199 protein-coding genes, 3 tRNA genes and 1 pseudogene (2 of these 203 only partly in view) are annotated in these 227,460 nt (G+C 72.7%); 118 read left to right on the top strand and 85 right to left on the bottom strand.

Features of this window, described 5'->3' with window-relative positions:
* Positions 1-697 carry the final stretch of an RNB domain-containing ribonuclease gene (locus tag J2X26_RS03320; protein WP_307489794.1) on the top strand. 809 nt of this gene lie to the left of the window's left edge, so only the last 697 of its 1,506 coding nucleotides appear in the window; its start codon lies beyond the left edge, outside the window; it ends in the stop codon at positions 695-697.
* Here J2X26_RS03320 and J2X26_RS03315 read toward each other — a convergent pair.
* Genes J2X26_RS03315 through J2X26_RS03305 form a run of 3 tightly spaced genes read right to left on the bottom strand, consistent with a single transcriptional unit; the run spans position 649 to position 3,718 of the window.
* Positions 649-1,371 (bottom strand): glycosyltransferase, encoded by a 723-nt coding sequence (locus J2X26_RS03315; RefSeq protein WP_307489792.1) that lies wholly within the window; start codon positions 1,369-1,371, stop codon positions 649-651. The genes J2X26_RS03320 and J2X26_RS03315 overlap by 49 nt on opposite strands.
* Positions 1,368-2,729, bottom strand: coding sequence for a PIG-L family deacetylase (locus J2X26_RS03310; protein ID WP_307489790.1), 1,362 nt, complete (start codon positions 2,727-2,729; stop codon positions 1,368-1,370). The genes J2X26_RS03315 and J2X26_RS03310 overlap by 4 nt, the downstream gene beginning before the upstream one ends.
* Positions 2,723-3,718, bottom strand: coding sequence for an acyl-CoA dehydrogenase (locus tag J2X26_RS03305; RefSeq protein ID WP_307489788.1), 996 nt, complete (start codon positions 3,716-3,718; stop codon positions 2,723-2,725). Before J2X26_RS03305 ends, J2X26_RS03310 begins: the two co-directional genes overlap by 7 nt.
* 159 nt (positions 3,719-3,877) lie before the next feature.
* Between J2X26_RS03305 and J2X26_RS03300 the strand changes: the two genes are divergently transcribed.
* The 3 genes from J2X26_RS03300 (at position 3,878) to J2X26_RS03290 (ending at position 5,716) form a co-directional block, all read left to right on the top strand.
* Positions 3,878-4,918 carry a hypothetical protein gene (locus J2X26_RS03300; protein WP_307489787.1) on the top strand — a complete coding sequence of 347 codons (1,041 nt, stop codon included), beginning with the start codon at positions 3,878-3,880 and terminating at the stop codon, positions 4,916-4,918.
* Positions 4,919-4,970: 52 nt separating this feature from the next.
* Positions 4,971-5,567, top strand: a complete 597-nt coding sequence (locus tag J2X26_RS03295) for a YdeI/OmpD-associated family protein (protein ID WP_307489785.1) — start codon at positions 4,971-4,973, stop codon at positions 5,565-5,567.
* 60 nt (positions 5,568-5,627) lie between these two features.
* A tRNA-Ser gene (locus J2X26_RS03290) sits at positions 5,628-5,716 on the top strand.
* A 22-nt stretch (positions 5,717-5,738) separates the two neighbouring features.
* Here J2X26_RS03290 and J2X26_RS03285 read toward each other — a convergent pair.
* Entirely contained in the window at positions 5,739-6,968 is a 1,230-nt protein-coding gene (locus tag J2X26_RS03285; protein WP_307489783.1) for a low temperature requirement protein A, read from the bottom strand.
* A gap of 99 nt (positions 6,969-7,067) precedes the next feature.
* On the opposite strand from J2X26_RS03285, the gene J2X26_RS03280 reads away from it, so the two are divergent.
* Positions 7,068-7,140, top strand: a tRNA-Arg gene (locus J2X26_RS03280).
* 188 nt (positions 7,141-7,328) lie between these two features.
* On the top strand, positions 7,329-10,700 hold the full coding sequence (gene lysX, locus J2X26_RS03275) for a bifunctional lysylphosphatidylglycerol synthetase/lysine--tRNA ligase LysX (protein WP_307489782.1): 3,372 nt from the start codon (positions 7,329-7,331) through the stop codon (positions 10,698-10,700).
* Positions 10,701-10,703: 3 nt separating this feature from the next.
* Here lysX and J2X26_RS03270 read toward each other — a convergent pair whose 3' ends face one another.
* Positions 10,704-11,096 (bottom strand): phage holin family protein, encoded by a 393-nt coding sequence (locus tag J2X26_RS03270; protein ID WP_307489781.1) that lies wholly within the window; start codon positions 11,094-11,096, stop codon positions 10,704-10,706.
* Between the two features lie 122 nt (positions 11,097-11,218).
* Here J2X26_RS03270 and J2X26_RS03265 point away from each other — a divergent pair, with 122 nt between their 5' ends.
* Complete coding sequence (locus J2X26_RS03265) at positions 11,219-13,732, top strand: glycogen/starch/alpha-glucan phosphorylase (protein ID WP_439897812.1); 2,514 nt, start codon at positions 11,219-11,221, stop codon at positions 13,730-13,732.
* 236 nt (positions 13,733-13,968) lie between these two features.
* Complete coding sequence (locus J2X26_RS03260; protein ID WP_307489777.1) at positions 13,969-14,385, top strand: DUF5997 family protein; 417 nt, start codon at positions 13,969-13,971, stop codon at positions 14,383-14,385.
* On the opposite strand, the gene J2X26_RS03255 is transcribed toward J2X26_RS03260, so the two are convergent.
* The 4 genes from J2X26_RS03255 to J2X26_RS03240 form a co-directional block, all read right to left on the bottom strand.
* Positions 14,386-15,915 carry an APC family permease gene (locus J2X26_RS03255; protein WP_439897811.1) on the bottom strand — a complete coding sequence of 510 codons (1,530 nt, stop codon included), beginning with the start codon at positions 15,913-15,915 and terminating at the stop codon, positions 14,386-14,388.
* Positions 15,916-16,070: 155 nt separating this feature from the next.
* The gene (locus J2X26_RS03250; RefSeq protein WP_307489775.1) at positions 16,071-16,877 is read right to left on the bottom strand and encodes a LysR substrate-binding domain-containing protein; all 807 of its coding nucleotides are present in this window, start codon (positions 16,875-16,877) and stop codon (positions 16,071-16,073) included.
* Positions 16,874-17,614: a tRNA (guanosine(46)-N7)-methyltransferase TrmB gene (gene trmB / locus J2X26_RS03245; protein WP_307489774.1), complete on the bottom strand. Its 741-nt coding sequence runs from the start codon at positions 17,612-17,614 to the stop codon at positions 16,874-16,876. Before trmB ends, J2X26_RS03250 begins: the two co-directional genes overlap by 4 nt.
* Before the next feature lie 30 nt (positions 17,615-17,644).
* Entirely contained in the window at positions 17,645-18,427 is a 783-nt protein-coding gene (locus J2X26_RS03240) for a VOC family protein (protein WP_307489772.1), read from the bottom strand.
* A 90-nt stretch (positions 18,428-18,517) separates the two neighbouring features.
* Here J2X26_RS03240 and J2X26_RS03235 point away from each other — a divergent pair, with 90 nt between their 5' ends.
* The 3 genes from J2X26_RS03235 to J2X26_RS03225 are packed head-to-tail and all read left to right on the top strand — an operon-like array spanning position 18,518 to position 21,224.
* Entirely contained in the window at positions 18,518-19,525 is a 1,008-nt protein-coding gene (locus J2X26_RS03235) for a cation diffusion facilitator family transporter (protein WP_307489770.1), read from the top strand.
* Positions 19,522-19,929 carry a SulP family inorganic anion transporter gene (locus J2X26_RS03230; RefSeq protein ID WP_307489768.1) on the top strand — a complete coding sequence of 136 codons (408 nt, stop codon included), beginning with the start codon at positions 19,522-19,524 and terminating at the stop codon, positions 19,927-19,929. The genes J2X26_RS03235 and J2X26_RS03230 overlap by 4 nt, the downstream gene beginning before the upstream one ends.
* The gene (locus J2X26_RS03225; RefSeq protein ID WP_307489767.1) at positions 19,926-21,224 is read left to right on the top strand and encodes an ion channel protein; all 1,299 of its coding nucleotides are present in this window, start codon (positions 19,926-19,928) and stop codon (positions 21,222-21,224) included. The genes J2X26_RS03230 and J2X26_RS03225 overlap by 4 nt, the downstream gene beginning before the upstream one ends.
* Here the strand turns inward: J2X26_RS03225 and J2X26_RS03220 are convergent.
* Both J2X26_RS03220 and J2X26_RS03215 read right to left on the bottom strand, forming a co-directional pair.
* A complete protein-coding gene (locus J2X26_RS03220; RefSeq protein ID WP_307489766.1) occupies positions 21,214-22,098 on the bottom strand; it encodes a YhjD/YihY/BrkB family envelope integrity protein in 885 nt (294 codons plus the stop codon). The genes J2X26_RS03225 and J2X26_RS03220 overlap by 11 nt on opposite strands.
* Positions 22,095-23,036, bottom strand: a complete 942-nt coding sequence (locus J2X26_RS03215) for an alpha/beta hydrolase (RefSeq protein WP_307489765.1) — start codon at positions 23,034-23,036, stop codon at positions 22,095-22,097. The genes J2X26_RS03220 and J2X26_RS03215 overlap by 4 nt, the downstream gene beginning before the upstream one ends.
* Positions 23,037-23,145: 109 nt before the next feature.
* On the opposite strand from J2X26_RS03215, the gene clpB reads away from it, so the two are divergent.
* Positions 23,146-25,734 carry an ATP-dependent chaperone ClpB gene (clpB, locus tag J2X26_RS03210; RefSeq protein ID WP_307489763.1) on the top strand — a complete coding sequence of 863 codons (2,589 nt, stop codon included), beginning with the start codon at positions 23,146-23,148 and terminating at the stop codon, positions 25,732-25,734.
* 45 nt (positions 25,735-25,779) lie between these two features.
* On the opposite strand, the gene J2X26_RS03205 is transcribed toward clpB, so the two are convergent.
* Positions 25,780-27,501, bottom strand: coding sequence for a glycoside hydrolase family 3 protein (locus tag J2X26_RS03205; protein ID WP_307489761.1), 1,722 nt, complete (start codon positions 27,499-27,501; stop codon positions 25,780-25,782).
* The gene (locus J2X26_RS03200; protein WP_307489760.1) at positions 27,501-28,805 is read right to left on the bottom strand and encodes an MFS transporter; all 1,305 of its coding nucleotides are present in this window, start codon (positions 28,803-28,805) and stop codon (positions 27,501-27,503) included. The genes J2X26_RS03205 and J2X26_RS03200 overlap by 1 nt, the downstream gene beginning before the upstream one ends.
* A 147-nt stretch (positions 28,806-28,952) precedes the next feature.
* Here J2X26_RS03200 and J2X26_RS03195 point away from each other — a divergent pair, with 147 nt between their 5' ends.
* The gene (locus J2X26_RS03195; protein ID WP_307489759.1) at positions 28,953-29,579 is read left to right on the top strand and encodes a TetR/AcrR family transcriptional regulator; all 627 of its coding nucleotides are present in this window, start codon (positions 28,953-28,955) and stop codon (positions 29,577-29,579) included.
* Between the two features lie 84 nt (positions 29,580-29,663).
* Here J2X26_RS03195 and J2X26_RS03190 read toward each other — a convergent pair whose 3' ends face one another.
* From J2X26_RS03190 to J2X26_RS03170, 4 genes are all read right to left on the bottom strand, one after another.
* Positions 29,664-31,904: a beta-glucosidase gene (locus tag J2X26_RS03190; protein WP_307489758.1), complete on the bottom strand. Its 2,241-nt coding sequence runs from the start codon at positions 31,902-31,904 to the stop codon at positions 29,664-29,666.
* A gap of 83 nt (positions 31,905-31,987) precedes the next feature.
* Positions 31,988-32,623, bottom strand: a complete 636-nt coding sequence (locus J2X26_RS03185; RefSeq protein WP_307489757.1) for a DUF4190 domain-containing protein — start codon at positions 32,621-32,623, stop codon at positions 31,988-31,990.
* Positions 32,624-32,661: 38 nt separating this feature from the next.
* Positions 32,662-33,903, bottom strand: coding sequence for a DUF4190 domain-containing protein (locus tag J2X26_RS21705; RefSeq protein WP_439897810.1), 1,242 nt, complete (start codon positions 33,901-33,903; stop codon positions 32,662-32,664).
* A gap of 52 nt (positions 33,904-33,955) precedes the next feature.
* On the bottom strand, positions 33,956-34,747 hold the full coding sequence (locus J2X26_RS03170; protein ID WP_307489755.1) for an exodeoxyribonuclease III: 792 nt from the start codon (positions 34,745-34,747) through the stop codon (positions 33,956-33,958).
* A 126-nt stretch (positions 34,748-34,873) separates the two neighbouring features.
* On the opposite strand from J2X26_RS03170, the gene J2X26_RS03165 reads away from it, so the two are divergent.
* Positions 34,874-35,629 (top strand): SDR family oxidoreductase, encoded by a 756-nt coding sequence (locus tag J2X26_RS03165; protein WP_307489753.1) that lies wholly within the window; start codon positions 34,874-34,876, stop codon positions 35,627-35,629.
* A 9-nt stretch (positions 35,630-35,638) separates the two neighbouring features.
* Here J2X26_RS03165 and J2X26_RS03160 read toward each other — a convergent pair whose 3' ends face one another.
* Positions 35,639-36,229: a TetR/AcrR family transcriptional regulator gene (locus J2X26_RS03160; RefSeq protein ID WP_307489752.1), complete on the bottom strand. Its 591-nt coding sequence runs from the start codon at positions 36,227-36,229 to the stop codon at positions 35,639-35,641.
* A 71-nt stretch (positions 36,230-36,300) separates the two neighbouring features.
* On the opposite strand from J2X26_RS03160, the gene J2X26_RS03155 reads away from it, so the two are divergent.
* Positions 36,301-38,592, top strand: a complete 2,292-nt coding sequence (locus J2X26_RS03155) for an MMPL family transporter (RefSeq protein WP_307489751.1) — start codon at positions 36,301-36,303, stop codon at positions 38,590-38,592.
* A 57-nt stretch (positions 38,593-38,649) separates the two neighbouring features.
* On the opposite strand, the gene glpK is transcribed toward J2X26_RS03155, so the two are convergent.
* The 3 genes from glpK to J2X26_RS03140 all read right to left on the bottom strand — a co-directional run bounded on the left by glpK (position 38,650) and on the right by J2X26_RS03140 (position 42,877).
* Positions 38,650-40,173, bottom strand: a complete 1,524-nt coding sequence (gene glpK, locus J2X26_RS03150; protein ID WP_307489750.1) for a glycerol kinase GlpK — start codon at positions 40,171-40,173, stop codon at positions 38,650-38,652.
* 92 nt (positions 40,174-40,265) lie between these two features.
* Positions 40,266-40,964, bottom strand: a complete 699-nt coding sequence (locus J2X26_RS03145) for an MIP/aquaporin family protein (RefSeq protein WP_439897819.1) — start codon at positions 40,962-40,964, stop codon at positions 40,266-40,268.
* A 101-nt stretch (positions 40,965-41,065) separates the two neighbouring features.
* Positions 41,066-42,877, bottom strand: a complete 1,812-nt coding sequence (locus J2X26_RS03140; RefSeq protein ID WP_307489747.1) for a glycerol-3-phosphate dehydrogenase/oxidase — start codon at positions 42,875-42,877, stop codon at positions 41,066-41,068.
* A 145-nt stretch (positions 42,878-43,022) separates the two neighbouring features.
* Between J2X26_RS03140 and J2X26_RS03135 the strand changes: the two genes are divergently transcribed.
* Positions 43,023-44,018 carry a sugar-binding transcriptional regulator gene (locus J2X26_RS03135; protein ID WP_055918257.1) on the top strand — a complete coding sequence of 332 codons (996 nt, stop codon included), beginning with the start codon at positions 43,023-43,025 and terminating at the stop codon, positions 44,016-44,018.
* A 4-nt stretch (positions 44,019-44,022) separates the two neighbouring features.
* Here J2X26_RS03135 and uca read toward each other — a convergent pair whose 3' ends face one another.
* The 3 genes from uca to J2X26_RS03120 are packed head-to-tail and all read right to left on the bottom strand — an operon-like array spanning position 44,023 to position 49,057.
* Entirely contained in the window at positions 44,023-47,610 is a 3,588-nt protein-coding gene (uca, locus tag J2X26_RS03130; protein ID WP_307489745.1) for an urea carboxylase, read from the bottom strand.
* Entirely contained in the window at positions 47,607-48,215 is a 609-nt protein-coding gene (locus J2X26_RS03125; protein WP_307489743.1) for an urea amidolyase associated protein UAAP2, read from the bottom strand. The genes uca and J2X26_RS03125 overlap by 4 nt, the downstream gene beginning before the upstream one ends.
* Complete coding sequence (locus J2X26_RS03120) at positions 48,212-49,057, bottom strand: urea amidolyase associated protein UAAP1 (RefSeq protein ID WP_307489742.1); 846 nt, start codon at positions 49,055-49,057, stop codon at positions 48,212-48,214. Before J2X26_RS03120 ends, J2X26_RS03125 begins: the two co-directional genes overlap by 4 nt.
* A 290-nt stretch (positions 49,058-49,347) precedes the next feature.
* Here J2X26_RS03120 and J2X26_RS03115 point away from each other — a divergent pair, with 290 nt between their 5' ends.
* The 3 genes from J2X26_RS03115 (at position 49,348) to J2X26_RS03105 (ending at position 52,378) form a co-directional block, all read left to right on the top strand.
* Entirely contained in the window at positions 49,348-49,989 is a 642-nt protein-coding gene (locus J2X26_RS03115) for a TetR/AcrR family transcriptional regulator (RefSeq protein ID WP_307489740.1), read from the top strand.
* Between the two features lie 282 nt (positions 49,990-50,271).
* On the top strand, positions 50,272-51,789 hold the full coding sequence (locus J2X26_RS03110; protein ID WP_307489738.1) for a sodium:solute symporter family protein: 1,518 nt from the start codon (positions 50,272-50,274) through the stop codon (positions 51,787-51,789).
* Positions 51,790-51,874: 85 nt separating this feature from the next.
* Positions 51,875-52,378 carry an amino-acid N-acetyltransferase gene (locus J2X26_RS03105; protein ID WP_307489737.1) on the top strand — a complete coding sequence of 168 codons (504 nt, stop codon included), beginning with the start codon at positions 51,875-51,877 and terminating at the stop codon, positions 52,376-52,378.
* A gap of 7 nt (positions 52,379-52,385) precedes the next feature.
* Here J2X26_RS03105 and J2X26_RS03100 read toward each other — a convergent pair whose 3' ends face one another.
* Positions 52,386-53,714, bottom strand: a complete 1,329-nt coding sequence (locus tag J2X26_RS03100; RefSeq protein WP_307489736.1) for a hypothetical protein — start codon at positions 53,712-53,714, stop codon at positions 52,386-52,388.
* A 134-nt stretch (positions 53,715-53,848) separates the two neighbouring features.
* Here J2X26_RS03100 and J2X26_RS03095 point away from each other — a divergent pair, with 134 nt between their 5' ends.
* Complete coding sequence (locus tag J2X26_RS03095) at positions 53,849-54,430, top strand: GNAT family N-acetyltransferase (protein WP_307489734.1); 582 nt, start codon at positions 53,849-53,851, stop codon at positions 54,428-54,430.
* Here J2X26_RS03095 and J2X26_RS03090 read toward each other — a convergent pair.
* Positions 54,412-55,314, bottom strand: coding sequence for an A/G-specific adenine glycosylase (locus tag J2X26_RS03090; protein ID WP_307489733.1), 903 nt, complete (start codon positions 55,312-55,314; stop codon positions 54,412-54,414). The two genes, J2X26_RS03095 and J2X26_RS03090, sit on opposite strands and share 19 nt — an antisense overlap.
* A 52-nt stretch (positions 55,315-55,366) precedes the next feature.
* On the opposite strand from J2X26_RS03090, the gene J2X26_RS03085 reads away from it, so the two are divergent.
* Both J2X26_RS03085 and J2X26_RS03080 read left to right on the top strand, forming a co-directional pair.
* On the top strand, positions 55,367-55,951 hold the full coding sequence (locus tag J2X26_RS03085) for a GNAT family N-acetyltransferase (protein ID WP_307489732.1): 585 nt from the start codon (positions 55,367-55,369) through the stop codon (positions 55,949-55,951).
* 90 nt (positions 55,952-56,041) lie between these two features.
* Entirely contained in the window at positions 56,042-56,635 is a 594-nt protein-coding gene (locus J2X26_RS03080; protein ID WP_307489731.1) for a hypothetical protein, read from the top strand.
* A 4-nt stretch (positions 56,636-56,639) separates the two neighbouring features.
* Here J2X26_RS03080 and disA read toward each other — a convergent pair whose 3' ends face one another.
* From disA to radA, 4 genes are all read right to left on the bottom strand, one after another.
* Positions 56,640-57,716: a DNA integrity scanning diadenylate cyclase DisA gene (gene disA, locus J2X26_RS03075; protein WP_055916637.1), complete on the bottom strand. Its 1,077-nt coding sequence runs from the start codon at positions 57,714-57,716 to the stop codon at positions 56,640-56,642.
* Between the two features lie 91 nt (positions 57,717-57,807).
* On the bottom strand, positions 57,808-58,860 hold the full coding sequence (locus J2X26_RS03070; protein ID WP_307489728.1) for a LacI family DNA-binding transcriptional regulator: 1,053 nt from the start codon (positions 58,858-58,860) through the stop codon (positions 57,808-57,810).
* Positions 58,861-58,943: 83 nt separating this feature from the next.
* Entirely contained in the window at positions 58,944-59,174 is a 231-nt protein-coding gene (locus J2X26_RS03065; protein ID WP_307489727.1) for a hypothetical protein, read from the bottom strand.
* A 168-nt stretch (positions 59,175-59,342) separates the two neighbouring features.
* The gene (radA, locus tag J2X26_RS03060) at positions 59,343-60,764 is read right to left on the bottom strand and encodes a DNA repair protein RadA (protein WP_307489725.1); all 1,422 of its coding nucleotides are present in this window, start codon (positions 60,762-60,764) and stop codon (positions 59,343-59,345) included.
* 74 nt (positions 60,765-60,838) lie between these two features.
* On the opposite strand from radA, the gene J2X26_RS03055 reads away from it, so the two are divergent.
* From J2X26_RS03055 to J2X26_RS03040, 4 genes are all read left to right on the top strand, one after another.
* Complete coding sequence (locus tag J2X26_RS03055) at positions 60,839-61,489, top strand: TetR/AcrR family transcriptional regulator (protein WP_307489723.1); 651 nt, start codon at positions 60,839-60,841, stop codon at positions 61,487-61,489.
* The gene (locus J2X26_RS03050; protein ID WP_307489721.1) at positions 61,486-62,409 is read left to right on the top strand and encodes an ABC transporter ATP-binding protein; all 924 of its coding nucleotides are present in this window, start codon (positions 61,486-61,488) and stop codon (positions 62,407-62,409) included. Before J2X26_RS03055 ends, J2X26_RS03050 begins: the two co-directional genes overlap by 4 nt.
* Before the next feature lie 22 nt (positions 62,410-62,431).
* Entirely contained in the window at positions 62,432-64,036 is a 1,605-nt protein-coding gene (locus J2X26_RS03045) for an ABC transporter permease (protein ID WP_307489720.1), read from the top strand.
* Between the two features lie 67 nt (positions 64,037-64,103).
* A complete protein-coding gene (locus tag J2X26_RS03040; protein WP_307489718.1) occupies positions 64,104-64,901 on the top strand; it encodes a hypothetical protein in 798 nt (265 codons plus the stop codon).
* On the opposite strand, the gene J2X26_RS03035 is transcribed toward J2X26_RS03040, so the two are convergent.
* Positions 64,880-65,731, bottom strand: coding sequence for an AraC family transcriptional regulator (locus J2X26_RS03035; protein WP_307489716.1), 852 nt, complete (start codon positions 65,729-65,731; stop codon positions 64,880-64,882). The genes J2X26_RS03040 and J2X26_RS03035 overlap by 22 nt on opposite strands.
* Before the next feature lie 70 nt (positions 65,732-65,801).
* Here J2X26_RS03035 and J2X26_RS03030 point away from each other — a divergent pair, with 70 nt between their 5' ends.
* A complete protein-coding gene (locus J2X26_RS03030; RefSeq protein ID WP_307489715.1) occupies positions 65,802-66,209 on the top strand; it encodes a DUF1761 domain-containing protein in 408 nt (135 codons plus the stop codon).
* 61 nt (positions 66,210-66,270) lie between these two features.
* Here J2X26_RS03030 and J2X26_RS03025 read toward each other — a convergent pair whose 3' ends face one another.
* From J2X26_RS03025 to J2X26_RS03010, 4 genes are all read right to left on the bottom strand, one after another.
* On the bottom strand, positions 66,271-66,651 hold the full coding sequence (locus J2X26_RS03025) for a VOC family protein (protein WP_307489714.1): 381 nt from the start codon (positions 66,649-66,651) through the stop codon (positions 66,271-66,273).
* 188 nt (positions 66,652-66,839) lie between these two features.
* Positions 66,840-68,333: a sensor histidine kinase gene (locus J2X26_RS03020; RefSeq protein WP_307489712.1), complete on the bottom strand. Its 1,494-nt coding sequence runs from the start codon at positions 68,331-68,333 to the stop codon at positions 66,840-66,842.
* Between the two features lie 2 nt (positions 68,334-68,335).
* Positions 68,336-69,073, bottom strand: coding sequence for a response regulator transcription factor (locus J2X26_RS03015; RefSeq protein WP_307489711.1), 738 nt, complete (start codon positions 69,071-69,073; stop codon positions 68,336-68,338).
* Between the two features lie 51 nt (positions 69,074-69,124).
* Positions 69,125-69,778: a TetR/AcrR family transcriptional regulator gene (locus J2X26_RS03010; protein ID WP_307489709.1), complete on the bottom strand. Its 654-nt coding sequence runs from the start codon at positions 69,776-69,778 to the stop codon at positions 69,125-69,127.
* 141 nt (positions 69,779-69,919) lie between these two features.
* On the opposite strand from J2X26_RS03010, the gene J2X26_RS03005 reads away from it, so the two are divergent.
* The 6 genes from J2X26_RS03005 to J2X26_RS02980 all read left to right on the top strand — a co-directional run bounded on the left by J2X26_RS03005 (position 69,920) and on the right by J2X26_RS02980 (position 78,494).
* Positions 69,920-72,424 (top strand): beta-glucosidase family protein, encoded by a 2,505-nt coding sequence (locus tag J2X26_RS03005; protein WP_307489707.1) that lies wholly within the window; start codon positions 69,920-69,922, stop codon positions 72,422-72,424.
* A 92-nt stretch (positions 72,425-72,516) separates the two neighbouring features.
* Positions 72,517-74,199, top strand: coding sequence for an ABC transporter substrate-binding protein (locus J2X26_RS03000; protein ID WP_307489705.1), 1,683 nt, complete (start codon positions 72,517-72,519; stop codon positions 74,197-74,199).
* A gap of 79 nt (positions 74,200-74,278) precedes the next feature.
* Positions 74,279-75,352 (top strand): ABC transporter ATP-binding protein, encoded by a 1,074-nt coding sequence (locus J2X26_RS02995; RefSeq protein WP_307489704.1) that lies wholly within the window; start codon positions 74,279-74,281, stop codon positions 75,350-75,352.
* Positions 75,349-76,326: an ABC transporter permease gene (locus tag J2X26_RS02990; protein ID WP_307489702.1), complete on the top strand. Its 978-nt coding sequence runs from the start codon at positions 75,349-75,351 to the stop codon at positions 76,324-76,326. The genes J2X26_RS02995 and J2X26_RS02990 overlap by 4 nt, the downstream gene beginning before the upstream one ends.
* A 1-nt stretch (position 76,327) precedes the next feature.
* Positions 76,328-77,320 carry an ABC transporter permease gene (locus J2X26_RS02985; RefSeq protein WP_439897809.1) on the top strand — a complete coding sequence of 331 codons (993 nt, stop codon included), beginning with the start codon at positions 76,328-76,330 and terminating at the stop codon, positions 77,318-77,320.
* Between the two features lie 67 nt (positions 77,321-77,387).
* Positions 77,388-78,494 (top strand): ABC transporter ATP-binding protein, encoded by a 1,107-nt coding sequence (locus J2X26_RS02980; protein ID WP_307489700.1) that lies wholly within the window; start codon positions 77,388-77,390, stop codon positions 78,492-78,494.
* Between the two features lie 108 nt (positions 78,495-78,602).
* Here J2X26_RS02980 and J2X26_RS02975 read toward each other — a convergent pair whose 3' ends face one another.
* A complete protein-coding gene (locus J2X26_RS02975; RefSeq protein ID WP_307489698.1) occupies positions 78,603-78,821 on the bottom strand; it encodes a hypothetical protein in 219 nt (72 codons plus the stop codon).
* An 83-nt stretch (positions 78,822-78,904) separates the two neighbouring features.
* Complete coding sequence (locus tag J2X26_RS02970) at positions 78,905-79,504, bottom strand: helix-turn-helix domain-containing protein (protein ID WP_307489697.1); 600 nt, start codon at positions 79,502-79,504, stop codon at positions 78,905-78,907.
* Positions 79,505-79,570: 66 nt separating this feature from the next.
* On the opposite strand from J2X26_RS02970, the gene J2X26_RS02965 reads away from it, so the two are divergent.
* From J2X26_RS02965 to topA, 4 genes are all read left to right on the top strand, one after another.
* Positions 79,571-80,503, top strand: a complete 933-nt coding sequence (locus J2X26_RS02965) for an NAD(P)/FAD-dependent oxidoreductase (RefSeq protein WP_307489695.1) — start codon at positions 79,571-79,573, stop codon at positions 80,501-80,503.
* Between the two features lie 97 nt (positions 80,504-80,600).
* Positions 80,601-80,924: a hypothetical protein gene (locus J2X26_RS02960; RefSeq protein WP_307489693.1), complete on the top strand. Its 324-nt coding sequence runs from the start codon at positions 80,601-80,603 to the stop codon at positions 80,922-80,924.
* 42 nt (positions 80,925-80,966) lie between these two features.
* Positions 80,967-81,914: a phosphatase PAP2 family protein gene (locus J2X26_RS02955; protein ID WP_307489691.1), complete on the top strand. Its 948-nt coding sequence runs from the start codon at positions 80,967-80,969 to the stop codon at positions 81,912-81,914.
* Between the two features lie 70 nt (positions 81,915-81,984).
* A complete protein-coding gene (gene topA, locus J2X26_RS02950; protein ID WP_307489689.1) occupies positions 81,985-84,708 on the top strand; it encodes a type I DNA topoisomerase in 2,724 nt (907 codons plus the stop codon).
* On the opposite strand, the gene J2X26_RS02945 is transcribed toward topA, so the two are convergent.
* Positions 84,709-85,167 (bottom strand): hemerythrin domain-containing protein, encoded by a 459-nt coding sequence (locus tag J2X26_RS02945; RefSeq protein ID WP_307489687.1) that lies wholly within the window; start codon positions 85,165-85,167, stop codon positions 84,709-84,711.
* A 182-nt stretch (positions 85,168-85,349) separates the two neighbouring features.
* Here J2X26_RS02945 and J2X26_RS02940 point away from each other — a divergent pair, with 182 nt between their 5' ends.
* From J2X26_RS02940 to J2X26_RS02910, 7 genes are all read left to right on the top strand, one after another.
* Positions 85,350-86,357, top strand: coding sequence for a Gfo/Idh/MocA family protein (locus tag J2X26_RS02940; protein ID WP_307489685.1), 1,008 nt, complete (start codon positions 85,350-85,352; stop codon positions 86,355-86,357).
* A 29-nt stretch (positions 86,358-86,386) separates the two neighbouring features.
* Positions 86,387-87,013, top strand: coding sequence for a dTMP kinase (gene tmk / locus J2X26_RS02935; RefSeq protein ID WP_307489683.1), 627 nt, complete (start codon positions 86,387-86,389; stop codon positions 87,011-87,013).
* Complete coding sequence (locus tag J2X26_RS02930) at positions 87,010-88,149, top strand: DNA polymerase III subunit delta' (RefSeq protein WP_307489681.1); 1,140 nt, start codon at positions 87,010-87,012, stop codon at positions 88,147-88,149. Before tmk ends, J2X26_RS02930 begins: the two co-directional genes overlap by 4 nt.
* A gap of 91 nt (positions 88,150-88,240) precedes the next feature.
* Positions 88,241-89,821 carry an alpha/beta hydrolase gene (locus tag J2X26_RS02925; RefSeq protein ID WP_307489680.1) on the top strand — a complete coding sequence of 527 codons (1,581 nt, stop codon included), beginning with the start codon at positions 88,241-88,243 and terminating at the stop codon, positions 89,819-89,821.
* Positions 89,822-89,864: 43 nt separating this feature from the next.
* A complete protein-coding gene (locus J2X26_RS02920) occupies positions 89,865-90,356 on the top strand; it encodes a hypothetical protein (RefSeq protein WP_307489678.1) in 492 nt (163 codons plus the stop codon).
* A gap of 33 nt (positions 90,357-90,389) precedes the next feature.
* Positions 90,390-90,465, top strand: a tRNA-Thr gene (locus tag J2X26_RS02915).
* A gap of 177 nt (positions 90,466-90,642) precedes the next feature.
* Positions 90,643-91,152 carry a SecDF P1 head subdomain-containing protein gene (locus tag J2X26_RS02910; protein WP_307489677.1) on the top strand — a complete coding sequence of 170 codons (510 nt, stop codon included), beginning with the start codon at positions 90,643-90,645 and terminating at the stop codon, positions 91,150-91,152.
* Positions 91,153-91,226: 74 nt separating this feature from the next.
* Here J2X26_RS02910 and J2X26_RS02905 read toward each other — a convergent pair whose 3' ends face one another.
* The gene (locus tag J2X26_RS02905) at positions 91,227-92,189 is read right to left on the bottom strand and encodes an alpha/beta fold hydrolase (protein ID WP_307489675.1); all 963 of its coding nucleotides are present in this window, start codon (positions 92,187-92,189) and stop codon (positions 91,227-91,229) included.
* 81 nt (positions 92,190-92,270) lie between these two features.
* Here J2X26_RS02905 and J2X26_RS02900 point away from each other — a divergent pair, with 81 nt between their 5' ends.
* The 3 genes from J2X26_RS02900 (at position 92,271) to J2X26_RS02890 (ending at position 94,977) form a co-directional block, all read left to right on the top strand.
* A complete protein-coding gene (locus J2X26_RS02900) occupies positions 92,271-93,200 on the top strand; it encodes a helix-turn-helix transcriptional regulator (RefSeq protein WP_307489673.1) in 930 nt (309 codons plus the stop codon).
* Between the two features lie 65 nt (positions 93,201-93,265).
* A complete protein-coding gene (locus tag J2X26_RS02895) occupies positions 93,266-93,628 on the top strand; it encodes a PadR family transcriptional regulator (RefSeq protein ID WP_307489671.1) in 363 nt (120 codons plus the stop codon).
* Entirely contained in the window at positions 93,628-94,977 is a 1,350-nt protein-coding gene (locus J2X26_RS02890; RefSeq protein ID WP_307489670.1) for a permease prefix domain 1-containing protein, read from the top strand. Before J2X26_RS02895 ends, J2X26_RS02890 begins: the two co-directional genes overlap by 1 nt.
* A 74-nt stretch (positions 94,978-95,051) precedes the next feature.
* On the opposite strand, the gene J2X26_RS02885 is transcribed toward J2X26_RS02890, so the two are convergent.
* Positions 95,052-95,597, bottom strand: coding sequence for a hypothetical protein (locus tag J2X26_RS02885; RefSeq protein WP_307489669.1), 546 nt, complete (start codon positions 95,595-95,597; stop codon positions 95,052-95,054).
* Positions 95,598-95,741: 144 nt separating this feature from the next.
* On the opposite strand from J2X26_RS02885, the gene J2X26_RS02880 reads away from it, so the two are divergent.
* Positions 95,742-96,386: a DUF4203 domain-containing protein gene (locus J2X26_RS02880; protein WP_307489667.1), complete on the top strand. Its 645-nt coding sequence runs from the start codon at positions 95,742-95,744 to the stop codon at positions 96,384-96,386.
* Positions 96,387-96,398: 12 nt separating this feature from the next.
* Here J2X26_RS02880 and J2X26_RS02875 read toward each other — a convergent pair whose 3' ends face one another.
* The gene (locus tag J2X26_RS02875) at positions 96,399-96,938 is read right to left on the bottom strand and encodes a hypothetical protein (RefSeq protein ID WP_307489666.1); all 540 of its coding nucleotides are present in this window, start codon (positions 96,936-96,938) and stop codon (positions 96,399-96,401) included.
* A 181-nt stretch (positions 96,939-97,119) separates the two neighbouring features.
* On the opposite strand from J2X26_RS02875, the gene J2X26_RS02870 reads away from it, so the two are divergent.
* Positions 97,120-100,557, top strand: a complete 3,438-nt coding sequence (locus tag J2X26_RS02870) for a hypothetical protein (RefSeq protein ID WP_307489664.1) — start codon at positions 97,120-97,122, stop codon at positions 100,555-100,557.
* A 41-nt stretch (positions 100,558-100,598) separates the two neighbouring features.
* Here the strand turns inward: J2X26_RS02870 and J2X26_RS02865 are convergent, their stop codons facing one another.
* Positions 100,599-101,777 (bottom strand): RtcB family protein, encoded by a 1,179-nt coding sequence (locus tag J2X26_RS02865; protein ID WP_307489662.1) that lies wholly within the window; start codon positions 101,775-101,777, stop codon positions 100,599-100,601.
* A gap of 84 nt (positions 101,778-101,861) precedes the next feature.
* Here J2X26_RS02865 and J2X26_RS02860 point away from each other — a divergent pair, with 84 nt between their 5' ends.
* From J2X26_RS02860 to J2X26_RS02850, 3 genes are read left to right on the top strand one after another with little or no spacing between them, the layout of a single operon-like run.
* Positions 101,862-102,935 (top strand): RDD family protein, encoded by a 1,074-nt coding sequence (locus tag J2X26_RS02860; RefSeq protein WP_307489660.1) that lies wholly within the window; start codon positions 101,862-101,864, stop codon positions 102,933-102,935.
* Between the two features lie 33 nt (positions 102,936-102,968).
* Positions 102,969-103,634, top strand: coding sequence for a LiaF transmembrane domain-containing protein (locus tag J2X26_RS02855; RefSeq protein ID WP_307489659.1), 666 nt, complete (start codon positions 102,969-102,971; stop codon positions 103,632-103,634).
* A gap of 4 nt (positions 103,635-103,638) precedes the next feature.
* Positions 103,639-103,938, top strand: a complete 300-nt coding sequence (locus J2X26_RS02850; protein WP_307489658.1) for a hypothetical protein — start codon at positions 103,639-103,641, stop codon at positions 103,936-103,938.
* A gap of 4 nt (positions 103,939-103,942) precedes the next feature.
* Here the strand turns inward: J2X26_RS02850 and J2X26_RS02845 are convergent, their stop codons facing one another.
* From J2X26_RS02845 to J2X26_RS02815, 7 genes are all read right to left on the bottom strand, one after another.
* A complete protein-coding gene (locus tag J2X26_RS02845) occupies positions 103,943-104,659 on the bottom strand; it encodes a hypothetical protein (protein ID WP_307489656.1) in 717 nt (238 codons plus the stop codon).
* Between the two features lie 54 nt (positions 104,660-104,713).
* Positions 104,714-105,511 (bottom strand): hypothetical protein, encoded by a 798-nt coding sequence (locus J2X26_RS02840; RefSeq protein WP_307489654.1) that lies wholly within the window; start codon positions 105,509-105,511, stop codon positions 104,714-104,716.
* On the bottom strand, positions 105,508-106,068 hold the full coding sequence (locus J2X26_RS02835) for a SigE family RNA polymerase sigma factor (protein ID WP_307489653.1): 561 nt from the start codon (positions 106,066-106,068) through the stop codon (positions 105,508-105,510). The genes J2X26_RS02840 and J2X26_RS02835 overlap by 4 nt, the downstream gene beginning before the upstream one ends.
* A gap of 43 nt (positions 106,069-106,111) precedes the next feature.
* A complete protein-coding gene (locus J2X26_RS02830; RefSeq protein ID WP_307489652.1) occupies positions 106,112-106,540 on the bottom strand; it encodes a YdeI/OmpD-associated family protein in 429 nt (142 codons plus the stop codon).
* 13 nt (positions 106,541-106,553) lie between these two features.
* Positions 106,554-107,270 carry a DUF5701 family protein gene (locus J2X26_RS02825; protein ID WP_307489650.1) on the bottom strand — a complete coding sequence of 239 codons (717 nt, stop codon included), beginning with the start codon at positions 107,268-107,270 and terminating at the stop codon, positions 106,554-106,556.
* A 49-nt stretch (positions 107,271-107,319) separates the two neighbouring features.
* Positions 107,320-108,561, bottom strand: coding sequence for a hypothetical protein (locus J2X26_RS02820; RefSeq protein WP_307489648.1), 1,242 nt, complete (start codon positions 108,559-108,561; stop codon positions 107,320-107,322).
* A 176-nt stretch (positions 108,562-108,737) separates the two neighbouring features.
* Entirely contained in the window at positions 108,738-108,935 is a 198-nt protein-coding gene (locus J2X26_RS02815; RefSeq protein ID WP_307489646.1) for a hypothetical protein, read from the bottom strand.
* Between J2X26_RS02815 and J2X26_RS02810 the strand changes: the two genes are divergently transcribed.
* Positions 108,927-109,790: a M15 family metallopeptidase gene (locus J2X26_RS02810; protein WP_307489644.1), complete on the top strand. Its 864-nt coding sequence runs from the start codon at positions 108,927-108,929 to the stop codon at positions 109,788-109,790. The two genes, J2X26_RS02815 and J2X26_RS02810, sit on opposite strands and share 9 nt — an antisense overlap.
* A 4-nt stretch (positions 109,791-109,794) precedes the next feature.
* On the opposite strand, the gene J2X26_RS02805 is transcribed toward J2X26_RS02810, so the two are convergent.
* From J2X26_RS02805 to J2X26_RS02790, 4 genes are read right to left on the bottom strand one after another with little or no spacing between them, the layout of a single operon-like run.
* Positions 109,795-111,222, bottom strand: coding sequence for a DHA2 family efflux MFS transporter permease subunit (locus J2X26_RS02805; RefSeq protein WP_307489643.1), 1,428 nt, complete (start codon positions 111,220-111,222; stop codon positions 109,795-109,797).
* Positions 111,206-112,276, bottom strand: a complete 1,071-nt coding sequence (locus tag J2X26_RS02800) for a DNA polymerase domain-containing protein (RefSeq protein WP_307489641.1) — start codon at positions 112,274-112,276, stop codon at positions 111,206-111,208. Before J2X26_RS02800 ends, J2X26_RS02805 begins: the two co-directional genes overlap by 17 nt.
* A 39-nt stretch (positions 112,277-112,315) precedes the next feature.
* A complete protein-coding gene (locus J2X26_RS02795) occupies positions 112,316-115,213 on the bottom strand; it encodes a helix-turn-helix transcriptional regulator (RefSeq protein ID WP_307489639.1) in 2,898 nt (965 codons plus the stop codon).
* Positions 115,210-115,497, bottom strand: coding sequence for a hypothetical protein (locus J2X26_RS02790; RefSeq protein ID WP_307489637.1), 288 nt, complete (start codon positions 115,495-115,497; stop codon positions 115,210-115,212). The genes J2X26_RS02795 and J2X26_RS02790 overlap by 4 nt, the downstream gene beginning before the upstream one ends.
* 228 nt (positions 115,498-115,725) lie before the next feature.
* Here J2X26_RS02790 and J2X26_RS02785 point away from each other — a divergent pair, with 228 nt between their 5' ends.
* From J2X26_RS02785 to J2X26_RS02755, 7 genes are all read left to right on the top strand, one after another.
* Complete coding sequence (locus J2X26_RS02785; RefSeq protein ID WP_307489635.1) at positions 115,726-116,088, top strand: VOC family protein; 363 nt, start codon at positions 115,726-115,728, stop codon at positions 116,086-116,088.
* A 78-nt stretch (positions 116,089-116,166) separates the two neighbouring features.
* Positions 116,167-116,607 (top strand): ATP-binding protein, encoded by a 441-nt coding sequence (locus tag J2X26_RS02780; RefSeq protein ID WP_307489634.1) that lies wholly within the window; start codon positions 116,167-116,169, stop codon positions 116,605-116,607.
* A 198-nt stretch (positions 116,608-116,805) separates the two neighbouring features.
* On the top strand, positions 116,806-118,416 hold the full coding sequence (locus J2X26_RS02775; protein WP_307489633.1) for a chromosome partitioning protein: 1,611 nt from the start codon (positions 116,806-116,808) through the stop codon (positions 118,414-118,416).
* Positions 118,417-118,504: 88 nt separating this feature from the next.
* On the top strand, positions 118,505-119,080 hold the full coding sequence (locus J2X26_RS02770; RefSeq protein ID WP_307489631.1) for an RNA polymerase sigma factor: 576 nt from the start codon (positions 118,505-118,507) through the stop codon (positions 119,078-119,080).
* Positions 119,081-119,246: 166 nt separating this feature from the next.
* On the top strand, positions 119,247-120,707 hold the full coding sequence (locus tag J2X26_RS02765) for a hypothetical protein (protein ID WP_307489629.1): 1,461 nt from the start codon (positions 119,247-119,249) through the stop codon (positions 120,705-120,707).
* A gap of 167 nt (positions 120,708-120,874) precedes the next feature.
* Positions 120,875-121,825 carry a 5'-3' exonuclease gene (locus J2X26_RS02760; protein ID WP_307489628.1) on the top strand — a complete coding sequence of 317 codons (951 nt, stop codon included), beginning with the start codon at positions 120,875-120,877 and terminating at the stop codon, positions 121,823-121,825.
* A 168-nt stretch (positions 121,826-121,993) separates the two neighbouring features.
* The gene (locus tag J2X26_RS02755; protein ID WP_307489626.1) at positions 121,994-122,545 is read left to right on the top strand and encodes a DoxX family protein; all 552 of its coding nucleotides are present in this window, start codon (positions 121,994-121,996) and stop codon (positions 122,543-122,545) included.
* A 4-nt stretch (positions 122,546-122,549) separates the two neighbouring features.
* On the opposite strand, the gene J2X26_RS02750 is transcribed toward J2X26_RS02755, so the two are convergent.
* The gene (locus tag J2X26_RS02750) at positions 122,550-123,068 is read right to left on the bottom strand and encodes a hypothetical protein (RefSeq protein WP_307489624.1); all 519 of its coding nucleotides are present in this window, start codon (positions 123,066-123,068) and stop codon (positions 122,550-122,552) included.
* A gap of 113 nt (positions 123,069-123,181) precedes the next feature.
* Here J2X26_RS02750 and J2X26_RS02745 point away from each other — a divergent pair, with 113 nt between their 5' ends.
* Positions 123,182-123,664 carry a ribonuclease H family protein gene (locus J2X26_RS02745; RefSeq protein ID WP_307489622.1) on the top strand — a complete coding sequence of 161 codons (483 nt, stop codon included), beginning with the start codon at positions 123,182-123,184 and terminating at the stop codon, positions 123,662-123,664.
* Between the two features lie 17 nt (positions 123,665-123,681).
* Here J2X26_RS02745 and J2X26_RS02740 read toward each other — a convergent pair whose 3' ends face one another.
* The 3 genes from J2X26_RS02740 to J2X26_RS02730 form a co-directional block, all read right to left on the bottom strand.
* On the bottom strand, positions 123,682-124,194 hold the full coding sequence (locus J2X26_RS02740) for a DUF3806 domain-containing protein (protein ID WP_307489620.1): 513 nt from the start codon (positions 124,192-124,194) through the stop codon (positions 123,682-123,684).
* Between the two features lie 160 nt (positions 124,195-124,354).
* Complete coding sequence (locus tag J2X26_RS02735; RefSeq protein ID WP_307489619.1) at positions 124,355-128,491, bottom strand: S8 family serine peptidase; 4,137 nt, start codon at positions 128,489-128,491, stop codon at positions 124,355-124,357.
* Positions 128,492-128,644: 153 nt separating this feature from the next.
* Positions 128,645-129,238: a protein-L-isoaspartate O-methyltransferase family protein gene (locus J2X26_RS02730; RefSeq protein ID WP_307489617.1), complete on the bottom strand. Its 594-nt coding sequence runs from the start codon at positions 129,236-129,238 to the stop codon at positions 128,645-128,647.
* Positions 129,239-129,279: 41 nt separating this feature from the next.
* Here J2X26_RS02730 and J2X26_RS02725 point away from each other — a divergent pair, with 41 nt between their 5' ends.
* The gene (locus tag J2X26_RS02725; RefSeq protein WP_307489615.1) at positions 129,280-130,968 is read left to right on the top strand and encodes a GMC family oxidoreductase; all 1,689 of its coding nucleotides are present in this window, start codon (positions 129,280-129,282) and stop codon (positions 130,966-130,968) included.
* Here J2X26_RS02725 and J2X26_RS02720 read toward each other — a convergent pair.
* Entirely contained in the window at positions 130,965-131,297 is a 333-nt protein-coding gene (locus J2X26_RS02720; RefSeq protein ID WP_307489614.1) for a hypothetical protein, read from the bottom strand. The two genes, J2X26_RS02725 and J2X26_RS02720, sit on opposite strands and share 4 nt — an antisense overlap.
* A 197-nt stretch (positions 131,298-131,494) precedes the next feature.
* Here J2X26_RS02720 and J2X26_RS02715 point away from each other — a divergent pair, with 197 nt between their 5' ends.
* From J2X26_RS02715 to J2X26_RS02705, 3 genes are all read left to right on the top strand, one after another.
* Positions 131,495-132,607 carry a M15 family metallopeptidase gene (locus J2X26_RS02715; protein ID WP_307489611.1) on the top strand — a complete coding sequence of 371 codons (1,113 nt, stop codon included), beginning with the start codon at positions 131,495-131,497 and terminating at the stop codon, positions 132,605-132,607.
* A 68-nt stretch (positions 132,608-132,675) separates the two neighbouring features.
* Positions 132,676-133,845, top strand: a complete 1,170-nt coding sequence (locus tag J2X26_RS02710; RefSeq protein WP_307489610.1) for an AAA family ATPase — start codon at positions 132,676-132,678, stop codon at positions 133,843-133,845.
* Positions 133,846-133,911: 66 nt separating this feature from the next.
* Entirely contained in the window at positions 133,912-134,349 is a 438-nt protein-coding gene (locus J2X26_RS02705; protein WP_307489608.1) for an OsmC family peroxiredoxin, read from the top strand.
* A 68-nt stretch (positions 134,350-134,417) separates the two neighbouring features.
* Here J2X26_RS02705 and J2X26_RS02700 read toward each other — a convergent pair whose 3' ends face one another.
* Positions 134,418-134,921 carry a septum formation family protein gene (locus J2X26_RS02700; RefSeq protein WP_307489606.1) on the bottom strand — a complete coding sequence of 168 codons (504 nt, stop codon included), beginning with the start codon at positions 134,919-134,921 and terminating at the stop codon, positions 134,418-134,420.
* A 232-nt stretch (positions 134,922-135,153) separates the two neighbouring features.
* Between J2X26_RS02700 and J2X26_RS02695 the strand changes: the two genes are divergently transcribed.
* The 3 genes from J2X26_RS02695 to J2X26_RS02685 all read left to right on the top strand — a co-directional run bounded on the left by J2X26_RS02695 (position 135,154) and on the right by J2X26_RS02685 (position 140,183).
* Positions 135,154-138,186, top strand: a complete 3,033-nt coding sequence (locus J2X26_RS02695) for an FAD-binding and (Fe-S)-binding domain-containing protein (protein ID WP_439897808.1) — start codon at positions 135,154-135,156, stop codon at positions 138,184-138,186.
* A 9-nt stretch (positions 138,187-138,195) separates the two neighbouring features.
* Entirely contained in the window at positions 138,196-138,492 is a 297-nt protein-coding gene (locus J2X26_RS02690; RefSeq protein ID WP_307489604.1) for an MTH1187 family thiamine-binding protein, read from the top strand.
* A gap of 173 nt (positions 138,493-138,665) precedes the next feature.
* The gene (locus J2X26_RS02685) at positions 138,666-140,183 is read left to right on the top strand and encodes a hypothetical protein (protein WP_307489601.1); all 1,518 of its coding nucleotides are present in this window, start codon (positions 138,666-138,668) and stop codon (positions 140,181-140,183) included.
* 7 nt (positions 140,184-140,190) lie between these two features.
* Here the strand turns inward: J2X26_RS02685 and J2X26_RS02680 are convergent, their stop codons facing one another.
* Genes J2X26_RS02680 through J2X26_RS02660 form a run of 5 tightly spaced genes read right to left on the bottom strand, consistent with a single transcriptional unit; the run spans position 140,191 to position 145,449 of the window.
* Positions 140,191-141,162, bottom strand: coding sequence for an alpha/beta hydrolase (locus tag J2X26_RS02680; RefSeq protein WP_307489600.1), 972 nt, complete (start codon positions 141,160-141,162; stop codon positions 140,191-140,193).
* Positions 141,159-142,118 (bottom strand): zinc-binding dehydrogenase, encoded by a 960-nt coding sequence (locus J2X26_RS02675; protein WP_307489598.1) that lies wholly within the window; start codon positions 142,116-142,118, stop codon positions 141,159-141,161. Before J2X26_RS02675 ends, J2X26_RS02680 begins: the two co-directional genes overlap by 4 nt.
* Positions 142,119-142,154: 36 nt before the next feature.
* Positions 142,155-142,862, bottom strand: a complete 708-nt coding sequence (locus J2X26_RS02670) for a maleylpyruvate isomerase N-terminal domain-containing protein (RefSeq protein ID WP_307489597.1) — start codon at positions 142,860-142,862, stop codon at positions 142,155-142,157.
* A gap of 22 nt (positions 142,863-142,884) precedes the next feature.
* Positions 142,885-144,123 carry a homoserine O-acetyltransferase MetX gene (gene metX, locus J2X26_RS02665; RefSeq protein ID WP_439897807.1) on the bottom strand — a complete coding sequence of 413 codons (1,239 nt, stop codon included), beginning with the start codon at positions 144,121-144,123 and terminating at the stop codon, positions 142,885-142,887.
* A 6-nt stretch (positions 144,124-144,129) separates the two neighbouring features.
* Positions 144,130-145,449 carry a bifunctional o-acetylhomoserine/o-acetylserine sulfhydrylase gene (locus tag J2X26_RS02660; protein WP_307489595.1) on the bottom strand — a complete coding sequence of 440 codons (1,320 nt, stop codon included), beginning with the start codon at positions 145,447-145,449 and terminating at the stop codon, positions 144,130-144,132.
* 460 nt (positions 145,450-145,909) lie between these two features.
* Between J2X26_RS02660 and J2X26_RS02655 the strand changes: the two genes are divergently transcribed.
* The gene (locus J2X26_RS02655) at positions 145,910-147,292 is read left to right on the top strand and encodes a C40 family peptidase (RefSeq protein WP_307489593.1); all 1,383 of its coding nucleotides are present in this window, start codon (positions 145,910-145,912) and stop codon (positions 147,290-147,292) included.
* A gap of 161 nt (positions 147,293-147,453) precedes the next feature.
* On the opposite strand, the gene J2X26_RS02650 is transcribed toward J2X26_RS02655, so the two are convergent.
* Together J2X26_RS02650 and J2X26_RS02645 are read right to left on the bottom strand one after the other, a co-directional pair.
* On the bottom strand, positions 147,454-148,317 hold the full coding sequence (locus J2X26_RS02650) for a hypothetical protein (protein ID WP_307489591.1): 864 nt from the start codon (positions 148,315-148,317) through the stop codon (positions 147,454-147,456).
* A 305-nt stretch (positions 148,318-148,622) separates the two neighbouring features.
* Entirely contained in the window at positions 148,623-149,120 is a 498-nt protein-coding gene (locus J2X26_RS02645; protein ID WP_055916810.1) for an inorganic diphosphatase, read from the bottom strand.
* 152 nt (positions 149,121-149,272) lie between these two features.
* Here J2X26_RS02645 and J2X26_RS02640 point away from each other — a divergent pair, with 152 nt between their 5' ends.
* The 20 genes from J2X26_RS02640 (at position 149,273) to J2X26_RS02545 (ending at position 173,235) form a co-directional block, all read left to right on the top strand.
* Positions 149,273-150,685, top strand: a complete 1,413-nt coding sequence (locus tag J2X26_RS02640; RefSeq protein ID WP_307490691.1) for a D-alanyl-D-alanine carboxypeptidase/D-alanyl-D-alanine-endopeptidase — start codon at positions 149,273-149,275, stop codon at positions 150,683-150,685.
* Positions 150,686-150,694: 9 nt separating this feature from the next.
* Complete coding sequence (locus J2X26_RS02635; RefSeq protein ID WP_307489588.1) at positions 150,695-151,747, top strand: zinc-dependent metalloprotease; 1,053 nt, start codon at positions 150,695-150,697, stop codon at positions 151,745-151,747.
* Positions 151,744-152,736 carry a tRNA lysidine(34) synthetase TilS gene (tilS, locus tag J2X26_RS02630; RefSeq protein ID WP_307489586.1) on the top strand — a complete coding sequence of 331 codons (993 nt, stop codon included), beginning with the start codon at positions 151,744-151,746 and terminating at the stop codon, positions 152,734-152,736. The genes J2X26_RS02635 and tilS overlap by 4 nt, the downstream gene beginning before the upstream one ends.
* Before the next feature lie 34 nt (positions 152,737-152,770).
* Positions 152,771-153,325: a hypoxanthine phosphoribosyltransferase gene (gene hpt, locus J2X26_RS02625; RefSeq protein ID WP_055916816.1), complete on the top strand. Its 555-nt coding sequence runs from the start codon at positions 152,771-152,773 to the stop codon at positions 153,323-153,325.
* A gap of 120 nt (positions 153,326-153,445) precedes the next feature.
* Positions 153,446-155,473 carry an ATP-dependent zinc metalloprotease FtsH gene (ftsH, locus tag J2X26_RS02620; RefSeq protein ID WP_307489584.1) on the top strand — a complete coding sequence of 676 codons (2,028 nt, stop codon included), beginning with the start codon at positions 153,446-153,448 and terminating at the stop codon, positions 155,471-155,473.
* 9 nt (positions 155,474-155,482) lie between these two features.
* The gene (gene folE / locus J2X26_RS02615; RefSeq protein ID WP_307489582.1) at positions 155,483-156,106 is read left to right on the top strand and encodes a GTP cyclohydrolase I FolE; all 624 of its coding nucleotides are present in this window, start codon (positions 155,483-155,485) and stop codon (positions 156,104-156,106) included.
* Positions 156,107-156,213: 107 nt separating this feature from the next.
* Positions 156,214-157,077 (top strand): dihydropteroate synthase, encoded by an 864-nt coding sequence (gene folP / locus J2X26_RS02610; protein WP_307490690.1) that lies wholly within the window; start codon positions 156,214-156,216, stop codon positions 157,075-157,077.
* Positions 157,078-157,079: 2 nt separating this feature from the next.
* A complete protein-coding gene (folK, locus tag J2X26_RS02605; protein WP_307490689.1) occupies positions 157,080-158,333 on the top strand; it encodes a 2-amino-4-hydroxy-6-hydroxymethyldihydropteridine diphosphokinase in 1,254 nt (417 codons plus the stop codon).
* Positions 158,333-158,824, top strand: a complete 492-nt coding sequence (locus J2X26_RS02600) for a DUF3180 domain-containing protein (RefSeq protein WP_307489580.1) — start codon at positions 158,333-158,335, stop codon at positions 158,822-158,824. The genes folK and J2X26_RS02600 overlap by 1 nt, the downstream gene beginning before the upstream one ends.
* A gap of 20 nt (positions 158,825-158,844) precedes the next feature.
* Positions 158,845-159,354 (top strand): PH domain-containing protein, encoded by a 510-nt coding sequence (locus J2X26_RS02595; RefSeq protein WP_307489577.1) that lies wholly within the window; start codon positions 158,845-158,847, stop codon positions 159,352-159,354.
* Entirely contained in the window at positions 159,351-161,042 is a 1,692-nt protein-coding gene (locus tag J2X26_RS02590) for a PH domain-containing protein (protein WP_307489575.1), read from the top strand. Before J2X26_RS02595 ends, J2X26_RS02590 begins: the two co-directional genes overlap by 4 nt.
* A complete protein-coding gene (locus J2X26_RS02585; protein WP_307489573.1) occupies positions 161,039-162,016 on the top strand; it encodes a Rossmann-like and DUF2520 domain-containing protein in 978 nt (325 codons plus the stop codon). The genes J2X26_RS02590 and J2X26_RS02585 overlap by 4 nt, the downstream gene beginning before the upstream one ends.
* Positions 162,013-162,918 (top strand): pantoate--beta-alanine ligase, encoded by a 906-nt coding sequence (gene panC / locus J2X26_RS02580; RefSeq protein WP_307489571.1) that lies wholly within the window; start codon positions 162,013-162,015, stop codon positions 162,916-162,918. Before J2X26_RS02585 ends, panC begins: the two co-directional genes overlap by 4 nt.
* Positions 162,915-163,367, top strand: a complete 453-nt coding sequence (gene panD, locus J2X26_RS02575; protein WP_307489569.1) for an aspartate 1-decarboxylase — start codon at positions 162,915-162,917, stop codon at positions 163,365-163,367. Before panC ends, panD begins: the two co-directional genes overlap by 4 nt.
* Positions 163,364-165,058 carry an L-aspartate oxidase gene (locus J2X26_RS02570; protein ID WP_307489567.1) on the top strand — a complete coding sequence of 565 codons (1,695 nt, stop codon included), beginning with the start codon at positions 163,364-163,366 and terminating at the stop codon, positions 165,056-165,058. The genes panD and J2X26_RS02570 overlap by 4 nt, the downstream gene beginning before the upstream one ends.
* Before the next feature lie 256 nt (positions 165,059-165,314).
* Entirely contained in the window at positions 165,315-170,042 is a 4,728-nt protein-coding gene (locus J2X26_RS02565; protein WP_307489565.1) for an endo-1,4-beta-xylanase, read from the top strand.
* Between the two features lie 141 nt (positions 170,043-170,183).
* A complete protein-coding gene (gene nadC / locus J2X26_RS02560) occupies positions 170,184-171,080 on the top strand; it encodes a carboxylating nicotinate-nucleotide diphosphorylase (RefSeq protein WP_307489563.1) in 897 nt (298 codons plus the stop codon).
* Positions 171,081-171,127: 47 nt separating this feature from the next.
* Positions 171,128-172,648, top strand: a complete 1,521-nt coding sequence (gene lysS, locus J2X26_RS02555; protein ID WP_307489562.1) for a lysine--tRNA ligase — start codon at positions 171,128-171,130, stop codon at positions 172,646-172,648.
* A complete protein-coding gene (locus J2X26_RS02550) occupies positions 172,645-172,833 on the top strand; it encodes a hypothetical protein (protein WP_307489560.1) in 189 nt (62 codons plus the stop codon). The genes lysS and J2X26_RS02550 overlap by 4 nt, the downstream gene beginning before the upstream one ends.
* A 69-nt stretch (positions 172,834-172,902) precedes the next feature.
* Positions 172,903-173,235: a histone-like nucleoid-structuring protein Lsr2 gene (locus J2X26_RS02545; RefSeq protein ID WP_307489558.1), complete on the top strand. Its 333-nt coding sequence runs from the start codon at positions 172,903-172,905 to the stop codon at positions 173,233-173,235.
* Between the two features lie 58 nt (positions 173,236-173,293).
* Here the strand turns inward: J2X26_RS02545 and xylB are convergent, their stop codons facing one another.
* Both xylB and xylA read right to left on the bottom strand, forming a co-directional pair.
* Entirely contained in the window at positions 173,294-174,697 is a 1,404-nt protein-coding gene (gene xylB, locus J2X26_RS02540; protein ID WP_307489556.1) for a xylulokinase, read from the bottom strand.
* 130 nt (positions 174,698-174,827) lie between these two features.
* Entirely contained in the window at positions 174,828-176,015 is a 1,188-nt protein-coding gene (gene xylA / locus J2X26_RS02535; RefSeq protein ID WP_307489555.1) for a xylose isomerase, read from the bottom strand.
* 78 nt (positions 176,016-176,093) lie between these two features.
* Between xylA and J2X26_RS02530 the strand changes: the two genes are divergently transcribed.
* On the top strand, positions 176,094-177,299 hold the full coding sequence (locus tag J2X26_RS02530; RefSeq protein ID WP_307489553.1) for an ROK family protein: 1,206 nt from the start codon (positions 176,094-176,096) through the stop codon (positions 177,297-177,299).
* Between the two features lie 118 nt (positions 177,300-177,417).
* Positions 177,418-178,443, top strand: coding sequence for a lactonase family protein (locus J2X26_RS02525; protein WP_307489552.1), 1,026 nt, complete (start codon positions 177,418-177,420; stop codon positions 178,441-178,443).
* Between the two features lie 17 nt (positions 178,444-178,460).
* On the opposite strand, the gene J2X26_RS02520 is transcribed toward J2X26_RS02525, so the two are convergent.
* A complete protein-coding gene (locus J2X26_RS02520; protein ID WP_307489550.1) occupies positions 178,461-179,234 on the bottom strand; it encodes a DUF899 family protein in 774 nt (257 codons plus the stop codon).
* 248 nt (positions 179,235-179,482) lie between these two features.
* On the opposite strand from J2X26_RS02520, the gene J2X26_RS02515 reads away from it, so the two are divergent.
* From J2X26_RS02515 to J2X26_RS02495, 5 genes are all read left to right on the top strand, one after another.
* Complete coding sequence (locus J2X26_RS02515) at positions 179,483-184,519, top strand: glycoside hydrolase family 3 N-terminal domain-containing protein (protein ID WP_307489549.1); 5,037 nt, start codon at positions 179,483-179,485, stop codon at positions 184,517-184,519.
* A 90-nt stretch (positions 184,520-184,609) separates the two neighbouring features.
* A complete protein-coding gene (locus J2X26_RS02510) occupies positions 184,610-184,993 on the top strand; it encodes a hypothetical protein (RefSeq protein WP_307489547.1) in 384 nt (127 codons plus the stop codon).
* Positions 184,994-185,055: 62 nt separating this feature from the next.
* Positions 185,056-186,390 carry a glycosyltransferase gene (locus tag J2X26_RS02505; protein WP_307489546.1) on the top strand — a complete coding sequence of 445 codons (1,335 nt, stop codon included), beginning with the start codon at positions 185,056-185,058 and terminating at the stop codon, positions 186,388-186,390.
* Between the two features lie 49 nt (positions 186,391-186,439).
* On the top strand, positions 186,440-187,180 hold the full coding sequence (locus tag J2X26_RS02500; protein WP_307489544.1) for a phosphoglyceromutase: 741 nt from the start codon (positions 186,440-186,442) through the stop codon (positions 187,178-187,180).
* A gap of 113 nt (positions 187,181-187,293) precedes the next feature.
* Positions 187,294-189,105, top strand: coding sequence for an alkyl/aryl-sulfatase (locus tag J2X26_RS02495; RefSeq protein ID WP_307489543.1), 1,812 nt, complete (start codon positions 187,294-187,296; stop codon positions 189,103-189,105).
* Between the two features lie 67 nt (positions 189,106-189,172).
* Here the strand turns inward: J2X26_RS02495 and J2X26_RS02490 are convergent, their stop codons facing one another.
* Together J2X26_RS02490 and phoU are read right to left on the bottom strand one after the other, a co-directional pair.
* Positions 189,173-189,580: an MmcQ/YjbR family DNA-binding protein gene (locus tag J2X26_RS02490; RefSeq protein WP_307489542.1), complete on the bottom strand. Its 408-nt coding sequence runs from the start codon at positions 189,578-189,580 to the stop codon at positions 189,173-189,175.
* Positions 189,581-189,744: 164 nt separating this feature from the next.
* On the bottom strand, positions 189,745-190,410 hold the full coding sequence (phoU, locus tag J2X26_RS02485; protein ID WP_307489540.1) for a phosphate signaling complex protein PhoU: 666 nt from the start codon (positions 190,408-190,410) through the stop codon (positions 189,745-189,747).
* A 228-nt stretch (positions 190,411-190,638) separates the two neighbouring features.
* On the opposite strand from phoU, the gene J2X26_RS02480 reads away from it, so the two are divergent.
* From J2X26_RS02480 to pstB, 8 genes are all read left to right on the top strand, one after another.
* Entirely contained in the window at positions 190,639-191,040 is a 402-nt protein-coding gene (locus J2X26_RS02480) for a DUF7144 family membrane protein (protein ID WP_307489538.1), read from the top strand.
* A gap of 40 nt (positions 191,041-191,080) precedes the next feature.
* A complete protein-coding gene (locus J2X26_RS02475) occupies positions 191,081-191,563 on the top strand; it encodes a DUF1269 domain-containing protein (protein WP_307489537.1) in 483 nt (160 codons plus the stop codon).
* Positions 191,564-191,690: 127 nt separating this feature from the next.
* On the top strand, positions 191,691-192,893 hold the full coding sequence (locus J2X26_RS02470; protein ID WP_307489535.1) for a sensor histidine kinase: 1,203 nt from the start codon (positions 191,691-191,693) through the stop codon (positions 192,891-192,893).
* Positions 192,890-193,615 carry a response regulator transcription factor gene (locus J2X26_RS02465; RefSeq protein WP_307489534.1) on the top strand — a complete coding sequence of 242 codons (726 nt, stop codon included), beginning with the start codon at positions 192,890-192,892 and terminating at the stop codon, positions 193,613-193,615. The genes J2X26_RS02470 and J2X26_RS02465 overlap by 4 nt, the downstream gene beginning before the upstream one ends.
* 186 nt (positions 193,616-193,801) lie before the next feature.
* Entirely contained in the window at positions 193,802-194,917 is a 1,116-nt protein-coding gene (pstS, locus tag J2X26_RS02460) for a phosphate ABC transporter substrate-binding protein PstS (RefSeq protein ID WP_307489533.1), read from the top strand.
* A 92-nt stretch (positions 194,918-195,009) separates the two neighbouring features.
* Positions 195,010-196,032 carry a phosphate ABC transporter permease subunit PstC gene (gene pstC / locus J2X26_RS02455; RefSeq protein ID WP_439897806.1) on the top strand — a complete coding sequence of 341 codons (1,023 nt, stop codon included), beginning with the start codon at positions 195,010-195,012 and terminating at the stop codon, positions 196,030-196,032.
* Complete coding sequence (gene pstA / locus J2X26_RS02450; RefSeq protein ID WP_307489531.1) at positions 196,032-196,982, top strand: phosphate ABC transporter permease PstA; 951 nt, start codon at positions 196,032-196,034, stop codon at positions 196,980-196,982. Before pstC ends, pstA begins: the two co-directional genes overlap by 1 nt.
* Before the next feature lie 11 nt (positions 196,983-196,993).
* A complete protein-coding gene (gene pstB / locus J2X26_RS02445; protein ID WP_307489530.1) occupies positions 196,994-197,773 on the top strand; it encodes a phosphate ABC transporter ATP-binding protein PstB in 780 nt (259 codons plus the stop codon).
* Positions 197,774-197,828: 55 nt separating this feature from the next.
* Here pstB and J2X26_RS02440 read toward each other — a convergent pair whose 3' ends face one another.
* Positions 197,829-198,338 (bottom strand): hypothetical protein, encoded by a 510-nt coding sequence (locus J2X26_RS02440; RefSeq protein WP_307489529.1) that lies wholly within the window; start codon positions 198,336-198,338, stop codon positions 197,829-197,831.
* A gap of 244 nt (positions 198,339-198,582) precedes the next feature.
* Between J2X26_RS02440 and J2X26_RS02435 the strand changes: the two genes are divergently transcribed.
* The 3 genes and pseudogenes from J2X26_RS02435 to J2X26_RS02425 form a co-directional block, all read left to right on the top strand.
* A complete protein-coding gene (locus tag J2X26_RS02435; protein ID WP_055916922.1) occupies positions 198,583-199,065 on the top strand; it encodes a CarD family transcriptional regulator in 483 nt (160 codons plus the stop codon).
* Between the two features lie 16 nt (positions 199,066-199,081).
* On the top strand, positions 199,082-199,828 hold the full coding sequence (gene ispD, locus J2X26_RS02430) for a 2-C-methyl-D-erythritol 4-phosphate cytidylyltransferase (protein WP_307489525.1): 747 nt from the start codon (positions 199,082-199,084) through the stop codon (positions 199,826-199,828).
* A pseudogene (locus tag J2X26_RS02425) lies at positions 199,825-200,244 on the top strand (2-C-methyl-D-erythritol 2,4-cyclodiphosphate synthase); the annotation flags it as partial. The gene ispD and the pseudogene J2X26_RS02425, both read left to right, overlap by 4 nt.
* Here J2X26_RS02425 and J2X26_RS02420 read toward each other — a convergent pair.
* On the bottom strand, positions 200,166-201,200 hold the full coding sequence (locus J2X26_RS02420) for an EamA family transporter (RefSeq protein WP_439897805.1): 1,035 nt from the start codon (positions 201,198-201,200) through the stop codon (positions 200,166-200,168). The pseudogene J2X26_RS02425 and the gene J2X26_RS02420 overlap by 79 nt on opposite strands.
* Before the next feature lie 72 nt (positions 201,201-201,272).
* Here J2X26_RS02420 and J2X26_RS02415 point away from each other — a divergent pair, with 72 nt between their 5' ends.
* Positions 201,273-202,178, top strand: a complete 906-nt coding sequence (locus J2X26_RS02415; protein WP_307489522.1) for a LysR family transcriptional regulator — start codon at positions 201,273-201,275, stop codon at positions 202,176-202,178.
* A gap of 84 nt (positions 202,179-202,262) precedes the next feature.
* Positions 202,263-202,478 (top strand): hypothetical protein, encoded by a 216-nt coding sequence (locus J2X26_RS02410; RefSeq protein ID WP_307489520.1) that lies wholly within the window; start codon positions 202,263-202,265, stop codon positions 202,476-202,478.
* 18 nt (positions 202,479-202,496) lie between these two features.
* On the opposite strand, the gene J2X26_RS02405 is transcribed toward J2X26_RS02410, so the two are convergent.
* The 5 genes from J2X26_RS02405 to J2X26_RS02385 form a co-directional block, all read right to left on the bottom strand.
* On the bottom strand, positions 202,497-203,447 hold the full coding sequence (locus J2X26_RS02405; RefSeq protein WP_307489518.1) for an NADP-dependent oxidoreductase: 951 nt from the start codon (positions 203,445-203,447) through the stop codon (positions 202,497-202,499).
* 79 nt (positions 203,448-203,526) lie between these two features.
* Positions 203,527-205,449, bottom strand: a complete 1,923-nt coding sequence (locus tag J2X26_RS02400) for a glycoside hydrolase family 127 protein (protein ID WP_307489516.1) — start codon at positions 205,447-205,449, stop codon at positions 203,527-203,529.
* A complete protein-coding gene (locus J2X26_RS02395) occupies positions 205,446-206,348 on the bottom strand; it encodes a carbohydrate ABC transporter permease (protein ID WP_307489514.1) in 903 nt (300 codons plus the stop codon). The genes J2X26_RS02400 and J2X26_RS02395 overlap by 4 nt, the downstream gene beginning before the upstream one ends.
* Before the next feature lie 10 nt (positions 206,349-206,358).
* Positions 206,359-207,261, bottom strand: coding sequence for a carbohydrate ABC transporter permease (locus J2X26_RS02390; RefSeq protein ID WP_307489512.1), 903 nt, complete (start codon positions 207,259-207,261; stop codon positions 206,359-206,361).
* A gap of 78 nt (positions 207,262-207,339) precedes the next feature.
* On the bottom strand, positions 207,340-208,647 hold the full coding sequence (locus tag J2X26_RS02385; RefSeq protein WP_307489510.1) for an ABC transporter substrate-binding protein: 1,308 nt from the start codon (positions 208,645-208,647) through the stop codon (positions 207,340-207,342).
* A gap of 291 nt (positions 208,648-208,938) precedes the next feature.
* On the opposite strand from J2X26_RS02385, the gene J2X26_RS02380 reads away from it, so the two are divergent.
* Positions 208,939-209,961, top strand: coding sequence for a LacI family DNA-binding transcriptional regulator (locus J2X26_RS02380; RefSeq protein WP_307489508.1), 1,023 nt, complete (start codon positions 208,939-208,941; stop codon positions 209,959-209,961).
* A 2-nt stretch (positions 209,962-209,963) separates the two neighbouring features.
* On the opposite strand, the gene J2X26_RS02375 is transcribed toward J2X26_RS02380, so the two are convergent.
* The gene (locus tag J2X26_RS02375) at positions 209,964-211,316 is read right to left on the bottom strand and encodes a D-arabinono-1,4-lactone oxidase (protein WP_307489506.1); all 1,353 of its coding nucleotides are present in this window, start codon (positions 211,314-211,316) and stop codon (positions 209,964-209,966) included.
* A gap of 162 nt (positions 211,317-211,478) precedes the next feature.
* Between J2X26_RS02375 and J2X26_RS02370 the strand changes: the two genes are divergently transcribed.
* The 5 genes from J2X26_RS02370 (at position 211,479) to rlmB (ending at position 217,222) form a co-directional block, all read left to right on the top strand.
* Positions 211,479-212,111, top strand: a complete 633-nt coding sequence (locus J2X26_RS02370) for a TetR/AcrR family transcriptional regulator (RefSeq protein ID WP_307489504.1) — start codon at positions 211,479-211,481, stop codon at positions 212,109-212,111.
* Complete coding sequence (locus tag J2X26_RS02365) at positions 212,108-213,349, top strand: MFS transporter (RefSeq protein ID WP_307489502.1); 1,242 nt, start codon at positions 212,108-212,110, stop codon at positions 213,347-213,349. The genes J2X26_RS02370 and J2X26_RS02365 overlap by 4 nt, the downstream gene beginning before the upstream one ends.
* Positions 213,346-214,530 (top strand): alanine racemase, encoded by a 1,185-nt coding sequence (locus J2X26_RS02360; RefSeq protein ID WP_307489501.1) that lies wholly within the window; start codon positions 213,346-213,348, stop codon positions 214,528-214,530. Before J2X26_RS02365 ends, J2X26_RS02360 begins: the two co-directional genes overlap by 4 nt.
* 187 nt (positions 214,531-214,717) lie before the next feature.
* Complete coding sequence (cysS, locus tag J2X26_RS02355; RefSeq protein WP_307489498.1) at positions 214,718-216,169, top strand: cysteine--tRNA ligase; 1,452 nt, start codon at positions 214,718-214,720, stop codon at positions 216,167-216,169.
* 48 nt (positions 216,170-216,217) lie between these two features.
* A complete protein-coding gene (gene rlmB / locus J2X26_RS02350; protein ID WP_307489496.1) occupies positions 216,218-217,222 on the top strand; it encodes a 23S rRNA (guanosine(2251)-2'-O)-methyltransferase RlmB in 1,005 nt (334 codons plus the stop codon).
* A gap of 9 nt (positions 217,223-217,231) precedes the next feature.
* Here the strand turns inward: rlmB and J2X26_RS02345 are convergent, their stop codons facing one another.
* The 6 genes from J2X26_RS02345 to J2X26_RS02320 all read right to left on the bottom strand — a co-directional run bounded on the left by J2X26_RS02345 (position 217,232) and on the right by J2X26_RS02320 (position 225,270).
* Positions 217,232-218,518 carry a DUF4032 domain-containing protein gene (locus J2X26_RS02345; protein WP_307489494.1) on the bottom strand — a complete coding sequence of 429 codons (1,287 nt, stop codon included), beginning with the start codon at positions 218,516-218,518 and terminating at the stop codon, positions 217,232-217,234.
* 156 nt (positions 218,519-218,674) lie between these two features.
* The gene (locus J2X26_RS02340; protein ID WP_055916969.1) at positions 218,675-219,802 is read right to left on the bottom strand and encodes an ABC transporter ATP-binding protein; all 1,128 of its coding nucleotides are present in this window, start codon (positions 219,800-219,802) and stop codon (positions 218,675-218,677) included.
* Between the two features lie 168 nt (positions 219,803-219,970).
* On the bottom strand, positions 219,971-221,467 hold the full coding sequence (locus J2X26_RS02335; RefSeq protein WP_307489491.1) for an outer membrane protein assembly factor BamB family protein: 1,497 nt from the start codon (positions 221,465-221,467) through the stop codon (positions 219,971-219,973).
* Positions 221,468-221,469: 2 nt separating this feature from the next.
* Positions 221,470-222,999, bottom strand: a complete 1,530-nt coding sequence (locus tag J2X26_RS02330) for an outer membrane protein assembly factor BamB family protein (RefSeq protein WP_307489489.1) — start codon at positions 222,997-222,999, stop codon at positions 221,470-221,472.
* Between the two features lie 56 nt (positions 223,000-223,055).
* Positions 223,056-223,829 carry a trehalose-phosphatase gene (gene otsB, locus J2X26_RS02325; RefSeq protein ID WP_307489487.1) on the bottom strand — a complete coding sequence of 258 codons (774 nt, stop codon included), beginning with the start codon at positions 223,827-223,829 and terminating at the stop codon, positions 223,056-223,058.
* The gene (locus J2X26_RS02320; RefSeq protein ID WP_307489485.1) at positions 223,822-225,270 is read right to left on the bottom strand and encodes an alpha,alpha-trehalose-phosphate synthase (UDP-forming); all 1,449 of its coding nucleotides are present in this window, start codon (positions 225,268-225,270) and stop codon (positions 223,822-223,824) included. The genes otsB and J2X26_RS02320 overlap by 8 nt, the downstream gene beginning before the upstream one ends.
* Positions 225,271-225,365: 95 nt before the next feature.
* Here J2X26_RS02320 and J2X26_RS02315 point away from each other — a divergent pair, with 95 nt between their 5' ends.
* From J2X26_RS02315 to J2X26_RS02305, 3 genes are all read left to right on the top strand, one after another.
* Positions 225,366-227,090 carry a serine/threonine-protein kinase gene (locus J2X26_RS02315; protein WP_307489483.1) on the top strand — a complete coding sequence of 575 codons (1,725 nt, stop codon included), beginning with the start codon at positions 225,366-225,368 and terminating at the stop codon, positions 227,088-227,090.
* Between the two features lie 104 nt (positions 227,091-227,194).
* Positions 227,195-227,365, top strand: a complete 171-nt coding sequence (locus J2X26_RS02310) for a hypothetical protein (RefSeq protein ID WP_157453900.1) — start codon at positions 227,195-227,197, stop codon at positions 227,363-227,365.
* A protein-coding gene (locus tag J2X26_RS02305) for a hypothetical protein (protein ID WP_307489480.1) crosses the window boundary here: on the top strand, positions 227,362-227,460 show its beginning. 318 nt of this gene lie beyond the right edge of the window; the window shows 99 of its 417 coding nt (coding positions 1-99); the start codon lies at positions 227,362-227,364; the stop codon falls past the right edge of the window. The genes J2X26_RS02310 and J2X26_RS02305 overlap by 4 nt, the downstream gene beginning before the upstream one ends.

Below are 227,460 nucleotides of genomic sequence, written 5' to 3'. Positions count from 1 at the left end.
CATCGGCATCGTGCGGACGCTGCCCGACGCGGACCCGCGTGATGTCGAGCGGCTACGCCTCTCCGCGCACGCGCTGGGTGTGCCGTGGCCGGCGGGCGCGACCCCGGGCGACATCATCCGCGACCTCGACGCGGGCAACCCGGCGCACGCGGCCCTGCTCACCGACGCGACCTCGCTGCTGCGCGGTGCCGCCTACGTGGCGTTCGACGGTGAGGTGCCGAGCTTCACCATGCACGCCGCCATCGCGGCGCCCTACGCCCACACGACGGCCCCGCTGCGGCGGCTGGTGGACCGCTTCGTCGGCGAGACGTGCCTCGCCCTGTGCGCCGACCGGCCGGTCCCGGACTGGGTCCGCGACGCGCTGCCCGAGCTGCCGGGACTCATGGCGTCGGGGGACAAGCACGCCGCCGAGTTCGAGCGCGGCAGCCTGGACCTGGTCGAGGCGGCGCTGCTGACCGGGCGGGAGGGCGAGGTGTTCGACGGCGCGATCGTCGACGTCCGCGCCGACCGCGACACCGGTGTCGTGCAGCTGCGCGACCCGGCCGTCCGCGGACGCATCGAGGGGGCGTCCCTTCCGCTGGGCGAGGACGTCCAGGTCCGCCTCACCGAGGCATCCGTGGCGCAGCGCAAGGTGCTGTTCGAGCTGGCTCAGGCCGACTCGGCCTCGTCGTCGGCCCCGAACCTCGAGCGCAGGTAGTCCGCGTACCCCGCGGGTGCCCGGCCGACCAGGCGCCCCGAGGTGACGACATCGCACTCGTCCGTCGCGACGACCCGGGCGCCCGACGCGACGAGAGCGGCCACCAGGTCGACGTCCTCGTGGGCAGGCCGGCCGGGGAAGCCGCCCGCGCGCAGGTAGGCGTCGGCACGCACGCCGAGGTTGGCGCCGTGCACGTGCCCGTTGGGTCGGCCCGGGACCCGGGTCGCGCGCCAGCCGGCCAGCTGGGTCGGGGTGAGGTCGGCCGGGTCGGGCCGCACCGTGCCGACCAGCACGTCGGCACCCGCGTCGGCGAGCCGCACGTGCTCCAGGATCCAGCGTTCGGGGACCGCGGAGTCGGCGTCGGTGCTGGCCAGCCATGTGCGGTCGGGGTCGGTGGTCGCGCGGTCGAGCGCGTCGCGCACGCCCGCGGCACGAGCAGCGCCGACGCGGCCCTCGTCAAGGTCGACGAGCCGCACGTCGAGGTGACCGAGCGCGACGGAGCGTGTGCCGTCGGTGCACCGGTCGAGCACGAGCACGAGGTCCACCGTCAGGTGGGGCAGCACCGCCCGTGCCGCCTGCCGGGATGCCTGCAGCGCGGCGAGGCACCGGCCGACCAGGGCCTCCTCGTCGCGAGCCGGCACGACGACCACGACATGAGCGATCCGGGGTCTCATGCCAGACCCGTCCGCTGCGCCACCGATCGCGGGTCGTCGCCATACACGTCGAGCAGCAGGTCCTTCTCGCGGTGCTCCGCCAGCAGCGTGAGGTCGGTGGTCCGGCGCAGCCGGCGGTGCACCTCGTCGCCGGTCAGCGGGTACGCGTCGACGGGGTGGTGCCAGTGGCAGACCAGGAGGGTGCCGCCGGGGGCGAGGCGGGCACGCAGGTCGGCGAGCACCCGGTCGAGCGTCGGGCGGTCGACGTAGTAGCCGACCTCCGAGAGGACGACGAGGTCGAACGAGCCCGCAGGCACCGCGTCGGCCACGTCGGCGACCTGCACGTGCACCTGCGGCAGGTCGACCACGCGCTTGCGGGCGCGCTCGACCGCGGCCGCGGACACGTCGACCGCGAGCAGGTGGTCCGCGCGCTGCGCCAGCTCCGCGGTCAGCACGCCGATCCCGCACCCGACCTCCAGGACGTCCCGGTAACGGTCGTCCGGGAGTGCGGCGAGCGTCAGTGCCCGCTTGCGCTCCTCGTACCAGCGGTCGGTGTACCCCCAAGGGTCGTCGTGCCGGTCGTACGTGGCGTCGAAGAACTCGCCTGCGAGCGTGGGGCGTGCAGGCTCCTGGGAGACGACGATCTCGACGTCCCGGTCGAACGTCCGCAGGAACGCCGGGTGCAGCGTCGGCGCATCCGTCGGGTCCGACGACAACGGCGCGACCTGGGTGGTGTGCGCGGCGACCGCCCGGTGCTTGCGGACCACCGATCGGTCCGCCAGCTCCACCACACGGAGCCGGTCCCACGGCACCCGGGGGTCGTCGGGGGTTGCCCAGTGCCACAGCCAGATCGGGTACTCCAGGAACGTGCAGCAGAGCTCGGCGGCCAGCGCCGCGCACACCTCGCCCACGATCCGGTGGTCCCGGTGGCCGTCGCCCCGCCACGTCGCGATGAGCTGGTCGACCGGGGGACCGTCGTTCAGGAGCGCCCGCAGATCGGCATCGATCGCGTCGCGCACCTCGCGCAGACCACCGTCCGGGTGCCCCAGCATCGTGATCGGTGAGGCCGGCGACACGACGTGCACGGCGTCGACCACCTCCGCCCACCGGCGTCCCGCCAGGGCGTCCGGGTCCAGCGTCGGGGACCCCGGGTGCGACGCGCTGCCGTCCGAGACGATCACGACCTCGGCCGGGCACCCGGCGTCCGCCAGCTCCGCCAGGATGCCGCCGACCCCCAGGGTCTCGTCGTCGGGATGCGCGGCGACCACGACGGTCCGTCCCGTCCGGCGCAGCGCGAGCGCGGGCAGGTCACGGAAGCGCGGGTCGGCGGACCACGCCTCGGCCGGGGTGCCCGGTGCGCGACCGTCGAACGTCACCACGGCGGCGCCGCCGACGCGAGCGCGTGCCCCAGCGAGACGTCGTCGCGCTCGGCGTGCTGCTGGCGCACGTAGACCTGCAGGTCGGCGACGCGCTTGGCGTGCTCCGGCTCGAGCGCCAGCGGAGCGGGACCCAGGGCGTGCGCGGCGTGTGTCAGGACGTCCTCGCAGACGCCCGCGACGGTCGCCCGGACCCGCTTGGCCAGGAGGCGCCCCTGCGCGGCGTCGACGTCGTGCGCGTCGACCAGCCAGGCAGCCTCGGCGAGCGCCCGTCGCGCGTCCTCGAGCCGGTGGTCGACCGCGCCGAGATGCATCGCGAGCAGCGGGTCGTCGCGCTGAGCCGCCTCGGCATGCACGCGTCGACCGATCCCGACCGCGCCCCCGAACCAGCAGGCCGCCACCCCGATCCCGCCCCACCAGAACCCCGGACGCTCCAGATACCAGCCGGGCGCGCCGACCGGCGTCGCGACGACGTCGTCGAACGCGACCGCCGTGCTGGGGATCTCGGTCAGCCCGCGCGACGCCCACTCCTGGTCGAGCAGCCGGACCCCCGGATCGTGGAGGTCGACGGCGAACAGCGCGCGGCCACCGCCGGCCAGGTGGGCGGTGACCAGGGCGGCGTCCAGCACGCCGGCCAGCGAGCACCACGGCTTGGTCCCGCCGAGCCGCCAGCCGTCGCCGGCGTCGACCGCGTCGAGCCGCACGCCGGGACCCTCGGCGGCGTACACGCCCCAGGTGCGGTCGTCGCGGTCGGGCACGCCCGCCTGCGTGAGGATCGCGCGGGCATCCAGGTGCGGCTCCACCGCGCGCGCGACGCCGAGATCAGTGGCTCCGAGGGTGGCCAGCAGCTCCCAGAGCTCGCGGGTCGCGCCCTCGCCGGGGACCAGGTGCTCCGGCCAGGCGGTGCGCAGTGCGTCGTCGACCGTCCGTGGGACGTCGAGGGGCGGTCCGCCCGTGCGGAACGGCAGCAGGCGCACGGCGTCGTCGACCATCGTCGTCTCTCCGGGGGCCGCGCCTCGGACCGTTGCTCGATCCGTCGTCCCAGATCATCACCGCCACTCGCCTGACGCGCGACCTGGGACGACACCCGTGCGCGGACGCACTCCCGCGTGGCAGGGTCGGAGCGTGCACCCGAGCGCCGGACCGATCCGATGAGCGAGCTCGACGAGGTCGTCGACGACCTCTACTCCGGACCGCCCGCCGAGTTCGTCTCCCGGCGAGCCGCCGCGGTCAAGGCCGCTCGCGCGGACAAGGACCGTGAGCTGGCCGAGGCCATCGGTGAGCTGCGCAAGCCCACCGTCTCCGCCTGGCTGGTCAACCTCCTGGTGCGCGACGACGCCGACCTCGCAGGCCAGATCGTCGCCCTGGGCGAAGGGCTTCGCGACGCCGAGAAGTCCCTCGACGGCCCCGCCCTGCGCGAGCTGTCGAAGCAGCGCCGGCAGCTGGTCCGCTCGCTGGTGGCCCGGGCCCGCAAGCTCGCGCAGCCGACCGGGCAGAAGGTCGGCGACGCCGTCGTGCAGGAGCTCGACGCCACGCTCACCGCCGCCCTGGCCGACCCGGCCGTCGCCCGCGAGGTGGTCTCCGGCCGGCTGACCGCCGCGCGCGAGTACGCGGGGTTCGGCAGCGCGGACTCGTCCGACGGCACCGCGCCCCCTCCGCCGAAGCCGCCGCCCCCGCCGAAGGAGAAGCCGGTCACGGCGACCCCGGCCCGCGGGAAGCTCCGGCTCGTGGGGGAGTCGGAGAGGGCGGAGCCGACGAAGGAGACCGGGGAGTCGGCCGCGGAGCGCGATCGTCGGCGCCGCCGCGAGGAGCGCGAGCAGCGGGCGCGCGACGAGGCCCAGGCCGCGTGGGAGCAGGCGGAACGCGCGGCGACCGAGGCGAGGCGTCGTCACGACGCAGCAGTCGCGGCCCGCGACGAGAGCGCCGCCGAGGTCGAGCGGACCGAGGCGGCCGCCGCGCGCGCACACGAGGAGGAGGACGACCTGGTCCGCGCGCTCGCGGAGGCCCGCCGTCGGCTCGCCGCCGCCGGGAAGGCCGCCACGGTCGCGGACAAGGAGGTCGGCACCGCGCAGCAGACCCTGCGTGCCGACGAGCGCGAGCTGGCGACGGCGGAGCGCGAGCTGGGCCGCGCGGAGCGGGCACGCGAGGCCGCGGCGGCCGCCCGGGAGGCGACGGCGTCCTCCGACGGCTGACCCGTCCGTCGGTGGTCTCGGCAAGGATGGGGAGCGGCGACGAGGAGGACGCATGGCAGGCAGCAGGGACGACGCCCCGCGGGTGCACGCGGAGACGGCCGAGGAGTGGCGCGACTGGCTCCTGGCCAACCACGCGACCGAGTCCGGCGCGTGGCTGGTGTCGTGGAAGTCGACGACCGGCCGGCCGTCGGTGGGCTACGTGCGGTCCGTCGAGGAGGCTCTCTGCGTCGGCTGGATCGACTCGTCGGGCCGGAAGCTGGACGACGAGCGCTCGATGCTGTGGTTCACCCGACGCAAGTCGGGCAGCGGCTGGGCGCGGACCAACAAGGAGCGGGTCGTGCGGCTCGAGGCCGAGGGCCGGATCACGCCGGCCGGCCGCGCGATGATCGACGCGGCCAAGGCCGACGGCTCCTGGACCCTGCTGGACGACGTCGAGAACCTCGTCGTCCCCGACGACCTGGCGGCGGCGTTCGAGCGTCACCCGGGGTCGCGGCAGAACTTCGACGCGTTCCCGCCGTCGGCCCGTCGCGCCATCCTCGACTGGATCGTGCACGCCAAGCGCGACGCGACGCGAGCCGCGCGGCTGGAGGAGTCGGCGCGGCTCGCGGCGCAGAACGTGCGCGCCAACCAATGGGTACCCAAGGCGTAGGAGCAGGTCAGGGGCCGCTTTGGTGGTGGGCCACCCGCACGGGTACCCTGTGCTGGTCCTGGAGACGTCGCATAGCCCGGTCTAGTGCGCGACCCTGCTAAGGTCGTGAAGGCGTAAGCCTTCCGTGGGTTCAAATCCCACCGTCTCCGCTCTCAGAACAGCCCGCACCCCTCAGGGTTCGGGCTGTTGCTGTACCCGCTCCCGCCGGCCCAGGACGACGTCACCGACGATGACCGCCAGCAGCACCCCGTTGGACACCCAGTTCAGGGCCAGCGGCGTGAGGGCGTCCCGCACGAGGAACACGGCCAGCACCGCGACGACGCCGACCAGGTGCGCGACCGACCACCGGCCCCCGGTCGCCCGTCGGAAGAACGCGTTCCCCAGCAGGTAGACGGCCGCCGCGCCGCAGATGAGCCCCGCGGTCCACGTGTCGGTGTGGCCGAGGGGGTGCAGCAGGACCACCTCGTCGGCCACCGCCGTCAGCACGATGCCGACGATCAGCAGGAACGGGACGTACGTGTAGGCGGTCTGCGCGACCATCCCCGGGTTGGGCTGCGACGAGAAGTACGCGGTGGCGGACTGCTCGGACCGGTCGAAGAACAGCAGCCACATGAGCACCGTGCTGGCGAACGCGGCAAGGAACGCCAGCACGGTCACCCCGTCGACCTCGAGCTCCGCGAACGCGGTGCCGGTCACGATGATCGACTCGCCCAGGCTGATGATGAGGAAGAGAGACACCCGCTCGGCCATGTGCGACCCGCGCACCGACCAGGTGTGCGGGTTCGTCGGCCCCATCCCCGGCACCCAGAACAGCGCGCGCGGCCCGGCCACGTCGAGCAGCGCCGCGGCGACCCAGAGCACCAGCCGCGTCTGCTCGTCGGCGAGCGCACCGCCGATCCACAGAGCCCCGGACGCGCTCAGCCAGATCGTGATCCGCACGAAGTTCTGGGCGTTCTCCGGCCAGTGCCGGCCCATCGCCCAGACCGTGAAGAGCGTGCGCCCGACCTGGATCACCACGAACGGGACCGCGAACAGCAACGCCTTGCCCTCGAACGCCTCCGGGATCGCGCTCGACATCAGCAGGCCCAGCCCCATGAGGACCAGCAGCATCGTGCGGACCGGCACCTTGTCCGGGTCGAGCCAGTTGGTCACCCACGTGGTGTCGATCCACAGCCACCACACCGCCCAGCCCAGGATCAGGGTGTGCACCAGCGTGGTCAGGTCGGGGTGCGCGATGAGGCTGTGCGAGAGCTGCGTGACCGCGAACACGAACACCAGGTCGAAGAACAGCTCGACGTACCCGACCCGGCTGCTGTCGTGGCCGTCGCCGTGCCGCAGCACGTCCGCCCGCATGCCCCAGCGCCCACCGCCCGTGCCGATCCGGTTCGTGGTCGTCGACATGGGCGCGATCCTGCCACGAGCGTGTGACGGCTCACGTGCCCACGGTTTGGGCGACCGGGCTCCTGGCCTGTATCGTCGTCTCCGGCCCTGCGGGGCCATGCGCCCGTAGCTCAATGGATAGAGCATCTGACTACGGATCAGAAGGTTGGGGGTTCGAGTCCCTTCGGGCGCACATCAGGAGGCGCGGTGCTCACGAGCACCGCGCCTTCGTCATTCCCGGCAGTCGCCCCGGCGGGCCCATGGCGGCGCGGCGCGCGAGCCCGTTATGTTCCAGAAACGTCCTCCGTTGCTGCTGGGGGCGCCCGGCACGGTGGGGACGACGAGCGCGCGGCGCAGGCCGGCTCGAGGAACGAGGGCCACATGACCGACGTCGCGACGAGCACCGAGGCGGCCCCGGACGTCCCTGACCGGCGGCCGACCGTCGGCCAGCCTGCGCGGCTGGACGACCGGTGGCCGGACCGGTTCGCGGCGGTCATGTTCCTCGCGAGCGCCCTGGTGCTGGTCTCGGCCGCGATCCCGTCGCTCCGGCACTACTTCGCGCAGGACGACGACGTCGTCTCGATGCTGACGATCCCGATCATCCCCAACATCGTCTACGCGGCCCTGCTGGCCTGCATCGCGGTCGCCCTGCACCGCCGGCTCCGTGCGGCGTGGTGGGTGCTGGTCATCTGGTGGCTGCTGCTGCCGCAGGTGGGCCGGATCGTGGACCTCGCCGACGGTGGGTCGCCGCTCAACCTGGTGGGACTGGTGCTGGTCACCGCGGGGTTGGTGATCGCCGTCCGCGCTCGGCCGCAGTTCAGCGCCCGGACGGTGCGGGGGAGCTTCTGGCGCGCGCTGGTGTTCTTCCTCGCCGGCGGGGCGGTGCTGCTGGTCGTCGGGACGTGGCTCGTGAGCCGGTTCGGCGACGCCCCGGACAGCGGCTCCGCGGCGTTCTTCGTGTGGGACAACATGGTCGGCGACCTGGGTGAGGCCGACAACGCGAGCGACGCGACGGCACCGCTCTGGGTCCGCATCGTCATCAACCTCATCGGCGCGGCCACCGTCATCGGCGCCACGATCCTGCTGTTCCGATCGCCGACGTACACGCGGACGCTCGACGCGGCCGACGAGGCGCGGGTCCGCACGCTGCTGCGGGAGTTCGGGTCGGAGGACTCGCTGGGCTACTTCGCCACCCGTCGGGACAAGGCGGTCGTGTGGGAGACGGGGGACGCGGCGACCGCGCGGGCCGGGGTGTCGTACCGGGTGGTCGGGTCCGTGAGCCTGGCCAGCGGCAACCCCGTCGGGGACCCGCTGCACTGGCCGGCCGCGATCGAGGAGTGGCGCCGGCAGGCCCGGCTGAACGGCTGGTCGCTCGCGGTCATGGGCGCGGGGACCGCGGGAGCGCTGGCCTACACCGACGCGGGGCTGACGGCGTGGGAGATCGGCGACGAGGCGATCCTCGACATGCGGACGTTCTCGCTCACCGGTCCCGGCATGAAGGCGGTGCGGCAGTCGGTGACGCGCCTCCAGCGCAAGGGGTACACGACGCGGGTGTCCAAGCACGGGTCGCTCGACGCGGCGCAGTTCGCGGCGCTCGACGCGGCGGCGGCGCAGTGGCGGGGCGACGGCGGCGACGAGCGGGGCTTCTCGATGGCGCTCGGGCGGCTGGGCGACCAGCTGGACGCCGACTGCGTGCTGGTCGAGGCGCACGACGGCGACGGGCAGCTGCGCGCGTTCCTCAGCTTCGTCCCGTGGGGCCGCACGGGCGTCTCGCTCGACCTCATGCGCCGGGACCCCACCGCGGACAACGGGCTGGTCGAGCTCATGGTCGCGTCGCTGGCGGAGCGGGCGACCGCGTTCGGTGCCGGTCGGGTGTCCTTGAACTTCGCGATGTTCCGCGAGGCGTTCGAGCGCGGCGCTGAGGTCGGCGCCGGCCCCATCGCACGCCTGTGGCGGCAGTCGCTGGTGCTGGCCAGCCGGAACTGGCAGCTGGAGTCGCTCTACCGCTCGAACGCCAAGTACCAGCCGGAGTGGCAGCCGCGGTTCATCTGCTTCGAGTACACCTCCGACCTGCCGCGCGTCGGCACCGCGGCGGGCAGCGCCGAGGGGTTCCTCACGCGTCCGTCGCTGAAGCTGCTGAACCGTCGCGGACGCACGACCGACGCGCTGGACCGCTCGGGGGGCGAGTACGACGAGTACACAGCGGCGGTCGAGGCGCAGATCCCGGCGGCGCGGGATGCGGTCGAGGAGGCGATGTCCGCGCACCGGCTGCCCGAGCAGCAGCGGGTCCGTCGTGAGAAGGCGGACCGGCTGCGCGCCCGCGGCATCGACCCGTACCCGGTCACCTACCCGCGGACCCACACCCTCGCGGCCGTCCGCGCGGAGGCCGGCGACCTCCCGCCGGACACGGCGACCGGACGGCAGGTCTCCGTGGTGGGGCGGCTCATCCGTCAGCGGGACGGCGGCAAGCTCGGGTTCGGGACGCTGCGGGACGGCAGCGGCGACCTCCAGGTGATGGTGGGCGCTGACGTCGTGAGCGACGCCGACCTCGAGCTGTGGCGCCACGACGTCGACCTCGGCGACCACCTCGGCGTCACGGGCGAGGTGGTGACGACGAAGCGCGGTGAGCTCTCCGTGCGGGCGAAGTCGCTGCAGATCACGAGCAAGTCGCTGCGTCCGCTGCCCGACAAGCACAAGGGCCTCACCGACCCCGAGGCCCGCGTCCGCGCCCGCTACGTCGACCTGATCGTCCGGCCGGCCGCGCGGGACATCGCCTACACGCGCGCGACGATCGTGCGCAGCGTCCGCGACTCCCTGCACGCCCGCGGGTTCACCGAGGTGGAGACGCCGATGCTCCAGCTCATCCACGGCGGCGCCAACGCCCGACCGTTCGAGACGCACATCAACGCCTACGACATGGACCTCTACCTGCGCATCGCCACGGAGCTGCACCTCAAGCGGCTGGTCGTCGGCGGCATGGAGAAGGTGTTCGAGATCGGGCGGCAGTTCCGCAACGAGGGCGTCGACTTCAAGCACAACCCGGAGTTCACGTCGCTCGAGATGTACGAGACCTACGGCGACTACGACACGATGCGGATCACCACCCAGGAGCTGATCCAGGAGGCTGCGACCGCCGTCTACGGCTCACCGGTCGCGCGACGTGCGGACGCGGACGGCAAGGTGACCGAGTACGACCTGTCGGGCTCGTGGCCGGTCAAGACCGTCTGCCAGGCCGTCTCCGAGAAGCTCGGTGAGGAGATCACGGCGGACACGCCCGTCGAGGTGCTCAACCGGCACGCCGACGCCATCGGGCTCGAGCTGGAGCCCGGCGCCAGCTGGGCGGTCGTGCTCGAGGAGATCTACGGCGAGCTCTGCGAGAGCACCACGACGACGCCGGTCTTCTACACGGACTTCCCCAAGGAGAACTCGCCGCTGACGCGGCAGCACCGCGTCGACCCGCGGCTGGCCGAGAAGTGGGACCTCGTCATCTTCGCGTCCGAGCAGGGCACCGCCTACTCGGAGCTGGTCGACCCGCTCGAGCAGCGCCGCCGCCTCGTCGCGCAGTCGCTGCTCGCCGCCGCGGGCAACCCGGAGGCGATGCAGGTGGACGAGGACTTCCTCACCGCCTTGGAGTACGCGATGCCGCCGACCGGTGGGATGGGCCTCGGTGTCGACCGGCTCGTCATGAACCTCACCGGCCTGGGCATCCGCGACACGATCCTGTTCCCGCTGGTCCGGCCCACCCGCGGGTGAGCGTCAGACGGCGGCGTTCTTCTTCTCCACGCGGTTGCGCAGGAGGATCAGCGGGAGGATCAGCGTCCCGAGCATCGTCACGATCCAGACCGTGAGCGAGCCGAAGACCCACGCGCTGGTGCCGCTGATGGTCAGGCCGTCACCGACGAGCGTCGCGACGAACAGCGCGGCGACCGTGGAGACGAGACCCACGGCACCCGTGAGCGCGTTCGCGTACTTGCGCGACATGACCAGGAACCACGGCGTCAGGATGCTCTGCAGGACGGCGAACACGATGACGGCGACGAGGAACCCGGAGGCCGTGATGGTGAACCCGTCGACGATGAGAGACGCGATCCAGAGGCCCAGGGCCGCCGAGGCCAGGAAGATGAACGCCCGGATGAGGAAGACGACCATGCGCGCACGCGCTCCTTCGTCGGTGGCGGTCGCAGGACTGCTCCCGGCCCTTGAGGCTCACAGTAGGGACTGGCCGCACGCGCCGCCAGGGTGTGACCAGTCCGTTTGTTACGAGTGATCGCATGACGGCGCTCAGGTCCGGGACGCCCGCTACCGTGGCGAGGGTGACGGACAACACGACCCCCATCGCCACCCCCGAGCACACCGTTGACGGCTTCGTCAGGGAGTTCCTCCGGGAGCTCAACTTCGGGCAGGGCACCGACCTGACGCGCGCCTCGGTGAACGACAAGTACCTCGCCATGGCGCGCACGGTGCGGCACTTCCTCATGGTCCGGTGGCTGGCCACGCTGCGCCGGCAGTACCAGATCCAGGCGAAGTCCGTCGCGTACCTGTCGGCGGAGTTCCTGCTGGGCCGGCAGCTGGACAACGCCCTGCTCGCCGCGGACCTGGACGAGGTCGTCGAGGAGGGTCTGGCGTCCCTCGGCATCGACCTGGCGGAGCTGCGCGAGGCGGAGGTCGAGCCCGGTCTCGGCAACGGTGGCCTCGGCCGGCTCGCGGCGTGCTTCATCGACTCGCTCGCCACGATGAACGTGCCCTGCATCGGCTACGGGATCCGCTACGAGTACGGGATCTTCCGCCAGACGTTCGTCGACGGCTGGCAGGTGGAGAAGCCCGACAACTGGCTGGCGCTCGGGTCGCCGTGGGAGTTCCCGCACCCGGAGTCGGCCGTCACCGTCGACTTCGGCGGGCACACCGAGCACTACGACGACGACGGCGTCACCCGGTCCCGCTGGGTGCCGGGCTGGAGCGTCCTCGGCGTCCCGTACAACTACATGGTCCCGGGCTTCGAGAACGGCCGCGTGAACACCCTGCGGCTGTGGAGCGCGCGCGCGACGCGTGCGTTCGACCTGGAGATCTTCAACGCCGGCGACTACGCGCAGGCCGTCCGCGCGCAGACGTTCGCGGAGAACATCTCCAAGGTCCTCTACCCGGAGGACTCCACGCCGCAGGGCAAGGAGCTGCGCCTCCAGCAGCAGTACTTCTTCGTCGCGTGCTCGCTGCGGGACTTCCTCGACCAGGTGCTGCCCTCGGACTTCGACCTGCACAACCTGCCCGAGCGCATCATCTTCCAGCTCAACGACACCCACCCCGTGATCGCGATCCCCGAGCTCATGCGGATCCTCGTCGACGAGCGCGGCTGGGAGTGGGACGAGGCCTGGGCCATCACCCAGAAGTGCTTCGCGTACACGTGCCACACGCTGCTGCCCGAGGCCCTCGAGGTCTGGTCGGTCGAGCTGCTCGGCAAGCTGCTGCCGCGCCACCTCGAGATCATCTATCGGATCAACGAGGACTTCATGGCCGAGCTGCGCGAGGCCTACCCCGACGACGAGCTCCGCGTGCGCCGCATGTCGATCATCGCCGAGTACCCCGAGCGCGCGGTCCGGATGGCCTACCTGGCGACCGTCGCCGGCTCGAAGGTCAACGGCGTGGCCGCCCTGCACTCGCAGCTGCTCAAGGACAAGGTCCTGCACGACTTCTCCGACCACTTCCCGGACAAGTTCACCAACGTCACCAACGGCGTCACCCCGCGACGGTTCGTGCGGCTGGCCAACCCGGGGCTGTCGGAGCTGATCACCTCAGCGATCGGCGACGGCTGGGTCACCGACCTGGACCGGCTCAAGGAGCTGGAGCCGCTGGCCGACGACGCCGGCTTCCGGGAGGCGTTCCGCCAGGTCAAGCGCGCGAACAAGCTCCGGCTGGTCGACGTGCTGGCGGAGCGTGACGGCATCACCGTCGACCCCGACACGATGCTCGACGTCATGGTCAAGCGGCTGCACGAGTACAAGCGGCAGACCCTCAAGCTCCTGCACGTCGTCACGCTGTACGACCAGGTCACGTCGGGCGCCGTGAAGATCGAGGACGTCACGCCGCGGACGTTCGCGTTCGGTGCGAAGGCGGCACCGGGCTATCGGATGGCCAAGCAGACGATCGGGCTGATCAACGCAGTCGGCCGGACCATCAACACCGACCCCGCGCTGCAGGGCCGGCTGACGGTGGCGTTCCCCGCCAACTACAACGTCACGCTCGCGGAGAAGCTGATCCCCGCGGCGGACCTGTCGGAGCAGATCTCGCTGGCCGGCAAGGAGGCGTCCGGCACCGGCAACATGAAGTTCGCGCTCAACGGTGCCCTGACCATCGGCACCGACGACGGCGCGAACGTCGAGATCCGGGAGCTCGTCGGCGACGACAACTTCTTCCTGTTCGGTCTGCTGGAGCCCGAGGTCGCCGAGATCGTGGACCACGGGTACCACCCGACCTCCTACTACGAGGAGAACCGCTCGCTGCGGCACGCACTCGACCTGATCGCGTCGGGGGCGTTCTCCGGCGGCGACCGGGCGACGTTCGAGCCCATCGTGTCCAACCTGCTGTCCGAGGACCGGTTCCTGGTGCTGGCCGACTACCAGGCGTACATCGACGCCCAGGAGCGGGTCGACGAGGCCTACGCCGACACCGAGGGCTGGACCCGGTCGGCGGTCCTCAACGTCGCCCGCTCCGGCTTCTTCTCCTCCGACCGCAGCATGCGCGACTACATCGACCGCATCTGGGGCACGCACCCCGTGTTGCCGGAGCGCTGACCTGGAGTGCAGCGGAGGGTGGGGGCGCGCCAGCGCACCCGCCCGGAGCGGAACGGAAGGTCAGCGCGACCACAAGAACAGGCGCTGAGGTGAGGTGCGGCGGAAAGGTGGGGGCGCGCCAGCGCTCCGCCCGTAGCGGAGCGGAAGGTCAGCGCGACCACAAGAACAGGCGCTGAGGTGAGGCGCACGGGAAGGGTGCACCGACCCGCCCCCGTGGCGGGGCCTACCCTTGACCCGTGACACCCGCGAAGAAGTCTCAGGAGATGAAGGCGTCGACCGCCGCCGCCAAGCTCGACGTATACCTGCCGGCGACTCCGGAGGACTTCCAGAACCGGATGATCACGCGCGACGAGCTCACGGAGCTGCAGCGCAACCCCCCGCAGTGGCTCGTGGACCTGCGCCGCGAGGGGCCGCACCCGCGCAGCGTCATCGCCGGCCGGCTGCGCATCTCGATCAGCGGCCTCGCCCGCGGCGGGATCACGGACCCGCTGACCACCGAGCAGATCGAGGCGCTGCAGGCCGAGCCGCCGAACTGGCTGGTCCGCGAGCGCGAGATCGCTGCGCAGGTCAGGCTGGAGGAGCGTCTGCAGGAGTCCCGCGAGGCGGACCGCAAGGCCGAGGCCGACCGCAAGGCGGCGTCCGGCAAGGGCTGATCACAGCCCCCCGTGGGGCGGTTCGAAGTCGGGGACCAGCACCGGTGTCTCGCGGTTGAGCGACTCCCCGCGGAAGAACGGGCGCAGCGACATCTTGGCGGCGCACGCCACCATCAGCGGCACGCCGAGCGCCAGCATGCCGACGCCGATGACGAACACGCCGCCGATGCCGCCGAAGCTCGTGTACCCGTACTCGGGGTCGAGCATGTCGCGGGCGGAGATGCCGAACGCCCACAGCATCCCGAGGAAGCCGAGCACGGGGAACAGGCCGCGCAGGAAGAAGTTGCGGGCGCTGCGGAAGATGGACCGCCAGAAGTACACGACGCATGCCAACGCGGTCACGGCGTAGTAGAACGCCACGGCGAGGCCCAGCGACGCGATCGAGTCGAACAGGGCGTCCTCGCTGAGCAGCTTGAGCACGACGTAGAAGACGCCGGCGGTGACGCCCATGACGATCGTCGAGAACGAGGGCGTCTTGAACACGGGGTGCACGCGCGCGAACTGCCCGGGCACGGCCTTGTAGATGGCCATCGCGAGCGTGCCGCGGGCGGTCGGCAGGATGGTGGTCTGGGTCGACGCCGTGGCGGACACCGCGATGACCAGCAGCAGGATGAACGCCATCACGGGGCCGAGCATGGGGCCGCCCAGGACGGTGACGACGTCGTCGATGTTGGCCTCGTTGTTCAGGCCGATCCCCGTGGTGCCGAACCCCGCGTACGCCTGGACGGCCACGGCGACCAGGCAGTAGGTGACCAGGAGGATGACGGTGGCCAGCACCGCGGCGCGTCCGGGGGTGCGCGCGAGGTCCTTCGTCTCCTCGTTGACGGCCAGGCACGCGTCCCAGCCCCAGTAGATGAACAGGCACAGGATGACGGCGGCGGCGATGGCCGACGAGGTCAGTCCCGCCGGGCTGAACCACGACCACTCCGGCAGCACGGCCTGCGGGCCGGCGGTCCCCGCGTAGACCTTCCAGAGCGCCAGGATGCTCAGCCCGCCGAGCACGATGAACTGGAACACGACGAGGACGTTCTGCAGCCGCTCGCTGACGATGATCCCGCGGTAGCTCACCCACGTCATCGCGACGATGAACCCGACCCCGAGGATCAGCACGGCGATCCGGCTCTCGGCGACCTCGTCCAGACCGAACGCGCGCAGGAAGTAGACGGCGGCGACCTCCGCGACGTTGGCCAGCACGATGATCCCCGACACGGCGACCCCCCAGCCGCCCAGCCAGCCGACCCACGGCCCGAGCGCCTTCGATCCCCACGTGAACGTGGTCCCGCAGTCGGGCATGACCGAGTTGAGCTCGCGGTACGCGATGGCGGTCAGCAGCATCGGGACGAACGCGATGAGGAACATGGCGGGCGACTTCTCCCCGACCGCCAGCACCACGTAGCCGAGGGTGGCGGCCAGCGAGTACGCCGGGGCTGTCGACGCGAGGCCGATGACGGTGTTGCCCCAGAGGCCGAGACTGCCGGAGCTCAGCCCTTTGGCCGGCGCGGGAGGCTCATCGGTCACGGCACTGCTCATCGGACCTCCCGGCTCGCGTCGTCGCGGTGCCCCGAAACCGGACAGTACTCCCGCCGACTCCGACGCGGGCGACGACCCAGCCATGAGTGGCGCGACGGGACCTCGTGGTGGCACTCCGGGCTTGGTCGCGCGACGGGTCCGCGAAGGAGGGTGGGTCAGCGGCCCGGGCGGGGCTTGCGGGGGTTGGGCTTCTTCGACGACGAGCGGGCCGACGACGACCGCCCGGTCCCACCCTTGCTCGACGCGCTCTTCCCGGACGAGCCCTTGCCGGACGCGCTCGTGCCCGAGGTCCCCTTGGCCGACCCGCCCTTGCCCGACGCGGCCGGCGTGCGACCGCGGCCGGTCGGCTCGGGGGGCGGTGGGGCGCCGCGGCCGCGGGAGCTCGTGGCGGTGCGGCCGCGGACGATGCCGATGATCTCCTCGGTCAGGTCGTCGTAACGGTCGGTGATCCAGGCGAGGCCGACGGCGGACCCGGGGGCGTCACGCACGATGCGCGAGGTCAGCCCGCGGCGCTGGTGCAGGCGGCCGAGCGACTGCGGCAGGACGATCACGGCGACGCCGGCGGCGACGAGGTCGATCGCGTCGGCGGTGGTCGGGACGGGGTCGCCGCCGAACGGGGTGCCGGGCGGGTCGGTCCAGTGCAGCTGGTCGTCGAGGGGCACGACGAGCGTCTCGTCGTCGAGGTCGGCGGCGTCGATCTCCTCCACGACGCTGACCAGGTGGTCCTTGGGCACGACGACGACCGTGGCCTCGGTGTACAGGGAGATCGTCGAGAGGTCGTCGCCGACCACCGGCAGCCGAACGAGGGCGACGTTCGCGCCACCGGAGCGCAGGACCTCCACGGCCTGGTCGGGGGTCGTGTGCACCAGCTCGACCGGCACGTCCGGAAGTCGCTGCTGCCACACCCGCAGCCAGCGGTCGGGGTTGACGCCGGGGACGAGGGCGAGCCGGAAGGTGGTCATCGGAACCGCCGGAACACGACGTCGTGGACCTCGTGGCCCAGGTCGAGCCCGCGCTGCTCGAACTTGGTGACCGGCCGGTGCTCGGGGCGCGGGGTGAAGCCGTCGGCGGTGTTCTCCAGGAACGGGTCGCCCGTGAGCGCCTCGAGCATGGCGTCCGCGTAGTCCACCCAGTCCGTCGCGCAGTGCAGGGTGCCGCCGACGCGCAGCCGCGACCGCAGCAGCGCCACGTGGGTCTCCTGCACGAGCCGGCGCTTGTGGTGGCGGGCCTTGGGCCAGGGGTCGGGGAAGAACACGTGCACCGCGTCGAGCGACTCCTCGGGCAGTGCGGTGCGGACCAGGTCGAGCGCGTCGCCGTGGGCGACCCGGACGTTCGTGGTGCCGGCGCGGTCGAGCAGTCCCAGCAGGTTGGCGACGCCCGGCAGGTGGGCCTCGACGGCCAGGTAGTCGCGCGACGGGTCCGCCGCGGCCATCGTCGCGGTCGTCTCACCCATCCCCGAGCCGATCTCGAGGACGACCGGCGCCGACCGCCCGAAGAGCCTCACCGTGTCCAGCGAGCCGTCCGCGGTGAGCGGAATCGGCGAGTCCGCGTCGTGCACCGAGAAGCCGAGCCGCGGCCACAGGAACCGCAGCGCGTCCTCGCGCTCGCGGCCCAGCGGAGCGCGGCGCGGATGGAACGTGCGCAGCGGCTCGTGGGGGCGCGCGGCAACGTGCCGGAACGCGTCGGACGGGAGGCTCACGATCCGCCAGCCTAGGCGTCGCCGGACCGGTCAGGACCCGCCTGACGGTGCGATGAGGGCGAACACCTCGCCGAACGGCCCCGACACGATCGTCATGCGCCCGAACGCGCTGTCCGTCGGCGGGCTGACGACCGTGCCGCCCAGCTCGGCGACGCGCGCGGCTGAGGCGTCCGCGTCGGTGACGGCGAAGTAGATCGTCCAGGCGGCCGGTGCGTCCGACCCCGCCTGGGCGCCGTAGCCACCGACGCCCGCCGCGGGGTGGCCGTCCAGGGACAGCGACGCGTAGGTGAAGCCGGGGGCGCTGAGGTCCTCGACGCCGTACCCGAACACCTGCCGGTAGAACGCGACGGCCGTCGGCTGGTCGTGCACCATCGCCTCGCACCACACCATCGAGCCGGGCTCGTCGACGACGTCCCAGCCGGTGTGCGAGGCGGACTCCCACACGCCGAACACGGCCCCGGCGGGATCGGTGACGATCGCCATGCTGCCGAAGTCCATGATCGGCATCGCCGGCACGACCTCCGTGCCGCCGGCCTCGGCGACGGCCGCGACGGTCGCCGCGAGGTCGTCGGTGGCGAGGTAGACGCACCAGGCCGGCGGCGGGGCGGGGTCGTCGCTCATGGGCTCCCCGAGCCCCACGACGCGTCGGTCGCCGACGTAGGCCTGCGTGTAGTAGCCGACCTCCGGGCCGCCCACCTCGAACTCCCAGCCGAGCAGCGGCCCGTAGAACGCGCGGGCGACCGCGAGGTCGGGGACGGTGATGTCGGCCCATGCAGGAGTGCCGGGGGGCCAGGCCTCGCGTCGAGTGGTCATAGCCACCACCCAACACCCGGACCAGGACGGATGCATCCGAATGGCAGCGGAACAGGAGACATCACCCTGCCCGTGTGCTACTCACGTGACATGGCGGACGCACCCGACGACCACGCGGAGTCCGCGGTCGACATCACGGGACGGTCCTCGGCGCAGGCCTCGGGCTCGGGCTCGGGCTCGGGCTCGGAGAGTGTCCTCACCGTCGTCGTCGCGTTCGGCGCCAACCTGCTCATCGCGGTGGCCAAGAGCGCGGCGGCCGTCATCACGGCGTCGGCGTCGATGCTCGCGGAGGCCGCGCACTCGTGGGCGGACACCGGCAACGAGATCTTCCTGATCATCGCCCAGCGCCGCGCCGCCAAGCCCCCGGACAAGGAGCACCCGCTCGGCTTCGGCCGCGAGGTCTACGTGTGGTCGCTGTTCGCGGCCATCGGGCTGTTCGCGGTGGGTGCGGGGGTGTCGATCACGCACGGCATCTCGGAGCTGGCGAACCCGGAGCCGGCCGGCGACTTCATCGTCGCCTACGTGGTGCTCGCGGTGTCGTTCGTGCTGGAGGGGATCTCGTTCCTGCAGGCGTCCCGGCAGGCGAAGCGAGCCGCGGCGACGCAGGAGCGGGACCTGCTGGACCACGTCCTGGAGACGTCCGACCCGACTGTGCGCGCGGTGTTCTTCGAGGACGCGGCCGCCCTCGTCGGCATCCTCATCGCGACGGCCGGCATCGGGCTGCACCAGGCGACCGGCTCCCCGGTGCCGGACGCGATCGGGTCGATCCTCGTCGGCGTGCTGCTGGCGGTCGTCGCGATCGTGCTCATCGACCGCAACCGGCGGTTCCTCGTCGGCCAGGTGGTGGACCCGCGCCTGAACGACGCGGCCGTCCGCGCGCTGCTCGCGCTGCCGGAGGTCGAGCGGGTCACGGAGATGCGGCTCGAGTTCGTGGGTGCCCGGCAGGTCTACCTGACGGGCGCGGTGGACCTGACCGGGAACCTGCCCGAGGACGCCGCGTCGCACGCGCTGGCGTCGCTGGAGCGTCGGCTGGCGAAGACGCCCGCGGTCGTCGGTGCGACGCTCTCGCTGTCCGAGCCGCAGGACCCCGCCCTGTGACCGGCGGCTGGGGGAAGCCGACGGGCAAGGAGGTCTCGTCGGGCCTGGTCACGGGCCTGTTCTCCATCCCCGAGGGCATGGCGTACGCGAACATCGGCGGGTTCAACCCGGTGGTCGGGCTGTACGCCGGCGTGGTGTCGACGATCGCCACGCTCACGCTGCTGGTCGGCCTCGTCATGCTGGCGCTCGGGATGCTGCGGCTCGGGTCGGTCATGCAGTTCGTGTCGAAAGCCGTGATGACCGGGTTCACCACCGGGATCGCGCCCGACCTGCCGGGCCGCGAGAACATCCTGACCGCCGACGACGAGATCTTCTCCTCCACCCGCGACGCCATCGAACAGGGCCAGGCCTGGGTCGACGACCACCGTGATGCCCGCACCGCCGACGAAGGAGCACCCACATGACGCAGGAGCCCTCGCCGGTCGTGACGGAGGAACCGTTCCGGGTGCCCGTGCTGAACCTGCTCCGGCTCGCGGTCCCCGCGGTCATCGTCGGGATCGTGAGCGCCCTGACGCTGCTCGGGCTCAGCCGGCTGGCCGGCCTGCTGGAGCACTGGATCTGGGACGACCTGAGCGCGGCGGTCGGGCTGACGTCGGACTCCGCGCTGTGGATCATCGGCGTGCTGACGGCGACGGGTCTGCTCATCGGGCTCGTCGTCCGGTACGTGCCGGGGCACGCGGGCCCGGACCCGGCGACCCTCGAGCTCGTCGCGGAACCGCTGCCCCTGCGGGTGCTGCCCGGGCTGGCGCTGGCCCTCGTCCTGATGCTCGCGGGCGGCGTGAGCCTGGGTCCCGAGAACCCGATCATCGGCATCAACGTCGGCCTCGCGGTCGGGATCGGGATGCGGTTCCTGCCGAAGGTGAAGGCGCCGATCTGGCTGATGATGGCCGTCGCGGGGACGATCGGCGCGATGTTCGGCACGCCCGTCGCGGCGGCCCTGCTGTTCTCCGAGCTGGACCCGGGCGACCGTCGCGTCCCGCTGTGGGACCGGCTGTTCCCGCCGCTCGTCGCCGCCACCGCGGGCTCCCTCACGATGATGCAGCTGGAGGACCTCGACCTCGCCGTCGACGTCCCCGCCTACACGTACGGCGGCCTGGGCGACCTCGGCCTCGCGATCGCCATCGCGGTCGGCTCGGCGCTGCTCGGCCTGGTCGCGGTGTACCTGTTCGTGCCGCTGCACCGGCTCTTCCGGCGGATCGGCCACCCGGTGCTCATGCTCACCACCGGTGGCCTGATCCTGGGTCTGCTCGGCGCGCTCGGCGGCGAGGTGACCCTGTTCAAGGGCCTCACGCAGATGCAGGAGCTGCCCGGGCTGGCCGCGACCACGACTGCGCTCGGCTTCCTCGCGATGGCCGGCATCAAGCTGCTGGCGATGCTCGTCGCGGCCACCTCCGGGTTCCGGGGCGGCCGCATCTTCCCGGCCCTCTTCGTCGGCGTCGCGCTCGGGTTCGCCATCCACCAGGCCTTCGACGCGGTGCCGCTCGCGCTCGCCGTCAGCGCCGCGGTCGTCGGCATCGTCGTCGCCGCCACGCGCAACGGCTGGCTCAGCATCTTCATGGCGATCGCCGTGGTGCCGCAGGTGACGTTGCTGATCCCGGTCGTGCTGGCGACGCTCGCGGCGTGGCTCATCGTGACGAACCGGCCCGCGCTGGTGGCGCCCGCGGACCCTGCACCGGATCCGGCTCCCGCTACTCCGTGAGGACGCGCGGCGCGGTGGCGTCGTCGTTGCGACGTCCGCGCACCAGCCGCCCGAGCGCGCCCTCGTCCTCGGCGCACGCACGGCCGATGACGGTAGCCAGCACGAGCGCGAAGCTGAACGCGAAGAGCCAGCCGATGTAGGCGAACACCAGACCGAGCACCCCGTACTGCCGTGCACCAGCTTCCAGGACGATCGGCAGGTACACGATGCCGACGATGCTCAGGACGCACATGAAGAACGCCGTGACGGCACCCGTGAACGCGAGCGCACGCACGGGGACCTCGGCGCGCAGGAGCGCCCACGGCACGTACGTCCACACGACCGTCCAGACGATCATGCGCAGGACGAAGTCCCACAGCGCCGGCAGTGGCACTCCCTCGGTGGCCTCTCGGGTCAGGCCCAGCAGCCCCACCGCCAGGATCACCGCGAGCACCGTCGCCAGCCACCGCCACGCGGCGTGCAGGCCTGGCCGCTTGACCTGCCACACCTTGGCGTACATGCGCTCCAGGGCCCGCGAGTAGCTCGTCGCGGTGATCAGGGCGACGACGAGGCCGAGCAGGCTGACGCTGCTGCCCACCGTCGCATCCGTCGACACGTTGTCGACGACCGTGTCCCTGGTGGCGTCCGAGAGGCCCATGCTGTCGGCGAGGAACGCACCGAAGCCGGGCTGGGTGGGCCGGAACGCCGCCATCACGATCATCACGGGCACCACCGAGACGAACGCCTGCGCCGCGAGCGTCATCGCGCGGTCGAAGGGCTCGATGGCGACGAAGCCGTCGACCGTGCGCTGCACCAGCCGGCCCGGCGGGGTGCGGCGGTAGCGCGCCGCGATCCGCAGGGCCCGGACGCGCGCTCGCTCGACGGTGGTGGTCACGGCAGCCGGGCGTCCAGGAACGCGAGGACCTCCGCGACGTACGTGTCGCGGGCCGGGGCGGGGGACAGCGCCAGGTCGTGGGCGCCGCCGGGGATCTCGACGAACGTGACGTCGGGGCCGAGGTTCGGGGCCAGCCGCTTCATGTCCGCCACCTCGAGCACCGAGTCGGTGGTCACCAGCGCGTCGTGCCAGACGTCGTCCGGGCCGGACGCGTCGGACGCCAGCAGCAGCACGGGGACGTCGACGGCCAGGCCGCGGGCGACGCGCGCATGGCCCCGGCGCACGGCCCGAGCGAACCCGGCGCGTGCCGGGAAGCCGTCCAGCGGCTTCCACGCCAGGTCGTACGACCACTCGCCGCCGGTGCCTTCGTGCAGGGCGCGACCGTAGAACGGGCCGATCTTGCCGACGACGAGGCGCGGCGCGATCCTGCCGACGCCCCGCAGCACAGCGGTGAACACCGTGCGCTCGAACCACGAGCCGCGCAGGTCCAGCCACGGGCTGTTCAGCACGAGCGCGTCGATGAGGCCCTCGCCACGGCGCGCGTCGGCCCAGAGGGAGGTGACCATCCCGCCCATGGAGTGGCCCAGCAGGACGACCTCGTCGTGCTCGGCGCGGATGATCCGGATCGCCGCGTCGATCTCCTCCGCGTACGTGCCCAGGTCGGTGATGTAGTTCGGCGGGCGGCCGTCGCGGATGGACCGGCCGTAGTCGCGCAGGTCGAGCGCGTAGACGTCGTACCCGTGGGCGCCGAGGGCGTCGGCGAACTGCGTGTGGAAGAAGTAGTCGACGAAACCGTGCACGTAGAGGAGGGCGCGCCGGCTGTCCGTGCCCTCACGATGGACCAGAGTGGCAACCGGGTCAGGCGTCCCACCGTCGGGGCGCAGGGGGAGGGTGCGGGCGGTCCAGCCGGGTCCGAGCACGTCGGCGTCGTCGGTCATGGCGTGATCGTCGCACGGTGGCGACTCCCCGGCTGGTCCCTAGAGTTGAGCGGAATAGACTCAACTTCGGACGGCGTTGCGACAAGCAGTCGATCACTCAGGAGGTCATGTGGACGCCAAGTTCACCACCCGGTCCCAGGAGGCTCTCGGCGACGCCATCCAGCAGGCGTCCGCCGCCGGGAACCCGCAGCTCGAGCCCGCCCACCTGCTCAACGCCCTGCTCCAGCAGGAGGGCGGCGTCGCCAACGGGCTGCTCGATGCCGTCGGCGCCGACCGCACCGCGCTCGGCCGGGCCGTCCGGGGCATGCTCGTCAGCCTGCCCACCAGCAGCGGCTCCACCGTCGCGCAGCCGTCCGCGTCGCGCGCTACCTCGACCGCGCTCGAGGCCGCGTCGTCCGAGGCACGCTCGCTCGGCGACGACTACATCTCGACCGAGCACCTGCTGCTCGGCCTCGCGACCGGCCAGTCCGGCGTCGCCGACGCGCTGCGCGCCCAGGGTGCGTCCCGCGACTCGCTCGCCGCGGCGCTGCCCGCCGTGCGCGGCTCCGCGCGCGTCACCACCCCGAACCCCGAGGGCACCTACAAGGCGCTCGAGAAGTACGGCGTCGACCTGACGCAGCGCGCCCGCGACGGCAAGCTCGACCCAGTCATCGGCCGCGACTCCGAGATCCGCCGCGTCGTGCAGGTGCTGTCCCGGCGCACCAAGAACAACCCCGTCCTCATCGGCGAGCCCGGCGTCGGCAAGACCGCCGTCGTCGAGGGCCTCGCCCAGCGCATCGTCGCCGGCGACGTCCCCGAGTCGCTGCGCGGCAAGAAGCTCGTCGCGCTCGACCTGGCCGCGATGGTGGCCGGCGCCAAGTACCGCGGCGAGTTCGAGGAGCGGCTCAAGGCCGTGCTCCAGGAGATCACCGGGTCCAACGGTGAGGTCGTCACGTTCATCGACGAGCTGCACACCGTCGTCGGCGCTGGTGCGGGCGGCGAGGGCGCCATGGACGCGGGCAACATGCTCAAGCCCATGCTGGCCCGCGGCGAGCTGCGCCTGGTCGGTGCGACGACGCTCGACGAGTACCGCGAGCGCGTCGAGAAGGACCCGGCCCTGGAGCGCCGGTTCCAGCAGGTGTTCGTCGGCGAGCCGTCGGTCGAGGACACCGTGGCCATCCTGCGCGGGCTCAAGGAGCGGTACGAGGCGCACCACAAGGTGACCATCGCCGACTCCGCGCTCGTCGCCGCCGCGACCCTGTCCGACCGGTACATCACCGGCCGCCAGCTGCCCGACAAGGCCATCGACCTGGTCGACGAGGCCGCGTCGCGCCTGCGCATGGAGCTGGATTCGTCGCCCATCGAGATCGACGAGCTGCAGCGCGCCGTGACCCGGCTCGAGATGGAGGAGGTCGTGCTCTCCGAGTCCGACGACCCCGCCTCGACCGACCGCCTCGCGCGGCTCCGCAAGGACCTCGCCGACCGCCGGGAGGACCTCGCGTCCCTGACCGCGCGGTGGGAGAAGGAGAAGGCAGGGCACAACCTCGTCGGCGACCTCAAGGCCCGGCTCGACACCCTGCGGTCCGACGCCGAGCGCCTGCTGCGCGAGGGCGACCTCGCCGGCGCCGCACGCATCCAGTACGGCGAGCTGCCCGCGCTCCAGGAACAGATCTCTGCTGCGGAGGCCGACGAGGAGGCCATCGACGCCGCCCCCGACGCCCCGCCGATGATCGCCGAGAAGGTCGGTCCCGACGAGGTCGCCGAGGTGGTCGCGCAGTGGACCGGCATCCCCGCCGGCCGGCTGCTGGAGGGCGAGACCGCCAAGCTCCTGCGCATGGAAGAGGTCCTCGGCGAGCGGCTCATCGGGCAGCGGCCCGCGGTCGCGTCCGTCTCCGACGCCGTCCGCCGCTCCCGCGCGGGCGTGTCCGACCCCGACCGGCCCACGGGCTCGTTCCTGTTCCTCGGGCCCACCGGCGTCGGCAAGACCGAGCTGGCCAAGGCGCTCGCGGACTTCCTCTTCGACGACGAGCGCGCGATGGTCCGCATCGACATGTCCGAGTACGCCGAGAAGCACTCGGTCGCCCGGCTCGTCGGCGCGCCCCCCGGGTACGTCGGGTACGAGGAGGGCGGTCAGCTGACCGAGGCCGTGCGCCGTCGGCCGTACTCGGTGGTCCTCTTCGACGAGGTCGAGAAGGCGCACCCCGAGGTGTTCGACGTGCTGCTGCAGGTGCTCGACGACGGTCGCCTGACCGACGGGCAGGGCCGCACGGTCGACTTCCGGAACGTGATCCTGGTGCTCACGTCGAACCTGGGCTCGCAGTACCTGGTCGACCCGATGCTGTCCGCCGAGGAGAAGCGCGAGGCCGTCATGTCCGCGGTGCGCTCGTCGTTCAAGCCGGAGTTCCTCAACCGGCTCGACGACGTGGTCCTGTTCGACCCGCTGTCGCTCGACGAGCTCGGGCACATCGTGGAGCTCCAGGTCGCCGCGCTGGCGAACCGGCTGAAGGACCGGCGGCTCACGCTCGAGGTCTCCCCGGCCGCCCGCGAGTGGCTGGCCCTCGAGGGGTACGACCCCGCGTACGGTGCGCGACCGCTCCGGCGGCTGGTGCAGCGCGAGATCGGCGACCGGCTGGCGCGGCTGATCCTCGCCGGTCAGGTCCACGACGGCGACACCGTGGTGGTGGACCGCGGCGAGGACGGTCTGGTGGTCAGCGGCTGACCGTCGCCCGGTCTCCACGGGGAGACCGGGCGACGCCGCCTCGATTCAGACCACCGGCAGGCCGTGCCCGAACCGGAAGAGCGGGTCGGCGGTGTCGAACGGGACGTCCTCGCGGGACGCCTCGACGGCGGCCATCGACCGGGGCAGGTCGAACGGCAGCCTCCCGCGGGCCGCGCCCCGGAGCGCGTCGAGCAGGGGGCCGTCGCCGGCGCCGAAGTTCACGACGACCGCGGCGGCCTGGTCCACCAGCGGCGTGAGGATCGCCGGGCGGTCGAGGTAGACGTCGAGGATCGTCGGGACCTGCGCGCTGATCGCGTTGATGCGGTCGATCTCGGCCTGCGGGAAGTCCAGCGACCCCGCGTGGAAGAACGCCTCGAACCCGGGGCCGCGCTGCTCGTAGGGAGCCTGGAGCCGCAGGATCGCGACGTCGGCGTCGGCGGGGTCGTCGACCGTGCCCTCGAACCCCTCGGCGTAGATCCGCAGGTCGGGAGCCAGGGGCAGGATCCCGTCGTTGGTCAGGACCGTCACGGCAGCCGCCTGCGCCGCGAGCCCCGCCGCGCGGAACTCGTCGTTGCCGACGACGGCCGAGGCCGCCTCGACGTCCACGTAGCGCCGCTCGTCGAAGAGCCCGAGCAGGAACTTCTCCGTGAGGAGGCGGCGCACGGAGGCGTCGATCCGGGCTTCCTCGATGCGCCCGCTCTCCACGAGCGCGACGACGACCTCCGGGCACGACTCCCCACCCAGCTGGTCGGCGCCGGCGTCGAGGATCAGCGCGACGCGGTCCTCGACCGAGAAGTGCTCGACGCCCCACGCGCGCGCCGGGAACGGCTGCCCGAACACCTCGGCGTCGGACACGAGGCCCCAGTCGGTGCAGATGATGCCGTCGAAGCCGAGGTCGTCCCTCAGGAGGTCGAGCACGGGCTTGTTGAACCCGAACCCGACCTCGGGGATCCCCGGCAGCCCGACCGGCATGCCGTAGTACGGCATCATCTGGCGCGTCCCGGCCGCCAGGAGCGCCTTGAACGGCTCCAGGTGCTCGGCGAACCGCCCGCCCGGGTAGACCTGCTCGCGGCCGTACGCGAAGTGCGGGTCCTCGCCGTCCTTCTGCGGCCCGCCGCCGGGGAAGTGCTTGGTCATCGTCGAGACGCTGTCCACGCCGAAGTCGGGACCCTGGAACCCGCGCACGTACGCGGCACCCATCTGCCCGGTCAACGAGGCGTCCTCGCCGAAGGTGCCGTTGGCACGCGCCCAGCGCGGTTCGGTGGCCAGGTCGACCTGCGGGTGCAGCGCGGTGCGCAGGCCGACGGCCAGGTACTCCTGCCGGGCGACGTCGGCGTGCTGCTCCATGAGCGCCTCGTCGCGCGTCGCCGCCAGGCCGAGGGTCTCCGGCCACTGCGAGAACGGGCCCGAGAGCAGCGCGGTGCCGGGGTTGTCGGTGAAGGCGTGCCGGGGATCGGTCGCGATCGTCGCGGGGATGCCGAGGCGGGTCTCCTCGCACAGCGCCTGGAGCCGGTTGTGCCACTCGGCGATCTGGCGCGCGCTGCCGGGCACCCCGAGCAGGTTCCAGTGGGACATGTGCTTGCCGTGCACGTACTCCTTCGCCGACGGCAGACCGAAGACCGGGTCGCTGTCCGCGAGCGTGCCGCCCTCGCCGATCGTGATCATGTGCTGGAAGAGCTGGCCGGCCTTCTCCTGGAGAGTCATCCGGCCGAGCAGGTCCTCGACGCGCTCGTCGACGGGCCGGGTGGGGTCCTGGTAAACGGTCATCAGCGCACACCCTTGATCCGGTAGACGAGCACGGCACCGGCCAGCGCGACGACCGCGCCGAACAGGTACCACGTGGGGTACTGGCCCATCGGCAGGTTCGCACCGACGGCCAGGATGGCCGGGGCCATCGCGGGGGCGAGCGACTGCGGCAGGGCGTTGGCGATGTTGAGGACGCCGAGGTCCTTGGCGGTGTCGTCCTTGCTGGGGAGCACCTGGGTGGCCAGGGCGATGTCGACGGAGAAGAACGCGCCGGCGCCGAGGCCGATGATGGCCTGGCCGACGACGACCAGGGCGATCGACGGCGCGAACGCGAGCACCACGAGGCCGACGGCCATGATCGCGCCGGCGGCGGCGACGAACGGGCGACGCTTGCCGAAGCGGTCGGACAGGATGCCGCCGACCGGGCTGGAGATGACCATGCCGACGACCGACGCGAACGTCGCCGTGAGGATGACGCCGGTGGCCTCCTGCTCGGACAGGTCGAACTTGCCCACCAGGTAGTACGGCAGGAACGTCGCGATGCCCGCGTAGCCGAACATCACCATGAACTTGGTCAGCCAGGTCCAGCCGAAGTCGGGGTGCTTGCGCGGGTCGAAGACGAACGACCCGAAGAACTGCCCGACGGTGAACCGCTGTGCGGGCGCCTGCTCCAGCCTGCGGTCGCGCAGCACCGCGGCGAACAGCAGCGAGAAGATGAGGCCGAGGGCTGCTGGCACGACGAATCGCGCGCCGTCGGCGGAGATCTGGTTGACGATGACGCTGCCCAGCAGGATCGCGAGCGGCGTCGCCATGCCGACCAGGCCGGACACCTTGCCACGACGCTCGACCGGCACCTGGTCCGGGATGGTCGCGTTCGCGGCGGCGAGCACCGCGTTGAACGCGGCCTGCGCGACGCACCAGCCCACGAGCACCAGGGCGACGGACTGCGCGGTGCCGACGACGGCGAGGGCCGCTGCGCCGACGATCGCGCCGCCCATGATCCACGGGCGGCGCATGCCGAGCCGGCTGGTCGTGCGGTCGGACAGGCGGCCGGCGAGCGGGTTGCAGATGAGGGCGAACAGCGCGCCGACCCCCATGACCATCCCGAGCTGGGCCGGGGCGGCCTCGGCGCCGACCAGGTGGTCGATCTTGAACGCCATCGACACCATGACGGGCGTCAGCAGCGCCATGTAGACGCCGAGGTTGGCGAAGCCCAGGAACGGGAGGTAGCTGCGGGGTTCACGGCCGGCGGGCGGCGGTGTGGTCGCGGCCGGGACCGCCTGGGCTGCGCCGGTCAGCGGCGCCGTGGGCTGCGAGAGGGCCATGCGTCGACTCCTGTGTCGGACGGCGGGTCGGACCATCGTTGAATCCCGACCACGTGGTAAGTAGGGAAGTTACCACTTGGTCGGGATTCACGGAAGAGGCTAGTTACCATCTGGTCGGGATTGGCTCCAGCGTGCGATCCTGTCGCCATGACGACCGAGGTCACGACCGCTTCCAGCGCCCGCGCCGGCGGCTACGCCAAGGGCCGGGCGACCCGCGAGGAGATCCTCGACGCGGCCATGCAGCTGTTCGGCGAGGTCGGCTACCACACCGCCTCCCTGCGCGAGGTGGCCTCCCGCGTCGGCATCTCCCACCCCGGCCTGCTGCACCACTTCTCCAGCAAGGCCGTGCTGCTCGCGGCGGTCCTGGAGCGTCGCGACGAGATCGACGAGGTCGCCTTCGAGGCCGACGTGGCCGCGGGGCGCGACTACTTCGACGCGCTCGCGCGGCTCATCGACCGCAACGCCGCCCGGCCGGGCATCGTCGAGCTCTACGCGACGCTCTCGGCCGAGGCCACGTCCCCCGACCACCCCGCGCACGCGTACTTCCAGGACCGGTACCGCCGGGTCATCGCGATGTCCGTGACCGAGTTCGAGCGCTTTCACGACGAGGGCCGCCTCCGGCCCGGCATCGACCCGCTCACCGCCGCCCGCCTCACGGTCGCGGTGATGGACGGCATGCAGATCCAGTGGCTGCTCGCCGCCGACACCCCGGACACCCGCCCGGACATGGCTGCGGCGCTCCGCGCCCACTTCGCGGCCCTGCTGACGTCCTGAGACACGACGAGAGCGGCAGTCCGCGACGACCGCGGCAGTCTGAGCTGCCGCCCTCGTCGCGAGCTGCCGCTCTCGGCGGTCCGGTCAGCCGGCGGCGACCTTGGCCACCAGCGTGTCCAGCGCCTCGCGGTCGAAGCCGACCAGGCCGAACTCGGCGATCACCTTGGCGGGCATCTGCATGATCATCGCCTGCATGGTCTCGTCGAGCGGACCCATGTCCGCCGGCGGCACCAGGGCGGCCTGCAGCAGCGGACCGCCGACCGGGTGCGTGAACCACTCCTCGATGGTCGACATCACCGTGAGCTCGCCCCAGAGCGGCTCGCCCTTGACGTCGAGCGACACCGACCCGCGGATGTCGCGGGAGGAGGCGCCGACCTCGATCACGAACTCGCCGCCCTCGACCACCCAGCGGTGCAGCCCGGGGTGCCAGTAGGACAGGTCGCGGGCTCCCAGGGCGAACGACACCTCGCGCGACTCGCCCGGCTCGAGCGTGACCTTGGCGAACGCCTTGAGCTCGCGCGTCGGCCGCAGGACGGAGGCCTCGGGGTCGCGGACGTAGACCTGGACCACCTCGGCACCCGCTACGGAGCCGGTGTTGGTGACCGTGACCTGCACGGACACGTCGGTGCCGTCGAGCGAGGCCGTGATCCCGTCGTAGGCGAACGTCGTGTACGACAGGCCGTGGCCGAACGGGTAGGCGACGTCCATCGCGCGGGTGTCGTACCAGCGGTAGCCCACCAGGACGCCCTCGCCGTAGCGGACGACGCCGGCCTCGCCGGGGAAGTTCCCGAACGCGGGGGTGTCCTCGATGCGGTGGGGGATCGTCTCGGTGAGCCTGCCGGACGGGGTCCGGACGCCGAGCAGCAGGTCCGCGACGGCCGACCCGCCGGCCTGCCCGCCGAGCCACGTCTCGAGGATCGCCGGTGCAAGGTCACGCCAGTCGGTCACGCTGACCGCCGAGCCGTTGGCGAGCACCACGACGACCCGGGGGTTGACCTCGGCGATCGCGCGGAGCGTGGCGACCTGGTTGTCGGGCAGCCCGAGCCGCGGGCGGTCGTAGCCCTCGGACTCGTCGGGACCGGGCAGGCCGAGGAACACGACGACGGTCTGGGCGTCGCGTGCGACCGCCACGGCCTCGGTCAGCAGCGCCGAGTCGTCGCCGGACGGCCCGCCCGCGATGGTGAAGCCCGCCGCGAACGGGAACGCGCCGCCGGTCGCCCGCAGCGCGTCCAGGGGCGCGTCGAGCCGCGTCGGGTTGACCTGCGACGAGCCGGCGCCCTGGTAGCGCGGGGTGCGGGCGAACTCGCCGATGACGGCGACGCCCGCGGCGGAGGTGAGGGGCAGCAGCCCGCCGTCGTTCTTCAGGAGCACCGATCCGGCGGCGGCGGCCTCGCGGGCGAGCTCGTGGTGGGCGTCGACGTCGAACGTGTCGTCCGCCTCGATGCCCGGCAGCGACCGGGCGACCAGGTGGAGCACGCGGCGGGCGGCGACGTCGAGCACCGCCTCGTCGAGCGAGCCGTCGCGGACGGCCGCCACGACCTCCTCGTCGGGACGCGGGCCGGCGGCGGGCATCTGCAGGTCGAGTCCCGCGGCCAGGGCGGGGACGCGGTCGTGCACGGCGCCCCAGTCGGAGACGACGAGCCCCTCGAAGGCCCACTCGTCGCGGAGGATCTCGGTGAGGAGCCAGTGGTTCTCGGACGCGTACGTGCCGTTGACCTTGTTGTACGCGCACATGACCGTCCACGGCTGCGCGTTGGTGACCACCCGCTCGAACGCCGGCAGGTAGATCTCGCGCAGCGTGCGCTCGTCGACCTCGGCGGACACGCGCATGCGGTCCGACTCCTGGTTGTTCGCCGCAAAGTGCTTGAGCGACGTCCCGACGCCCTGGCTCTGGATGCCCCGCACGATCGCGGTGCCCAGCTCGCCGGCGACCACCGGGTCCTCGGACACGTACTCGAAGTTGCGACCGCACAGGGGGGTCCGCTTGATGTTCACGCCCGGGCCGAGCAGCACGGCGACGTCGTTGGCGCGCGTCTCACGGCCGAGAGCCTCGCCGACGCGGGTGACCAGCTCGACGTCCCAGGACGAGCCCAGCGCGGCGGCCGTCGGGAAGCAGGTGGCCGGCACGGAGTTGCCGAGCCCGAGGTGGTCGGCGTCCTCGGCCTGCTTGCGCAGACCGTGCGGGCCGTCCGTGACCATGACCGCGGGGACGCCCGCGCGCTCGACGCCCTGCGTGTGCCAGAAGTCGGAGCCGGACGTCAGCGACGCCTTCTCCTCCAGGGTCAGCTGGGCCAGGACGCGTTCGACGTCGAATACCTGCGTCATCGCGGGGTTCCTCCTCGGTGGGGTGCGTTGTCCGCCACCATAGCCCATTACCTACCACGTGGTAAGAGTCTGGGCGCCCCCGGTCAGGACAGCTCGGCGGTCCCGTCCAGGAACGAGCCCGTGACACCGCCGCCGTCGACGACCGCCAGGCACAGCCCCACGCGGTCGCCGTCCGACCACGAGCGCTCGGTCGGCGACCACGTCACCGTGCGGACGCCCGCCTCGATCTCGTTCGCGTCGAGCACGCAGGCACGGGCCACCCGGGCGTCGGCGGACTGCTGTCCCGGCCACACCGCGTCCGTGGCGAACAGGAACTCGGTCACCACCTGCGCCTCGTGCTCCTCGGCGCAGGGGACCACCCGCACGGTGTCCACCGGCCCGTCGTCGGGCAGCGACAGCACGCAGTTGCCCGTGACCAGCTGCTGCGCGCGGGCGTCGCGCGCGGCGGGCACGTCCGTGGGCAGGGGGCGCGTGGCCATCGCGGTGAGCACGGCGACCGTCACAGCGACGACCAGGGCGACGGTCCCGACGACACCCAGGACCGCCCCGGCGATCGCGAGGCCCCGCCCGCGGGTGTGCCGCGCTGCGAGGCGCCGGAACGCCACGGCCGCCAGCACCAGAGCCGCGGGACCGAGCCCGAGGATCCCCAGGACCAGCGACCAGACCGCGGTCGGCTCGAGCCGGGCGCGCGGTTCCACCCACCCGGGGGCGTAGTGCACCTCCGGGTAGGCGTAGGGGTCGCGGGGGTCGCTCAGGACTAGGCCCCGGTGCCCGCGAGCTGGAGGGTGCCGGCGACGGCCGACCCGGTCATGCCGGGCTCGTCGCCGTAGTAGACGCAGTAGGCGGACGTGACCCCGCCGGCGAAGTCGTCGGGGTGCGGGTAGTACAGCTCGACGTTGCCGTTGTCGAAGTAGCCGGGCACGAGGGACTCGGTGACGGCGTCGCACGTGTTCCAGGCGTCGTTGAACGCCATGTCGAACTCGTCGTCGCTGTCGAGGCTGACGGGACCCGACATCGGGACGAGGGCGACGACCTCGGCCTCGTGCGGGACGGTGCAGTCGACGGGGTCGGTGTCCGCCATGTCGTACTCCCACGCGTAGGTGGTCAGGCAGGTCCCCTCGGTGAGGTCGGTGCGGAGCGCGAAGTCGGGCAGCTGCTCGGCAACGTCCCCGCCGGTCGCGCCGTCGTCCGAGCCGTCCTCGAGGCCCTCCTCGAAGCCCTGCTCGAACTCGCCCCAGATGCCCGAGCCGCTCCCCGCGGTGCCGATGAACCAGATGACGAAGACGATGTACGCCGCGATCGCGAGCATCGACAGGATGCCGACCGCGCCGATGACGATGCCCGCGATGGCCCACCCGCGGCCCCCCTTGCCGGAGACCTTGATGCGACGCAGCGCGGCGATGCCGAGCCCGAGTCCGACCGGGCCCGGCAGGCCGCCGAAGAACAGGAGGCCGGCCGTGCTGGTGACGAAGGACGCGATCGCCATGCCGTCGGTGGGCTGCGGCGCCCCGTACGGCTGGCCGTACCCGTACGGCTGCGCCCCGTAGGGCGGCGGCGTCTGCTCGTACCCGGGGGCTCCGTACTGCGGTGCACCGTATTGGGGGGCTCCGTACTGGGGCTGCGGCGCCCCGTACTGGGGTGCGCCGTACTGGGGCTGCGGCGCCCCGTACTGGGGTGCGCCGTACTGCGGCTGCGGAGCGACGAACCCCGGGTACCCCGGCTGCTGACCGTAGGGCGTCGCCGGCGGTGCGAACCCCGCGGGCGCCGTCTGCGGCACGCCGTACGGGGGCGTGACCGGGCCCGTGCCGACCGGCGTCGTGACCGGGCCCGTGCCGACCGGCGTCGTCGCCGGCCCCTCGCCGACCGGCGTCGTGACCGGCTCGTACCCGATCGGCGCCACGGCCTCGTGCCCGCTGGGCTCGATCGGGGCCGTCGGGGCCGGGTCGGGGACGGCGTAGGGGTCGGGAACCGGAGCCGGCCCCCCGGGCTCGTTGCTCATGCGCGCACGGTAGCCCACTGCGCGCCCGCGACGACGGCGCTTTCCCCTGACATCACCCGGCGATCTCGAGCACGACCGGCACGTGGTCGGACGGCGCCTTGCCCTTGCGCTCGTTGCGCTCGATGGTCGCTCCGGTCACGCGCGCGGCCAGTGCGGGCGTCGCGTAGGTGAGGTCGATGCGCATGCCCTCGTTCCGGGGGAACCGCAGCTGCTGGTAGTCCCAGTAGGTGTAGGTGTGCTCGGCGGGGAGATGGACGCGGGAGACCTCGGTGTACCCGGCGCCGGCGATCGCGGTGAACGCCTCGCGCTCGGCCGGGCTCACGTGCGTGCGTCCGGCGAAGAACCCGATGTCCCAGACGTCGGTGTCCAGCGGGGCGATGTTCCAGTCGCCGACGAGGGCCACCTGCGCGTCGGCGTCGTCGTCGAGCCAGCCCTTCGCAGCGTCGCGCAGCCGGCCCAGCCAGTCGAGCTTGTACGCGTAGTGGGGGTCCTCGAGCTCGCGGCCGTTCGGCACGTAGAGGCTCCATACCCGCACGCCGCCGCACGTCGCGCCGAGCGCCCGGGCCTCCGCGGCCGCCGGGTCACCCCACGTGGGCATGCCGGGGAACCCGACCTCGACGTCCTCGATGCCGACCTTCGAGATGATCGCGACACCGTTCCACTGGCTGAACCCGGTCGTCGCCACCTCGTAGCCGAGCGCCTCGAAGCCCTCCCGCGGGAACTGCTCGTCCTTGCACTTGGTCTCCTGCAGGGCGAGGACGTCGACGCCGGTCCGCTCCAGGAAGGCGACGGCGCGGTCTGCTCGTGCACGGATCGAGTTGATGTTCCAGGTGGCCAGGCGCATGGGGCAGGACGCTACCCGGAGCCACCGACCCGAACGCCAACCGGTCAATGCAGGACAAGTCGGTCTTGAGCGGGAGGTATCGCTCCCGTACGGTGCAGGACGACAGTCCAACAGAAGGGCACCGAGGTGGAGCACGCGCTCACCGGACGGCGCGCGCTCGTCACCGGCGGCGCCTCGGGGATCGGTCGCGCCGTCGCGCTCGCGCTCGCCCGGGACGGCGCCGACGTCGCCGTCACGCACCTGTCGCACGACGCCACGGCCGTCGTCGCCGAGATCAAGGAGACGGGCCAGGTCGCGGCCTCCTTCCAGGTGGACCTCCGGCGCAGCTGGGAGGTCGACGCGGCGGTCAGCGACGCTGCGTCGGCGCTCGGCGGCGGGATCGACATCCTCGTCAACAACGTCGGTGGCCCGGTCGACCGGCGCAGGGTGCCAGGGATGGACGATGCCCACTGGCACGGGGTGCTCGACCTGAACCTCTCCTCGGCGTTCTACGCCAGCCGGGCCGCGCTCGCGGTCATGCCCGACGGCGGCCGGATCATCACCATCAGCGCCCAGGCGGCGCGCAGCGGCGGTGGCACGGGGATGGTCGCCTACGCGACGGCCAAGGCGGGGATCGAGGGCTTCACCCGGGCGCTCGCGCTGGAGCTGGGGCCACGGCGGATCACCGTGAACGCCGTCGCGCCGGGGTTCGTCACCGGCACCCCGCTGCACGCGACGCACACGCCGGAGCCTGCGCAGCGCGCCGCGGTCGTCGCGTCCCCGCTGCGCAGGGCCGGAGCGCCCGACGATGTCGCCGAGGCGGTCCTCTTCCTGGCGTCGGACGGCGCCGCGTTCGTCACGGGCACGGTCCTCGACGTCAACGGCGGCGCGTACTTCAGCTGACGGGGCGGGTCAGGCCTCGGCGGGCCAGCCGCTGACGGCCGACCACGCCCAGGACGCCACGTCCTGCGCGGGGGGCAGCGGGTCGCGCTCCAGCCATGCGACGAGCACGCCGATGACCGATCCCGCCAGCGCGGCTGCGGCGATCGGGAGCGGCAGGTGCGCGAGCGCGGGGGGAGTGCCGTGGAGCTCGAGGCCCTCGGTCGCGAGCGCCGCGATGCGTCGGCGCAGGCGGGTGACGGCGACGGGGGAGCCGTGCTCGCCCAGCGCGCTGCGGTAGAGGTTGACGTTCTCGGCGACGTGGGTGGCGTACCGGACGAGCACGTCGGGGGGTGTCCTCGTGCCGACGCCGGGGTGGATCTGGGTGAGGTCGGCACCGACGAGGGCGGCCTGCGCGTCGAGGGCGTCGGCCAGCAGCGTGTCGGTGTCGGGGTAGTGCTGGTAGAAGGTGCTGCGGTTCACGGTGGCCCGGTCGGCGACGTCGGCGACGGAGATCTCGTCGAGGCTGCGCTCCCGTGCGAGCGAGAGCAGGGCATCCTGGAGGAGCCGACGCGTGCGCAGCACTCGCGGATCCACCCGGGCGCCTTCGTCCTGGATCGTCACCCGACCCATGATGCCACCGACAAGTAACCGACACCTGTCGGGTATCCTGCACCGTCGACCAAGGAGTGAACATGGCACGCGTGCTGGACCGTCTGGGCCGGGGAAGCTTCCGCCACCGCTGGATCGTGCTCGTCGCGTGGCTGCTGGTGCTCGCCGCCGCCGCGTTCGGCGCCGTCGCGTCGGGGCTGAACATCTCGGACTCGTTCTCCATCCCGGGCACCGAGTCCCAGCGGGCGCAGGAGCTCGTCGCGGAGCGGCTGGGTGACCAGGCCGCCGACGTCGGCTCGGACAGCAGCATGTCGGCCCAGCAGGGCGGCGACACCTCGAGCGCGCGCGTCGTCGTCGGGGTGCCCGAGGGCGAGTCGTTCCTCACCGGGACCGGGATCCCGGACGTCCTGACCGCGCTCGCGCCCGTGGCGAGCGCACAGGACGTCGTCGCGGTCTCCGACCCCGTCACCGCCCAGGCGGTCGCCCCGGACGGCAGCGTCATGTACGTGGACGTGTCGTTCGGCGTAGGGGTCGACGACATCCCCGACGCCACCACGGCCGCCATCGAGGACGCCGCGGCGAGCCTCGAGGCCGACGGGTACGAGGTCGCGCTGGCCGGCGGTCCGTTCACCCACCCGCTCGAGCTCGCGGGGCCGATGGAGGCGATCGGGCTGGTCGTCGCGCTGATCGTGCTCGTCGTGACCTTCGGGTCGCTCCTCGCGGCGGGCATGCCGATCCTCACCGCGCTGCTCGGCGTCGGCATCGGGGTCGCGGGCGTGCTGTCCCTGTCGGGGATCGCGAACATCTCCTCCTCGACGCTGACGCTCGCACTCATGCTCGGCCTCGCGGTCGGCATCGACTACGCCCTGTTCCTGCTGTCCCGGCACCGGCAGCAGCTGGCAGACGGGATGGCCCCGGAGGCCTCCGCCGGCCACGCGGTCGGCACCGCCGGCAGCGCGGTCGTGTTCGCCGGGACCACCGTCGTCATCGCCCTCGCCGCCCTCACGGTCACCGGTATCCCGTTCCTCGCGGCCATGGGCCTCGCCGCCGCCGCCACGGTCGTCATCGCGGTGCTCGTCGCCGTCACGCTGCTGCCCGCGATGATGGGCTTCGCCGGCGAGCGGCTGCGCCCGCGCGGCCGGGCGCTGAAGCAGGCGGAGCACTCCCGCGAGGCCCGCAACCGCTGGGGCGCGCTCGTCACGACGCACCCGATCATCACGCTCGTCGTCTCCGCGCTCGTGCTTCTCACGATCGCGATCCCCGCGCTCAGCCTGCGGCTCGGCCTGCCGAACGCCGGCCGCGAGCCCGAGGGGTCGGGCGACCGCGTCGCGTACGAGATGCTCGCCGACGGCTTCGGCCCCGGCTTCAACGGCCCGCTCGTCGTGCTCGTCGACGCGGCCGAGGACCCGAGCGCCCTGCCGGCCGCGGTCCAGTCCGTCACGGAGACGGTCTCCGCCCTCCCGGACGTCGCCTACGCGGCCCCGATCGCGGCCCCGGGCGCCTCCGAGGGTGCCGAGGGTGCGCTCATCGTGGTCATCCCGACCGGTGCGCCGGACTCGGAGGAGACCGCCGACCTGGTGAACGCCATCCGCGACGCCCGCCCGGACCTCGAGGAGAGCACCGGCACGCAGCTGTGGGTCACAGGCGCCGCCGCCGCGAACATCGACATCACCGAGAAGCTCGCCGACGCGTTCCCGCTGTTCCTGCTCATCGTCGTCGGGCTCGCGATCGTCCTGCTGCTGGTCGCGTTCCGCTCGCTGCTGGTGCCGGTCACCGCGGTGCTCGGCTTCCTCCTGACCATCGCGGCGGCGTTCGGCGCCACGACCGCGGTGTTCCAGTGGGGCTGGTTGGCGCCCGTCTTCAACGTCGACTCGACCGGTCCGCTGCTCAGCTTCCTGCCGATCCTGCTGGTGGGCGTGCTGTTCGGTCTGGCGATGGACTACCAGGTGTTCCTCGTGTCCCGGATGCGCGAGGAGCACGTGCACGGCGCCGAGCCGACACCGGCCGTCCGCCTCGGGTTCGCCCACGGTGCCCGCGTGGTCCTGGCGGCGGCGCTGATCATGATCTCGGTGTTCTCGAGCTTCGTGTTCAGCGGCTCGGCGCAGATCGGCCCGATCGCGTTCGCGCTGGCCATCGGCATCCTGTTCGACGCCCTCGTCGTCCGCATGACGATGATCCCTGCCGCCATGACGCTGCTGGGCAAGTCGGCCTGGTGGCTGCCTCGCTGGCTGGACCGGATCATCCCGAACGTCGACATCGAGGGTGCCGCGCTCGACAAGACCGGCTCCCACACGGCCGCCGCTCCCGTCGACGAGGTCCCGGAGGGCGCGCACACGGGCACCCACGCCGCGCACGGGGTGCACGCCGCCGAATGACGTGACGAGGGCCGGGGTGCCTCGTCGCACCCCGGCCCTCGCCCGTCACCCCAGTGCTCAGTGCACGTCGTCGTCGACCCAGTCGAAGGTCTTGGTGACGGCCTTCTTCCAGTTCCGGTACTGCCGGTCACGCTCGTCGTCGGCCATCGCCGGCTCCCAGCGCTTGTCCTCGGCCCAGTTGTCGATGACGTCCTGCTCACCGTTCCAGAACCCGACGGCGATGCCGGCCGCGTAGGCCGCTCCGAGCGCGGTCGTCTCGGCGACCTTCGGCCGGACCACCGGGACGCCGAGGATGTCCGCCTGGAACTGCATCAGCAGCTCGTCCTGGACCATGCCGCCGTCCACCTTGAGCTCGGTCAGGTCGACACCCGAGTCGGCGTTCATGGCGTCCAGCACCTCGCGGGTCTGGAACGCCGTCGCCTCGAGCGCGGCCCGGGCGATGTGCCCCTTGTTGACGTACCGCGTCAGGCCGACGAGTGCGCCGCGCGCGTCGGACCGCCAGTACGGCGCGAACAGGCCCGAGAACGCCGGCACGAAGTACGCGCCGCCGTTGTCCTCGACGGTCTTGGCCAGCTCCTCGATCTCGGGTGCCGACGAGATGATCCCGAGGTTGTCGCGCAGCCACTGGACGAGCGAGCCGCTCACCGCGATCGACCCCTCGAGCGCGTACACGGTCGGCTGGTCGCCGATCTTGTAGCAGACCGTGGTGAGCAGGCCGTTCTTCGACGGGACCGGCGACGTGCCCGTGTTGATGAGCATGAAGTTGCCGGTGCCGTACGTGTTCTTGGCCATCCCGACCTCGAAGCACGCCTGCCCGAACGTGGCCGCCTGCTGGTCGCCGAGGATGCCGGCGATCGGGACACCCGGGACCATGCCGCCCTCGCGACCCTTGCCGTACACCTCGGACGAGGACTTGATCTCCGGCAGCATCGACAGCGGGATCCCCATGTCGTTCGCGATGTCCGCGTCCCACGAGAGGGTGTCGAGGTCCATCAGCATCGTGCGCGACGCGTTGGTCGGGTCGGTGACGTGCACGCCACCGTCGACCCCACCGGTCATGTTCCACAGCACCCACGAGTCGGTGTTGCCGAACGCCAGGTCACCGGCCTCGGCCTTGGCCCGCGCACCCTCGACGTTGTCGAGGATCCACTTGACCTTCGGGCCGGAGAAGTACGTGGCCAGCGGCAGGCCGACCTTCGCCTTGTACCGGTCCGCGCCACCGCCGAGCGCCCCCAGCTCGTCGGCGATCTTCTGGGTGCGCGTGTCCTGCCAGACGATCGCGTTGTAGACCGGCTTGCCGGTGGTCCGGTCCCAGACGACCGCTGTCTCGCGCTGGTTGGTGATGCCGACCGCGGCGAGGTCCTTGTAGGTGAGGTTGGCCCGCGTCAGTGCGAGACCGACCACCTCACGGACGTTCTTCCAGATCTCCTCCGCGTTGTGCTCGACCCACCCGGCGCGCGGGAAGATCTGCTCGTGCTCGATCTGCCCGGACTCGACGATCTGGCCGGAGTGGTCGAAGACGATCGCTCGGGAGCTCGTGGTGCCCTGGTCGATGGCAAGGACGTACTTGGTGTCGGGCATGGTGAAGATTCCTCCGGTGGTTCGGGTGGCCCGGACGGCGCTCGCGGGGGGTGTGGAGCGCCGCCCGGACGGGGGACGACTGTGCTGTGGCGTCAGCCGATGTAGACGGACGCCACGAGGCCGGCGATCGCGCCGCCGACGAGGGGGCCGAGGACCGGCACCCAGGAGTACCCCCAGTCGCTCGCGCCCTTGCCCCGGATGGGCAGGAGGGCGTGCGCGATGCGCGGACCGAGGTCACGCGCGGGGTTGATGGCATAGCCGGTGGGGCCACCGAGGCTGGCGCCGATGCCGACCACGAGGAGGGCGACGGGGATCGCCCCGAGGGCGGCGGGCGTCTTCGCGAACGCGAGGATGACGAAGACGAGGACGAACGTGGCGATGGCCTCGGTGAAGAAGTTCCACCCGTAGGAACGGATGGCGGGACCGGTGGAGAAGACGGCGAGCTTGGTGCCCGGGTCGGCATCCTCGTCGAAGTGCTTCTTGTAGGCGAGGAAGGCGAGTGCGGCACCTATCGCGGCACCGGCCATCTGGGCTGTGACATAGAGGAAGCCGTTCGCCGCCGTCACGGGGATGCCGGGTGCGAACTCCTCCGCCCCACTCGTCCAGATGCCCATGGTCACCGCGGGGTTCAGGTGCGCCCCCGACTTGAACGCGACGTACACACCCGAGAAGACCGCGAGACCCCATCCGAAGTTGATGAGGAGCCAGCCGCCGTCGAAACCCTTGTTCTTCGGCAAGATGACGTTCGCGACCACACCGGCGCCGAGCAGGATCAGCATGCCGGTACCCATCACCTCCGAGATGAAGGCGTCACCTATTGTGTAGTCCACTGTCGACCCTTTCTGACGGACATCGTTGTCACGTGCGCCCCGCGGATGGCCGCGGGGAGTCTTCAGGTCCCGACGGGTCCGGACGATCCCTTCCCCGCGGGTGATCCCGGCTTGGTGCCGGCTCCTGTGGCTGCCCCCTCGTCGAGCATCGGCGACACGTCGGCGGCGCGCAGTCGCACCTTCACGGCCTCCGCGTCGTCCAGCTCCTGCGCGGCGGCGTCCTCCGCCTCGCACCGCGCGCGGTACGCCTCGATCTCCTGGCTGCGCGTGTGCGCGTCCCAGCCGAGCACCTGCGCGACCAGGTCGCCGATCTCGTCGAGGGCGCCGACGCCCTTGTCCGCCTGCTCGTAGTTGAGCCGGGTGCGGTGCATGAGGACGTCGTCGAGGTGCAGCGCGCCCTCGTGGCTCGCGGCGTAGACGATCTCCGCCCGGATGTACGCGTCCGCGTTCGTGAGCGGGTCGGCCAGGGTCGGGTCGGCGTCGACGAGGTCGATGAGCTCGCCCAGCAGGGACCCGTACCGGTGCAGCAGGTGGTCCATGCGCGGCCGCGTCCAGCCGTACTTCTGGCTGATCGCCCGGGCCTGGCGCTGGAACACCTGGAGGCCTTCGGCGCCGACCAGCGGCAGGTCGTGCGTAATGGACGGCAGGCTGGTGGCGCGGCTGCCGATGGCGAAGTCGACCGCGTCCTTGGCCATCACGCGGTAGGTGGTGAGCTTGCCGCCGGCGATGACCGTCAGGCCCGGCGCGGGGGCGGCGACCGTGTGCTCGCGCGACACCTTCGCGGAGCTGGTGCCGGCCTTGACCTGCGGCTGGAGCAGCGGACGCAGACCCGCCCAGGTGCCGATGATGTCCTCGCGCGTGATCGGCCGGGACAGGACGGTGTTGGCGTGGTCGATGACGTAGTCGATGTCCGCGCTCGTCGCGACGGGGTGGATCAGCTCCTGCTCCCACGGCGTGTCCGTGGTGCCGATCACCCAGTACCGCGACCACGGGATGATGAAGAGGACCGACTTCTCGGTCTGCAGGATCAGCCCGACGTCGCCGGCGATGCGGCTGCGCGGCACGACGATGTGGATGCCCTTGCTGGCCAGCACGCGCAGCCCGCCCTCGGCTCCGGCCAGCGACTCGGTCTGCTCGGTCCACACACCGGTCGCGTTGATGACTGCCCGTGCCCGGACGTCGATGTGCTCGCCGGTCTCCAGGTCCACCACCTCGGCGCCGGTGACCGCGCCGCCGGTCGTGGTCTGCAGGTCGGCCACCTGGGTGCGGGACGCGGCGTGCGCGCCGTAGCTGACGGCGGTGCGCACGAGGGTCTCGACGAGGCGGGCGTCGTCGACGCTCGCGTCCCAGTACCGGACCGCGCCGATGGCGGCGTCGTGGCGCAGGTCGGGGAACAGCCGCTCCATGCCCTTGCGGGTCAGGTGCCGGTGGATCGGGAGGGCACGCTTCGACCCGGTGACCGACGCCAAGGTGTCGTAGAGGGCCACGCCGGCACCGACGTAGGCCCGCTCCCAGACCCGGTTCTCCAGGGGGTAGAGGAAACTGACCGGCTTGACCAGGTGCGGCGCCAGGCGGTTGATCAGCAGGTCCCGCTCCGTGAGCGCCTCGCGCACCAGGTGGAAGTCGAGCATCTGGAGGTAGCGCAGGCCGCCGTGCACCAGCTTGCTGGACCGGCTCGACGTGCCGCTGGCCCAGTCCTGGGCCTCGACGATCGCGGTGGACAGTCCTCGGCTGACCGCGTCGAGCGCGATCCCCGCGCCCGTCACGCCGCCTCCGATGACGAGGACGTCGAGCTCGTTCCCGCGTTCAGCACTCCCACGCATCGCGTCGAGAGCGTCCTGTCGTGCCTGGGCCGTCAGCGGCGCCGTCCTCATCCGTCGTACCCCCGGTGGTTCCGTTGTCGCTCGTTGTCCGGCTCGCCCGGTGCGGGCTTGCTCGCTATCGTCGTCACCAGGCGAACGAACGCGCAACCGGGCTGCACAAACGTGCAAGGTCGGCTGCGGTCGGGAGGGGGTCGCGATGTACATCGAACGAGAGCAGGACGTGCTGCGGGCGGCCTCGATGTACTACCTCCAGGACATCAAGATGGAGGTCATCGCGCGCCACCTGGGCACCTCCCGCTCGACCGTCTCCCGGCTCATCAAGCGCGCCCGGCAGTCGGGTCTGGTCGAGATCACGCTGCGGCCGGCGAGCACGCGTGCACCAGGGCTGGGCCGCACGATCGCCGCGGCGTTCGGCATCGACACGTACGTGGTCCCGGTGCCCGACTCCGCCAGTCACATCGAGCGCCTGGACCAGGTGTCGATCACCGCGGCCAGGCTCCTGTCCTCGTGGTTCGACTCCGACATGGTGCTCGGCGTCGCGTGGGGGACCACGCTCGCGTCGGTGTCCCGGTACCTGGCGCCCAAGCCGACGCGCGGCTCCGCGGTGGTCCAGCTGAACGGCGCCGCGAACATGCGCACCAGCGGGATCGAGTACGCCAGCGACCTGATCTCGACGTTCGGCACCGCGTTCGCCGCGGCGGTGCACCACTTCTCGGTGCCCGCGTTCTTCGACTACCCCGACACCAAGGCCGCCATGTGGCGCGAGCGCTCGGTCCGTCGCGTGCTCGACATGCAGCGGCGCGCGGACATCGCGGTGTTCTCCGTCGGCGCGGTCGCGGGGGCGGTGCCCTCGCACGTGTACTCGGCGGGCTACCTCGACGACGCCGACGTGAAGAACCTGCACGACGAGGGCGTCGTCGGTGACGTCTGCACCGTCTTCCTGCGCGCCGACGGGTCGTGGCAGGACGTGCACCTGAACGAGCGGGCCACCGGTCCGACCCCGGTCGAGCTGCAGCGGGTCCCGCGCCGGGTCTGCGTGGTGGCCGGCGACAACAAGGTCGCGCCGCTGCTCGCCGCCCTGCGCGCCGGGGTGGTGACGGACCTGGTGGTCGACGAGATCACCGCGACCGGGCTGCTGGACGCGGCCGAGCCGCCCCACCCGCGGCGGGTCCGCGCGCGGGTGCCGGGGTAGGAGCTCACGCCGCCGTCGTCACCGCCGCGGGCTCGACGATGACGAGGACCTGGCCGGGACCCACTTGGTCGCCCGGGGTCACGACGATGTCGACGACCGTGCCGCCGATCGTCGCCGTGACCGGGGCCTCCATCTTCATGGCCTCCAGGGCGAGCAGCTGCTGTCCGCGCTCGACGACGTCGCCGGGGCGGACGTCGACCCGGAAGACCGTCGCGACGAACGGCGCCTCCACGCCCTCGCACCCGTCGGGGACCTCGGTGTCGACCGCCGGCGCAGGTGCGTCGGGCTCGATGACGCGGTCGAACTCGCCCGCAGCCGCCCACGCGTCCCGCTCGGCGCCGAACGCGGACGCCTGCTGCGCGCGGAAGGACGCGATCTCGGTGTCGTTGTCCGCCAGGAACCGCTGGTGCTCCGCTATGGAGAACGACCCCGGCTCGATCGCCACGTCGAGGCGCCCGGCGGCCATGTCCGCACGCATGTCGAGCAGCTCGTCCGCGCCCACCGGGTACCAGCGGATGGTGTCGAAGAACCGGAGCAGCCACGGCGTGCCCGGCTCGAACGGCGTGCGGCGGGCATGCGTGTCCCAGACCTGGATGGTCCGTCCGACGAACTGGTAGCCGCCCGGCCCCTCCATGCCGTAGATGCACAGGTAGGCGCCGCCGATGCCGACCGCGTTCTGCGGCGTCCACGTGCGGGCCGGGTTGTACTTGGTGGTGACCAGGCGGTGCCGCGGGTCGAGCGGGGTCGCGACGGGGGCGCCGAGGTAGACGTCGCCCAGGCCCATGACCAGGTACGACGCGTCGAACACCGTGCGGTAGACGTCGTCGACGGAGCCCAGCCCGTTGATCCGGCGGATGAACTCGATGTTCCACGGGCACCAGGGGGCGTCGTCGCGGACGCCGGCCATGTACCGCTCGATGGCCTCGCGCGTCGCCGGGTCGTCCCAGCTCAGCGGCAGGTGGACGGTGCGGCTGGGCACGACGAGGTCCGTGGTGGCCGGCAGCGCGTCCTCGATCTCCCGGACCAGGTCGAGGGCCTTGCGCAGCGGCAGCCGGTCGGGGTCGACGTGCAGCTGGAGCGAGCGGATGCCCGGTGTCAGGTCGACGATCCCGCGCAGCCCGTCGTGGTCGACGCGGTCCTGCACCTGCTGCGCGAGCGCGTGCACCCGCATCCGGGAGGCCAGGTCGAGGGTCATGGCCCCGTACTCGACCAGCAGGTTGTCGTCGCCGCTGCGGCGGTAGGTGACTTCCGTGTCGCTGTCCTTGCGCGCGAGGATCCCGCCGTCGTCGTGGGCCGTCCGGGTCGGTCGCGGGACCGCCTGCGGGCGCCTGCGCAGCGCGTCCGCCTCGGCCTCGTCGACCGGCACGAACCGCACGGTGTCTCCCGGGCGCAGCTGGCCCAGCTTCCACAGCTGGCCCAGCGCGACGGTCGCCGGGCACGTGAACCCGCCGAGCGACGGGCCGTCGGGGCCCAGCAGGATCGGCAGGTCGCCGGTGTAGTCCACGGCGCCGACCGCGTACGGGGTGTCGTGGATGTTCGACGGGTGCAGGCCCGCCTCGCCGCCGTCGGGACGCGCCCAGGTGGGCTTGGGGCCGACGAGCCGGACGCCGGTGCGCGCGGAGTTGAAGTGGACCGCCCAGGTGGTGGAGTAGAACTCGGCGACGTCGCCCGGCGTGAAGAACTCCGGGGCGGCGTGGGGGCCTTCGAGAGCGCCGATCTGCCAGGCGCTGGTGATGTGAGGGCGGTCCGCCTCCGGGACTGGCCGTGCGGTCCCCGACCCGGCGCCGATCCCCAGCTGGTCGCCCGGGCGCAGGGGGACGCCCGTGGTGCCGCCGATGCGACCGAGGTCGAACGTCGCCGCCGAGCCGAGGACCTCCGGGACGTCCAGACCGCCCTTCACCAGCAGGTACGTGCGCATGCCGGTTGCCGGCGAGCCGATCGCCAGGACGCCCCCCGCCGGGATCTCGACCGGCTCCCACTGCGGGACGGGCACGTCGTCGAGCGTGACCGCCGCCGGTGCACCGGTCACCATGACCGTCGCGCCGGTGACGAACCGGAGCTCCGGGCCGGCCATCGTGCACTCCAGGCCGGGAGCGCCCTCGACGTTGCCCAGCGCGGTGTTGCCCAGCCGGAACGAGAGGTCGTCCATCGGCCCCGACGGCGGGATGCCGACGTGCCACAGGCCCGTGCGACCGGGCCAGTCCTGGACCGTCGTGAGCATGCCCGGGCGCAGCACCTCGATGCGCGGCGTCTCGTCGTGGAGGTGCGCGAGCGTGCCGGTGTGGTGCAGCGCGGCGGCGACCTCGGGGGCGTGCACGATAGTGCGGAGCAGCCCGACGTTCGTCGCGATGCCGGTCAGGCGGGTGGCGGCGAGGGCTTCACCGAGCGCCGCCCACGCGGTCTCGCGGTCGGAGCCGGCGGTGATGACCTTGGCCAGCAGGGGGTCGTAGTGGGTGGACACCTCGCTGCCCGGCTCGATCCAGGTGTCGACGCGTGCTTGTGAAGGGACCTCGAACGCGGTGATCGTGCCGGCGCTCGGGAGGTGGTCCCGGTCGGGGTTCTCGGCGTACACACGGGCCTCGACGGCGGCTCCCCGAGGCTCCAGGGGCGTGTCGACGACGGACGTGTCGCCCTGCGCCAGCCGCAGCATCCACGCGACCAGGTCGACCCCGAACACGGCCTCGGTGACCGGGTGCTCGACCTGCAGCCGCGTGTTGACCTCGAGGAACGCGGCCTCCTCGCGCACGGCGTCGTAGACGAACTCGACCGTGCCCGCGGACCGGTAGTCCACCGACTCGGCGAGCGTGCGGGCCGACGATGCGATCAGCGCGCGGACCTCGTCGGGAAGCCGGGGTGCCGGGGCCTCCTCCACCACCTTCTGGTGCCGGCGCTGCAGGGAGCAGTCGCGGTCGCCGAGCGTGACCACGCGGCCCAGCCCGTCGCCGAAGACCTGCACCTCGACGTGCCGCGCGGCCGTGATGAGCCGCTCGAGGTAGACACCGGCGGAGCCGAACGCGGCGCCCGCGGTCCGGCGCACGGCCTCCCAGGCGGCGACGAGCTCGTCGGGTCCGGTGCACGCGCGCATGCCGATGCCGCCGCCGCCCGCCGTCGCCTTGAGCATGACCGGGTAGCCGATCGACTCGGCAGCCGCGACCGCCTCGTCGAGCGTCTCCAGCAGGCCGGTGCCCGCGAGCATCGGCATGTCCACGGCACGGGCCGCGTCGCGAGCCGTGTGCTTCGAGCCGAACAGCTCCAGCTGCGCCGGCGTCGGCCCGACGAACGCGATCCCTGCCGCCTCGGCCGCGCGCGCGAACCCCGCGTTCTCGGAGAGGAACCCGTAGCCCGGGTGGATCGCGCCCGCGCCCTGGGCGAGCGCGGCCTCCAGGATCAGGTCGCTGCGCAGGTACGACTGCGCCGCCGGGGCGGGGCCGAGGCGGACCGCGGTGTCGGCGAGGTGCACGTGGGCCGCGCCCGCGTCGGCGTCCGAGTAGACCGCGACCGTGCACAGACCGAGCGACTTCGCGGTGCGCAGGATGCGCACGGCGATCTCGCCGCGGTTGGCGACGAGGAGGGTGTCGAATCCGCCGCTCATGAAGAGGTCACCACCATGCGCACCGGCGTCGGGTCGAAGCCGTTGCACGGGTTGTTGATCTGCGGGCAGTTGCTGACCACGACGAGGACGTCGCGCTCGGCGCGCAGGGAGACCGACAGGCCCGGTGCGGAGATGCCATCGACGATGCCGAGGGCGCCGTCCGGGTCGACGGGCACGTTCATGTACCAGTTGATGTTGGAGACCAGGTCGCGCTTGCCCAGGCCGTACCGGCCGCCCTCGGCGAGGAAGTTCTCGGCGCACGCGTGCTGCGCCCAGGTGTGGTGGCCGTAGCGGAGCGTGTTCGACTCCTTCGAGCACGCGCCGCCCAGGGTGTCGTGCCGGCCGACCTCGTCGGCGACCACCGTCATGAGCGGTCCGTACTCGCAGTCGCGCAGGACCGAGCCGGTGGTCAGGAACACCGAGTCCTGGCCCTGGATCGTGTCGGGTGCGCTGTAGCGCAGGGTGGTGTCGACCGCGTCGAACACCAGGAAGTCGACGGCCTGGTTGCCGCCGAGGTCGACGATCGTGAGGACGTCGCCCGCGTGCACCACGGCCGACCAGGGCGCGCGGGCGGGGACGACGTCGTCGAGCAGCGTGCCGGTCATGCGATCCCCCGTGCGGTCAGGTCGGCCTGGGTGTTGACGAAGGCGCGGCGGCCCTCCGGTGTGGCGTCCCAGAGCGGGTCGGTGTCCGTCGTCGGCGAGCCCGTCCAGGCCAGCACCTCGAGCGGCGTGCTCACGAACTCGCGCGGGTCGAGCGGGTGCGCGGTGTTGGCGACGAGCAGCAGGAGCGGCACCTCGGCGCGCAGCGTGACCGCCGTGCCGGGGCCGGCGGACCCCTCGAACACCGGGCGGCCGTCGGCGTCGATCCGGACGCCCTGGAAGAACGAGATGCTCGGCGGCAGGTCGCGTCGACCGAGGTCGTGCTTGGCCGCCGCCAGGGCGAACAGCTCGCGCCCGGCGGGCGTCGGACCCTGCGCGCTGCCGTCGCCGTACCGCTCGTCGTTGCGTGCCCGCGTCGTCGTCCCGTACAGCGCGTCCTGCCGCCCCGACGTGTCGCCGACGATGCTCGCGAGTACCCGCCCCTGGTCGCTGAGCAGCAGGTGGCCCGCCGTCAGGTAGACCTGCCACTGGACCTTGACGGTGTCCGCGACGTTCAGCCGCTCCCACGGGCGGTCCAGCCGGTACGCGAGGACGTGCGCGCAGGCGTCGCCCTGGAGGTCGGTCAGCCGGACGTGCGTGCCGCGCGCGACGGCGAGGTGCGTGTAGCCGCCGCCGGCGACGACCTCCGCGTGCACGAGCGAGGCCGGGTCGACCTCGCTCGGCGGCGTGGGGAACGCGCGGGCGGGTCGGGTCGGCATCGTGGCGACCGTGCCGACGGCGTCGGCCTCCTGCGCCCGGGCGTGCTCACGGGCGCCGGCGGTGGTCCCGGTGGTGGTGGCGGTCATCGCGTCCTCGATTTCTGTCGACTGACAGAAACAGGCTCACGCCCCGACGTTCCGCCGCGATCACCGCCAGGTAAACCTCCTGTTACGCCGCCCGCTGCGTCCGCACTCCGGCAGGCTCCGCCCCGCACGAGTGCGGACGTCCGCAGGTTCGAGCGTCCCAGCGACCGAATGTGCGGGTACAGCGGAAGACCCACGCGTTGCGTCCGCAGGATCGAGCGTCCTGGCGACCGGATGTGCGGACGTTGCGGGCAGGGGGAGGGGTTCGGGGGCGGTGGTAGCGTCGGCTCGCCATGGCACGCAGACCCGGTCGACCGCGCGCGAGCGGCGACCCAGACGGTGAGCGCGACACCCGTCGCGACGTGCTCGACGCGGCCGCGGCCCTGTTCTGCACGGTCGGCTTCACGTCGACCAGCACCCGCGCCATCGCCGACGCGGCGGGCGTGCGCCAGGCGTCGATCTACCACCACTTCGCCGGCAAGGACGCGATCCTGCTGGAGCTGCTGCTGGGCACGGTCCGACCGTCGCTCGAGCTGGCCGACGCCCTCGCGGCAGGCACCGAGCCGGCCGCCGCGCGCCTCTGGACCCTCGTGCACGCCGACGTCGGCCTGCTCTGCGCCGGGCCGGTCAACCTGGGCGTGCTGTACGTGCTCCCTGAGGTGTCGGGGGAGCAGTTCGCCGAGTTCCACGCGCTGCGCGCACGCCTGCGGGCCCGGTACAGCGAGCTCGCGACGGCGGCCGGCGACGGTGCCGACGACCGTGGTGCGCTGGTCCTCGGGCTCGTCGAGTCGGTGATCCTGCGTCGCCGGGACACCCCGGACCTCGACGTCGCCGCCGTGCAGGGTGCCGTGGCCGACGGGGTGCTGCGCCTGGTCGGCTGCACACCCGCCGAGATCGCGCTCGCCCGCGCGGTCCCGGTCGCGCTCGCGGTCTGACCTGCCGCGGGTCGAACCCGCCGCGGGTCGAACCCGACATGGGTACCGGTTAGTCCGCCGGAACGACCCCCTGTCGGGTTCGGCGCCGCAGGCCCCCCTACGCGCGCGCGTACGCGGGTGCTGCGGTCGCCGATTTAACACAAGTGTTTCGTGCGCGCAGCGGATCCGACACAGGCCGGGTGGTCAATGAACCTGTCGACCGACAGAAACTCCCGCCGACCGGTCGTCGAAGGCACCCCCACGACCCGCGGACCCCTCCGCGGCCCTGCCACCGGAGTCACCATGATCATCGCCGGAGTCGGTCTGTCCGTCCTCGCCGTCGTCCTCGTCGGGATCTTCGTCGCCCGCAAGGTCGACGGCGACAGCGCCAACTACCTCGTCGCCGGCCGCCGCCTCGGCGTCCCGCTCGTCGCCGCCTCGCTCATGGCGGCTGCCGTCGACTCCAACGCCACTGTCGGGAACACCGACCTCACGGCGTCGTTCGGGTTCTGGGCGGGTGCGTCCCTGGCGCTCGGCCTGGCCATCTGCCTGCTGCTCACGGGCCTGTTCCTGGCCAAGCCGATGAACCGCATGAAGCTGTTCACCCTGGCCGACTTCTACCGGCTCCGGTACGGGCGCGGGGTCGAGGTGGCGTCGTCGATCTTCATGATCTTCGCGTTCGCCATCCTCATGGCCGGCAACCTGGTGGCCTGCGGGTTCCTGCTGGAACGGTTCCTCGGTCTGGACTACACGGTCGGCGTGCTCGTCGCCGTCGGCCTGGTGCTCGTCTACACGATCGGCGGCGGCATGTTCTCCGACGCCTACACGGCGGCCATCCAGATCGTCATCACGATCGTCGCGACGGCCAGCCTGGTCGTCTGGTTCGGCATGACGTACGGCTTCGAGGTCGCCGAGGGCATGGGGCCGTTCGACTTCGAGCAGCTCACCCAGACCAGTGCGGGCGCACCCATCAACTGGGCGACGCTCATCGCGCTCGGCATCGGCGACATCGTCGCGATCGACTTCATGCAGCGGATCTTCGCGGCGCGGAGCCCGGAGACCGCCCAGAAGTCCTGCTTCACGGGCGCGGCCGGCACCGCGGTCATCGGCGTCGCGTTCGCGATGGTCGCCCTGTCGGCGTCCTCGGTGCTCGGCCTCACGACGGACGCCGGGCCGATCCTCTTCCAGCTCCTCGACGACTACGCGCCGGCCGGTCTGACGGTCCTGGTCCTGTCGGGCATCGTCGCCGCGTCGTTCTCGACGGCCTCCGGCGCGATCCTGGCGACGTCCGCCGTCGCGGTCCGCAACATCTTCGGCGTCCGCCGGGTCGTCTCCGTCAAGGAGGAGGGCGTCCGCGACCCGCTCCTGCTGTGGACGCGCGTGGCGATGATCCCGATCGTCGTGCTCGGTGTCTCGGTGGCCCTCAAGGTCGCCCAGACCGGCATCCTGCTGACCCTCGCGTTCGACCTCATGCTCGCCGGGCTGCTGGTGCCGTTCATCCTCGGGCTGTTCTGGAAGCGCGGCGGTACCCGCGCGGCCGTCGCGGCGCTCGTCGTCGGCGTCACGGTCCGCCTGGTGCTCTTCGTCCTGACGCCGACCGTCTACGGCGTACCCAACGACGTCTGGTACATCCCGAACGACCTGATCGATGCGTCGTTCGACGGCTGGCCGACGTTCTGGGGCTTCGGCGCCTCGTTGATCGCCTACCTGGTCGCCGCGGCGATCTGGCCGCGCACCGTGAGCGAGGAGGCCTGGTCCATCGCGGACGGCATGCCGGACGAGACGATCCCGGCTCGTCGCGAGCCCGAGCCTGCCCTCTGACCGCTCGGCGAACGGCCCGGTCCCTGTCGTCTCGGGGGCCGGGCCGTTCCGCGGGTCGCGACGGGCTCGCCAGTAGGTTGGCCCGATGTCCTTCCGTGTCCGCCCCGCCCTGCCGGCCGACGTCCGCGCCATCCGCGCGCTCGTCGAGCCCTACGCCGCCGAGCGCATCCTGCTGGCCAAGGAGTGGGTCGGGTACTACGAGGCGGTGCAGGAGTTCCTCGTGGTCGAGGCCGAGGACGGCACCGTCATCGGCTGCGGTGCGCTGCACGTCATGTGGCAGGACCTCGCCGAGATCCGCACCCTCGCCGTCGACCGGGGCTGGAGGGGCACCGGCATCGGGCACGCCCTGCTGGACGCCCTGCTGGAGCGGGCCGGCGAGATGGGGCTGCGACGGGTCTTCTGCCTGACGTTCGAGGTCGCGTTCTTCGAGTCCCACGGGTTCCACGTCATCGAGGGGACGCCCGTGACGCCCGACGTCTACCTGGAGCTGCTGCGGTCGCACGACGACGGCGTCGCCGAGTTCCTGGACCTCGCGCGCGTGAAGCCGAACACCCTGGGCAACACGCGGATGCTCATCGAGCTGGGCTGAGCACGGGTCAGCTCGTCGTGGACAGCTCGTCGATGCGCGCACGGGATGGCTGCGCGGTGCCCGCGAGCACGGCCGCGTACTCCGCCCGGATGACGTCCGCCGGCACGCGGGCCATGACCAGGAACACCTGGTACCAGACCAGTGATGCCCGGTCGGTGGGGTCGTCCTCGATGTCGCCGAGGACGTCCTCGCTCGCGTCCTGCGGCCAGATGCCCCAGAGCCCCAGCGCGTTGAGGGCCGCTCGGGCTTCGGGGGTGTCCCACGGGATGGTGAGGACCGAGACCGCCGACATGAGAGCGGCGTGCTGCGCGGTCGCCCGCGCCAGTGGCGCGAGCATGTGTGCGGCCTCCAGCAGCCCGAGCTGCCACGACCGGTCGGCGTCGGAGTCCTCGAGGATGTCGACCACGAGCTCGGCGAGAGCGTCGGGCGCGGACAGGCTCTGGGCCAGGGCAAGCTGCATGCTCATGTCGAACGCCTCGCCCCCGCGGTGCGCGCGTGCCAGGGCATGCACGGCGGTGAGCCCACTGCGGTCCTCGGTCGGCGCCACAGCCGCGGCCCTGTCACGGACCTTCCCGTACGCGAGGACCCGCAGACCGTTGCGCAGCGGCTTGTAGGCGTCCGGCTTCGTCGTGTACATCGGCGCCTGGTAGGCGATGGCCGTCGCCGCGCACAGGAGGTCGGTGCGGTCGAGGTCGGGGAGGTTCCACGCGGTGTCGATCAGCTTCGTGTAGATCCGCAGGACCGCCGTGTCGATCGCGACCGGGACGGTGAGGTCCCACGGGTGGAACCCGGTCGAGTGGCGCCACTGCCCGTCCTCGTCCCGCCACCTCTCGGCGACCACGGCCTTCTCGATCGCGATCGCTGCGCTCACGAAGAGTGCGTCGTCGCGCGCGAAGTGCCGCGGGTCGAGTCCGGCCAGGACGACGGAGAAGTCGATGGTCACCACGCGGGCGGTGGCGAGGTCGACGGGTTCCGACGGCGGCTCCCACCGGCGCGCTCGGCGCGAGGTGGGGTCGACCTCCAGCTCCGTGAGGCCGTACCGTCCCCGCCCCGTTCCCAGGACGTCCTTGTTGGTGATGGTGCGGTGCACGGGGCGGGTCAGGTGCTGGCCGGACGGCGACCAGACGACGGCGACCGGCGTCCCGTCGGCGTCGACGACCGTGGTCGACCTCGGCGCGCGGCCACCCGGCGCGACGTCCGGCACGTCACTACCGACCACGTTGGCGGAGGGATCGCCCTGCAGCATGCCGTGGCGCGGGTCGTCCGGCCGCGGGAGGCCGGCACGCAGATAGCTCTGCGGCTCGGGCAGTGCGTCGTCGATGCGCGCGAATGTCACGCCTGGACGCTAGCGCCGGCCGCGGCGCCACCGTCCGAGGACGTCGCTCTTCACCTGATCGGCTCAGACCAGCGCCGTGGGCGTCGGCGAGAAATGCGTGGGCCCGCCGACGACCGCTCGGGCACGCTTGCCGCGTGAGCACCTATCTGGCGACCGATCGCCTCACCCTGCGCCCCTTCACCGCCGACGAGGCCGACCTGCTGATCGAGCTGGACAGCGACCCGGCGGTGATGCGTTTCCTGTCCGGAGGCGAGCCGACCGCGCCGGAGCTCGTCCGCGAGAGTCACCTGCCGAGCATCCTGGCGGGCTATGAGAGGTGGGGCGGCCGGTTCGGGCTGTTCGCGGCGAAGGAGACGGACAGCGGGAAGTTCGTCGGGTGGTTCTGCCTGCGTCCTGAGCGGGACGGTCCGCTGGACGAGGTCGAGCTCGGGTACCGGCTGCGCCAGGAGGCCTGGGGCAAGGGGTACGCCACCGAGGTCGCGGCGGCGTTGCTGGCCAAGGCGTTCTCGGAGCTCGACGTGCGCATGGTCTGGGGCGCGACGATGGCCCGGAACCTCGCCTCGCAGAACGTGATGGAGAAGGTCGACATGATCGTCACGGAGAACCTGGCGACCCCGGAGGACATGCTGGCCGTGGAGGGTTCCGAGCTCGGCGGCTTCCGGTACGAGATCACGCAGGAGCAGTGGGCCGCACGGGGTCAGGACGGCAGCCGGTAGGTCGGTGGGTCGTCGTCGCTCGCGGCCGGGTCACGGGTGATGAGGCCGTCGGCGACCAGGGCGTCGACGCAGCGGGCGAGCTGCCGGGCGTCCGGCCACACGGCGTCCACGGCGGCGGCCGGTACCGGACCGAGCGCATCGCGCAGCAGCGCCATGACCCGCCCGCGCACCTGCCGGTCGGTGCCGGTGAACGTCTGGACCTTCCGGCGCCCGGCGTGCTCATCGGCGGGACGGCCCGCCGCGAACCACGCGCACACGTCCTGCACCGGGCAGGCGTCGCAGCGCGGCGAACGCGCCGTGCACACCAGCGCACCGAGCTCCATCGACGCCGCCGCCCACCGGGCCGCCGTCGCGTCGTCGTCGGGGACGTACCGGGTCGCGCGGCGGACCTCGTCGACCGTCTGGCTCGGTGCGGGCAGCGCGACCCCGTCGACCGTGCGCGCCAGCACCCGGCGCACGTTGGTGTCGAGCACCACCGACCGGCGTCCGTAGGCGAACGCGAGCACCGCGGCAGCCGTGTACGAGCCGACGCCGGGCAGCGCCAGCAGCTCGGGTTCCGACGACGGCACCACGCCGCCGTGCCGCTCGACGACCGCGCGAGCGCACTCCTGCAACCGCAGCGCGCGGCGCGGGTAGCCCAGCCGGTCCCACGCCCGCAGGACGTCGGCCGTCGACGCCGTCGCCAGGTCCGCGGGCGTCGGCCAGCGACTCATCCAGGACCGCCACGCCGGCTCCACTCGCACCACCGGCGTCTGCTGGAGCATCACCTCGCTGACCAGCACGCCCCACGCGGTCCGGTCCGCCGCGCGCCACGGCAGGTCGCGCGCGTGCACGCCGAACCAGGCGAGCACCGGCTCGCGCAGCTCGGTGGGGGTCGGCGGCACCGCAGCATCCTGCCTCACCGGGGCTGTCGGGGCTGGTCGCTAGCGTGGCGGCATGACCGAGGGTGACATGCGAGCGGCGCCGTGCGCGAGCGCCGACGAGGCGGTCGCCGTGCTGGAGGGGCGCGGCGATCCCGGGCGCTGCTTCTGCCAGTACTTCCGGTTCCCGCACTCGCAGTACCGGGAGATGTCCGTGGACGAGCTCAAGGACCGGCTCGTCACCCGGATCGCCGGGCCGGACGTGAGTCCCGGGGTCGTCGCGACGCTGGACGGGCAGCCGGTCGGCTGGGCGTCCGTGGCCGCGAGGTCGGAGTTCCCGCGGATGAGGGCCAGTCCGTCGATGGCGCCGCCGGAGCTGGAGGCGGACCTGGACGACCCGGGGATCTGGTCGGTGACCTGCTTCGTCGTGCGGACGGGCCACCGTCGACGGGGGATCGCGGGGGTGCTGCTCGCGGCCGCCGTCGAGCACGCGCGGGCGTCAGGCGCCCACACGCTCGAGGGGTATCCGCTCGACCCGGAGGTGGGCAGGTTCTCGTCCGCGGACCTCTACCGCGGCACTGTCAGCCTGTTCGAGGCCGTCGGCTTCGACGTCGTCGCGCGACCGAGAGGCGATCGCGCCGTCGTCCGTCTCGCTCTCTGAGCACGCCCGCGCGTCGGCCGGGCGGGTCGGCGACCCTGCCTCTACGGTGGTCGCGCCGCGAGGTCGCGCGGCGCCGGTCCTGGAGGATGCATGAGCGAGTCGCGACGCCTGCCCGCCCGGGTGTACTGGGTGCGGCGGTTCGTGGTGCTCGGCATCCCGCTGATCATCATCGCGGTCGTCGTGTGGCTGTTCGTGGGACGCGACTCGGGGGAGGACTCGGCAGCCCAGGACAGCACCTCGTCCGCGGCCGTCGAGCCCGAACCGAGCCAGACCCCGACCGACACCGACGGTGTGACCGACTGCGCGCCCGCCGTCCTGGCCCTTGCGATGACGGCGGACGCCACCTCGTTCGCGCCGGGCGTGAGCGCCACGTTCACCGTCGCCGTCACCAACACCGGCGAGCAGCCCTGCCTGGTGGACGCCGGTGAGGCGCAGCGCGAGATCGTCATCACGTCCGGCTCCGACCGGGTGTGGTCCAACCGCGACTGCATCGTGCCCGGCACCGAGACCCGCACCCTGCTGCTCGCGGGCGGCCAGACCGACACGACCCCGTTCGCGTGGAACCGGATCCGTTCGGCAGAGGGCTGCCCGCCGGACCTGCCCGTCCCCGGGGTGGGGACCTACTCCGCGCAGCTGAACCTCGCCGGCGTGAGCGCACCGCCGAGCGTGTTCGGGCTGGGCTGACGGGCTAGACGTACCGCTCGAGGATGCTGGACTCAGCAAGCCTCGACAGTCCCTCGCGCACGGCCCGGGCGCGCTGCTCGCCGACGCCGTCGACGGCCATGAGGTCCTCGATGCCGGCCGCGAGGAGCTTCTGCAGCCCGCCGAAGTGGGCGACCAGCCGGTCGACGATCGCACCAGGGAGGCGCGGGACCTTGGACAGCAGCCGGTAGCCGCGAGGACCGGCGGCTGCGTCGAGCGCGTCGCCGCCACCCGGCAGGCCCAGGACGCTGGCGATGCGGGCGTTGTCGAGCAGCTCGGTGGAGTCCAGCTCGGCCAGCTCGTCGAGGACCGAGTCCACCTCGCGGCGGCTGGTGTCGACGTAGTCGCGGATGATGAGCGCCCGGTCGGAGCCGATGCCGCCCACGAGCTCGTCGAGCTGCAGGGTCAGCAGGCGGCCGTCGGTGCCGAGCTCGACGACGTAGCCCTCGATCTCCTCGGAGATGCGGCGGACCATCTCGAGGCGCTGCACCACGGCGGACACGTCGCGGACCGTGACCAGGTCCTCGATCTCGAGCGCGGACAGCGTGCCGCTGACCTCGTCGAGACGCGACTTGTAGCGCTCGAGGGTGGCCAGGGCCTGGTTGGCGCGGGACAGGATGGTGGTCGAGTCCTCGATGACGTGCCGCTGGCCGCCGACGTACAGCGCGATGATCCGCATGGACGCCGAGACGGAGACGACCGGCAGGCCGGTCTGCTTGGCGACGCGTTCCGCGGTGCGGTGCCGGGTGCCGGACTCGGACGTCTCGATGGTGACGTCGGGCAGGAGCTGCACGGCCGCGCGCAGGATGCGGGAGATGCCCGCGTCGACCACGACCGCGCCGTCCATCTTGGCCAGCTCACGCAGGCGGGTGGCGGAGAACTCGACGTCCAGCACGAAGCCGCCGGAGCAGATGCTCTCGACCGTCTGGTCGAAGCCCAGGACGATCAGCGCGCCCGTGCGACCCCGCAGGATCCGCTCCAAGCCGTCGCGAAGCTCGCCGCCGGGCGCGACGGCGGCAAGGGTCGACCTCAGGAGGTCGTCGGGGGCGTGCGAGTGGGGCACGGTTGCATGGTAACGACGACGGCCGACGTCGGCCGCAGCGACCCGCATGCCGGACCCGTTCGCCAGGACGTGTTCGCCCGTTCGACACCGCTCACGTGCTCGGCGGGGGTGCGGTGCTGTCGCGGACCACCAGGTCGACGAGGATCCGGTGCTGCTCCGGGGCGGGTGCGTCGCCGGCCCGGAACCGCGCGATCGACGAGGTCAGCGCGTGCGCGGCGGCCTTGCCCTTGGCGTCGAAGTCCTGGTGCACCGTGGTGAGCGCAGGGCGCAGCCGGCGGGAGAGCGGAGAGTCGTCGAACCCCACGACCGAGATGTCGTCGGGTACGCGCAGCCCGGCGTCCTCGGCGGCGTGCACGACCGCGGCGGCCATGAGGTCGGAGAAGCACAGCACCGCCGTCGGGCGGTCCGGTCCGGCGAGCAGCGCCCGCGCTCCCTCGGAGACGTCGGGCTCGACGTTGTCGTGCACCTGCATGACCACCGGCGTGACCCCGGCCTCCCCGAGGGCTTCGACCCAGCCTGCCTGGCGCTCCCGGGCGACGAAGTTCGAGCCGACGGAGGCGGCGTCCGGTGCCCACCCGGGTGGCGCGTCCGGGTTCATCGTGAGGATGCCGATCCGGCGGTGGCCCAGGTCCAGGAGGTGCTGGGCGCCCAGCCGCGAGCCCTGGCGTTCGTCGAGGAGCACGCTGGACGCGCCGTCGACCGGATCGCCGTCGATGAACACCAGCGGGAGCCTGCGCTTCACCAGCCAGTCGACCGCGGGGTAGTCGCCCGCGCAGCCGTAGACCAGGGCGCCGTCCATCGGGATGTCCCGGGCGGGGATCATGCCCTCGGACCCGATCGACGGCAGGAGCACGACAGCCATCCCGGTGGGGGCCAGCTCCTCCGCGACCGCACCGAAGAACGCGGCCGCCATCGGGTCGAGGAACGCCGTGCCGACCGACTCGGTGAGCAGCACCCCGACGGCCCCCGTCGTCCCGCGGGCCAGCGCCCGGGCCGACGGGTCAGGACCGACGTACCCGAGGTCCGCCGCGGCCGCCAGGATCGTCCGGCGCATCTCCGCCGAGAGCTGGTCGGGCCGGGAGAACGCGTTGGACACGGTCATCCGGCTGACGCCGACGCGGTCGGCGATCGTCTGCAGCGTCACCCGCGACACGACGACACCACCCTGTTCCGCTCCATGCGGGACAGGGTAGGTCGCCGGGGCCGGTCCCGGAGTGGCGAACGTCGTCATCGCGCCGGGTGACCGACCTCGCAGGTGCCTGCCGGGGCGACGGCGTCGGCGAGGTGGTGCAACGCCCCGGCGAGGGTGCGCCGTGCCCGGGGTGCGTGCGTGCGGCGCGTGCGCTGCCGCGGTGCCGGTTCGGGCACCTCCGGTGCCCAGGGTCGTGCGCTCTCGGTCTCGTGCTGCGCGACCTTCACTCCGAAGAGAAGGCCGAACTGCGGGGTGTCCATCGACATCAGGGTTCTCCTGTCGGCTCGGTTCTTCTGTACCGCTAAAGTAGCCCAGGTTTCTGTACCGGTCAAGAGGTCAAGGAAAGACGTTGGCGCTCGGGCGATGTGCGCGGCGATGCGAGGTCCGGAACGGGAGTGGCCGGGGTGACCGGCCCGCGCATCGGCGGCGGCCTCTCAGCCCCGCGCAGCCGACGCCAGGTCCGGCACCAGCCCGGCCGCGGTCACGGCCTCGCCGAGGTCCGCCGCCGTCAGGACGGTCAGCCCGGCGGGCGGCGTCGCACCGTCCAGCGCCCCCGCGGGCACGATCGCGCGCGTGAACCCGAGCCGCGCCGCCTCCGCCAGCCGGCGACCGACGCCGGACACCGTCCGGATCTCCCCGGCGAGCCCGACCTCGCCGATGGCGACCAGCCCGCGCGGCAGCGGCACGTTCTCGCGCGAGCTCACGGCGGCCAGCGCGAGCGCCAGGTCCGCGCCCGGCTCCATCACGCGGGCGCCGCCGATGGTCGACACATAGACGTCCTGGTCGGCCAGCCGCGCGCCGAGCCGGCGCTGGAGCACGGCGAGCACCATGGCCAGCCGGCTGCTGTCCACGCCGCTCGTGGTCCGGCGCGGGTTGGGCACCGCGCTGGGCGCGACGAGGGACTGGACCTCGACCACGAGCGGTCGACGACCCTCCAGCGTCACGGTCAGGCACGTGCCGGGGACGGCGTGCAGCGCCTGGGAGATGAACAGCCCGCTGGGGTCGGCCAGCCCGACGATCCCGGTCTCCGACAGGTCGAAGCAGCCGACCTCGTCGGTGGGGCCGTAGCGGTTCTTGGTGGCCCGCAGCATGCGCAGGCGCGAGTGCCGCTCGCCCTCGAACTGGCAGACGACGTCCACCAGGTGCTCGAGCGTGCGAGGACCCGCGACCGACCCGTCCTTGGTGACGTGCCCGATGAGCACGACCGGCAGGTCCCGGGACTTGGCCGCCTGGATCACCGCGCTTGCCACCTCCCGCACCTGGGACACGCCACCGGCCGTCCCCTCGACCTGCGCAGACGCGATGGTCTGGATGGAGTCGAGCACCAGCAGGTCCGGGTCGACGTGCTCGATGTGCCCCAGGACGGTGCCCAGGTCGGTCTCCGCGGTGAGCAGCAGCTGCGGGTCGAGCGCGTGGATCCGGCCGGCCCGCAGGCGCACCTGCGCGGCGGACTCCTCGCCCGTGACGTAGAGGACCTTGCGGCCGGTCCGGGCGGCCCGCGCCGCGACGTCGAGCAGCAGCGTCGACTTGCCGACCCCCGGCTCGCCGGCCAGCAGCACCACCGCGCCGGGGACGAGGCCGCCGCCGAGCACCCGGTCCAGCTCGTCGACCCCGGTGGGCCTGGCCCGGGCGGTCTCGATGTCGATCTGGTCGATCGGCCGGGCCGGCGAGCGCGTCGGGGAGGTGGCGACCGTGCGGGGTGCGCCGCCGCCGGGGCCGGTGTCCTCGACGACCGACCCCCACTGCTGGCACTCGCCGCAGCGGCCGACCCACTTGCCGGCGGTCCACCCGCACTCGGTGCAGCGGAAGGCCGGGCGGGCGCTGCGGTCGGGCCGCTTCGAGGAGGTCGAGGTCACGCGCCGCACGCTAGCCGCAGCCTGTGACACGACCCTCTTGCGCCACGGTTGAACAAGCGTTTAACGTAGTGAACGTGCGTTCAGAGGACCTCACCGCCCGCGCCCGCATCCGGGACGCGGCCGTCGCGCGCTTCGGCCGCGACGGGTTCCGGGCGCCCGTGCGCACCATCGCGGAGGACGCCGGGGTCAGCGCCGGCCTCGTGATCCACCACTTCGGCTCCAAGGACGCGTTGCGCGCCGAGTGCGACGAGCACGTGCTGCGGGTCATCCGCGAGGAGAAGTCGTCGGCGATCGCCGAGAAGTCGCCGGCCGAGACGATCGGGATGCTGGCGCACGTGCAGGAGTACGCGCCCCTGTTCGCCTACATCGTCCGCAGCCTCATGGACGGCGGGGCGGCCGCGGCGCACTTCGTCGACGGGTTGATGGACGACGCCGCGGACTACCTGGAGGCGGGCGAGGCGGCGGGCACGGTCCGCGGCTCGCGCGACCCCCGCGGTCGGGCGCGTCAGGTCGTCGCCACCCAGGTCGGGCTCATCGTGATGGCCCAGCTGGACGCGGCCGCGGGCCGGGGCGTCGCGCCGACGGACGACCCGGGCACGGCCATCGACGAGCTCACCAGCCGCACCATGCTCGCCGGCCTCGAGCTCTACACGCACGGCCTCTTCACCGACAGCAGATACCTCGACGCCTATCTGCACTTTCAGCAGGACAAGGAGAAGTCATGACCGACGCCATCGCGGTCAGCGGGCTCGTCAAGTCGTTCGGCGCCAAGCGCGCTCTCGACGGGTTCGACCTCACGGTCCGCACGGGGGAGGTGCACGGCTTCCTCGGCCCCAACGGCGCGGGCAAGTCGACCACCATCCGCGTGCTGCTCGGGCTGCTGCGCGCCGACGCCGGCGACGTGCAGCTGCTCGGCGGCGACCCGTGGCACGACGCCGTCGCACTGCACCGACGGCTGGCCTACGTCCCCGGCGAGGTCAACCTGTGGCCCAACCTGTCCGGCGGCGAGTCGATCGACGTGCTCGGGCGCCTGCGAGGCGGGCTGGACCCGGCACGTCGCGACGCCCTCATCGAGCGGTTCGAGCTCGACCCGCGCATCAAGGGCCGCGCCTACTCCAAGGGCAACCGGCAGAAGGTCGCGCTCGTCGCGGCGCTCGCGGCGGACGTCGAGCTGCTGCTCATGGACGAGCCGACCAGCGGCCTGGACCCCCTGATGGAGGCGGTGTTCCAGCAGGTCGTGCAGGAGGCCGCCGCCGACGGGCGCACCGTGCTGCTGTCGAGCCACATCCTGGCCGAGGTCGAGGCGCTGTGCCGTCGCGTCACGATCATCCGGCAGGGTCGCGCGGTGCAGAGCGGCTCGCTGGAGGAGCTGCGCAGCCTCACCCGCACCACCGTGACGGCCGGTCTGCGGGAGGCCGACGCCGCCGAGCGCACCCTCACCGCGCTCGACGGGGTGCACCACGTGCAGCGCGACGACGGCCACCTGACGGTCGACGTCGACACCGCCTCGCTCAACGACGTGCTCGCGCGGCTCACCGGGTTCGGCGTCCGGTCGCTGACCGCGCACCCGCCGACCCTCGAGGACCTGTTCCTGCGCGAGTACAGCGAGGAGCTGGCCACTCTGGGCGTCGGAGACGCGTCATGATCAGCGTGCACGAGGAGTCGCGATGAGCGCGGCCACCGACACCGAGCTCGCCGGCACGCGCGGACTGGTGCGTGTCGCCCTGCGCCTGGATCGGTGGCGCACGGCGATCTGGGCCGTGGCGATCGCCGGGCTCACGCAGGTGTCGGTCAGCGGGCTGTCGCAGGTCTACTCCACGCCCGAGGCGCTGGCCGGGCGTGCACAGCTCATCTCCTCGCCCGCGGCGACCGCCCTGGCAGGTCCGGGCTACGGGCTCGACGACTACACGGTCGGCGCGATGACGGCCAACGAGCTGGGCCTCTGGCTCATGATCCCGGTCGCGATCATGGCGCTGCTGACCGTGACGCGGCACCTGCGGGCAGCCGAGGAGGACGGCCGGCTCGAGCTCGTGCGGTCCGCACCCGTGGGTCGTGACGCGCCCGTCGTCGCGGGGCTTGTCGCGGCCGTCGTCGCGACGGTTGTCGTCGGCGGCCTGACGTTCCTCGCGCTCCTGAGCACGGGGCTCGACCCGGTCGGCTCGCTCGCGCTCACGGGCGGCATCGTCATGGTCGGGCTCGTGTTCGCCGGCATCTCCGCGGTCGCCTCGCAGCTCACCGCGCACGCGCGGGCGGCCAGCTCGCTCGGCATGGCGGCGCTCGGGGTCGCGTTCCTGCTGCGGGCGGTCGGCGACGTGCGCGGCCCGGAGAGCACCAGCGTGCTCACGTGGCTGTCGCCGTTCGGGTGGGCGCAGGCGACGCGCGCGTACGTCGACGAGCGGTTCTGGCCGCTGGCGATCGGCGTCGTCGTCGCGGCCGTCCTGGTGGCCGTGGCGTTCTGGCTCGTCGGCCGTCGCGACATGGGCACCGGCCTGCTCGCCGAGCGGCTGGGCCGCCCGCGGGCGTCGGCGCGCCTGTCGGGGATGGTCGCGCTGACAGTGCGGCGGCAGTCGGGCGCGATCGTGTCGTGGGGCGTGGGGATCGTCGTCATGGGCGTGTTCATCGGGCTCCTGGCCGGTGAGATCGTCGACTTCGTCGCCGACGAGCCCCAGCTCGCGCAGATGTTCCCGACCGGCCCGAACGGCGCCGCGGCGTCGGCCTTCGCGCTCTACACGGTCTTCCTGGCTGTCATGGCCGGCGCGTACGCCGCGACCGCCGTCAATGCGGCGCGCACGGAGGAGAACGCGACGCGCGGCGCGATCGTGCTGGCCGGACCCGTGTCGCGGGTGCGCTGGCTGGGCTCGCAGGTGGGCGTCGCGGCGGGCGCTGCGACGGTGATGATGCTGGTCACGGGCCTGCTGATGGGCCTGACCGCGACCGCGTCGCTGGGCGAGCGCTCCGTCGCGCAGCTGGTCGGCGCGACTGCGGTGACCCTCCCCGCGGTCGGGATCATCCTCGGCGTCGCGGTCGTCGTGATGGGCGTCGCGCCACGCGCGTTCGGGCTGGTCTGGGCCTACGTCACGTACGTCGGCGTCGTCGGCCTGTTCGCCGCGCTGCTGCCCGACGGCTCCGACGTCCTGTCGCCGTTCACGTACACACCGCAGCTGCCCGCCGAGGCCATGGACTGGCCGCCCGTGCTCGTGCTCGCCGTCGTGGCTGTCGCCCTGAACGCGGTGGGGCTCGCCGCGTTCCGGCGACGTGACGTCGTCGGCTGACTTTCCGTCGGTAGGCTGCGGGGCGTCCGGCGAGGGTTCGGGCGACGTGATGCAAGGGGGAGCCCCGATGAGCGACACCGGCCGTCCCGGCCCCGAACGACCGGCCGGCCCGCCGACGCCGCCGAGCTCGAGCTGGCAGGCGGCGCAGCAGAAGCCGCCCACCGCGCCGATCCCGGCCTCCGCGCCCGCCGCGCAGGAGGCTGCGCCCGGCACCGCGCCTGCGACCGAGCCGGACCCGGCGGAGCCCGCGTCGGGTCGGCCTCGCTGGCTGATCCCGGCGATCATCGGCGGCGTCGTGGTCATCGCCGCCGCGATCATCATCGCGCTGGTCACGAGCTCCGGCGACGACACCGCGGACGCCCCGCCGGCCGTCGCGACGACGATCCTGCTGCCCTCCCCGACGCCGACCGTCGAGCCCGTCGCCCGGCCCGGGACCACGGCGTTCGCCGTCGCCCTGCCGACGACCGTGCTCCAGTACGCGCTCGCGACGTCGGCCGTGGACCCCGAGTGGCAGGCCGCCGGTGCCATCGAGGCCTACACGGAGACGTACACCGACGGCGGCTCCGGCACGGTCACGGTCCGCTCCGGCCAGTGGGAGACCCCTGAGGAGGCGTCGGCGTTCGCCGCGACGCTCATCGCCGGGTTCCCGACCGCGCCGACCCCTGACCCGTCGGCCTCACCGACCGGCCCGACGCTTCCGCAGAGCGGCGAGGTCACCGCCGGCGACGCCGTGGCGGGCAGCTACTCGATCGCCGACGTGGGCGACGGGACCGGTGTCGCGGTCTGGACGAACGGGACCACGGTCTTCCAGGCCACCGGCCCGGTCGAGGACATCGTCGACTTCTACAACGCGTTCCCGCTCTGACGCTGTCCGGCCAGCTGCCGGAGCTGTCGTCGGTAGGCGCCCGGCGTGGTGCCCGTCGCCGCGCGGAAGTCGCTCGTGAGGTGGGCCTGGTCGGCATAGCCCAGCTCGACGGCGATCTCCGCGAGGTCGTCGTCGCCGTGCACCGCGATCGCCCGTGCGGCCTCCTGCAGCCGGATGCGCCGGGCCGCCTGCTTGGGTCCGATGCCGAGCGTCGCCGACAGCGCCCGCTGGATCGAGCGCTCGCTGACCGCGAAGTGCTCCGCGAGGGGAGTGCCGGTCCGGCGGTAGGCACGTGAGCGCAGCTCGTCGAGAACCTCGTTGGCCAGCAGGTGCGCCGGCGACGGCGGGTGCGCCCGGAGACGTTCCGCGACCAGCGCGTCGGCCACGCGGGCACGGTCGTCGGGTGTGCCCGCGGCGGCGATGCGGGCCAGGAGCGCGCGGAGCCCGTCGTCGATGCCGCCCGTGAGCGGGGTCGTCGCGTCGGCGAGGTCCTGAGGTCGTAGCGCGCTGAGCACCGCGAGCCCGGCGGGTCGCAGCCGGACGGCGAAGACGTCGCCCGACCCGGCGATGCGCCGCTGCCACGCACGGCGGTGCAGACCGGTGACGACGAGGTCGGCGGGGACGTCACCGGCCTCGACGGTCAGTGTGACGGCGGGCAGGTCGACGATCGTCTGGTCGACCACCTCGCCCTCGTCCAGGTGCCAGCGCACGTGCCAGTACGTGTCGACGACGTCGCGGACGGCCGGGTCGGGGTCGATCCACCGCGCGGCGTAGCGGGTGAGGTTCTCCGGATGGAGCACGCCCGAGGTCTCGTCGGGACGGATGCGCATGCCCCACGATCGCGGTCGGTGTCGCGTTTCTCCAAGACCCCGTCGCCTGCCGGTGCCGACGATGGCACGCGTGACCTCCCACCTGACCGACCTCAGCTGGCTCGCGATCGGCATCGCGACCCTCGCCTACTACCTGCTCGGCGCCCTCTGGTTCACGCCGCTGTTCGGCGCGGCCTGGGACACCGCCATCGGGCACACGCGGGTCCGCGGTGAGAGGTTCTCCGCCGCGTACTACGTCGTGCCGCTGGTCAGCAGCCTGCTGGTCACGGTCGCGATGGCCGTCCTCGCGGGCGCGACGGGGACCGAGCGGCCGATGGACGCCCTCGTCCTGGGTCTCGTCGTCGGTGTCGGCGTCGCCCTGGCCGTCTCCGTGAACAACGCCCTGACGCCGCACACGCCGCACCCGTTCCGCCTCGGCTTCATCACGGGCGGCTACCACGTCGTCGGCATCGTGGCGGTGACGCTGATCGTTGCGTAGCCGAACCTGCCATGAGTGACGCGACGGTGCCCCGTCGCGTCAGCCATGGTGGTTCGTCGGGTCAGCTCGCCTCGATGATCGACAGGACGTTGCCGCCCGGGTCCGTGAACCACGCGATCAGCGGGCCGCCGCCGCGGAACACGAAGTCGTCGTCGGTCTCGGTGGGGGTGCCCGCGTACTTCTCGAACGACACCCCGCGTTCCCGCAGCTCCGCGACCGTGCCGGGCACGTCCTCGACGGGGAAGTTGAGCACCGTGTAACCGGCGGGCTCGTGGGCCGGGCCCTTCGGGTAGACGAGCACCTCGTGACCGCTCTCGAAGCGCAGGAAGAGCATCCCGTTCTCCTCGGACACGTCGAGCCCGAGCACGTCCGCGTAGAACGCCCGCGCGGCCGGGACGTCGTCGGTCGAGAACCCGCTGAACGCCTTGCTGAGATCCGCCATCACCACTCCTCGGAGACATCGTCGGCAATCCCGTCCAGGCTCCCGCGCTCACCCCGCTCCCGCGACCGCAACGTCCGCACAGAAGAGCGTTGGAACCCTCTGATGTGCGGACGTTGCGGGGGTGATTGCGGGGACGTCCGCACAGAAGGGCGTTGGGACGCGTTGATGTGCGGACGTTGCGGGGAGGGTCAGGCGGCGAGCGCGGCCGGGAGGGTGACCGTGAACGTGGTGCCGGGGCCGCTCGACACCGTGATGGTGCCGCCGTGGGCCGTGACCACCGCGTGCACGATCGCCAGGCCGAGGCCGGTGGACCCCGTCGCGCTGTTGCGGGAGGCGTCGCCGCGCGTGAACCGCTGGAACAGGCTCTCGCGCAGGGCGGGCGGGATGCCGGGGCCGTCGTCGGCCACCTGCAGGACGACCTTGTCGCCGGCGCGACGGACGCGGGCTGTCACGGCGGTGCCGGCGGGCGTGTGCAGGCGGGCGTTCGACAGGAGGTTGGCCAGGACCTGGCGGAGCCGGTGGTCGTCGCCGACCACGAGGGCGTCCTCGAGGTGCTCCTCCGACGGCAGGTCGAGGCGCCAGTCGTGGTCGGGGCCGGCGGCGTGCGCGTCGGTGACGGCGTCGATGGCGAGCACGGTGAGGTCGACGGGCTCGGACGCCAGGGGTCGGCCGGCGTCCAGGCGGGCGAGCAGCAGCATGTCCTCGAGCAGGGCGGTCATGCGCTCGGACTCGGACTCGACGCGGGACATCGCCTGCAGCGCGCTGACGGGCACGTCGTCGGGGGAGCGGCGGACCAGCTCGGCGTACCCGCGGATGGAGGCCAGCGGGGTGCGCAGCTCGTGGCTGGCGTCGGCGACGAACTGGCGCACCTGCGACTCGGACTCGTGCCGGGCACCGAGGGCCTGCTCGACGTGCCCGAGCAGCTTGTTCAGGGCGGCTCCCACCTGCCCGACCTCGGTCGCGGGGTCGGTGTCCCGGGCGGGCACGCGGTCGGCGAGAACCACCTCGCCGCGGTCGAGGGGGAGCCGGGCGACCCGGTTGGCGGTGCCGACGACGCGGTCGAGGGGTCGCAGCTCGCGGCGCACGAGCACCATGCCGGCGGCCGCGGCGACCAGCAGGGCGAGCGCGGCGACGACGACCTCGACGGCGACGAACGTCGTGACGGTGCTGGTCACGGACGTGGACGGCAGGGCGGTGACGTTCGTCGTCCCGTCGGTGGCGACGCTGGCGATCGCCCGGTAGCCGCCCAGGTCGGACAGCACGATCGAGACGGGCTCACCGTCGGTCGGCACGGCGAGCAGCTGCTCGGTCTGCGTCTGGTCGAGCGCGACCAGGTTGCCGTCGTCGTCGACGTATCCCGCCTGCAGCGCGGTGAGGTCGGCGGGGCCGGCGCCGTCGGGCACCTGGACGTTGACGGTGCCCGCGTCCTGGCCGGGTCGGAACGTGCTGCCCGGTGGTGCCGGCAGCTCGTCGGCCGCCTGGTCGGGGGCGACGGCGATGCCGCCCACCCGCACGGGGCCGTCGACTGTGCGCCGGTGCGCGGCGGTGAGCTTCTCGTCGAGCTGCGTGGTCAGCGAGCTCTGCAGCGCCAGGGTGGACAGCGTGCCCATGGCGGCAGCCACGACGGCCACGAGCGCCACGACGACGACGACCAGCCGTCGGCGCAGCGTCCAGCGGCCCACGATCAGACGGAGGGCTTGAGCACGTACCCGACGCCGCGCAGGGTGTGCAGCATCGGGGTGCGGCCCTTGTCGATCTTGCGCCGCAGGTAGGACACGTAGAGCTCGACGATGTTGGCCTGGCCGCCGAAGTCGTACTGCCAGACGCGGTCCAGGATCTGCGCCTTGGACAGCACGCGCTTCGGGTTGCGCATGAAGTACCGGAGCAGCTCGAACTCGGTGGCGGTGAGGCGGATGTCCTCGCCGCCACGGGTGACCTCGTGGCTGTCCTCGTCCATCGTCAGGTCGCCGACGACGAGCGTGGCCTCGTCGCGGGACGAGACGGCGCCCGTGCGGCGCAGCAGGGCGCGCAGGCGGGCGACGACCTCCTCGAGGCTGAACGGCTTGGTCACGTAGTCGTCGCCACCGGCGGTCAGGCCCGCGATCCGGTCCTCGACCGCGTCCTTGGCGGTGAGGAACAGCACGGGGACGTTCGGGTGGGTGGTGCGGACGCGGCGGAGCACGTCGATGCCCGACAGGTCGGGGAGCATGACGTCGAGCACGATGACGTCGGGGTCGAGCGTCTTGGCGGCGCGGACGGCGGCGTGGCCGCTCAGCGCATGGTCCACCTGCCAGCCCTCGTAGCGCAGGGCGGTGGACAGCAGCTCGGCGAGGGTCGGCTCGTCGTCGACCACGAGCGCGCGGACAGGGGAGCCGTCGGCGCGGGACAGAACCTCCGGGCGACGGGTGGTGGTCGTTGTCATGGCCATACCCTCTGACCGGTACCTGACGTGCGCCTGGAACGACCCTGTGAATTACCTGAGCGGGTGCGGTCGCCCGGTGCCCAGCAGCGCCGCCGTGAGGATCGCCTCGATGGCGAACTTCGTGGCGGTCGGCAGGTCGACGCCGTCGTCGAGCAGCCACTGCACCTGCAGGCCGTCCATGACGCCGATGATCGCGCTGGCGGCGCACTCGGCGACGTCCTGCGGCACGTCCCCGCCGCCGACCTCGATGATCGCGGCCGTGATCTCGCCGCGCAGGATGGTGAACCGGTTGGTCACCCAGCCGCGGGCCGGGTGGTCCTCGGTGACGGACTCGCCGGTGAGCACGGTGTAGCCCTGGACGATGCCGCGCCGCTCGACGTTCATCCGGGCGGTGCGCACGAGGTGCTGGAACAGCTCGATGCCGTCGGGGATGTGCTGACCCTCGAGGTCCCGCACGTCCTCCTTGTCGCGGAACTCGAGCACCTCGACCAGGAGCGCCTCCTTGGAGCCGAAGTGGTGCAGGACGCCGGCGTGCGTGATGCCGACCTGCTCGGCGACCTCGGCGAGCGAGCCGTTCTTGTAGCCCTTGGACCCGAACGTGTGGGCGGCGGCCCGCAGGATCTCCGCGCGGCGCTCGGTGGTCGCCTGGCGGGGCTGCCGTGCGCGGCGCTGTGGCGCTGCGGCGGGGGGAACGGCGTCGTCCATGACCGAACCATAGCGCCGCAAGCGAAGTTACTGACAAGTCAGTAAGCGATACCAAACCGTGATCCAGAACTTACTGACATGTAAGTAAGTCGTGCGTAGATTCGCCGCAGAAGACGACGACGTCCGATCGGAGAACACGCGGTGTCCCTCGACACAGCCATCCAGCCGCCCACGGCTGACCGGCCCCTCACCGACCTCACGGCTGCTCTCAGCCTCGAGGAGAAGGTGCGCCTGGTCGTCGGCGCCGGGCTGTGGTCCACCACCGCGATCCCGCACATCGGACTGCGCGCCATGCACGTCTCCGACGGACCCGCCGGCGTCCGCGGCGTCTCCGACTCCGCCGACGAGACCTCCGCCTCGTTCCCCGCACCCAGCGCGCTCGCCGCGACGTGGGACGTCGACCTCGCCGACGAGGTGGGCCACGTGTTCGCCGCCGAGGCCCGTCGGCACGGGGTCGACGTCGTGCTCGCCCCGCAGGTGAACCTGCAGCGCACGCCCGTCGGCGGCCGGCACTTCGAGTGCTACTCCGAGGACCCGCTGCTCACCGGCGCGATCGCGGTGCACGTGGTCCGCTCCGCGCAGGACCGGGGCGTCGGCATGTGCGTCAAGCACTTCGTCGCCAACGACTCCGAGACCCAGCGCACCACCTACCTGGCGCGCGTCGACGAGCAGACCCTGCGCGAGGTGTACCTGGCGCCGTTCGAGCAGCTGGTGCACGAGGCCCAGGCGTGGTCGGTCATGAGCGCGTACTCCGGGATCGACGACGGGACGACCGCCGCGACCGCCGCCGAGCACCGCCCGCTGCTCACCGGGGTGCTCAAGGACGAGTGGGGCTTCGACGGCGTCGTGATGAGCGACTGGGTGGCCACCACCTCCGTCGTCGCGTCCGCCGAGGGCGGCCTCGACCTGCAGATGCCCGGACCCGACGGACCCTGGGGCGACGGGCTCCTCGACGCCGTCCGCTCCGGCGCCGTCAGCGAGGAGCTGCTCGACGCCAAGGTCCTGCGCCTGCTCCGCCTCGCCCAGCGCGTCGGTGCCCTCGACGGGGTCGAGCCGTCGGGCGCCCAGCGGGACCGCGTGGCCGACGTCGACGTGCGCGGCGTGCTGCGCGAGCTGGTCTCCCGCTCGATGGTGGTGCTCCGCGACGACGAGCACGCGCTGCCCGTCGCCCCCGACGACGTCACCCGGATCGCCCTGCTCGGACCCAACGCCGTCCACCCGTTCGTGCAGGGCGGCGGCTCCGCGTACGTCCGTCCGGACCACACGTCCACGCCCGAGGCCGCGCTCCGCGACGCGTTCGGCGAGGTCGAGGTCGACGTGCACCCCGGCGCGGTGTCCCGCCTGCTGCCGCCCGCGCTCGACCTGGCCGGACGCTGCACCACGCCCGACGGCCACCCGGGTGCGCTCGGCGAGCTGCTCGCCGCCGAGGGGACCGTGCTGGTCACCACCGACGTCACGGACTGGCCCGGCTGGCTCCGCGAGGTCCCCGGCCCCGCCGTCGCGCTGCGCCTGCGCAGCACCGTCCGGCTCGACGAGCCCGGCCGGCACGAGGTGGGCGTCGGCACCGTCGGCAAGCACCGGATCTCGGTCGGCGGGCAGGTGCTCTCCACCAGCGAGCACGTGGTCGGCGCCGAGGTCATCCTCGACTCCAGCGTCAACCAGCCCGTCCCCGCGACCCTCGTCATCGAGGTGACCGAGCCGACGACCGTCGAGATCGACGCCCTCGTGCAGGTCGTCCACCCCGTGGGGTACGCCAGCTTCGCGCGCGCCGAGCTGGTGCACCGGGTCCCCGGCACCTCCCCGGACGAGCTGCTCGCGGTCGCCGTCGACGCGGCCGCCGCGGCCGACCTGGCGATCGTGGTCGTCGGCACCAACGAGGAGATCGAGTCCGAGGGGTACGACCGCACGAGCCTCGCGCTCCCCGGCACGCAGGACCAGCTGGTCAAGGCCGCGCTCGCCGCGAACCCGCGCACGATCGTCGTCGTCAACGCCGGCGCCCCCGTGCTGCTGCCGTGGCTCGACGAGGTGCCGTGCGTCCTGTGGGCCTGGCTCGGCGGCCAGGAGTGGCCCGACGCGCTCGCGGACGTGCTCACCGGGATCACCGAACCCACGGGCCGGCTGCCCTGGACGCTCCCCGCGCACGAGTCCGACGTGCCGGTGCCCGACGCGGTCCCCGTCGACGGCGTCATCGAGTACCACGAGGGCGTCCACGTGGGGTACCGCTCGTGGCTCCGGCTCGACCGCACCCCCGCGGCCCCGTTCGGGCACGGACTCGGGTGGACCACGTGGGAGTACGAGTCGGTGTCCCACGCTGTCGAGGCCGACGGGTCCGTCGTCCTCGACGTCCGGGTCCGCAACACCGGCGCCCGTGACGCGCGCGAGGTCGTCCAGGTCTACGTCGAGCCCCCCGTCCCGGACGAGTCGCGTCCGGTCCGCTGGCTCGGCGGGTTCGCCGTCGTGCACGCCACAGCCGGCGCGCACGCAGATGTCCAGGTCCGGGTGGACGCCAAGGCGTTCCGGACCTGGGACAACGCACTGCCCGGCTGGGTCACCCCGGCCGGTACCTACCCGATCCGCGTCGGCCGCTCCTCGAGCGACCTGCGCCTCAGCGTCGACGTGGCCGTGCGCAGTCCCTCGTCGGCATAGGCACGGCCCCCGCAAGTCCCGGTCCGGCGAGATCCGCAGTCCCGTCGGACCGGCACGACCAGCAGTTTCCGCATCAGTGCAAGGAGGCACTCGTGAGAATCCGCAAGCTCTCGACGGTCGTCGCTACGGCGGCCACCCTCGCGTTGCTCGCCACCGCCTGCTCCGGCAGCGGCGGTTCCAGCGACGACAGTACCGGGGGCGCCGACGGCGCCTCGGACAAGATCCTGACGATCGGCATGCCGAACGGCCCGCAGCAGCCGAACCAGAACCCGCTCGCGACCGGCTCCGCGTCGCTCTCGCTCGGGTACGCGTTCGCGGTCTACGAGTCGCTCATGCAGGTCAACGAGCTCAAGCCGACGGACCCCCCGACGCCGTGGCTCGCCGAGAGCGTCGAGTGGAACGCCGACTCGACGCAGGCCGTCATCACCGCGCGTGAGGGCGTCAAGTGGTCCGACGGCACCGACTTCACGGCCGACGACATCGCGTTCTCGATCCAGCTCCGCAAGGACAACAAGGAGCTGAACACCGACTTCCCCGACCAGTACGGCGACATCACGGTCGACGGCAACACGGTCACGGTGAACTTCGAGTCCGGCCAGTACGTCAACCGCGACAAGCTGCTCAAGCTCCTCATCGTGCCCAAGCACCTGTGGGAGGGCCAGGACGCAGTGACCTGGACCGACGACGAGATGATCGGCACCGGCCCGTTCAAGCTCAAGAGCTTCACGCCGCAGGCCGTGACCCTCGAGCCGAACACCGACTACTGGGGCGAGACCCCGAAGGTCGCCACGCTGCGGTACGACACGTTCAACGACAACGCCGGCCTGACCACGGCGCTCACCACCGGTGAGGCGCAGTGGGGCTGGACGTTCATCCCGGACTTCGAGAACACGTTCATCGCCAAGGACCCGGAGCACTTCCACCAGGTCGCGGGCGGTGGCTTCGGCGTCGACGTGCTCTACCTGAACAACGAGACGAAGCCGTTCAACGACGTGGCGTTCCGCAAGGCGCTCAACATGGTCGTCGACCGCTCGGACATCTCGGCGACCGCCGGCTACGGCGTCTGGCCGCAGATCAAGAGCGTCACCGGGCTGCCCCAGCCCTCGGGTGACGCGTTCATCTCGGACGAGTTCCTCGACCAGGAGCTCACGGTCGACGTCGACGGTGCCAAGGAGGTCCTCACGGACGCCGGCTACACCTGGGACGGCGACGCGCTGGTCGACCCCGACGGCGAGAAGGTCACCTTCAAGCTCCAGAACCCGACGGGCTGGACGGACTACCTGGACGCGCTCGGCATCATCAGCGAGGGTGCAGCCGCCCTCGGTGCGGAGGCGACCGTCGAGGGTGTCGTCCAGGACACCTGGTTCAACGACATCATTCCGTTCGGCAACTTCCAGGCGTCGCTGCACTGGACCGACGGGGGCAGCACGCCGTGGAACATGTACTCCAACATCATGGACGGCGCGTCCTACGTGCCGCTCGGTGAGTCGGCGACGTGGAACTTCGGCCGCTACAAGAACGACGCCGTCACGGCGGCCCTGGCCGACTTCAAGGCCGGGACCGACGACAACGCCCGCTCCGCCGCGCTGGACATCGTCCAGAAGGCGTTCGTGGACGACGTCCCCGGCCTCGTCATCTGGTCCCGTCCGGCCGTCGCGCAGTACTCGACGGTCAACTACACGGGCTTCCCGACCGATGAGGACCCGTACGCGAACCCGCAGCCGACGGGTCCGCAGGCCGCTCTGATCCTGTCGAAGCTCGTCCCGACAGAGTGAGATGACGTGGTGCGGCGGGCGAGGCCCCTCGCCCGCCGCACCACGCGCCCGGCCCGCACCCGACCCCCAAGGTGACCCGATGAGCTCCCCGCACCACGAAGACCCGCCTGTCCTGCAGGCGATCGACCTCCGCAAGCACTTCCCGGTGCGCGGCACCCGGTCCCGCAAGGTCGTGCACGCCGTCGACGACGTCAACATCGAGCTGTACCGCGGCCGCGTGGTCGCACTGGTGGGGGAGTCGGGCTCCGGCAAGTCCACGATCGCCCGGCTGCTCGCGCAGCTCATGCCCGTCACGGGCGGGCAGATCCTGCTGCACGGCGAGGACGCCACGGCGAAGAACCGCAAGGCGTTCCACCGCTACGTGCGCCGCGTCCAGATGATCTTCCAGGACCCGTTCGGGTCGCTGAACCCCGTGCACACCGTGCGCTACACCCTGACGCGCAGCCTCAAGATCCACCGCGGTCGCCTGCGCGGCGTCGAGCTCGAGGCGGCCCTCGACGAGCTGCTGGACCGCGTCCAGCTGCGCCCGGCCGCCCGGTACATCGACAAGTTCCCGCACGAGCTGTCCGGCGGACAGCGGCAGCGCGTCGCCATCGCCCGCGCGCTCGCGGCGAACCCCGAGGTGCTGCTCGCCGACGAGCCCATCTCCATGCTCGACGTGTCGATCCGCCTCGGCATCCTCAACCTCCTGCGCGACCTGCGGGACCGCCTGCAGCTCGCGATCCTCTACATCACGCACGACATCGCGTCGGCCCGCTACTTCGCCGACCGGACGATGGTCATGTACGCCGGCCGGATCGTGGAGACCGGCGACTCGGAGTCCGTCACGCAGGACCCGAAGCACCCGTACACGCAGCTGCTGGTGCGTTCCGCGCCGGACCCGGACGACCTGGAGTCCCGCGCCCGTGGCGCCCGTGGTGAGGCGCCGAGCCTGGTGGCCCCGCCCACCGGGTGCCGGTTCAACCCGCGCTGCCCGTTCGCCACGGACCTGTGCCGCACCGAGGTGCCGCCGCTGATCGCCGTCGGCGAGGGGCGCGAGGCCGCCTGCTGGGGCTACTCCGACCGCGAGGACCGCCCGTCGCTGGGCTCGGTGCTCGACGCGTACGGCGAGCGGCCGGCCGTGGACGTCTCGGTGCTGGAGGTCGACCGATGAAGTTCTTCACCCGACGCATCGTCTTCTACGCGATCACCGCCTGGGCGGCGATCACGATCAACTTCTTCATCCCGCGGATCATGCCGGGCGACCCCGTGAGCGCCCTCATCGCCAAGAACCAGGGCCGGATCAGCCCCGACGCCGCCGAGGCGTTGCGGGCCTTGTTCGGGCTGGACGAGAACATGTCGCTGTGGGACCAGTACGTCGCGTACTGGAAGCTGCTGCTGCACGGTGACCTGGGCATCTCGTTCACGTACATGGCGCCGGTGGCCGACGTCATCCGGCAGGCGCTGCCGTGGACCATCGGCCTGGTCGGCGTCGCGACGATCATCAGCTTCACGCTCGGCACCCTGGTCGGCACCGGCATCGGCTGGCGCCGCGGCACCTGGATGGACGGGCTGCTCCCGCTGTCCACGTTCTTCTCGGCGGTGCCGTACTTCTGGCTCGCCCTGATCGCCATCTCGCTGTTCTCGGTGACGCTCGGCTGGTTCCCTGCCAGCGGCAGCTACGACCGCAGCATGGTGCCCACGCTGTCCTGGGAGTTCATCGGGTCCGTCATCTACTACGGGTTCCTCCCGGCGATGACGATCGTGGTGTCGTCGATCGCGGGCTGGATGCTCGGGATGCGCAACATGATGGTCACCGTGTCCTCCGAGGACTACGTGACGGTCGCGCAGGCCAAGGGCCTCAAGGAGCGGACCGTGCGGATGGGCTACGCCGCCCGGAACGCGATCCTGCCGCAGGTGTCCAGCTTCGCCCTGTCCCTCGGCTTCATCGTCGGCGGCACCCTGGTCATGGAGATCGTCTTCTCCTACCAGGGCATCGGCTACTACCTGTTCAGCGCGGTGAACGCGAAGGACTACCCGCTCATGCAGGGGTGCTTCCTCGTGATCACGTTCGCCGTGCTCCTCGCCAACATGGCCGCCGACGTCGCCTACGGCGTGCTCGACCCCCGCACGCGACAGGAGGGCTGACATGACTGTCGAAGCCGCATTCTTCGAGGACCTGGAGATCACGCCGGACGCGACGACGCCCCGCAAGGGCAAGCGCCGCTTCCTGTTCATGCGCAACGCGAAGGCCCTCACCGGCCTCGTGATCCTCGGGTTCTTCTTCCTCATCGCGATCATCGGGCCGTGGATCGCGCCGTACGACCCGAACGCGCGGTCGTCGGCCATCCTGCAGTCCCCGTCGTGGCAGCACCTCATGGGCACCACGCACCAGGGGCAGGACGTCATGAGCCAGCTGATCCTGGGCACGCGCAGCGTGCTGGTGGTCGGGTTCGTGGCCGGCACGGTCGCGACGGTCATCGGCGTGATCGTCGGCGTCACCGCGGGCTACATCGGCGGGTTCGGCGACGAGTCGCTCTCGGCGCTGTCCAACGTGTTCCTCGTGATCCCGCAGCTGCCGCTCATCATCATCATCGCCGGCCAGCTGCCGTCCGCCGGCGGGCTCACCGTCGCCCTGGTCATCGCCGCGACCGGCTGGGCGTGGGGTGCCCGCGTCCTGCGGGCGCAGACGCTCTCGCTCCGGAAACGCGATTTCGTCGAAGCGGCCCGGGCCAACGGCGAGAGCACGTGGCGGATCATCTCCGCGGAGATCCTGCCCAACCTCACGGCCATCATCGCGGCGGGCTTCGTCGGCACCGTCGGGTTCGCGGTCCTGTCCCAGATCACGCTCTCGTTCGTCGGCATCACGCCCACCAACGAGTGGAACTGGGGGACCGTCCTGTACTGGGCGCAGGCGCAGCTGGCCCTGCAGCGCGGCGCGTGGTGGTGGTTCGTCCCCGCCGGTCTGCTCATCGCCCTGCTCGGCATGGCACTGACGCTGATCAACTTCGGGATCGACGAGTTCGTCAACCCGCGCCTGCGCTCGGTCGGCCTCAACGCCCGGTCGATGCGCAAGCGCAGGATCCGCCCCCGCATCGGCTTCACGCCGGTCGTCTACGAGGCCAAGGAGGACCGCGCATGAGCGTCGAGTCCGCGCAGCGTGCCATCGGCTTCACGCCGGTCGTCTACGAGGCCAAGGAGGACAGGGCATGAGCAACAGCGCCGTGACCACCCAGCGCGCGTTTCGAGCGAACGCCGCCGCGACCGATCCCGTGCTGGAGATCAAGAACCTGTCGGTGGACTACGGGTACGACGACGACCCGACGCACGTGCTGCGCCAGGTCTCGCTGACCCTCAACCGCGGCGAGGTGCTCGGCCTGGCCGGCGAGTCCGGCTGCGGCAAGTCGACGCTCGCGTACGCGGCCACCCGGCTGCTCCCGCCGCCCGGCCTCATCACGGGCGGGGAGGTCATCTTCACCGACCGGTCGGGGCAGCAGACCGACATCCTCACGCTGAACGACCAGCAGCTGCGGGCCACCCGCTGGCAGGACCTGGCGATCGTCTTCCAGGGCGCGATGAACTCCCTCAACCCGGTGTACCGGATCGGCCGGCAGATCGCCGACGGCATCTCCGCGCACCTGCCGGGGGTCACCAAGAAGGAGGCCCTGGAGCGTGCCGCGGGCATGCTCGAGCTCGTCGGCATCTCCGCGGACCGGCTGCGCGACTACCCGCACCAGCTCTCGGGCGGCATGCGGCAGCGCGTGATGATCGCGATGGCCCTCGCGCTGGACCCGCAGGTGCTGATCATGGACGAGCCGACGACGGCCCTCGACGTGGTCATGCAGCGGCAGATCGTGGAGCAGATCGCGGAGCTGCGCGAGCGGCTCGGCTTCTCGGTCATCTTCATCACGCACGACGTGTCGCTGCTGATCGAGATCGCCGACCGCATCGCGATCATGTACGCCGGCGAGATCGTCGAGGACGCCTCCGCGCAGGACATGTACCGCCGCCCGCGCCACCCGTACTCCGACGCGCTGCTGCACTCGTTCCCGCCCCTGCGCGGTCCGCGCCGCGAGCTGATAGGCATCCCGGGCTCACCCCCGGACATGTCGAACCTGCCCACCGGCTGCCCGTACCGGGACCGCTGCGCGTTCGCGTTCGACGCGTGCGCGGCGATCACCCCGGAGCTCGTCGCGCCCGCCGTCGAGGGCGACGACCCCCGCCGGTCGGTCGCGTGCCTGCGCCACGACCCCGAGGCCGTCGCCGCGGCCGGCTTCGAGCCGCAGCCGGTGCCCGTGGAGCTGTCGGTCCGCTGATCCCCGCCCTGCCCCCGGCTCCCTCTCCACAGGGCTGCTGGTCGGGGGCGGGGCGGCCCTTCGCCAGCAGGCACGACGCGAGAGGTGACTGCGTCGGGTGTGCTCGGTTCAGCGGCTGCGCCGCACCCCGGCGGAGGCCAGGAAGACGAGGCCGATCACGAGGAACGCGACCCCACCACTGCCGGGACCGACGAGCTGGACGATGCCGACGACGGTGAAGAGCGTGCCGATCACCAGCAGCGCGCGGTCGCCCGTGCCCGGTCCTGTGCGCTCGGGGGCGTCCTCGGTGGGTCGGTCCTGCTCGTCCACCCGGTCCTGCTCGTCCACGAAAGCCTCCGTTCGCGGCACCCCCTGATGCCGTCGGGACACCGTACCGACCGTTCGCGGCACCGGTGTGGGTCGACCACCTCTCACGCGTCGCCGGGGCGCGACCGCGCCTTCGGGCGAGCACGCACGTGCACGCGGGCACCCTGTGCGCCGAAGATGCTGAGCAGCTCGACGGGCTCCGAGGTCTCGTTGCCGAACCAGTGCGGGACGCGCGTGTCGAACTCGGCGGCCTCGCCGGGCGGCAGGACGAGGTCGTGCTCGCCGAGCACCAGGCGCAGGTGGCCGTCGATGACGTACAGCCACTCGTAGCCCTCGTGCGAGTTCGTCTCCGGGTGGGGGTGCGGGCCGCCGGGTGGCAGGACCAGCTTGTAGACGATCAGACCACCGCTCCGTCGGGACAGGGGGATGACCGTCATGCCGTGCTCGATGACGGGACGCGGGTGGATGCGCGGGTCGCCGGTGGCGGGGGCGCCGACCAGCTCGTCGAGCGGCACCCGGTAGAGGCTCGCCAGGGGGACCAGGAGCTCCAGCTGCGGCCGTCGGGTGCCCGACTCCAGGCGGGACAGGGTGCTGACCGAGATGCCGGTCGCGTCGGACGCCTGCGCGAGGGTCAGGTCGCGCTGCTGCCGGACGGCCCGGAGCCGGGGTCCGACGGTGCGCATCAGCTGGTCGACGTCGTCCATCTCCGCAGTTTGCCACTTCGGCAACGATGCTTGCCGCTTCTCGACGGGCCACCGGATGCTTGCCGCATGAGAGATGTGGTCGTCATCGGTGGTGGTGCTGCGGGTCTGAGCGGAGCGGTGACGCTGGCGAGGGCCCGTCGGTCGGTGCTGGTGATCGACGACGGCACTCCACGGAACGCGCCTGCCGACGGGGTGCACGGGATCCTCGGGCAGGAGGGCGTGTCCCCGCTCGAGCTGCTGGTGCGCGGTCGGGCGGAGCTGGCCGGCTACGGCGGGGCGCTGCGGACCGGCCGGGTGGTCGCCGCCGAGCGCGAGGACGACGGGTTCGTCGTGACCCTGGACGACGGGACGACCGAGCGCGCGCGACGGCTGCTGGTGGCCACCGGCCTCGTCGACGACCTGCCGGACCTCCCCGGCCTGCGGGAACGCTGGGGCCATGACGTGCTGCACTGCCCGTACTGCCACGGCTGGGAGGTGCGGGACCAGCCGATCGGGGTCCTCGCCACGTCCGAGCGCGCCGTGCACCAGGCGCTGCTGTTCCGGCAGTGGTCCGACGACGTGGTGCTGCTCCAGCACACCGCCCCGGAGCCGACGCCCGAGCAGGCCGAGCAGCTGGCCGCGCGGGGGATCCGCGTGGTGCGGGGGGTCGTCGTCGAGGTGCTGGCGACCGACGGGCGTCTCACGGGTGTGCGCCTGGCATCCGGGGACGTGGTCGAACGGTCCGCACTCACGGTCATGCCGCGGTTCGTCGCGCGGCTCGACGGGCTGGCCGGTCTCGGCCTGACGGCCGTGCCGCACGAGATGGGCGTGGGCGAGCACGCCGCCTCCGACCTCATGGGGGCGTCCTCGGTGCCGGGCGTCTGGGTCGCCGGCAACGCGACCGACCTCATGGCCCAGGTCACAGGCGCGATGGCGGCGGGCACCCGCGCGGCGGCGGCGCTGAACATGGACCTGATCGCCGAGGACACGGCGCGTGCCGTCGTCGACCTCCACAGGTAAAGAGACGGTCACGTCCAGGCGTTCCACAGGCCCGGTGGGTGAAGTGGGGGTCGAGCACGTGGAGCACCGCGTGACGATGAGAGCCGGGAGGCCCGCCATGAGCACGTCGACCACAGAAGTCCCTGCCTGGTTGACCGCGAACGTGCGACCCGCCGGCTCGTTCGGGCGGGCGGACGTCGCGCGGCTCCGGGCGCTCCTCGGCGCGCTGTCGATGTCGGCGTCGCTCGTGGTGCTCGACCTCGCGGCCGTGCGCCTGCGCAGCGGGCACGCCGCCGACGCGATCGACGAGGCCGGGTGGGAGCTGGAGCGGCGCGGCGGCTGCCTGCTGTGCATCAACGCGGACGACGACGCACGGGCCCGCCTCGGCGGCTGCCGCCACGCCGTCGTCGTCGGGCCGGGGGAGCCGACGCCCGTGTCGTGATCGAGGCCCGTCGCACCCGGCCGGGTGACCTACCGTTGTCCGGTGAGCGACGCCCCCACCCTCCCCGCACCGGTGCGGCCGACGCCCGACGCCGGGGACCGTCGCGGCGTCGTGGTCGCGGTGGCGCTCGGGGTGGCGGTGCTCTCGTTCGCGGGGGTCTTCCTGCTCTGGCGGGTGTTCGTCGAGACGCTCGCCGGTCAGCAGGTGGAGAACGCGGCGTTCCAGGGCGCCCTGTACGGCCAGACCCAGCTGTGGCGCGTGGCCGAGCGCGTGCTCGACGTGGTGTCCGTCGGGTTCATCGTCGGCGTCCTGCTCGCCGCGATGGTCATCGCCGCCCTGCGCCGCCGCCCGTCGCTCGCCGTCCAGGTGGCGGTCCTGATGATCGGCGCCAACCTCACGACGCAGGTGCTGAAGAAGTGGGTGCTGTACCGCCCCGACCTCGGTGTCGAGGCCGACTACGGCAACACCCTGCCCAGCGGGCACACGACCGCCGCGGCCTCCGTCTCGGCGGCGCTGCTCCTCGTGGTGCCGCCGCGCGCCCGACCCTGGGCGGCGGTGCTCGGCGCCGGCTACACGACGGCCACCGGGATCTCGACGCTCATCGGCCAGTGGCACCGGCCGTCGGACGTCGTCGCGGCCGTCCTGGTGGTGCTCGCGTGGACCGCGATCGCGTGCGCGCTGGTGGCCCTGACCCCCGCGCGGGCGTCGACGGCCACCGGTGCGCTCCGGCTCACGGCGGACCGCAACCCCACGCCGGCCATCATGCGCGGGGTCGTCGCGGGGCTGCTGGTCGTCGGGGTCGGGGCAGGGGCGTCGGCCGTCGTCGCCCTGTCCCACACGTGGCAGAACCTGGCCGACCTGGACGCTCGTGCGGAAGAGGTCACGGCCTATCTCGGCGGCGCCGCGGGCGTGCTGATGGCGTCCTGCCTGGCGTTCGCGATCATGCTGCTGCTGCGCCAGGCCGCAGCATCGCGATTGCCGCGGGGTTGACGGGACGCCGTAGAGTCCCCAACGTCGCACGGGCCGACCGACCCGTCGAAGTCTGAGAAGGGCCTGACCGATGTCTGCAGGGCGCAAGCTCGTGATCGTGGAGTCGCCTGCCAAGGCGCGCACGATCGCCGGGTACCTCGGCGAGGGGTACGACGTCGAGGCGAGCGTCGGGCACATCCGTGACCTCCCTCAGCCCTCGGAGCTGCCCGCGGACATGAAGAAGGGCCCGTTCGGCAAGTTCGCCGTGGACGTCGACAACGGCTTCGCGCCGTACTACGTGGTCGACGCCGACAAGAAGAAGAAGGTCAGTGAGCTCAAGAAGCTCCTGAAGGACTCCGACGAGCTCTTCCTGGCCACCGATGAGGACCGCGAGGGCGAGGCCATCGCCTGGCACCTGCTGCAGGAGCTCAAGCCCAAGGTCCCCGTCAAGCGCATGGTGTTCCACGAGATCACCCCCGAGGCCATCCAGCGCGCGCTGGCCAACACCCGCGAGCTGGACGACCGGCTGGTCGACGCCCAGGAGACGCGACGCATCCTCGACCGGTTGTACGGGTACGAGGTCAGCCCGGTGCTGTGGCGCAAGGTCCGTCAGGGCCTGTCCGCCGGCCGCGTGCAGTCCGTCGCGACGCGGCTGGTGGTCGAGCGCGAGCGTGAGCGGATGGCGTTCGTCGCCGCCGACTACTGGGACGTGACCGGCACGTTCGCCGTTCTCGATGATGCCGAGCCGTCCTTCAGCGCGCGACTGACGTCGGTCGACGGGCGCCGCGTGGCCACCGGGCGCGACTTCCTCGACACCGGGCAGCTGCGCGCCGCCGACGTCGCCCACCTCGACGAGGCCCGGGCCACCGCCCTGGTCGCCGGGCTGGCCGACTCGGCGTTCTCCGTCACCTCGCTCGAGACCAAGCCGTACACGCGTCGCCCCGCCGCGCCGTTCACCACGTCGACCCTCCAGCAGGAGGCGTCGCGCAAGCTGCGGATGGCGTCCCGGCAGACCATGCGCACCGCGCAGGGCCTGTACGAGAACGGCTACATCACCTATATGCGTACCGACTCCTCGTCGCTGAGCTCGCAGGCGATCGACGCCGCGCGCCGGCAGGCCTCGGAGCTGTACGGCGCCGAGTACATCCCCGACGCGCCCCGCGTGTACGCCAGCAAGGCGAAGGGTGCCCAGGAGGCCCACGAGGCCATCCGGCCCGCCGGTGACCACTTCCGGACGCCCGCGCAGGTGGCCAAGGAGCTGTCGGGCGACCAGTTCCGGCTCTACGAGCTGATCTGGAAGCGCACGGTCGCGTCACAGATGGCCGACGCCCGCGGGCAGACCGCCTCGGTCCGCCTCGGTGCCACGGCCGCCGACGGCACCGACGTCCTTTTCTCCGCCTCCGGCACGGTCATCACGTTCCGCGGGTTCCTCGCCGCGTACGAGGAGGGGCGCGACGTCTCGCGCTACGACTCGTCGGACGACGACACCCCGGCCGAGAAGGACGACGCCCGGCTGCCGAAGATGGCCGAGGGCGACCCGATGTCCGCCTCCGACCTCACCGCCGACGGCCACCGCACGTCCCCTCCGCCGCGCTACACCGAGGCCTCCCTGGTCAAGGCGCTCGAGGAGCGCGGGATCGGCCGCCCGTCGACGTACGCCGCCACGATCTCCGTGATCCAGGACCGCGGGTACGTGACCGGCCGCGGGCAGGCGCTGGTGCCTTCGTGGCTCGCGTTCGCCGTCACGCGGCTGCTCGAGGAGAACTTCGACTGGCTGGTCGACTACGACTTCACCGCCGAGATGGAGGAGGACCTCGACGCGATCGCGGCGGGGGACAAGGACCGGGTGGCGTGGCTGTCGCGGTTCTACTTCGGCGACGGGTCGGGCAACGAGGAGGGCGAGGGTCTGCGTGACCTCGTCGCGAACCTCGGCGACATCGACGCCCGCGAGGTCAACTCGATCCCGATCGGCGAGGGCATCGTGCTGCGCGTCGGCCGGTACGGCCCGTACCTGGAGGACTCGGCCGCCGAGCCCGCCGAGGACGGCACCACGCGGCGCACCTCCGTGCCCGAGGAGCTGGCCCCCGACGAGCTCACCGTCGCCAAGGCCCGCGAGCTGCTGGAGACGCAGCCCGAGGGCGACCAGGTGCTCGGCACCGACCCCGTGACCGGCACGCCGATCGTGGCGCGCAACGGCCGCTACGGCCCGTACGTCACCGAGATCCTGCCGGACCCGGAGATCGACACGTCGCTGTCGGCCGCCGCCCAGAAGCGCGCGCTGGCCGCCGCCCCGAAGCCGCGGACCGCATCGCTGTTCAAGTCGATGTCGCTCCAGTCGGTCACCCTCGACGACGCGCTCATGCTGCTGTCGCTGCCCCGCGTGGTCGGCGTCGACCCGGAGTCCGGGACCGAGATCACCGCGCAGAACGGCCGCTACGGCCCGTACCTGAAGAAGGGCACGGACTCGCGCACGCTCGCCTCCGAGGAGGCGCTCTTCACGACGACGCTCGACGAGGCGCTGGCCATCTACGCGCAGCCCAAGCGCGGTCGCGGAGCCACTGCGGCGCCCCCGCTGCGCGAGCTGGGCGACGACCCGACGTCGGAGAAGCCGATCACGGTGAAGGAGGGCCGCTTCGGCGCCTACGTCACCGACGGCGTCACCAACCGGACCCTCCCGCGCGACCTCACGCCCGAGAGCATCACGCGGGAGCAGGCGATCGAGCTGCTCGCCGAGAAGCGTGCGTCGGCCCCGGCGAAGAAGAAGGCACCCGCCCGGCGCGCGCCGGCGAAGCCCAAGGCCGCCGCGAAGAAGTAGTCAGCCGCCGAACAGCTGCTCGGCGGTCAGCCCCGGCTCCTGGAGACCGTCGAGCGCTGCCACGATCGCGCGCTCCTCCCAGCGGAAGTGCGACTCGAGGATCGCGGCCAGCCCGTCGATCTCGCTGCGCGCCTGCTGCAGGTCGTCGCTGCTCGTGAGCACCGCGTCGATGCTCTGCAGGATGCCCGCGACCACGTGATGGTCCCGGGCGAGCCCGTCGAGGGTGTCCCGCAGCTCCGGGTACTGGGCCGCCAGCGCGGGGAACGCGGTCCGGTCCTCACCCGTGTGGTGCCGACCGACCGCGCCGCAGAACGCCACGCAGTGTGTCCGCAGCTCGGGGGTCAGCTCGGACGTCTCGTCGAGCCCGTCGAGGAGCCGGTCGAGCTCGTCGCGCAGCCGGTCGTGCACCTCCACCAGCTGTTGCCCCCACGCGGCAAGACGGTCGGGGACTGGGGGCACCCCGACACCCAACTCTCTCGACGCGGCACCGTCAACGCCCCCTCCCGGCCCGCGAGATCGGCAGTCTGCGACGAGATCGTCAGCTGCAACTGCCGATCTCGTCGCAAAGTGCCGATCTCGTGCGAGCTGACGACGGCCGGACAGGTCGGACCGGCCGGACGTCGCGCGCTAGGTTGTCGCTCATGGCTGATCGCGCTGAAGACCCCCGCTCCGCTCCGCCGATCCGCTGGGGCATCCTCGGCGCCGGCAACATCGCCGCGACGTTCGCGGCGGCCGTGAACGCGCACACCCGCGCGCAGCTGGTCGCCGTCGGCTCGCGCAACCGCGACCGCGCGCAGAGGTTCGCCACGGCGCACCACATCCCGACCACGCACGTGGGCTACCGCGAGCTGGTCGAGGACCCGCAGGTGGACGCCGTCTACATCGCGACGCCGCACTCCGAGCACAAGGAGCAGGCGCTGCTGGCGATCAAGGCCGGCAAGCACGTGCTCGTCGAGAAGGCGTTCACCCGCAACGCGGGGGAGGCCGAGGAGGTCTTCGCCGCCGCGCGCGCCGCCGGGGTGTTCGTCATGGAGGCGATGTGGACGCGGTTCCTGCCGCACGTCTACGCGCTGCACCAGGTGATCGACGCCGGGGAGATCGGCGAGATCATCAACCTGTCCGCCGACCACGGCCAGGCGTTCACGTTCGACCCGAAGAGCCGGCTGTTCGACCCGGCGCTGGCCGGCGGCGCCCTGCTGGACCTGGGCGTGTACCCCGTCTCGTTCGCCCACGACTTCCTCGGTGTCCCCGATGCCGTGCAGGCGGTCGGGCAGCTGACCACGACGGGCGTCGACGGTCAGATCTCGATGGTCCTGTCCTACGGGGACCGGGCGCAGGCCACCCTGTCGACGACGATGTGGGCCAAGACCCCGACGATGGCGCTCATCTCGGGCACCGAGGGCAACATCGTGGTCAAGGGCAGCTTCTACGCACCGTCCTCGTTCCACGTGCAGCGGCTCGACGGCCGGGTCTGGGAGTTCAACCAGCCGGGTACCAAGGGCCTGCAGTACGAGGCCGCGGAGGTCGCCCGCCGGGTGGCCGAGGGCGCCACGCAGAGCCCGCGGATGACGTGGGACAACACCCTCGAGGTGCTGCGGACGATGGACACCATCCGGTCGCTGATCGGCGTGACGTACCCGGGCGAGTGACGTCGGACCCGGCGGCTACCCTGACGCACGTGACGACGCTCCCTGGCCTGTTCCTCTCGTTCGAGGGTGGCGACGGCGCCGGCAAGTCGACGCAGGCGCGTCTCCTCGGCGACTGGCTGACCGGCCTGGGCCGCGAGGTCGTCCTGACGCGCGAGCCCGGCGGCACCGAGCTCGGGTTGCTGCTGCGCGACGCGGTCCTGCACGGCGACCACGTCGACGCCCGGACCGAGGCGCTGCTCTACGCCACCGACCGCGCGCACCACGTGGCCTCGCTGGTCCGCCCGGCGCTCGCCCGCGGCGCGGTGGTCGTCACCGACCGCTACCTCGACTCGTCGGTGGCCTACCAGGGCAGCGGGCGGGACCTCGGGGCCGACGAGGTCGAACGCCTCTCCCTGTGGGCCGTCGACGGTCTGCTCCCGGCGCTGACGGTGCTGCTCGACCTCGACCCCGTCGCGGGCAAGGCGCGGCTGACGGGGGACCCGGACCGGCTGGAGCGTGCCGGCGACGAGTTCCACCGGCGCACCCGCGAGGCGTTCCTCGGACGCGCGGAGGCCGAGCCGGGCCGCTGGCTCGTGCTCGACGCGACGCGGCCCGTCGACGAGCTGGCCTCGGAGATCCGTTCGCGCGTCGCCACGATCCTCGGGGTGGCGGCGTGACCAGCGTCTGGGACGACGTCGTCGGCCAGGAGCCCGCGGTCGAGGTGCTGCGGCACGCGGTCGAGGACCCCGCGGCGATGACCCACGCGTGGCTGCTCACCGGTCCGCCGGGATCCGGGCGGTCCAACGCGGCCCGGGCGTTCGCCGCGGCGCTGCAGTGCGCGACCGGCGGCTGCGGCGTCTGCCACGACTGCACGACGACCCTGCGGGGGCTGCACCCGGACGTCACGGTCGTCGCCACCGAGGGCGTCTTCATCCGCGCCGAGACGGCCCGGCCGCTGGTGGAGCTGGCCCAGCGGTCACCGTCGCAGGGGCGGCACCGGGTCATCATCATCGAGGACGCCGACCGCCTGAACGACACCAGCGGCAACTCGCTCCTCAAGGCCATCGAGGAGCCGGCCGGGCGGACGGTCTGGGTGCTGTGCGCGCCGAGCCCGCAGGACGTCCTGGTCACCATCCGCTCCCGCAGCCGCTCCGTGGCGCTGCGCGTGCCGCCCGTCGACGCCGTGGCCGCCCTGCTGGTGTCGCGGGACGGCATAGATCCCCAGGTCGCGGCGGTCGCGGCCCGCGCGGCGCAGAGCCACGTCGGGATCGCCCGTCGGCTCGCCCGGGACCCCGAGGCGCGCGCCCGGCGGTCCGCGGTGCTGGGCATCGCGGCGAAGATCCGCGGGGTCGGTGACGCCGTGCTGGCCGCCGGCGAGCTCGTCGAGACCGCGCAGGCGGACGCCAAGGCCGCGACGGAGCAGCGGGACGCCGAGGAGAAGTCGGAGCTGCTGCGGTCCATGGGTGCCGAGGGTGCCGCGACCCTGCCGCCGACGCTGCGCACGCAGGTCCGTCAGCTCGAGGAGGACCAGAAGCGCCGGGCCACCCGGGCGCAGCGTGACGTGCTGGACCGCGCGATGGTGGACCTCCTGTCGCTCTACCGCGACGTGCTCGTCGTGCAGCTGGGCGCCGGCGTCGAGCTGGTCAACGTCGAGCACGAGCAGTCGGTGCGCACCCTCGCCGGGTCGAGCACCGCCGAGCAGACCCTGCGCCGGATGGACGCGGTCGGCCAGGCCCGCACCCGCCTGTCGGGGAACGTCGCGCCGCTGCTCGCGGTCGAGGCGATGGCCGTGGCGCTGCGCCCGCAGGGGTAGTCGCCGACCGGACTGTGCAGATCGGGTGACAGTCCGGCGCATCCGGCGGACGCGAAGCCAGCCGCTCAGCATCGACGGTTACCGTGTGCGCATGCCGCCCTCCGCCCGCCTCGTCGCGCCCTCGAGCGTCGCGCGTGACCCGCGGCACCGCCTCACCGTCGCACTCGTGTCGGCCGCCCTGGTCGTCGTCGTGCTCCTCGCCGGGTGCGTGTCCCCCAAGAACCAGGCCGCCGGCCCGCTCCCCGGGGAGACCTCCGACGCGCCGACCGCGGGGGTGACGGGCGACCTCGCCGGCTACTACGGGCAGCAGCTCGAGTGGACCGCGTGCGAGCAGGGTGAGTGCGCCACCGCGCAGGTGCCGCTGGACTACGCGGACCCCACGGGACCGTCGATCGGGATCGCGCTCGCCCGCGCCAGGGCCACGGGTGGCGAGCCCATCGGCTCCCTCCTGCTCAACCGCGGCGGCCCCGGAGCGTCCGGCGTCGACTTCGTCAGCCAGGTCGCCGGGATGGTCAGCGCCGACATCACGCGGCAGTTCGACCTGGTCGGCTTCGACCCGCGCGGCGTGCAGCGCTCCAGCCCCGTCGAGTGCGTCGACGGACCCGGCCTGGACGCGCTCATCGCCTACGACCCCGACTACTCCACCGACGCGGGGATCCAGGAGGTCATGGACCTCTACGGCGAGCTCGGCGCCGCGTGCGAGCAGAACACGGGAGAGCCGCTCGGCCACGTCGACACGGTCAGCGCGGCGCGCGACCTCGACGTCCTGCGCGCGGTGCTCGGCGACGAGACGCTCACCTACCTGGGCTTCTCCTACGGCACCGCGCTCGGCGCCACCTACGCGTCGCTCTTCCCCGACAAGGTCGGCCGCCTCGTCCTCGACGGAGCCCTCCCGCCCGACCTGACGTCCACCGAGGCGTCGGAGGGCCAGGCCGTCGGCTTCGAGAACGCCCTGCGCGCCTACATCACCGACTGCCAGGCCGGCGCGCGCTGCCCGCTCGACGGGTCGGTCGAGGACGGGCTCGCGCAGATCAGCGAGCTGTTCGAGCGGGCGGAGGCCAACCCCCTGCCCACCGGCACGGACCGCGCGCTGACCCGGTCGCTCGCGTTCTACGGGATCGCGCTCCCGCTGTACGCGCAGTCGTACTGGCCGCTCCTGACGCAGGCACTGACCGCTGCGATCGACAACAACGATGGCTCGATCCTGCTGCAGCTGGCCGACCAGTACTCGGACCGCCAGCCCGACGGGACGTACAGCACCAACTCGCTCGTCGCGTTCTACGCGATCAACTGCCTCGACAGCCGCGCCTCTGCGGACTTCGACGCGATGCGCGCCGAGGCAGCCCAGATCCAGGCGGCAGCCCCCACGGTCGGGTACTTCTTCGGCTACGGCGGCACCGTGTGCGCCCAGTGGCCCGTCCCCGAGGTCGGCGGCCTCGACTCCTACGCCGCCGAGGGCGCCGCACCGATCCTGGTCGTCGGCACCACGAACGACCCGGCGACCCCGTACCGATGGGCCGAGCAGCTGGCAGCCACCCTGTCGTCGGCCGTCCTCCTGACCTACGAGGGTGAGGGGCACACCGCGTACGGCTCCTCGAACGCCTGCATCGCCGACACCGTCGACGCCTACCTGCTCACCGGGGCCGTCCCCGCGGAGGGCACCCGCTGCTGAGCCTCGGGTTGCCGCGACCACCTCGGCGGGCGACGGTGGCCCGATGACAGCTCTCTTTCGCGACGAGGCCCGCACCCGCGCCGGCGCCGCACTGCTGATGCGCTCCTTGCTGCTCGGCTGGGCGGCCGGGGCGCGCGCCTCCCTCGGCCCGGCCGGTCCGACGCTCACCGGCGGTCGCCCGCCCCTCGTCCGTGCCGCTGCGGCGCTGGGTGTCGTCGGCGAGATCATCGGCGACAAGCTCCCGACCGCACCGAGCCGGCTGGAGCACGGCGGAGCCCTGGTCCGAGCCACGTCCGGCGCGATCGGGGCGACGATGCTCGCCGTACGCGCACAGTCGAACCCCGTTCTGCCCGCCGTCACGGGTGCGGTAGGCGGGCTCGCGGGGGCCTACGGGGGAGCGGCGTGGCGGGCCTGGGCGGTCGGTCGAGTGCCGGACTGGCAGGCTGCGATCGCCGAGGACGTCGTGGCCCTCACCGCTGCGGTGGTCGCGTGCAGCCCTCGCTTTGGAGCGCCGGGGGTCGGCCAGGTACAGTAAGCGGGCTCGCCGGGGTCCATGGATCCCGACGACGCCGCCTTAGCTCAGTCGGCAGAGCGTCTCACTCGTAATGAGAAGGTCAAGAGTTCGATTCTCTTAGGCGGCTCCACACCTGACCTGCGGCTTCACCTCTCGGGGTGGGGCCGCATCGTCGTTCCCGGCCGCGCACGCTAGGGAGCTGCGCGCGAACCTCGCTGGACGAGATGAGCCGTGAGCAGAGCGCGCTCCCGATGACGGTGTCGGCAAACCGGCCTCAGCGCCCCAGTGCAGTACCTACTGTGACCAGGTGCGCACCTGGTCGACCGCCCGTCTTGCCGTTCTGGTCTTCGTCGCGTCGGTTGTCGCCGGGTGCGCCGGAGCCGACAGCGCCGATAGTCACGGCGGTTCGACCGCACCGCCGCTGCAGCTGCGTCTCGTGACGTCGTCAGACGCCGGACCCTGCAGCGCCCCACCCCTGTCGGCAGATGGCCCTGGGACGACCTGCGACGTGGAGGGCACCACGACCTACGAACTGGCTGAGTCGCTGGGTGTCGTGACGCCCGCCTCCGTCGTGCGTGAGAGCGAGGGCGCAGGGCGGGCCGTCGTCGTCGCGTTCGACGAGGCCGACGCCAGGACGCTCGCGGATGTGACGGGCAAGGCGATCGGCGAGGAGCTGGCGCTCCTCCTCGACGGCAAGGTCCTGTCTGCCGCCACGGTCCAGGCCCCCATCACCACGGGCACGTTCGCCTTCGGGTTCGGGACGGCATCCGATGCGGACCGGGTCGCGGCGTTGTTGGGGGCGTCGGCGACATCCTGACGGCGGGCTGCTGGGCGGCGCCACCACGAGGGCCCCGTGACCAGCGATGGCGCGAGGCCTTCGTCATCGGCTCCCTACACGGCATCCCGCTGGCTGAGCCACGTGAGGATCGCTCGGGTCGTCTCCTCCGGCTTCTCCTGCTGGATCCAGTGACCGCTGTCCAGGGTGACCACGTCGACCCGGGGCACGAACGCCGCCAGGTTCTCCGACCTCGCGACCGGATCCCGGTCGCCGTAGATCATGAGGGTGGGCTGCTGGATGATCGGGTCCGCGTCCGCCAGCAGGTGCCAGTTGCGGTCCAGGTTCCGGTACCAGTTGACGCTGCCGGTGAACCCCGACGACTCGAAGGCGGAGACGAACACGGCCAGCTCGTCGTCGCTCATGACGGGCTCCCCGCGCGGCGTCTCCGCCCGGGCGAGGTTGATCATCGCCATGCCCGGCGCCGGCTCCACGGGAGGCTCGTTCTTCCGGTACAGGTTGCGCAGGAACCGGGACGCGTTCTCGTCGAACACGGCGTCGGCGACGCCGGGCTGCCGGTTGAAGTGGACGAAGTAGAAGTCGCCGCCGAGCACCATCTCCATGAATTCGATCCAAGGCACCGGCCCGCGCTCCTGGTAGGGCAGGCTCAGGTTGATCACCCTGCTCACGCGGTCCGGGTGCATCAAGGTCAGGCCCCAGACCACCATGGCGCCCCAGTCGTGCCCGATGAACGTGGCGTCGTCGTACCCGTAGTGGTCGAGGAGCGCGACGAGATCACCGGACAGGTGCTCGATGTCGTACGCCGTCACCTCGGTGGGACGGGACGAGTTCCCGTATCCCCGTTGGTTGGGGACGATGACGTGGTAGCCGGCTGCGACCAGGGCGGGCACCTGGAAGCGCCAGGAGTAGGCGTGCTCCGGCCAGCCGTGACAGAGCACGATCGGCCTTCCGGGACGGCCTGCTTCGAAGACTTCGAGCTCCACACCGTTGACGGAGATGAGGGTGGGCTCGGGGAAGTCGGTCAGATCGTGGGTGGTCGGACTCGTCTGTGAGGTCATGCCGCCATCGTGCTGACCGAAACCGGTCACCTCGTGACCGGTTTTCTGTGGGAGTTTGGCGGGATGCGAGCCGACCGGCTGATGGCCCTCCTCCTGTTGCTGCAACAGCGCGAGCAGGTGACTGCGGCAGAGGTCTCCCGAGAGCTGGAGGTCTCCGAGCGCACCGCCCGCCGCGACCTCGACGCCCTGGCCATGGCCGGCGTGCCCGTGTACTCGACGCAGGGCCGAGGCGGCGGCTGGCGCCTCCTGGGCGGCGCCCGCACCGACCTGTCCGGGCTGACCGCGAGCGAGGCCCGCGCCCTGTTCCTGGTTGCCGGCCCGGCCTCGGCTGCGACGCCGGCCGTGAAGGCGGCTCTGCGCAAGCTCGTCCGCGCCCTGCCGGAGCCCTTCCGGGTGCAGGCCGAGGCGGCAGCGTCCTCGTTGGTCAATGACCCGCAGCAGTGGGGGTCGAGCCGGGTTGAGCCCCGGCCGCCGCGCTTCCTCGACGAGCTCCAGGACGCGGTGATCCGCGGCGTCCAGGTGCGGCTCGGCTACGTCGACCGCGCAGGCGCCGAGACCGAGAGGACAGTCCACCCGCTGGGCATCGTCGCCAAAGGTCCGTCGTGGTACCTCGTCTCCACCACCGAGGCCGGCCGGCGGACCTTCCGGATCGACCGGGTGTCGTCCGTCGGCCCGACCGACGACCCCGTGGACCGACCCGAGGACTTCGACCTCGCCGAGAGCTGGCGCGAGATCTCCGACGAGGTCGACCGCAAGCGGACGCCCCTCGAGGCCCAGGCGCTGTGCGTGCCCCACGGCATAGGTCTGCTCCGGATGGGGTTCGGCGTTCGGCTCGAGGTGGGAGGTTCGACGACCGACGGCCGCATCGAGGTCGTGATCCGCGGCAACGACGAGTACGTGCTCGCCGGTGAGCTCGCCGGGCTGGTCGAGTGGATCGAGGTGACCGACCCTCCGGGTGTGCGGGGCCACCTGGCCTCGATCGGCAACGCGCTCGCAGAGCGGTACGGGTGATCGTTTTGCCATACCTAGAGGCGCTAGGGTTTGATACCTAGCACATCAAGGTAGAGGAGACGTCGTTGCGCATCGACAAGGACCTGGTCGCCGCCTCGGCGACACCGCTCGTGCTGGGGATCCTCGCGGACGGCGACCTCTACGGGTACGCGATCCTCAAGCGCGTCGGCGAGCTCTCCGGCGGGCGCATGCAGTGGACGGACGGCATGCTCTACCCGCTCCTGCACCGGCTCGAACGGCTCGGCCACGTCTCGTCGTCCTGGGGCACGTCCGAGGCCGGCCGACGCCGCAAGCACTACGCGATCACCGCGACGGGCCGGGCGACGCTCGCCGAACGGCGGGCGCAGTGGGACGTCGTCGCGGACGCGCTCCGGCAGGTGTGGGAGTCAGCACCGCGGCCCGCGACCGTCGTGGAGGTGTGGGCGTGATGACGCACGACGACGAGCTCGAGGCCCAGATCGACACGTGGCGCGGCTACGTGCACCGACGCCAGGTCATCTCGTCGGCCGACGTCGACGAGCTCGAGGACCACCTGCGGGGCCAGGTGACCGACCTGCGCGCGACCGGGCTCGACGACGACGAGGCGTTCCTCGTCGCGATCAAGCGGCTGGGCAACCTGGACGCCGTCTCCCGCGAGTACGCCCGGGAGCACTCGGACCGGCTGTGGAAGCAGCTCGCGCTCGTCCCCGACGACTCCACCGGCTCGCCGGCACCGCGGTGGCGCGAGCTCGCGGTCGTGATCGCGCTCGCGGTCGGTGCGGGCGTCGCGGTCCGGCTCGGCTTCGCCTGGTTCGACGACGAGGCCGCGCTCGCGCGCAACATCGGCCTCCTCGTGGTGCCGTTCCTCGCCGCGTACCTCGGGTGGAAGCGCCAGGTCGGTGTCCGGACCGTGGCGTCGATCGTCGTGCCGTTCGTCGTGCTCGCCGTCGTCCTCAACGTGTACCCGTTCGTCCCCGAGGGGTCGACCGAGGTGCTGGCGATCATCCACGCACCCGTCGTCCTGTGGCTGCTGGTCGGGCTGGCGTACGTCGCCGAGTCGTGGCGCTCCGACGGCCGACGCATGGACTTCGTGCGGTTCACGGGCGAGCTCGCCATCTACTACACGCTGCTCGCGCTGGGAGGCGGGGTCCTCCTCGGCCTCACCGCCGGGGTGCTCCAGCTCGTCGGCGTGGACCCCGAGATGGTGATCACGGAGTGGGTGATGCCGTTCGCCGTCCCGGGCGCCCTCATCGTCGCCGCGTGGCTCGTCGAGGCCAAGCAGGACGTCGTCGAGAACATCGCGCCCGTGCTGACCCGGATCTTCACGCCGCTGACCATCGTCATGCTCGTGGCCGTCCTCGTGGCGCTGATCGCCTCCGGGGGCCTCGTCGAGGTGAACCGCGACCTGCTCATCCTGATGGACGCGATCCTCGTGCTGGTCCTGGCGCTGCTCCTCTACTCGATCTCGGCCCGCGACCCGCTCGCACCGCCCGCGCTCGCCGACTGGCTCCAGCTCGTCCTGGTGGGGGTGGCCCTCGCGGTCGACGTCGTGATGCTGACCGCGATGCTCACGCGGATCGCGGAGTTCGGCACGAGCCCCAACAAGATCGCCGCGCTCGGTCTGAACCTGCTGCTGCTCGTGCACCTCGGGGTCTCGGCGTGGCGGAGCGCCCGGTTCCTGCGTGGTCACGGCACGTTCTCGGAGCTCGAGCGCTGGCAGACGCGGTACCTGCCGATCTACGCCGCCTGGGCCGCGATCATCGTGATCGTGTTCCCGCCGCTGTTCGACTTCGCCTGACGCGCTGCCGCGCGGACAGACGAGCCGCAGCCCGGCCGGCGACGACCTACCGGGCTGCGGCGCCGCCGCGGACGTCAGACCCGCTGTGCGGACCGCGCCTGGTAGTACGCCGAGGACGCCGGACGCCACAGCAGCACGAGGATCGCGACGGCCAGCACGAGCGACAGCAGCTGCATCGCGATCGTGACGCCCGTCCCGCTCGTGAGGCTGAAGAGCGTGCTCAGGACACTGAGCGCGCCCAGAACCGTGGCGACGACCCGGGCCCACGACTTGCCGGCACCGTTCGCGGCGGCCATCCACAGCCACAGGCCCACGGCGACCAGGCCGACGACGATCCCGGCCCACAGCGAGATCGTCACCGCGGACTCCACCTGGTCCGGTGTCAGGGTCGGGCTCGACGCCTCGATCTGGTCGCTCAGCTGGCTCTTCGTTGCCCACGTGACGACGATGCCGAGCAGGCTCAGCGCAGCACCGACGTACATGAGCTGCACCGCCCGCGTCACGGTCGACGGCCGCTCGACCGACGCAGCGGCGACCGGCTGAGGCTGGTACTGCGGTGCGACGGGCATCGACGATCCGGCGCCGCTCGAGTCGGGGCCGTTCGGGTCGCTGTGTGCCATGCGGTTCTCCTGGTGGACGATGCTGTGGAATCTGGCACCCGGACGCTATCCGCTCCACTGCCTGCGCTGCAGCCTGGGAGGCCGTCATCGAGGCTCTTTCGTGTCGCGGCCCGGATCGAGGGCGACAAGTCCTACATTGCAGGCATGGCAGACATCCTGTTGGGCATCCTCGCGATCGTCGCCGGGGGCGTGATGCTCTTCGCGGGGCAGTTCGTCCTGCGGCTCGTCCTCCCCATCTGGGGGTTCTTCGCCGGGTTCGCGTTCGGCGCGGGGCTGTTCGCCGAGCTCGCGAACGAGAGCTTCCTCGGCACGGCGCTCGGCTGGGTGTCGGGGTTCGTCTTCGCCGTGATCTTCGCGGTGCTCGCCTACCTCTACTTCGCGGTGGCGGTGATCCTCGCCATGGCGGCGTTCGGCTACGCGATCGGGGCCGGCCTGATCGTCGCCCTGGGGATCGACTGGAGCTGGGTCGCGGTCCTCCTGGGCGTGGTCGTCGGCGCGATCTTCGGCATCGTGTCGGTCGTCGGGAACATGCCGATGATCGTCCTCGCGGTGGCCAGCTCCCTCGCCGGCGCTGTCGCCGTCGTCGGGGGCGTGATGCTGCTGGTGGGCACCCTGAACTCCGCGGATCTCGCGGACGGCAGCTTCAGCAGCGCCCTCGACGCGAGCTGGGGCTGGTTCGCGCTGCTCCTGGTGCTGGCGCTGATCGGCTTCGTCGCCCAGACCCGGCAGAGGGTCGCGGTGCGCCGGAGCATCAACGAGGCCTGGTACGCCAACGCCCAGGCCCGCTGACCGGCAGCCCGATCAGCCGGCGGACCGGATCTCCCACGCCGCCGGTCGCAGGTACCACCACGACGAGATCGCGAGCACGACCGTCGACGCGACCACGGCCGTGGCCACAGGCCCCAGCCACGGCACGGGGATCAGGAAGAACACGTCGGTGTCCGCCAGGCTCGTCGGCCATCCCGTCAGGATCCGCAAGAAGAGGTAGTACGTGAGGTCCCAGACGGTGAACGCGATGAAGAATGCGGCCACGCCGTGCCAGAACCGGCGTCCAGCCAGCACCGCGACGGCAGCGAGCATGAGGATGGTCGCGGCTTCCCGCACGGTCTCGGCGCGAGCCAGCTCCGGCTCGATGAGCATCGGGTTCACGGGGTCGACGAACCGGATCGCGCCCAGGTCGAGGTAGACGCGTCGCACGGGAGCGTCATAGACGAGCTCTGAGCCCAGTGCCAGGCGCAGGTAGTGGACCACCGCCGCCTCGACGTAGCCGAAGCCGATGCCGAACGCGACCACCGCGCCGTAGCGCAGCCAGCGATCCCGCGACGTGCTCGTCGTTCCCATCGGCGCATCGTGCTCTCTCCCCCCGTCGTGCGCGAGACTTCAGGAAGCGCCGCCGCATGAAGGTCTTTGCGTTCATCGGTGACACGTGTCAATGTATGGGAGCGCACCCACGGCCGCACCGACGCGGCCCTCGTGTCCGCCCCGGACTGCTTGCAGAGCGCGCGAACGAAGGACATCGGCAATGGCGTCGCAGACTTTCACGGCCGCACCCGCGGACGAGCAGAGCGTCGAGCAGGTCGCAGGGCTCGACGGACTCGTCGACCTCGACGGACGACGCTTCTACCGGATCACGTCCTACGACGACCTGCCGGCGTTCTTCATGACGCTCGTCGGTGCGAGCGACCTGTGGCTGTTCATCTCCAGCACCGGGGGCGTCACCGCGGGGCGCGAGGAGGCCGACCGCGCGCTGTTCCCCTACGCCACCGAGGACAAGGTCGCCGCGGGTGCCGGCCGGACCGGCGGGCTCACGCTCCTGCGCGTCGCCACGGTCGACGGCACCGTGTTCTGGCAGCCGTTCGCACCGCGCCGGCCGGGCGACCCGGACGTCGAGCGCAACCTCTACAAGGACCCGCTCGGCACGACGCTCGTGTTCGAGGAGAGCCGGACGGACCTGGGTCTGCGCGTGCGCGTGTCGTGGCGCACCGCCGCCCGGTACGGGGTCGTGCGCGAGGTCGAGGTCGCCTCGACGACCGACCGCCACGTCCGGGTCGAGGTCCTCGACGGGTTCGTCGACCTGCTGCCTGCCGGCGTCACCGTGCAGACCCAGGGCGAGCTCAGCAGCCTGCTCGACGCGTACAAGCGTGCCGAGGTCGACGCCGCGACAGGGCTCGGCCTCGTCTACCTGAACTCGACGCTCACCGACAAGGCCGACCCGAGCGAGTCGCTCTCGACGACCGTCGCCTGGCAGGTCGGCCTCGAGGTCGTCGACCACCTGCTCTCCGTCCGCCAGGTCACCACGTTCGCGACCGGCCGCCCCGTCGTCGCGGAGCAGGAGGTCCGCGGCGAGAAGGGCGCCTACCTGGTTCACGCGCACCTCCGGCTCGCGCCGGGCGAGCTCCGCCGGTGGAGCGTCGTCGCCGACGTGGACCAGGACGCCGCCGACGTCGTGCGCCTGCAGACCCTGCTCGCCGACCCCGCCGCGGCCGCCGCGGCGCTCGCCGCGGACATCGAGGCGACGCGTGCACACCTCGACCGCCTCGTCGGGACCGCCGACGCCGCACAGGTCACGGGCGACGAGCTCGCCACCGCGCACCACCGCGCGAACGTGCTGTTCAACGTCATGCGCGGCGGCGTCCTCGTCGACGGGTACGCCGTCCGCACGGCCGACCTGCGTGCCTTCGTCGGTCAGCGCAGCCCCCGGACCGCGGCGCGCAGCGGCGCGTGGTTCGACGCGGTCGCCGTGACCGAGCAGCTCGACGACCTCGTCGAGCGGGCCGACGCGTCCGGCGACCCCGACCTGCTGCGGCTCGTCCGTGAGTACATGCCGCTGACGTTCAGCCGTCGGCACGGCGACCCGAGCCGCCCCTGGAACAAGTTCACGATCGCCCTGACCGACGAGCGCGGTGAGCCGCGCGTCGACTTCCAGGGCAACTGGCGGGACATCTTCCAGAACTGGGAGGCGCTGGCCTGGTCGTTCCCGGAGTACGTCGAGTCGATGGTCGCGGTGTTCCTCGACGCGACGACGGCCGACGGCTACAACCCGTACCGCATCTCGCGCTCCGGCATCGACTGGGAGGTGCCCGAGCCGTCGAACCCGTGGGCGAACATCGGCTACTGGAGCGACCACCAGGTGATCTACCTGGTCAAGCTCCTGGAGGCGTCGCGCCGGTTCCACCCCGGTCGTCTGGAGGCGCTCGTCGACCGGGCCGTCTTCACGCACGCCGACGTGCCGTACCGCATCGCGACGTACGACGAGACGGTCGTCGAGCCGATCGCGACGATCACGTTCGACACCGAGGCGGCATCGCGTGTCGAGCGGCGCGTCGTGACCGAGGGCGCGGACGGGCGGCTGGTCCACGGGCCCGACGGCGAGCTCGTGCGCGTGTCGCTCGGCGAGAAGCTGCTGCTGACCATCCTGGCGAAGGTCGTGAACCTGGTTCCCGACGGCGGCATCTGGATGAACACCCAGCGCCCCGAGTGGAACGACGCGAACAACGCGCTGGTCGGCAAGGGCATGTCCGTCGTGACCCTCGCCTACCTGCGCCGCGCCCTGACCCTGGCCACGGACCTGCTGTCCGACGACCTCACGGTGACCAGCGAGCTCGCGAGCCTGCTGACCGACGTGCACGCGGCGCTCGACGCGCATCTCGATCGGGCGGCCACCGGGTTCGACGACCAGCGCCGGCGGTCCGTCATGGACGCCCTCGGAGCGGCGGGCACCGCCTACCGGACGCGCGTGTACGCCGGGTTCAGCGGCGAGCGCACGGAGGTGTCGGCGGTGCAGGCCTTCGTCGCGGCCGCGCAGGTCTACGTCGACGCCGCGCTGCGGGCCAACCGTCGCGAGGACGGTCTCTACCACTCGTACAACCTGCTGGACCTGCGCGACGGGGCGGCCGTCGGTCGTCTGCAGGAGATGCTCGAGGGTCAGGTCGCGATGCTGTCGTCGGGCCTGCTGACCCCCGCGGAGGCCCTCGAGCTCGTCCGGGCCCTGCGTCGCAGCGCGCTGTACCGGGCGGACCAGCACTCCTACCAGCTCTACCCCGACCGCGAGCTGCCGACCTTCCTGGCGCGCAACCTGATCACCGCGGAGCAGTCCGCGTCCGCGCCGCTGCTGGCGTCGCTCGTCGCGGCCGGTGACACGTCGATCGTGCTGCGCGACGTGCGCGGCGACCACCGGTTCGCGCCCGGCCTGCACAATGCGCGCGACCTCGACGCGGCTCTCGACGCGGCGAACGTCCCCGGTGTCGCCGACGGCCGCCGCGCCGTGCTCGACGTGTTCGAGCAGGTGTTCCGGCACGCCGAGTTCACCGGCCGGTCGGGGTCGTTCTTCGCGTACGAGGGACTGGGCAGCATCTACTGGCACATGGTGTCCAAGCTGCTGCTCGCGGTGCAGGAGAACCACGAGCGCGCGGTCGCCGAGGGCGCCGACGCGGACGTCGTCGCTGGCCTCGCCGACGCCTACGAGGACGTCCGGCTCGGGCTCGGCTACTGCAAGACCCCCGACGTCTACGGCGCGTTCCCCGTCGACCCGTACTCGCACACCCCGGCCGGCAAGGGCGCCCGGCAGCCCGGCATGACCGGCCAGGTCAAGGAGGAGATCCTGACCCGGCTCGGCGAGCTGGGGCTGCGGGTCGAGGGCGGGCGCGTCGTCGTGCGGCCCGTGCTCCTGCGTTCCGACGAGTGGACCACCACCCCGACGGCGTTCACGTTCCACGACGTCGCCCAGCAGGAGCAGAGCCTCGCCCTCCCGGCAGGGTCGCTCGCGTTCACGTTCTGCCAGGTGCCGGTCGTCTACCGGCGGGTCGACGGACCCGGTGCGACGCCGACCGTCGTCGCGCACCTTGCCGACGGCACGCGCGTCGAGGGTGTCGACGGCGCGCTCGACGCCGAGGTCAGCGAGCGGCTGTTCCGGCGCACGGGCGACGTCGTCCGCGTGGAGGTCCAGGTTCCCACCCGCTGACGTGCGACGGCCCGGATCCGGGGGGATCCGGGCCGTCGTCGTCAGTCGCCCTTCACGTTGACGATCTGGTGCAGGACGTGGCGGACCTCGACCAGGTCGGCGGCGTCGGCCATGACCTGGTCGATGTCCTTGTACGCCGCCGGGATCTCGTCGATGAACGCATCCGTGTCGCGGTACTCGATGCCGGTCATGGCCTCGCGCAGCTGCTCGTGCGTGAACAGCCGACGCGCGGCGGACCGCGAGTGGTTGCGGCCGGCACCGTGCGGCGACGAGCTCAGCGACAGCGCGTCGCCCTTGCCCGTCACCACGTACGACGCGGTGCCCATCGACCCCGGGATCAGCCCGGCGTCGCCGACGCCGGCCTTGATCGCGCCCTTGCGGGACACCCACACCTTCTTGCCGAAGTGCGTCTCCTGCTCGGTGAAGTTGTGGTGGCAGTTGACGCGCTCGGCCTCGGCGACCGGCTCACCCATGTGCTCGGAGATGGCGTCGACGACGCGGTCCATCATCTCCTCGCGGTTGAGCAGGGCGTAGTCCTGGGCCCACCGCAGCTCGCGGATGTACGCCCAGAACTCGTCGGTGTCCTCCACCAGGTATGCCAGGTCGCGGTCGGGCAGCGAGATCCACCACTTCCGGCAGAGCTCCGCCGCGACCTTGATGTGGCGCTGCGCGATCCGGTTGCCGACGCCGCGGCTCCCCGAGTGCAGGAACAGCCACACCGTGTCGGTCTCGTCGACCGTGACCTCGATGAAGTGGTTCCCGGACCCGAGCGAGCCCAGCTGCAGCCGCCAGCGTGCCGCGTCGGCACCCGGGTCGAACCCGGCAGCCGCCGCGGCGGTCTCCAGCGTCTCGACACGAGCCGCGGCCGTCGTCGTGAGGCGCTGGTTCACGCCACCCGCCGACAGCGGGACCGCCTTCTCGATGGCCTGCCGCAGCGTCGCCAGCGACCCCCGACCGCGCACCTGCTCCGACGTCCACTGCGTGCGGACGGCGATCATGCCGCAGCCGATGTCCACGCCGACGGCGGCGGGGATGATCGCGCCCAGCGTCGGGATGACGCTGCCGACCGTCGCGCCCTTGCCCAGGTGGGCGTCGGGCATGAGGGCCAGGTGCGGGTAGATGAAGGGCAGGGTGGAGGTCGCGACTGCCTGGGCCCGGGTGTTCTCCTCGAGGATCGATGCCCAGCTGATCAGCCGCGGGCTGAGGTGCTCGCGTGTCATGAGGCGGGAGCCTGACACGGGTTCGCTGTCGACGTCTCCGTGAATCTCGGGACGCGCGGCCGTCCGACCTGCCACGATGCGCCAGTGACCGATACGGCGGTGCTGCCCCCGGACCTCACGATGCTCGTGGACAGCCCACCGCTCGCCTCCTGGTCCCGTCGCGTGGTCGCAGCCCTGCTCGACGACGCGATCCTCGGCGGGGCGACCTGGCTCCTGCTCGGCTCAGGCGTGGTGGCTCCCACGCTGACGCCCGGCGCCGTCCTGGGCCCGTCGGAGCGGGACGGCCTGATCCACAGCCCGGCTGCGTGGCTCGCGAGCGGGTTGCTCGTCGGGATCTTCCTCGCGATGGTCGCCCTGCAGGGCTGGACCGGCGCCACCCCGGGGAAGCGCGTGGCCGGGGTCGCGGTCGTCCGGGTCTCCGACGGGGTGCCCGCCGGGTTCTTCGCATCCGGCCTTCGGGTGGTCGCGCACCTGATCGACGCGATCTTCCTCATCGGGTACCTGCGGCCGCTGTGGAACGCCCGCAAGCAGACCTTCGCCGACTCGATCGTCGGGACCCAGGCCATCCAGACACGCGAGCCTCCGGCGCACCCGTGGTTCGCCCGGTTCCGGCGCGGGCCGTCGGCGGTCGGCTCGACCGCGGTCAGCGTCGCGGCCGTCGCCGTCTGCGTGCTCGGCGTCGGGTTCTCCACGGCGTCGAGCTCCTGGGGCGGACAGTGGGAGAACCCGGTGCCGTGTGCCGACGACCGGACGCTGGTCACCCGGACCGCCTACGCGGACGTCGTGCGCCGGGGCGGGACGACGCAGGAGAGCCGGCTGTGGATCAGCCGGGTGACCGACGAGGACGTCGACAAGGACCTGAGCATCACGTGGACGTGGACGACGCCGGGCGGGGCGCCCGACGCGCTGGTCGAGACCACGCTGACGCGGGCCGACGGGTCGACGATCGAGATCACGCAGGACGTGACCACGACCGCCGACCTGTCCGGTGCCGCCGTCTTCGACCCCGCATCCGTGCCCGCGAGCGACCTCCGCGAGGCCGGGCCGGGGTGGACCGCGCAGACCCGGCTGGTCGTCGGCGGCGAGGTCGTCGGGTCCTGCTCCGTCGACAGCGCGGACTGGGACGCCGCCGCAGTGCCGCCCGCGAGCTGGGGCTGACCTGCGTCAGCGCTCCCCGCTACGGTGACGCCCATGGATCGTCGCCCTCCCGTGCAGGTGTTCCTCGGTGCGGTCATCGTCGCGATCGGGGTGATCGCGCTGCTGATCCAGCTCGACGTCATCACCCTGAGCCTGGGTGACCTGATCGCCGACTGGTGGCCGCTGATCGTGATCGGTGTCGGCCTCGCCGCGCTGGTCACCGTCCCGCGGGCGTGGCTCGGCCCGACCGTGATCATCGCCGTCGGCGTGTTCTTCCTGCTGCAGACCCTCGACATCCTCGACGTGAACCTGTGGGAGATCCTCTGGCCCGTCGCGATCATCCTGGTCGGGCTGTCGCTGATCACCAGCTTCGGCACCCGGTCCGGCGAGGACGACACGATCAACTCGACCGTCTTCTGGTGGGGGTCGCAGCGCAAGACGCGCTCGCGGCAGTTCAAGGGCGGCAGCCTCACGGCCATCATGGGCGGCATCGAGGTCGACCTGCGCGAGGCCGACATCGTCGACAGGGCGGAGATCGCGATCTTCGCCCTGTGGGGTGGTGTCGAGGTCAAGGTCCCCCCGACCTGGCGGGTGCGGGTGAGCGGCCTTCCGCTGCTGGGCGGCTGGGACGACAAGACCTCCCTCCCGATCCAGGACGGTGCGCCGGAGCTGATCGTGCACGTGACCGCCATCATGGGCGGGGCCGAGATCAAGAGCTGACGCGATGCCCTCCTACCGGGTCGCCGCCGCGATCGGCCTGCTGCAGCCGGGTGTCGCCGCGCCCGACGTGCTGCCGCAGGCCGTCGCCGTCGCCGAGGCCATGACGACCGTCGAGGCCCACGACGTCGCCGTCGTGCGCGGTCAGGCGCGCATCACCGTGCGGTTCCAGGCCGACGACGACCAGACCGCGCGCCGCGTCGGCTGGGCGGTGCTGGCACGGCTCGACGAGCTCGCCGACATCAGCGGACGCAGCGTGACCCGCCGGTTCGGCTCGCGCTGGTACCCGGTCCGCGCTCAGTCCTGAGCCGTCACGTCCGGTCGATCGTGAGGCTCCCCAGGCCGCCTGCGACCGTGATCTCGTAGTGGTCGTCGGCCTCGTCGAAGCCGTCGGTGGTCAGGACCGTGCCGGCGCCGATCCCCTGGGTGGTCTCTCCGTCGATCTGTGTGCTGCCCGCCCCGGACGTGACCGTCACCCGCGCACCGGTGCCGTCCGGCAGGTGGATCACCAAGTGGTCCGCGCCGGCGCGCTGGTCGACCGGCACGTTCCCGTCCGGGTCCGGCAGCGTCAGCTCGATGCTCCGCGCTCCGCCGTCGAGCACGATGCCGGCGACTCTCGTGGCGCCCAGGTCGGCGTCCACGGCGTCGGCGCCCGCGCTCAGGTCGACCGTCCACGCGGCGTCATCGGCCAGCCGGACGACCACGGCGCCGCCGTCCAGGGCGACCACGTGCGTGTCGTCGGACTGCTCCGCCGCCGGCCGGGAGTCCGGATCGGTCGCGCGGACCTCGAGCAGGTCGCCCGCCGCGGCGTCCGTGCTGACCGTGATCGACGCGGCGTGGCCCGTCAGCGAGAGCGACGCATCGTCCGCTGCCCCGCGATCGACCGTGACCGGCTCCTCGCGGTCGTCCTCCGGCTGCTCGACGACGCCGTCGTCCGGGCGCGGGTTCGGGTCGAAGGGCCATGACGAGCACCCGGTGGCGAGTGCGAGGACCGCGGCGACCAGGGCCGCGACGACGAGTCTGTGCATCCCGGGACGCTAGTGGCGGTCAGCCGTCGCCGCCCGTCGAGAGGTGGACGCGGATCAGCCCGTGGGGAGCGTGTGGGTCACGTCCTGCTCGAGGTAGATGATCCGGGCGTCGAGCGCCGTGTACTCCAGCAGCAGGCCGCTGGTCGGGTCGAACAGGTACGTGCTGCCGTCGCGTTCCAGCAGCGTGCCGGCCTGACCGCGCGAGCCGGTGGCACCGGTGGTCACGATCGACCCGGGGAGGCCGGAGGCGACCGTCCAGGCGGCGGTCCGTACGTCCTGCGACACGGGTGAGCGGACGATGTTGACCAGCAGGGCGAGCACCGCCGTGTCGGGGTCGCCTGCATCGTCCAGGAAGGCCGCGCGTGCGAACGCGTCCAGTGCCGCCGGGTCCGCCGGGATCTCGTCCAGCCGGTCCCAGGTCAGTGTCGTCGCGGTGCCGTCGATGCGGACCGACAGACCGAACGTGGCCTGAGGCTCGGCCCGCGTCAGGTCACCGTCGGGCACGATCAGCCCGTCGCCAGTCCGCGCTGTCCACAGCTCCGTCCGGCCGGTGACGACCCCGTCGGTCTCGATCTCCCAGACGGTGTGCCAGTACGTCCCCTCGGGTGCGACCAGCTCGGTCGGCACCGTGGGTGTCGCCGCCGGCGGCGTGCTCGTCCAGCTCGTCCACGGCTGCGCGGAGAGCGCGACGACGAGCACCACGACGGCGGTGAGCACGACGGTCGTCACGGCACTGCGGCGAAGGGTCCGACGGCGGCGCGCACCGCTGATCACGTGCGACGTGTCGACGTCGATCCGCGGCTGGAGCGCGTCGACGCGCTCGCGCAGAGCACGGGAGAAGTCCTCGCTCATGAGGTCCTCCTTCCCGTCGTGGTGTCGCCGAGCACCGACCGCAGCTGCGCGAGACCCCGCGACGCCGTGGACTTCACGGTGCCCAGCGAGACACCGAGGTCGTCGGCGACCTCCCGCTCCGACATGCCCTCCAGGTGGCGCAGCACGACGATGCGCCGCTGCCGAGCCGTGAGCGTGGCCAGCGCCCGGACCAGCTGGTCGCGGTCGGCGTGCTGCGCGGCGGGTGCCTCCCTGCTGCCCTCCGGCAGGTCGGTCGGCGAGGTCAGCACCTCTCGGCGGTGCCGGCGCCACGTGTCGATGCGGAGGTTGGCCAGGGTGCGGCGCGCGTAGGCCAGCGGGTCGCGCTGACGCGCTCGCGGCCAGGCCAGGTAGGTGTTCATGAGCGCGCGCTGCACCAGCTCCTCCGCCCGGTGCTCGTCACCGCACAGCAGCCACGCCGTGCGCGCGAGAGCCGGGGTCGCCGTCGCCATGAACGCGGCGAACTCCTCGTCACGGTCCGCGGGCGCCGAGAGGACGGGAACGTCCTCCGGCTCGCCCCGCGTCGTGACAGTGCTCATGACCAGTACACGGTTCGGGATGCCGAAAGGTTGAGCCGGCCGGCTAGCTGAGCTCGGCGGCGGCCTTCGCGATCCGGCGCTCGCGGGTCTCCGGCGTCTTCGCGGCCTCGATGGGCTCGACGATCGCGCGCTGGCGGCTGAACGACAACGCGTCGAACGCGGCGCGGGCCGGACCGGACAGGGCTGCCGCGAGGTCGTCGGGGACCTCGACCGTCCGCGGGGCGTCGTCGTGCTCGATGTCGACGTCGACCTCCTGGCCGGCCTCGACCCCGGCGGCCACCCGGTTCTCCGCGCTCAGCGGCAGCATCGTCTCGCCGCGGTACGGCGTCACCGTGCTCCGGTACGAGTGGCCGTTGATGGTCACGACGACGGGGAAGCGTGCCCCGCGGCCCATCGCCGCGACCGCCTCCGGGGGGACGGGGATGCCCGTCGCGGACTTCCCGCTCAGCTGGATCGTGCTGCGAAAACGCATGGACGCACCCTAGTCACGCGTCGGCGCGCACGAGCCGGTCGGCCGCCGACGCGGCACCGAGCCAGGTGTGCGGGTTGCGGTCCCAGCACCAGCCGAGCTTCGCGCGGCGCTCGCTGATCCACACGGCCGGCACCCGCTGGTTGGTGCCCGTGCGCGAGGCCAGCAGCGAGAAGCACTTGTTCGGTCGCAGCATGTCGGGACGCACGACGACGAGCGCCACCCCCTCGTCGATGGTCAATGGGGTGCGGCCGCGGCCCGTGATCGTCGCCAGCGCGTCCTCCGGGCGGACGTTGCAGAGCTCCGAGCCCGTGTCGACACCCCACAGCAGGTACGGCACCGCAGGCACCTCGACGCCCGGGAGCGGTCGGTAGGTCGGCGCCTCGTCGCGGTCGATGACGCTGACGCCGAGCCGCGTGCCGCGGCGCATCGCCGGGGCGACGTCGTTGAGGTCGAGGCCGGGGAGCACGAGCACGAACGGCACGTCGTCGCCCTCGACGGCGGGCGGCGCGGTCGGGGTCGTCGCGACCTCCGCGAGGGGCGCGAGCCGCGCGCGGAACGCGGCAGGGTCCTCACCGAGCAGCGTCGCGACTCCCAGCTCGACGTACGCGGTGATCTGCCGGTCGAGCTCGGCGCGGACGTCGGCCGTCGGGTCGAACGCCGTCGCGGCGGCCGACGGCGGCCCGGTGACGGTGGGCAGCTGCGGGTCGACGACGGTGACGGGGACGCCCATGGTGCCCTCCCGGGTCGGTGGTCCGGATCAGCCCCACGTTCCCACGAGGTCAGAGCAGGGGCACGCCCTGGCCCAGGACCAGCGGGTTCCCGACGGGTCGGGCGGGTCGCGTCCGGCCCTCGGAGTAGGTCACCGTGCGGTACAGGTGCGCGACGACGAGGCTCGGGGCACCCGCGTCCGACGCCTCGACGAACACGGCGTCACCGTCCTGCGCGGAGAACCGACCGAACCAGACGACCGCCGCACGTGCCGCTCCCGTGCTGCGCACCCACGCGCGGGCCTCCTGCAGCGCCCGGGCCGGGTCGCCCTCGAAGCGGCGGGGCTCGACGCTCTGCGTGGGGCTGCCGTCCACCACCGCGAACGGGGCGAGCGAGCTCTCCGGCGCGAGCGCGATCTCGAGGGCCTGCTCGAGCACGCCGAGGGCGATGTCCTGGGCGGCTCGCGACGGCGGGTGGGGGAGGTCGGCCGGGACGCGGTACGCCGCGGCTTCCGGTTCCGGAGCCGGCGGCGGCGGGGGTGCAGCGGCGACCGGGCCCCTGGAGAACGCGGACGCGAGAGACGTGTGGACCGGCCGGGCCGGACCCGAGCTCAGGGGGCCGGGCGCCGGGGCGACGACGTGCGCGCTCGGCGGCGTGGAGGCGACGTACCCCTCCGGTCCCGTGGCGGCGGCCGATCGGGACGGCATCGGTGCGGGCTCTGCAGCCTCGGAGACCGCCGGCGCGCGGGTCGGCAGGGCGGCGGACGTGGACCGGGCGGGCAGCGGTGTCGGCTCGTCGGCGCGAACGTCGGGCGCGGTGCGCGTCGGAACTCGCGGGGTCGGCACGTCCTGGGCGGCGGGCGACGTCAGGTGGGCGGCGGCTGCGGCGACGTACTCGGCGACCCACGTGGGGGTGCACCCGGTCCGCCAGCGCGTCGCCACGTCGGCCAGCGGCAGCGCGGCATCCTCGCCGGAGAGCGACACGACCGCGGGGGTGGGTGCGGCGCCGGCGGTGCGCAGTGCCCACCGGGAGCCGGGGACGCGGGCGACGACCAGGTCGCCGACCCCGACACCGAGCGCCATGACCATGGCCTGCGGGACCGGCGCGTCGGGGTCGGCCGCCCAGCGCGTCCGCGTGGCGTGCAGCAGCGCGCCGACGGCGTCGAGGTCCGTCAGGTCGGCGCCGCTGGCCCGGAGGTAGTCGCGTGCGCGGTCGAGGTGACCGAGCTCGTCGGCCGTCAGGGCCCGGACACCGGGAGGCGTGGCGTGGGCGCCGGACGCGGGAACGGACAGCGTCGGACGCAGATCAGTCATGTGGGCGGATCGACCCACGGCCCGGTTGCCTTGAGCGAGCGGAGAGCGGTTCCACCGGATGGCGGTGGGCGCGTCCGGCCGCGGTCGCCGCGCCCGGCGGCCCGAGCAGGGTGCCGGTTACCCTTGCTGGCGGATCGAACCGTCGCACGCACTGGAGAACGCCCATCCGCCGACCCTCACGCAGCATCGTCGCTGTCGTCGCCGCCGTCCTCGTGGTCGGCGGTGCTGGTGGAGCGTGGGCGTGGACGGAGCGCGAGGATCGCGTCGCCGCCGAGCAGGCCGCGACGCAGGAACGCGCCGCCGAGGCTCTCGAGGCGCTGGTGCGCGACGCCGACGCACTCCAGGCGCAGGCCGCCGACGCCGCCGTGGTCCACGCCGCCACGGTCCGCGCCGACGCCCGCGCCGCGCTCGCTGCCGCCGCCGAGCACGCACGCGGCACGCTCGTGACGACGGAGGGCGGCGTCGCCGACGAGATGGTCCGGCAGGCGCTCGCCACGACCCTGGCCGACGCCGACGCGACGCTCGCCGCCACGGACCCGGCAGCAGCGACCGACCCGGCAGCGACAACAGGTACGACGGGCGCTCGCAGCGCCACGGCACTCCGCGTGCAGACCGCCGCCCTCGCCGCCGCCGACTCCGCGGTGGCCGCCGCGCACGAGGCGTGGCTGCAGGCCGAGGCTGCTGCTGCTGCCGCGGCACCGCGGGCGACCACGAAGCAGGCGGCGAAACCGGCCGCCGGTGCCGCGGCCCCCTCGTGCGGCACCACCTACAGCGGCCCGCCGTTCTACACGTCGCCCGCCACGGCCGGCGGCGACGGCTCGAACGGCAAGCTGCCGCCCGAGGCGCTCACCGCGATCTCGTGGGACGTCGACCCGCACGGCACGCCGTACTACCTGACGAACGCGGCGGCCGCCGCTCTGGAGCGCCTGAACACCGCGTTCCGCGCGCAGTTCGGGCACTCCCTCGACCTCGACCTCACCTACCGCGACTACGACACGCAGGTGGCGATGCGGGCGGCGCTCGGGTCGGTCGCCGCGAAGCCGGGCACGTCGTCGCACGGCACCGGGCTGGCGCTCGACCTGCCCGAGCTCCCGTGCGAGTACGGCTGGGACACCCCGCAGCGCGACTGGCTGGTGAGCAACGGTCCCGCGTACGGGTGGGCGTCCCCGTCGTGGGCGGGCCGCAACGGCTCGAACCCGGAGTACTGGCACTTCGAGTACCGCGGCTGACCCCTCAGGTTGTCGGCCGGACCGCGTCGGCGCTCGACGGCACCGTGAGCAGCGAGATCACCGCGCCGCCCGCCAGCAGGCCGGCGCAGGCGAACATCGCGACGCTGTTGGCCGACTCCAGGGCCGCGGGGTCGGTGAGCGACGACCCGACACCGGCGACGAGCGGCAGCACCGCGATGGCGAGGAGGCCGGCCACGCGGGCGACGGCGTTGTTCACCCCGCTGGCCACGCCGGCCAGGTGGTCGGGCGCGGACGCCAGCGCGGTCGTCGTGAGCGGTGCGACGGTCGCCGACAGGCCGAGGCCGAAGACGACGACCCCCGGCAGGACGTGCGTCAGGTAGGGGGAGTCGGGGCCGATCCCGGCGAGCATGACTGCACCGACGGCGCACACCAGCGGGCCGACGGTCATCGGGATCTTCGGGCCCATGATCGTGCTCAGTGCACCCGCGCGCGGGGACAGCAGCAGCATGAGCACGGTGACGGGGAGCGGGGCCAGGCCGGCGGCGAGCGGGGAGTAGCCGGCGACCACCTGCAGGGTCACGACGAGGAAGAAGAACAGGCCCGAGATCGCCGCATAGATCAGCAGCGTGGCGGCGTTGGTGCCGGCGAACGGCCGCCACCGGAACAGCTTCGGCGGCAGCAGGGGAGCGGTCGCGCGGGACTCGACGACGACGAACGCGACCATGGCGAGGACGCCGAACACCAGGCTGCCCACCACCAGGGCGTCCGGGGTGCCGCGCTCGGTCCAGATCGTGAAGCCGTACGTCAGGCCGGCCAGGCCGAGGGCGCCCAGGACCGTGCCGGCGATGTCGAGCTTCTTGACGGCCGTCGGGTCCGCGCTCTCCGGCACGTGCCGCACCGAGACCCACACGACGACCGCAGCGAGCGGCAGGTTGATGCCGAAGATCCACCGCCAGGTGGTGACCTCGACGATCCAGCCGCCGAGGAACGGCGCGACCGCCCCCGCGATGCCTCCCAGACCGGACCAGGCACCGATCGCGCGCCCGCGGTCCGTCCCGCTGAACGTCGCCTGGATGATGGCCAGCGACCCCGGCGTCAGCAGCGCTCCGCCGACCCCCTGGAACGCCCGGGCGGCGTTGAGCACCCCGATCGTCGGTGCCACGGCGCACAGCAGCGACGCGACGGCGAACCAGACGACCCCGACCAGGAACACCCGGCGCCGGCCGAACCGGTCCCCGAGCGAGCCGCCCAGCAGCAGGAACGCCGCCAGCGTCAGGGCGTAGGCGTTCACGGTCCACTGCAGGTCGGCGGTGCTGGCGCCGAGGTCCTCGGCGATCGTGGGGAGCGCGATCGTCACCACGGTGGCGTCGATGAACGCGATGGCGGACCCGAGGACCGTCGCGAACAGGATCCAGCGCCCCCGGGCGGAGGCGTAGACGATGGCGCCCGCGGGCTCAGCGGGGGCGGTCACGGTCCTTGCTCGGCTGCACGCGCTTGGGCTCGCCCGGCATCTTCGGGTACTCGGGCGGGTACGGCAGGTCGCCCTGGCCCTCCTCGAGCTCCTGCCGCTCGGCCAGCTCCAGCAGCGACTCGATCGAGCCCCGCGGGGCCGCGTGCCCGACGAGCGCCGCGAACAGGTCGCCGACCTCGGCGAACCGGGCCGGCATCGTCGTGACGTCGAAGTCGTTCGGGTGGACGTCGGCCACCTCGTCCCAGCGCAGCGGCGCCGAGACCGTGGCCCGGGGGTTGGTGCGGATCGAGTACGCCGAGGCGATGGTGCGGTCGCGGGCCATCTGGTTGTAGTCGACGAAGATCTTCTGGCCGCGCTCCTCCTTCCACCACTTCATGGTGACCTGGGCGGGCATCCGCCGCTCCAGCTCCCGGCCGAACGCGATGGTGGCCCGGCGGGCCTCGACGAACGACCAGCGCGGCTCGATGGGGACGAAGACGTGGATGCCGCGCCCGCCGGACGTCTTCGGGGTGCCCTCCAGACCGTGCTCCGCCAGGAGCTCCCGCACGTGGGGCGCCACGCGGGCGGCGTCGTCGAAGTCGGTGCCGGGCTGCGGGTCCAGGTCGATGCGCAGCTGGTCGGGGGACTCGACGTCGTCGCCGAGCACCGGCCACGGGTGGAACGTCAGCGTGCCCAGGTTGGCGGCCCACGCGACGACGGCCAGCTCGCTGGGCGCGACCTCGTCGGCCGTGCGACCGCTGGGGAATGCGATCCGGGCTGTCTTCACGTACTCCGGGGCACCCTGCGGGACGCGCTTCTGGTAGAACGCGTCGCCCGTGGAGTCCATCCGGGTGGCCAGCTTGGCGCCCTCGAAGACACCCTTCGGCCAGCGTTCCAACGTGGTCGGCCGGTCCAGCAGGGCACCGAGGATGCCGTCGCCGACGGACACGAAGTACTGGACGACGTCGAGCTTGGTGAGCCCGCGCTCCGCGAAGTAGATCTTGTCCGGGCTGCTGACCCGGACGGTCCGGCCGCGCACCTCGAGCTCGACCGCGGGGGTCTTCGACGGGGACATGCTGCTCAACCTAAGGGCTGGGCTTGATCCCTGCCCAGGTCAGCCCGCACCGATCAGTCCCCGCTGGTGCGCGACTGACACGGCCTCCGCGCGGCCCGAGACGCCGAGCTTGGCCAGCAGGTTGGAGATGTGCACGGAAACCGTCTTGGCGGAGATGAAGAGCTTCTCCCCGATCTGCCGGTTGGACAGCCCTTGCGCGACGAGGGCGAGCACCTCGGCCTCGCGGGCGGTCAGCACGTCGACACCGCCCACCCTGACACCGGGCAGGTCCAGCCGGCCGCGTCGCGCGAGCCCTCGGACGGCCGTTGCCAGCGGGACGGCGCCCATCGCCTCCGCGTCCGCCAGCGCGAGACCGGCCTCCTGGCGCGCGGCGTCGCGGTCGCCGGCCTCCAGGAGCGCCTCGGCGAGCCGGAACCGGCTGCGCGCCACCTCGTAGCGGTACCCGTAGTCGAACTCCGCGACGGTCGCCCGCCACAGCTCGACGTCGTTGACCCCGGTGAGCCGCGAGTGCTCGGCGTGGGCACGCGCCAGCCACGCCCGCCCCTCCGGGCCCAGCCGCCCGCCGCGCGGCCGACCGCGTTCGGCGGTCGTCTTCGCGCGCTCCAGCAGCCTGTCGCCCAGCGCCACCCGCTCCGACACGTCCCGGCCCAGGAGCCGTTCCTGCCCGGCCGCGTCGGCGAGGGCGCTCATCGCCAGCGCGACCAGCCAGATGCCGCCCAGGAAGTAGTCCGACCACGCTCGCCACAGGTGCTCGAGCAGGCGCAGCGCAAGCGCGACGGCCTCGTCGAGCTGCCCCCGCCACGTGTGGGCGTCGACGGTGCAGCCGCCGGCGACCAGCGCGATGAGCCCGTCGCGTGACCAGTTGGGCTCCAGGGCGTGACCGCGCTCGGCCGCGTCGGTGTCCCCGCGGGCCACGGCCGCGTACAGGCTGAACGCGACCAGAGTGTCGGCCAGCTCGTCCGGGACTGCGCCGATCGTGGCCGGGGTCAGGTTGCCCGACACGTACCCGATGAGCTGCGTGAACATGTGGAGCTCGACCCCGTAGACGCTCCACGTCATGCCCAGCGACTTGGCCCGCTCGACTCCGTCGGCGGTGACCTGCGTGGCTCCCTCGAGGTCACCGGCGTAATAGCGGTTGCTCGCCAGGTTGTACATGGTGCGCAGCTCGGTGGCGTAGTCGCAGGCCTCGCGGGCGCGGGCGAGCGCCGTCCGCAGCAGCTCGGCGGCACGGTGCTCGTCGTCCACCACGAGCACCGCGAGCGTGGTCAGGGCGTCGGACTCGGCGTCGGCTGCCCCGATCTCGCGCGCCAGCTCCACGGCCTGGGTCGCGCTCGCCACGGCCTCGTCGTCGAGGTCCGCGTTGAGGGCACCGCGTGCATAGGTGGCCAGCGCCCACGCGCGGGCCGGTGTCGGGGTGTCGGGGAGGTCGGCGAGCGCCCGCGACGACTGCTCCAGCGCGTCGTGCACGCTCTCCACGCCCAGCAGGTACCGCGCGAGGCTGGTCCGGAGGCTGGCCTGGCGGGGGACGTCGGACGCGGTCTCCTCCACGGAGGCGCGCGCGAGTTGGACGGCACGGTCGACCTGCCCGGCCCGGCTCGCGGCCGCCGCGGCGGCGACGAGGACGTGGATGTGGTCGGAGTCGAGGGCCGTCGTGACCTCCGGGACCGCCTCCCAGATCCGCAGGACGACCTCCAGGTGCCGCAGCTCCTCCGCTGGCGCGAGCACCTCGTGCGCCTGGTCGGCCGCGTCGAGCGACGCCCGCAGCGCCGTGGGCAGGTCCGGGGCCCGCAGGGCGTGCGAGGCCAGCTGCGACGACGGCCCGAGCGCGGGGTCGTCCCGGAGGACTCGCAGGTACGCGCGGTGCAGCGACGACTGCTCCCCGGGCAGCAGGTCGGCGTACACAGCCTCGGCCAGCAGGGCGTGCCGGAACGCGATCAGCTCGTCCTCGCCGACCAGGACGTGGTGCGCGACGGCCTCGCGCAGCGTGGCGTCCACCGCGCCGGGGGCGGTCAGCTGCGGGTCCCCGTCGGCGGCGACAGCGGCCCGAAGCAACGGCTCGGACACCCGGCGCCCGGCCGCGGACGCGATGCGGGCGAGGCGCTGGACCGATGGGTCGAGCAGCTCGAGGCGCGCGCGCAGGACGTCGGCCAGCGACCACGGCAGCTCGTCCGCCTCGGCACCGGCCTCCAGGAGCTCCTCCGCGAAGTACGCGTTGCCCTCGGACCGGTCGATGACCCGGCGCAGCGTGGACTCCGTCAGAGGAGTGCCGCTCAGGGCGGTGGTGAACTCCCGCAGCTCGTCGTCCGTGAACGGCGACAGGTCGAGCCGCTCGACCCGGGGGTGCCGGCTCAGCTCCGTGGCGACGGGCCGCCACGGGTGGCGCCGGTGCATGTCGTCCGTGCGGTAGCTGGCGACCACGAGCAGGTTCTGGTCCCGCAGCCGCGAGACGAGGAAGCGCAGCACGTCCCGGCTGGAGGCGTCCGCCCAGTGCAGGTCCTCGAGCACGAGAAGGAGCGGGTGGCCCGGGCGGCCGACCGCGCCGAGCACCTCGACCAGGCCGTCGAACAGCTGGAGCCGGTTCGACTGGTCGTCCGGGGCTCCGCTCGAGCCGGACGGGCCCGGCAGCAGCCGCGCGAGCGCGGGCCGGTTGGCGACCACCGCGCCGACCGCCTCGGGGTCGAGCGCGTACAGCTGGGACAGCGCCTCGGCGAACGGCAGGTAGGGCAGGCCGATCTCTCCGAGGTCGACGCAGTGCGCCACGACGACCCGCGCACCGGCCGCGTCCGCCAGCTCCGCGACGTGCCGCAGGAGGCGGGTCTTGCCGACCCCCGCGTCGGCGCCGATCAGCACCGTCGCGGGCTCGCCGACGCCCGCGCGCTGCAGTGCCAGCGTGAGCTGGTCCACCTGCTGCGCGCGGGCGACGAAGGGTGTGCTCATCGAGCCACGTGCCATGACTCCGATCCTCGCAGCAGCCACCCACGCGCCGCACTCACCAAAGGGTGCGTGGGCTGGACGGGACGCAGCGAGCCGTCCGGACGGGCGGTCGCCGCGAGTGCCGACGCCGAGCCCGGCTCGTGCGTGGTCGCCGCGAGCAGGTCGTCGTGCTCCCCGCCGCGCTGGTCGTGCGCGTCCCCGTACGGGGTGTTGCGCAGCGCCGTGAACAGGCGCTCGTGACGGTAGGCGAGCTCGGCGTCGAGGCCAGGTCCCCAGAAGTCAGCCATGGTGTCCTCCTCATGTACGCCGGACGATCTGCCCGGCTCTCGTTGACAAGGACGACTCTCGTCGTGAGGGGGCGGTCACCGGATCGGGCGGTCGACGGGTCCTGCGCGACATGTGGCGCTGAGGATGACCTGAGCGGGGGCACCTGGCGTCTGAGGTGGCGTGAGGATCGTCTGAGGTACCTCAGATCCGCCCGTGACCTGGCACGCGATGCGGTGCACGATGGGGACATGGGACTCGTGCAGGTCGCCCAGCACGCGGAGGACCTCGACCGCGCCGCCGCGTTCTACACCGACCTGCTCGGACGGCCGCCGAGCGCGCGGTTCGACCCGCCGGGCCTCCTGTTCTTCGACCTCGACGGCGTCCGGCTGCTGCTCGACATCGGCGCACCCGCCGCCCTGCTCTACCTGCGGGTGGACGACGTCGCCGCCACGGTCGAGCGGCTGCGCGGGCAGGGTGTCGTCGTGGAGTCCGAGCCGCACGTGATCTTCCGCCACGAGGACGACACGCTCGGCCCCGCCGGCACCGACGAGTGGCACGCGTTCGTCCGTGACTCCGAGGGCAACCTGGTCGGTCTCGTGCAGCTCGGCTGACTCTGCGCACGTCTGTTCACCCGGACGCGTCGACGGTCCACCCAAGCAGGAACGGACCAGGTCGGGCAGGCTGGGCGGGTGGGCGATGTGCGAGACCTCCGGAGTGCGAAGAGTGCGCGTCGTCGAGACGCACAGGTCATCGACGACGAGCTCGTCGTCGACGCCGAGCGCTCCGCCCCCCGAGCCGCGCGGCACTGGGTGATGCAGACCATCGCCGGTGCCGGGATCGGCGGGGCGTCCAACCAGGTGGTCGAGCTGCTCACGGGCGAGCTGGTGTCCAACGCGGTCGTGCACGGTCCCGATGCGGGTGCGGTGCGCGTCCAGGTGCGGATCGACGGTGAGGTGGTCCGGGTCGGTGTCCGTGACACCGGAGGCGGTACCCCGACCGTTGGGCACCCCGAGCCGACCGCCCCGAGCGGCCGCGGCCTGGCGCTCGTCGAGGCGCTGTCGTCGGCCTGGGGCACGCAGGTCCATCCCGACGGTAAGACGGTCTGGTTCGAGGTCCGCACCGACGAGTGAGCGCGAGGCGCATCGACACGCCCGGGATGTCCGGAGGTGCCGGATCTCACGCACCGGCCCGTCACGCCCTGCTCAGGGGCGCCCGGACGGCCTCGCGGAACCATTCGTACTGCCCTGGCCTGCGGTTCCACGATGCACGCGCGGCCTGCGCGGCGTAGTTTCGGGGGCGGACGACTGGGAGCGAGGGGCAACCACACCATGAGTGACGGCACCGACGGGAAGAACGCGTCGACGACGACGACCCGACTGCCCGACATCCGCGCCGAGGTGCGCGAGGACGGCACCGGCGAGATCTCGATCGACGGCGTCGTCGAGCGGGTGCGGATGGCGAACCTCGCCGAGGCGGGGGCCGCCATCACGACCCGCATCGCCGAGCTGGCGGAGTCGGTCGGGCGGCCAGTGCCCGTCCAGGTGCGCGACCCCGACGGGGTCTGGTCGCTGCTGATCCACGCCGACGGACTGGTCGACGAGGCGCCGGGCGCGCTGGACGACCAGCCGGACGCCCCGGACGAGCCGACCCCCGAATCCTCCGACGACACGGAAGCGAAGCCCGCCGCCCCGGACGGTGCTCGTCCTGCGGCGCCCGACGCCGCGAGCTCGGACCGGCCGCCGACCCTGCCGGCAACCGTGTCCCTGACCGCCCCTCCGACTCCTCCGCCCGTCGCGGCGCCGGCACCGCCGACCGCGGCCGTCCCCCCGGCAGCGCCCGGTCCGGCGAGCAGCCCGACACCGACGGCGACGACCCGCGGACCGGCGGCGACGCGCGCGACGACCGCCCGTGCACCGGAACCCGCGGCCGCGTCGGCCCCGGAGAGCGGCGCCGGGCTCACCGGTGACCGGTTGACCACGCCCCCGCCGGGACCGGCCCAGCCGCTCCCGACCCTCGACGACCTCCTCGCCGCGCGGCACCCCGCGGCGGCCGGGGGACCGGCGGAGCACGGCTGGCGGGCCGGTGTCCGTCGGCTCACGTTCGGCGGGATCTCCCCGGGGCCGGGGCGCGACGAGCGTCGCCGACGCATCGCCTCGGCCTCCGTGCGGCGGACACTGGACGGCCCCAAGACGATCGTGATCATCAACCCCAAGGGCGGCGCCCACAAGACGACCGCCACCATGCTGCTGGCGGCGACGTTCGGCCTCCAGCGCGGCGGGTACACGCTCGCGTGGGACAACAACGAGACGCGCGGGACCCTCGGGTGGCGCTCCTCGCACGCCGACCACACCCGCACGGCCGTCGACCTCCTGAACGCCCTGCCGGCGCTCGGGACCGCGGGCACCGTCCGCATCGGGGACCTCGACGGATTCGTCCGGACGCAGCCCAGCGAGCAGTTCGACGTCCTGGCGTCCGACGAGAACTCCGCGTCGGCGTCGTCCGTCGACGCCGACTCCTTCACGTCGCTGCACCAGGTGCTCTCCCGCTTCTACCGGGTCCTCGTCATCGACACCGGCAACAACATGCGGGCCTCGAACTGGCAGGCCGCCGTCGGCGCCGCCGACCAGATCGTCGTCGTCTCCACCGTGCGCGAGGACACCGCGCAGTCGGCTGCCTGGGCGCTCGACGCGCTGCGCGCCACCGGGCACGACGAAGCCGTCCGGCGCGCGGTCACCGTCCTGTCCGCCCCGGAGCCGAAGGTCGACAAGGATCTGCAGAAGCGGCTCCGGTCCCACTTCGGTGCCCTCACCCGGGCCGTCCTCGACGTCCCGCACGACAAGGCGCTGGTCGCCGGCGGGCCCATCGACTACGACGCGCTGAGCACGACGACGCGCGACGCCTGGCTGCGCGTCACCGCGGTGGTCGCCGACGGCCTCTGACAACTCGCGAGCAGGTGCGTGCAAGATCCCGGGCCGTCGCGACAGAGTGCAGGTGTAGGCCTTCGTCCGACACCATCCTGGGAGCACCGTGCCGTCGCCGACACCGAGCACGCCGGACAGCGAGACCGCCCTCGCGCCCGGCGACCCGACGCCGACCGACGAGCCCACGGGCGCTTCGGACACCACGCATGACGCCCTCTGGTTCGAGGCGCTCGTCCGGCAGCACGCCACCGCCGTGCACCGGTTCATGGTCCGACGCGCGGGTCGCGACGAGGCCGAGGACCTCGCGGCCGACGTCCTCACGGTCGCGTGGCGCCGTCGCGCCGACGTGCCGGACGGTGCCGAGCTGCCCTGGCTGTACCGCACCGCGGGGTTCGTCGTCGCCAACCACCGACGCAAGGGACGCCCGATCCCGGTCGGCGACGTGCCCGACGAGGTCGACTCCGACGACCCGGCCGTCCGCGCGATCCAGGAGGAGCGCGTCCGCGAGGTGCTGGGCGCGCTGAGCCCGCGCGACCGCGAGATCCTGCTGCTGAACGCGTGGGAGGGCCTGTCGGGTGACGCGCTGGCCCAGGTGCTCGACATCGGCCGCGGCGGCGCCGACGCGGCCCTGAGCCGCGCCCGCGCCCGCCTCCGCGACGCCTGGGCGTCGGCCGAGGCCTGACCCGCCTGACCGGCCGAGTGCCGAGCTCGGCACTCCAAGCCGAGCTCGGCCGCTCGAACCACCGACCTCGTCGCCGACGCGCCGCTCGTCGATGCGTGGATGCAAGGGGTGGGGTGGTCGGGACACAGGAGGGGTAGAGGGCAACCCCGAACCAGGAGGCACGACCGTGGACGACCGCACCGAGCACGAGAAGGCAGCCGGCAGCACCCCGGACGCCACCCCTGACATGGCACCTGAGGGCGTCGCAGCATCGAGCACCGCGCCCGAGGGTGCCGACGACGTCGCGTTCGCGCGGCTGCAGGCGGCGGACCCGGCCGCGGGCGCCGACCCCAACCTGCCCGCGCTGTACGCGGCGGTGTCCGACCGGACCGGGGTCGCCGTCACGGCGCCGGGGGACGAGCTCGCGGCTCGTCGCGCCCGCCGTGCACCGCGCTGGCTGCAGGTCGCGGCCGTGGTCGCGGGCGTGGCCGTCATCGGCGGCGGCAGCTACGCGTACGGGCTGAACAGCGCCCCGGAGACGATCACGGCCGCGCCGGCGATCACGCTGGACGACGGAGCTGCGCGGGACGCCGCGGCGCCCGAGGTCGCGTCGATGGCCGGCAGCGGGGCCGGCCTGGCCGCGGACGCCAAGATGATGTACCCGTGGTGGGGCGGCCGGACCGTGTTCACGGCGAGCGGGCTGTCGACCGAGGGCGGCGCGGGTGACGCGTGGGGCTTCGACGCGGCGGGTTCCTGGTCCGAGGCGGCGGCGGCCGCGGCGGCTGCGGCGCTCGGGGTGTCCGGGCAGCCGCGGCTCGAGTACGGCACGTGGACGGTCGGCCCCAACGACGGCTCGGGTGCGTCGGTGTCGCTGTCGCCGGACGGCCTCGCGAGCCTGTCCTACTACGACCCGACGCGTGACCCGTGGAACTGCGTGCGGTCGGCGCCGGACGAGATCGTCGAGCCCGACCTGGGCGGAACGGCCGAGGGCAGCGTCGCGGTGCCGGAGCCGGGGATCGTCGACCCGCCGGCGGACTGCGCGACCTCGGGGAACGCCCCGACGGGTGACGCGGCGGTCGCGCAGGCGAGGGACGCGCTGTCGTCCGTCGGTGTCGACCCCGCCGGCTACCAGTTCACGGCGTCGACCGACCCCGGGAGCCCGCAGGTGACCAACGTGACTGCCAGCCAGGTCCTCGATGGCCAGCAGACCGGGGTCACGGCCAACGTCACGCTCGTCGCCGACGGGGTGCAGTCGCTGTACGCGCCGCTGGCGCCGCTGGTCGCGCTGGGCAGCTACGACGTCGTCAGTCCGACGGAGGCCGTGGCCCGGCTGGGCGACCCGCGGTTCGGTGCCTCGGGCGGCGGTGGCGTGATGCCGCTGGCGGCCGAGGGCATGCGGGCCGACGACTCCGTCTCGTCCGTGCCGACCGAGCCGACCGTCCCCGCGACGCCGACCGCCGGCAGCCCGCTGGCGTGGCCGGTGCAGCAGGTCACGCTCGTCTCGGCCCGCCTCGGGGTCGCGCTGACGACGCTGCCGACGGGTGCGTCGGTGCTGGTTCCGACGTACGAGCTCGCCGACGCGGACGGGGTCACGTGGAGCGTGATCGCGGTGGTCGACGACCAGCTGGACTTCTCCGCGGTGGGCTGACGCCTCCCGGAGACCAGCACGAAGGCCGGCCGACGTCGGAGGGACGTCGACCGGACTTCGTCCTGCCGGGATCTCACCGTCGAGAACGCCATGGGTCGCGTTGTCAGCCCGCATTCCGTGACTCATGGCGTTCTCGGCCGGCGACGCTGACTGACAGACTCGGGGCCATGGCTGAACGCTCCGAGAAGCTGCTCCTGCTGGACACCGCCTCGCTCTACTTCCGGGCGTACTTCGGGGTCCCCGACTCGGTGAAGGCGCCGGACGGAACCCCGGTCAACGCGGTCCGCGGGTTGCTGGACATGATCGCGACCCTGGTCACCGCCCACCGGCCGACGCGGCTGGTCATGTGCTGGGACGACGACTGGCGCCCGCAGTTCCGGGTGGACGCGATCCCGTCGTACAAGGCGCACCGGGTGGCGGTCGAGGTGCCCGGCACCACCGGCGCCGAGGAGGTCCCGGACACCCTGGCGCCGCAGGTCCCGATCATCGTGGAGGTGCTCGCGGCGCTCGGCATCACGCGGATCGGTGTCCCGGGCTACGAGGCGGACGACGTCATCGGCACCCTGGTCGCACGCGAGGTGGCGAAGGAGAACCCGGCCCCGGTCGAGGTCATCACGGGGGACCGGGACCTGTTCCAGCTGGTCGACGACACGATCCCGGTGCGGGTGCTCTACACGATCCGTGGCATCCGGGACCTCATGGCCATCGACCAGGCCGTGCTGAAGGAGAAGTACGGGGTCCCGTCGGGACCGGCGTACGCGGACATGGCCGTGCTGCGCGGCGACCCGAGCGACGGCCTGCCGGGGGTGCCGGGGATCGGGGAGAAGACGGCCGCGCAGCTGATCCACCGCTACGGCTCGCTGGTGGGGATCCTGGCCGCGCGCGACGCCGGCGACCCCGGGCTGACGGCGACGCAGAAGAAGCGTCTGGTGGAGTCGGCGGCGTACCTGACGGTCGCTCCGGAGGTCGTCCGGGTGGCTCCCGACGCGCCCGTGGGAGACGTCGACGACCGGCTGCCGCACGTCGTCGCGGACGCCGACGGGCTGGTCGCGCTGGCGGAGAGGTGGGGTCTGGTGTCGAGCGTGAAGCGCGTGGTGGACGCCCTCGCGCTGGGCTGACACGGTCACTCGGACGGGTGAACTGCGCCGAACGGGTGGAAGTCGGGCGTATCAGACATGGACGCCTGTCCTCCTGCTGTGACGTAGTTACCGACCGGTAGCTACGTCCAGCCGGGGACGACGCCGGCGTGCACCCCGACCGCGGGTGCTGACCGGAAAGGCACGACCATGCACTCCGCCCCCACGAAGACCGCACGACCCGTCGCCGGAACCTCGGCCCCTGTCCCGAGCAACACCCTCGTCCGCCACGCGGCGCCGATCCCGACCGTGGTCGACCGCGCGGTCTCGGGCCTCGCGACGATCCTGGCCCGGCACTCCATCACGGCGCTGCGGATCAGCCTCGGACTGGTGTTCCTCGGCTTCGGCATCCTGAAGTTCTTCCCCGGCATGAGCCCGGCGGCGGAGCTGGCCGAGCGGACCATCGGCACGCTGACGTTCGGGCTCGTCGGCCCGACCGCCGCGCTGCTGCTGACCGCGATCCTGGAGACCGTCGTCGGACTGACCCTGGTCACCGGGCTGTTCCTGCGCACGGGCCTGGTGATCCTCGCCGGAGCGCTCGTCGGCATCATGTCGCCGCTGGTGCTCTTCTACGGCGAGCTGTTCCCGGCCGGCGGCCCGACCCTCACGGCTCAGTACGTGCTGAAGGACATCGTGCTCGCGTGCGCGGGTGCGGTCATCGGTGCCGCCGCGCTCGGTGCGCGTCTCCGGCTGCCTGAGTGAGTCCTCAGTCGTTCACGAAGACGTCGGGGCCCGCCTCACGCCAGCCGCTCGCGGCGGCGGGGACGGGCCCCGACGACGCGACCACGAGCAGGGTGTCGTCGACGGCGACGCGCGCGGTCGACGTGGGCGGCGCACAGCTGATCGCCGACAGCTCGCCCGGCTGGACGGTGATCACGCAGAGCTTGCCCGAGGTCCCCACGGCGGCGTAGTGCATGCCCGTGGACGTCTCGGTGAGGAACCGGGTGGTGCGCGCGTCGACGCGCAGGTCGCCCAGCTCGTCCGACGTCAACCGGTCCTGGGACGTCTGACCGGCGGCGAACTGGGGCAGCAGCGTGGACGCGTCGACGGTGGTGTCGGCGACCAGCGGGCCACCCCTGGCCCACACGAAGCCCGCGGCCACCAGCAGCGCGGCCGCCACCATCACGACGGGTGTCACGAGCGCCGGACGGCGGCGCGAGCTCCCGACGCTGCGGAAGTCGTGGAACGCCTCGGAGAAGAGGTCCGTGTCGTCGAACGTCGTCATGCGGACACATCGGTCGATCCCGCCGCGGACGTGAGCGGCGGTGTACCGAATGACCCCGTTCGGGCGAGTGCGGTGGTCGCCCCGTGGTGCGGAGCACGGCAGAATCACTGTCCGTGATCACGGTCAGCACCGACGGCTCCTGCCTGCGCAACCCCGGCGGCGCCATCGGGTGGGCGTGGGCCAACCACGACGGCTCCAGCGCCAGCGGGGGCCACCCGTCGGGCACCAACCAGATCGCGGAGCTCATGGCGGTGCTCGAGGCGATCCGCTCGCACCCCGGCGACCAGCCCCTGGTGATCCAGGCCGACTCGCAGTACGCCATCAAGTGCGCGTCCGTGTGGGTGGCCGGGTGGAAGCGCAAGGGGTGGCGGACGGCCGCCGGCGGGCCCGTGCAGAACCTCGCCCTGATCCAGTCCATCGAGGCCGCCATCGCCGACCGGCCCGGGCCGGTCACGTTCGTCTGGGTGCGCGGGCACCGCGGGGACGAGTTCAACGAGCGTGCCGACGAGCTCGCGGGCATCGCCGCCCGCGGCGTCCGGGACGACGGCCCTGTACCGGTGGCCATCCTGCAGCCTGAGCCGGACGTCCTCTTCTAGGAGCTGAGCCGGTGTGCTCAGTGCGGCTGGTGCGCCCCGGCGATGATCTCGAGGGCGCCGCCCGACGCCTCCTCGACGTACTCGGCCACCCAGCCGACGGGTGCCTCGCCCCACGACTTGGCGACGGCGGCGACCGGGAACACGACCAGGTCGACCTGCGGGTGGGTCAGGACCAGCTCGGGGACGCCGTCGTTGCGGGCCGAGCCCCACAGGAGCCCTGGAACGCGCTGCGCGACGAGGTCACCGAGGGAGACGCCGAACGCGTGCACCAGCGACTCGGGGTCGGTGCGGTCGCGCTCGTCGGACTGCAGCCAGATCGCCTGGACGCGGTCGAAGAGGTCGCCCAGCGTCTGCGTGTCGACGGTGCCGGAGCACAGACCGGAGATGATCTCGCGGTGCTGTGCGGCCCAGACCTGCTCGGCGGCGTTCAGCGGCTCGACCTGGACCGAACGGCTCTCGTCGGCGGGCGCGTGGGGGTGCGGTACCACCTGTCCGTCGGACGGCCTCGCTGCGCGTCTGAACAATCCCATGCCTCTCCTATCGACGCCGGCGGCCCGGCGCTTGAACCTGAGATCTGTCGCGTCGCCCGGTCGGCGCTCACGGTCCTCGCGGGCAACCGAGCCGGAGGGGAGCGACGAGGGCCGCGCCGACCCGGAGGTCGACGCGGCCCGCGTCACATGAGCCGGAGGCTCAGCGCTGCACGGTCAGCGTGTGCGCTGCGACCGTCGGCAGGTAGCCGCCGCCCCCGGTGTAGTACGCGATCACGACGTTCGACCGCTGCGCGGCCGGCAGGGTCACCGTGGCCGTGCCGTTGGCGAGCGGCACGGTGGCCACCCGCTGCAGACCCACCGTGAACGTCACCGAGCCGGTGGGCACCGGAGCGCCCGAGAGCGCGATGGTGACCTTCGCCTTCCCGCCCTTCGGCACGGTCCACGAGTCCGCCGTGAGCGTCGCCGTCGTCGTCGCGGGGGTCACCCGGTACGACCGCTGGGTCTGCGAGCCCGTGACGTCCGCACTGCCCGCGTAGACCGCGGTCAGCTGGTGCGTCCCGGCGGCGAGGTCCGCCGGGAGGGCGATGTTCGCGGTGCCCTTGAGGCCGTTGACGACGAGCTCGCCGGAGCCGAGCACCTTGCCCTTCTCCTTGATCTCGACCGTGCCGGTCGGTGCCGCCGACGCGCCGGTGACGACGACCGTGGCCGTCGTGACGGTCCCGAACGGGGCCGAGTTCTTCGACAGCGTCAGAGCCGACGTGGAACCGGACTTCTTGATGTCGACCGGGACGACCGCCGACGTGGACGGCGCGAAGAGCCCGCTGTCCGGGGTGAAGGTCGCGCTCAGCGAGTGCGCACCGGCACCCAGCTTGACCTTCGCGGTCGCCTTGCCGGCCGTGACGGCCGACGAGCCGATCTCGGTCTGCCCGTCGAGGAACGACACCGTGCCGGTGGCCTCCGCCGGGGCGACGGTGGCCGTGAGCGTGAGCTCCTGGCCGGCCTTCTTGCCACCCGTGACCGCGAGCGTCGTGGTCGTCGGCGTCGCCGCCGGGACCGTGACGTCGACCACCTGCACCCGCGAGACCGGGTCGGCGTTCTGGTGCTGGAACACCAGCAGCTTCCCGTCGGCCGCGCCCGTGCCCTTGTGCACCGGGATGGTGACCCCGTCGTCGCCGAGCGTGGAGAACGAGCCGTCGATGTCGTTCTCGAACCAGAACGGCGGGTCGTACGGGTTCACCGTGAACGACTCGGCCGTGTCCAGGACGCCGGAGTCCGCTGCCGCGTACGAGGACGCGGTGTAGACGGAGATCGTCGGGGTGGACCCGACGGGGATACCGGCCCAGTCGAGCCCGATCGGGGCGACGAGGACGTTGTTGTCGAACACGCCGGACTCGATGCTCCCGGAGAACCCGTTGATGAGCTGGACGTCGAGGTTCTCGCCCGTGTCGTAGTCGAACGTCGCCGCGATGGTGACGTCGGCGTCGTCGTTGTACTTCTGGACCACCGTCTCCAGGTCGTACGCGCCGTCACCGTCGATGTCGATGTCGATGACGGGGAAGACGGAGCGGCCCAGCGTGGCCCACTCGCCGTCGGTCGCGATGCCGACGCCGAGCAGGCCTGTGGTCGGGTCGCCACCGGCCGCGGCGACCGCCGGTGCCGTGGACGCCCAGCCGACGTACCGGATGTCACCGGCGGCGGTGGCCGACGGCGACGTGACGAACCCCGGGACGTCCTCGAGCTTGGGGCTCGTGGCGCCGAGGATCAGCGGCGTGGTCAGCGAGTACCAGCCACCGGAGGCCAGACCGCGGCCCGAGATCGCGAGGTCCGCCGTCGCCGCTGCGGCGTCGGCGAACGCGACCGGGGAGGCCGTGAGGTCGGAGACCAGTCGCGGTGCCGCCTGCAGCGGGACCCGCAGGCTCGTCGAGCCGGAGGTCAGGACCAGGCGGCCCGAGACCTCGGACACGTACTCGCGGGGGATACCTGCCTGGACTGCGGCCGACGTCGGGTCGAGCTGACGCTGGAGCGTGGCCGGGTCGGCCGTGAGGGTCAGGGTGACGACCGCGGACTTCCCGGGTGCGAGGGTGATCGACGCCGGGGTGGCCGTGATGGCGGCGCCACCGGCCTTCGACGAGCTCGACACCGAGGTGGTGTACCGCTGGCTCGTCGTGCCGAAGTTCTTCACCGTGACGGTCTTCTTGGCGACGACCGTGGTGGCACCCACCGGGACGACGCCCCAGGTGACCGAGGTCTGCTCGGGGTTCTGCGTGTTGTAGGCGATGACGTTGGTGTTGACCGCGTCGAACGCGTCGACCCGACCGGAACCGACCCGCTCGGGGCCGTACGCCTTGCCCGTGCCGCCGGGGCCGGTCCAGATGTCGTGCGTGGCGGTGTTCACCACGGCGGCCTTGACCTGCTCGGCCTCCCAGCTGGGGTGGGCCGCGCGGACCAGGGCGGCGATGCCCGCGACGTGCGGGCTCGACATCGAGGTGCCGGACAGGGAGTTCGGCTGGTTGCCGGCACCCGAGGCGGCGGACAGGATCTGCGTGCCGGGAGCGGCGACGTCAGGCTTGCCGTGGCCGAGGGAGCCGTGCACGCCGCGCGACGAGCCGCCGTTGAGCATGTCGCCGGCGATGTCCTCGACGACCGTGCCGGCGAGGCCGGGGCCGATGTGGACCGTCAGGGTGCCGGCCTGGATCTCCGGGAGCAGCCGGTCCGTCGTCGAGGCCGTCATCTGGAAGCCGGGGATGGCGGCGTTGCCGGAGATGCCGGCCGGGAACGGGGTCAGCTCCGTGGGCAGCAGCACGCCGACCGCACCGGCGGCCGTCGCGTTGTTGAACCGGACGACCGAGCCGCAGCGGCGGGCCGTGTCGTCGTCGTTCCACCAGAGGTAGGCGACCTTGCCGGCGACGGCGGCGGCCTGGGCTGCGGTGAACGCGGTGCAGCCGTCGAAGTTGGCGCCGGGGTTGCCGACAGGTGCGGTGACGTCCGCTCCGCCGTACGCGACCGAGTTCTGGCCGGAGTGGACGCCGACGAGGGCCGGGTCGGCGGCCGCGGTGACCTCGACGCCGTCGTAGGTCTGCGGGGCGCCGACGGAGTTCGCGACGGTCAGGGCGCTCGCGGCGTTGCCCGGGCTGCCCCCGATGTCGGTGATGTCACCGGCGTTGCCGGACGAGATCACCATGACGGTGCCGAGCGCGGTGAGCGCGTCGATCAGCAGGTTGTCCGGGTCGTCGGCGGGGGAGCCGTCGCTCCCGAGCGACATGTTGACCACGTCGAGCCGGTCGCTCAGGTCGCCGTCAGCGTTCGGGTCGGCGGCGCGGTCGAGGGCGAGCGACGTCAGGTTGGTCGAGCCGCCGATGTCACCGAACACCTTGAGCGCGAAGATCCCCGCGCCGGGTGCGGTGCCGGGGCCGACGAGCCAGTCGGAGACGTCGGTCAGGCCGCTGTAGTCACCCTCGAACGTGGTGCCCTCGGGCAGGACGCCATAGCCGGCGGCGGTGCCGGAGACGTGGGTGCCGTGGCCGACGTTATCCGAGAGGTACGTGCCGTCGATGGGGTTCTCGTCGGGCGTCGGGACGGGGCTCGCGCCCTCGATGTCGTCGCTCGCGCTGTACAGGGCGCCGGCGAAGTCGTACCCGCCGATGAACTTGGCCGGGTCGTAGAGGCCCGCCTGGACCGGTGCGGAGCCGTCCGTGCCGTAGGCCTGCTCGTACGCCTCGACCGTGCCGGGGCCGCCGAAGTCGGCGTGCGTGTAGTCGAGACCGGTGTCGATCACGCCGATGCGGACGCCCTCGCCGGTCTGGCCGGTGTCCTGCCACACCTTCAGCGCGCGCGTGAACTCGACGTTGTGCGCGTTCGTGGCGGTCTTCGGAGTGACGCGGTAGATGGCGACAACGTCGGTGGAGTCGGCCAGCGCGCGGACCTGTGCGGCGTCGCCGGTGACCAGCGTGCCCGCGACGAGGTTGGTGAGCGTCGCGATCTGCTTCGGTGCGGCGGAGGCGGCCGAGCGGGCGGTGGCCTGCTGCGGGACGACCTCGTCGGCGAGCGCCTCTGTGTCGGCTGCTGCCTCCTTGACCTCGGCGGGGGTGCCGCCGTCGGCCGTCACGTCGCTGCCGGACTTCGCGTCCAGCTGGACGAACGCGGTGACCGTGCCGCTCGCGTCGACCAGGTCGCTCGCCAGCTTGCTGTCGAGCCGCCCCTCGATCGCCCTCGGGTTGCCTGCGGTCGGGCGATCCGTCGGCGGCGGTGCCGCCGAGGCGCCGCCGGCGCCGAGTAACGCGGTGGTGACCGCGACGGACAAGGCGGTGACGGCGGCGAGGACGGGTCGACGTGGCATGTGCGCATCCCTGGCTTCGAGGAGGATCGACATGCGTGCACCCGTGCGTGACGGTAGTCACAAACTGGCGTACGCCCGGTGCACGTTACTGGCAGGTACGGCATTCGTCACCTTCTGGCGAATTGAGGGGTTCGCGAGGTGTGGTCGGCGCTCTCAGCGCAACGGGACGAAGGTGTAGGAGCCGTGCGTGGTGACACGTGTCTGGCCGGCGTGGCGCTCTACGAGGTGCATCGTCGAGCGGACCGGGATCACCAGCCGGCCCCCCTCGGCGAGCTGCTGCACGAGGACGTCCGGCAGCGACCGCGGCGACGCCGAGACCAGGATCCGGTCCCACCCGCCGTCCACCGGCCGGCCGAGCGCACCGGGCGTCGCGGGCTCGATCCGGGCCCAGGGGAGGCCGCACGCGTCGAGGTTCGCCGCGCCCCACACGGCGAGCTCCGGGTCCAGCTCCAGCCCCAGCACGTCTCCGTCCGGGCCGACGAGCCGCGCGAGCAGCGCCGTCGTCCACCCCGACCCGGAGCCGACGTCCAGGACGCGCGCGCCGACCGGCACCTGGAGCAGCCGGAGCATCGACGCGACGGTGCTCGGCTGGGAGTTCGTCTGCCCGCGCCACAGCGGCAGCGGCCGGTCCTCGTGCGCGTGGTCGCGCTGCTCCGCGGGCAGGAACCGTTCACGGGCGAGCACCCGCATCGCGTCGGCCACGTCGGCGGCGCGCGTCGGGTCCGTGTCCTGGCGACCCTCGTGCATGTGTCGAGCCTACGATCGGCGCACCTGTCCAGGGAGGTGCGGTGGCCGAGTACGACGTCGTGGTCGTCGGGTCCGGGTTCGGCGGGTCCGTTGCGGCGCTGCGGCTCGTCGAGAAGGGCTACCGCGTCCTGGTGCTCGAGGCGGGTCGCCGGTTCACCGACGAGACCCTGCCGCGGACCTCGTGGGACGTCAGCCGCTTCCTCTGGGCCCCGCGCCTGGGGTGGCTCGGCATCCAGCGGATCCACGTGCTGCCCGACGTCGTGGTGCTCGCCGGTGCGGGCGTCGGCGGTGGGTCTCTCAACTACGCGAACACGCTCTACCGGCCGACGTCGGACGCCTTCTACCGCGACCCCCAGTGGGCGGACATCACCGACTGGCGCGCCGAGCTGGCACCGTTCTACGACCAGGCGAGCCGCATGCTCGGCGTCGTCGACAACCCGACGTGCACGCCCGCCGACGACGTCGTGCGCCAGGCCGCCGAGGATCTGGGCGTCGGGCACACGTTCCGGCTCGCCCCCGTCGGTGTGGTGTTCGGGCCGCCCGGCGAGGTGGTGCCGGACCCGTTCTTCGGCGGCGCGGGACCGTCGCGCCGGGGGTGCCTGGAGTGCGGCGAGTGCATGACGGGCTGCCGGCACGGCGCGAAGAACACCTTGCCGACGAACTACCTGTACCTGGCCGAGCGGGCGGGTGCGCGCGTGGTCGCCGAGACGACCGTGATGTCGATCCGGCCCCGCGGGCCGGAGTGGGAGGTGCGGACGACCCGGACCGGCCGGCGCGGTGGCGACAGGACGGTGACGGCCGGGCAGGTGGTGGTCGCGGCCGGCACCTGGGGCACGCAGGAGCTCCTGCACCGGATGAAGGCGACCGGCACGCTGCCCGGGCTCTCCGACCGGCTCGGCGTGCTGACGCGCACCAACAGCGAGTCGCTCGGCGGGGCGGCGACCCGCTGGCGCGGCTGGCGACGACGCCCTGACATGACCCGCGGCGTCGCCATCACGTCGTCGGTGCACCTCGACGACCACACCCACCTCGAACCGGTGCGCTACGGGCGGGGGTCCAACCTCATGGGCCTGCTGAGCACGGTGCTGACCGACGGCGGCGGGCGGGTGCCGCGTCCGCTGCGCTGGCTGGGCACCGCCCTGCGGCACCCGGGGCAGATGGCCTCGCTCGTGCTCGGTCTGGGCAGCTGGTCGCAGCGCACCGTCATCGGGCTCGTGATGCAGACCGGCGGAGCCTCGATCACGGTGCGACCGCGGCGGACCTGGAGCGGCACCACCCGGCTGACGTCGGCCCCGGGCGAGGGTGACCCGAACCCGACCTGGATCCCCGCCGCGAACGCCGCCTACCGGCGGATGGCCGTCCACCTCGGCGGCTTCGCGGCGAACAGCCTGGGTGAGGTCGCGGACGTGCCCATGACCGCGCACTTCCTGGGCGGCTGCACGATCGGCCGGTCGGCCGCCGACGGGGTGGTCGACCCGTACCACCGGGCCTTCGGGCATCCCGGGCTGCACGTCGTTGACGGGTCGACCGTCTCCGCGAACCTCGGCGTCAACCCGTCGCTGACGATCGTGGCGCAGGCCGAGCGCGCGTTCGCCCTCTGGCCCAACGCGGGCGAGCCGGATCCCCGGCCGGCACCGGGGGAGCCGTACGTGCGGCTGGCGCCGGTGCGTCCCGTGCGGCCGGCCGTCCCCGCGTGGGCGCCGGGTGCCTTGCGGCTGACCGTGCTCTAGCTGGTCGGGCCTGCCCCGGCCACCACGGGGATCATCCCCGTGCGCGGGACGTCCGCCGCCGACGGGTCAGGGACGAACTTCGGCTTGCGGCCGGGGCGACCCCGCTCGCGACGGATCTCGATGCCGTCGAGGGTCGTCGCGCGCCAGACGGCGCCGCCGTTGAGCCGTCCGTCGGGCTGCGGGAGCCACGGCACCTTGCGGGAGAGCCAGACGCGGATGGTGGCGTGCTCGACCCCGAGCCGCTCGGCCAGACGGGCGATGTCGTAGAGGTCGTCGAGGCCGCGGGCGGGCGCGGCGGCGACCTGTTCAGGGGGCAGTTCAGAGGGCACGGCGGCATCGTATCCGCTCGAACCTATGAATTATGTGACGGAGCCGTAACGAGATCCTCACGAGATCTCCCCCGCCCAGAAGGCTCAAGTGTCCTGGACGGCTGTCCGATGAACTTAACGTGTTACGCGTGAGTTACAAGATTCCCTTCCGGGGCCGAGCCGCGAGTGGCCGGCACGCCGCGGCGCGCCCTGCGTCCATGCGTGCAGCCACCCATCCCGCACGCCTCGCACAGGGCGCGGTGGTCACGACGCTCGCCCTGAGCATGTGCGCCATGGTCGCCGTCTCCGCCAACGCCCGTGATGGTGGGAGCGCGCTCATCCCCGCTCTCGTCCCCGGCGCGGTCCAGGTCGAACGTGCCCGAGCCGGCGCCGTCGACGTGGCCGGCGACGCGATCGAGGTCGCTGAGACGGTCCAGGCCGAGGGCGCCCAGGTCGCCATCGACGCCGCCCAGCTCGAGGCCCTCGAAGCAGCGACCGACCGCCTGGACCAGCTGCTCGTCGAGGCGACCGGCGACGTCCGGGTCGAGGACCGGGGCGCCTCGCGCTCGGGCGAGCGCGAGGAGAAGGTCGTCGCCGCGGCCACGCCGGCCCCTGTCGACCCCTCGGCCCCCATCGACCCCGCCTCCGTCTTCGAGCAGACGCCCGCGCCGGCACCCGTGCCGCTCGTCCCGCCGACCACCGGCAAGGAGGACGAGACCACCGCCGAGCTGCGTGAGGCCGTGGCCGCCGTCGCGACCCTCACCACCACCGTCCGGCAGAGCGCCGAGGTCAAGCGCGCCGCGGACGCCGCAGCCGCGCAGGCCGCAGCGCAGGCCGCCGCCGAGGCTGCAGCCGCACAGGCCGCTGCCGACGCCGCCGCGCAGGCCGCGGCCGCCCAGGCGGCCCAGCGGGCCGCGTGGAAGCAGTCGCTCCTCGGGTACGCCAACGGCAAGATCCCGGACTCCGCGCTCTGCGGCGTCAGCTTCGACGCGTCCGTGCGCCTGCGCTGCGACGCCGCCGAGCAGCTCGACGTCCTGAACACCGCCTACCGGGCGCAGTTCGGCTCGGACCTCGTCGTCAGCGACTCCTACCGCTCCTACGCGGGGCAGATCGCGTGCAAGCGCACCCGGGGCTACCTGTGCGCGACTCCCGGCACGTCGAACCACGGCAACGGCATCGCGGTGGACCTCGGCGGCGGCATCGACTCGTTCGGCACGAAGCAGCACCGGTGGATGGCCGCGCACGCGCCCGACCTCAGCTGGGGCCTCCCGTCGTGGGCCGGCTCGGGCGGCAGCAAGCCCGAGGCGTGGCACTGGGAGTACCTCGGCTGAACCTCGGCTGGTCCCAGTCCCTGCGCAGATCGGACCGCACGGGCGTCGCGGCCCTTACGATCGGGCGCATGAGCACCTCGGCCGAGCCGGGGCGGACATGGCCTCTCGTCGGCCGTGCCGCCGAGCTCGACGACCTCGACGACCTCCTGTCGACGGCCGCCGACGGGGTCGGCGTGACGGTGCTCCTCGAGGGCGAGGCGGGTGTCGGCAAGACGAGCCTGGTCGACGCTCTGCGCGGCTCCGCCCGGCTCCTCGACGTCGAGCTGCGCACCGCCCAGGCGACGGCGATGCGGGGCTGGCCGTTCGCGCTCCTGTCCGACGCACTCCTCGTGCGGTCGTCCGGCGCCGGCCACGGTCCGGGCGGCAGCCCCGTGGAGGCCGAGCTGGCGGACCTCCTCGAGGCGATGCACGCCGACCCGACCGGCTCGATCGCCCGGTACGACCGCGCCACGGAGCTGTTCGCGGCGCTGCTGCGCCGCCACGGTGACCTCCGGCCCTGGGCCCTCGTGCTCGAGGACGTGCACGAGGCCGACGCGCCGTCGCTCGCGGTGCTCCTCCAGCTGGCACACGAAGGGGCGGTGCCGCGGGCGCTCGTCGTGCTCACCATGCGGCCGGTGCCGTACCGCCCCGAGCTTGCGGAGCTCGTCGCCGCGTGGACCCGCGCCGGTGCCCGGTACCTCGAGCTGCGGCCGCTCAACGCGCGCGCGACCGTCGAGCTGGCCGAGAACCTCGTCGGCGGCCCCGTCGGTCCCTCGCTGCGCGGCACGCTCGCGACCACGGGCGGCAACCCGCGGCTGGTCGCGGACGTCGTGCGCACCGCCCGGGCGGCGGGGGCTCTGGTCGCCACCGACGGTGTGCTCGACTCGACCGGCTCCCGCTGGATGGACCCGCTCGACGAGGTGGTCCGCCGGCGCGTCGAGTACCTCGGCCCCGAGGTGCTCGAGCTGCTCGGTCAGGCGTCCGTGCTGGGCACGTCGTTCGTCATCGCCGACCTCGCCTCACTGGCCGGCGACCCGGTCGCCGACTGCTGGCGCACCCTGCGGCACGGCCTCGCCGCCGGGGTGGTCCGCGCCCGCGGCGACCGGCTCGTCTTCGGTCACGACCTGGTGCGCGAGGCGCTCTACAACGGTCTCGACGCCGAGCAGCGCCGCGCCCTGCACGCCCGTGCCGCGTGGGCCCTGCGCCAGGCCGGCGCGCCCACGCAGATCGTCACCGGGCACCTCGAACGCGCGCGCTGAGCCTCGCGCCTGCCTAGCGTGGGGGCTGCGGGCATCCGCCCGTCCCGCCCACAGCAAAGGAGCACCATGTCCACGCGCACCGCTCGGACCGCCTGGAACGGCACCCTGATGGAGGGCAGCGGGCAGGTCGAGCTCACCAGCTCCGGCGCCGGCACGTTCGACGTCTCGTTCCCGAAGCGGACCTCCGAGGAGGCCGGTGGCACGACGAGCCCCGAGGAGCTCATCGCGGCCGCCCACACGTCCTGCTACGCCATGCAGCTGTCAGGCGTCATCGCGGCGGCCGGCGGCACCCCCGTCGCCCTCGAGGTCAGCGCCGACGTCACCCTGCGACCCGACCCCGCCGGAGGGCTGCACATCACCACGATCGCCCTGACGGTCCGTGGCGAGGTCGAGGGTCTCGATGCCGACGGCTTCCTCGCCGCCGCCGAGAACGCCAAGGCCACGTGCCCGGTGAGCAAGGCCCTGACGGGCACGGAGATCACCCTGGACGCGTCGCTCGCCTGACCCTCGTCATCCCGCGCGACGTCCGCACTCCCACGGGAGCGCGGACGTCGCGCGGCTCTGCGAACCCGTCAGCGGTTGGCGCCCGCGAGCGTCCCGGTGACCTGGCCGTCCGGCGAGGAGATGAAGCACATGATCTCGTGGTCGCCCTGGTCCCAGGACTCGGGGGTCGGGAAGAACGACGCGAGCTCGAGGGTCGACTCGTCGTAGGTCAGGCCGACGAACGTCGCGAACTGGTCGTAGCAGAACGTGTCGGACGCGTCGATGACGGCCTGGTCGCCCGGGTACTCGCCGTCGGGCATGTCGGTCGCCGCGTAGGCCTCGCTGTCGTGCGGCTGGTCGCACGGGACGGTCGGCACCGACGAGACCTCGGCGGTCTCCTCGGTGGTCGTCTGGTTGAGGCAGTCACCCACCTTCAGCGAGAAGACGTCGGCCTCGCTCGACGCGGTGATCTCACCCGACTCGTCGCGGACGGCCGGCTCCGCGGTGTCGTCGAGGATGCCGCAGCCGGAGATGCCGGCGAGGGCCACGATCAGGAGGGCGGGGGCCGCGACACGGGCGGTGAGGGTGCGCATCATCATCTTCTCGTTCGGGGTGAGTCCATCGGTCGAGGGGCCCGCGAGAGAGTAGCGATCGGCGCCGTCATCGCGCCGGGGCATTTCGTGATCAACCGTGTGAAACCGGACACACAGCAACGACTCTGGACCCGAACGGGCGCCTCCCTCAGGTCCCGGGCGCTTCGGGGACCGGTGACCAGCCCTCGGTGACGTGCGCGGGGGAGCCGGTTCCCGGTGCGAGACTGCCCCCGTGGTGGCCGTGACCGAGACCGTGGCAGAGGGCCCGCGTGTGCCCGACAGCGCCGACGTCGTGCACGCGCTGCGGTCCGCCCTGCGCGGGACGGTCGACGACAGCACCCGGCGCCGGGCCGAGTACTCCACGGACGCGTCGAACTACCGGGTGGTCCCGCAGGTCGTGGCGTTCCCGCAGGACACCGACGACGTGCTCGCCGCGCTCGAGGTCGCCCGGTCGCTGGGCGTCCCGCTGACCGCGCGCGGCGGAGGGACCTCGGTCGCGGGCAACGCGGTCGGTACCGGGGTGGTGCTCGACTTCTCGCGGCACGTGAACCGGATCCTCGACATCGACCCGTCCGCGCGGACGGCCCGCATCGAGCCCGGCGTCGTGATGGCGAGCCTGCAGAAGGCCGCCGCACCGCACGGGCTGCGGTTCGGTCCCGACCCCTCCACGCAGGCGCGCGCGACGCTCGGCGGGATGATCGGCAACAACGCGTGCGGACCCCGCGCGGTCGCGTACGGGCGGACCGCGGACAACGTGCTCGCCCTCGACGTGGTGGACGGCACCGGGCGACGGTTCGAGGCGCGCTCCGGCGCGGGCGCGCTGGACGTCGTCCCCGGTCTCGACGCGCTCGTCCGCGGACACCTCGACATCCTGCGGACCGAGCTGGGCCGCTTCGGCCGGCAGGTCTCCGGCTACTCCCTGGAGCACCTGCTGCCCGAGAAGGGCACCGACCTGGCCAAGGCGCTGGTCGGGACGGAGGGGACGGTCGCCACGCTGCTCGGCGCGACCGTGCGGCTGGTCCCGATCGCGGCGGCCCCCGTGCTCGTCGTGCTCGGCTACCCGGACATGCCGACCGCTGCCGATGCGGTCCCCGCCCTGCTCGCGCACGCCCCGCTCGCGATCGAGGGCATGGACTCCCGGCTGGTCGACGTGGTGCGCCGGGTGCGTGGTGCGTCGGCCGTCCCCCCGCTGCCCGCCGGCGGCGGGTGGCTCATGGTCGAGGTGGGCGGTTCGGACCTGGCGGAAGCCCTGCAGCGTGCGCACGCGCTGGCGAGCGATGCCGGCACCGATGCGGTCGGCCTCTTCCCGCCCGGTCCGGAGGCCGCCGCGATGTGGCGGATCCGCGAGGACGGCGCGGGCCTGGGCGGGCGGACGCCGTCGGGCGAGCAGGCGTGGCCCGGGTTCGAGGACTCGGCGGTGCCGCCCGAGCGGCTGGGCGCGTACCTGCGCGAGCTCGAGGCGCTCATGGCGTCGCACGGGGTGGACGGCCTCGCGTACGGGCACTTCGGCGACGGGTGCGTGCACCTGCGTCTCGACATCCCGCTCGAGCGTTCCGGCTCCCCGCTGCGCGCGTTCATGACCGATGCCGCGACGCTCGTCGCGTCGCACGGCGGCTCGCTGTCCGGGGAGCACGGCGACGGCCGCGCCCGCTCCGAGCTGCTCCCGGTCATGTACTCGGCGCAGGCGATCGACCTGTTCGGCGCCTTCAAGGACCTCCTCGACCCGCGTGACCTGCTCAACCCCGGCGTGCTGGTCCGCCCGCGCCCGGTGGACGCCGACCTGCGCCGCCCGTGGGCCCGCCCGCTGCTGTCCGACGGTCACGGCTTCTCGTTCGCGCACGACGCGGGGGACCTGACGACCGCGCTGCACCGGTGCGTCGGCGTCGGAAAGTGCCGGGCGGACAGCACGGCGACCGGCGGGTTCATGTGCCCGTCCTACCTGGCGACGAAGGACGAGAAGGACTCCACCCGCGGTCGCGCGCGGGTGCTGCAGGAGATGGCGAACGGCACGCTCGTGTCCGGCGGCTGGTCCTCGCCCGAGGTGCACGACTCCCTCGACCTGTGTCTGTCCTGCAAGGCGTGCTCGTCGGACTGCCCCGCGGGCGTCGACATGGCTCAGTACAAGTCCGAGGTGCTGCACCGTACATACCGCGGGAAGCTGCGGCCGATGTCGCACTACGCCCTCGGCTGGCTGCCCCGCTGGGCGCGCCTGATCACCGGTGTCCCCGGCCTGGCCGCCCTGACCAACGCGTTGCTCGGCATCCGCCCGGTGGCCACCGCGGTGCTCGCGGGCGGCGGCATGGACACCCGTCGCCAGATGGTGACCTTCGCGCGCCGACCGTTCCGCTCGTGGGTGCGCGGCGAGGGCCGCGACAGCGTCACGCTCACCCGCAGCGTCCGAGGAAGCGAGCGCCAGGACGACCAGATCCTCGGACACACCGAGGTGGAGCCCGCCGACGAGCCTCGGGACTTCCAGTTCCTCGGACGGCCTGGCAAGGGGACCGGCGGGCGCAAGCCGCAGGTCGTGCTCTGGACCGACTCGTTCTCTGACACCCTCGCGCCGTCCGTCGCGCAGGCGGCCGTCGCCGTGCTCGTCGACGCCGGCTACGAGGTCCTCGTCCCGCAGGACGACGCCTGCTGCGGCCTCACCTGGATCAGCACCGGCCAGCTCGACGGTGCCAAGAAGCAGCTGACCCATCTGCTCGGCGTGCTCGGCCCGTTCGCGGTCAACGGGATCCCGATCGTCGGGCTCGAGCCGTCGTGCACCGCGGTCCTGCGCTCCGACCTGCGCGACCTGCTGCCCGACGACCCCCGCGCGGTCGCCGTCGCGCGGGAGACGCGCACGCTCGCGGAGCTGCTCACCGCGCCCGCCCCCATCGGCCCGGGCGACCGCTGGCAGGTCCCGGACCTCTCCGACGTGACCGCGGTCGTGCAGCCGCACTGCCACCACTACTCCGTGATGACGTGGACCGCCGACCGCCGCCTGCTCACCGACGCCGGTGCGCAGTTCTCGGCGCTCGCGGGCTGCTGCGGGCTGGCCGGCAACTTCGGCATGGAGAAGGGCCACTACGACGTGTCGGTCGCGGTCGCGGAGAACGCGCTGCTCCCGGCACTGCGCGACGCGGCGCCCGGGGACGTCTACCTGGCGGACGGCTTCTCGTGCCGCACGCAGGCCGACCACCTGGCCGGCGTGCACGGCGTGCACCTGGCGGAGCTGCTCGCATCGCACCTGCCGACTGCTCGTGGTGCGGTCGCACCCGCCTAGGCTGGCCGCATGCTCGTCGCCTTCTCCGTCGCCCCGCTCGGTGCGGGCGAGTCCGTGACCGCCGCCGTCGCCGATGCCGTGCGCATCGTGCGCGAGTCCGGGCTCCCGAACCGCACCGACGCCATGTTCACCACTATCGAGGGCGAGTGGGACGAGGTGATGGACGTCGTCAAGCGTGCGACGGAGGCGGTCGGCCGGCACGGCCACCGCGTCAGCCTCGTGCTCAAGGCGGACATCCGCCCGGGCCGGTCCGGAGAGCTGACGGGCAAGGTCGAACGGGTCGAGGCAGCGCTCGCCGAGGGGTGACGACGGGCACGTTCGGGTGATGTGACCGATCTCGTCGGGGCACGCCGGGCCGACGGGCTGACGGGCCGAGCGCGCTGTGGGACAGTGTGGTCGCACGTGTGCCGGTCGGGGCGCGCGGGCGGACAAACGGGAACGTGCAGCTGGCGGCGGCGTGCCCAGGAAGGCCGGGACTGATGCCTCTCTTCGAGCTCGACGACGGCCGGCCGCGCCTCGTCCAGCCGATGCAGCCCCTGACCGGATCGTTCGCGCAGGAGTGCGCCTCCCTCCTGTCCCACCACCTCGCCGCGATCGCCGGCGAGCCCCTGTTCGCGGTCCGGTCCCGGACCAACGCACCGGACCACGCCGACCTGCCCGAGCTCCTCGCCCTGGACGCCACGGGACGAGCCGTCGTCGTGGACGTGGTGCAGGTCGTCGACGACGACGCCGTCATCTCCGCGCTCCGGCACGCCGGGGCGGCGTCCCGCATGACGACGACCGACCTGGCGCGCGCCTACCACCCGGACCCGAGCCGGTTCGCGGTCGACTTCGCAGCCTTCCGCGAGCAGGCGGCGTTCGGCACGCAGTCGAACCGGCGCGAGGGCGTGCGGCTGGTGCTGCTCTGCTCGGAGGTCGCCGCCGAGGCCGGAGACACGCTCGGCTTCCTGCGCGGTCCCGGTCGGCACGTCGACGTGCTGCAGGTCGGCGTCGTGCGCGGGGTGGACGACCGCCGGCTCCTGGACGTCTCGCCGCTGGCCACGCACGAGGGTGCACGCCGCTCCGTCGAGCCGACCGCGCTGCGGCTGGTCCGCTCGAGCGAGGGTTTCGCGGGCGGCGGCTACGAGCCGCCGGTCCCGGCCCAGCCGCACGTGCGCACGCCCGCCACGGGTGAGCTGCGGGCCGTGACCCCGCCGCCGACGCCCCCTGTGCCCGCACCGACCCCGCTGCGCGCGCCGACGCCGACGGCACCGATCCCCCAGGCGACCCCGCGACCGGTTCCCAAGCCGGCCCCGGCGCCCCAGCCGACCCCCGCGCCTGTGCTGCAGCCGGCAGCGGACAAGCCGCGGGGCTCGTCGACGATCCAGGACGCGCCCACCACGCTGACCCCGGTGCTCGGGCTGCGGTCCGCCGCCGACCAGGTGGTGCCGCGCACACCGCCGCGGGACCGCGCCGAGCCGCTCGTGGCGGGACCGCGTCCGTTCGCGCCGCTCCCCGCGCCGCTGCCCATCTCCTCGAGCTTCCCGACGACGAGCCAGCCCGCACCGCCGAGCCAGCCCGCCCCGCCGACGCAGGCCGCACCCCCGACGCAGGCGGCACCCCCGACGCATGCCGCACCGTCGAACCCGCCGGCACCGGACAACTCGGCGGCACCGGACAGCTCTGCGGGGCCGGAGACCACGAAGGAGATCGCCCCGATCCGCGAGTCGTGGCCCGACGGCGCTCCTCGCGCCCTGCCGGAGCTCGCGACGCTCGCCAAGAGCCGCCGCGCGATCACCACCCTCGTCTGGGTCCGCGCCCGCCGCGGCCAGCGCCTGCTCGCGATGCTGCGCACCGACGGGCTCATCGAGCTGCCGACGGGCGAGCTGCACGCCGACCCCGACGACGCCGCCTCCGCGGCTGTGTCCGCGGAGAACCCGGTCGACGGCTGGCGCGCCTGGCGGCTCGGCGAGGGCGGACCGACGCTCGCGGAGGCCACGGGCGTCCTGCGGCCGTAAGGACCGCTCAGCCCCACCCGTACGCGGAGGACCAGCGGTCGATCTCCGCGTAGAACCGCTCGCGCACCGGCTTCGGGGACAGCGCGAGGTCGTGCAGCCCGTCGCGGATCCGGACGACGGTCACGTGCGACCCCAGCTGCACCGCGCGACGGGCCAGCAGCTCGACGTCCAGGACGACGTCGGCGTGCCGCATGTCCTCGCTCCACCGCGGGCTGATGACGGTCCTGCTCGACGCGCACATGAGGATCGGCGCCTCGACGCTCAGCCCGCGGGCCACCCGCGCGTGCCCCGCCATGATCGCCTGCAACCAGCCGGCCCGGACGGGGAACGACGGGGTCGGCCGCCACGTGGTGTCGTAGGTCCACTCCCCGCCGCTGGCGCTGCTCAGGGTGCGGGCGTAGTAGCCGGGGTCGATGTTGGGCAGCGGAGCCTTCGGCTGGAACCGGGCGATCCGGGAGACCGCCGGGGCGCTGATGTGCCGGAGCACCGACGACCCCTGCAGCTCGAGCCACGGGCTGTTGAGCACCAGGCCGCTGAGCTCCCCGGGGTGCCGGTTGGCCCACAGCGCCGCGACGAGCCCGCCGGTCGAGTGCCCCATGACCATGACCCGGGCGCGCGCACCGAGGTCCGCGGTGATGACGTCGACCGACGCCTCGATCTCCTCGTCGTAGGTCTCGAGGTCCGCGACGTACCCGGGCGTCTGACCCGGGCGCAGGCTGCGGCCGTACTTGCGCAGGTCGAGGGCGTAGAACGCGGCCCCGCGGGCGTGCCAGTACTCGGCGAGGCCCGTCTGGAAGAAGTAGTCGGACCAGCCGTGGACGTAGAGGATCGCGCGCGACGGCCGCAGCGGCTCGGTGCTCGGTGGGGCGTACCGGACCAGGCTCGCGACGACGTCGCCCTCGTCGTCGGGCTGCAGCACGAGCGTCCGCACCCGGTAGTCGGGCCCGAGGATGTCCTCGGCCCACGCGTCGCCCGTCAAGGCTCGAGCACGATCTTGCCGAACTGGTCGCCGTCCGCCAGCCGCTGCACGGCGTCGCGCGCGTCGGTCAGTGCGAACGTCGAGTCGACCAGCGGTCGCACCCCCGTCCGGGCGAGGAACGCGAGCAGGTGCCCGAGGTCGTCGCGCGTCCCCATGGTGGTGCCGACCACGGTGATCTCCTGGAAGAAGATCCGCGTGAGCTCGGCCGGCTCGGCGTCCCCGCTGGTGGCGCCGGCGACGACGATGGTCCCGCCGGGTCGGACGGACCGGACCGAGTGCGACCAGGTGGCCTTGCCGACGCTCTCCAGCACCACGTCGGCCCGCGGCACGCGCGTCCCGGGCTCCACCGCGGCGGCGGCACCGAGCGCCAGCGCGCGCGTCCGGCGCTCCTCGGAGCGGCTGGTCACGATGACCTCGAGCCCCGCGGCCGCGCCGAGCAGGATCGCCGCCGTCGCCAGCCCGCCGCCCGCGCCCTGCACGAGGACCCGCTGCCCGGGGGTCGCGCCGCCGGACCGGAAGAGCATCCGGTAGGCGGTGAGCCAGGCCGTGGGCAGGCACGCGGCCTCGACGAACGAGAGCTCGGCGGGCTTGTCGACGAGGTTCCAGGTGGGTACCGCGACCTGCTCCGCGAGCGTCCCGGGGTAGCGCTCGGACAGCAGGCTGCGGGGCTCGTCGGCCCCCACGCCGTGCCCGCTCGCCCCGCCGATCACACCGTGCACCACGACCTCGCGCCCGTCGGCGGTGACTCCGGCGGCGTCGGTGCCCAGGATCATCGGCAGCGCGTCGGCCCTTATCCCGACGCCGCGCAGGGTCCACACGTCGTGGTGGTTCAGCGCGGCGGCGCTGACGTCGACGACCGACCAGTTCTCCCGGGCTCCCGGGGCCGGCTGCTCACCCACCTCGAGTGCGCTGACGGGGTCGTCGGACGAGAACCGGGCGGCGTAGGCGGCGAGCACGGGCCTAACGTATCCGTCCGGCACGCCTGTGGCCTGCTACAGGATGGGCAGCATCCTGCCGAGGTCCGGCACCCCGTCGGAGGTGTAGCGCGGGTGCAGGGCGACGGCCAGCTGGTCGACGTCGTACGCCTGCCGGCCGGCCGCGAGCCGGACCCACAGACGGGCGTCGGCGATCTCGAGGCTCCACCCGCCGCGCGCCACGACGATCTCGAGCAGCGCGTCGGCCACCAGCCGCAGCGCGCCGGGGTCCACCGGGTCCGGCCCGCGCGGAACCGACCGCGCGAGGTCGTCGGCGTGCACCACGAGCTCCAGCACCCGGGACAAGGCCATCGTGCTGAGCAGCACCGGACCGCGGCGGGCCTGGACCACGCGGTCGTCGGGACCCAGCTCGTCGAGCCGCGCGAACGCTGCCCGGGCGCGGGCGTCCACCTCCGCGACGGGGTCGTGCGCGATCTCCACCGCCAGCTGACGGGTGGTCTCCGCGATGTCGGTGGCGCGCGCGACGTAGGTCCCGACGTACTCGCCGAACGTGTACGGCACCGTGCCTGCCGGCAGCGGCACGCACACCGCCAGCGCCTCCATCGCGCGGCCCAGGTGCGCGACGAGCTCCGCGACGGTCCAGCCGTCGAGCACCGACGGATCGTCGGCGACGTCGTCGTCGATCACGTCGCTCACCCAGGACCGGAGCCGGTCCCACTGGGCGTGCAGGGCGGTGCGGGCGTCGGCGAGCTCTCCGGAGGGCATGTCGCCCATCGTGCCCCAGCGGCTACCGGCGCGCGCCCTGCTCCAGGAACTCGTTCACGTAAGCGCCCACCAGGTCCTCCTCGATGAGGAAGCCGTCGTGGCCGTAGTCGGAGTGGATGGTCCGCAGCGGCTCGGCGCCGGGGATGCCCGCCGCGATCCGCTCGGACTGCGCAGGCGGGAAGAGCCGGTCCGAGTCGACCGCGATGACGAGCGCCCGCGCGGTGATCGACCCCAGCGCGGCCGTCACCCCGCCCCGGTCACGGCCGAGGTCGTGCGTGATCATCGTGCGTGTGAGCACCACGTACGTGTTGGCGTCGAACCGGCGGCTCAGCTTGTCGCCGTGGTGGTCCAGGTACGACTGCACCGCGAACCGCCCGCCCTCGAGCGGCTGCTCGCCGCCCTGCGGGATGCGCCCGAACCGCTGGTCCAGCTCCTTCGCGCTGCGGTAGGTCTGGTGCGCGATCTGCCGGGCCAGGCCGAGGCCGACGTGCGGGCCGTCGCCGTCGGCGGCGTCGTAGTAGTCGCCGTCGCGGTAGCGCGGGTCGGCGCGGACGGCGGCCAGCTGGGTGTGGAACCCGGCGATCTGGTCGCCGGACGTCTGCGCGGCGGTGGCGATCGCGGCGATGGCCTCGACGCGCTCGGGGGCGCTCGCCGCCCACTCCAGCACCCGCAGGCCGCCCAGCGAGGCACCGATGACCAGCTGCCACGCGTCGATGCCGAGCAGGTCGGACAGGCGGATCTCGGCGGCGACCTGGTCGCGCACCGTCAGCAGGGGGAAGCGGCTGCCCCACGGCTTGCCGTCCGGCCCCGGTGACGCCGGTCCGGTGGAGCCTTGACAGCCGCCGAGCACGTTGGGTGCGACGACGAACCAGCGGTCGGTGTCGATCGGCGCGCCCGGTCCGACCATCGACGACCACCAGCCGGGTGTCGGGTGCCCGTCGCCGGCCTCGCCCGTCACGTGCGAGTCACCCGTCAGCGCGTGCAGCACGAGCACCGCGTTGGTGCCGTCCTCGTTCAGCTCGCCCCACGTCTCGTACGCGAGCCGCACGGCCGGCAGGCGGCCGCCGGACTCGAGCTTGAGCGGCCCGAGGTCCGCGAACTGCCGCCGGCCCACCGGGTCGCCCTCGTGCCAGGCGGCGCTCGCGGGGATCGGCGGCCGGTCGGTGGGTGCCACCCGGGACCCGAGGGTCCGGGGGCGGCCGGGGGTCAGCGTCGCCGACCCCGTCGTGGGGTCCGACGGGGTCGGCGGCGTCGTACTCATGCTCGGTCAGGCACCCTTCGCTGCGCGGAAGCCGGCGTCCAGGTCAGCCAGGATGTCATCGATGTGCTCGATGCCCACCGCGAGGCGGACCAGACCGGGCGTCACACCGGAGAGCGCCTGCTCCTCGGGGGTCAGCTGGCTGTGGGTCGTCGACGCCGGGTGGATGACGAGCGAGCGCACGTCCCCGATGTTGGCGACGTTCGAGTGCAGCTCGAGCGCGGACACGAACGCCTGACCGGCCTCCGTGCCGCCCTCGAGCTCGAACGCGAGGACGGCGCCTGCGCCGCGCGGCGAGTACTTCAGCTGCGCGGCGTGCCACGGGCTCGACTCCAGGCCGGCGTAGTGCACGGTCCCGACGTCCTCGCGCGCCTCCAGCCAGGCCGCGACCTTCTCGGCGTTCTCGACGTGCCGCTCGATCCGCAGCGACAGGGTCTCGATGCCCTGGGCGATGAGGAACGCGTTGAACGGGGAGATCGCCGAGCCGAGGTCGCGCAGCAGCTGCACGCGCGCCTTGAGGATGAAGGAGAGGTTGACGCCGAACAGGCCGCCGACGCCGAGGTCCCGCGCGAACACCAGCCCGTTGTACGACGGGTCGGGGGTGTTGTAGTTGGGGAACCGGTCCGGGTACTGCGCGAAGTCGAACGAGCCGCCGTCGACGATCACGCCGCCGATCGCCGAGCCGTGACCGCCCAGGTACTTGGTCGCCGAGTGCACGACGATGTCCGCGCCCCACTTCAGCGGGTTGATCAGGTACGGCGTCGCCACCGTGTTGTCGACGATCAGCGGGACGCCGGACTCGTGCGCGACGCCCGCGACCAGCTCGATGTCGAGGATGTCGGCCTTCGGGTTCGGGATGGTCTCCGCGAAGAACAGCTTGGTGTTCGGCTGGACCGCGTCCTTCCACGCCTGCGCGTCGTGGGGGTCGGTGACGAACGTCGTCTGGATGCCCAGCTTGGGCAGCGTGTAGTGCAGCAGGTTGTACGTGCCGCCGTAGAGCGACGGGCTGGCGACGATGTGGTCACCGGCCTCGGCGATGTTGAGGATGGCGAGCGTCTCGGCCGCCTGCCCGGACGAGACGAGCAGCGCACCGACGCCGCCCTCGAGGTCCGCGATGCGGTTCTCGACGACCTCCTGCGTGGGGTTGCCGATGCGCGTGTAGATCGGGCCGAGCTCCTTGAGCGCGAACCGGTCCGCGGCCTGCTGCGCGGAGTCGAAGACGAACGACGTCGTCTGGTAGATCGGCAGTGCGCGGGCGCCGGTGGCGGGGTCCGCGGTCTGGCCGGCGTGGATCTGGCGGGTCTCGAAGTTCCAGCTCTCGTTGCTCACGGTTCTGCGCTCCGTTGTCGATAAGGGATCTATGGGATCCGCGGAGACTTCGGGCGCTTCGGGCAGCCGACGTCCGTCCCGCGGAGGGGGTGGAGTGGCGCACGGATCGAGCCATGGCTCGGGCGGGATCATCGAGGCCGCCGTGATGGCGACCTGCCCGCGGGCACAGCCGAGCGTGCGCTGGGTCAGCGACACATTCGGCGGGACATGCGCTGAGAGTAGGCCGATCCGTCCGACGACTGAAACAGCCGTCTCAACATTCGGTCACAGGGCTTCTCATCAGGCGTCATTGCGGCGAACGGGTGATCTCTGCGTGATCCTGTCCGGTTCATCCCAAAGCACACGGGTGTGACTCGTGGGACTGGTGTGACACGTGTTCTCTTCTGAGGTTTCCGCCGGTAGCGTCCCTCGGGAACGGCCGCCGAAGGCCGGTCATCGAAACGTCGGGGAGGGCGTCCAGGTGAGCCACAGCACGACCATGCGCAAGGCCTCCCGGGGCCTCGTCGCCGGCGCGCTCGTCGCCACCCTGCTCGCGGCAGGCGCCTCCAGCGCGCTCGCCGAGCCGACACCGCCCTCCGCGCAGGACGTCCAGCGTGCGCAGGGTGCCGTGAAGTCGGCCGAGCGGTCCGTCGCCTCGATGGAGGTCCGCCTCGCCCAGCTGAGCGCGGAGACCGACGCCGCCGAGCTCAAGGTTCAGCAGGCAGGCGAGGCCTACAACCGCGCGGTCGTCGACGCCGACGCTGCCCAGCAGGCCTCCGACGACGCCGTCGCCCGGTCGACGGAGGCGGCAGCCACCGCCGAGGACGCCCGCCGCCAGCTCGTCGCCATCGCCCGCGAGGTCGCCCGGTCCGGCGGCTCGACCGACTTGCTCCAGGCGCTCCTCTCGTCCGACGGCTTCCAGGACGTCGCCCGCCGCACCACCGCGCTCGACCGCATCAGCGGCAAGGCCGACGAGGCCGTCCAGACGTACCGGGCCACGCAGCTCGTCGCCACCACGCTCGCCGAGCGCGCGACGGAGGCCGCCGCCGCATCGAAGGCCGCGAAGGCCTCGGCCGCCGAGGCGCTGGCCGCCGCCGAGCAGGCGCAGACGGACGCCGTCGCCGCGCAGACCGCCGCGTCCGCCGAGCGAGACGGCCTCATCACCTCCCTGGCCGCCGCCCGCCAGACCAGCGCCGAGGTCGAGCGCGCCCGCCAGGACTTCGTCGACCAGCAGCGCCGCGAGCGCGAGGAGGCCGCCGCCCGCGCCGCCGCCCTGCGCCCCGTCGTCGCGCCGCCCACCACCCCCGTCGCGCCCCCGGCGACCGGTGGCGGGACGACGGCACCTCCGGCGACGACGACCCCGCCCGTGCCGACCACCCCGCCGGCCACCACCACCCCGCCGCCGGTCGTCGCGCCGCCCGTCGTCACTCCGCCGGTCACCCCGCCCGCGCCGTCGAACCCCTACGGGCTCGGCACGGGCCGGTCGCGCGGATCGGCAGCCGGCGGAGCCGCGGCGCTCGCCTGGGCGCAGACGAAGACCGGGCTGCCCTACATCTGGGGCGGTGTCGGCCCCGACGGCTACGACTGTTCCGGCCTGTCGATGGGCGCCTGGCGCACCGCCGGCGTCAACCTCGCACGCACCACCCGCGACCAGTACAAGCAGGTCCTCAAGATCAGCTACAACGAGCTGCGCCCCGGCGACCTCGTCTTCTGGTCCACCGACCCGAACAACCCTGACGCGATCTACCACGTGGCCATCTGGGCCGGCGGCGGCCAGATCATGGAAGCCTCCAAGCCAGGCGACCCCCTCCGCACCACGGGCATGCGCTGGGGCAACACCATGCCCTTCGCCGGCCGCCCGTAACCCACCCCGGCCCCACGCAACGTCCGCAGATTCGGTCGTCAGGACGCCCGAATCCGCGGACGTCCCACCAGCCTGTTCGTAGCGTCCGCACATTCGGTCGTCAGGACGCCCGAACGTGCGGACGTTCTGGTGCGTCGGGAGCGGTAGCCGCGCAGGGCGGCTCAGCTCCAGCCGGCTCGGCGGAGCGCGCGCTCGATCAGGTCGAGGTGACGCTGCGGATCGAGCCGCAGGCCGAGGCTCGGGACGCGGAGCACCATGTCGCCGGTGAGTGCGATCTCGTTGTGGCGGAGGCTGTCGTCCATCCAGCGATCGGGGCGCAGATGACCGATACCGTCGATCTCCACGACGACGCCCCACCGTCGCCAGCGGACGTCGAGGTACGCGCGCCCGGTCGCTCTCCGGACGACGACCTGCCGCTCGGGCTCGGGCAGTCCCCGTCGTCGGCACATGCGTGCGAAGTCGAGCTCGTTGAGTGAGCGGACACCATCCGCGACGTCCAGCATCACGGCCCGCAGCAGGGACCTGCGCTTGTCCCGCTGCACCCTGTCCAGCACCTCGGAGACGGCGTCGGCACTGGTCAGGCGCTGTTGGACGGGAACGACGAGCAGCAGCGCCGCCTCGCGATCGGATCGGGCCCACAGAGCCGCCTGCACCGTCGCCACCTCCGGTCGGGTGCGGGGAATGCCGGATCGCACGACGTCGTCATCCCTCCAGCGCCGTGTCTCGTGGAGCCGCACTCCGGCGGTCGTCGAGATCGGGTGGGACGACTTCGGCGCGCAGACATGGATCAGCCCGTCGGCAACGCCCTCGAGACCCGCTGCCTGCAGGGCCGTGATGCCGCCCAGGGCCGCGCGGGGATCGCGTCCGGCCGCCTGCGGGGCGCACTCGAGAACGGCGAGCCACCAGTCTGCTCGGTCGCGCGTCTCGGGTGGTCGGACGGCGAGGCTGCGGCGGCCGGCGCGCAGCCAGCGTCCAGCATCGACCTCGGCGCGCAGGTGGGAAGGGGTGACGCCGAGCGCGAGCACCTGTGAGGTGGCGACGAGACCCGCCTGTCGTGCGGCGAGCTGGGCGACGGCTGAGCGTCGACGGGCACGGTCAGGGGTCGACGCCATCCAGCGAGCGTTGCCCGCCCGACCATCCCGAGGGCGGGGCCTGAACCCCTCCGTGGACAGGCCCCGTCATCCGCGAGGCTGTGGAAGGTTCGCAACGTCCGCACCTTCGAGCGTCAGGACAACCGAATCTGCGGACGCTAGCCGGTGGCAAGCACAACGTCCGCACATTCAGGCGTCAGGACGCTCGAATGTGCGGACGTTGTGGGTGGAGCGGGAGGTCAGTGGTTGTAGTAGTTCGTGTCGATGGCTCGCTGGCGGCTGCGTTCGATCTCTGCCTCCGCCTCCGACCGGCCTACCCAGTGGGCGCCCTCGACGGACTTGCCCGGCTCCAGGTCCTTGTAGACCTCGAAGAAGTGCTGGATCTCGAGGCGGTGGAAGTCGGACACGTCGTCGATGTCCTGCCGCCACGCGGCGCGCTGGTCGCCCGTGGGGACGCAGAGCACCTTGTCGTCGCCGCCGGCCTCGTCGCGCATGCGGAACATGCCGAGCGCGCGGGCGCGGATGAGGCAGCCCGGGAACGTCGGCTCCTCCAGGAGCACGAGGGCGTCGAGCGGGTCGCCGTCCTCGCCGAGCGTGCCCTCGATGAACCCGTAGTCGTCGGGGTAGCGGGTCGAGGTGAACAGCATCCGGTCGAGGCGGATGCGCCCCGTGGCGTGGTCCACCTCGTACTTGTTGCGCTGACCCTTCGGGATCTCGATCGTGACGTCGAACTCCACAGTGCTCCTCCGCCCCACGTCCGCGGCCGGCGGTCGCGACACTTGTCGTCATGCGGCGCGCCGAAGTGTCAGGGGCGCCCTTGTCTCGGACAGTAGTCTGACGCACCGCGGGACGGGGCGTCCCACCGGGGAACGAGCGGGGCGGGGTGACGATGACCACAGCGGGGCGAGTCGTCGCCACCAGCGCGCTCGTCCTGGTGCTCGCGGGCGGGGCGTACGTCACGGCGGACGCGTACGACGTCGTCCCGGGCATGGTCACGCTCGAGGAGCTGCCGCCGGAGCCGCTGCCGTTCCCGACGGCCCCCGGCGCGGTCGACCCGGCGGACACCGTCCCCGCGCTGGCGAACCTGGACCCGCAGGCGCCGGTCCCCGCGACGGTGAACGTGCAGGGGCTGGTCGACGGGCTGGTCGCCGACCCGCGCATGGGCGCGAGCGTCGGCGTGGTCGTCGCGGACCAGCTGACGGGGGACGTGCTCGGTGCGCACCTGCCGGAGGACGGCCGCACGCCGGCGTCGACGGCGAAGCTGGTCACGGCCGTCGCAGCCCTGAACGCCCTCGGACCGGACGTGACCTTGCCGACGAGCGTCGTGCGCGGCTCGGGCGCCAGCATCGTGCTGGTCGGCGGCGGAGACATGATGCTCGCGGCGGGTGCCGGTGACCCGACGGCCGTCGTCGGCCATGCCGGGCTGGCCGACCTGGCGGCGCAGGCGGCCAAGGAGCTGCTGCTCGAGGGTGTGACGACGGTGAGCCTCGGTTTCGACGACTCGCTGTTCTCCGGCCCGACGCTGAGTCCCACGTGGAACCCGGCGGACGTTGCGGCGGGGTTCGTCGCGCCCGTGACGGCGCTCGCGGTGGACACCGCGAAGATCCGGCCCGGCGAGTACCCGCCGCGGTACGCGGACCCGTCGCTCGCGGCGGCGAACACGTTCGCGCAGCGGCTGGAGGAGGTCGGGATCGCGGTCGACGGCACGCCGCGACGGACGACGAAGCCCGACGGCGGGCGGGAGATCGGCGTCGTGCGGTCGGCGACGCTCGACGGCATCGTGCACCACTTCCTGGACACGTCGGACAACGCGATCACCGAGGTGGTCAGCCGGCTGGTCGCCATCGACCAGGGCTTGCCGGGGTCGTTCGAGGGCGGGACGACCGCCGTCCTGCACGCGGTCGGCGTCGCGGGTGTCGACACCGCCGGCGCGCACCTCTCGGACGCGTCGGGCCTCGGGGCGGGGTCGGTCCTGCCGCCCGACCTCCTGCTCGGCCTGCTCCGGCTCGCGACGGATCCTGCGCACGGCGTGCTGCGGGACGTCGCGACGGGCATGCCGATCGGGGGACTGACGGGCACGCTGAGCGACCGCTACACGCAGTCGCCGGCCCGCGGGCTGGTCCGGGCGAAGACGGGCAGCCTGCCGCACGTGACCTCGCTCGCCGGGACGGTGCTCGACACCGACCGGCGTCAGCTGGTGTTCGTCGTCCTCGCCGACGCCACCCCCGACGGCGGCCAGTGGGGTCCGCGCGCGGCCATCGACTCGTTCGTCACCGCGTTGTCCGGCTGCGGCTGCGGTTAGTTTGGCCGGGTGGACACCCCCGAAGGACTTGTCGACTGGGAGCTCGCCACCCGGATCGCCGGCCGGCTGGCTGCGCCGGGACCGGTGGCGGACCGCGCGGAGCTGACCGCGCTCGTCGACGAGCTGCGCGACGCCGCCGGCCGCGCGGCCGTGCACGCGTCGGCGATCACCGGCCTCAGCGCGGCGGACGGGACGCCGCCGGAGCAGGTCTCGACGGTGCTGGTGGTCGACCGGCCCCGCTGGGCGCAGGCCAACGCCCAGGTGTTCGCTGCGATGACCGGGCCCCTGGCAGGAGCCGCACCGTCGTCGACGGCCCGCGCTGGCGCCGCGGTGCAGGTCGGCGGGGTGCTGGCGCTCCTGTCCGGCAAGGTGCTCGGTCAGTTCGACCCGTTCACGTCGACCGACGGCCGCGGCCGCCTGCTCCTCGTCGCGCCCAACGTCCTGCACCACGAGCGCCGGCTGAAGGTCAACCCGTCGGACTTCCGCCTCTGGGTGGCGCTGCACGAGCAGACCCACGCGCTGCAGTTCGCGGCGGCGCCGTGGCTCGCGGACCACCTGCGCACGCGCGCCGCCGAGCTGCTGACAGACCTGGCCGCCGACAAGGCGCTGGTCCCGCGGGTGGGGGAGCTGCTGGGGGCGGTGACGCGTGCCGTCACGGGCGGTGCCGACGACGGGGTGGGCGTGCTCGACCTGCTCTCGACGCGGCAGCGGGCGCTCTTCGAGGAGGTCGGCGCGGTGATGGCCCTGCTCGAGGGCCACGCGGACGTCGCGATGGACGAGGTCGGCCCGCGCGTGGTGCCGAGCGTGCGCAAGATCCGCAAGGCGTTCGAGGCGCGACGCGACGAGGCGGCCAGGTCCCGTGGCGTGGACCGGGTGCTGCGCCGGCTGCTCGGCCTCGACACCAAGCTGGCGCAGTACCGCGACGGGGCGGCGTTCGTCCGGGCCGTGCGCAAGGACGTCGGGCTCGACGGGCTGAACGCGGTGTGGACGTCGGCGGACCACCTGCCGCTGCCCGAGGAGATCGCCGACCCCCGGGCGTGGGTGCGACGGGTGCACGGGTGAACGCTCCCGCTCGCGAGGTCGCAGCGGTGCGCTCGGCGGTGACCGCCGCCGTCGCCGACCTGCCGCCGGACGCGCTGGTCCTGGTCGCCTGCTCGGGCGGCCCGGACTCGCTGGCGCTCGCGGCGGGGACGGCGTTCGTCGCGCAGCGGTCCACGCGTGCGGGGACGCCGCGGCGCGCGGAGGCGGTCGTCGTCGACCACGGTCTGCAGGAGGCGTCGGCGCAGGTGGCCGACGACGCCGCGGCGGCCTGTCGAGGCCTCGGGCTGCCTGCGGTGGTGGTCCGCGTGGAGGTCGACGGACGGGGTGAGGCGGCCGCACGGGACGCCAGGTACGCGGCGCTGGACCGCGTCGCCGACGAGCTCGGTGCGGCGGTCGTGCTGCTCGGCCACACGCTCGACGACCAGGCCGAGACCGTGCTGCTGGGGCTCGCGCGGGGGTCGGGCGCCCGGGCGCTGGCCGGCATGCCGGCGACGCGGGGACGGTTCCGACGACCCCTGCTGGGCCTGCGCCGCGCCGACACGCTGGCGGCCTGCGCGGCGCTGCACCTGCAGCCCTGGCACGACCCGACGAACGACGGCTCCCACGCCGACGCGTCGCTGCGCAGCCGGGTCCGCGACGACGCGCTGCCGACGCTGGAACGCGTCCTCGGCCCCGGCGTGGCCGACGCGCTGGCCCGGTCGGCCGCGCAGCTGCGCGACGACGCGGACCTGCTCGACGCGCTCGCGGACGACCTGCTGGCCGCCGCGCGCACGGCCGACGGCCTGGACGTCGAGATCCTCGACAAAGCCCCTCCGGCGCTCCGGACGCGCGCGCTGCGGTCGGCCGCGATCGCCGCCGGGAGCCCGGCCGGAGCGCTGGGCCGGTCGCACGTGCTGGCCGTGGACGCGCTGGTCACCGACTGGCACGGGCAGGGTCCGGTGGCCCTTCCCGGCGGGATCGCGGTCAGCCGCGCGTGTGGCAGGCTTGCACTGAACACGGCCCCCGCGTAGCGCGGTCACGGGCAGACCAAGAGGAGCAACTGCGGTGGACCCTGCGGACATGGGCGACGACCTCGAGCGGGTGCTCCTCTCCGAGGAGCAGCTGCACCAGCGGCTCGACGAGATCGCGGCGCAGATCGACGCCGACTACGAGGGCAAGGACCTGCTCCTGGTGGGCGTGCTCAAGGGCGCGGTCATGGTGATGGCGGACCTCGCGCGCCGCCTGCACTCGTCGGTGCAGATGGACTGGATGGCGGTCTCGTCGTACGGCTCGGGCACCAAGTCCTCCGGCGTCGTGCGGATCCTCAAGGACCTCGACGCGGACCTCACCGGCCGGCACGTGCTCATCGTCGAGGACATCATCGACTCTGGCCTGACCTTGTCGTGGCTGCTGTCGAACCTGCGCTCCCGCGGCCCGGCCACGGTCGAGATCGCGACGATGCTGCGCAAGCCCGAGGCGTCCAAGGTGGACGTCGACGTGCGCTACGTCGGCTTCGACATCCCGAACGAGTTCGTCGTCGGCTACGGCCTGGACTACGCCGAGAAGTACCGGAACCTGCCGTTCGTGGGCACGCTCGCACCGCACGTCTACGGGGCCTGAGCGGCCGTCCTACCGGAGTGCGCCCTCGGTGAACACGGTCCGGATCCCCCAGGAACTCCGTGTAACTTCGAGGCCACCAGTCCCGCGAGCGGAGGTTGAGGGGCTCTGCCCCGATCGCCCATGAACGTCAAGCGACTAGCTCGAGGCCCCATCCTGTGGGTCGTCATCGCCGTGATCCTGCTGTACATCGGCGCGTCCACGCTCGCGGCCCCGAAGATCAGCAAGATCGACACGTCGGACGGCATGACGCTGATCGCCGACGGCAAGGTCGAGCAGGCCAAGATCACCGAGGGCGTCCAGCGTGTCGACCTGACGCTCGCGGAGGACTTCACCAAGGGCGACGACAACCTCGGCAAGCTGGTCCAGTTCAACTACGTCGTGCCGCAGGGCGAGGCGGTCGTCACCGCGATCGCGGACGCGGACCTCGACGAGGGCTACACCTCGGTGGTCCCGCAGACCGCGTGGTGGGCCAGCCTCCTGAGCTTCGTCCTCCCGCTGATCATCATCCTGGGGATCTTCTGGTTCCTGATGTCGAACTCGCAGGGTGGCGGGTCGCGCGTCATGAGCTTCGGCAAGTCGAAGGCCAAGCTGGTCAACAAGGAGTCCCCGCAGGTCACGTTCTCGGACGTCGCGGGTGTCGACGAGGCGGTCGAGGAGCTCCAGGAGATCAAGGAGTTCCTTGCGGAGCCGGCCAAGTTCCAGGCCGTCGGCGCCAAGATCCCCAAGGGCGTCCTGCTGTACGGCCCTCCCGGGACGGGCAAGACGCTGCTGGCCCGCGCGGTCGCCGGTGAGGCGGGCGTGCCGTTCTACTCGATCTCCGGCTCGGACTTCGTCGAGATGTTCGTCGGCGTCGGCGCCAGCCGTGTCCGGGACCTGTTCAACCAGGCCAAGGAGAATGCCCCGGCGATCATCTTCATCGACGAGATCGACGCCGTCGGCCGCCACCGTGGCGCCGGCATGGGCGGCGGGCACGACGAGCGCGAGCAGACCCTCAACCAGATGCTGGTCGAGATGGACGGCTTCGACGTCAACGCGAACGTCATCCTCATCGCGGCCACCAACCGGCCCGACATCCTCGACCCGGCGCTCCTGCGCCCCGGTCGGTTCGACCGCCAGGTCGCCGTGGACCCGCCCGACCTCAAGGGCCGCGAGCGGATCCTCACGGTGCACTCGCAGGGCAAGCCGATGGCGCCGCACGTCGACCTGAACGTCGTCGCCCGCCGGACGCCGGGGTTCACCGGTGCGGACCTGGCCAACGTGCTGAACGAGGCCGCGCTGCTCACCGCGCGCACCGGCCAGGCGACCATCACGGACCACACGCTCGACGAGGCGATCGACCGGGTCATCGCGGGGCCGCAGAAGCGCACGCGGATCATGAACCCCAAGGAGATCAAGATCACCGCGTACCACGAGGGTGGTCACGCCCTGGTGGCGGCCGCTCTCCGGTACACGGACCCGGTCACCAAGGTGACGATCCTGCCGCGCGGCCGGGCCCTCGGGTACACGATGGTCATGCCGACCGAGGACAAGTACTCGACCACCCGCAACGAGCTCCTGGACACGCTGTCCTACGCCATGGGCGGGCGCGTCGCCGAAGAGCTCGTGTTCCACGACCCGACCACGGGCGCCAGCAACGACATCGAGAAGGCGTCGGCGACGGCCCGGAAGATGGTCACGCAGTTCGGGATGAGTGCCCGGCTCGGCGCGATCCAGCTCGGCCAGGCGTCCGGCGAGGTGTTCATGGGCCGCGACATGGGCCACGGGCGGGACTACTCCGAGGACATCGCGGCGTCGATCGACCTCGAGGTGCGCGCCCTCATCGAGCGGGCGCACGACGAGGCCTGGGAGATCCTGGTCGAGTACCGCGACGTCCTCGACGCCCTGGTCCTCGAGCTGCTCGAGAAGGAGACGCTCAACCAGGAGCAGCTGGCCACGATCTTCGCGCCGATCACCAAGCGCCCGCCGCGCCAGGTGTGGCTGTCCAGCGAGCAGCGCGCCGTGTCGGAGCGTCCGCCCGTCATGACCCCCGCGGAGCTGGCGGCCCTGAACGGCCACCCGATCATCCCCGAGGACGAGGCGGCGGAGGCGTTCGGCTTCCCGTCGGACCACATCATCGAGGTCCCGCCGTCGCAGACGCCGGACGCGTAGGCGCCGGGCATGACGCAGGACCAGACGACAGACATCGGGCCGGTGACGTTCACCGGAGCGGCTGTGGGTGAGTACGACCAGGACCGGGTCGAGGCCGCCATCCGCGAGCTGCTCCTCGCGGTGGGGGAGAACCCCGACCGCGAAGGACTGCGGGAGACGCCGGCGCGGGTCGCGCGGGCGTACCGGGAGATCTTCGCGGGCCTCTACCAGGAGCCCGCCGACGTCCTGACCACCACGTTCGACATCGGCCACGAAGAGATGGTGCTGGTCAAGGACATCGAGGTGTACTCCACCTGCGAGCACCACCTGGTGCCGTTCCACGGGGTGGCGCACGTCGGCTACATCCCCGGCACAGACGGTCGCATCACCGGTCTGAGCAAGCTGGCCCGGCTGGTCGACGTGTACGCGCGCCGGCCGCAGGTGCAGGAGCGGCTGACGTCCCAGATCGCCGACGCGCTGGTCACCGAGCTGGAGCCGCGCGGCGTGCTCGTCGTCGTCGAGTGCGAGCACCTGTGCATGTCGATGCGCGGCGTCCGCAAGCCCGGCTCGCGCACGGTGACGTCCGCGGTCCGCGGGCAGATGCGCGACATCGCCACGCGAGCAGAGGCCATGAGCCTCGTGCTCGGTCGCTGATCGACCGCCGCGTCGGCCCCTAGGCTCGCACCGTGACAGGACCCGGTCCCTCCGCCCGTCCGGCCCCGCTGCCCCCGCGGCTGCACGCCCTGCGCCGCACGCTCGTCATGGGCGTCGTCAACGTCACCCCCGACTCGTTCTCGGACGGCGGCCGCTGGTTCACGCCCGGCGCGGCGGTCGCGCACGGCCTGGAGCTCGTCGAGCAGGGCGCGGACCTGCTGGACGTCGGCGGGGAGTCCACCCGGCCGGGCGCCCGCCGGGTGGCCGTCGACGACGAGCTGGCCCGGGTGCTCCCGGTGATCGAGCAGCTCGTGGCGCACGGCGCGACCGTGAGCATCGACACGACTCGCGCGGTGGTCGCGCAGGCCGCCGTCGAGCGTGGCGCCTCGATCATCAACGACGTGTCCGGCGGCCTGGCCGACGACGACATGTACGGGGTCGTGGCCCGGACCGGTGCGGTGTACGTCGCCATGCACTGGCGTGGGCACGCCGACGTGATGGACGACCTCGACGACTACGACGACGTCGTGACCGACGTGCGGCGCGAGCTCGCCGCCCGGGTGGCGGCTCTGCGGGCGGCCGGGGTGCGTGACGAGCAGGTGGTGCTGGACCCCGGTCTGGGCTTCGCGAAGGCGGGGAGCAGCAACTGGCCGCTCCTCGCGCGGCTGCCGGAGCTGGTGGCGGACGGGTTCCCCGTGCTGGTCGGTGCCAGCCGCAAGAGATTCCTCGGTCACCTGCTCGCAGGCCCGGAGGGCGAGCCGGCGCCGCCGCTCGCGCGGGACCGTGCCACGGCTGCGGTGTCCGCGCTGGCGGCTGCCGCGGGAGCCTGGTGCGTGCGGGTGCACGAGGTGGCAGGCTCGGCCGACGCGGTGCGGGTTGCCGCGGCGTGGCAGGGCGCCCACGGGTCGGTCACCGACGACGACGAGCTGGCTGTTGACGAGGACGCGAGAACCGGAGGGAGCACGCGGTGACCATGAACGACGAGAGCCGACAGGACGCGCTGGACACCAGCGGGCGCCGGCTCGACCAGATCAGGCTGTCGGGCATCACGGCGCTGGGCTACCACGGGGTGTACGAGCACGAGCGCCGCGACGGGCAGACGTTCGTCGCGGACGTCGTCGTCCACCTCGACACCCGGCGCGCGGCCGCGCGGGACGACCTGGCGCACACCCTGAACTACGGCGAGCTGGCGGAGCAGGTCGCCGCGGTGCTGTCGGGGGAGCCGGTCGACCTGATCGAGACGGTCGCTGAGCGCATCGCGGCGACCGTCCTCGCGTCCGGCATCGTGCAGGCGGTCGACGTGGCCGTGCACAAGCCGCAGGCGCCCATCCAGGTGCCGTTCGGTGACGTGGTCGTCGCCATCCACCGCGACCGCACCAAGCTCCCGGCGGCGGAGCCGTACGTCCCGCGCGCGGTGGTGGAGGCCGAGCCGGTGTCGCGTCCGGTGCCCACGGCGACGGCGTCGTTCCCCGTCACCCCCGCGCCGGGCGCGCCGGTCGTCGCCTCGGCGGCCTGGTCCGACGCGGTCGCTCCCGCACCGGGTGCGTTCGCCGGTGGCCCCGACAGCCCGTCGGTCGAGCTCGAGCCGGTCCCCGCGGGTGAGGCCCTCGTCGTCGGCGAGCTGGTCACGGACGCGCTCGACCAGGAGCCCGACGGTCCCGTGGAGGTCGTGCTGGCCCTCGGCGCCAACCTCGGGCCGGCGCAGGACACGCTCCGGGAGGCCGTGACGGACCTGGCCCGGACCCCGGGCATCGAGGTGCGCGACGTCTCGGCGCTGGCGCGCACGTCCGCGGTGGGCGGGCCCGAGCAGTCGGACTACCTCAACGCGGTCGTCCTGGCGCGGACGACGCTCGCCCCCCGCGCGCTGCTGCGGGCCACGCAGGCGATCGAGCAGGCGCACGGGCGGGAGCGCCACGAGCGCTGGGGCCCGCGCACGCTGGACATCGACATCGTGCTGTACGGCTCGGTGCTCGCCGTGACCGACGACCTCGAGCTCCCGCACCCGCGGGCCCACGAGCGTGCGTTCGTGCTGCAGCCGTGGGCGCAGGTCGAACCGGACGCGGTGCTGCCCGGGCTCGGCGGGGGACCGGTCGGCGCACTGGCCGCGACCGCACCCGACCGCGACGGCGTCCGCTGGCTGGCGCTCGACTGGCTCACCACCGCCATCCCGGCGGTCAGCGGCGAGACGGGTGCCGTCCCGGCGGGTCCGGAGGCCCAGGACACGTGATGCACCGCACGCGCTGGCAGACGCTGCTGCTGGTCACGGCCGTCGCGGCGGCCGTCACGTGGATCGTGCTGCGCGCCGTCGCCGGCCGCGGTGGGATGCTGCCGACGGTCCCGCCCCTCGTGGTCGCCGTCGAGCTGCTCATCGCCGGGGTCGTGTTCTCCATGGGCTGGGCCGTCCGGCAGTTCCTGCGCGGCAAGCGTCCGCAGCTGAACCCGATCCGGGCGGCACGCACGGCCGTGCTGGCGAAGGCGTCCTGCTACACCGGTGCCCTGCTCGCCGGGTGGTACGGGGGCCAGGTCCTGGCGCTGGTCGGCGACCTCAGCGTGCCGGGGAGCGGGTCGCGCGCGATCGCGGCCGGCATCGCGACGGCCGGTGCCGTGGTGCTCGCCGTCGTCGGTCTCGTCGTCGAGTGGTTCTGCCGGGTGCCCCCGCCCGAGGCCGGGTCCGAGGCCGCGCGCGAGCACCCCGCGGTGGATCCCAGCGCCCCCTGAGCGGGTGGGAGGATGACCCCATGACCTCCGACGCCGTCCCCGGCACCCGTGAGCCGTTCGATCCGACCGACGTCACCTGGACGCCGGTGTCGAGCAGGCTCGTCGGGGCACGGCTGACGGTCACGGCCATCGTGCTCGGACCGGTTCTCGTGCTGCTGGTGCTCATGGCCGTGCTCGTCGGCGACGCCTGGCTCTGGGTGTTCCCGGCGGTCGTGGCGCTGCTCGTCGGGTGGATCGTGTGGCTGGTGCCGCGACAGGTGCGTGCCCTGGCGTACGCGGAGCGCGCCGACGACCTGCTGGTGCGGCGCGGCATCATGTTCCGCTCGCTCGTCGTGGTGCCGTACGGCCGCATGCAGTACGTGGACGTCAACGCGGGGCCGCTCGCGCGCAAGTTCGGGATCGCGTCCGTCCAGCTGCACACGGCGTCGCCCGCCACGAGCGCGTCGATCGACGGCCTCCCGCCGCACGAGGCCGCGCGCCTGCGCGACCGGATGGCCTCCCGCGGCGAGGCGCGGCTGGCGGGGCTGTGACGAGCACGCCCGGCACGCACAGCACGCCTGACGTCGAGACGACGAGCGACGAGGACGTCACCGGCTGGCGCCGGATGCACCCGGTCACCCCGGCGCTCAAGGGCTGGAAGGTCCTGGTCGCGGTGCTGGCCATCGGCTGGTTCCAGGTGGGCGAGAACATCGAGCAGGCCATCGACCTCCTCCACGGGCGAGCGTTCCTCCTGCTCCTCGGCGGCATCCTGCTGATCGGGCTCATCGGCTTCGGGTACTCGGCGGTCGCGTGGCGGGTGACCCGGTTCGCGGTCACCGACGAGGCCGTGCACCTGCGCACCGGCATCCTCTTCCGGCAGCAGCGGCAGGCGCGGCTCGACCGGTTGCAGGCCGTCGATGTGGTGCAGCCCCTGCTGGCGCGGCTGGTCGGTCTGGCCGAGCTCAAGCTCGAGGTGGCCGGCGGCAGCGGGTCCGCGGTGTCGCTCGCGTTCCTGCGCGAGGCGGACGCGGAGGCGCTGCGCGCCGAGCTGCTCGCGCTCGCGGCGGGGCTGCAGCGGCCGGGTGCCGTGGCGGTGCCGCCGCCGGTCGAGGGGGACGTCCCGGAGGTCACCGGGCCGCCCGCGGCCCCCGTGCCGTTCGAGGTCGCGCCCGAGCGTCAGGTCTACGAGCTGCCGATGGGCCGGCTGGTCAGCGCGACCCTGCGGTCCGGCGCCGTGCCCGTGATGCTCCTGGTGGTCGCGGGCGCGATCACGCTGGCCATCGTGTCCCGGGACATCAGCGCCGCGTTCGTGCTGCTCGCACCCCTGTTCGCCGGTGTCACCTTCGTGTGGAGCCGGATCAACCAGGGCGCCAACTTCCGCGCCGCCATCTCGCCCGACGGCATCCGGCTGCGCCACGGACTCACGGAGTCGCGCGCGCAGACCGTGCCGCCCGGCCGGGTCCAGGCCATCCGGCTGCGGCAGGGACCGCTGTGGCGCGGGCCGGACTGGTGGCGCGTCGAGATCAACGTCGCCGGCTACGGCCAGGGCGACCAGCAGCAGCGGGACACCGTGCTGCACCCGGTGGCCACGCGCGGCGAGGCGATGACCGCGCTCTGGCTGGTGCTGCCGGACCTGGGCGTGCAGGACCCGGCCGCGCTCGTCGAGGCGGCTCTCGTCGGTCTGGACGACGACGGCGGGTTCACCGCGGCCCCGCGCCGCGCGCGCTGGGTGGACCCCGTGGGCTGGCGACGGCACGGGGTGCGGGTGACCGAGCGGGCGCTGGTGACCAGGTCGGGCCGGATCTGGCGCAGCGTCGACGTGGTGCCGCACGAGCGCACCCAGTCCCTCGGGCTCGAGCAGGGACCGATCCAGCGTCGGCTCGGGCTGGCGTCGTTCGTCCTGCACTCCACCCCCGGCCCGGTCGCCCCGCGCGTCAACCACCTCGATGCGGGTGTCGCCGCGGCGCTGCTCGACGAGCAGTCCGAACGCGCCCGGACCGCCCGCGCGTCCGCGACGCCGGAGCAGTGGATGCGCGCGGTCGGCGCCCCGACCCGGGAGGTCCCGGACGCGGCGCCGACGACGGGCCTCGAGCCGACGACGACGCCGGGGCTCGCGACGACGCCGGGGCTCGCGACGACGCCAACCGTCGCGACGACACCGGGCATCGGGACGACGGCGGACCAGCCGACCGAGCCGCCCGGACCCGCGGCCCCGCCCGCCGTCGGAGCGGGCGCGTGACCCCACCGGACCCGGCGACCCGCCCGGGCCGGCTGGGCGTGGGCGTCGTCGGCTCGGGCCGGGTCGGCGCGGTGCTCGGCAGCGCGCTGCGGGGTGCGGGCCACCCGGTGGTGGCGGTCTCGGCGATCTCGGAGGCGTCCCGCGAGCGTGCGGCGACCCTGCTGCCGGGCGTGCCGGTGCTGGACATCCCCGAGGTGGTCCGCCGCTCCGAGCTGGTCCTCCTCACGGTCCCCGACGACGCGCTGGCGGACCTGGTGCGCGGCCTGGCGGACGTGGGCGCGTGGCAGGTGGGCCAGATCGTCGTGCACACATCGGGCCGGTTCGGGGTGGACGTGCTGGCGCCGGCGCGTGCGGCGGGGGTCATCCCGCTGGCGCTGCACCCGGCGATGACGTTCACGGGCACGTCGCTGGACCTCGCGCGGCTGGTCGGCTGCTCGTTCGCGGTCACGGCCCCGTCGCCGGTGCTGCCCATCGGCCAGGCCCTCGTCGTGGAGATCGGCGGCGAGCCGGTGGTGCTGGCGGAGGAGGCGCGCGGTCTCTACCACGCGGCCCTGGCGCACGGCGCGAACCACCTGGTGGTCCTCGTCGCGCAGGCCGCGCAGGCGCTGGCGGCGGCCGGCGTCAGTGACCCGGGCCGCATGCTCGGCCCGCTGCTCGAGGCGGCGCTGGACGGCGCGCTGCGCGCGGAGGGCACGGACGGGCCGGGGGCGATCACCGCGCTCACGGGTCCGGTGCGCCGCGGTGACGCGGGGACGGTCCGCGAGCACGGTGTGGCGCTCACCACGTTCGCGGCGGCCACGGGGGCGGTCGACGTCGTCGCGGGATACCGTGCCCTGGCGCGCTCGGCGACCGGGCGGGCGCTCGCGGCGGGCCTGATCTCACCGGCTGCCGCGCAGGAGCTTCTGGACGGCATCAACGAGGATGCCGGTGCGTTGCAGGTGGAGGACGGGCCGGACCCGCAGGAGGACGAATGACCACGCAGACCACGACGCCGACCCTCGTGCACACGCGCGAGGCGCTGGCGGCGGCGCTCGCCGTGCAGGACGTGCAGGCCGTGCCGCGCACCGAGGGGTACGCGGGGACCGCGCACTCCGCCCGCCCGCACCGGCGGGCGGTCGTGATGACCATGGGTGCCCTGCACGCCGGCCACCTCTCGCTGGTCGCGCGCGCACGGGAGCTGGCGGACGCCGTCGTCGTGACGATCTTCGTCAACCCGCTGCAGTTCGCGCCGTCCGAGGACCTCGCCCGGTACCCGCGTGACCTGCAGCGCGACCTCGCGCTGCTGTCCGGTCCGGGGCTGCTGGGTCCCGACGACATCGTCTTCGCCCCCGGTCCCGAGGTCGTGTACCCGGACGGCGACCCGATCGTGCGCGTGAGCGCGGGGGACATCGGGGACGTGCTCGAGGGGGTCAGCCGGCCGGGTCACCTGGACGGCGTCCTCACGGTCGTGCTCAAGCTCCTGCACCTGACGCGTCCGGAGGTCGCGCTGTTCGGTGCCAAGGACGCGCAGCAGCTGGCCGCGGTGCGCCGGATGGTCCGCGACCTCGACGTGCCGGTCACGGTCGAGGCCGCGCCGATCATCCGCGACGACGACGGGATCGCCCTGTCCAGCCGGAACGCCTACCTGAGCGCCGACGAGCGGCGCCAGGCCCTCGGGCTCTCCCGGGCGCTGCGAGCCCGGGGCAGTGCGGACCAGATCCGCGGGAGCGCGCGGGCTGCGCTCGCGGGGACCGACGTCGACTACGTCGCGCTGGTGGACCCGGTGACGTTCGCCGAGGTGCCCGCGGAGTTCGTCGGCGAGGCCCTGCTGCTGGTCGCGGCGACCGTCGGGACGACACGGCTCATCGACAACGCGATCGTGGAGGTGGGCGCGTGACGTCTCTGGTGCGCACGATGATGACCGGCAAGATCCATCGCGCCACCGTGACCCAGGCGGACCTGCACTACGTCGGGTCGATCACCGTCGACGCGGACCTGCTCGCCGCGGCGGACGTGCTGCCGGGCCAGCAGGTGGACGTCGTCGACGTCACCAACGGCGCCCGGCTGACCACGTACGCCATCGCGGGCGAGCCGGGGTCGGGGCAGGTCTGCATCAACGGCGCCGCCGCGCACCTGGTGCACCCGGGCGACGTCGTCATCCTCATCGCGTACGGGCAGCTGTCGGACGCCGAGTCCCGCACCTACGAGCCGCATGTCGTCCTGGTGGACGACGCCAACCGGATCGTGTCGGTCGGGGACGACCCCGGACAGGTCCCGGACGACTGGTCAGGGTTGCAGCCGAGCGGGCTGCCGTTCGCCGAGGGCCGCGCGACGGTCGCTCGGTGACCCGCCTCGCCACCCGGCTGGCGGCCCCGGAACCGGGCTGGACCGTCGAGGCCGACGCGGTCGTCGTCGGCTCCGGCATCGCGGGCCTGACCGCGGCGCTCGAGCTGCGCACCCGGGTGCCCCGCGTCCTGCTGGTCACCAAGGACATCCTCGCGTCGGGGTCGACCGTGTGGGCGCAGGGCGGCATCGCGGCCGCGCTGGACCCGTCCGACTCGCCAGCCGCGCACCTGCAGGACACCCTGGTCGCCGGCGCCGGTCTGTGTGACCCGCGGGCGGTCGAGGTGCTGGTCACCGAGGGCCCGCGGCGCGTCCGCGAGCTCGTCGCGCGCGGTGCCGTGTTCGACACGACCGCAGACGGCAGCATCTCGCTGACGCGCGAGGGTGGGCACCATGCGGACCGCATCGCGCACGCGGGCGGCGACGCGACGGGGGCGGAGATCTCCCGCGCGCTCGTCGCGCAGATCGAGGCCGTGCGCGACGACCCGGGCATCGAGGTCATCGAGCACGCGCTCGTCCTCGACGTGCTCACGGGTCCGCCCGGACCGGACGGCAGGCCCGGGCGCGCCTGCGGCGTGACGCTGCACGTGATCGGCGAGGGGCAGCGCGACGGCGTCGGCGCGGCCCTGGGCCGCGCGGTCGTGCTGGCCACCGGTGGCATCGGCCAGGTGTACCGCTCGTCCACCAACCCCGCGCAGGCGACCGGCGACGGGATCGCTGCGGCCCTGCGCGCCGGGGCGGTGCTGGGCGACGTCGAGTTCGTGCAGTTCCACCCGACCGTGCTCTGGCTCGGCTCGGGCGTGAAGGGGCAGCTGACCCTGGTGTCCGAGGCGGTGCGCGGCGAGGGTGCGCTGCTGCTGGACACGGACGGCGTGCGGTTCATGCCCGACGTGCACCCGATGGCCGAGCTCGCCCCCCGGGACGTCGTCGCGCACGCGATCGTCCGGCGGATGACGCAGACCGGGGCCGACCACGTCTGGCTCGACGCCCGGCACCTCGGCGACGAGTTCCTGCGCTCGCGCTTCCCCACGATCAACGAGCGTCTGCTCGAGCACGGCATCGACATGACCACCGACCTGGTCCCCGTCGCCCCCGCGCAGCACTACCACTCGGGCGGCGTCGTCACGGACCTCGTCGGCCGCACCAGCCTGCCCGGCTTGTACGCGGTGGGGGAGACCGCCTGCACCGGGGTGCACGGCGCCAACCGCCTCGCGTCGAACTCCCTGCTCGAAGGCCTGGTGTTCGCCACCCGCGCGGCCCGGCACATCGCCGCGCAGGTGAAGCAGGGTGCGTTGCGTCCGCTCGAGCCGGTCGCGCGACCGGGCGACGAGGCCCTGGTCGCGGCCGCGTCCCGCGCCCGGGTGCAGCGGATCGCGTCCGACGGCCCCGGCCCGCTGCGCTCCGGCGACGGCCTGCGCCGAGCTGTGGCCGCGCTCGAGGCGGTCCCGACCGACGCGCACCTGCGCACCGACGAGGGCCGCCGCCTGGCAGCCCCGCAGGTCGCCGAGTGGGAGACGACGAACGTGCACCAGGTGGCGACCGTGCTGACCGCCGCGGCGCTGGAGCGCGAGGAGAGCCGCGGTGGGCATGCGCGCAGCGACTTCCCGGCGACGGACCCGTCGTGGCGGGTTCGCCTGGAGCTCTCGCTGGACGCCAAGGGCGACCTCGTCTCGCGTCGCGCGCCGCTGACCTGAGCCCGACCGGTCGACGGTTGTCCGGCGCGGCGAGCCAGGTAGGGCACGCGGCGGTCCTCACTCGCCTGAGTGAATTCCGACACTATCGGCATAACGATCGATACCGATAGATAGTTTCGATACCTCCAGCACTGGTCTCCTGTGCGCGCGCTGCTTACCCTCTGCAAAGGATCGCCTGAAACAGGGCATACGTCTGCGCAAAGGAGCGTCGATGAGATACGCACGATCGCCACGGAACCGTTTCGAAACTATCGGTGTGGCACTCGCCACCGCCCTCGCTGTTGCTGCGGTCCCGGCCGCTGTGTTGACCACCGGCTCTGCAGCTCTCGCCGCCGACACCACCCTCGTGTCCACGGACTTCGCCGACGGCACCCTCGGCGGCTGGACCCAGAGCGGCGGCCCGACGCTGTCGTTCGTCGACGTCGACGGCAACCAGGCCCTGCAGGTGGCCAACCGCACGGAGGACTTCGACGGCATCCAGACGCCCGCCGGTCTCTTCGCGGACGTCGAGCCTGGCACGGTCCTCACGCTGTCGATGCGTGCCCGGCTGGCTCCGGAGACCGTCGGCTCGGCCGGGGTGCGCCTCGTCGTGAAGCCCGCCTACGGGTGGGTGGGGAACACGACCATGACAGCCGACGCCTGGAGCACGGTGACCGGCACGTACACGGTGCCGGCCGACGCGGACCCCGCCGCGCTGCAGGTCTACGTCGGCACCGGTGCTCTGACCGGCCCGTACACGTACCTCGTCGACGACATCGTCATCACCGCACCCGCCGCGGCGCCGACCGACGAGACGCTGGTGTCCACCGACTTCACGGACGGCACCTACAGCGACTGGGCGGCCAGCGGCGGCGCGACGCTGTCGGTGGTCGACGTCGAGGGCAACCCCGCGCTGCAGGTGGCCAACCGCACCGAGGACTTCGACGGCATCCAGACCGCGCCCGGACTGTTCGCCGACGTCGAGCCCGGGACCGAGCTGACCCTGTCGATGCGGGCGCGGCTCGCTCCGGAGACGGTCGGCTCGGCCGGGGTGCGTCTCGTCGTGAAGCCCGCCTACGCCTGGGTGGGCAACACCACGATGACCGCCGACGCGTGGAGCACGGTGACCGGGACCTACACGGTGCCCTCCGACGCCGATCCCGCGACGCTGCAGGTCTACATCGGAACGGGTGCGCTCGACGGCCCGTACACGTACCTGGTCGACGACCTCACGATCACGGCCCCGGCCGGCGAGGAGCCGGAGACCCCGGACGTCCTGCCGGGCGGCGCCCTCAACCCGACCACCACCCCGGTGAGCGCGGCGCAGGGCACGGGCAACCGGTCCGCTCTCACGTTCGACGACGGCCCCAACGGCGCCGACACCACCGAGCTGCTCGACTTCCTCGCCGAGAAGGACATCCACGCGACGTTCTGCGTCATCGGCCAGAACATCCAGGCCACCGGAGGCGCCGACATCCTGAAGCGGATCGTCGCCGACGGTCACACGCTCTGCAACCACGGCACGTCCTACGACGTGCTCGACGGCACGCAGGCGGAGGTCGAGGAGGACCTGGCCGACAACCTGACGATCATCCGGACCGCCCTGGGCAACCCGTCGGCGCAGGTGCCGTTCTTCCGCGCCGCCAACGGCGTCTGGACGACCGCCAACCAGAACGCGGCCGTCGCGCTCGGCATGCAGCCGCTCGCGGTGATCAACACGATCGCCGACTGGGAGACCCAGGACGAGGCCACCCTCACCACGCGGTTGCGCACGGCCATGAAGTCCGGCGAGGTCGTCCTCATGCACGACGGTGGCGGCTCGCGGGCCGGCACCGTCGCGGCGGCGAAGACCGTCATCCAGGAGCGCCTCGACGAGGGCTGGACGTTCACCCTGCCCGCCGTGACGCTGGCCCCGAGCCAGCCGCCAGGCACCGCGGTGATCAGCGCCGACTTCGAGGACGGTCTGCAGGGCTGGGTCCCTCGGGCGACCGACACCGGCCAGGGCACGCTGGCCGTCACCGCCGAGCTCGCCCACGGCGGCGCGCAGTCGGCGCTGCTGACCGAGCGGACCTCGCAGGGTCACGGCATCGGCTTCGACGCCACCGGTGTGCTCATCCCGGGTACCAGCTACGAGTACTCGGCGTGGGTGCGGTTCGCGCCGGGCCAGACGGCGGGGGACATCTGGCTGAGCCTGGCTCGCACGGTCGGCGCCAGCACGTCGTACGACACGCTCAAGCAGTTCACGGGCATCTCGAACGGCGAGTGGGTGCAGGTCACCGGCACGTTCCAGATGGCCGCGGCCGACTCGGCGCTGCTGTACTTCGAGACGCCGTGGGAGAACGGCGACCCCGGCAACACGTCCGACTTCCTGGTCGACGACATCGTGGTCAAGGTCCAGGACCCGCTGCAGGTGCAGGACCTGACGCCCATCAAGGACACGGTCGACTTCCCGGTCGGCGTGGCGATCGACAGCCGCGAGCAGACCGGGGCGCAGTCGGAGCTCCTGCTCCGGCACTTCGACCAGGTCACCTCCGAGAACTACATGAAGCCGGAGGCCTGGTACGACGCGGAGAAGAACTTCACGCCGCATCCCGAGGCCGACGCGATCATGCAGTACGCGCAGGACAACGGGATCGCCGTGTACGGGCACACGCTCGCCTGGCACAGCCAGACGCCCGCGTGGTTCTTCCAGGACGAGGCGGGCGCTCCCCTCACGACGAGCGAGGCCGACCAGCAGATCCTCAAGGACCGGCTGCGGACGCACATCCACGCCGTCGCCGAGTACCTGAGCGCCACCTACGGCGAGTTCGGCAGCGACACCAACCCGCTGGTCGCGTTCGACGTGGTCAACGAGGTGGTCAGCGACAGCGGTGAGTTCGCCGACGGACTGCGGCGCAGCGAGTGGTACCGGATCCTGGGCGAGGAGTTCATCGACCTGGCGTTCCAGTACGCGGACGAGTCGTTCAACGACGAGTTCGCGGCCGCCGGTTCCGACCGTCCGATCACCCTGTTCATCAACGACTACAACACCGAGCAGGGCGGCAAGCAGGTCCGGCTGCACGCGCTCGTCGAGCGCCTGCTCTCCCGCGGTGTGCCCGTCGACGGCGTGGGCCACCAGTTCCACGTGAGCCTCGCGATGCCGGTGTCCGCGCTGGAGGCGGCCATCACGGCGTTCGAGGACCTCCCCGTCGTGCAGGCGGTCACCGAGCTCGACGTCACCACCGGCACACCGGTGACCGACGGCAAGCTCATCGAGCAGGGCTACTACTACCGCGACGCGTTCCGGATCTTCCGGGCGCACTCCGAGGACCTGTTCTCGGTCACGGTGTGGGGCCTCACCGACGGCCGCAGTTGGCGCAGCGACTCCGGCGCACCGCTCGTCTTCGACGACCTGCTCCAGGCCAAGCCGGCCTACTTCGGGATCGTCGACGACGAGCTGCCGGCCCGGCAGCGCACGGCGAACGTCTTCGCCGAGGACGTGCCGCTGGACGACGCCACGTCGGACGTCCGGTGGTCGCAGCTGCCGCTGAACGTCATCGACGACTCGACCGCCTTCCAGCTCCGCTGGGCGCCCGACAACCTGACGGCGTACGTCACGGTGGACGACGCGTCCGTGCAGGCGACCGACGCGATCGAGATCGCCTACGCGGGCCAGACGGTCACGTTCGGTCGCGACGGCTCGGGCGACGTCGACGGCGTCGTCACAGAGCGCGACGGCGGCTACGAGGCCGTCGTGAAGCTCCCGCTCGCCACCCCGGTGGCGGAGGGCGGCACGCTGCCGTTCGACCTCCGGGTGACGGACGGGGCCGAGACGGTCGCGTGGAACACGCCGGGTGCCACGGGCACGCTCACGCTCATCGAGCCGCTCTCGTACGCCGAGGTGGGTGCCGTCCCGACGGCGCCCGCGATCGACGGCGAGGAGGACGCCTCCTGGGCCGACGCCACCACCGTCCGGACCGACAAGCAGACCAACGGCACCGGCGGCGCGACCGCGGAGGTCCGCACCCTCTGGAAGGACAACACGCTGTTCGTGCTCGCGGAGGTCACCGACCCCGTCGTGGACGTCACGGGCTCCGACCCGTGGATCCAGGACTCCGTCGAGATCTACGTGGACCCGGGCAACTACAAGAACGGCTCCTACCGGTACGACGACACCCAGATCCGGATCAGCGCGACCAACGTGGTCTCGTTCGGCACCGGCGACGAGGCGTTCCAGCAGAACCGACTGGTCAGCGCCACCCGCCTCACCGACACCGGGTACGTCGTCGAGGCGTCGATCAGCCTCCTCGAGGACGGCGGCGCCGGCTCCTTCCAGGGCGTCGACTTCCAGGTGAACGACGCCAGCGGTGGCGCGCGCACGTCGATCCACAACTGGGCCGACCCGACCGGCGCCGGCTACCAGAGCACCGCCCGCTGGGGTGTCCTGCAGCTGGTCGAGGCGGACGCCCCGTCGTCGACCACCACGCTGACGGCAGCCCCGTCGAGCCAGGTGTTCGGCTCGTCGTCGCGGATCACGCTCACCGCGACGGTCACGGCCGACGTCCCCGTGTCGGGGCCGGTCGAGTTCGTCGCCGGTGACACCGTGCTCGGCACGGCGACCCTGCGGGGCGGCACGGCGACCCTGCGGCTGCCGGCGTCCACGCCCGCCGGCAGCTACGACGTCGTCGCCCGGTACGCCGGTGACGACACCGTGTCCGGCTCGGAGTCGGCGGTGGTGACGGTGGTCGTGGAGAAGGTGACCACGACGACCGGCCTCACGGTCACGCCGGGGTTCCTCTTCGTCCCGTCGTTCGCCGTGGCCACGGTCGCGACGAACAACGGGAAGATCCCGTCGGGCACGATCGAGATCCGGGAGGGCACCAAGGTGGTCAAGCGGCTCAGCGTGGTGCTCGGCATCGCGATCGGGACCGTCCCGTCGGGCAAGCACACGTACACGGCGACGTTCGTCCCGAACGACACCGCCAACGTGAGCCCGAGCACGAGCGCACCGGTCAAGACGCGCTGACGGGCCAGGGGTCGGCGTCGTGCCGTCCCGCCGAGGTCGTCCCGTGAGCACCGCACGCCGTCCCGGGGAGGGGGTCTCCCCGGGACGGCGTGCGTGTGGGTGGGGCGGTACGCCACCGCCCCTGACCGCTACCGTGACGCCGTGACCTCCCCGACCCTCGCCCTGGACCCCGCCTGGATCACCCGCACGGTCGCGGTGGCGCTGGACGAGGATCTCGGCCCGGCGCCGGGGCGGGACGTCACGACGCAGTCGACGATCCCCGCCGACGCGGTCGGCGCGGCGGACCTCGTCGCGCGCCAGGACGGGGTCGTCGCCGGGCTGGTGGTGGCTCCGGAGGTCGTCGGCCAGGTCGCCGCGCGTCTCGGGCTGGCCGTCCCGTCCGTCGACCAGCGCGTCGCCGACGGCACCCGGGTCGCCCGCGGGGACGTGCTGGCCGTGCTGACCGGTCCCGTCCAGGTGCTCCTCGTCGCGGAACGGACGCTGCTCAACCTCGCGTCGCGGGCGTCGGGCGTCGCCACTCACACGCGCCGCTGGGCGGACGCGCTGGAGGGGACGGGCGCGCTCGTCCTGGACACGCGCAAGACGACCCCGGGCCTGCGGGCGCTGGAGAAGTACGCGGTGCGCTGCGGCGGCGGGACCAACAAGCGCATGGGCCTGTACGACGTGGCGATGGTCAAGGACAACCACGTGGTCGCCGCGGGGTCGGTGGCGGCTGCGATCGAGGCCGTGCGCACGCGGTTCCCCGACGTGACCATCCAGGTGGAGGCCGACACCCTCGACCAGGCGCTGGAGGCCGTCGGCGCGGGTGCGCGCTTCCTCCTCCTCGACAACATGCCGACGCCGCTGCTGGCGGAGGTCGTCGCGGCGGTGCGGGCCGTCGACCCGCGTGTCGAGCTCGAGGCCACCGGCAACCTCACGCTCGACCGTGCGCGCGAGGTCGCGTCCACCGGGGTCGACTACCTCTCGGTGGGCGGGCTCACGCACTCGTCGCCGATCCTCGACCTCGCCCTCGACCTGGAGCCGCTGCAGCCGGTGTGACCGATGAGCCAGCGGGTGCACCGGACGTGCGCCGGTAAGATCGCCCGGTGAGCGAGACCCCCCAGAGCACCCCTGCACCCGACGACGCCCCCGAGCAGATCCGGGTGCGGCGCGAGAAGCGGGACCGGCTGCTCGCGGCAGGCGTCGAGGCGTACCCGGTCGGGGTGCCGCGCACCCACACGATCGCGCAGGTGCGCAGCGAGCACCCGGACCTCGAGCCGGGGCAGGAGACGGACGACGAGGTCGGCGTGGCCGGCCGCGTGGTCTTCGTCCGGATCGGCGGCAAGCTCTGCTTCGCCACGCTGCAGGACGGCGAGGGGAACCGGCTGCAGGCCATGTTCAGCCTCGCGGCCGTCGGTGAGGAGCGGCTGTCGGCGTTCAAGACCGACGTCGACCTCGGCGACCACCTGTTCGTGCACGGTCGCGTGATCGCGTCCCGGCGCGGGGAGCTGTCGGTGTTCGCCGACGAGTGGCAGCTGGCCGCCAAGTCGCTGCGCCCGCTGCCCAACCTGTACGAGGGCGTGGAGCTGTCCGAGGAGGCGCGGGTCCGGCAGCGCTACGTCGACCTCATCGTGCGTCCGAAGGCCCGCGAGACGGCCCGCCAGCGCCCGGCGCTCCTGCGGTCGCTGCGGGACAACTTCCACCGCCGCGACTTCATCGAGATCGAGACGCCGATGCTGCAGACGCAGCCGGGCGGTGCGGCGGCGCGTCCGTTCGTCACGCACATGAACGCGTTCGACATGGACCTGTACCTGCGGATCGCGCCCGAGCTGTTCCTCAAGCGCGCGCTCGTCGGCGGCATCGAGCGGGTCTTCGAGATCAACCGCAACTTCCGGAACGAGGGTGCGGACTCCACGCACTCCCCGGAGTTCGCGATGCTCGAGGCGTACGAGTCCTACGGCGACTACGACACGATGGCGGCGCTGACCCAGGACCTGGTGCAGACCGCGGCGCAGGACGTGCTCGGCACCTCCGTGGTGGCGATGCCCGACGGCGAGGAGTACGACCTCGGGGGCGTGTGGGCGAGCCTGAGCATGTACGGGTCGCTGTCGGAGTCGCTGGGCGAGGAGATCACGCCGTCGACGGGCCTGGACACGCTCGCGGTCTACGCGGACAAGCTCGGAATCGAGACGGACCCGAAGCGGATCAGCCACGGAAAGCTGGTCGAGCTGCTCTGGGAGCACCAGGTGGGCGACCATCTGTTTGCACCCACATTCGTGCGGGATTTCCCGGTCGAGACGAGCCCGCTCGTGCGTGATCACCGCGCCATCTCGGGTGTCGTCGAGAAGTGGGACCTCTATGTGCGCGGGTTCGAGCTTGCGACGGGCTATTCCGAGCTCGTCGACCCGGTGATCCAGCGGCAGCGCTTCGAGGCGCAGGCGTTGCTGGCGGCCGCGGGCGACGACGAGGCGATGCGCGTAGATGAGGACTTTCTCATGGCCGTGGAGTACGCGTTGCCGCCTGCAGGCGGGATCGGCCTCGGGATCGACCGGTTGCTCATGGCACTGACCGGCCTCGGTATCCGTGAGACGATCCTGTTCCCCCTCGTGAAGCCGCTCGGCTCATGAACCCCCTGTTCACGGCGCTTGCCGCCCTGCTGCCGTCCATCGGCGTCGGATTGCTGTTCTGGTTCGCCATCCGCGCCCTGGTCAATGCCGACCGCACCGAACGGCAGGCATTGGCCAGAATGGACGCCGCCGAACGCGCGGCTGAAGTTGCCGCCAATAAAGATCAATCAGGTCCGGCCGTTTGACGCCCTAATGTGCCGATGCGATAGTGAAGGCGACAAGCATTCCCCCCGCATCGCATGATGGAGAACACAATGGCGCAGAAGGTTCAGGTCCTGCTGGTCGACGACATCGACGGCGGAACTGCAGACGAGACCGTGACGTTCGGGCTCGACGGCGTCACCTATGAGATCGACCTGACCTCCGGTCACGCGAGCGAGCTGCGTGACGCATTTGCCCAGTGGGTCGGTCACGCACGCAAGGTCGGCGGCCGCGCGGCCGCGAAGTCGACGGCTGCTCGCGGGCGGCGCTCGTCGTCCAGCGACGCCCAGGCGATCCGTGAGTGGGCCAAGGAGCACGGGCACCACGTGTCCGAGCGCGGCCGCATCTCCGCGGAGGTCAAGGCCGCGTACGACGCGTCGCACTGACACATCGCACGAACGACGAGAGCCCGGCGCCGGGGGGGTGCCGGGCTCTCGTCCTGTCTCAGGCGGGTCGTACACCCGTCAGCTCGCGCACCGCGGCGTACTGCTCGCGGACCCGCGCGACCGGGTCGCCGGTGAACACCGTCGCCTCGGAGGCCGAGCTCCACGACGGCGCCGTCGCGGACCCGGAGAGCACCCACGCGGCCTGGCGGGCGGCTCCGTCGGCCACGTACTCGCCGGGCGTCGGGACGCGGACGTCGAGCCCGAGCACCGACGGCGCGATCGCCCGGACTGCGGCGGACTGCGCGCCTCCGCCGATGAGGAACAGCCGTTCGACCGCGACGCCCTGCGCGCGCAGCGCGTCGATCCCGTCGGCGAGCGCGCACAGCATCCCCTCGACCGCGGCACGCGCCACGTGCGCGGGCGTGGTGTTGCCCAGACGCAGGCCGTGCAGGGCGCCGGTGGCGTCGGGCTTGTTCGGCGTCCGCTCGCCCTCCAGGTAGGGCACGAGGACGAGCCCGTCGGCGCCCGCGGGCGCGGAGAGGGCCAGCGCGGACAGGCCCGCGTGGTCGACGCCGAGCATCCGGGCGGCGGCGTCGAGCACACGGGAGGCGTTGAGCGTGCAGGCGAGCGGGAGGAAGCCGCCGGCGGCGTCGGCGAACCCGGTCACCAGACCCGAGCCGTCCGCCGTCGCCGCTGACGCGATCGCCGAGACGACCCCGGAGGTGCCGATGGACACCGCGACGTCGCCGGGCTGCAGACCGAGCGCGAGGGCTGCCGCGGCGTTGTCGCCGGCACCGGGTCCGAGGATCGCGCCGCCGGTGGTCCGGGGGCCGGCCGCCGACGGGCCCAGGACGCGGGGGACGAGCGCGTCGTGCCCCAGCGCCAGCTCGAGCAGGTCGTGCCGGTAGTCCTCGGTGGCGGGGGACCAGTAGCCGGTGCCGGAGGCGTCCGAGCGGTCGGTCACGAGCGCGTCGAGGCCCGGTGCCCCGGCGAGGCGCCAGGTGAGCCAGTCGTGGGGGAGGGCGACGGCGGCGACGCGCGCGGCGTTCTCCGGCTCGGCGTCGCGCAGCCATCGCAGCTTGGTCACGGTCAGGGACGCGACGGGCACGGAGCCGACCGCGTCCGCCCATGCCTGCGGTCCGCCCAGCTCGTCGATGAGCTGCAGGGCGGCCGGTGCCGAGCGGGTGTCGTTCCACAGCAGCGCGTCCCGGACCACCTCGCCGCGGGAGTCGAGCGCGACCATGCCGTGCTGCTGGCCGCCGACCGAGACCGCGTCGACGTCATCGAGACCCCCCGCGCTGACGATCGCGGACTGCAGGGCGTCCCACCAGTACCAAGGCGCCACCTCGGTGCCGTCGGGGTGCGACGCGCGCCCGGAGCGCACGAGGGCCCCGGTGTCGGCGTCGCGCACGACGACCTTGCAGGACTGCGTCGACGAGTCGATGCCGGCGACGAGAGCCATGGTCTACCTCCAGGTGAACCCGCAACGTCCGCACTCGTGCGGGGTGGGACCCGACGGAGTGCGGACGCAACGAGAGGGGTGCGGGGGCGCCGCCCGCACGGGGGTGCGGGCGGCGCCGGGGGGCGACGGGTCAGCGGGCGCCGAGCGCGTGCTCGAGGGCCAGCTGGTTGAGGCGGACGAAGCCGAAGCCGCGCTCGGCGACGGCGTCGACGTCGAGGTCCTCGTAGGCGGAGCGGTCCGCGAGCAGGTCGGCCAGGGTCTCGCCCGCGGCCAGCGTCGGCTGCGCGAGCTCGAGCACGCCGGACTCCTCGAAGGCCGCCTGGACCTCGGGGTCGGCCCGGAACGCCTGCGCGCGCTCCTTGAGCAGCAGGTACGTCGCCATGTTGGCGGACGCGGAGTCCCACACACCCTGGAAGTCCTCGGTGCGCGACGGCTTGTAGTCGAAGTGGCGCGGGCCGTCGTAGGTCGGGCCGCCCGAGGGGAAGCCGTTCTCGAGCAGGTCGACCGTGGCGAAGGCGGAGAACAGGTCGCCGTGGCCGAACACCAGGTCCTGGTCGTACTTGATGGACTTCTGGCCGTTGAGGTCGATGTGGAAGAGCTTGCCCGCCCACAGCGCCAGCGCGATGCCCTGCGTGTAGTTGAGCCCCGCCATCTGCTCGTGGCCGACCTCGGGGTTGAGGCCGACGATGTCGGAGTGCTCCAGCCGGTCGATCAGCGCGATCGCGTGGCCGATCGTCGGGAGCAGGATGTCGCCGCGGGGCTCGTTCGGCTTGGGCTCGAGCGCGATGCGCAGGCCGTAGCCCTTCTCCTTGATGTACGCGGCGACGGTGTCGATGCCCTCGGCGTAGCGGTCGTGCGCGGCGTTGAGGTCCTTGGCGGAGTCGTACTCGGCGCCCTCGCGGCCACCCCACATGACGAACGTGTCGGCGCCCAGCTCGGCGGCCAGGTCGACGTTGCGGACGACCTTGCGCAGGCCGTAGCGACGGACGCGGCGGTCGTTCGAGGTGAACGCGCCGTCCTTGAAGATCGGGTGGCTGAACGTGTTGGTGGTGACCATCTCGACGGTGATGCCGGTCTCGTCGAGGGCGCCCTTGAAGCGGGACAGGATCTTGTCGCGCTCGGCGTCGTCGGAGCCGAACGGGACGACGTCGTCGTCGTGGAACGTCACGTGCGCGGCGCCGAGCTCGGCCAACTTGTGGACCGACTCGACCGGGTCCAGCCACGGGCGGGATGCCGAGCCGAACTGGTCCTGGGCGTTCCAGCCGACCGTCCAGAGGCCGAACGAGAACTTGTCTGCACGGGTGGGCTGCGCTGCCATCACGCGTCTCCTCATCGAGATGAATCCGGTTTAGTTTGCCGGATGAATTTATCCCGAGAAGCCGGTAGGGTCAAGCGCATGCCGCAGCCCGAGCCCCGCGACCCGTCGCGCGTGGCCCGGCAGGCGCAGATGCGGGACCAGAACCTCGGGGTCGCGCTGCGGGGGATCGTCGACGCTCCCGAGCCGCTGTCCCGGGCCCAGCTCGCCGCCTCCGAGGGGCTCGCCCGCGCGACCGTCTCCGGCCTCGTCGACCACCTCATCGAGGCCCGCCTCGTGCGCGAGCTCGACCCCACGCAGACGCAGCGTGCGGGCCGCCCCGCCGTCCCGCTGGCCCCCGCGCAGGGGACCGTCGCCGGCGTCGGCATGGAGGTCAACGTGGACTACCTGGGCGTCCGCGCGATCGACCTCGCCGGGGACGTGCTGGCTGAGCACGTGGAGCTCGACGACCTGCGCGGAGCGGAACCCGCCGCCGTCCTGGACCGCCTCGCCGCGCTCGTCGCACTCGTGATCGACGGGCTCCGCGGCGGGGGCGTCCGCGTCGCCGGCACGGCCCTGGCCCTCCCGGGACTGGTCGACCGGGTCACCGGCCCCCTGCGCGTCGCACCGAACCTCGGCTGGCGCGACGTCGACGTCGTGGGCGCCCTGTCGGCCTTGACGGGCTTCCCGCCGCGTGTCGCCAACGAGGCCAACCTCGCCGCCCGTGCGGAGGCCCACGCCCGCCGCGGTTCACCGAGCTTCGCGTACGTCTCCGGCGAGGTCGGCATCGGTGGCGCGATCGTGCTCGACGGCGAGATCTTCCCCGGCCGGCACGGCTGGAGCGGCGAGATCGGGCACATCGTCGTCGATGCGTTCCGCGGGCCGCGTGCGTCCGATGGCAGCCTCGAGGCCCTGGCGGGCCAGGACGCGATGCTCCGCGCCTCGGGCCTGCCGCCGACCGCCCGCCTCGACGCGCTGCTCGACGCGCTCGCCGCGGGCGACCCCCGTGCGAGCGCCGCCGTCGCCCAGGCCGCGCGAGCGCTCGGCGTCGCCCTGGCGAGCGTGGCCAACGTCGTGGACGTCGGCGAGGTGGTGCTCGGCGGCACCTTCGGCCAGCTGTTCGACCATGTGCACGACGAGGTCGCCGCCCGCCTCGACGAGCTGGTGATCTTCGCGCCCTGGTCGCCGCTGGAGGTCTCCTCGGCCCGCGCGGGCCAGTACCCCGCCATGACCGGCGGGGCCCTGGCTGCCCTGTCCACGGTCCTCACGGACCCGGCGGAGTGGCTCCGCACGCACGAGACCCTCTGAAGCCTCCGCAACGTCCGCACATCCGGTCGTGGGAACGCGCGAATCTGCGGACGTCCGAGGGGCTCATTGCTCAACGTCCGCGGGCCGGGGTGCGGCTGTCGCCGTAGGCTCCGGGACCGTGAGCGCGCAGCAGACACCTTTGTGGATCGGTACCTATCCCGTCGCCGGTGCGGGGACGCCCGTCGGTCAGGGGGAGGGGATCTGGCGGGTCGACCTCGACCCCGCGACCGGTGCGCTGAGCAACGCGCGGCAGGTCGTCGAGACGCCGTCGCCCAGCTTCCTCGCGCTGCGCGGCACGGTCCTGTACGCCGTGAACGAGCAGACGGACGGCACGGTCAGCGCGTTCGACGTCGTCGGCGACTCGCTCGTGCACCGGGCCACGGTCCCGTCGGGCGGCGCGGACCCCTGCCACCTGGTGCTCGACGCGGACGGCGGCACGCTGCTGGTCGCCAACTACTCCTCGGGCACGCTCGGCGTCCTGCCGCTGGACGAGGACGGTGGGTTCGCGACGCAGGGTCCGGCCCAGGTGCTCGGGCACTCCGGGTCGGGTCCCGACGAGGACCGGCAGGAGTCGCCGCACGCGCACTTCGTCACCCTCGACCCCAGCGGTGCGTACGTGCTGGTGGTCGACCTGGGCACCGACGAGATCCGTCGCTACCGCCGCGAGGACGGCCGGCTGGTCGAGGACGGCGTCGCCGCGGTCCTCCCTCCCGGGAAGGGTCCGCGGCACCTGACGTTCAGCGCCGACGGCCGGTTCGCGTACGTGGTCGGCGAGCTGGACGTCACGGTCCGGGTGCTCGCGTGGCACGCGGGCGTCGGGACGCTGGTGCAGACGGTGCCGGCGACGACGGTCCCCGCCGACGAGCGCCGGCTCCCATCACACATCGTCCGCGACGGCGACCGGCTGCTCGTCGGCATCCGCGCGTCCGACGTGCTGGCGCGGTTCACGATCCGCGCGGACGGGCTGCTCGAGCCGGTCGCCGACGACGCGCTGCCGGGTGCGTGGCCGCGACACCTCGAGGTGGTCGACGGGTGGACGGTCGTCGCCGAGCAGGTGTCCAGCGGCCTGGCGGTCCTGGACGCGGACGGCGCGGTGGTCAGCACGCTCGAGCTCCCGTCGCCCACCTGCGTGCTGCCGGCCTGACCGGTCCCGCCGGACCCTCAGTGGTGGTGGCCCATCCGGCCCAGGGTCTGCTCGGGTGTCGCGCCGGGACGGGTCCACTGAGGTGCGGGCCGACTGGTCGGGCCGACGTCCGGGCGTCGGTCCGCGTCCGTGCGCCAGTACCAGCACGGGTCGTGGCCCTCGGGCCAGCCGTCGGGGGAGTCCTCCCAGGCCTCGCCGCGGCCGTTCGGTGTCCGGTCGAGGAGTCCGAACGGTCCGGCCACGGCCTCGACTCCGCGGCCGGTCGTGGAGTACGTGAGGAAGACGCGGTCGCCGTCGCGCAGGAAGCAGGTGAAGGACCCCATGTCGTCGCCGATCGGGGCCGCGACGTCGCGGACCGAGAACCAGGGCTGCGTGTAGCCCATGAAGTCGACGTACGGCGCCACCTCGTCCCACGGGCCGGTGGTCACGATGGCGAACGAGACGCCGCGCGCATGGAGGTAGACGGTGTCCCGCAGGTGCCAGGCCGAGACCGTGCAGCCCTCGCACTGGCCCTGGTGCGGGGCCCCGTCGTGCCACATGTGCTTGTAGAGCATCAGCTCGTCGCGACCGTCGAACAGGTCCCGGAAGGGGACCGGGCCGTCGGGCCCGACGACCGGGGTGGACCCGTCGACCTCCACCATCGGCAGCCGTCGGCGGGCTGCGGCGAGGCGGTCGCTCTCGCGGGTGTGGGCCTTCTCGCGGACCAGCAGCTCGTCGCTGGCGGCCAGCCAGGTGGCCATGTCCACCACGGGCGGGCGTCCGGGAGCCGTGGTTGCGGGTGTGGTCGTCATCATGTCCTCCGAGGTCTCGCGCCGGGTGGTCACCCGACGCCTCATGACGTGGGCGAGTGAGGGTTCTCGACAAAAACTCGCTCCGAATTGTCCGTTACCAAATCGTGATGTTCTCGACTTACCGCCCAGTAAGTCATTGTGATTGTCTGGCGAGAACCGCACGCGTCGGGGGTGCAACGAGGCACTGACTCGGCCCGCGCGGACAGTGGCTGCGCAATGGGGCCCGGCCACGTCACAAGGGAGTGACCGTGCGCCGTGCCGACCGTCTGAACGCCCTCCCCGCGAGCCTCGCCGCCCTGGCGCTGGTCGTCCCGCTGGCCCTGGTCGGGCTCGCCGCGCCCGCCGCGGCGGCGCCCGGTGACCTGGCGCGGACCGGCACGGCGACCGCCGACGTGTTCCAGTCCGACGGCGACGGCACGTTCCCGCCGGACGCGGCGATCGACGGGAACCCGGTCACCCGGTGGGCCAGCGGCAACGGCCCGGACGAGGACGTCCCGTTCACGGCGTGGCTCCAGGTCGACCTCGGCGCGGAGGCGTCCGTCGACCACGTGGTCCTCGCGTGGGAGGCCGCGTTCGCCGCGGGCTACGAGGTCCAGGTGGCGACCGCACCCGACGAGTGGACCACCGTGCACACCGAGGCGGCCGGCGACGGCGGCACCGACGACCTCACGTTCGCGGCCACCGACGCCCGGTACGTGCGGCTGCAGATGAACCAGCGGACCAGCTTCGACTGGGACCCGGCCCGCCTGCACTGGTACGGCTACTCGCTGTTCTCCTTCGAGGTCTACGGCACGGCGACGCAGGCCGCGGTCGCGTTCGCCACCTCCGGCACGACGGTCCCCGCGGGCGACGACGCGACCGTCCCGCTGATCCTGGCGACCGCCGCGGCCACCGACACCACCGTCCGCGTGCGGTCGACCGGCGGCACGGGCGTCGCCGGCACGGACTACACCGCGGTCGACGAGACGGTCACCTTCCCGGCCGGCACCACGGAGGCGACGGTCACCGTGCCGACCGTCGACCACGGCCCGCTCGGCCAGGTCCGCACGGTCGAGCTCACCCTGTCCGAGCCGTCCGACGGCCTGGTGCTGGGCGGCCGCACGACGAGCACCGTCACCATCACCCCGCACGGCGACCTGCCGGACGTCGGCGGCGTCACGGTGCTCGACGACTACGAGTCGGGCGTCCCCGCCGGCTACACCACGTGGGGCATCAGCGCGCCGGTCACGCCCGTGCTGTCCACGGGACCCGTGGACCGGGGCGGCAACGGCCTGATCGCCACGGTGGGGGGAGCGCCGGCCGCGGGCGACTGGTTCGGCTTCACGCACGACATCGCGGTCACCGACTGGTCCGCGCACGACGGCTTCACGTTCTGGTTCCTGGGCACCGGCGGCGGCGGGCTGCTCCGGTACGAGCTGAAGAGCAACGGCCAGCTGTTCGAGCGAAGCGTCACCGACGACACCGCGGGCTGGCGCCAGGTCAACGTGGCGTTCTCGCAGCTGCGGCTCAAGGGCAACCCGGCGTCGGACGCCCGCTTCGACCCGTCGGCGAGCACCGGGTTCGCGGTCACGCTGACCGACCTGGGTGCGGGCGCGTGGACGTTCGACGACCTCGGCCTGTACGACCGGGTGAGCACGATCGAGGACGCCGAGGGTGACGTCCCGATCGCTGCACCGGGCAGCACGGTCGGCATCTTCACGTGGGGCTCGGTCGCGGACCTGGTGCGCCTCGGCGTCACGGAGCAGGAGCGCGACGGCATCCCCGCCGGCAACCACGTGCTGTCGGGCGACTACCAGATCCCCTCGGGCGGCTGGGGCGGGTACAGCCAGAACCTGGCGGCTGGTCAGGACTGGAGCTCGTTCCGCGGCATCCGGCTGGCCTGGTACGCCTCGCAGCCGACCCGCCCGGCATCCCCGACCGCGGGCGACGACATCAAGGTCGAGCTCAAGGACGGCGGCCCGGACGGCGAGCACTCCGAGGTCTGGGCGGCCACGTTCAAGGACAACTGGTCCAGCGACGGCAGCCGCTGGAAGATCGTCGACCTCCCCTTCTCGCAGTTCACGCTGAGCGGCTACCAGCCGGGCGACGCGGCGACGCGCAACGGCATCCTCGACCTGACGTCCGCGTGGGGCTACGCGGTGACGTTCGTGCCGGGCACGGCGACCCCCGTCTCGTGGGCGATCGACGACGTGCAGCTGTACGGCTCGGCGGTCCCGGCTCCGACGGCCACCGTGTCGTCGAGCGACGTCATCCTGGTCGACCCGGGCCAGACCGCGCAGGTGCCCGTGACCCTGACGACGACCGACGGCCAGCCGCTGCCGGCGGACGTCACGGTCGACTACGCGAACGGCGCCGGCACCGCGGTCGCCGGGACGCACTACAACGCGTTCTCCGGCACGCTCACGTTCGCGGCGGGCACGGCGTCCGGCACGACACAGACCGTCGACGTGGTCACGCACGCCACCGAGACGGTCGACGACGCCCGCACGCTGGCCGTCGAGCTCGACCCGACGGGAGCGGCCATCGGCACGGCCCCGAAGGTCGTCCTCAACGCCGTCGGCGCGGCCTACCTCGACCCGACCAAGAACACTGCCCAGCGCGTCGACGATCTGCTCGGCCGGATGACGCTCGCGGAGAAGATCGGCCAGATGACCCAGGCCGAGCGCCTGGGCCTGCAGTCGCCCGCGCAGATCGCCGACCTCGGCCTCGGCTCGGTGCTGTCCGGCGGCGGCTCGGTGCCGGCGCAGAACACCGCCACCGGCTGGGCGGACATGATCGACGGCTTCCAGCGGCAGGCCCTGTCCACGCGGCTGCAGATCCCGCTCCTCTACGGCGTGGACGCCGTGCACGGCCACAACAACGTGGTGGGCGCGACGGTCTTCCCCCACAACGAAGGGCTCGGCGCCGCGCGCGACGCCGACCTGGTCGAGGAGGTCCAGCGCACGACCGCGCAGGAGGTTCGCGCGACCGGCGTCCCCTGGGCGTTCTCCCCGTGCCTGTGCGTCACGCGCGACGAGCGGTGGGGCCGCTCCTACGAGTCGTTCGGCGAGGACCCGGCACTGGTGACGGCGATGGCGGACGCCGCGATCGTGGGCCTGCAGGGCGGCGACCCGAGCGACCTTTCCGGCCCGGACAAGGTCCTCGCGACGGCCAAGCACTGGGTCGGCGACGGCGGCACCACCTACGACCCTGCGCTCGCGGGCTCGGGCTACCCGATCGACCAGGGCATCACCCGCGTCGGCAGCCTGGACGAGCTGAGGCGGCTGCACGTCGACCCGTACGTGCCCGCGATCGAGGCGGGCGTCGGCTCGATCATGCCGTCGTACTCGGCGGTCTCGATCGCGGGTGCGGACCCGGTCCGGATGCACGAGGACCGCGCCCTGAACACCGACCTGCTCAAGGACGAGCTCGGCTTCGACGGCTTCCTCATCAGCGACTGGGAGGGCATCGACAAGCTGCCCGGCGGCACGTACGCCGACAAGGCGGCCCGCTCGGTGAACGCCGGCCTGGACATGGCGATGGCGCCGTACAACTTCGGGGCGTTCATCACCGCGATCACCGGCAAGGTCGGCTCGGGCGACGTCTCGCAGGACCGGGTCGACGACGCGGTCCGACGGATCCTGACGCAGAAGTTCGCGCTCGGGCTGTTCGACGCCCCGTTCGCGGACCGGTCGCAGGCGGCCGACGTGGGGTCCGACGCGCACCGCGCGGTGGCCCGCGAGGCGGCGGCGAAGTCGCAGGTGCTGCTGAAGAACGCCGACGACCTGCTGCCGCTCGCCGCGGACGCCGCGGTGTACGTCGCCGGCTCCAACGCCGACGACCTCGGCAACCAGGCGGGCGGCTGGACCATCTCCTGGCAGGGCGGCTCGGGCGACATCACGCCCGGCACGTCCATCCTCGAGGGCATCCAGGCCGTCACCTCCGCGGTCACCTACTCGAAGGACGCCTCGGCGCCCGTCGGGGACGCGCAGGTCGGCATCGTCGTGGTCGGTGAGACGCCGTACGCGGAGGGTCAGGGCGACGTCGGCAACAACGGGAAGTCGCTGAGCCTGAGCGCGGCGGACCGCACCGCGATCGACACCGTCTGCGGCGCGCTGCCGTGCGCGGTGCTCGTCGTGTCGGGCCGTCCGCAGCTGGTCACCGACCAGCTGGGCGCGATCGACGCGCTGGTGGCCTCGTGGCTGCCGGGCACGGAGGGCGCCGGCGTCGCGGACGTCCTGTTCGGCACGCAGCCGTTCACCGGCCGCCTGCCGGTCAGCTGGCCGGCTGCAGCGGACCAGGTCCCGGTCAACGTCGGCGACGACACGTACGCACCGCTGTACCCGTACGGCTGGGGCCTGCGCACGGACGCGCAGCGCGACCGGCTGACCGCGCTCGTCGCCACCCTGCCCGACGGCGACGCGCAGGACGCCGTGCAGGCCGTGCTCGACGCCCCCGTCTGGGACGGGACGGCGCTCGACCCGGCCCGCACGGGTCCGGCGGTCCGGCTGCTGGCCGCCGCGGCCGAGGAGCTGAACGGGACCGAGCGCGACACCGCCGCCGCGGCGGGGATCGTCGTCTCGCTGGTCCGCGACCTCGCGCAGGACGCGTCCGGCGCCGAGGATGCCGCCACGACGGCTGACGCCGAGCATGCGCTCATGTCCGGCGACGCCTCCGGAGCGGTCGACCTGCTGGCCGACGTCCTCGGCGTCTCCACCGCACCGCCCGTCGCGTCGACGACCACCCTGTCGCTGTCGTCGTCCGTCGCGGTCTTCGGCAACCCGGTCACCGCGAGGGTCGCGGTGAAGGGCGGCACACCGACGGGGTCCGTCCAGGTGCTCGTCGACGGCGCGTCGGTGGCCACCGTCCCGCTCGCCGCGGACGGCACCGCGCGGGTGCGCCTCCCCGCGGACGTCGCCACGGGTCGGCACCAGGTCACCGCGGTCTACGGGGGGGCACCGGCGGCTGACCCGCCGATCCTCGGGTCGACGTCGGCGGCTGCCTCGCTGACGGTGACGAAGACGCTGCCGTCGGTCCGCACGGACGGGACCGACTGGACCGTGCGCCGCAGCGACCCCAAGGACGTCCAGGTCCAGGTGACCGGTGTCGCGGGCGTCACCCCGACCGGCACGGTCGACGTCTGGGTCAACGGCATGCGCCGGGGCTCGGCCACCCTCGACGCCCGCGGAACGGCGGTCGTGACGCTGCCGAAGAGCACCACGACCTCCCTCGTGATCGTCAGCTACGGGGGTGATCGCACCTACCTGCCGTGGATCGCCGCACCGCACCTGCTGGTCGTGCGCTGACTCCAACGGGTGACATGCGCCGAAAAACCTCCAGGACCTGCACGAACATGCCGATCCCCTGTCGTCGACGACGAACAAGGAGGTTCCGCGATGCGCAACGGATTCGATATCTACCGGGCAGGTCCGGACCGGAACCACCAGGAGCCACAGAGCCCCTGGGGATGGACGCCCCGCCGCGGCGAGGTGCCCACCGGTGAGACGGTCGTGCAGGACCACGACCACTCGCTGACCTACACCGGCAACGACCCGCAGCTGGCCGCAGCGTTCGCGCGCGGCGCCCGGCTCAAGGAGATCGTGACGATGTGGCCCGAGCTGGCCTTCTACCCGTCGACGGCCGGCGGCTTCCTCCCGGACGGGAACATCTTCCCCATCCGCGGTGACTACAAGCCGCCGAGCGGGCTGAGCGCACTCAAGGGTCGGTTCGGTCGCCGCCCGTCCGGAGCGCACTCGGCGGAGGCCGCCGTCCAGCAGTGACGCGCCCACGTGGGCTTCGTGCGTGAGAATGGGTGCAGACCCGTCCGCGAACAGGAGCACCCGTGACCCTCGAGCACGCCCCGCGCGTCGCCATGCTCTCGGTGCACACGTCCCCGCTGGACCAGCCCGGGACCGGTGACGCCGGGGGCATGAACGTGTACGTCATCGAGCTGGCGCGCGCCCTGGCGGCCCGCGGTGCGCGCGTGGAGATCTTCACGCGCGCGACGTCGTCGGACCAGCCCGAGACGGTGCTGCTGCCCGGTGCCGACGCGCTCGGCCGACCCATCGTCGGCGACGCCGCCCGCACGGTCCTGCTCGCCGACGAGGTCGGTCCCGGCGTGACGCCGCCGATCCTCGTGCACCACGTGCCCGCCGGCCCGTTCGAGCGGCTGGACAAGAACGACCTGCCGGGAGTCCTGTGCGGCATGGCGGCGGGCGTGCTGCGCTGGGAGGCCGCGCGGCGGCCCGGCTGGTACGACGTCGTGCACTCGCACTACTGGCTCTCCGGGCAGGTCGGCCAGATCGCGGCGGACCGGTGGGAGGTGCCGCTCGTGCACACCGCCCACACGCTGGCCCGCGTGAAGAACGCCTCTCTGGCCCCCGGCGACACCCCCGAGCCGACCCAGCGCGTGGTCGGCGAGGAGCAGCTCGTCGCGGAGGCCGACGCCCTGGTGGCCAGCACGCCGGTCGAGGCCGAGGAGCTGGTCGAGCTCTACGGCGCCGATCCCGCCCGCGTGCACGTGGTCGAGCCCGGCGTGGACCTCGACCGCTTCGTGCCCGGCGACCGGCTGGAGGCTCGGCGTTCGCTGGGGCTGCCCACCGACCGCCAGATCGTGCTCTTCGCCGGCCGTGTGCAAGCGCTGAAGGCGCCGGACGTGCTGGTCAGCGCGCTCGGCGTGCTGCGGGCCACCGGCCGACCGGTGCCGTTGCTCGTCGTGCTCGGCGGACCGTCGGGGCGCTCGAGCGCCGTCAAGGAGCTCCAGGCGCTCGCGTCGATGGCCGGCGTCCCGGACGACGTGCTCGTGCACCCTCCGGCCGACCGCGACACCCTCGCGCGCTGGTACCACGCGGCCGACGTGGTCGCGATGCCGTCGCGCAGCGAGTCGTTCGGGCTCGTCGCCGCCGAGGCCCAGGCCAGCGGTGTCCCGGTGATCGCGGCGTGCGTCGGCGGGCTGCGCACGATCGTCGACCACGACGTGTCCGGACGCCTGGTCCGCGGGCACGACCCCGAGGTGTGGGCCGACGTGATCGCCGACGTGCTGGCCTCGTCGGAGGACCGCGCGCGGTACGCGGTGGGGGCGCGCCAGGTGGCGGAGCGGTTCGGCTGGGAGACCACCGCCGACCAGATGCTCAAGGTGTACTCGGTCGCGGGCGAGGTGCGGGCGTCGCGCGTCTGAGGGTCGGACGTCCCGGGACGTCCGCAGATCGCTGCGGCAGGATGGGCTCATGACCTACACCCTCGTGCTGCTCCGCCACGGCGAGAGCGAGTGGAACGCCAAGAACCTGTTCACCGGCTGGGTCGACGTGCCCCTCTCGGAGAAGGGCACCGCGGAGGCCGTCCGCGGCGGGACGCTGCTGACGGATGCGGGCGTGCTGCCCGACGTCGTGCACACGTCGCTGCTGCGCCGGGCCATCACGACCGCCAACCTCGCGCTCGACGCCGCCGACCGGCACTGGATCCCCGTCAAGCGCTCCTGGCGCCTCAACGAGCGGCACTACGGCGCGCTCCAGGGCAAGGACAAGAAGCAGACGCTCGAGGAGTACGGCGAGGAGCAGTTCATGCTCTGGCGCCGGTCCTACGACTTCCCGCCGCCGGACATCGAGCTCGGCTCGGAGTTCTCGCAGGACGCCGACCCGCGCTACGCCGGTGAGCCCATCCCGCGTGCCGAGGCGCTCGAGCAGGTTCTCGTCCGAGCGCTGCCGTACTGGGAGTCGGACATCGTCCCCGACCTGCAGTCCGGCAAGACGGTCCTGGTCGCCGCCCACGGCAACTCGATCCGCGCCCTGGTCAAGCACCTGGACGACGTGGACAGCAGCACCATCGCCGGCATCAACATCCCCACCGGCATCCCGCTGCTGTACACGCTCGACGAGGAGACGCTGAAGCCCACCAACCCGGGCGGCACGTACCTCGACCCGGAGGCGGCGGCCGAGGCCATCAAGGCGGTAGCCAACCAGGGCCGCTGACGCTCTTCTCGACAACGTCCGAGGAAGCGCGCGCTATAGCGCCGACTTCCTCGGACGTTGTTGTTCTTTCTGCCGCCGTGCCGTCGTTTCCGGGTTCTGGTTGACTCCGAAATATGACCCTTCCGTCTTTCGAGGACACCTCCGACTTCGACGACGTGGCACGGGGGAAGCTCGCCGACATCCCGTCCGAGCCCCTGATCGGTGCCGCGGGGCAGGTGGTCTGGGACCCCCACCGGTACGACTTCCTCGAGGGCGACGCCCCGGACACCGTGCACCCGAGCCTGTGGCGGCAGGCGAAGCTCGCCGCGGCCGGCGGACTCTTCGAGGTGGTCGAGGGCGTGTACCAGGTCCGGCAGTACGACCTGTCGAACATGTCGTTCATCGAGGGCGACACGGGTGTGATCGTGGTCGACACGCTCATGGGGACCGAGACCGCGGAGGCCGCGCTGGCCCTGTACCGCGCGCACCGCGGTGACCGGCCCGTCACCGGCATCGTCATCACGCACTCCCACGCGGACCACTACGGCGGCATGCTCGCCCTCACGGGGCCCGGCATCCCCGTGTACGCGCCCGAGGGGTTCCTCGCGCACACGGTCTCCGAGAACGTCTACGCGGGTCCGGCGATGTCCCGCCGCGCCGTCTACATGTACGCCATGGACCTGCCGGCAGGTGCGACGGGCCAGGTCGGCTGCGGGCTCGGCATGGCGACGTCCAACGGCTCCCTGGGCCTGGCGGCGCCGACGGTCTCGGTGTCGGAGACCGGCACGCAGGCGACCGTCGACGGCGTCCGCATGGTCTTCCAGTTCACGCCGGGCACGGAGGCGCCCGCGGAGATGAACATCTGGTTCCCGGACCGCAAGGCGCTCTGCATGGCCGAGAACGCGACGCACACGCTGCACAACCTCCTGACGCTGCGCGGCGCCGAGGTGCGCGACCCGCGCGCCTGGTCCCGGTTCATGCACGAGGCGCTCGAGCTGTGGGGCGGCGAGGCCGAGGTCGTCTTCGCGTCCCACCACTGGCCCACGTGGGGTGCCGAGCCCATCACGACCTTCCTGTCGACGCAGCGGGACCTCTACCAGTACCTGCACGACCAGACCCTGCGCCTGATCAACCACGGCCTCACCGGCATCGAGATCGCCGAGGACTTCGAGCTGTCGCCGGGTCTCGAGCAGGCCTGGAGCGCCCGCGGCTACTACGGCTCGGTCAGCCACAACGTCAAGGCGATCTACCAGCGCTACCTCGGCTGGTTCGACGGCAACCCCGCGCACCTGTGGGAGCTGCCGCCGCAGAAGGAGGGTGCGCGGATCATCGCGCTCGCGGGCGGCGCCGACAAGGCGCTCGACACCGTCGAGTCGCTGCTGGCCACGGGTGACACCGACGACCTGCGCTGGGCGACCACGCTGGCCAGCCACGTCGTGTTCGGCGGCGGCGACGCCGACCGTGCGCGTCAGTTGCTCGCCCAGGCCCTGACCACCTTGGGCCACGGCTCCGAGAACGCCACGTGGCGCAACTTCTACCTGCGCGGTGCCGAGGAGCTGCTCGAGGGCATCGCCGCACCGCCGCCCGACCTGTCGACCCCGTCGACCCTGGGAGGCCTCACGATCACCCAGCTGTTCGACTCGATCGGCGTCCGCATCGACGGCCCCCGCGCGGGTTCGGAGAAGCTGGCGATCGACTGGGTGCTCACCGACGAGGGCTTCACCTACCGCACGGAGCTGTCGAACGGCGCCCTCATCCACGCGGTCCGCGGCGAGCGCGCCGCCGCTCCGGACCTGACGGCCACCCTGACCAAGGCCTTGCTCATCCAGCTGCTGTTCGTGCACGAGAAGGAGGGCATCGAGTTCGACGGCGACCAGGGCGCCCTGGGCCGACTCCTCACCTACGTGGACTCCACGTCGAACACGTTCCCCATCGTCACCCCGTAACCACCACTGACGTCCGCACGTTCGAGCGTCCTGACGACCGAACGTGCGGACGCACGGGGAGGCGGGGTCAGTGGCTGGTGTCGAAAGCCTTGATGGCGCTCTTCGACGCCGAGCGGCGCCAGGCTGCCTCGACCAGCTCCACGAGGGCGTCCCAGTCGGGGTCGTGCGCGGCGTCGAGGTGGGCACCGATCCAGCCGAACCGACCCAGGTACGGCGCGACGAAGTACCGGTCGGGGTCGCGCGCGACGGTCGCCTGCTGCTCGTGCCGGTCGGCCTTGCACCAGAGCGCCAGGAGGCCGTCAGCGTGGTGGTCGGGCAGGATCCACGCGAACCGGCTCCCGCGCGTGAAGAACCCGGTGTTGCCGTACTCGTCGATCTCGGCGGTCGTCTCGGGCAGCTGCGCGACCACGGCCCCGAGCCGTTCCCGAGCGGTGGCGACGTCGTCGTCCCCCCACCCGAGCACCCGCTCCGCCATGCCGCCCACGCTACCGAGCGGGCGGCGTCCCGGGGTGACGAGGTCGAGGGTCCGGCACCGGATCGCGGGATCGAACCCACGATCGCGCGCCGAACCCTCGACCTCGGTCCGTCAGAGCGGTCGGAGCAGTCGGAGTCAGCCGTCCCGCCGGAGCCGCCGGTCGGTCAGCCGGCGGTGCGGTCCAGCTCCGGGCGGGCGGCGCCCGTCACCAGGTACGTCACGCGGCGGGCGACCGAGACGCCGTGGTCGCCGAACCGCTCGTAGTACCGGCCCAGCAGGGTGACGTCGATCGTCTCCTGCGTGGAACCGGCCCAGGACCCGCCCAGCAGAGCCGCGAACGTGTCCTCGTGCAGCTCGTCGAGGAGGTCGTCGTCCTGCTCGATGCTCTCGGCCAGCTGGATCTCGCGGCTGTGCAGCAGCGTGGTGGTGCGCCGGGCGACGCGGACGGCGGCGTCGTGCATCTCGGCGAACGTGCCCGACAGCGCCTGCGGCACGGCGTGCCGGGGGTACCGGCCGCGAGCCACCTGGGCGACGTGCCGGGCGAGGTCGCCCATGCGCTCCAGGGAGGCGCTCATCCGCAGGGCCGACACGACGATCCGCAGGTCCGTGGCGACGGGCTGCTGCTGCGCGAGCAGCAGGACGCAGCGCTCGTCCAGGTCGCGCTCGATGGCGTCGATGGCCAGGTCGTCGGCGATCACCGACTCCGCGAGCGCAAGGTCGGCCGTGAGCAGCGCGATGCCGGCGTTGGTGATGGCCTGCTCGACCCGACCGCTCATCGCCGCCAGGTCCTCGCCCAGCTGGTGCAGCTCGGCGTCGAAGATGTCCCGCATGTGCTCCCTCTCGTGCCGCGACGGCAGGTGCCGCGCGCAGCGTCAGGCTGCCATCGGCAGGTGAACAGCCGGGCGCGGGCAGGTGAACGGACGACGGCCGTTCTGGGGGAAAGGGGCTGCCGCGGCGATGTGCGGCGATTCGTCCCCATCGTGCCTCGTGAACCCCTAGCCTGCGAAGAGATCGTCCTGCTGGTCGAATCGTCGGAGAACCACAGAGGGAGACGCACGATGGCACAGAGAGTCACTGCCTGGGTCGGCTGGGTGTGGTTCGCGGCGTTCGCGATCCTCGTCTCGGGCCTGTTCAACATCATCTCCGGGGCCGTGGCGGTGTTCTCCCCGAAGACGGTCGTGAGCTGGTCGCCGGACGGACTCGCGGTCGTGGACGTGTCGACGTGGGGGTGGGTGCAGCTGGCCCTCGGGGTGCTGCTGCTGTTCGTCGGGTTCGCGCTGTTCTCCGGCCGCGGCTGGGCGCGCGTCTTCGCCGTGGTGCTGGTGATCGTGAACCTGCTCACGCAGTTCGTGTCGCTGCCCGTGACCCCGTGGTGGTCGCTGATCGCCATCGTCCTGGACTTCTTCATCCTGTGGGCCCTGACGGTCCACGGTGACGAGGTCGCCCGGGCGAGCCGCTGAGCAGAGTTCGAGGAACGTCGAAGGAAAGGGAGGAACGACGATGACGACATTCACGGCCTGGAAGTTCGAGACCCCCGACGGGGCCCAGAAGGCGGTCACGGCGCTGAAGGGGGCGCAGGGCGACGGGCTGGTCAAGATCGTCGACCACGCGGTCATCAGCTGGCCCGTGGGCGCCGACAAGCCCGAGATGCACCACTCGCACGACGACAAGCTGCGTGGCACCGGCTGGGGTGCGTTCTGGGGCCTCCTGTTCGGCGGCCTCTTCTTCGTGCCCCTGCTCGGGGTCGCCGTCGGTGCGGCCGCCGGCGCGATCACGAAGGCCGTCTCCGCGGTCGGCATCCCGGAGAGCCAGCTGGACGAGATCCGCGCGCAGATCACCGTCGGGACGTCGCTGCTGTGCGCGGTGACGGAGAACGCCGACATGGACCGGCTGGGTGAGCGGATGCACGGCCTGCACAGCACGCTGGTCGCCACCAACCTCACGGACGCCGAGCGGTCGCTGCTGATGGAGACGTTCGGCTGAGTCCGCCTCACCGGGGCCGCTCGCACGAGCGGCCTCGGTGAACGGTCGGTGAACGCTCGACGGCGGCGTGGCGCGCAGAGGCCGCATCGGCGCGGCGCAGGGTCCAGCGCGTCCTACTGTGAGTGTCGTGGACGGGATCGACGGGCTCATGCTCCTCCTCGCCGGCGGCCTCGGCCTGCTGGTCGGGGTGTGGGCGACTCTGGCGTTCCGGTGGAGCGAGCGGTCGCAGCACGGTGCGCCGACCCCACCGGTGCCGGCCCTCGACGACGGCCTCGTCCGCACGCTCGCCGTGCTCCGGTCGGCCGCTGTGGTGCTCGACGACTCCGACAACGTGGTGCGGGCGAGCGCGCCGGCCCACGCCCTCGGCATCGTGCGCGACGGGCGGGTGGCGCCTGCGGCGATCCGTGACCTCATCGCGCTGGTGCGTCGCGACGGGGTGATCCGCGACGAGGTGCTCGAGGTGCCCCGCGGTCCGGTCGGCCCCGGCGTGCTGATGGTCCAGGTGCGGGTCGCGCAGGTCAGCGCCGACCACCTCGTGGTGCTGGCGGAGGACCTGACGCAGGCGCGGCGCCTCGAGGCGATCCGGCGCGACTTCGTCGTCAACGTGTCGCACGAGCTCAAGACCCCGGTGGGCGCGCTGGCGCTGCTCGCCGAGACGGTCCAGGACGCCGCCGACGACCCGGAGGCCGTGCGCCGGTTCGCGGGCCGGATGCAGGCGGAGGCCACGCGGCTGTCGGCGCTGGTGCACGAGATCATCGAGCTGTCCCGGCTGCAGGTGGCGGGGGCGCTCGGGCAGGTCGGGCTGGTCGACGTGGACACCGTCCTGTCGGAGGCCGTCGACCGGGCTCGCACGACCGCGGAGGCCAAGCGCGTGCGGCTCGACATCGGCGGGGTGCGCGGCACGCGCGTCCTGGGCCAGCACGACCTGCTGGTCACCGCCGTTCGCAACCTGCTGGACAACGCCGTCGCGTACTCCGGCGAGGCGTCGCACGTCGGCGTGGGGGTCCGCACCGACGGGGACCTGGTGGAGATCGCGGTGGTCGACGAGGGGATCGGCATCACCGCGGCCGAGCAGGAGCGCGTGTTCGAGCGGTTCTACCGGGTGGACCCCGCGCGCTCGCGCGACACCGGCGGCACGGGCCTCGGCCTCTCCATCGTCAAGCACGTCGCCGCGGACCACGGCGGTGAGGTGACCGTCTGGTCGCAGCCGGGCCGCGGGTCGACGTTCACCCTGCGCCTGCCCCGCGCCGAGGAGGAGCCCGCCTCGACGGTGCGGGAGCTGCCCCTCACCGAGACCGAAGGAGCACACGTGCGCCGGAGCGCGTCATGACCCGGATCCTGCTCGTCGAGGACGAGGAGTCCTACCGGGACCCGCTGACCTACCAGCTGGAGCGCGAGGGGTTCGACGTCGTCGCAGCCGCGACCGGCCCGGAGGCGCTCACCAAGTTCGAGGAGTTCGGCGCCGACCTGGTGCTGCTCGACCTCATGCTGCCGGGCCTGCCGGGCACCGAGGTGTGCCGCCGGCTGCGCCTGGTCAGCGACGTGCCCGTCATCATGCTCACGGCCAAGGACGACGAGATCGACAAGGTGGTCGGCCTCGAGCTGGGTGCCGACGACTACGTCACCAAGCCGTACTCGTCACGCGAGCTGCTGGCCCGCGTGCGCGCGGTGCTGCGCCGCCGGGAGGCGGTCGTGGTCTCCGCGGGCACAGCCGGTGCTCCTTCGCTCCACGAGGACGACGACGAGCTGCTGGTCGCCGGGCCGGTGCGGATGGACGTCGAGCGGCACACCGTCCGAGTGCGCGACGAGCTGGTCGCGTTCCCGCTCAAGGAGTTCGAGCTCCTCGAGCTGCTGCTCCGCAACGCGGGCCGGGTGCTGACGCGCGGCCAGCTCATCGACCGCATCTGGGGCTCGGACTACGTCGGCGACACCAAGACGCTCGACGTCCACGTCAAGCGCGTCCGCGCCAAGATCGAGGTCGACCCCGGCAACCCGACGCTGCTGCAGACCGTGCGGGGCCTGGGCTACAAGCTCACCGACGACGGCGAGTAGCCCCGACGACGACGCCCCGCCCGCCCTCGGCGCGCGGGGCGTCGCTGCGCCCGGACACCCGTCCGACTCGTCGGCCACCGTTCACCTGGGGTTCACCCGATGCCGTCCACCCGGTCACGTGCACTTCCTACGGTCAGCATCGCCGCGCACACATCGGTGCGCACCTGATCGACAGGACGGAACACAGTGAAGCTCTCCCTCCACGGCCGGATCGGCGCGATCGCCCTCACCGGCGCCGTCGCCCTCTCCCTCACGGCCTGCGGATCGGACGACCCCACCGGGTCCGGCGACAGCACGTCCGGCGCCACCGAGCAGGCCAGCGAGCTCAGCGGTGACCTGAACGGCGCCGGCGCCACGTCGCAGGAGAAGGCGATGGATGCCTGGCGTGCCGGCTTCCAGAGCGCCAACCCCGACGTCAACGTCAACTACGACCCCGTCGGCTCCGGCGGCGGTCGCACCCAGTTCCTCGACGGCTCGGTCCAGTTCGCCGGCACCGACTCGGCGCTGACGAGCGAGGAGCTCGAGCAGGCCAAGGGCGTCTGCACCACCGGCGCCATCGACATCCCGGTCTACATCAGCCCGATCGCGGTCGTCTTCAACCTCGAGGGCATCACCGAGCTCAACCTCTCGGCGGCCACCATCGCGGGGATCTTCGACGGCAAGATCACCAGCTGGGACGCGCCCGAGATCGCGGCGGAGAACCCCGACGCCACGCTCCCGGCGACGGCGATCACGCCGGTCCACCGCTCCGACGAGTCGGGCACGACGAAGAACTTCACCGACTACCTGGCGAAGGCCTCGGGTGGCGTGTGGACGTACGAGGCGGACGGCAACTGGCCCATCGAGGGCGGCGAGTCGGCCCAGGGCACCTCGGGCGTCATCCAGACGGTCCAGGGCGGCGACGGCACCATCGCGTACGCCGACAACTCGGCCGTCGGCACGCTCGGCGTGGCGAGCATCAAGGTCGGCGAGGAGTGGGTCGCCCCGTCCGAGGAGGGTGCCGCGGCCGCGGTCGACGCCTCCCCGCGGGACGAGGAGCGCGAGAACGGCGACATCGTCATCAAGATCGACCGTGAGACGACCGAGTCCGGCGCGTACCCGCTGATCCTCGTGTCGTACTCGATCGCGTGCCTCGAGTACGCCACGGCCGAGCAGGCCGACCTGGTCAAGGGCTTCCTCAGCTACGTGGTGAGCGCCGAGGGTCAGTCCGCGTCCGAGTCGGCCGCAGGCTCCGCGCCGCTGTCCGACGCGCTCCGCACCGACGTCCAGGCAGCGATCGACTCGATCACCGCAGCAGCCTGACGTCCGATCACCCGCCGGTGGCGGGCCCGCCTCGGGGGGAGGACGGGTCCGCCGCCGGCGGTGCACCACCCACCACGAGCAGCAGGAGAGAAGTGACCAGCACCCAGAGCCCGCCGACGCAGGACGGTGTGCGCCCGACCGAGGACGTCGAGTCCCCGCGGCCGGGCCGCCGCCGTCGCACGCGTGTGGTCGACAAGGGCGCGAGCCGGCTGTTCCGGTGGACCGCCACCGGGGCCGGGGCCCTCATCCTCGTCGTGCTCGTCGCGGTCGCCGCCTTCCTGGTGCTGCGCGCGTGGCCGGCACTGACCACGCCGGCCGCCGAGCTGACCGAGAAGGTCTCCTGGATGGGCGAGGCGACCTCGCTCCTCGACTTCGTGGGCCCGCTGATCTTCGGCACGGTGCTGGCCGCGGCCCTCGCGCTGGTCATCGCGACCCCGATCGCGCTGGGGATCGCGCTGTTCACCTCGCACTACGCGCCGCGCCGGCTGGCGTCGGGCCTCGGCTACCTGGTCGACCTGCTGGCGGCCATCCCGTCGGTGGTCTACGGACTCTGGGGCGGCCTCGTGCTCGCGCCGATGGTCAAGCCGATCTGGGCGTGGCTCAACGAGTACCTCGGCTTCATCCCGTTCTTCGCCGGCACCGTGTCGCCGACCGCCCGCGTGCTCATGACCGTGGGCCTGGTCCTCGCCGTGATGATCCTGCCGATCATCACCGCCGTGAGCCGCGAGGTGTTCCTGCAGACGCCGCGCCTGCACGAGGAGGCGGCCCTCGCACTGGGGGCCACGCGCTGGGAGATGATCCGGGTCGCGGTCCTGCCGTTCGCCCGCTCGGGCATCGTCTCCGCTGCGATGCTCGGCCTCGGCCGGGCCCTCGGCGAGACGATGGCGGTCCTGATGATCCTGTCGCCCGGGTTCCTCTACTCGTTCAAGCTGCTCGAGGCCGGGCAGCAGCAGACGATCGCGGCCAACATCGCCGCCCAGTTCCCCGAGGCCAACCCGCTGGGGGTCTCGGCGCTGATCGCGACCGGCCTCGCGCTGTTCGTCATCACGCTCGTCGTCAACATGGCCGCCCGCGCGATCGTCGCGCGCCGCAAGGACTTCTCGGGAGCCAACTGATGAGCGCCACGACCCTCCCCGAGGGCAACGCCGAGCTGCGCGCGCTCCTGCGCCAGGTGGACAAGGGCCGCCACCGCAAGGACCGCCTGATGAAGGGGCTGATCTACGGCGCCTTCGTGCTGGCGATGCTGCCGCTGATCTCGGTCTCCTGGACCGTGCTCGTGAACGGCATCGAGCGCTTCAACGCCTACTTCCTCACGCACTCGATGCGCGGGGTGTACGGCGGCATGGACGCGGGCGGCATCTACCACGCGATCATCGGCACGCTCGAGATCACGCTCTTCGCCACCTTGATCTCGGTGCCGATCGGCCTGCTCACCGCCATCTACCTGGTGGAGTACGGCCGGGGGGCGCTGGCGCGGTCCGTCACCTTCTTCGTCGACGTGATGACGGGTATCCCGTCGATCGTCGCCGGCCTGTTCGCGTACGCGCTGTTCGCCGTGGTCCTCGGTCCCGGGGTCCGCATGGGCGTCGTCGGCTCCGTCGCGCTGAGCGTGCTGATGATCCCGGTCGTCGTGCGCTCCTGCGAGGAGATGCTGCGGCTGGTGCCCAACGAGCTGCGCGAGGCGGCGCTGGCGCTCGGCGTGCCCCGCTGGCTCGTCGTCATCAAGGTCGTCCTGCGCACCTCGATCGCCGGGATCGGCACCGGCATCACGCTCGCGATCGCCCGCATCATCGGCGAGACCGCACCCCTGCTGATCACCGTCGGTGTCATCGACTCGATCAACTTCAACCTGTTCGAGGGCCGGATGATGACGCTCCCGGTCTACGTCTACCGGCAGTACTCGCAGGGCCTCGTGCCCTGCACGCCGGGCGACCTCGAGTGCATCCCGACCATCAACTACGACCGGGCCTGGGCCGCGGCGCTGACGCTGATCCTCATCGTCATGCTGCTCAACCTGATCGGCCGCCTGATCACCCGCTTCTTCGCCCCCAAGAACCTCGGCTGAAAGACAGACCCATGGCACAGCGCATCGACGTCAAGGACCTGAACATCTACTACGGCGACTTCCGGGCCGTGGCCGACGTGGAGATGGCGGTCGAGCCCCGCTCGGTGACCGCGTTCATCGGCCCGTCGGGCTGCGGGAAGTCGACCTTCCTGCGGACGCTCAACCGCATGCACGAGGTCATTCCTGGGGCCTACGTGCAGGGCAGCGTCGCGATGGACGGCGTCGACCTGTACGGGTCCGACATCGACCCCGTCGCCGTGCGCCGCCAGGTCGGCATGGTGTTCCAGCGCCCCAACCCGTTCCCCACGATGTCCATCGCGGAGAACGTGCTGGCCGGCATCAAGCTGAACAACAAGCGCATCTCCAAGGGGGACGCCCAGGACGTCGTCGAGGCCTCGCTGCGCGGCGCCAACCTGTGGAACGAGGTCAAGGACCGGCTCAACCGGCCGGGCTCGGGGCTGTCGGGCGGCCAGCAGCAGCGGCTGTGCATCGCGCGCGCCATCGCGGTCAAGCCGCAGGTGCTGCTGATGGACGAGCCGTGCTCGGCGCTGGACCCGATCTCGACGCTCGCGATCGAGGACCTCATCGCGGAGCTGAAGTCCGACTACACGATCGTCATCGTCACGCACAACATGCAGCAGGCCGCGCGCGTCTCGGACCGGACGGCGTTCTTCAACCTCGCTGCGACGGGCGAGCCGGGCCGGCTGGTCGAGATCGACGACACGGCGACGATCTTCTCCTCGCCGCGCGTGCAGGCCACGGAGGACTACATCTCGGGACGCTTCGGCTGAGCCCGCACACAGAAGGGGCCGTCCGATCCCGGACGGCCCCTTCTGTGCGTCCTGCTCAGTCCTCGGCGGGTGCGGTGGGCACCTGCGAGGCGTACTCGGGCAGGGTGCCGTCGAGCACGGGCACCTGCACGTCGATGGAACCGTCCTCGGGCGTGGACACGGTGACGGCGACCAGGCCGCCCGGCGGGGCGTCGATCGCGGCGAACGTCACCTCGGCGTACCCCTCGTCCTCGGCGTCGCTGACCCCGAGGAGCACCGTCTCCTTCGGGCCCAGCTCGACGACCGTCTCCTCGTCGCCGATCGCGAGGGTGACCGAGCGGTCCTCGCGGCTGTCGTTGATGAGCCCGCCCTGGAGCGTCCCGGGGTCGCCCTCGGCCGCGACGAGCACGTGCAGGTTGCTGCCGCGCACGTCGCCGAGCGTGAAGCGGACCCCGTCGGACGACGAGTACTCGTCCTGCGTGGTGATCGGGTTGGTCGCGGAGCAGCCGGCGAGCGCGAGCCCGGCGACGGCGACCCCGACGACGAGGGCGGCTGCCCGGAGGGTGCGGGGGCGGGGCGAGGTCACGGTGACTCCTCGGGACGTCGGGCGCTACGGGCGGGCTGGTGGACGGAGCATCTCCGCCGGGCCCCAGCCTAGCCGCCGTGCACGCCTGCGCCGGGCGTGCAGGACGCGTGACCGGCTCGATCCGCGAGGCGGCGGTGTCCTGCCGGTGACCTGCCGGTTGACCTGCACAGATGCCGGTAATCACGCGGCAAAAGGCCAAAAACGGCGTGATAAGATACCCCTCTGCGAAAGGGGACACCTGCAGATGACTTTCACTGTTGGGGAGACCGTTGTCTACCCGCACCACGGTGCGGCATTGATCGAAGAGATCAAGACCAGGACCATCCGCGGAGAGGACAAGCTCTACCTCAAGCTCAAGGTCGCTCAGGGAGATCTCACCATCGAGGTCCCGGCTGAGAACGTGGACCTGGTGGGCGTGCGCGACGTCGTCGGGCAGGAAGGTCTCGACAAGGTGTTCGAGGTCCTCAGGGCGCCCTACACCGAAGAGCCGACCAACTGGTCCCGTCGCTACAAGGCGAACCTCGAGAAGCTCGCGTCGGGCGACGTCATCAAGGTGGCGGAGGTCGTGCGCGACCTCTCGCGCCGGGACGCCGACCGCGGCCTGTCAGCGGGCGAGAAGCGCATGCTCGCCAAGGCCCGCCAGATCCTCGTCTCGGAGCTCGCACTCGCCGAGCACACCGAGGAGGAGAAGGCCGAAGCGATCCTCGACGAGGTCCTCGCGTCCTGACGCCATCGCCACCACGGTGAGTGTCGCTGCAGTACTGACTGCCGCCGGGAGCGGCAGCAGGCTCGGTCATTCCCTCCCCAAGGCCCTCGTGCCTCTGGGAGGTCAGTCGCTCGTCGCGCACGCTGCCCGGAATCTCCTGGCAGCGCGCGCGGCGGGCGACGATCGCGTCCGGGTGCTGGTGGTCACCGCACCCGCGTTCCACCTCGACGCCATCGCCCGCGAGCTGGACGACCTCGAGTCCGAGGTCACGCTGCTCGTCGTCGCCGGTGGCGCCACCCGGCAGGCCTCCGTGGCCGCCGGTCTGGCCGCGCTCGACGCCGACCCGCGGGCTGCCGACGTCGACGTGGTCCTGGTGCACGACGCCGCCCGTCCGCTCGCGCCCGCGTCGCTGGTCGTCCGCGTCATCGAGGCGGTGCGCGACGGGCACCCCGCGGTGGTCCCCGGCCTGCCGGTCACGGACACCATCAAGCGCGTCGCCCCGCACCGCGGGGTCACCGTCGAGCCGGTGCTGGAGACGGTCCCGCGTGCCGAGCTGCGCGCCGTCCAGACGCCGCAGGGGTTCACCCGGGAGCTCCTGCTGCGGGCGCACGCGCACGGCGCCGAGGACGCGCACGACGAGGCCCTGGCCGCCTCCGACGACGCCGGCCTGGTCGAGCGGCTCGGGGAGCCCGTCTGGGTGGTCGCGGGCGACGAGCGCGCCGCCAAGATCACGACCGCGCGGGACCTCGCGGTCGCCGCCCTGCCGACGGAGAGCGACGAGTGAGCACACTGCCCCGCACGGGGATCGGCGTCGACGTGCACGCCTACGAGCCGAACCCCGCCGAGGGCGCCGTCCTGCACCTGGCGGGGCTCGCGTGGCCGGGGGAGCAGCCCCTCGCCGGGCACTCGGACGCAGACGTCGCCGCGCACGCCGCCGCGGACGCGCTGCTCTCCGCGGCGGGCTTGGGCGACCTGGGGTCGAACTTCGGCACGTCGGAGCCCCAGTGGGCCGGTGCCGCCGGTGCGGCGCTCCTCGCCGAGGCGGCGCGACGGGTGCGCGACGCGGGGTTCACCATCGGCAACGTCGCGGTCCAGGTGATCGGCAACCGCCCGAAGGTCGGTCAGCGGCGCGCGGAGGCGGAGGCGGTGCTCTCGGCGGCCGTCGGAGCGCCCGTCAGCGTCTCCGCGACGACGACCGACGGGCTCGGGCTCACCGGCCGCGGCGAGGGCGTCGCGGCGATCGCCACGGCGTTGGTCGTGAGCACCTCCGGCTGACGCCGCCGCATGCTGCCCAGCAGCACACCCGCGAGCACCAGCGCACCCCACGCCAGCTCGACCGGGGACGTGCGCTCCCGCAGCAGCAGCCACGAGGCGCCGATGCCGACCACGGGCACCAGCATCGAGAACGGCGCCACGGTGCTGGACGGGTGCCGGCCCATGAGCGCGGTCCACAGCCCGGTGCCCACGAGCGTCGCGACGACGACCGTGAAGAGCAGCCCGGCCAGCGCGAGCAGCCCCTGGGTGCTGCCCAGGCCCCGGAACGACCCGGCGATCTCCGCGGGACCCTCGACCACGAGGGAGAGCGCCAGCAGCGGCAGGGGCGGCACGACGGACATCCACAGCAGCAGCCGGAACGGCTCGCCGGGCTGCGCCTGCATGGCTCGCCGGTTGCCCAGGTTGCCGACGGCCCAGCCCAGCCCGCCGCAGAGGGTCAGCAGGACGGGGACCAGCGTGGCGCCGCCGGCCAGCCCGGCGCGGTGCGCCGCGATGCCCGCCAGGCCGACGACGGCGAGCAGGATCCCGGCGCCCTGTCGCGCGGTGATGCGCTCGCGCAGGAACACCCCGGCCAGCAGCACCGTGAACGGCGCGGAGGACTGCAGGACCAGCGACGCCAGCCCGGTCGGCATGCCGCTGGACATCGCCAGGTAGAGGAACACGAACTGCAGGACGCCGAACCCGAGGCCGTACAGCAGGATCCAGCGCCAGGGCGCGGTGGGCCGGGGGACCAGCAGGAGGGTCGGGATCGCCAGGAGGGCGAACCGGAGCGCGACCAGGAAGAACGGCGGGAACTGCTCGAGCGACAGGTGGATGGCCGGGAAGTTCAGCCCCCACAGCACGGCGACGAAAGCGGCGATCAGTCGGTCGCGGGTGGGCATGGTCCCGAGCATGCGGGCTGTCATCGTTCAGCACCATCGAAATGTCATGATGTGACGATGTAGCGTTGCTGCATGGATCCGCGCACGCTCGAGACGCTCCGGACTGTCGGCACCCAGGGCGGCGTGACGGCAGCCGCCGCCGTGCTCCACCTGACCCCGTCGGCGGTGTCCCAGCAGGTCGCGCTCCTGCAGCGCGAGGTCGGCGTACCGCTCACGGAGCGGATCGGGCGCGGGGTGCGGCTGACCCCCGCCGGGGCGGCGCTGGCCGAGGCGGCGGTGGACGTGGCGGTCGCCCTCGAGCGCGCGCGTGCCGCGTGCGACGAGTTCCTGGAGCGGCCGCAGGGTGTCGTCCGGGTCTCCGCGTTCCAGAGCGGCGCCCAGCTGCTGCTGCCGGCCCTGCTGGCACGCGTGGCTGCCATCGAGGGCATCACCCTCGAGTGCACCGACGAGGACGTCGCGCAGGACGACTTCGTGGCGCTCACGGACCGGATGGACGTCGTCGTCGCGCACCGGCCCGACGACGGGCTCGGCTGGGCCGGCGGCAGGGCGGTCGAGGTGGTGCCGTTGCTACGCGAGCCGCTCGACGTGGCGGTCCCGCTCGACCACCCCCTGGCGCAGCGCACCGAGGTCCGCCCGGACGACCTGCGCGACCTGCCGTGGATCGCGGTGCGGGAGGGGTTCCCCGTCGCGACGGTGCTCGGCGCGGTCGCCGCCCGGTCGGGCGCCGCACCGCGGATCGTGCACCGCGTCAACGACTTCCACGTGGTCGAGGCCCTGGTCGAGGCCGGTCACGGGGTGTCCCTGCTGCCTCGGTACACGTTCGGAGGAGGGGCGCGCGTGCGCCTGGTGCCGCTCGCGGGCGTCCGGGCCGGCCGGCGGATCGACGCGCTCCTACGACGCGACCGCGCCGAGCGCCTGGTGGTCCGTCGGGTGCTCGACGAGCTCCGTGCGCTCGCGGTGGATATCGATACCGCGTAGTACTCCGGCGTGTGCACGCAGGTTCGACGGCGTGTCCGATTTCTGGGGTAGCGTCCGGTCCTCCAGTCCAGTACCGTCCCCGGCGTGACACAGTCGTCGGACGCCAAGACCGAGAGGCTCCCCATCGTGGGAGCGCTCGCACGCCCGCTCCTGCCCGTCCGGGACAACGGCGTCCAGGCGATCCGGATCCGGGTCCGCGTGCCGCTCGACGTGCTCGAGGCGACCAGTGCCGGACTGCGGGAGCTCGACGAGCACAACCGCCGCGAGATCAGCGAGACACCGCCGCCGCTGCCCTTCTGAGACGCCCGCGGACGCCCGTCAGGGCACCAGCACCAGCTTCCCCGCGGAGTGACCCGCCTGCCCGTCACGGTGGGCCTGGGCGACGTCCGAGAGGGGATAGGTCCGCGCGACGCGGACGTCCAGCGTCCCGTCGGAGGCCAGCTCCGCCAGCTGCGCCCGCGCCGCCTCGCGCACGGCGGTCCCGGGGTCCGCACCGGGTCCGCCGCCCAGCGCCTTGATGCCCAGCTCCCCGGCGCGGCCGAAGCCGGCGATCGTCGCGATGCGGTCGCGGTCGGCGACCACGGCGACCGACGTGTCCAGGGCCTCGTCGGTGCCGACGGTGTCGATGGCGACCGTGACGGCGCCCGTGTGCCGGGCGGCCTCGTGCACCAGCTCGAGCAGGCCGTCGCCGTAGGCCACCGGGTTCGCGCCCAGGTCACGCAGGTCGTCGTGGTGCCGCGGGGAGGCCGTCGCGATCACCTGGGCGCCGCGCAGGACCGCCAGCTGGACGACCATGCGGCCGACGCCGCCCGAGCCGCCGTGCACGAGCACGACGTCGCCGTCGCGGGTGCCGGTCGCGCTGAGGGTGTGGACGGCCGTGGCGCCCGAGAGCAGCAGCCCGGACGCGGCCGGCCAGTCGAGGTTCGCCGGCCGTCGCACGGTGACCTGCTCGGAGACGATGATCCGGTCCGCGTAGCCACCGCTCACCCGCCACGCGATGATCTCGTCGCCCGGGGAGAGCCAGCGCACCGACGGCCCGACCGCGCTCACGACGCCGGACACCTCGTACCCGAGCCGCATGGGCAGGTTCGCGGGGTTCGTGCCGTAGACGCCCGCGTAGCCCTTCCAGTCGGTGGGGTTCACGCCTGCCGCCCGGACCTCGACCAGCACGTTGCCGGGGCCGGGCTCGCCGGGGTCGATGTCGACGAGACGCAGGACGTCCGGACCGCCGTACGCGCACGCGACGACGGCCCTGCTGGTGAGGGCCACCGGCACACTCTGCACCTGACCCGGGCCCGAGGGCCAGAGCCAGGCTGCTGGGAGTACGCCGATCACCCCGTCGGGTGACTCACGCCAGCGGCAGCCACACCCGCATCGTCGACGGTCCCCGGTTCGCCCAGTCGTGATACGCGATCAGCGGAGCCTCCGCGCGTGCCTGGTCGGCCGGCGCCGGAGGAGAGCCGTACGGCCAGGCGTCGTCGGCCGGCGCGGCGGTGACGACGGTGACCAGCACGCGCCCGTCGGCCTCGCGCACGCCGGCGGTCAGGTCCAGGCGCACCGCGGAGACGTCGGCGCCGTCGAGATCGACGGACTCCAGTGCCAGCACCTCCGGACCGCGCTCGACCACGACGCAGCCGCGGACGGCGTCGATCCGGGGGTCGGGGCTCGACACCCGGGGCTCCATCGGCAGGTGCAGCTCGACGACGTCGCCCGCGGCGAACCGCCGGTGCACCGAGACCGTGCCGGTGGGGGCCGGCTGCACGCCGTCCGGGGTGCGGAGCTCCGCGCCGTCGGCCCACGAGGGGACCCGCAGGGTGAGCGTCCACGGCCGGTCCTCGGTGGCCGCGACGGTCACGCGGACCACCCCGTCGGTCGGGTAGGCCGTCTCGACGTCGAGCTCCACGCGGCGGCCGTCGGCCAGCGTCGTGCGGATGCGGGCCGGAGCGTACTGGTGCAGCTGGAGGCCGTCGTCGTCGGTGGTCGCGACGTAGGCTGCGAGGCTGGCCAGGGTGCGGGCGACGTTCGGCGGGCAGCACGACACGGCGAACCAGGGCGCCCGCAGCGACGACGAGGCCCGCGGGCTCGCGACCTCCGTCGGCGGGACCGTCCCGGGCACCCGCTGGTGCAGCGTGTTCGTGTAGTAGAACGCGGTGCCCTCGTGGGACGGCGACGTCGCGACGACGTTGAAGAGCGTGCGCTCCACCAGGTCCGCGTACCGGGGCAGGCCCTGGGCCAGCAGGAGCCGCCACGAGAACATCACCGAGCCGATGCCGGCACACGTCTCGGAGTACGCGCGGTCCGCAGGCAGGACGAAGTCGTGCCCGAACGCCTCGCCCTCGTGCTGCGAGCCCTGCCCGCCGGTGACGTAGGTGCGGCGCGCGACGGTGTTCTCCCACTGGGTGGTCAGCGCGTCGAGCAGGTCCTCGTCGTCGGTCTCGACCGCGACGTCGACCGCGCCGGCGGCCAGGTAGTTGGCTCGCACCGCGTGCCCGCGCAGGACGGTCGCGTCGCGCACCGGGACGTCGTCCTGGTAGTACGCCCGGCCGAGCTCGATGTCCGCGAGCGTCCCGGTGCCGCGGCGCTCGACGAACAGGGCGGCCTGGTCGACGTAGCGGCGCTCCCCGGTGGCGCGGCCCAGCTCCGCCAGCGCGGGCTCGATCTCGGCGTGCCCGCAGACGGACGCGATGCCGTCCGGGCCGAAGGCCGCGACCACGTGGTCGGCCGCGCGGCGGGCGACCGCCAGCAGGCCGTCGTCGGCGTCGGGACGCGTCCGGGCACGGGCCACCGCCGCCTGGAACAGGTGGCCGAAGCAGTAGAGCTCGTGGCCCCACTCGAGGTCGGAGTACCGGGGGCGCTGACCGGGCCGGCCGAAGTTGGTGTTCAGGTAGCCGTCGGCCTCCTGGGCGGCAGCGATGCGCCCGACGAGCGCGCGGAACCGGCCGTCGAGGGCGGCGTCGCCCGTGCGGCCGATCTCCCACGCCATGGCCTCGAGGAGCTTGTAGACCTCCGAGTCGGAGAACTCGCGGCCACCGCGGTCGAGGTCGGACAGGGTGCCGGCCGCGGCGGAGTCGAAGTTGGGGATCCAGCCCTCGCGCTCCATCCAGTGCTCGATGTGCGCGAGGCTCGCGGAGCCGTTGACGGCCTGCCGCTGCGCCCAGAAGCCCCCGGTGATCTGCACGTCGTCGAGCCCCAGGGGGCGGAGGGCGCCGTGCGAGGGTGCGACCGGTGCGATGGGGGAGCCGGCGGTCGTGGTAGTGGAGGTCATCGTCATCCCTTGAGCGCACCCGACATGAAGCCGCGCACGTAGTGTCGTTGGAGCAGGAGGAAGAGCACGATGCAGGGCAGCGCGAGCACGACGACGCCCGCCTCGGTGGCGCCGTAGTCGACGACGCCCTGCACCTGGCCGCGCAGGTTGGACACGGCGAGCGGGAGCGTCATCTTGTTCGAGTCGTTGATGAGAATCAGGGGCGCGAAGAAGTCGTTCCAGGCCGCGAGGAACGCGAACAGGCCCACCGTGATCAGGCCCGGGCGGACCGCCGGGAGCAGCACCCGCCACAGCGCCGAGAACGACGAGCAGCCGTCGACCATCGCGGCCTCGTCCAGCTCCCGCGGGATCGACTCGAACGAGATCCGCATCATGAACGTCGAGAACGGCAGCTGGAACATGGTGAGCACCAGGGCCACGCCGACCAGCGAGTTCTGCAGCCCGAGGGTGTTGAGCAGCACGTAGAGCGGGATCAGCAGGGTCGCGTACGGGACCATGAGGATCGCCAGCGTGAGCATGAACAGGGCGTTGCGGCCGGGGAACCGGAACCGCGCGAACGCGTACCCCCCGAGCGTCGAGATGAGCAGCGTGAGCACCACGCACAGCCCCGAGACGAACACGGAGTTGAACAGGTACTGCCAGATCCCGGCCTGGTAGTTGGCGAGGGTGCGGTAGTTGCCGAAGCCCCAGCCGTCCACCTGCCCGGTGCCGGGGTGCGGCGACACGGAGGCCACCGACGTCCAGACCAGGGGGAACAGGAAGATCACGGCGAGGGCGCCGGAGAACACCCAGAAGGGCGTGCGCAGCGCGAGACCGGCGATCGTCGTCGGGGGTGCGGAGCGGTGCGTCGGGAGGATCGCCGGGACGTCGGCGTCGGGGTGGTTCTGCACGCTGGCGATGGTCATCGTCGGCCCCTCAGCTCTCGTCCGAGCCGCGGAAGGCGCGGAGCTGGACGACGTTGATGACCACGAGCGCGGCCAGGACGATCACGGAGAGCGCCGCGGCGACGCCCAGGTCGTTCGGGCCCTGGAACGCGACCGAGTAGATGAGCTGGACCACGGTGATGGTGCTGTTGTCCGGGCCGCCCTTGGTGAGGATGTAGAACTGCTCGAACGCCAGCAGCGACCCCGTGACGCACAGGATCGTGGTCAGCGCGAGGGTGGGCTTGAGCAGCGGGATCGTGATCTTGGAGAACGTGTGCCACCGGTTGGCGCCGTCCATGCGGGCCGCCTCGTAGATGTCACCGGGGATGGCCTGCAGGCCGACGAGCATCAGCAGCATGTAGAAGCCCGCGTACCGCCACACGATGAGGAACAGCGTCGAGGCCAGCGCAGCGTCGGGCGAGCCGAGGAAGCTCCAGCCCATGCGCTCCATGAAGGGCGCCAGCGGTCCGGCCAGCGGCGAGTACAGGACGTAGAAGAGCAGTGACGCCGACGCGAGGCCTAGCGCGCTCGGCACCAGGAACGACGTGCGCAGGAACCCCTTCCAGCGCGACGACTCCTGCACCATCAGCGCCAGGCCGAGGCCGAGGGCGATCAGCAGGATGGTCGCCAGGATCGTGTACTTCAGCGTGAACACGACCGAGTCGACGAAGAACCGGTTGTCGACCGCGGCGGTGAAGTTGTCGGGGAAGTTGATCCCCTGGTCGCCCGAGAGCAGCGGCCACTTCGACGCGCTCATCCGGAACACGAGGGCCAGCGGCACCACGAACAGGACGAGCACGAACAGGGCGGTCGGCGACGCGTAGGCCCAGCCGCGCAGGCGGTGGCCGTTCGCGCGTCGGCGGGGTGGTGCGGGAGTGGCCGTCTGGACGGTCATCGAGGGTGCCTCTCGTGCGGTCTTCCGGGGGTGGGAGGTGGGGTGCCGTGGCGTGAACGGCACCCCACCGGTCACGGCTTACTGCCCGAGCACCGCCGTGATCTCGTCGTTGTCCGCGTCGACGTTCGCCCCGTCGCCGAGGACCGCGTCGCGCACCAGGGTCAGCCACGGGCTGCTCGGTGCGTTGAACGCCTGCTGGAAGTTCAGCGCGACGGGGGTGTCACCCTGGCCGGCGACCTCGTTGATGGTCACCAGGCGGGGATCCTTGGCCGCGTACTCGTTGTCCGCCAGGTCGGCGCGCGAGACGACGTCGTTGTTCTTGGCCAGCACCTCGACCTGCGCGTCCTCGGACATCATCCAGGACAGGAAGTTCCAGGCCTGGGCCGCGTTCTCCGAGTCCTTGGAGACGCCGATGCCGTCACCGCCGACGAACGTCGAGGCGCCGCCCTCCGGGCCGGGGATGCCGGACACACCGACGTCGAAGCCCGTGGTCGACGACAGCAAGGTCGCCGGGTAGAACATCAGGCCGACCTTGCCCTCGGTGAAGCCGGCGGTCCACGTCGGACCGGCCTCGTCCTCGGACGACGGGAGCACCGCGCCGGAGTCCCAGAGGTCCTTCCAGGTGGAGTAGATGTCCTTCGCCGTGTCGCTGTTGAGCAACGACTCGGTGCCGTCCTCGGTCATGACCTCCTGGCCGTCGGCCCAGACCGACGGGAACCAGGTGAAGACCAGGCAGCCGCCGCAGTTCAGGCCGGTCGCCGTGCCGTAGGTGTCGGGCTTGTTCAGCGCCTGGACCGCCTTGGCGGCCTCGGCGTACTCGGCCATGTTCGCGGGCGCCTTCTCCGGGTCGAGGCCGGCCTCGGCGAACAGCTCCTTGTTCCAGAACAGCATCGACAGGTCGAGCACGAACGGCAGGACGTGCTCCTTGCCGTCGGCGGTGCCGGCCGCGAGGTGGCCCTTGTTGATGTCGTCCTTGAACTCCAGCCCGTCGATCTGCGTCGTCAGGTCCTGGAACAGGCCTTGCTGCACCCAGTTGGGCACGTAGACGATGTCGGCGGCGAACAGGTCCGGCAGGCCGTCCGAGCCGGCGGCGGCGCCGACCTTGGCGACGTAGTCGTCGTTGGGGACGACGGTCAGCTCGACCTGGTTCTCGTGCGACTCGTTGTAGGCCTCGACCAGCAGCTTGGCCTGCTTCTCCAGGGGTGCGCGGGTCCAGAGCGTCAGCGTGGTGCCGTCGTCGGTGCCGTCCGGGCCTGCCGTCACGGCCTCGTCGCTGCCACCGCCGTCGTCTGCGCTGCTGCACGCCGCCAGCCCGACCAGCAAACCGGCCGTCACGATCCCGGCGGCCAGGCGGGTGCCTGCCGACCGGGTGCGGGTGATCCTCATGGGCGTCTCCTCGTGCTCTTCGTCGAGCGGGTGCCGTCATCGGCACCTCGGGTTCATGGGGCGAAACCCTTTGTCGGTGCCCGCGGATCGGAGGGGGCGCACCGGTCGGTCCCACGGTGCCGCTCCGGCGCCCTGACGTGCACACCTAGAGCAACTCCGACGAACCGACCCGATCCCGAAACAAGCCGAAAAGGTTTTCTGAAGATAGAGCGGGCAGGGGTGGCGCGTCAACGGGGTGGTGCGGTTACAGTTCGATCACGAACGGCATTCGCCCTCGAGGAGGTGGTTCCGGTGGCCCGCGTCGAACAAGCCCGCGCCGTGACGCTCTCCGACGTCGCGCGACTCGCCGGCGTCTCGGTGGCGACGGCCTCGAAGGCGCTCAACGGACGCGACCAGGTCAAGGACAGCACCCGGCAGCGCGTCGTGGAGGCAGCCGAACGGCTCTCGTTCAGCCCCAACCCGCTCGCCCGCGGGCTGCTCGCCGGGCGCACCGGCACGGTAGGCCTGCTGACCAGCGACCTCGAGGGCCGGTTCGTCATCCCGATCCTCATGGGCGCCGAGGACGCGTTCGGCGCCGGCAAGGTGAACGTCTTCCTCTGTGACGCCCGCGGCGACTCCATCCGCGAGCAGTACCACCTGCGCGCCCTGCTCAGCCGCCGCGTCGACGGCCTCATCGTCGTCGGCCGGCAGACGGATCCCCGCCCCTCGCTCGGCCACGCCATCCCGGTCCCGGTCGTCTACGCGTACGCGCCGTCCGACGACCCCTCCGACCTGTCGATCACCCCCGACAACGTCAGCGCGGGCCGCATCGCCGTCGAGCACCTGATCGCCTGCGGGCGCTCGCGCATCGCGCACATCACCGGCGAGCCCGCCTACGCGGCCGCCCGTGACCGCGCCGAGGGTGTCAGGGCCGGCCTGCACGCCGCCGGGCGCGAGCTCGTCGGCGACGTCATGTACAGCGAGTGGTCCGAGGGCTGGGGGCGCGACGCCGCCGCCGTGCTGCTGGCCCGGCACCCCGACATCGACGCCATCCTGTGCGGCTCCGACCAGATCGCCCGCGGCGCCCTCGACACCGCCCGCGACCTGCACCGGACCGTGCCCGACGACCTCGCCGTCATGGGGTTCGACAACTGGGAGGTGCTGACCACCAACTCCCGGCCGGAGCTGACCAGCATCGACGCCAACCTGCAGCAGCTCGGACGCACTGCCGCCCAGCGGGTGTTCGCCGCGCTCGACGGCGTGGACACCGGGTCCGGGACCGAGTACGTGGCCGGCCGCCTGGTGATCCGGGGCTCGACGGTCGCGAAGCGGTAGGCCTACGCGGCGAGGCGGTGGCCGGACCCCAGCAGACGGTCCAGGTAGGGGTTGCTGAAGACGCCGGTGGGGTCTGCCTCGGCGCGCACCCGCTGGGCGTCCGCGAACCGGGGGTACAGGGCGCCCAGCTGTTCGGCCTCGAGCCAGTGCATCTTGCCCCAGTGCGGCCGGCCACCCACCTGGGCGACGATCCGCTCGACGGCCGCGAAGTACCGCGCGTACGGCAGCCGCAGATACTGGTGCACCGCGACGTACGCCGTCTCGCGCCCGTGCGCCGTCGAGAGCCACAGGTCGTCCGCCGCGGCGAACCGGACCTCGACCGGGAACGGGACGCGCTCGCCGCTCGACTCGATCCAGGCGTCGATCTCGTGCAGCACGTGGACCAGCTGGTGGCGCGGCACCGCGTACTCCATCTCGCGGAACTTCACCCGGCGCGGGGAGACGAAGACGTCCGCGGACGGTGCCGTGTAGCGGCGGGAGGACAGGGCGCGCGCGGCGAACCCGTTGATCGACGCCGTGGTCGAGGGCGCCAGGGTGGCGACGCCGTTGGCCAGCGAGAACACCGCGTTGGACAGGAGCTCGTCGTCGACCCACCCGCGCAGCCGCGGCAGGGGGACCACCACGTCGTCGGGCACGCGGTTGTTGCGCTTGGTCAGCGCCCGGCGCGTGTGCGGGAACCAGTAGAACTCGAAGTGGTCGTTGCTCTCGACCAGGCCGTCCGGGCCGTCCAGCTGCTCGAAGACCTCGTCCAGCGGCCACGGCTCCTCGCGGGCCTCCAGGCGGTACGCCGGGACCACCTCGAGCGTCACGGCGGCGAGCACGCCGACGCTGCCCAGGCCGAGCCGGGCCAGCTCGAACAGCTCCGGCTGCTGCGTCGGGGAGGTCTCGACGACCTCGCCGGTCGCAGTGACGAGCCGGGCGCCGACGACCTGCGTGGCCAGCCCGCCCAGCTTCGCGCCGGTGCCGTGCGTGCCGGTCGAGATGGCCCCCGCGATCGACTGCTTGTCGATGTCACCGAGGTTGCGCATGGCCAGCCCGCGGTCCGCCAGCAGGGTGTTCAGAGCGCCCAGGCGGATTCCGGCACCCACGGTGACGTGGGTCGTGCCGTCTTCCTGGGGCGCGACACGCTCAAGTGCGTCCAACGAGTCGAGACGGATGTGGACCCCGTCGGTGACCGCCACGGGGGTGAACGAGTGCCCCCCGCCCAGCGCCCGGACGCGGAGCCCCTCGAACGCGCCTGCGCGCACGGCGGAGGAGAGTTCTCCCAGGTCACGGGGGTGCAGCACCCGGCGGGGCGTCGCACGAGCGGTGCGAGCCCAGTTCTGCCAGTCGCCGGATGTCGACAGTCGTCCCATAATGGTGACAGGTTGTCCTGGTCGGTTGTCCAAGTCAAGTGCGTCAAGTCCTTGACTATCGTGACAAGTGCTATTGAACTGTGCACTGGGGGAGGCGTCGGCCTCGCCCACCGGGCGGTGGTCGGCCGGTGGGGCCGTCGCTAGAGGGAGGGGAACCCTGTCATGAACCGCTTGCCTGTGGCCGAGAGGCGCGAGCAGCTGATCGAGGCTGCGCTCGCCGTCGCGAGCCGGGACGGCATCGATGCTGCCACCGTGCGCGCCGTCGCCGCAGAGGCCGGGGTCTCGCTGGGCGTCGTGCACTACTGCTTCCAGGACAAGGACGAGCTCCTGCGCGCGATGGCCCACGCCATCACGTCGGCCAACCTCGAGCGCAGCCTGGGTGAGCTGCCCCCGGAGGCCCGCGACCCCGAGTCCGTCATCGAAGGCGTCATCGACGCCCTGTGGGCCGGTATCCGCGACTCCCGCGGCCCGCAGCTGCTGAGCTACGAGCTGACGACGTCCTCGCTGCGGCACGCCGAGCTCAACCAGGTCGCCATCGAGCAGTACCGCGGCCAGTGGGCCGCCGCCGAGCAGGTCCTCGACCTGGTGGAGCGGTCCGCGCACGTCAGCTGGACGGTCCCGCGCGGCACCCTCGCACGCACGGTCGTCGCGGTCATCGACGGTTTCTCGCTCGCCTGGCTCGTCGACGGCGACAGCGAAGCAGCCCGCGCCGGGTTGCAGGGCTTCGGGCGTTTCCTCGCCACGGTGGCCGTCCCGACCTCGCTCGAGGCTGACACCGCCGCGACCCTCGCGTGAGCGCCCCTGCTGTCGCGTCGGCCCGTCGTGCCCGCATCGCGGTCTCGGCCGGGTTCGCCGGCCAGGGCTTCGCCTACGCCACCGTGCTGACCAGCCTCGAGGGGTTCAAGGACCGGTACGGCATCGACGACGGGCAGGTCACCCTCGTCGTGCTCGGCGTCTGCCTCATGGCCGCGGTCGGCACGGTCGTCGCCGACCGCGTCGCCCGGTCCGCCGGCGGCAGCCGGATCGTCCTCGGAGCGGGCCTCCTGATCGTCGCCACGGCCGTCGTCATCGCAGCCGTGGCGCCCGTCTTCGCGGTGCTGGCCCTCGGGTTCGCGGTCTACGGGATCGGGCTCGGCATGGTCGACGCCGGCACGAACATGCAGGCCGTCGCCATCCAGCGCGAGTACGGCCGGTCGCTCCTCACCGGGTTCTACGCCTCGTGGTCCGTCGGAGGCATCGCCGGCGCCGTCTTCGTCGCGGCCACGGTCGGCCGGACGCCCACCGACCCGGTCGCCGTCGCCCTGCTGGCCGGGACGCTGGTGGCGCTCCTCGCGGCTGTCGGCGTCCTGCGCGCCGGGTGGCGGGTGACCGTCCCGGTCCGCGCGGACGGCGTCGCGACGCCCGACGAGGCCCTGGCCCTGCCCGTCACGGACGGTGCCAAGCCCGTCGTCCCGTGGGGGGCCGTCCTCCTGCTCGGGCTCGGTGTCGTGGCGTTCTACGTCGCCGACACCGCGATCTCCACCTGGAGCACCATCTACCTCGGCGACGTCCTCCTGGCGGCCGCGTCGTTCGCGCCCCTGGGCTACGCCGCCTACCTCACGACGACCCTGGCGTCGCGGCTGGCCGGCGACCCGCTCGTGCGGCGATGGGGCCGGGTGGTCGTGCTGCGCACCGGGGCGCTCGTCGGCGCCGCCGGGCTCGTCCTCGTCGTCGCCGCACCCGGACCGTGGGCAGGACTGGCCGGCTTCGCGGTCGCGGGCGCCGGTCTCGGCGTCATCGCACCCCTGTGCTTCTCGGCGGCGGGGGACCTCGCGCCGGGGCACGCGGACGCGGTCGTAGCGCGGCTCAACATCTTCAACTACGTCGGAGCGGTGCTCGGCGGCGTGCTGGTGGGAGCCATCGGCAGCACGTCCTCCCTGCACTACGGGTTCGCCGTCCCGATCGTGCTGGTGGTCGTCGTGGCGATCTTCGCCGGCCGCTTCGGCGTCACCCGGCACACCGGCGCACCCGTCACCGCCGGAGCCGGTGCATGACCGGCACCCTGGGCGAGCGTCTCGACGAGGCGACGCGTGGCTTGGCCGCGCCGCTCGCCGTCGTGGACCTCGACGCCCTCGACGCCAACGCGGCGGACCTCGTCGTCCGGGCCGCCGGGACGCCGATCCGCGTGGCCAGCAAGTCCGTCCGGGTCCGGCACGTGCTCGACCGCGTCCTGGCGCTCCCCGGGTTCGCGGGCGTCATGGGCTACAACGTGCGCGAGGCGCTCTGGCTGGTCGCGCAGGGGGTCGACGACGTCCTGCTGGGCTACCCGAGCGTCGACACCGGGGCGCTCGACGCCCTCGCCGCGGACCCGGTCGCCGCCCGGGCCGTCACGCTCATGGTCGACGACGCCGCCCAGGTCGAGCTGGCCGCCCGGGCCGCCGACGCCCACGGCACCACGCTGCGCCTCTGCCTCGACGTCGACGCGTCCCTCAAGGTGCGGTTCGGCCCAGTGGCCGCGCACCTGGGCGTCCGGCGCTCTCCGGTGCACTCCGCCGCCGACGCCGGGGCGCTCGCGGCCCTGATCGCCCGCCGGTCCGGGGTCGACGTGGTCGGCGTGATGTTCTACGAGGCGCAGGTCGCCGGGCTCCCCGACTCCTCGCCTGCCGTCCGCGCGGTCAAGCGGCTGTCGATCCGGGACCTGGCCGTCCGCCGCGCGGCCGTCGTGGACGCCGTGCAGACCGCCGTCGGTCACGAGCTGTCGCTGGTCAACTCCGGCGGCTCCGGCTCCGTGGCGTCCAGCGCCGCCGACCCTGTCGTCACCGAGGTCACCGCCGGCTCCGGCCTGTTCGTGCCGACCCTCTTCGACGCCTACCGCTCGTTCACCCCCCGACCGGCCGCGTTCTTCGGGCTCGACGTCGTCCGCATCCCGGGCCCCGGCTTCGCCACCGTGTTCGGCGGCGGGTACATCGCGTCCGGGCCCGCCACGAAGTCGCGCCAGCCGCGCCCCGTCTGGCCCGCCGGGCTGGCGCTGACCAGCCGCGAGGGCGCCGGTGAGGTGCAGACGCCCCTGCGGCTGTCGAGCGGCGCGGACCTGCGCGTCGGGGACCGGGTCTGGTTCCGGCACGCGAAGTCCGGCGAGGTCATGGAGCGCTTCGAGCAGGTCCACCTGGTCCGCGGCACCACCATCGAGGACACGGTCCCCACCTACCGCGGCGAGCACCACACCTTCGGCTGACCCCCGCCACCCACCACGTCCGAGCATCCGGTCGCCGGGACGCTCGTTTCCGCGGACGTCCGATCCACCACCCGTAGCGTCCGAGCATTCGGTCGCCATGACGCTCGAATCCGCGGACGTTGCGAGCGGATGGTGGGGGTGCGGGGGTGTGAAAGGCGCGGGGGTCCTGCGCCGGTAGCCTTGACCGGTGACCCTGCGCCTCTTCGACACCGCGACCCGGACGGTGCGTGACTTCGTCCCACTCGTGCCGAACGAGGTGGGCATCTACCTGTGCGGGGCCACGGTGCAGGCGCCACCGCACATCGGGCACCTCCGCTCGGGCATCGCGTTCGACGTGCTGGTGCGCTGGCTGCGTCGCACGGGGCACCGCGTCACGCTCGTGCGCAACGTGACCGACATCGACGACAAGATCCTGGCCAAGGCCGCCGACGCCGGTGAGCCGTGGTGGGCGTGGGCCGCCACGAACGAGCGGGCCTTCACCGCGGCGTACGACGCCCTCGGCGTGCTGCCGCCCAGCTACGAGCCGCGCGCGACCGGTCACGTCCCGGCGATGATCGAGCTGATGGACCGTCTGGTCGAGACCGGTCACGCGTACACCTCCGGGCCCGGCGACGTGTGGTTCGACGTCCGCAGCTACCCCGAGTACGGCGCGCTGACCAACCAGCGGGTCGACGACATGATCCCCGCGCCCGACGGCACCGTCGACGACGACGCCAAGCGCGACCCCCGCGACTTCGCCCTCTGGAAGGCCGCCAAGCCCGGCGAGCCGGAGACGGCCTCGTGGGACACACCGTTCGGCCGCGGCCGCCCGGGCTGGCACCTCGAGTGCTCGGCGATGGCGCAGCGGTACCTGGGGGAGTCCTTCGACATCCACGGCGGCGGGCTCGACCTGCGCTTCCCGCACCACGAGAACGAGCAGGCCCAGTCGCGGGCCGCCGGCTACGGGTTCGCGCAGTACTGGCTGCACAACGGCTGGGTCACGCAGAGCGGCGCCAAGATGAGCAAGTCCCTCGGCAACGGCCTGCTGGTCACCGTCGTGCTGGCCAAGGAGCGCGCGGCCGTCCTGCGCTACGCCATGACCGCGGTGCAGTACAGCTCGATGCTCGAGTGGACCGACGACACCCTGCGCGAGGCCGAGGCCACCTGGGACCGCCTCGCGGGGTTCGTCGAGCGCGCCGCCGAGAAGGTAGGGGTCGCCGACGACGCGGAGGTCGCCGGCGTCGAGCTGCCCGCCGAGTTCGTCGCCGCGATGGACGACGACCTCAACGTGCCCGCCGCGCTCGCGGTCGTGCACGAGCACCTGCGCACCGGCAACTCCGCGCTCGCGCGCGGCGACCTGGAGGAGTCCCGCACCGCGATGGTGGTGCTGCGGGCCATGCTCGACGTCCTGGGCCTCGACCCCGGCGGCAGCCAGTGGCGCGCCCACGGCAGCGACGCACGCTATGCGCGGGCGCTGGAGTCCGTCGTCGCCGCTGAGCTGGAGGCCCGTGCGCAGGCGCGTGCCGCCCGTGACTTCGCCACGTCCGACGCGATCCGGGACCGCCTCGCCGCGGCCGGCATCGTCGTCGAGGACTCCTCTTCCGGAGCGCGCTGGTCCTTGGCCGCGCGCGCCGACACCGACCCCCGAGACGAGGGCTGAGCCCCGCGAGAGCGGGCGGCTCGGCTCCACACGAATGGAGAACTGAACATGGCCGGAAACTCTGAGCGTCGCGGCGCCGTCCGCAAGGGCGGCTCCAAGAAGGTCGCCAGCGCGGGGACGGGTGGCAAGAACCGCCGGTCCCTCGAGGGCAGGGGGCCGACGCCCAAGGCGGAGGACCGCGAGTACCACCCCGCGCACAAGGCGAAGCTCGCCGCGGAGCGCCGGGCGGTCGCCGGGACGCGTGGCACGTCGGGACGCCAGTCGGCGGGCGCCAGCCGCAGCGCGGCCGGGTCCAAGGGCGGTCGGAAGAGCTCGACGCACGAGATCGTGTCCGGCCGGAACTCGGTGGTCGAGGCGCTCCGCGCGGGCATCCCGGTCTCGACCGTGTACATCGCCTCCCGCCTGGAGGCCGACGACCGCACGCGCGAGATCATCAGCGCCGCCGGGAACTCGAACTACCCCCTGCTCGAGGTCAGCCGCGCCGAGCTGGACCGTCTCACCGACGGGTCGGTGCACCAGGGCGTCGCCATCCAGGTGCCGCCGTACGCGTACGCGGACGACGACGACCTGCTGGACGCCGCTGCGGAGACCGACCGGCCGGCGCTGATCGTCGCGCTCGACGGCGTGACCGACCCCCGCAACCTCGGGGCGGTGCTCCGGTCGGCCGGCGCGTTCGGTGCGCACGGCGTCCTGGTGCCCGAGCGGCGTGCGGCGGGCGTGACGGCGTCGGCGTGGAAGGTGTCCGCGGGTGCTGCGGCGCGCGTGCCGGTCGCCCGGGTGACCAACCTGGTGCGCACGCTGCAGGGGCTCAAGGCGGCCGGGGTGTTCGTCGTCGGGCTGGACGGTGGCGGCGACGTGTCGATCACCGACCTGCCGTACGCGACCGACCCGCTGGTGCTCGTGGTCGGCTCCGAGGGCAAGGGGCTGTCGCGGCTGGTCCGCGAGCAGTGCGACGCCATCGCGTCGATCCCGATCGCGTCGGCCGTCGAGTCCCTCAACGCCGGCGTCGCCGCGGGCATCGCCCTCTTCGAGGTCGCCCGCCAGCGGGGCTAGCGTGCCGGGTCAGCCGATGATCTGGTCCGGGTCCACCTGCGGGATCATGTCGGTGTCCGGGATCTCGCCCGCCTGCACGCCGAGGATCGCCTGCTCGTCGGGACGCGTCGGCAGGATGTTCTTCACGTAGCTCTTGGCGGCCTGCTTCATGGGCACGTCGCGGCCCTGCTGCTCCGACAGGTACCACCGGTGGTCCAGCAGCTCGTGGTAGATCTGCGCGGGCTCGAGCTTGCCGCGCAGGTCCCGCGGGACGCTGCGGACGGCCGGCTCGAAGATCTCGGTCAGCCAGTCGTGCGCGACGAACGACTCGTCCTCGCGCTGCCGGTCGGTGGCGGCGCGGTACTCGTCGAGGTCGTTGAGCAGCCGGCGCGCCTGGTTCTCCTGCACGTCGAGACCGGTGAGGCGCATGAGCCGACGGGAGTGGTGCCCGGCGTCGACGACCTTCGGCTGGATCCGGACGCTGGTGCCGTCGACGTCGGTGGTGATGTCGAGCTCGCCGACGTCGAAGCCGAGGTCGTTGAGGCGGTCGATGCGCGCCTGCACCCGCCAGCGGTCTCCGAAGGTGAACGACTCGGACTCGGTCAGGGCACGCCAGAGCTCGCCGTACCGCTCGGCGAGGGCGTCCCCGATGGCGACGGCGTCGACGTCCTCCTCGAGGAACTCGCCGGCCTGCAGGTCCATGAGCTCGCCGATGATGTTGACGCGCGCGACCTCGAGGTCGTACCCGCGCTGACCGTCCGACAGCTTGTCGTGCAGGTCGCCCGTCTCGGCGTCGACCAGGTAGGCCGCGAAGGTCTCGGCATCGCGCCGGAACAGCGTGTTCGAGAGCGACACGTCACCCCAGTAGAAGCCGACCAGGTGCAGCCGGACCATGAGGACCGCGAGCGCGTCGATGAGCCGGGTCGCGGTGTCGGGGCGCAGCGACTGGCTGAAGAGCGCGCGGTAGGGCAGCGAGAACGAGAGGTGCTTGGTGATGAGCACCGCCTCCAGCCGCTCGCCGTCGGGGTCGGAACGGCCGGTGATGACGCCGACCGGCTCCACGCTCGGGACGTCGAGGCGTCGGAGCTGGCGCAGCAGCTCGTACTCGCGGTAGGCCACCGTCTCGCCGATCTCCTTGACCGCGATGACCCGGCCGGACATCTTGGCGAACCGCACGATGTGCCGGGAGATGCCGCGGGGGAGGGCGGCGAGCGTCTCGGCCGGCCACTCCTCGAGCGGGATGTGCCACGGCAGGTCCAGCAGCGCGGGGTCGGGCGAGGCCGCGGTGATCTGCAGGCGCTGCGGCGTCGGGCTCATGGGTTCGATCCTCTCAGAGAACACCGACGGGGCAGCCTGACGAATGCGACAACGGGGGGCTGAGAAGGGGCGCCAGACAGCCAGGGCGGCGTCAGCCGAAGACAAACAGGGCGGCCCCGGCCGAAGCCGGGACCGCCCTGTCGCGTGGTGCGAGTGTCAGGCCTCGATGCGCTGGCCCGAGCCCGCGTGGAACAGGTGCGTCTCGCCCTCGCGGATCCGGACGTAGATCGTCTCGCCCTTGGAGGGGACCTGGCGCGGGTCGACGCGCACGATGACCTGAGCGTCGCCGGCACCGGAGTGCACCGCGTCGGCGTGGCCGAACTCGTTGGTCAGCGAGCCGTAGACGAACGCGTCGGAGCCGAGCTCCTCGACGATGTTCACGATCACCGGGATGCCGTCCGGCGTGCCGGCGGGCACGACGTCGAGCGACTCGGGGCGGAAGCCGACGGTGACGTGGTTCTTGTCGTCGTCGGTGAACTGGCTGATGACCGAGCGCTGGACGGCAACGCGGGCGCGGCCCAGGTTGGCGACACCGTCGAGCACGGGGAACGTGCCGATGTTCATGGCCGGCGAGCCGATGAAGCCGGCGACGAAGACGTTGGCCGGGGTGTCGTACATGTCGCGCGGCGTGCCGACCTGCTGCAGGAGGCCGTCCTTGAGAACCGCGATGCGGTCACCCATGGTGAGGGCCTCGGTCTGGTCGTGCGTGACGTAGACGGTGGTGACACCGAGACGACGCTGCAGCGACGCGATCTGCGTACGGGTCTGGACGCGGAGCTTGGCGTCGAGGTTCGACAGCGGCTCGTCCATGAGGAACACCTGGGGCGAACGCACGATGGCACGGCCCATGGCGACGCGCTGACGCTGGCCACCGGAGAGGGCCTTCGGCTTGCGGTCGAGGTACTGGGAGAGGTCGAGGATCTTGGCAGCCTCCTCGACGCGCTGACGGATCTCCGCCTTCGGGGTGCCGGCGATCTTGAGCGCGAAGCCCATGTTGTCGGCGACCGTCATGTGCGGGTACAGCGCGTAGTTCTGGAACACCATCGCGATGTCCCGGTCCTTCGGCTGGACGTCGGTGACGTCGCGGTCGCCGATGAGGATGCGGCCCGCGTTGACGTCCTCGAGGCCCGCGAGCATGCGGAGCGAGGTGGACTTACCACAACCGGAGGGGCCGACGAGGACGAGGAACTCGCCGTCCTCGATGTGCAGGTCGAGCGCGTCGACCGCGGGGCGCTCGGTGCCCGGGTAGACCCGGGAGGCCTTGTCGAAAGTGACCGTTGCCATGGCTGATCAATCCCTTCACCGGCAGGTACGTGCCGGACGATCCGTAGTGAAGAGTGTCAAGAGTGTCCTCGATGACACGGGCCGCTGAAGGAGGGATCCTTCGGTGGCCCGCGGTCATCATGCCACATCGGTGTGGACGGTCCACACCCGGGTGTGAGGATGCTCACGTCACCCGACGACGATTCCCGACCCGTCGCGGAACCGGACGAGCAGCCGTCCGCCGTACTCGCTGACCTGGTCGACGCCGCCCGGGTCGCGGGCCAGGTGCCGCGCGATGTCGGCCACGCTCGCGAGCTGTCCACCGGCCCGGTCGAACCCGCGCAGGGTGCGGTCGGCGGTGATGACGACGACGAGCGCTCCGTCGGTGCCCACGTACACCGGTGGTGCGCCGACGTCCGCGACCCAGCGGGACTCGCCCGTCCGGGCGTCGACGGCGCGGACCTCGTGACCTTGCGCGACGTGCACGACGCCGTCGACGAGCAGGGCCTCGCCGGTGGTGCCGGTCAGGCGCCAGAGCTCCTCGCCGGAGGTGGCGTCGCGACCGACGAGCAGTCCGTCATGCAGGGAGTCGCCTCCGCTCCGGTCGCTGGACAGCAGCACGACGTCGGGCGCGCTGCCGTCGTCGACAGCGAGCCGGGCGGGTCGCTCGCCCACCGCGGTGCGGGTGCCGTCGCGGGTGACGAGGATGCCGGCGGGGACCGCGGACGCCTGCCACGGTGTCCACACCAGCGTGTCGGCGCGGGCCAGCTCGGCCCAGCCGTCGTTCTCGACGGTCACGTCGCCGCGCGGCTCCCCGTCGGCGCCGAACAGCCAGGCGTGCCCGCTGTCGGTCAGGAGCACCCGGTCGTCGTCGCTGGTCAGGTCAGCCCGGGAGCGGATGACCCGGTCGCCGAGGCGCACCGCGTGGACCTCGGGCACGAGTGGGGTCTGGCGGCGCCACTGCACGTCCCCGGTGGCCGGGTCGGTCGCGACGAGCGTCCAGCGCACGGAGCCGGCGGCGTCCCGCGCGGGGGTGGCGACGACCAGGTGCGACCCCGTCGCCGACCACAGCGAACCCGGTGCCAGGCCGGCGGTCGCCAGGATCGTGCCGGACGCGGGGTCGAGGACGAGCAACGGGGTCACGGCACCGCCGATGGGTACGGGCGAGACCTCCCCCGCGCAGACCGCCCGGGGTCCGTCCGTGGAGGCGGTCGTGGTGCAGCGCACCCAGACAGCCGGGAACTCCGAGCGCCCGCCGGGCGGCAGCGCGTCGTCCAGGGAGAACGGCACCGACCACAGGACGTCGCCGGTGTCCGGGTCTGTTCCGCGCAGGTCGACCCCGCCGAGGTGGTACCGCGCGCCGATGGCCCAGTGGCCCGCGGAGTCCTCGGCGACGAGCGCGCCGGCGCTCGGTGCCCACTGCCGCAGCGCGCCCGGCGGGTCGTTCAGCGGGCTCAGCACGCCGGGCACGTCGGCGAGGTACTCCAGGCGCTCGCGCTCGCGTGCGTCGAGCACCGACTGCACGCCGACCAGCGCGAGCAGGAGGGCGGCGACGGCACCGGCCAGCCAGGCCGCGTGCCGTCGTCCCCAGGTGGGCAGTGCACGAGCGGGGAGGCTGCGGTCGACGTCCTCCGCGTCCTCCAGCTCGACGGGGGCGAGGTGCGCGTGCGCGACCGTGGTGGCCATGGTCAGCCCAGGACCGCCACCGCGCCGGTGTCCGTCCACACGTACAGCCGCGGGTCGCGCCAGCCCGCCTGGAAGCCCTGCACGTACACGGTCGCCCCGTCCCCGGCGACCTCCTGGGCGAGGTCCGCGGTCCACGCCAGCTCGCCGTCGGTCAGCGTGTACGCCTCGAGGGTCACGCCCGGGCCCGGCAGCAGCAGGTAGCGGCCGTCGGTCGACAGCTGCTGGGGCATGTGGTCGATCTCGGTGGTCCAGAGGATGTCGCCCGTGGTGGCCTCGACGGCGACCAGGTCGGTCGAGCTCGCGACGTACACCGTCCCGTCGAGCAGGAGGCTCGTCACGATCGTCCCCGGCACGTGCCACAGCCGCTCACCGGTCGCCGCCGAGCGACCGGTGAGGCCGTCGGCGCCCCCCGGGGCCTGCCCCACCGTGAAGATGACGTCCGGTGCGGAGCCGTCGTCGACCGCGAGCCACCCGGCGGTCTCGTCGATGGGGACGCGGGACCCGTCGGCGAGCAGGAGCGTGCCGCTGTACGCGGACGACGTCCACGTGCTCTCGATGAAGACCCCCGCGCGGGCCATCTCGAGCCACGTGTTCTCGCCCAGCTGGACGTCGAGCACAGGCTCGCCGGCCGTGGTGAGGACCCAGGAGTGGGTGTCGACGGTGAGGACGAGGGCGTCGTCGAACGTCTGGAGGGACGCCGTACCGCTGGGTTCCTGGTCGCCGACGGTGGCCGTCCGGGGCGTCGTCCACGTCCAGCGGTCTGCGCCGCTGACCACGTCGGTCGCGACGACGTCCCACCGGCCCGTGCCGCCGGTCGCCGGCTGCGCGACCACGAGGGCGCCGTCGACGAACGCCAGCCCCCAGCCGCCCTCGACCTCGCGGTCCGCCAGAAGCTCGCCGTCGGCCGGGTCGAGCACCCAGACCGACGACGGCGGGATCCCCGCGACGTCCGCACCGAACTGCTGGGCGATGCACGCGGCCACCTGCGACTCCCCGTGCTGCACGGCGCTGCAGGAGATCCACAGCTCCGGTGACACGCCCGTCGGGGTCGCCTGCGGGGTGGTGGGCAGCTCCACCGGGGTGCGCCACGCGACGTCGCCCGTGCTGGGGTCGAGACCGATGATCACAGGGTCGCGCGACCCGTCCTGAGCGCCCCCGACGAGCAGACCGTCCACCACCGCGCCGGACCGGAGCGCGGGTGCGAGCTCGGGGTCTGCCCGCCAGAGCACGCCGATCGACGCGTCGACCGGCGGCACCACGCCGGGGATGGCGGCCAGGGCGGCCACCCGGGCGTCCTCGCGGTGGTCGAGGACGAGCTGGGTGACGGCGAGCGAGCCGACGACGACCGCGATGGACGCGACGAGCCAGGGGGCGTGCCGACGCACCCAGGTCCGGGCCGCGGCGACGTCGTCGGAGGGCTCGACGTCGGCGAGCTCTCGGGGATCGGGGAGGTCCCTGCCCGCGCGGGACCGCGCGCGTTCGAGCTCGTCCGCCACCTCGACGAGCTCGACCTCGTGCATCCGGCCGGGCATGAGGCGCACGCTACGCCTGGACCTCACCACCGACCAGCAGGGGGCGGGTGAGGTCCTTACAGCTGGTCGGCGAGGGTCGCCAGCGCAGCGACGAGCGCGTCCGGGTCGTCGACCCGGTACCGCGCGGCCGTCGTCCCGTGGCCGACCTTGACCGTCAGGTCGGCGTCGAGGAGGGCGTCGAACGCGTGCTCGTCGGTCACGTCGTCGCCGGCGTACAGCACGACGGGGGCGCCGAGCTCGTCGCGCAGCGCCGTGAGCGCCTCGCCCTTGCTCGCGCGCAGCACCGAGATCTCGACGACGTCCTTCCCGTGCAGGACGCCCGAGCCGAGCCGTTCCCCGAGAGCGATCGCCTCCTGCTCCGCAGGCTCGGCGACCGACGCCTCCGCCAGGCGGGTGTGCACGACGACGGCGGTCGGCTTGGTCTCCACCCAGACACCGTCCCGGCCCCGGGCGATCCGCGCCGCCTCCGCACCGAGCGACGCCAGGCGGTCGGCCTGCTCGTCGGTCAGCTGGACCACGTCGCGGTCGAGCCCGAACGTGGTGACGCGTGCGCGCTCGGCCCCGTGGCTGCCGATGAGGAACGTGCCCGCGGGCACCTGCGCCAGGACGTGCAGGTCGTGCATCGCCCGGCCGGACACCAGCGCGAGCGCGACCCCCGGCGTCCCCGCCAGCCGGGCGAGCACCTCGACACCCGCCGGGAGGATGCGCGACGCGGACGGGTCGTCCTGCAGCGGGGCGAGGGTGCCGTCGAAGTCGAGCGCGACCAGGAGCGGTCGGCGGGCCGGGTCGTCCGCGAGCGCGGTCAGGGCCGTCAGCAGCGCGTCAGTCACGGGAGGCTCGCACGGGGACGGCGTTGAGGGCGGCCAGGAAGTCCTCGGACCAGGCGACGACGTCGTGCCCGAGCACGCGTCTGCGCAGCCGGCGCATGCGTTTGCGTGACTCGCGGGCGTCCATGTGCACGGCGTACGTGATCGCGTCCTTCATCCCGTCGATGTCGTGCGGGTTCACCAGCACCGAGCCGGTGAGCTCGTCGGCAGCACCCGTGAACTCGGAGAGCACCAGCGCGCCACGGTCGTCGGACCGGGCCGCCACGTACTCCTTGGCCACCAGGTTCATGCCGTCGCGCAGGGCCGTGACGAGCATGACGTCCGCCGCGAGGTACAGGGCCGCCATCTCCTCCATGGGGAACGACTGGTGCAGGTACTGCACGGGCGCGTGGCCCACCTGCCCGTAGTCGCCGTTGATGCGCCCGACCAGCAGCTCCACGTCGTCGCGCAGCTGCTGGTAGGCGCCCACGTTCTCCCGGCTCGGGCTGGCCACCTGCACGAGGGTCGTGCTCTGCGGGGACAGCCGGCCGTCCAGCAGCAGCTCGCCGTAGGCCTTGATGCGGTGCCGGATGCCCTTGGTGTAGTCGAGACGGTCCACGCCGAGCAGCAGGAACTCGGGGTCGCCCAGCTCGCGACGGATCTGCAGCGCGCGCTCGCGGACGGCGTCCGTGCGAGCCAGCTCGTCGAACGCGTGCGAGTCGATCGAGATGGGGAACGCGGCGGCGCGCACGTGCCGGCCGCGCCCGGTGTGCCCCTCGGCCTCGGACAGCGTGACCATCTGCCCGCGCGTCGTGAGGTCCGTGAGCCGACGCACGATGCGCACGAAGTTCGCCGCGTCGCCCGCCCGCTGGAAGCCGACGAGGTCCGCGCCGAGCAGCCCCTCGATCACCTGCACGCGCCACGGCAGCTGCGCGAACAGCTCCAGCGGCGGGAAGGGGATGTGGTGGAAGTACCCGATGCGCAGGTCGGGCCGCAGCTCCCGGAGCATCTTGGGGACCAGCTGCAGCTGGTAGTCGTGCACCCACACGGTCGCGCCCTGCGCGGCCTGGTCGGCGGCCGCCTGAGCGAAGCGCCGGTTCACCTTCTGGTACGAGTCCCACCACTGGCGGTGGAACGCCGGGGGCTCGATGACGTCGTGGTAGAGCGGCCAGAGGGTGTCGTTGGAGAAGCCCTCGTAGAACTTCTCCAGGTCGTCCTCGGTCAGCACGACCGGGATCAGCTCGGTGCCGTCCACGTCGAACGGCTTGAGCTCGAGGTCGGGCGAGCCGCCCCAGCCGACCCAGGCGCCGGACGTGCTCGCCATCACGGGCGCGAGCGCCGTGACGAGACCGCCGGGGGATCGGGTCCAGGTGGGTTCGCCGTCGTCGTCCAGGCTCACGTCCACGGGAAGACGGTTCGCGACGACGACGAAGTCGTAGCCGTGCGCGGGCGCGTCGGAAGGCAAGGGATCAACTCCTCGGGTCGGGTCCGACCCTATCCGTGCAGGTCGTACCGCGCGTTGCCCAGCAGTCACCGCGAGGCGCCGGATACGGTGCCTGGATGGAACGGATCGGTCTGGAGCCGGGCTCGGAGATCGGGGGCTACACCGTCGTCGCCCCTCTCGGCTCGGGCGGGATGGGGACCGTGTACCGCGCGGTGGACGGGGGCGGTGACGCCGTCGCGCTCAAGCTGCTGCACCCGCACGTCGGTTCCGACGCGGTGACCCGGGACCGGCTGCGGCGTGAGGTGCACGCCCTGCAGAAGCTCAAGCACCCGGGTGTCGCCGCGGTCCTGGACGCCGAGGCCGACTCCACGGAGGCGTTCCTGGTCACCGAGCTGGTGTCGGGCGACAACCTCGAGGAGCACGTGCGCGAGCGCGGCACGCTGGACGCCGAGGAGCTGCTCGACCTGGCGGAAGGCCTGCGCGACACGCTCGTCGCGGTGCACGGCGCCGGCGTGGTGCACCGCGACCTCAAGCCGTCCAACGTCATCGTCGGCGACGACGGCCCCGTGCTCATCGACTTCGGGCTCGCGCAGGCCGCCGACGACTCCAAGCTGACCGCCGACGGCCTCGTCCTGGGCACCCCCGGGTACCTGGCGCCCGAGCTGCTGGACGGCGCCGAGCCGGACGACGCGTCCGACTTCTGGGGCTGGGCGGCGGTCCTCGTGTTCGCCGCCACGGGCCGGCCGCCGTTCGGCTCCCGCCCGCTGGAGGCCGTGCTCGCGCGCGCCCGCTCGGGCGACGTGGACCTCGACGGCCTCGGGCCGTTGACCGCGACGGCGCTGCGCGGCGCGCTCGCACCCGTCCCGGCCGACCGCACCGCCCCCGACGACGTTGTCGCCGCGCTCACGCTGGTGGTCGCGGAGGGCGAGCCGATCGCCGACGAGACCGAGACCACCGTGCTCACCGAGGACGACGTGCTCGGGACGACCGTCCTGGGCCCGGAGCCGGCGACCGTGGCCGTCGCGCCGGTGGTTGCCGCGGCGGCCGTGGCGCCGGTCGCGCACGTCGCGCCCGTCGTCGCCGCCAACGACGGGCAGACGCGCGCGTTCGACCCGACCATCGTCGAGGAGCCGGAGGTCGAGGACTGGGACGAGGACCCCGACGGGGTCGGGTGGATCGAGGGGGACCTCGACGCGTCCGAGGAGCCGGAGCCGGAGGGGTCCGGCTACGAGCGCCCACCGGCGCAGCGGCGCTGGGGCACGCTGCTCGCGGCCGCGCTCCTCCTGGGGTCGGCGGGGGCCCTCTACCCGGGCGTCACGCTCGTGGTGTTCGTGCTCCTCGTCGTGGTCGTGCGGACGATCGGGTCCACGGTCGAGGCCATGTACGGGCGGCGGGAACGGGGCGGTGTCAAGCGCTCGGACCGGGCGGTCGCCGTCGCGACCGCGCCGTGGCACCTGCTGCGCTCGGTCGTCGGGCTGGTGCCGTCGCTCGTCGTCGCCGGCAGCATCGTCGTCATCCTGCTCGGGGTGTCCTGGTGGCTCGTCGGCAACGACCACTGGGTGGTGGGTGACTCGCCGTCCGGCCAGGAGCCGCAGGGCCTGACGGCCACGATCCTGGTGGGGGTGTTCGTGCTGCTCGGCGCGGCCGTCGTCTGGTGGGGGCCGTTGTCGCTCATGACCCGCACCGGCGCCCGACGCGTGCTGGCGGTCATCGCCCCGGGGCCGCTCGGCGCGCTCGTCGCGACCGTCATCCTGCTGGCCGCGTCCTCCGTGTTCATCGTGCAGATCCTCACGGGAGCCCCCATCACGTGGGCGCCGCTGCCCACCCCGGTGCTGCCCTAACCGTTTTGGACGGGCGCTTGCCGTCTCGCGATGCGGGACCCGCCTGGCGTGTCGACCACTCACCCTCTTGGGTGAAGGCTCGGTGACCCGGGGGAGGCGCAGACATGTCCGCAGAAGCAGAGGCCGAGGTCGTGGCAGGGCGCCGCAGCAACGGCGACGTGGTCCGCTTCGACCACCGCAACGGGGCGCTCGGGGTGTTCCGCGGCGACGTGATCGTGGCCTACTTCCGTCCCGACGAGGGTTACGAGTACTTCCTGCGCGAGATCGCCAAGTGACTGCGTTCGAGGAGGCGTTCCGCGCGGTGGTCCGCGCTCGCGGCGTGTGGCGCGACGACACCCCCGCGGAGTTGCTCGACCGCTGGGCCAGCTTC

This window comes from Cellulomonas humilata (assembly GCF_030814415.1).
Taxonomy (GTDB): domain Bacteria; phylum Actinomycetota; class Actinomycetes; order Actinomycetales; family Cellulomonadaceae; genus Cellulomonas; species Cellulomonas humilata_A.
Note: the sequence above shows the minus strand (reverse complement) of the source record. Positions and strands in the feature narration are given on the sequence as shown.

What these genes read in the sequence shown, in the direction of transcription:
- J2X26_RS03315 (WP_307489792.1), bottom strand. Translation starts at nt 1,371, where the DNA reads ATGAGACCCCGGATCGCTCATGTCGTGGTCGTCGTGCCGGCTCGCGAC.
- J2X26_RS03305 (WP_307489788.1), bottom strand. Translation starts at nt 3,718, where the DNA reads ATGGTCGACGACGCCGTGCGCCTGCTGCCGTTCCGCACGGGCGGACCG.
- J2X26_RS03300 (WP_307489787.1), top strand. Translation starts at nt 3,878, where the DNA reads ATGAGCGAGCTCGACGAGGTCGTCGACGACCTCTACTCCGGACCGCCC.
- J2X26_RS03295 (WP_307489785.1), top strand. Translation starts at nt 4,971, where the DNA reads ATGGCAGGCAGCAGGGACGACGCCCCGCGGGTGCACGCGGAGACGGCC.
- J2X26_RS03285 (WP_307489783.1), bottom strand. Translation starts at nt 6,968, where the DNA reads ATGTCGACGACCACGAACCGGATCGGCACGGGCGGTGGGCGCTGGGGC.
- lysX (WP_307489782.1), top strand. Translation starts at nt 7,329, where the DNA reads ATGACCGACGTCGCGACGAGCACCGAGGCGGCCCCGGACGTCCCTGAC.
- J2X26_RS03270 (WP_307489781.1), bottom strand. Translation starts at nt 11,096, where the DNA reads ATGGTCGTCTTCCTCATCCGGGCGTTCATCTTCCTGGCCTCGGCGGCC.
- J2X26_RS03265 (WP_439897812.1), top strand. Translation starts at nt 11,219, where the DNA reads ATGACGGCGCTCAGGTCCGGGACGCCCGCTACCGTGGCGAGGGTGACG.
- J2X26_RS03255 (WP_439897811.1), bottom strand. Translation starts at nt 15,915, where the DNA reads ATGAGCAGTGCCGTGACCGATGAGCCTCCCGCGCCGGCCAAAGGGCTG.
- J2X26_RS03250 (WP_307489775.1), bottom strand. Translation starts at nt 16,877, where the DNA reads ATGACCACCTTCCGGCTCGCCCTCGTCCCCGGCGTCAACCCCGACCGC.
- J2X26_RS03240 (WP_307489772.1), bottom strand. Translation starts at nt 18,427, where the DNA reads ATGACCACTCGACGCGAGGCCTGGCCCCCCGGCACTCCTGCATGGGCC.
- J2X26_RS03235 (WP_307489770.1), top strand. Translation starts at nt 18,518, where the DNA reads ATGGCGGACGCACCCGACGACCACGCGGAGTCCGCGGTCGACATCACG.
- J2X26_RS03225 (WP_307489767.1), top strand. Translation starts at nt 19,926, where the DNA reads ATGACGCAGGAGCCCTCGCCGGTCGTGACGGAGGAACCGTTCCGGGTG.
- J2X26_RS03215 (WP_307489765.1), bottom strand. Translation starts at nt 23,036, where the DNA reads ATGACCGACGACGCCGACGTGCTCGGACCCGGCTGGACCGCCCGCACC.
- J2X26_RS03205 (WP_307489761.1), bottom strand. Translation starts at nt 27,501, where the DNA reads ATGACCGTTTACCAGGACCCCACCCGGCCCGTCGACGAGCGCGTCGAG.
- J2X26_RS03200 (WP_307489760.1), bottom strand. Translation starts at nt 28,805, where the DNA reads ATGGCCCTCTCGCAGCCCACGGCGCCGCTGACCGGCGCAGCCCAGGCG.
- J2X26_RS03195 (WP_307489759.1), top strand. Translation starts at nt 28,953, where the DNA reads ATGACGACCGAGGTCACGACCGCTTCCAGCGCCCGCGCCGGCGGCTAC.
- J2X26_RS03190 (WP_307489758.1), bottom strand. Translation starts at nt 31,904, where the DNA reads ATGACGCAGGTATTCGACGTCGAACGCGTCCTGGCCCAGCTGACCCTG.
- J2X26_RS21705 (WP_439897810.1), bottom strand. Translation starts at nt 33,903, where the DNA reads ATGAGCAACGAGCCCGGGGGGCCGGCTCCGGTTCCCGACCCCTACGCC.
- J2X26_RS03170 (WP_307489755.1), bottom strand. Translation starts at nt 34,747, where the DNA reads ATGCGCCTGGCCACCTGGAACATCAACTCGATCCGTGCACGAGCAGAC.
- J2X26_RS03155 (WP_307489751.1), top strand. Translation starts at nt 36,301, where the DNA reads ATGGCACGCGTGCTGGACCGTCTGGGCCGGGGAAGCTTCCGCCACCGC.
- glpK (WP_307489750.1), bottom strand. Translation starts at nt 40,173, where the DNA reads ATGCCCGACACCAAGTACGTCCTTGCCATCGACCAGGGCACCACGAGC.
- J2X26_RS03145 (WP_439897819.1), bottom strand. Translation starts at nt 40,964, where the DNA reads ATGGGTACCGGCATGCTGATCCTGCTCGGCGCCGGTGTGGTCGCGAAC.
- J2X26_RS03140 (WP_307489747.1), bottom strand. Translation starts at nt 42,877, where the DNA reads ATGAGGACGGCGCCGCTGACGGCCCAGGCACGACAGGACGCTCTCGAC.
- J2X26_RS03135 (WP_055918257.1), top strand. Translation starts at nt 43,023, where the DNA reads ATGTACATCGAACGAGAGCAGGACGTGCTGCGGGCGGCCTCGATGTAC.
- uca (WP_307489745.1), bottom strand. Translation starts at nt 47,610, where the DNA reads ATGAGCGGCGGATTCGACACCCTCCTCGTCGCCAACCGCGGCGAGATC.
- J2X26_RS03125 (WP_307489743.1), bottom strand. Translation starts at nt 48,215, where the DNA reads ATGACCGGCACGCTGCTCGACGACGTCGTCCCCGCCCGCGCGCCCTGG.
- J2X26_RS03120 (WP_307489742.1), bottom strand. Translation starts at nt 49,057, where the DNA reads ATGACCGCCACCACCACCGGGACCACCGCCGGCGCCCGTGAGCACGCC.
- J2X26_RS03115 (WP_307489740.1), top strand. Translation starts at nt 49,348, where the DNA reads ATGGCACGCAGACCCGGTCGACCGCGCGCGAGCGGCGACCCAGACGGT.
- J2X26_RS03110 (WP_307489738.1), top strand. Translation starts at nt 50,272, where the DNA reads ATGATCATCGCCGGAGTCGGTCTGTCCGTCCTCGCCGTCGTCCTCGTC.
- J2X26_RS03105 (WP_307489737.1), top strand. Translation starts at nt 51,875, where the DNA reads ATGTCCTTCCGTGTCCGCCCCGCCCTGCCGGCCGACGTCCGCGCCATC.
- J2X26_RS03085 (WP_307489732.1), top strand. Translation starts at nt 55,367, where the DNA reads ATGACCGAGGGTGACATGCGAGCGGCGCCGTGCGCGAGCGCCGACGAG.
- J2X26_RS03080 (WP_307489731.1), top strand. Translation starts at nt 56,042, where the DNA reads ATGAGCGAGTCGCGACGCCTGCCCGCCCGGGTGTACTGGGTGCGGCGG.
- J2X26_RS03065 (WP_307489727.1), bottom strand. Translation starts at nt 59,174, where the DNA reads ATGTCGATGGACACCCCGCAGTTCGGCCTTCTCTTCGGAGTGAAGGTC.
- J2X26_RS03050 (WP_307489721.1), top strand. Translation starts at nt 61,486, where the DNA reads ATGACCGACGCCATCGCGGTCAGCGGGCTCGTCAAGTCGTTCGGCGCC.
- J2X26_RS03045 (WP_307489720.1), top strand. Translation starts at nt 62,432, where the DNA reads ATGAGCGCGGCCACCGACACCGAGCTCGCCGGCACGCGCGGACTGGTG.
- J2X26_RS03040 (WP_307489718.1), top strand. Translation starts at nt 64,104, where the DNA reads ATGAGCGACACCGGCCGTCCCGGCCCCGAACGACCGGCCGGCCCGCCG.
- J2X26_RS03035 (WP_307489716.1), bottom strand. Translation starts at nt 65,731, where the DNA reads ATGCGCATCCGTCCCGACGAGACCTCGGGCGTGCTCCATCCGGAGAAC.
- J2X26_RS03025 (WP_307489714.1), bottom strand. Translation starts at nt 66,651, where the DNA reads ATGGCGGATCTCAGCAAGGCGTTCAGCGGGTTCTCGACCGACGACGTC.
- J2X26_RS03015 (WP_307489711.1), bottom strand. Translation starts at nt 69,073, where the DNA reads ATGACAACGACCACCACCCGTCGCCCGGAGGTTCTGTCCCGCGCCGAC.
- J2X26_RS03010 (WP_307489709.1), bottom strand. Translation starts at nt 69,778, where the DNA reads ATGGACGACGCCGTTCCCCCCGCCGCAGCGCCACAGCGCCGCGCACGG.
- J2X26_RS02995 (WP_307489704.1), top strand. Translation starts at nt 74,279, where the DNA reads ATGAGCTCCCCGCACCACGAAGACCCGCCTGTCCTGCAGGCGATCGAC.
- J2X26_RS02990 (WP_307489702.1), top strand. Translation starts at nt 75,349, where the DNA reads ATGAAGTTCTTCACCCGACGCATCGTCTTCTACGCGATCACCGCCTGG.
- J2X26_RS02985 (WP_439897809.1), top strand. Translation starts at nt 76,328, where the DNA reads ATGACTGTCGAAGCCGCATTCTTCGAGGACCTGGAGATCACGCCGGAC.
- J2X26_RS02980 (WP_307489700.1), top strand. Translation starts at nt 77,388, where the DNA reads ATGAGCAACAGCGCCGTGACCACCCAGCGCGCGTTTCGAGCGAACGCC.
- J2X26_RS02970 (WP_307489697.1), bottom strand. Translation starts at nt 79,504, where the DNA reads ATGGACGACGTCGACCAGCTGATGCGCACCGTCGGACCCCGGCTCCGG.
- J2X26_RS02965 (WP_307489695.1), top strand. Translation starts at nt 79,571, where the DNA reads ATGAGAGATGTGGTCGTCATCGGTGGTGGTGCTGCGGGTCTGAGCGGA.
- J2X26_RS02960 (WP_307489693.1), top strand. Translation starts at nt 80,601, where the DNA reads ATGAGCACGTCGACCACAGAAGTCCCTGCCTGGTTGACCGCGAACGTG.
- topA (WP_307489689.1), top strand. Translation starts at nt 81,985, where the DNA reads ATGTCTGCAGGGCGCAAGCTCGTGATCGTGGAGTCGCCTGCCAAGGCG.
- J2X26_RS02940 (WP_307489685.1), top strand. Translation starts at nt 85,350, where the DNA reads ATGGCTGATCGCGCTGAAGACCCCCGCTCCGCTCCGCCGATCCGCTGG.
- J2X26_RS02925 (WP_307489680.1), top strand. Translation starts at nt 88,241, where the DNA reads ATGCCGCCCTCCGCCCGCCTCGTCGCGCCCTCGAGCGTCGCGCGTGAC.
- J2X26_RS02920 (WP_307489678.1), top strand. Translation starts at nt 89,865, where the DNA reads ATGACAGCTCTCTTTCGCGACGAGGCCCGCACCCGCGCCGGCGCCGCA.
- J2X26_RS02905 (WP_307489675.1), bottom strand. Translation starts at nt 92,189, where the DNA reads ATGACCTCACAGACGAGTCCGACCACCCACGATCTGACCGACTTCCCC.
- J2X26_RS02900 (WP_307489673.1), top strand. Translation starts at nt 92,271, where the DNA reads ATGGCCCTCCTCCTGTTGCTGCAACAGCGCGAGCAGGTGACTGCGGCA.
- J2X26_RS02890 (WP_307489670.1), top strand. Translation starts at nt 93,628, where the DNA reads ATGACGCACGACGACGAGCTCGAGGCCCAGATCGACACGTGGCGCGGC.
- J2X26_RS02885 (WP_307489669.1), bottom strand. Translation starts at nt 95,597, where the DNA reads ATGGCACACAGCGACCCGAACGGCCCCGACTCGAGCGGCGCCGGATCG.
- J2X26_RS02880 (WP_307489667.1), top strand. Translation starts at nt 95,742, where the DNA reads ATGGCAGACATCCTGTTGGGCATCCTCGCGATCGTCGCCGGGGGCGTG.
- J2X26_RS02875 (WP_307489666.1), bottom strand. Translation starts at nt 96,938, where the DNA reads ATGGGAACGACGAGCACGTCGCGGGATCGCTGGCTGCGCTACGGCGCG.
- J2X26_RS02870 (WP_307489664.1), top strand. Translation starts at nt 97,120, where the DNA reads ATGGCGTCGCAGACTTTCACGGCCGCACCCGCGGACGAGCAGAGCGTC.
- J2X26_RS02865 (WP_307489662.1), bottom strand. Translation starts at nt 101,777, where the DNA reads ATGACACGCGAGCACCTCAGCCCGCGGCTGATCAGCTGGGCATCGATC.
- J2X26_RS02855 (WP_307489659.1), top strand. Translation starts at nt 102,969, where the DNA reads ATGGATCGTCGCCCTCCCGTGCAGGTGTTCCTCGGTGCGGTCATCGTC.
- J2X26_RS02850 (WP_307489658.1), top strand. Translation starts at nt 103,639, where the DNA reads ATGCCCTCCTACCGGGTCGCCGCCGCGATCGGCCTGCTGCAGCCGGGT.
- J2X26_RS02845 (WP_307489656.1), bottom strand. Translation starts at nt 104,659, where the DNA reads ATGCACAGACTCGTCGTCGCGGCCCTGGTCGCCGCGGTCCTCGCACTC.
- J2X26_RS02840 (WP_307489654.1), bottom strand. Translation starts at nt 105,511, where the DNA reads ATGAGCGAGGACTTCTCCCGTGCTCTGCGCGAGCGCGTCGACGCGCTC.
- J2X26_RS02835 (WP_307489653.1), bottom strand. Translation starts at nt 106,068, where the DNA reads ATGAGCACTGTCACGACGCGGGGCGAGCCGGAGGACGTTCCCGTCCTC.
- J2X26_RS02830 (WP_307489652.1), bottom strand. Translation starts at nt 106,540, where the DNA reads ATGCGTTTTCGCAGCACGATCCAGCTGAGCGGGAAGTCCGCGACGGGC.
- J2X26_RS02825 (WP_307489650.1), bottom strand. Translation starts at nt 107,270, where the DNA reads ATGGGCGTCCCCGTCACCGTCGTCGACCCGCAGCTGCCCACCGTCACC.
- J2X26_RS02820 (WP_307489648.1), bottom strand. Translation starts at nt 108,561, where the DNA reads ATGACTGATCTGCGTCCGACGCTGTCCGTTCCCGCGTCCGGCGCCCAC.
- J2X26_RS02800 (WP_307489641.1), bottom strand. Translation starts at nt 112,276, where the DNA reads ATGTCCCCGTCGAAGACCCCCGCGGTCGAGCTCGAGGTGCGCGGCCGG.
- J2X26_RS02795 (WP_307489639.1), bottom strand. Translation starts at nt 115,213, where the DNA reads ATGAGCACACCCTTCGTCGCCCGCGCGCAGCAGGTGGACCAGCTCACG.
- J2X26_RS02790 (WP_307489637.1), bottom strand. Translation starts at nt 115,497, where the DNA reads ATGGCTGACTTCTGGGGACCTGGCCTCGACGCCGAGCTCGCCTACCGT.
- J2X26_RS02785 (WP_307489635.1), top strand. Translation starts at nt 115,726, where the DNA reads ATGGGACTCGTGCAGGTCGCCCAGCACGCGGAGGACCTCGACCGCGCC.
- J2X26_RS02775 (WP_307489633.1), top strand. Translation starts at nt 116,806, where the DNA reads ATGAGTGACGGCACCGACGGGAAGAACGCGTCGACGACGACGACCCGA.
- J2X26_RS02760 (WP_307489628.1), top strand. Translation starts at nt 120,875, where the DNA reads ATGGCTGAACGCTCCGAGAAGCTGCTCCTGCTGGACACCGCCTCGCTC.
- J2X26_RS02755 (WP_307489626.1), top strand. Translation starts at nt 121,994, where the DNA reads ATGCACTCCGCCCCCACGAAGACCGCACGACCCGTCGCCGGAACCTCG.
- J2X26_RS02750 (WP_307489624.1), bottom strand. Translation starts at nt 123,068, where the DNA reads ATGACGACGTTCGACGACACGGACCTCTTCTCCGAGGCGTTCCACGAC.
- J2X26_RS02740 (WP_307489620.1), bottom strand. Translation starts at nt 124,194, where the DNA reads ATGGGATTGTTCAGACGCGCAGCGAGGCCGTCCGACGGACAGGTGGTA.
- J2X26_RS02735 (WP_307489619.1), bottom strand. Translation starts at nt 128,491, where the DNA reads ATGCCACGTCGACCCGTCCTCGCCGCCGTCACCGCCTTGTCCGTCGCG.
- J2X26_RS02730 (WP_307489617.1), bottom strand. Translation starts at nt 129,238, where the DNA reads ATGCACGAGGGTCGCCAGGACACGGACCCGACGCGCGCCGCCGACGTG.
- J2X26_RS02715 (WP_307489611.1), top strand. Translation starts at nt 131,495, where the DNA reads ATGCGTGCAGCCACCCATCCCGCACGCCTCGCACAGGGCGCGGTGGTC.
- J2X26_RS02710 (WP_307489610.1), top strand. Translation starts at nt 132,676, where the DNA reads ATGAGCACCTCGGCCGAGCCGGGGCGGACATGGCCTCTCGTCGGCCGT.
- J2X26_RS02705 (WP_307489608.1), top strand. Translation starts at nt 133,912, where the DNA reads ATGTCCACGCGCACCGCTCGGACCGCCTGGAACGGCACCCTGATGGAG.
- J2X26_RS02700 (WP_307489606.1), bottom strand. Translation starts at nt 134,921, where the DNA reads ATGCGCACCCTCACCGCCCGTGTCGCGGCCCCCGCCCTCCTGATCGTG.
- J2X26_RS02690 (WP_307489604.1), top strand. Translation starts at nt 138,196, where the DNA reads ATGCTCGTCGCCTTCTCCGTCGCCCCGCTCGGTGCGGGCGAGTCCGTG.
- J2X26_RS02685 (WP_307489601.1), top strand. Translation starts at nt 138,666, where the DNA reads ATGCCTCTCTTCGAGCTCGACGACGGCCGGCCGCGCCTCGTCCAGCCG.
- J2X26_RS02670 (WP_307489597.1), bottom strand. Translation starts at nt 142,862, where the DNA reads ATGCCCTCCGGAGAGCTCGCCGACGCCCGCACCGCCCTGCACGCCCAG.
- metX (WP_439897807.1), bottom strand. Translation starts at nt 144,123, where the DNA reads ATGAGTACGACGCCGCCGACCCCGTCGGACCCCACGACGGGGTCGGCG.
- J2X26_RS02640 (WP_307490691.1), top strand. Translation starts at nt 149,273, where the DNA reads ATGACCACAGCGGGGCGAGTCGTCGCCACCAGCGCGCTCGTCCTGGTG.
- ftsH (WP_307489584.1), top strand. Translation starts at nt 153,446, where the DNA reads ATGAACGTCAAGCGACTAGCTCGAGGCCCCATCCTGTGGGTCGTCATC.
- folE (WP_307489582.1), top strand. Translation starts at nt 155,483, where the DNA reads ATGACGCAGGACCAGACGACAGACATCGGGCCGGTGACGTTCACCGGA.
- folP (WP_307490690.1), top strand. Translation starts at nt 156,214, where the DNA reads ATGGGCGTCGTCAACGTCACCCCCGACTCGTTCTCGGACGGCGGCCGC.
- folK (WP_307490689.1), top strand. Translation starts at nt 157,080, where the DNA reads ATGAACGACGAGAGCCGACAGGACGCGCTGGACACCAGCGGGCGCCGG.
- J2X26_RS02600 (WP_307489580.1), top strand. Translation starts at nt 158,333, where the DNA reads ATGCACCGCACGCGCTGGCAGACGCTGCTGCTGGTCACGGCCGTCGCG.
- J2X26_RS02595 (WP_307489577.1), top strand. Translation starts at nt 158,845, where the DNA reads ATGACCTCCGACGCCGTCCCCGGCACCCGTGAGCCGTTCGATCCGACC.
- panC (WP_307489571.1), top strand. Translation starts at nt 162,013, where the DNA reads ATGACCACGCAGACCACGACGCCGACCCTCGTGCACACGCGCGAGGCG.
- J2X26_RS02550 (WP_307489560.1), top strand. Translation starts at nt 172,645, where the DNA reads ATGAACCCCCTGTTCACGGCGCTTGCCGCCCTGCTGCCGTCCATCGGC.
- J2X26_RS02545 (WP_307489558.1), top strand. Translation starts at nt 172,903, where the DNA reads ATGGCGCAGAAGGTTCAGGTCCTGCTGGTCGACGACATCGACGGCGGA.
- xylB (WP_307489556.1), bottom strand. Translation starts at nt 174,697, where the DNA reads ATGGCTCTCGTCGCCGGCATCGACTCGTCGACGCAGTCCTGCAAGGTC.
- xylA (WP_307489555.1), bottom strand. Translation starts at nt 176,015, where the DNA reads ATGGCAGCGCAGCCCACCCGTGCAGACAAGTTCTCGTTCGGCCTCTGG.
- J2X26_RS02530 (WP_307489553.1), top strand. Translation starts at nt 176,094, where the DNA reads ATGCCGCAGCCCGAGCCCCGCGACCCGTCGCGCGTGGCCCGGCAGGCG.
- J2X26_RS02520 (WP_307489550.1), bottom strand. Translation starts at nt 179,234, where the DNA reads ATGACGACCACACCCGCAACCACGGCTCCCGGACGCCCGCCCGTGGTG.
- J2X26_RS02510 (WP_307489547.1), top strand. Translation starts at nt 184,610, where the DNA reads ATGCGCAACGGATTCGATATCTACCGGGCAGGTCCGGACCGGAACCAC.
- J2X26_RS02500 (WP_307489544.1), top strand. Translation starts at nt 186,440, where the DNA reads ATGACCTACACCCTCGTGCTGCTCCGCCACGGCGAGAGCGAGTGGAAC.
- J2X26_RS02495 (WP_307489543.1), top strand. Translation starts at nt 187,294, where the DNA reads ATGACCCTTCCGTCTTTCGAGGACACCTCCGACTTCGACGACGTGGCA.
- J2X26_RS02490 (WP_307489542.1), bottom strand. Translation starts at nt 189,580, where the DNA reads ATGGCGGAGCGGGTGCTCGGGTGGGGGGACGACGACGTCGCCACCGCT.
- phoU (WP_307489540.1), bottom strand. Translation starts at nt 190,410, where the DNA reads ATGCGGGACATCTTCGACGCCGAGCTGCACCAGCTGGGCGAGGACCTG.
- J2X26_RS02480 (WP_307489538.1), top strand. Translation starts at nt 190,639, where the DNA reads ATGGCACAGAGAGTCACTGCCTGGGTCGGCTGGGTGTGGTTCGCGGCG.
- J2X26_RS02475 (WP_307489537.1), top strand. Translation starts at nt 191,081, where the DNA reads ATGACGACATTCACGGCCTGGAAGTTCGAGACCCCCGACGGGGCCCAG.
- J2X26_RS02465 (WP_307489534.1), top strand. Translation starts at nt 192,890, where the DNA reads ATGACCCGGATCCTGCTCGTCGAGGACGAGGAGTCCTACCGGGACCCG.
- pstA (WP_307489531.1), top strand. Translation starts at nt 196,032, where the DNA reads ATGAGCGCCACGACCCTCCCCGAGGGCAACGCCGAGCTGCGCGCGCTC.
- pstB (WP_307489530.1), top strand. Translation starts at nt 196,994, where the DNA reads ATGGCACAGCGCATCGACGTCAAGGACCTGAACATCTACTACGGCGAC.
- J2X26_RS02435 (WP_055916922.1), top strand. Translation starts at nt 198,583, where the DNA reads ATGACTTTCACTGTTGGGGAGACCGTTGTCTACCCGCACCACGGTGCG.
- J2X26_RS02420 (WP_439897805.1), bottom strand. Translation starts at nt 201,200, where the DNA reads ATGCCCACCCGCGACCGACTGATCGCCGCTTTCGTCGCCGTGCTGTGG.
- J2X26_RS02415 (WP_307489522.1), top strand. Translation starts at nt 201,273, where the DNA reads ATGGATCCGCGCACGCTCGAGACGCTCCGGACTGTCGGCACCCAGGGC.
- J2X26_RS02400 (WP_307489516.1), bottom strand. Translation starts at nt 205,449, where the DNA reads ATGACGATGACCTCCACTACCACGACCGCCGGCTCCCCCATCGCACCG.
- J2X26_RS02395 (WP_307489514.1), bottom strand. Translation starts at nt 206,348, where the DNA reads ATGACCATCGCCAGCGTGCAGAACCACCCCGACGCCGACGTCCCGGCG.
- J2X26_RS02390 (WP_307489512.1), bottom strand. Translation starts at nt 207,261, where the DNA reads ATGACCGTCCAGACGGCCACTCCCGCACCACCCCGCCGACGCGCGAAC.
- J2X26_RS02385 (WP_307489510.1), bottom strand. Translation starts at nt 208,647, where the DNA reads ATGAGGATCACCCGCACCCGGTCGGCAGGCACCCGCCTGGCCGCCGGG.
- J2X26_RS02375 (WP_307489506.1), bottom strand. Translation starts at nt 211,316, where the DNA reads ATGGGACGACTGTCGACATCCGGCGACTGGCAGAACTGGGCTCGCACC.
- J2X26_RS02370 (WP_307489504.1), top strand. Translation starts at nt 211,479, where the DNA reads ATGAACCGCTTGCCTGTGGCCGAGAGGCGCGAGCAGCTGATCGAGGCT.
- J2X26_RS02360 (WP_307489501.1), top strand. Translation starts at nt 213,346, where the DNA reads ATGACCGGCACCCTGGGCGAGCGTCTCGACGAGGCGACGCGTGGCTTG.
- rlmB (WP_307489496.1), top strand. Translation starts at nt 216,218, where the DNA reads ATGGCCGGAAACTCTGAGCGTCGCGGCGCCGTCCGCAAGGGCGGCTCC.
- J2X26_RS02345 (WP_307489494.1), bottom strand. Translation starts at nt 218,518, where the DNA reads ATGAGCCCGACGCCGCAGCGCCTGCAGATCACCGCGGCCTCGCCCGAC.
- J2X26_RS02340 (WP_055916969.1), bottom strand. Translation starts at nt 219,802, where the DNA reads ATGGCAACGGTCACTTTCGACAAGGCCTCCCGGGTCTACCCGGGCACC.
- J2X26_RS02335 (WP_307489491.1), bottom strand. Translation starts at nt 221,467, where the DNA reads ATGGCCACCACGGTCGCGCACGCGCACCTCGCCCCCGTCGAGCTGGAG.
- J2X26_RS02330 (WP_307489489.1), bottom strand. Translation starts at nt 222,999, where the DNA reads ATGCCCGGCCGGATGCACGAGGTCGAGCTCGTCGAGGTGGCGGACGAG.
- J2X26_RS02315 (WP_307489483.1), top strand. Translation starts at nt 225,366, where the DNA reads ATGGAACGGATCGGTCTGGAGCCGGGCTCGGAGATCGGGGGCTACACC.
- J2X26_RS02310 (WP_157453900.1), top strand. Translation starts at nt 227,195, where the DNA reads ATGTCCGCAGAAGCAGAGGCCGAGGTCGTGGCAGGGCGCCGCAGCAAC.